Origin of the sequence: Streptomyces sp. NPDC020983 (assembly GCF_044333485.1) — a bacterium.
GTDB lineage: Bacteria > Actinomycetota > Actinomycetes > Streptomycetales > Streptomycetaceae > Actinacidiphila.
On record NZ_JBIRRA010000002.1, the window covers coordinates 220,464 to 447,849 of the forward strand.

General features: G+C 75.0%; 191 protein-coding genes, 2 pseudogenes and 1 riboswitch. Of the genes and pseudogenes, 111 read left to right on the plus strand and 82 right to left on the minus strand.

The genetic code is table 11. The annotated features are described in order from the left end of the window. Positions 1-139 precede the first annotated feature (139 nt). Complete coding sequence (locus ACH4SE_RS04420; RefSeq protein WP_398541777.1) at positions 140-409, minus strand: DUF6295 family protein; 270 nt, start codon at positions 407-409, stop codon at positions 140-142. 5 nt (positions 410-414) lie between these two features. Further along, entirely contained in the window at positions 415-1,218 is an 804-nt protein-coding gene (locus tag ACH4SE_RS04425; RefSeq protein ID WP_398541778.1) for a dienelactone hydrolase family protein, read from the minus strand. A gap of 49 nt (positions 1,219-1,267) precedes the next feature. Here ACH4SE_RS04425 and ACH4SE_RS04430 point away from each other — a divergent pair, with 49 nt between their 5' ends. The 5 genes from ACH4SE_RS04430 (at position 1,268) to ACH4SE_RS04450 (ending at position 5,245) form a co-directional block, all read left to right on the plus strand. Next, entirely contained in the window at positions 1,268-1,828 is a 561-nt protein-coding gene (locus tag ACH4SE_RS04430; RefSeq protein WP_398541779.1) for a MarR family winged helix-turn-helix transcriptional regulator, read from the plus strand. 256 nt (positions 1,829-2,084) lie between these two features. After that, the gene (locus tag ACH4SE_RS04435; protein ID WP_398541780.1) at positions 2,085-2,606 is read left to right on the plus strand and encodes a SigE family RNA polymerase sigma factor; all 522 of its coding nucleotides are present in this window, start codon (positions 2,085-2,087) and stop codon (positions 2,604-2,606) included. 50 nt (positions 2,607-2,656) lie between these two features. Continuing rightward, positions 2,657-3,475: a hypothetical protein gene (locus ACH4SE_RS04440; protein ID WP_398541781.1), complete on the plus strand. Its 819-nt coding sequence runs from the start codon at positions 2,657-2,659 to the stop codon at positions 3,473-3,475. Positions 3,476-3,639: 164 nt separating this feature from the next. After that, complete coding sequence (gene tatA, locus ACH4SE_RS04445) at positions 3,640-3,924, plus strand: Sec-independent protein translocase subunit TatA (RefSeq protein WP_398541782.1); 285 nt, start codon at positions 3,640-3,642, stop codon at positions 3,922-3,924. Between the two features lie 184 nt (positions 3,925-4,108). Continuing rightward, complete coding sequence (locus tag ACH4SE_RS04450) at positions 4,109-5,245, plus strand: PucR family transcriptional regulator (protein WP_398541783.1); 1,137 nt, start codon at positions 4,109-4,111, stop codon at positions 5,243-5,245. A 68-nt stretch (positions 5,246-5,313) separates the two neighbouring features. On the opposite strand, the gene ACH4SE_RS04455 is transcribed toward ACH4SE_RS04450, so the two are convergent. Next, entirely contained in the window at positions 5,314-5,826 is a 513-nt protein-coding gene (locus tag ACH4SE_RS04455) for a MarR family winged helix-turn-helix transcriptional regulator (RefSeq protein WP_398541784.1), read from the minus strand. Between the two features lie 101 nt (positions 5,827-5,927). On the opposite strand from ACH4SE_RS04455, the gene ACH4SE_RS04460 reads away from it, so the two are divergent. From ACH4SE_RS04460 to ACH4SE_RS04480, 5 genes are all read left to right on the plus strand, one after another. Beyond that, positions 5,928-6,482: a YceI family protein gene (locus ACH4SE_RS04460; RefSeq protein WP_398541785.1), complete on the plus strand. Its 555-nt coding sequence runs from the start codon at positions 5,928-5,930 to the stop codon at positions 6,480-6,482. A gap of 190 nt (positions 6,483-6,672) precedes the next feature. Beyond that, on the plus strand, positions 6,673-7,464 hold the full coding sequence (locus ACH4SE_RS04465) for a hypothetical protein (protein WP_398541786.1): 792 nt from the start codon (positions 6,673-6,675) through the stop codon (positions 7,462-7,464). A gap of 19 nt (positions 7,465-7,483) precedes the next feature. Next, a complete protein-coding gene (locus ACH4SE_RS04470; protein ID WP_398541787.1) occupies positions 7,484-9,529 on the plus strand; it encodes a flotillin family protein in 2,046 nt (681 codons plus the stop codon). Positions 9,530-9,844: 315 nt separating this feature from the next. Then, entirely contained in the window at positions 9,845-15,151 is a 5,307-nt protein-coding gene (locus tag ACH4SE_RS04475; RefSeq protein WP_398541788.1) for a DNA repair ATPase, read from the plus strand. A gap of 761 nt (positions 15,152-15,912) precedes the next feature. Then, on the plus strand, positions 15,913-16,779 hold the full coding sequence (locus ACH4SE_RS04480) for a hypothetical protein (RefSeq protein ID WP_398541789.1): 867 nt from the start codon (positions 15,913-15,915) through the stop codon (positions 16,777-16,779). A gap of 69 nt (positions 16,780-16,848) precedes the next feature. On the opposite strand, the gene ACH4SE_RS04485 is transcribed toward ACH4SE_RS04480, so the two are convergent. Together ACH4SE_RS04485 and ACH4SE_RS04490 are read right to left on the minus strand one after the other, a co-directional pair. Continuing rightward, a complete protein-coding gene (locus ACH4SE_RS04485; protein ID WP_398541790.1) occupies positions 16,849-17,442 on the minus strand; it encodes a phosphatase PAP2 family protein in 594 nt (197 codons plus the stop codon). Continuing rightward, a complete protein-coding gene (locus ACH4SE_RS04490) occupies positions 17,439-18,149 on the minus strand; it encodes a DedA family protein (protein WP_398541791.1) in 711 nt (236 codons plus the stop codon). The genes ACH4SE_RS04485 and ACH4SE_RS04490 overlap by 4 nt, the downstream gene beginning before the upstream one ends. A gap of 115 nt (positions 18,150-18,264) precedes the next feature. Here ACH4SE_RS04490 and ACH4SE_RS04495 point away from each other — a divergent pair, with 115 nt between their 5' ends. From ACH4SE_RS04495 to ACH4SE_RS04505, 3 genes are all read left to right on the plus strand, one after another. Continuing rightward, on the plus strand, positions 18,265-18,735 hold the full coding sequence (locus ACH4SE_RS04495; RefSeq protein ID WP_398541792.1) for a BlaI/MecI/CopY family transcriptional regulator: 471 nt from the start codon (positions 18,265-18,267) through the stop codon (positions 18,733-18,735). Positions 18,736-18,877: 142 nt separating this feature from the next. Beyond that, a complete protein-coding gene (locus ACH4SE_RS04500) occupies positions 18,878-19,798 on the plus strand; it encodes a M56 family metallopeptidase (protein WP_398541793.1) in 921 nt (306 codons plus the stop codon). A gap of 27 nt (positions 19,799-19,825) precedes the next feature. Beyond that, a complete protein-coding gene (locus ACH4SE_RS04505; RefSeq protein WP_398541794.1) occupies positions 19,826-20,884 on the plus strand; it encodes a DUF2786 domain-containing protein in 1,059 nt (352 codons plus the stop codon). A 343-nt stretch (positions 20,885-21,227) separates the two neighbouring features. On the opposite strand, the pseudogene ACH4SE_RS04510 reads toward ACH4SE_RS04505, so the two are convergent. Both ACH4SE_RS04510 and ACH4SE_RS04515 read right to left on the minus strand, forming a co-directional pair. Beyond that, a pseudogene (locus ACH4SE_RS04510) lies at positions 21,228-21,362 on the minus strand (hypothetical protein); the annotation flags it as partial. A gap of 251 nt (positions 21,363-21,613) precedes the next feature. Beyond that, a complete protein-coding gene (locus tag ACH4SE_RS04515; protein WP_398541795.1) occupies positions 21,614-22,006 on the minus strand; it encodes a VOC family protein in 393 nt (130 codons plus the stop codon). A gap of 104 nt (positions 22,007-22,110) precedes the next feature. Here ACH4SE_RS04515 and ACH4SE_RS04520 point away from each other — a divergent pair, with 104 nt between their 5' ends. Continuing rightward, positions 22,111-23,043, plus strand: a complete 933-nt coding sequence (locus tag ACH4SE_RS04520) for a sigma factor (RefSeq protein WP_398541796.1) — start codon at positions 22,111-22,113, stop codon at positions 23,041-23,043. Beyond that, positions 23,040-23,495, plus strand: coding sequence for a VOC family protein (locus ACH4SE_RS04525; protein ID WP_398541797.1), 456 nt, complete (start codon positions 23,040-23,042; stop codon positions 23,493-23,495). The genes ACH4SE_RS04520 and ACH4SE_RS04525 overlap by 4 nt, the downstream gene beginning before the upstream one ends. Here ACH4SE_RS04525 and ACH4SE_RS04530 read toward each other — a convergent pair. Continuing rightward, the gene (locus tag ACH4SE_RS04530) at positions 23,446-23,901 is read right to left on the minus strand and encodes a pyridoxamine 5'-phosphate oxidase family protein (RefSeq protein ID WP_398541798.1); all 456 of its coding nucleotides are present in this window, start codon (positions 23,899-23,901) and stop codon (positions 23,446-23,448) included. The genes ACH4SE_RS04525 and ACH4SE_RS04530 overlap by 50 nt on opposite strands. Positions 23,902-24,219: 318 nt before the next feature. Between ACH4SE_RS04530 and ACH4SE_RS04535 the strand changes: the two genes are divergently transcribed. After that, entirely contained in the window at positions 24,220-24,990 is a 771-nt protein-coding gene (locus ACH4SE_RS04535) for a GNAT family N-acetyltransferase (protein WP_398541799.1), read from the plus strand. Between the two features lie 9 nt (positions 24,991-24,999). Beyond that, positions 25,000-25,653 carry a DUF4253 domain-containing protein gene (locus tag ACH4SE_RS04540; protein ID WP_398541800.1) on the plus strand — a complete coding sequence of 218 codons (654 nt, stop codon included), beginning with the start codon at positions 25,000-25,002 and terminating at the stop codon, positions 25,651-25,653. A 6-nt stretch (positions 25,654-25,659) separates the two neighbouring features. On the opposite strand, the gene ACH4SE_RS04545 is transcribed toward ACH4SE_RS04540, so the two are convergent. The 3 genes from ACH4SE_RS04545 to ACH4SE_RS04555 form a co-directional block, all read right to left on the minus strand. After that, positions 25,660-26,118, minus strand: coding sequence for a GNAT family N-acetyltransferase (locus ACH4SE_RS04545; RefSeq protein WP_398541801.1), 459 nt, complete (start codon positions 26,116-26,118; stop codon positions 25,660-25,662). A 98-nt stretch (positions 26,119-26,216) separates the two neighbouring features. Continuing rightward, positions 26,217-26,696 (minus strand): DinB family protein, encoded by a 480-nt coding sequence (locus tag ACH4SE_RS04550; RefSeq protein WP_398541802.1) that lies wholly within the window; start codon positions 26,694-26,696, stop codon positions 26,217-26,219. 125 nt (positions 26,697-26,821) lie between these two features. After that, on the minus strand, positions 26,822-27,529 hold the full coding sequence (locus ACH4SE_RS04555) for an N-acyl homoserine lactonase family protein (RefSeq protein ID WP_398541803.1): 708 nt from the start codon (positions 27,527-27,529) through the stop codon (positions 26,822-26,824). A 251-nt stretch (positions 27,530-27,780) separates the two neighbouring features. Here ACH4SE_RS04555 and ACH4SE_RS04560 point away from each other — a divergent pair, with 251 nt between their 5' ends. Then, complete coding sequence (locus ACH4SE_RS04560) at positions 27,781-28,647, plus strand: hypothetical protein (protein WP_398541804.1); 867 nt, start codon at positions 27,781-27,783, stop codon at positions 28,645-28,647. 85 nt (positions 28,648-28,732) lie between these two features. After that, entirely contained in the window at positions 28,733-29,389 is a 657-nt protein-coding gene (locus ACH4SE_RS04565; RefSeq protein ID WP_398541805.1) for a hypothetical protein, read from the plus strand. Positions 29,390-29,451: 62 nt separating this feature from the next. Here ACH4SE_RS04565 and ACH4SE_RS04570 read toward each other — a convergent pair whose 3' ends face one another. Beyond that, positions 29,452-30,000, minus strand: a complete 549-nt coding sequence (locus ACH4SE_RS04570; protein ID WP_398541806.1) for a hypothetical protein — start codon at positions 29,998-30,000, stop codon at positions 29,452-29,454. Positions 30,001-30,278: 278 nt separating this feature from the next. On the opposite strand from ACH4SE_RS04570, the gene ACH4SE_RS04575 reads away from it, so the two are divergent. Then, on the plus strand, positions 30,279-31,481 hold the full coding sequence (locus tag ACH4SE_RS04575) for an enoyl-[acyl-carrier-protein] reductase FabV (protein WP_398541807.1): 1,203 nt from the start codon (positions 30,279-30,281) through the stop codon (positions 31,479-31,481). An 879-nt stretch (positions 31,482-32,360) separates the two neighbouring features. Here the strand turns inward: ACH4SE_RS04575 and ACH4SE_RS04580 are convergent. Beyond that, positions 32,361-33,599 (minus strand): APC family permease, encoded by a 1,239-nt coding sequence (locus ACH4SE_RS04580; RefSeq protein WP_398541808.1) that lies wholly within the window; start codon positions 33,597-33,599, stop codon positions 32,361-32,363. A 734-nt stretch (positions 33,600-34,333) separates the two neighbouring features. Between ACH4SE_RS04580 and ACH4SE_RS04585 the strand changes: the two genes are divergently transcribed. The 6 genes from ACH4SE_RS04585 to ACH4SE_RS04610 all read left to right on the plus strand — a co-directional run bounded on the left by ACH4SE_RS04585 (position 34,334) and on the right by ACH4SE_RS04610 (position 50,588). Next, a complete protein-coding gene (locus ACH4SE_RS04585) occupies positions 34,334-36,028 on the plus strand; it encodes an acyltransferase domain-containing protein (RefSeq protein ID WP_398541809.1) in 1,695 nt (564 codons plus the stop codon). A gap of 14 nt (positions 36,029-36,042) precedes the next feature. Further along, complete coding sequence (locus ACH4SE_RS04590) at positions 36,043-43,965, plus strand: cytochrome P450 (protein WP_398541810.1); 7,923 nt, start codon at positions 36,043-36,045, stop codon at positions 43,963-43,965. A gap of 5 nt (positions 43,966-43,970) precedes the next feature. Next, positions 43,971-46,391, plus strand: coding sequence for an SDR family NAD(P)-dependent oxidoreductase (locus ACH4SE_RS04595; RefSeq protein WP_398541811.1), 2,421 nt, complete (start codon positions 43,971-43,973; stop codon positions 46,389-46,391). 30 nt (positions 46,392-46,421) lie between these two features. Continuing rightward, positions 46,422-47,807: a flavin-containing monooxygenase gene (locus tag ACH4SE_RS04600; RefSeq protein ID WP_398541812.1), complete on the plus strand. Its 1,386-nt coding sequence runs from the start codon at positions 46,422-46,424 to the stop codon at positions 47,805-47,807. Continuing rightward, complete coding sequence (locus tag ACH4SE_RS04605; RefSeq protein WP_398541813.1) at positions 47,804-49,978, plus strand: MMPL family transporter; 2,175 nt, start codon at positions 47,804-47,806, stop codon at positions 49,976-49,978. The genes ACH4SE_RS04600 and ACH4SE_RS04605 overlap by 4 nt, the downstream gene beginning before the upstream one ends. Before the next feature lie 112 nt (positions 49,979-50,090). Beyond that, a complete protein-coding gene (locus tag ACH4SE_RS04610) occupies positions 50,091-50,588 on the plus strand; it encodes a nuclear transport factor 2 family protein (protein ID WP_398541814.1) in 498 nt (165 codons plus the stop codon). Between the two features lie 62 nt (positions 50,589-50,650). On the opposite strand, the gene ACH4SE_RS04615 is transcribed toward ACH4SE_RS04610, so the two are convergent. The 7 genes from ACH4SE_RS04615 to ACH4SE_RS04645 form a co-directional block, all read right to left on the minus strand. Further along, positions 50,651-51,784, minus strand: coding sequence for a DUF3103 family protein (locus tag ACH4SE_RS04615; protein WP_398541815.1), 1,134 nt, complete (start codon positions 51,782-51,784; stop codon positions 50,651-50,653). Positions 51,785-52,060: 276 nt separating this feature from the next. Then, the gene (locus ACH4SE_RS04620) at positions 52,061-52,738 is read right to left on the minus strand and encodes a response regulator (protein ID WP_398541816.1); all 678 of its coding nucleotides are present in this window, start codon (positions 52,736-52,738) and stop codon (positions 52,061-52,063) included. Then, positions 52,735-54,027, minus strand: a complete 1,293-nt coding sequence (locus ACH4SE_RS04625) for a sensor histidine kinase (RefSeq protein WP_398541817.1) — start codon at positions 54,025-54,027, stop codon at positions 52,735-52,737. Before ACH4SE_RS04625 ends, ACH4SE_RS04620 begins: the two co-directional genes overlap by 4 nt. A 111-nt stretch (positions 54,028-54,138) precedes the next feature. Further along, entirely contained in the window at positions 54,139-56,367 is a 2,229-nt protein-coding gene (locus tag ACH4SE_RS04630) for an MMPL family transporter (RefSeq protein WP_398541818.1), read from the minus strand. A gap of 173 nt (positions 56,368-56,540) precedes the next feature. Continuing rightward, positions 56,541-57,617 (minus strand): rod shape-determining protein, encoded by a 1,077-nt coding sequence (locus ACH4SE_RS04635; RefSeq protein ID WP_398541819.1) that lies wholly within the window; start codon positions 57,615-57,617, stop codon positions 56,541-56,543. Then, complete coding sequence (locus ACH4SE_RS04640; protein ID WP_398541820.1) at positions 57,614-58,081, minus strand: hypothetical protein; 468 nt, start codon at positions 58,079-58,081, stop codon at positions 57,614-57,616. The genes ACH4SE_RS04635 and ACH4SE_RS04640 overlap by 4 nt, the downstream gene beginning before the upstream one ends. A 226-nt stretch (positions 58,082-58,307) precedes the next feature. Further along, positions 58,308-58,523, minus strand: a complete 216-nt coding sequence (locus ACH4SE_RS04645; protein ID WP_398541821.1) for a dodecin — start codon at positions 58,521-58,523, stop codon at positions 58,308-58,310. A gap of 109 nt (positions 58,524-58,632) precedes the next feature. On the opposite strand from ACH4SE_RS04645, the gene ACH4SE_RS04650 reads away from it, so the two are divergent. Continuing rightward, positions 58,633-59,721 carry a PP2C family protein-serine/threonine phosphatase gene (locus ACH4SE_RS04650; protein WP_398541822.1) on the plus strand — a complete coding sequence of 363 codons (1,089 nt, stop codon included), beginning with the start codon at positions 58,633-58,635 and terminating at the stop codon, positions 59,719-59,721. A gap of 108 nt (positions 59,722-59,829) precedes the next feature. Here the strand turns inward: ACH4SE_RS04650 and ACH4SE_RS04655 are convergent, their stop codons facing one another. The 6 genes from ACH4SE_RS04655 to ACH4SE_RS04680 form a co-directional block, all read right to left on the minus strand. Continuing rightward, positions 59,830-61,233 carry a glutamate decarboxylase gene (locus tag ACH4SE_RS04655; protein ID WP_398541823.1) on the minus strand — a complete coding sequence of 468 codons (1,404 nt, stop codon included), beginning with the start codon at positions 61,231-61,233 and terminating at the stop codon, positions 59,830-59,832. Positions 61,234-61,284: 51 nt separating this feature from the next. Next, on the minus strand, positions 61,285-63,456 hold the full coding sequence (locus ACH4SE_RS04660; protein ID WP_398541824.1) for a polysaccharide pyruvyl transferase family protein: 2,172 nt from the start codon (positions 63,454-63,456) through the stop codon (positions 61,285-61,287). Then, positions 63,453-64,742, minus strand: coding sequence for a hypothetical protein (locus tag ACH4SE_RS04665; RefSeq protein ID WP_398541825.1), 1,290 nt, complete (start codon positions 64,740-64,742; stop codon positions 63,453-63,455). Before ACH4SE_RS04665 ends, ACH4SE_RS04660 begins: the two co-directional genes overlap by 4 nt. Before the next feature lie 425 nt (positions 64,743-65,167). Further along, positions 65,168-65,785 (minus strand): NAD(P)H:quinone oxidoreductase, encoded by a 618-nt coding sequence (gene wrbA, locus ACH4SE_RS04670; protein ID WP_398541826.1) that lies wholly within the window; start codon positions 65,783-65,785, stop codon positions 65,168-65,170. A gap of 196 nt (positions 65,786-65,981) precedes the next feature. Continuing rightward, positions 65,982-66,677 (minus strand): 2-phosphosulfolactate phosphatase, encoded by a 696-nt coding sequence (locus ACH4SE_RS04675; protein WP_398541827.1) that lies wholly within the window; start codon positions 66,675-66,677, stop codon positions 65,982-65,984. 114 nt (positions 66,678-66,791) lie between these two features. Beyond that, complete coding sequence (locus ACH4SE_RS04680) at positions 66,792-69,062, minus strand: cellulose binding domain-containing protein (protein WP_398541828.1); 2,271 nt, start codon at positions 69,060-69,062, stop codon at positions 66,792-66,794. 776 nt (positions 69,063-69,838) lie between these two features. Here ACH4SE_RS04680 and ACH4SE_RS04685 point away from each other — a divergent pair. After that, positions 69,839-70,372: a DinB family protein gene (locus tag ACH4SE_RS04685; RefSeq protein ID WP_398541829.1), complete on the plus strand. Its 534-nt coding sequence runs from the start codon at positions 69,839-69,841 to the stop codon at positions 70,370-70,372. 147 nt (positions 70,373-70,519) lie between these two features. Continuing rightward, a complete protein-coding gene (locus tag ACH4SE_RS04690) occupies positions 70,520-70,903 on the plus strand; it encodes a hypothetical protein (protein WP_398541830.1) in 384 nt (127 codons plus the stop codon). A gap of 27 nt (positions 70,904-70,930) precedes the next feature. On the opposite strand, the gene ACH4SE_RS04695 is transcribed toward ACH4SE_RS04690, so the two are convergent. Then, positions 70,931-71,887, minus strand: coding sequence for an NADP-dependent oxidoreductase (locus tag ACH4SE_RS04695; RefSeq protein ID WP_398541831.1), 957 nt, complete (start codon positions 71,885-71,887; stop codon positions 70,931-70,933). Positions 71,888-71,948: 61 nt separating this feature from the next. Here ACH4SE_RS04695 and ACH4SE_RS04700 point away from each other — a divergent pair, with 61 nt between their 5' ends. Beyond that, complete coding sequence (locus ACH4SE_RS04700; RefSeq protein ID WP_398541832.1) at positions 71,949-72,596, plus strand: TetR/AcrR family transcriptional regulator; 648 nt, start codon at positions 71,949-71,951, stop codon at positions 72,594-72,596. Between the two features lie 43 nt (positions 72,597-72,639). Here the strand turns inward: ACH4SE_RS04700 and ACH4SE_RS04705 are convergent, their stop codons facing one another. Then, positions 72,640-74,010, minus strand: coding sequence for an ABC transporter ATP-binding protein (locus tag ACH4SE_RS04705; protein ID WP_398541833.1), 1,371 nt, complete (start codon positions 74,008-74,010; stop codon positions 72,640-72,642). 300 nt (positions 74,011-74,310) lie between these two features. On the opposite strand from ACH4SE_RS04705, the gene ACH4SE_RS04710 reads away from it, so the two are divergent. Together ACH4SE_RS04710 and ACH4SE_RS04715 are read left to right on the plus strand one after the other, a co-directional pair. Next, positions 74,311-75,021 carry a DedA family protein gene (locus ACH4SE_RS04710; protein ID WP_398541834.1) on the plus strand — a complete coding sequence of 237 codons (711 nt, stop codon included), beginning with the start codon at positions 74,311-74,313 and terminating at the stop codon, positions 75,019-75,021. 8 nt (positions 75,022-75,029) lie between these two features. Next, positions 75,030-76,604: a threonine/serine exporter ThrE family protein gene (locus ACH4SE_RS04715; protein WP_398541835.1), complete on the plus strand. Its 1,575-nt coding sequence runs from the start codon at positions 75,030-75,032 to the stop codon at positions 76,602-76,604. Positions 76,605-77,872: 1,268 nt separating this feature from the next. Here the strand turns inward: ACH4SE_RS04715 and dacB are convergent. Then, complete coding sequence (dacB, locus tag ACH4SE_RS04720) at positions 77,873-79,315, minus strand: D-alanyl-D-alanine carboxypeptidase/D-alanyl-D-alanine-endopeptidase (RefSeq protein ID WP_398541836.1); 1,443 nt, start codon at positions 79,313-79,315, stop codon at positions 77,873-77,875. 87 nt (positions 79,316-79,402) lie between these two features. On the opposite strand from dacB, the gene ACH4SE_RS04725 reads away from it, so the two are divergent. From ACH4SE_RS04725 to folE, 6 genes are all read left to right on the plus strand, one after another. Next, positions 79,403-79,897 (plus strand): inorganic diphosphatase, encoded by a 495-nt coding sequence (locus ACH4SE_RS04725; protein WP_398176622.1) that lies wholly within the window; start codon positions 79,403-79,405, stop codon positions 79,895-79,897. A 123-nt stretch (positions 79,898-80,020) separates the two neighbouring features. Next, positions 80,021-81,205 (plus strand): zinc-dependent metalloprotease, encoded by a 1,185-nt coding sequence (locus ACH4SE_RS04730; RefSeq protein ID WP_398541837.1) that lies wholly within the window; start codon positions 80,021-80,023, stop codon positions 81,203-81,205. A gap of 229 nt (positions 81,206-81,434) precedes the next feature. After that, the gene (gene tilS / locus ACH4SE_RS04735; protein ID WP_398541838.1) at positions 81,435-82,430 is read left to right on the plus strand and encodes a tRNA lysidine(34) synthetase TilS; all 996 of its coding nucleotides are present in this window, start codon (positions 81,435-81,437) and stop codon (positions 82,428-82,430) included. 58 nt (positions 82,431-82,488) lie between these two features. Then, a complete protein-coding gene (hpt, locus tag ACH4SE_RS04740; RefSeq protein ID WP_398541839.1) occupies positions 82,489-83,043 on the plus strand; it encodes a hypoxanthine phosphoribosyltransferase in 555 nt (184 codons plus the stop codon). Positions 83,044-83,289: 246 nt separating this feature from the next. Then, on the plus strand, positions 83,290-85,353 hold the full coding sequence (gene ftsH / locus ACH4SE_RS04745) for an ATP-dependent zinc metalloprotease FtsH (protein WP_398541840.1): 2,064 nt from the start codon (positions 83,290-83,292) through the stop codon (positions 85,351-85,353). Between the two features lie 173 nt (positions 85,354-85,526). Further along, positions 85,527-86,135, plus strand: coding sequence for a GTP cyclohydrolase I FolE (gene folE / locus ACH4SE_RS04750; protein ID WP_398541841.1), 609 nt, complete (start codon positions 85,527-85,529; stop codon positions 86,133-86,135). Here folE and ACH4SE_RS04755 read toward each other — a convergent pair. Further along, positions 86,119-87,261: an alpha/beta hydrolase gene (locus ACH4SE_RS04755; RefSeq protein WP_398541842.1), complete on the minus strand. Its 1,143-nt coding sequence runs from the start codon at positions 87,259-87,261 to the stop codon at positions 86,119-86,121. The genes folE and ACH4SE_RS04755 overlap by 17 nt on opposite strands. Positions 87,262-87,472: 211 nt before the next feature. Between ACH4SE_RS04755 and ACH4SE_RS04760 the strand changes: the two genes are divergently transcribed. The 12 genes from ACH4SE_RS04760 to ACH4SE_RS04815 all read left to right on the plus strand — a co-directional run bounded on the left by ACH4SE_RS04760 (position 87,473) and on the right by ACH4SE_RS04815 (position 95,962). After that, the gene (locus ACH4SE_RS04760; protein WP_398541843.1) at positions 87,473-89,389 is read left to right on the plus strand and encodes a phosphatidylglycerol lysyltransferase domain-containing protein; all 1,917 of its coding nucleotides are present in this window, start codon (positions 87,473-87,475) and stop codon (positions 89,387-89,389) included. A gap of 24 nt (positions 89,390-89,413) precedes the next feature. Continuing rightward, on the plus strand, positions 89,414-90,307 hold the full coding sequence (gene folP / locus ACH4SE_RS04765) for a dihydropteroate synthase (RefSeq protein WP_398541844.1): 894 nt from the start codon (positions 89,414-89,416) through the stop codon (positions 90,305-90,307). After that, a complete protein-coding gene (locus ACH4SE_RS04770; RefSeq protein WP_398541845.1) occupies positions 90,304-90,774 on the plus strand; it encodes a nuclear transport factor 2 family protein in 471 nt (156 codons plus the stop codon). The genes folP and ACH4SE_RS04770 overlap by 4 nt, the downstream gene beginning before the upstream one ends. Before the next feature lie 15 nt (positions 90,775-90,789). After that, positions 90,790-91,149 carry a dihydroneopterin aldolase gene (gene folB / locus ACH4SE_RS04775; RefSeq protein WP_398177594.1) on the plus strand — a complete coding sequence of 120 codons (360 nt, stop codon included), beginning with the start codon at positions 90,790-90,792 and terminating at the stop codon, positions 91,147-91,149. Then, the gene (gene folK / locus ACH4SE_RS04780; RefSeq protein ID WP_398541846.1) at positions 91,146-91,757 is read left to right on the plus strand and encodes a 2-amino-4-hydroxy-6-hydroxymethyldihydropteridine diphosphokinase; all 612 of its coding nucleotides are present in this window, start codon (positions 91,146-91,148) and stop codon (positions 91,755-91,757) included. The genes folB and folK overlap by 4 nt, the downstream gene beginning before the upstream one ends. A 74-nt stretch (positions 91,758-91,831) precedes the next feature. Continuing rightward, the gene (locus tag ACH4SE_RS04785; RefSeq protein ID WP_398541847.1) at positions 91,832-92,323 is read left to right on the plus strand and encodes a DUF3180 domain-containing protein; all 492 of its coding nucleotides are present in this window, start codon (positions 91,832-91,834) and stop codon (positions 92,321-92,323) included. Between the two features lie 45 nt (positions 92,324-92,368). Then, positions 92,369-93,172 (plus strand): alpha/beta fold hydrolase, encoded by an 804-nt coding sequence (locus ACH4SE_RS04790; RefSeq protein WP_398541848.1) that lies wholly within the window; start codon positions 92,369-92,371, stop codon positions 93,170-93,172. Further along, positions 93,172-94,455, plus strand: coding sequence for a PP2C family protein-serine/threonine phosphatase (locus ACH4SE_RS04795; protein WP_398541849.1), 1,284 nt, complete (start codon positions 93,172-93,174; stop codon positions 94,453-94,455). The genes ACH4SE_RS04790 and ACH4SE_RS04795 overlap by 1 nt, the downstream gene beginning before the upstream one ends. A gap of 7 nt (positions 94,456-94,462) precedes the next feature. Next, the gene (locus ACH4SE_RS04800) at positions 94,463-94,789 is read left to right on the plus strand and encodes an STAS domain-containing protein (protein ID WP_398541850.1); all 327 of its coding nucleotides are present in this window, start codon (positions 94,463-94,465) and stop codon (positions 94,787-94,789) included. Between the two features lie 85 nt (positions 94,790-94,874). Further along, the gene (locus ACH4SE_RS04805) at positions 94,875-94,961 is read left to right on the plus strand and encodes a putative leader peptide (RefSeq protein WP_398177597.1); all 87 of its coding nucleotides are present in this window, start codon (positions 94,875-94,877) and stop codon (positions 94,959-94,961) included. A gap of 60 nt (positions 94,962-95,021) precedes the next feature. Continuing rightward, complete coding sequence (locus ACH4SE_RS04810) at positions 95,022-95,537, plus strand: cysteine dioxygenase (RefSeq protein WP_398541851.1); 516 nt, start codon at positions 95,022-95,024, stop codon at positions 95,535-95,537. Continuing rightward, complete coding sequence (locus ACH4SE_RS04815; protein WP_398541852.1) at positions 95,537-95,962, plus strand: rhodanese-like domain-containing protein; 426 nt, start codon at positions 95,537-95,539, stop codon at positions 95,960-95,962. The genes ACH4SE_RS04810 and ACH4SE_RS04815 overlap by 1 nt, the downstream gene beginning before the upstream one ends. Here ACH4SE_RS04815 and ACH4SE_RS04820 read toward each other — a convergent pair. After that, entirely contained in the window at positions 95,955-97,079 is a 1,125-nt protein-coding gene (locus tag ACH4SE_RS04820; protein WP_398541853.1) for an ABC transporter ATP-binding protein, read from the minus strand. The genes ACH4SE_RS04815 and ACH4SE_RS04820 overlap by 8 nt on opposite strands. Positions 97,080-97,181: 102 nt before the next feature. Between ACH4SE_RS04820 and ACH4SE_RS04825 the strand changes: the two genes are divergently transcribed. The 4 genes from ACH4SE_RS04825 to ACH4SE_RS04840 all read left to right on the plus strand — a co-directional run bounded on the left by ACH4SE_RS04825 (position 97,182) and on the right by ACH4SE_RS04840 (position 100,691). Then, positions 97,182-97,919: an ABC transporter permease gene (locus ACH4SE_RS04825; protein ID WP_398542136.1), complete on the plus strand. Its 738-nt coding sequence runs from the start codon at positions 97,182-97,184 to the stop codon at positions 97,917-97,919. Beyond that, the gene (locus tag ACH4SE_RS04830) at positions 97,916-98,641 is read left to right on the plus strand and encodes an ABC transporter permease (RefSeq protein ID WP_398541854.1); all 726 of its coding nucleotides are present in this window, start codon (positions 97,916-97,918) and stop codon (positions 98,639-98,641) included. Before ACH4SE_RS04825 ends, ACH4SE_RS04830 begins: the two co-directional genes overlap by 4 nt. Next, the gene (locus ACH4SE_RS04835) at positions 98,638-99,588 is read left to right on the plus strand and encodes an ABC transporter substrate-binding protein (RefSeq protein ID WP_398541855.1); all 951 of its coding nucleotides are present in this window, start codon (positions 98,638-98,640) and stop codon (positions 99,586-99,588) included. Before ACH4SE_RS04830 ends, ACH4SE_RS04835 begins: the two co-directional genes overlap by 4 nt. Positions 99,589-99,752: 164 nt before the next feature. Beyond that, on the plus strand, positions 99,753-100,691 hold the full coding sequence (locus ACH4SE_RS04840; protein ID WP_398541856.1) for a hypothetical protein: 939 nt from the start codon (positions 99,753-99,755) through the stop codon (positions 100,689-100,691). A 20-nt stretch (positions 100,692-100,711) separates the two neighbouring features. Here ACH4SE_RS04840 and ACH4SE_RS04845 read toward each other — a convergent pair whose 3' ends face one another. The 3 genes from ACH4SE_RS04845 to ACH4SE_RS04855 form a co-directional block, all read right to left on the minus strand. Then, positions 100,712-101,554 (minus strand): sigma-70 family RNA polymerase sigma factor, encoded by an 843-nt coding sequence (locus ACH4SE_RS04845; RefSeq protein WP_398541857.1) that lies wholly within the window; start codon positions 101,552-101,554, stop codon positions 100,712-100,714. Positions 101,555-101,623: 69 nt separating this feature from the next. After that, a complete protein-coding gene (locus tag ACH4SE_RS04850) occupies positions 101,624-102,766 on the minus strand; it encodes an NADH-quinone oxidoreductase subunit D (protein WP_398541858.1) in 1,143 nt (380 codons plus the stop codon). 892 nt (positions 102,767-103,658) lie between these two features. Beyond that, positions 103,659-104,627 carry an SAM-dependent methyltransferase gene (locus ACH4SE_RS04855; RefSeq protein WP_398542137.1) on the minus strand — a complete coding sequence of 323 codons (969 nt, stop codon included), beginning with the start codon at positions 104,625-104,627 and terminating at the stop codon, positions 103,659-103,661. Positions 104,628-104,819: 192 nt separating this feature from the next. Here ACH4SE_RS04855 and ACH4SE_RS04860 point away from each other — a divergent pair, with 192 nt between their 5' ends. Next, the gene (locus tag ACH4SE_RS04860; RefSeq protein WP_398541859.1) at positions 104,820-105,818 is read left to right on the plus strand and encodes a carbohydrate-binding protein; all 999 of its coding nucleotides are present in this window, start codon (positions 104,820-104,822) and stop codon (positions 105,816-105,818) included. Here the strand turns inward: ACH4SE_RS04860 and ACH4SE_RS04865 are convergent. The 3 genes from ACH4SE_RS04865 to ACH4SE_RS04875 all read right to left on the minus strand — a co-directional run bounded on the left by ACH4SE_RS04865 (position 105,808) and on the right by ACH4SE_RS04875 (position 108,867). After that, the gene (locus tag ACH4SE_RS04865; protein ID WP_398541860.1) at positions 105,808-106,554 is read right to left on the minus strand and encodes a PfkB family carbohydrate kinase; all 747 of its coding nucleotides are present in this window, start codon (positions 106,552-106,554) and stop codon (positions 105,808-105,810) included. The two genes, ACH4SE_RS04860 and ACH4SE_RS04865, sit on opposite strands and share 11 nt — an antisense overlap. Positions 106,555-106,735: 181 nt before the next feature. Continuing rightward, positions 106,736-107,935 carry an N-acetylglucosamine-6-phosphate deacetylase gene (gene nagA / locus ACH4SE_RS04870; protein ID WP_398541861.1) on the minus strand — a complete coding sequence of 400 codons (1,200 nt, stop codon included), beginning with the start codon at positions 107,933-107,935 and terminating at the stop codon, positions 106,736-106,738. Beyond that, positions 107,935-108,867 (minus strand): ROK family protein, encoded by a 933-nt coding sequence (locus ACH4SE_RS04875; protein ID WP_398541862.1) that lies wholly within the window; start codon positions 108,865-108,867, stop codon positions 107,935-107,937. The genes nagA and ACH4SE_RS04875 overlap by 1 nt, the downstream gene beginning before the upstream one ends. A gap of 271 nt (positions 108,868-109,138) precedes the next feature. On the opposite strand from ACH4SE_RS04875, the gene ACH4SE_RS04880 reads away from it, so the two are divergent. The 3 genes from ACH4SE_RS04880 to otsB all read left to right on the plus strand — a co-directional run bounded on the left by ACH4SE_RS04880 (position 109,139) and on the right by otsB (position 111,603). After that, positions 109,139-110,431, plus strand: coding sequence for an extracellular solute-binding protein (locus ACH4SE_RS04880; RefSeq protein WP_398541863.1), 1,293 nt, complete (start codon positions 109,139-109,141; stop codon positions 110,429-110,431). Positions 110,432-110,438: 7 nt separating this feature from the next. Beyond that, entirely contained in the window at positions 110,439-110,678 is a 240-nt protein-coding gene (locus tag ACH4SE_RS04885) for a DUF3263 domain-containing protein (RefSeq protein ID WP_398541864.1), read from the plus strand. A gap of 79 nt (positions 110,679-110,757) precedes the next feature. After that, positions 110,758-111,603 (plus strand): trehalose-phosphatase, encoded by an 846-nt coding sequence (gene otsB, locus ACH4SE_RS04890; protein WP_398541865.1) that lies wholly within the window; start codon positions 110,758-110,760, stop codon positions 111,601-111,603. 23 nt (positions 111,604-111,626) lie between these two features. On the opposite strand, the gene ACH4SE_RS04895 is transcribed toward otsB, so the two are convergent. Continuing rightward, the gene (locus tag ACH4SE_RS04895) at positions 111,627-113,036 is read right to left on the minus strand and encodes a trehalose-6-phosphate synthase (RefSeq protein ID WP_398541866.1); all 1,410 of its coding nucleotides are present in this window, start codon (positions 113,034-113,036) and stop codon (positions 111,627-111,629) included. Positions 113,037-113,135: 99 nt separating this feature from the next. Beyond that, the gene (locus tag ACH4SE_RS04900) at positions 113,136-114,101 is read right to left on the minus strand and encodes a glucosyl-3-phosphoglycerate synthase (RefSeq protein WP_398541867.1); all 966 of its coding nucleotides are present in this window, start codon (positions 114,099-114,101) and stop codon (positions 113,136-113,138) included. A 167-nt stretch (positions 114,102-114,268) separates the two neighbouring features. Then, a riboswitch (SAM riboswitch) is annotated at positions 114,269-114,395 on the plus strand. Between ACH4SE_RS04900 and thrC the strand changes: the two genes are divergently transcribed. From thrC to groL, 4 genes are all read left to right on the plus strand, one after another. Further along, positions 114,389-115,699: a threonine synthase gene (gene thrC, locus ACH4SE_RS04905; protein ID WP_398541868.1), complete on the plus strand. Its 1,311-nt coding sequence runs from the start codon at positions 114,389-114,391 to the stop codon at positions 115,697-115,699. It overlaps the preceding riboswitch by 7 nt. Continuing rightward, the gene (locus ACH4SE_RS04910; RefSeq protein WP_031522335.1) at positions 115,696-115,971 is read left to right on the plus strand and encodes a ubiquitin-like small modifier protein 1; all 276 of its coding nucleotides are present in this window, start codon (positions 115,696-115,698) and stop codon (positions 115,969-115,971) included. Before thrC ends, ACH4SE_RS04910 begins: the two co-directional genes overlap by 4 nt. 433 nt (positions 115,972-116,404) lie before the next feature. Next, positions 116,405-116,608 (plus strand): cold-shock protein, encoded by a 204-nt coding sequence (locus ACH4SE_RS04915; RefSeq protein ID WP_003986833.1) that lies wholly within the window; start codon positions 116,405-116,407, stop codon positions 116,606-116,608. Between the two features lie 350 nt (positions 116,609-116,958). Further along, positions 116,959-118,581 carry a chaperonin GroEL gene (gene groL, locus ACH4SE_RS04920; RefSeq protein WP_398541869.1) on the plus strand — a complete coding sequence of 541 codons (1,623 nt, stop codon included), beginning with the start codon at positions 116,959-116,961 and terminating at the stop codon, positions 118,579-118,581. Positions 118,582-118,668: 87 nt separating this feature from the next. On the opposite strand, the gene murQ is transcribed toward groL, so the two are convergent. The 3 genes from murQ to ACH4SE_RS04935 all read right to left on the minus strand — a co-directional run bounded on the left by murQ (position 118,669) and on the right by ACH4SE_RS04935 (position 121,375). Then, positions 118,669-119,601, minus strand: a complete 933-nt coding sequence (gene murQ, locus ACH4SE_RS04925) for an N-acetylmuramic acid 6-phosphate etherase (protein ID WP_398541870.1) — start codon at positions 119,599-119,601, stop codon at positions 118,669-118,671. Positions 119,602-119,774: 173 nt separating this feature from the next. After that, a complete protein-coding gene (locus ACH4SE_RS04930; protein WP_398541871.1) occupies positions 119,775-120,743 on the minus strand; it encodes a MurR/RpiR family transcriptional regulator in 969 nt (322 codons plus the stop codon). A 32-nt stretch (positions 120,744-120,775) separates the two neighbouring features. Then, positions 120,776-121,375 (minus strand): exonuclease domain-containing protein, encoded by a 600-nt coding sequence (locus tag ACH4SE_RS04935; protein WP_398541872.1) that lies wholly within the window; start codon positions 121,373-121,375, stop codon positions 120,776-120,778. Positions 121,376-121,488: 113 nt separating this feature from the next. On the opposite strand from ACH4SE_RS04935, the gene ACH4SE_RS04940 reads away from it, so the two are divergent. From ACH4SE_RS04940 to ACH4SE_RS04950, 3 genes are all read left to right on the plus strand, one after another. Then, positions 121,489-121,851, plus strand: coding sequence for a hypothetical protein (locus ACH4SE_RS04940; RefSeq protein ID WP_398541873.1), 363 nt, complete (start codon positions 121,489-121,491; stop codon positions 121,849-121,851). Continuing rightward, positions 121,848-122,132 carry a DUF4031 domain-containing protein gene (locus ACH4SE_RS04945; protein WP_398541874.1) on the plus strand — a complete coding sequence of 95 codons (285 nt, stop codon included), beginning with the start codon at positions 121,848-121,850 and terminating at the stop codon, positions 122,130-122,132. Before ACH4SE_RS04940 ends, ACH4SE_RS04945 begins: the two co-directional genes overlap by 4 nt. 234 nt (positions 122,133-122,366) lie before the next feature. Beyond that, positions 122,367-123,038 carry a class I SAM-dependent methyltransferase gene (locus ACH4SE_RS04950; protein WP_398541875.1) on the plus strand — a complete coding sequence of 224 codons (672 nt, stop codon included), beginning with the start codon at positions 122,367-122,369 and terminating at the stop codon, positions 123,036-123,038. A gap of 6 nt (positions 123,039-123,044) precedes the next feature. Here the strand turns inward: ACH4SE_RS04950 and ACH4SE_RS04955 are convergent, their stop codons facing one another. Beyond that, positions 123,045-123,731 carry a hypothetical protein gene (locus ACH4SE_RS04955; protein WP_398541876.1) on the minus strand — a complete coding sequence of 229 codons (687 nt, stop codon included), beginning with the start codon at positions 123,729-123,731 and terminating at the stop codon, positions 123,045-123,047. Positions 123,732-124,013: 282 nt separating this feature from the next. Here ACH4SE_RS04955 and ACH4SE_RS04960 point away from each other — a divergent pair, with 282 nt between their 5' ends. Further along, complete coding sequence (locus ACH4SE_RS04960; RefSeq protein ID WP_398541877.1) at positions 124,014-126,116, plus strand: HelD family protein; 2,103 nt, start codon at positions 124,014-124,016, stop codon at positions 126,114-126,116. Between the two features lie 22 nt (positions 126,117-126,138). Here ACH4SE_RS04960 and ACH4SE_RS04965 read toward each other — a convergent pair whose 3' ends face one another. Further along, positions 126,139-126,849, minus strand: coding sequence for a copper homeostasis protein CutC (locus ACH4SE_RS04965; RefSeq protein ID WP_398541878.1), 711 nt, complete (start codon positions 126,847-126,849; stop codon positions 126,139-126,141). A 276-nt stretch (positions 126,850-127,125) separates the two neighbouring features. Between ACH4SE_RS04965 and ACH4SE_RS04970 the strand changes: the two genes are divergently transcribed. Continuing rightward, positions 127,126-127,305 (plus strand): hypothetical protein, encoded by a 180-nt coding sequence (locus ACH4SE_RS04970; RefSeq protein WP_398541879.1) that lies wholly within the window; start codon positions 127,126-127,128, stop codon positions 127,303-127,305. Positions 127,306-127,345: 40 nt separating this feature from the next. On the opposite strand, the gene ACH4SE_RS04975 is transcribed toward ACH4SE_RS04970, so the two are convergent. The 3 genes from ACH4SE_RS04975 to ACH4SE_RS04985 form a co-directional block, all read right to left on the minus strand. Continuing rightward, positions 127,346-128,998: a DNA repair helicase XPB gene (locus ACH4SE_RS04975; RefSeq protein WP_398541880.1), complete on the minus strand. Its 1,653-nt coding sequence runs from the start codon at positions 128,996-128,998 to the stop codon at positions 127,346-127,348. Between the two features lie 222 nt (positions 128,999-129,220). Next, positions 129,221-129,649: a hypothetical protein gene (locus ACH4SE_RS04980; protein WP_398541881.1), complete on the minus strand. Its 429-nt coding sequence runs from the start codon at positions 129,647-129,649 to the stop codon at positions 129,221-129,223. 75 nt (positions 129,650-129,724) lie between these two features. Then, positions 129,725-130,066 carry a hypothetical protein gene (locus tag ACH4SE_RS04985; RefSeq protein WP_398541882.1) on the minus strand — a complete coding sequence of 114 codons (342 nt, stop codon included), beginning with the start codon at positions 130,064-130,066 and terminating at the stop codon, positions 129,725-129,727. A gap of 628 nt (positions 130,067-130,694) precedes the next feature. Between ACH4SE_RS04985 and ACH4SE_RS04990 the strand changes: the two genes are divergently transcribed. Then, a complete protein-coding gene (locus tag ACH4SE_RS04990; RefSeq protein ID WP_398541883.1) occupies positions 130,695-131,219 on the plus strand; it encodes a VanZ family protein in 525 nt (174 codons plus the stop codon). Positions 131,220-131,222: 3 nt separating this feature from the next. Here ACH4SE_RS04990 and ACH4SE_RS04995 read toward each other — a convergent pair whose 3' ends face one another. Further along, entirely contained in the window at positions 131,223-133,745 is a 2,523-nt protein-coding gene (locus tag ACH4SE_RS04995; RefSeq protein ID WP_398541884.1) for a helicase-associated domain-containing protein, read from the minus strand. Between the two features lie 707 nt (positions 133,746-134,452). On the opposite strand from ACH4SE_RS04995, the gene ACH4SE_RS05000 reads away from it, so the two are divergent. After that, positions 134,453-135,439, plus strand: a complete 987-nt coding sequence (locus ACH4SE_RS05000) for a hypothetical protein (protein ID WP_398541885.1) — start codon at positions 134,453-134,455, stop codon at positions 135,437-135,439. A 13-nt stretch (positions 135,440-135,452) separates the two neighbouring features. Here the strand turns inward: ACH4SE_RS05000 and ACH4SE_RS05005 are convergent, their stop codons facing one another. The 4 genes from ACH4SE_RS05005 to ACH4SE_RS05020 are packed head-to-tail and all read right to left on the minus strand — an operon-like array spanning position 135,453 to position 139,476. Further along, complete coding sequence (locus ACH4SE_RS05005; protein WP_398541886.1) at positions 135,453-136,463, minus strand: ABC transporter substrate-binding protein; 1,011 nt, start codon at positions 136,461-136,463, stop codon at positions 135,453-135,455. Between the two features lie 27 nt (positions 136,464-136,490). Then, positions 136,491-137,408 (minus strand): ABC transporter ATP-binding protein, encoded by a 918-nt coding sequence (locus ACH4SE_RS05010; RefSeq protein ID WP_398541887.1) that lies wholly within the window; start codon positions 137,406-137,408, stop codon positions 136,491-136,493. Next, a complete protein-coding gene (locus tag ACH4SE_RS05015) occupies positions 137,405-138,481 on the minus strand; it encodes a FecCD family ABC transporter permease (RefSeq protein WP_398541888.1) in 1,077 nt (358 codons plus the stop codon). Before ACH4SE_RS05015 ends, ACH4SE_RS05010 begins: the two co-directional genes overlap by 4 nt. Then, the gene (locus ACH4SE_RS05020) at positions 138,478-139,476 is read right to left on the minus strand and encodes a FecCD family ABC transporter permease (RefSeq protein WP_398541889.1); all 999 of its coding nucleotides are present in this window, start codon (positions 139,474-139,476) and stop codon (positions 138,478-138,480) included. Before ACH4SE_RS05020 ends, ACH4SE_RS05015 begins: the two co-directional genes overlap by 4 nt. 121 nt (positions 139,477-139,597) lie before the next feature. Here ACH4SE_RS05020 and ACH4SE_RS05025 point away from each other — a divergent pair, with 121 nt between their 5' ends. Further along, positions 139,598-140,254 carry an HAD family hydrolase gene (locus ACH4SE_RS05025; protein ID WP_398541890.1) on the plus strand — a complete coding sequence of 219 codons (657 nt, stop codon included), beginning with the start codon at positions 139,598-139,600 and terminating at the stop codon, positions 140,252-140,254. A gap of 30 nt (positions 140,255-140,284) precedes the next feature. Here the strand turns inward: ACH4SE_RS05025 and ACH4SE_RS05030 are convergent, their stop codons facing one another. Next, entirely contained in the window at positions 140,285-140,524 is a 240-nt protein-coding gene (locus ACH4SE_RS05030) for a hypothetical protein (protein WP_398541891.1), read from the minus strand. Positions 140,525-140,691: 167 nt separating this feature from the next. On the opposite strand from ACH4SE_RS05030, the gene ACH4SE_RS05035 reads away from it, so the two are divergent. Further along, positions 140,692-141,075, plus strand: a complete 384-nt coding sequence (locus ACH4SE_RS05035) for a cold-shock protein (protein ID WP_043180173.1) — start codon at positions 140,692-140,694, stop codon at positions 141,073-141,075. A 124-nt stretch (positions 141,076-141,199) separates the two neighbouring features. Here ACH4SE_RS05035 and ACH4SE_RS05040 read toward each other — a convergent pair whose 3' ends face one another. The 4 genes from ACH4SE_RS05040 to ACH4SE_RS05055 form a co-directional block, all read right to left on the minus strand. Beyond that, entirely contained in the window at positions 141,200-142,099 is a 900-nt protein-coding gene (locus ACH4SE_RS05040; protein WP_398541892.1) for a 1,4-dihydroxy-6-naphthoate synthase, read from the minus strand. Continuing rightward, on the minus strand, positions 142,086-142,775 hold the full coding sequence (locus tag ACH4SE_RS05045; RefSeq protein WP_398541893.1) for a futalosine hydrolase: 690 nt from the start codon (positions 142,773-142,775) through the stop codon (positions 142,086-142,088). Before ACH4SE_RS05045 ends, ACH4SE_RS05040 begins: the two co-directional genes overlap by 14 nt. 4 nt (positions 142,776-142,779) lie before the next feature. Next, on the minus strand, positions 142,780-143,271 hold the full coding sequence (locus ACH4SE_RS05050) for a hypothetical protein (RefSeq protein ID WP_398541894.1): 492 nt from the start codon (positions 143,269-143,271) through the stop codon (positions 142,780-142,782). 127 nt (positions 143,272-143,398) lie between these two features. Continuing rightward, on the minus strand, positions 143,399-144,775 hold the full coding sequence (locus ACH4SE_RS05055; protein WP_398541895.1) for an MFS transporter: 1,377 nt from the start codon (positions 144,773-144,775) through the stop codon (positions 143,399-143,401). 266 nt (positions 144,776-145,041) lie between these two features. Between ACH4SE_RS05055 and ACH4SE_RS05060 the strand changes: the two genes are divergently transcribed. Then, positions 145,042-145,929, plus strand: a complete 888-nt coding sequence (locus ACH4SE_RS05060; protein ID WP_398541896.1) for a DUF3027 domain-containing protein — start codon at positions 145,042-145,044, stop codon at positions 145,927-145,929. Between the two features lie 219 nt (positions 145,930-146,148). Next, positions 146,149-149,349 carry a sacsin N-terminal ATP-binding-like domain-containing protein gene (locus ACH4SE_RS05065; protein ID WP_398541897.1) on the plus strand — a complete coding sequence of 1,067 codons (3,201 nt, stop codon included), beginning with the start codon at positions 146,149-146,151 and terminating at the stop codon, positions 149,347-149,349. Between the two features lie 56 nt (positions 149,350-149,405). Here the strand turns inward: ACH4SE_RS05065 and ACH4SE_RS05070 are convergent, their stop codons facing one another. Together ACH4SE_RS05070 and ACH4SE_RS05075 are read right to left on the minus strand one after the other, a co-directional pair. Beyond that, a complete protein-coding gene (locus tag ACH4SE_RS05070) occupies positions 149,406-151,847 on the minus strand; it encodes an HAD-IC family P-type ATPase (RefSeq protein ID WP_398541898.1) in 2,442 nt (813 codons plus the stop codon). 106 nt (positions 151,848-151,953) lie between these two features. Then, positions 151,954-152,253, minus strand: a complete 300-nt coding sequence (locus ACH4SE_RS05075; RefSeq protein ID WP_398541899.1) for a DUF2530 domain-containing protein — start codon at positions 152,251-152,253, stop codon at positions 151,954-151,956. 198 nt (positions 152,254-152,451) lie between these two features. Between ACH4SE_RS05075 and ACH4SE_RS05080 the strand changes: the two genes are divergently transcribed. Further along, positions 152,452-153,906 (plus strand): NCS2 family permease, encoded by a 1,455-nt coding sequence (locus ACH4SE_RS05080; RefSeq protein WP_398541900.1) that lies wholly within the window; start codon positions 152,452-152,454, stop codon positions 153,904-153,906. Here the strand turns inward: ACH4SE_RS05080 and ACH4SE_RS05085 are convergent. Continuing rightward, positions 153,876-154,154: a hypothetical protein gene (locus ACH4SE_RS05085; protein WP_398541901.1), complete on the minus strand. Its 279-nt coding sequence runs from the start codon at positions 154,152-154,154 to the stop codon at positions 153,876-153,878. The genes ACH4SE_RS05080 and ACH4SE_RS05085 overlap by 31 nt on opposite strands. A gap of 211 nt (positions 154,155-154,365) precedes the next feature. Between ACH4SE_RS05085 and ACH4SE_RS05090 the strand changes: the two genes are divergently transcribed. From ACH4SE_RS05090 to thpR, 3 genes are all read left to right on the plus strand, one after another. Beyond that, a complete protein-coding gene (locus ACH4SE_RS05090) occupies positions 154,366-154,743 on the plus strand; it encodes a MarR family winged helix-turn-helix transcriptional regulator (protein WP_398542138.1) in 378 nt (125 codons plus the stop codon). Positions 154,744-154,833: 90 nt separating this feature from the next. Then, the gene (locus ACH4SE_RS05095) at positions 154,834-156,309 is read left to right on the plus strand and encodes an MFS transporter (protein ID WP_398541902.1); all 1,476 of its coding nucleotides are present in this window, start codon (positions 154,834-154,836) and stop codon (positions 156,307-156,309) included. Beyond that, positions 156,306-156,935 carry an RNA 2',3'-cyclic phosphodiesterase gene (gene thpR / locus ACH4SE_RS05100; RefSeq protein WP_398541903.1) on the plus strand — a complete coding sequence of 210 codons (630 nt, stop codon included), beginning with the start codon at positions 156,306-156,308 and terminating at the stop codon, positions 156,933-156,935. The genes ACH4SE_RS05095 and thpR overlap by 4 nt, the downstream gene beginning before the upstream one ends. 136 nt (positions 156,936-157,071) lie before the next feature. Here the strand turns inward: thpR and ACH4SE_RS05105 are convergent, their stop codons facing one another. Both ACH4SE_RS05105 and ACH4SE_RS05110 read right to left on the minus strand, forming a co-directional pair. Continuing rightward, entirely contained in the window at positions 157,072-158,067 is a 996-nt protein-coding gene (locus ACH4SE_RS05105) for an aldo/keto reductase (protein ID WP_398541904.1), read from the minus strand. Between the two features lie 115 nt (positions 158,068-158,182). Beyond that, entirely contained in the window at positions 158,183-158,863 is a 681-nt protein-coding gene (locus ACH4SE_RS05110) for a GDSL-type esterase/lipase family protein (RefSeq protein WP_398541905.1), read from the minus strand. A gap of 47 nt (positions 158,864-158,910) precedes the next feature. Here ACH4SE_RS05110 and ACH4SE_RS05115 point away from each other — a divergent pair, with 47 nt between their 5' ends. Then, positions 158,911-159,960, plus strand: coding sequence for a hypothetical protein (locus ACH4SE_RS05115; RefSeq protein ID WP_398541906.1), 1,050 nt, complete (start codon positions 158,911-158,913; stop codon positions 159,958-159,960). A gap of 33 nt (positions 159,961-159,993) precedes the next feature. Here ACH4SE_RS05115 and serC read toward each other — a convergent pair whose 3' ends face one another. Further along, positions 159,994-161,112, minus strand: a complete 1,119-nt coding sequence (serC, locus tag ACH4SE_RS05120) for a phosphoserine transaminase (RefSeq protein ID WP_398541907.1) — start codon at positions 161,110-161,112, stop codon at positions 159,994-159,996. 144 nt (positions 161,113-161,256) lie between these two features. On the opposite strand from serC, the gene ACH4SE_RS05125 reads away from it, so the two are divergent. Further along, entirely contained in the window at positions 161,257-164,157 is a 2,901-nt protein-coding gene (locus ACH4SE_RS05125) for an FAD-binding and (Fe-S)-binding domain-containing protein (RefSeq protein ID WP_398541908.1), read from the plus strand. Between the two features lie 58 nt (positions 164,158-164,215). Here the strand turns inward: ACH4SE_RS05125 and ACH4SE_RS05130 are convergent, their stop codons facing one another. After that, the gene (locus ACH4SE_RS05130) at positions 164,216-165,316 is read right to left on the minus strand and encodes a citrate synthase 2 (protein WP_398541909.1); all 1,101 of its coding nucleotides are present in this window, start codon (positions 165,314-165,316) and stop codon (positions 164,216-164,218) included. Positions 165,317-165,562: 246 nt separating this feature from the next. Here ACH4SE_RS05130 and pdxH point away from each other — a divergent pair, with 246 nt between their 5' ends. Together pdxH and ACH4SE_RS05140 are read left to right on the plus strand one after the other, a co-directional pair. Next, positions 165,563-166,201, plus strand: coding sequence for a pyridoxamine 5'-phosphate oxidase (pdxH, locus tag ACH4SE_RS05135; protein WP_398542139.1), 639 nt, complete (start codon positions 165,563-165,565; stop codon positions 166,199-166,201). Between the two features lie 406 nt (positions 166,202-166,607). Then, positions 166,608-168,068, plus strand: coding sequence for a PAS domain-containing protein (locus ACH4SE_RS05140; protein ID WP_398541910.1), 1,461 nt, complete (start codon positions 166,608-166,610; stop codon positions 168,066-168,068). A gap of 31 nt (positions 168,069-168,099) precedes the next feature. Here the strand turns inward: ACH4SE_RS05140 and ACH4SE_RS05145 are convergent, their stop codons facing one another. Further along, on the minus strand, positions 168,100-168,861 hold the full coding sequence (locus ACH4SE_RS05145) for an SIS domain-containing protein (protein WP_398541911.1): 762 nt from the start codon (positions 168,859-168,861) through the stop codon (positions 168,100-168,102). Positions 168,862-169,003: 142 nt separating this feature from the next. On the opposite strand from ACH4SE_RS05145, the gene ACH4SE_RS05150 reads away from it, so the two are divergent. The 4 genes from ACH4SE_RS05150 to ACH4SE_RS05165 all read left to right on the plus strand — a co-directional run bounded on the left by ACH4SE_RS05150 (position 169,004) and on the right by ACH4SE_RS05165 (position 172,394). After that, the gene (locus ACH4SE_RS05150; RefSeq protein WP_398541912.1) at positions 169,004-169,696 is read left to right on the plus strand and encodes a metal-dependent transcriptional regulator; all 693 of its coding nucleotides are present in this window, start codon (positions 169,004-169,006) and stop codon (positions 169,694-169,696) included. 420 nt (positions 169,697-170,116) lie between these two features. Next, entirely contained in the window at positions 170,117-171,145 is a 1,029-nt protein-coding gene (locus tag ACH4SE_RS05155; RefSeq protein WP_398541913.1) for an alpha/beta fold hydrolase, read from the plus strand. Positions 171,146-171,379: 234 nt separating this feature from the next. Beyond that, the gene (locus ACH4SE_RS05160) at positions 171,380-171,880 is read left to right on the plus strand and encodes a hypothetical protein (RefSeq protein WP_398541914.1); all 501 of its coding nucleotides are present in this window, start codon (positions 171,380-171,382) and stop codon (positions 171,878-171,880) included. A 247-nt stretch (positions 171,881-172,127) separates the two neighbouring features. Next, entirely contained in the window at positions 172,128-172,394 is a 267-nt protein-coding gene (locus ACH4SE_RS05165) for a WXG100 family type VII secretion target (protein WP_031514107.1), read from the plus strand. Positions 172,395-172,503: 109 nt separating this feature from the next. Here the strand turns inward: ACH4SE_RS05165 and ACH4SE_RS05170 are convergent, their stop codons facing one another. Continuing rightward, the gene (locus tag ACH4SE_RS05170) at positions 172,504-177,000 is read right to left on the minus strand and encodes an FtsK/SpoIIIE domain-containing protein (RefSeq protein WP_398541915.1); all 4,497 of its coding nucleotides are present in this window, start codon (positions 176,998-177,000) and stop codon (positions 172,504-172,506) included. A 483-nt stretch (positions 177,001-177,483) separates the two neighbouring features. On the opposite strand from ACH4SE_RS05170, the gene ACH4SE_RS05175 reads away from it, so the two are divergent. The 10 genes from ACH4SE_RS05175 (at position 177,484) to ACH4SE_RS05220 (ending at position 187,184) form a co-directional block, all read left to right on the plus strand. Continuing rightward, on the plus strand, positions 177,484-178,188 hold the full coding sequence (locus ACH4SE_RS05175; protein ID WP_398541916.1) for a hypothetical protein: 705 nt from the start codon (positions 177,484-177,486) through the stop codon (positions 178,186-178,188). 20 nt (positions 178,189-178,208) lie between these two features. After that, positions 178,209-179,009: a hypothetical protein gene (locus ACH4SE_RS05180; RefSeq protein WP_398541917.1), complete on the plus strand. Its 801-nt coding sequence runs from the start codon at positions 178,209-178,211 to the stop codon at positions 179,007-179,009. Beyond that, positions 179,006-180,313: a CpaF family protein gene (locus ACH4SE_RS05185; protein ID WP_398541918.1), complete on the plus strand. Its 1,308-nt coding sequence runs from the start codon at positions 179,006-179,008 to the stop codon at positions 180,311-180,313. The genes ACH4SE_RS05180 and ACH4SE_RS05185 overlap by 4 nt, the downstream gene beginning before the upstream one ends. Next, positions 180,313-181,218 carry a type II secretion system F family protein gene (locus tag ACH4SE_RS05190; protein ID WP_398541919.1) on the plus strand — a complete coding sequence of 302 codons (906 nt, stop codon included), beginning with the start codon at positions 180,313-180,315 and terminating at the stop codon, positions 181,216-181,218. The genes ACH4SE_RS05185 and ACH4SE_RS05190 overlap by 1 nt, the downstream gene beginning before the upstream one ends. 2 nt (positions 181,219-181,220) lie before the next feature. Continuing rightward, the gene (locus ACH4SE_RS05195) at positions 181,221-182,120 is read left to right on the plus strand and encodes a type II secretion system F family protein (RefSeq protein WP_398542140.1); all 900 of its coding nucleotides are present in this window, start codon (positions 181,221-181,223) and stop codon (positions 182,118-182,120) included. A 137-nt stretch (positions 182,121-182,257) separates the two neighbouring features. Continuing rightward, entirely contained in the window at positions 182,258-182,503 is a 246-nt protein-coding gene (locus tag ACH4SE_RS05200; RefSeq protein WP_398541920.1) for a hypothetical protein, read from the plus strand. A gap of 52 nt (positions 182,504-182,555) precedes the next feature. Continuing rightward, positions 182,556-183,023, plus strand: coding sequence for a TadE/TadG family type IV pilus assembly protein (locus ACH4SE_RS05205; RefSeq protein ID WP_398541921.1), 468 nt, complete (start codon positions 182,556-182,558; stop codon positions 183,021-183,023). Positions 183,024-183,141: 118 nt separating this feature from the next. Beyond that, positions 183,142-183,624: a TadE family protein gene (locus tag ACH4SE_RS05210; RefSeq protein ID WP_398541922.1), complete on the plus strand. Its 483-nt coding sequence runs from the start codon at positions 183,142-183,144 to the stop codon at positions 183,622-183,624. Continuing rightward, positions 183,621-184,094: a pilus assembly protein TadG-related protein gene (locus ACH4SE_RS05215; RefSeq protein ID WP_398541923.1), complete on the plus strand. Its 474-nt coding sequence runs from the start codon at positions 183,621-183,623 to the stop codon at positions 184,092-184,094. The genes ACH4SE_RS05210 and ACH4SE_RS05215 overlap by 4 nt, the downstream gene beginning before the upstream one ends. A 102-nt stretch (positions 184,095-184,196) precedes the next feature. Next, positions 184,197-187,184: a BTAD domain-containing putative transcriptional regulator gene (locus ACH4SE_RS05220; RefSeq protein WP_398541924.1), complete on the plus strand. Its 2,988-nt coding sequence runs from the start codon at positions 184,197-184,199 to the stop codon at positions 187,182-187,184. A gap of 110 nt (positions 187,185-187,294) precedes the next feature. Here ACH4SE_RS05220 and ACH4SE_RS05225 read toward each other — a convergent pair whose 3' ends face one another. Continuing rightward, the gene (locus tag ACH4SE_RS05225; RefSeq protein WP_398541925.1) at positions 187,295-187,873 is read right to left on the minus strand and encodes a CGNR zinc finger domain-containing protein; all 579 of its coding nucleotides are present in this window, start codon (positions 187,871-187,873) and stop codon (positions 187,295-187,297) included. A gap of 90 nt (positions 187,874-187,963) precedes the next feature. Here ACH4SE_RS05225 and ACH4SE_RS05230 point away from each other — a divergent pair, with 90 nt between their 5' ends. Beyond that, entirely contained in the window at positions 187,964-189,217 is a 1,254-nt protein-coding gene (locus ACH4SE_RS05230; protein ID WP_398541926.1) for an MFS transporter, read from the plus strand. A gap of 311 nt (positions 189,218-189,528) precedes the next feature. Here the strand turns inward: ACH4SE_RS05230 and ACH4SE_RS05235 are convergent, their stop codons facing one another. From ACH4SE_RS05235 to ACH4SE_RS05245, 3 genes are all read right to left on the minus strand, one after another. After that, positions 189,529-191,163, minus strand: a complete 1,635-nt coding sequence (locus ACH4SE_RS05235) for a transporter (RefSeq protein ID WP_398541927.1) — start codon at positions 191,161-191,163, stop codon at positions 189,529-189,531. Then, a complete protein-coding gene (locus ACH4SE_RS05240) occupies positions 191,160-192,026 on the minus strand; it encodes an ABC transporter ATP-binding protein (RefSeq protein WP_398541928.1) in 867 nt (288 codons plus the stop codon). The genes ACH4SE_RS05235 and ACH4SE_RS05240 overlap by 4 nt, the downstream gene beginning before the upstream one ends. A gap of 146 nt (positions 192,027-192,172) precedes the next feature. After that, positions 192,173-192,892: a bifunctional DNA primase/polymerase gene (locus ACH4SE_RS05245; protein ID WP_398541929.1), complete on the minus strand. Its 720-nt coding sequence runs from the start codon at positions 192,890-192,892 to the stop codon at positions 192,173-192,175. A gap of 355 nt (positions 192,893-193,247) precedes the next feature. Between ACH4SE_RS05245 and ACH4SE_RS05250 the strand changes: the two genes are divergently transcribed. Both ACH4SE_RS05250 and ACH4SE_RS05255 read left to right on the plus strand, forming a co-directional pair. Continuing rightward, on the plus strand, positions 193,248-194,627 hold the full coding sequence (locus ACH4SE_RS05250) for a transcriptional regulator (protein ID WP_398541930.1): 1,380 nt from the start codon (positions 193,248-193,250) through the stop codon (positions 194,625-194,627). Positions 194,628-194,989: 362 nt separating this feature from the next. Next, complete coding sequence (locus tag ACH4SE_RS05255) at positions 194,990-196,462, plus strand: hypothetical protein (RefSeq protein WP_398541931.1); 1,473 nt, start codon at positions 194,990-194,992, stop codon at positions 196,460-196,462. Positions 196,463-196,504: 42 nt separating this feature from the next. Here the strand turns inward: ACH4SE_RS05255 and ACH4SE_RS05260 are convergent, their stop codons facing one another. Further along, positions 196,505-197,761, minus strand: coding sequence for an ABC transporter substrate-binding protein (locus tag ACH4SE_RS05260; protein WP_398541932.1), 1,257 nt, complete (start codon positions 197,759-197,761; stop codon positions 196,505-196,507). Positions 197,762-197,920: 159 nt separating this feature from the next. Between ACH4SE_RS05260 and ACH4SE_RS05265 the strand changes: the two genes are divergently transcribed. Next, positions 197,921-198,367, plus strand: coding sequence for a hypothetical protein (locus tag ACH4SE_RS05265; RefSeq protein ID WP_398542141.1), 447 nt, complete (start codon positions 197,921-197,923; stop codon positions 198,365-198,367). Between the two features lie 45 nt (positions 198,368-198,412). After that, complete coding sequence (gene purU, locus ACH4SE_RS05270; protein WP_398541933.1) at positions 198,413-199,291, plus strand: formyltetrahydrofolate deformylase; 879 nt, start codon at positions 198,413-198,415, stop codon at positions 199,289-199,291. A 78-nt stretch (positions 199,292-199,369) separates the two neighbouring features. Here purU and ACH4SE_RS05275 read toward each other — a convergent pair whose 3' ends face one another. After that, positions 199,370-200,290: a DinB family protein gene (locus ACH4SE_RS05275; RefSeq protein WP_398541934.1), complete on the minus strand. Its 921-nt coding sequence runs from the start codon at positions 200,288-200,290 to the stop codon at positions 199,370-199,372. Between the two features lie 424 nt (positions 200,291-200,714). After that, entirely contained in the window at positions 200,715-201,332 is a 618-nt protein-coding gene (locus tag ACH4SE_RS05280) for a sigma-70 family RNA polymerase sigma factor (protein ID WP_398541935.1), read from the minus strand. Positions 201,333-201,621: 289 nt separating this feature from the next. On the opposite strand from ACH4SE_RS05280, the gene ACH4SE_RS05285 reads away from it, so the two are divergent. Next, positions 201,622-201,990, plus strand: a complete 369-nt coding sequence (locus ACH4SE_RS05285; RefSeq protein ID WP_398542142.1) for an STAS domain-containing protein — start codon at positions 201,622-201,624, stop codon at positions 201,988-201,990. A gap of 355 nt (positions 201,991-202,345) precedes the next feature. Continuing rightward, the gene (locus ACH4SE_RS05290) at positions 202,346-202,807 is read left to right on the plus strand and encodes an ATP-binding protein (RefSeq protein WP_398541936.1); all 462 of its coding nucleotides are present in this window, start codon (positions 202,346-202,348) and stop codon (positions 202,805-202,807) included. A gap of 87 nt (positions 202,808-202,894) precedes the next feature. Here ACH4SE_RS05290 and ACH4SE_RS05295 read toward each other — a convergent pair whose 3' ends face one another. Next, the gene (locus ACH4SE_RS05295) at positions 202,895-203,932 is read right to left on the minus strand and encodes a GlxA family transcriptional regulator (RefSeq protein WP_398541937.1); all 1,038 of its coding nucleotides are present in this window, start codon (positions 203,930-203,932) and stop codon (positions 202,895-202,897) included. A gap of 70 nt (positions 203,933-204,002) precedes the next feature. Between ACH4SE_RS05295 and ACH4SE_RS05300 the strand changes: the two genes are divergently transcribed. Then, positions 204,003-205,325 (plus strand): MFS transporter, encoded by a 1,323-nt coding sequence (locus ACH4SE_RS05300; RefSeq protein WP_398541938.1) that lies wholly within the window; start codon positions 204,003-204,005, stop codon positions 205,323-205,325. A 120-nt stretch (positions 205,326-205,445) separates the two neighbouring features. Here the strand turns inward: ACH4SE_RS05300 and ACH4SE_RS05305 are convergent, their stop codons facing one another. The 3 genes from ACH4SE_RS05305 to ACH4SE_RS05315 all read right to left on the minus strand — a co-directional run bounded on the left by ACH4SE_RS05305 (position 205,446) and on the right by ACH4SE_RS05315 (position 208,329). After that, positions 205,446-206,627: a flavin-containing monooxygenase gene (locus ACH4SE_RS05305; RefSeq protein WP_398541939.1), complete on the minus strand. Its 1,182-nt coding sequence runs from the start codon at positions 206,625-206,627 to the stop codon at positions 205,446-205,448. A 110-nt stretch (positions 206,628-206,737) separates the two neighbouring features. After that, entirely contained in the window at positions 206,738-207,640 is a 903-nt protein-coding gene (locus tag ACH4SE_RS05310) for a trypsin-like serine peptidase (RefSeq protein WP_398541940.1), read from the minus strand. 41 nt (positions 207,641-207,681) lie between these two features. Further along, positions 207,682-208,329 (minus strand): TetR/AcrR family transcriptional regulator, encoded by a 648-nt coding sequence (locus tag ACH4SE_RS05315; protein ID WP_398541941.1) that lies wholly within the window; start codon positions 208,327-208,329, stop codon positions 207,682-207,684. 303 nt (positions 208,330-208,632) lie between these two features. On the opposite strand from ACH4SE_RS05315, the gene ACH4SE_RS05320 reads away from it, so the two are divergent. Together ACH4SE_RS05320 and ACH4SE_RS05325 are read left to right on the plus strand one after the other, a co-directional pair. Continuing rightward, the gene (locus tag ACH4SE_RS05320) at positions 208,633-209,427 is read left to right on the plus strand and encodes a VOC family protein (RefSeq protein WP_398541942.1); all 795 of its coding nucleotides are present in this window, start codon (positions 208,633-208,635) and stop codon (positions 209,425-209,427) included. Positions 209,428-209,666: 239 nt separating this feature from the next. Continuing rightward, positions 209,667-212,054 (plus strand): annotated as a pseudogene (locus ACH4SE_RS05325) (serine/threonine-protein kinase). 92 nt (positions 212,055-212,146) lie between these two features. Here ACH4SE_RS05325 and ACH4SE_RS05330 read toward each other — a convergent pair. The 3 genes from ACH4SE_RS05330 to ACH4SE_RS05340 all read right to left on the minus strand — a co-directional run bounded on the left by ACH4SE_RS05330 (position 212,147) and on the right by ACH4SE_RS05340 (position 216,219). Then, positions 212,147-212,392, minus strand: a complete 246-nt coding sequence (locus ACH4SE_RS05330) for a hypothetical protein (RefSeq protein WP_398541943.1) — start codon at positions 212,390-212,392, stop codon at positions 212,147-212,149. Positions 212,393-212,780: 388 nt separating this feature from the next. Then, the gene (locus ACH4SE_RS05335) at positions 212,781-212,945 is read right to left on the minus strand and encodes a hypothetical protein (RefSeq protein ID WP_398541944.1); all 165 of its coding nucleotides are present in this window, start codon (positions 212,943-212,945) and stop codon (positions 212,781-212,783) included. Between the two features lie 271 nt (positions 212,946-213,216). Beyond that, positions 213,217-216,219 (minus strand): BTAD domain-containing putative transcriptional regulator, encoded by a 3,003-nt coding sequence (locus ACH4SE_RS05340; protein ID WP_398541945.1) that lies wholly within the window; start codon positions 216,217-216,219, stop codon positions 213,217-213,219. Positions 216,220-216,542: 323 nt separating this feature from the next. Between ACH4SE_RS05340 and ACH4SE_RS05345 the strand changes: the two genes are divergently transcribed. Beyond that, a complete protein-coding gene (locus ACH4SE_RS05345) occupies positions 216,543-217,601 on the plus strand; it encodes an AMP-binding protein (RefSeq protein ID WP_398541946.1) in 1,059 nt (352 codons plus the stop codon). 78 nt (positions 217,602-217,679) lie between these two features. Here ACH4SE_RS05345 and ACH4SE_RS05350 read toward each other — a convergent pair whose 3' ends face one another. Further along, positions 217,680-218,462, minus strand: coding sequence for a class I SAM-dependent methyltransferase (locus tag ACH4SE_RS05350; protein ID WP_398541947.1), 783 nt, complete (start codon positions 218,460-218,462; stop codon positions 217,680-217,682). A gap of 143 nt (positions 218,463-218,605) precedes the next feature. Here ACH4SE_RS05350 and ACH4SE_RS05355 point away from each other — a divergent pair, with 143 nt between their 5' ends. Both ACH4SE_RS05355 and ACH4SE_RS05360 read left to right on the plus strand, forming a co-directional pair. Beyond that, on the plus strand, positions 218,606-219,136 hold the full coding sequence (locus tag ACH4SE_RS05355) for a pyridoxamine 5'-phosphate oxidase family protein (RefSeq protein WP_398541948.1): 531 nt from the start codon (positions 218,606-218,608) through the stop codon (positions 219,134-219,136). Between the two features lie 99 nt (positions 219,137-219,235). Further along, positions 219,236-219,787 (plus strand): GNAT family N-acetyltransferase, encoded by a 552-nt coding sequence (locus ACH4SE_RS05360; RefSeq protein ID WP_398541949.1) that lies wholly within the window; start codon positions 219,236-219,238, stop codon positions 219,785-219,787. Positions 219,788-219,836: 49 nt separating this feature from the next. On the opposite strand, the gene ACH4SE_RS05365 is transcribed toward ACH4SE_RS05360, so the two are convergent. After that, complete coding sequence (locus ACH4SE_RS05365) at positions 219,837-221,345, minus strand: CehA/McbA family metallohydrolase (protein WP_398541950.1); 1,509 nt, start codon at positions 221,343-221,345, stop codon at positions 219,837-219,839. Positions 221,346-221,552: 207 nt separating this feature from the next. Between ACH4SE_RS05365 and ACH4SE_RS05370 the strand changes: the two genes are divergently transcribed. The 3 genes from ACH4SE_RS05370 (at position 221,553) to ACH4SE_RS05380 (ending at position 227,340) form a co-directional block, all read left to right on the plus strand. Then, positions 221,553-221,987: a VOC family protein gene (locus ACH4SE_RS05370; RefSeq protein ID WP_398541951.1), complete on the plus strand. Its 435-nt coding sequence runs from the start codon at positions 221,553-221,555 to the stop codon at positions 221,985-221,987. A gap of 193 nt (positions 221,988-222,180) precedes the next feature. Then, positions 222,181-224,784: a bifunctional FO biosynthesis protein CofGH gene (locus tag ACH4SE_RS05375; RefSeq protein ID WP_398541952.1), complete on the plus strand. Its 2,604-nt coding sequence runs from the start codon at positions 222,181-222,183 to the stop codon at positions 224,782-224,784. Between the two features lie 87 nt (positions 224,785-224,871). After that, positions 224,872-227,340, plus strand: a complete 2,469-nt coding sequence (locus tag ACH4SE_RS05380) for a tetratricopeptide repeat protein (RefSeq protein WP_398541953.1) — start codon at positions 224,872-224,874, stop codon at positions 227,338-227,340. Positions 227,341-227,386: the final 46 nt, after the last annotated feature.

Below are 227,386 nucleotides of genomic sequence, written 5' to 3' on the forward strand. Positions count from 1 at the left end.
CTGGGCGGGGGGGGCGCCCCCCGCGGCGGCGCCGGGCGGGGGGCCCCCCCCCACCCCCCCCCCCCCCCCGGGGGGCGGCGCCGGGGGGGGGGGGGGGCACCGCCCGCCCCCCACGCCCCTCAGGCGTGCGCGCCCCAGGTCAGGCGCGCATCTCCTGCGGGACGGCCGCCAGCGCGGCCTGGATCGCCTCGACCAGCCGCACCGCGGAATCCGCGGTGAGTTCGAGGGCGACACGGGCGGACGGCCCGCGCGAGGGGTCCGTGAAGTCGATGTTGAGCGTGTGCTCGGCCATCGCGTGCACGGGGTGGTCGAAGTAGACGGTGACGTCCGAGACGTGGAACCAGCCGCCGTCCGGACCGGGCTTGGCGCTCCCGTCGACGACGTCCTGGACCGTCGTGTACGTGCACATGCCGCTCAGCCCTCCGCCGGTGCGAGGTGCCTGCCGAAGAAGGCCCCGATACGCGACCAGCCGTCGTTGGCGGCGGCGACGTCGTAACTGGGGCGGTCGGTGGCGAAGAAGGCGTGGCCGGCGCCCTCGTAGGAGTGGAACTCGAAGTCCTTGCCGTGCTCGGTGAGGATCTGGCCGAGTTCGGCGACCTGCTCCGGGCTCGGGTACCTGTCCTCGGCGCCGAACAGGCCGAGCAGCGGGGCGCCCAGGTCCGGCAGGTCCCCGACGAGCGGGGTGACGTTCATGTTCATGCCCTCCGGCACCTCGCCGACGACGAAGGCGCCGTAGCAGTCCACGGCCGCGTCGACGCCGTCCAGCCGGCAGGCGGCGAGCACCGCCTGGCGGCCGCCGGAGCAGTGGCCGATGACGCCGATCCGCCCGCCGGCGTAGGGCAGCGCCCGCAGGTACGCGGCCGCGCCGGCCACGTCGCCGAGCAGCCGCTCGTCGGGGACGCCGCCGTTCGCACGGCCCACGGCCGCGGCGTCGTCGGGGGCGGCGCCGGGCGCCTCGCGGTGGAAGAGGTTGGGGCAGATCGCGTCGTAGCCCATCTCGGCGAAGCGGCGCACGAACTCCTTGGTGCCGCGGTCGTAGCCGGGAAGGTGGTGGATGACGACGACGCCGCCGCGGCTGCGGGTGCCCGCGGGGCGGGCGAGATAGGCCTCGATCGCGTCGCCGCCGTGGCCGGCGACCGTGGTCGTGGTCGCGAACAGGGACCCGGGGGAGTCGTCGGGGAAGGCCGGGGGAGCGGGGGAAGCTGGGGCTTCGGTCATGGCGCCATCTTTACCACAAGGCAGAACTGAACAGTTTAGACTGGCTATCATGCAGCCCACCGGCAGTCCGGACCCGCACGACGGCGCGGCGGCCTCGCCGCCCGGGGCCCGGGAGGGCGCGGCCCGGCCCGGTGGTCCCGCTCCTTCCGGCGACCCGGCCGATCCCGAGCTCGCCCCCGCCCCCGGCACTCCCGCCCGCCTCGCCGCCGACCTGCGGGCCGCCCTCGGCCCGCTCGTGCGGCGGCTGCGGCAGTTCAGGCCCGACGGCGAACTGACCCTCTCGCAGACCTCGGCCCTGGTCCGGCTGGATCGCGAGGGCCCCGCGACCACCTCCGAGCTCGCCGCCGCCGAGGGGGTCCGCCCGCAGTCCATGGCCACGATCGTCGCCCTGCTGCACGAGCGCGGCCTCGTCACCCGCGAGGCGGACCCGCGCGACGGCCGCCGCATCGTCGTCACCGTCTCCGAGGCCGGCCGCGCGGGCCTGCGCGGCTCCCGGCAGGAGAAGGCGCGGCGGCTGACGCGGGCGATCTCCGACGAGCTGACGCCCGGGGAGCAGGCCACCCTCGCGGCCGCCCTCCCCCTGCTGGAGCGGATCACCCGGCGTGTCTGAGCCCGCGCGCACCGGCCTCGCCCGGGGCGGCGGCGCCGCGGCGGGCGGGACCTGATCTCCGCCCCCTTCCACCACGGCCCCGTCATCGTGTTCACCGCAGCCGCGGCGACGGGTCTGCCGGCGGCGACCGCGAGCCTGCCGCGGGGGAGCGGGAAGAAGGGCTGAGGGGCGCGTCGCGCGGGGGCCGCTGTAACGGCCCGCGCGGACCGGCGCGTCGTAAGGGTGCGAGCGCGTCGTCCGGAGGGAGCCGCACACAGTGCGCCCAGCACAGACCCAGGAATACCTCGATTTCGCCCGGACCCGCATGGGTCCGCTCTACCGCTCGGCCTGCCTGCTGACGGGTGGCGACACCCATCTCGCCGAAGACCTCGTCCAGGAGACGCTGGGCCGGATGTACGTCGTCTGGGGCCGCCGGCGGTCCAAGCTCGGCAATCCGGTCGCGTACGCCCAGACCGTCCTGGTCCGCACCTTCCTGACGCACCGGCGCCGGCGCAGCAGCGGCGAACGCCCGACGGCCGAACCGCCGGAGCCCCCGTCGCAGACCGCGTACACCGGCGACGACGCGTCCCTGCGCGTGACGCTGCTCGCCGTATTGGAGCGGCTCAGCCCCATGGACCGCGCCGTCCTGGTACTGCGCTACTGGGAGGACCGCAGCACCGAGGAGACCGCCGCCGCGCTCGGCGCGACCGCGGGCGCGATACGCGTCCGGTCCCTCCGCGCGCTGGAGCGCCTGCGCGCCGAGCTGGGCGACCAGCTGCCGGATCTCGTCCAGCACTGAGATTCCGGGCGCTACCGAACACCCCTTTTATCCACCTGATGAGGACACCTATGCCTGTGGAATTCGAGGACCGGTTCGCCGCGACACTGCGGCGCGCCGCCGACACCTTCGCCCCCGAGGACCCGCCGGGGCTGGTCGCCGCAGGGCACGTCAGAGGCCGCCGGATGCGCCGCCGCCGCACGATCGGGACGGTGGCGGGGGTCACCGCGCTGGTCGCCGTGGCGGCGGGCGGAGTGACCGCGGGCGCCGTGCTCCGGCACGACGACCGGCCCACGGCGGCGGCGGCCCCCGTCGCCACCGGCGAGGACACGGTTCGGCTGCTGATCTCGCTGCTGCCCCCGGGCGACATCACCGGCCGCCACGGGGAGGACGCCCTCGAGGACGGCCACCTCGGCGGTCCCGTGGGCAGCGTCCACTACCGCCAGGGCGGGCGTACCACGACCGTCCAGATCTCCTTCCTGCGGCACGAGCACTCCGACGCCGCACCGCCGCACTGCAGCACCCGTGCCCATCCCGGGACCTGCAAGACCCTGGCCGTCGACGGCGGCACCCTGATGCTCACCACGAGCAGGTACGACGGCGTCTACTCCGGGGCGTCGAAGGAGGGGTACATCTACGCGCTCTTCTCCAAGGGTGCCTATTCGGTGGATCTGTCCCAGCTCCCCCAGGGCCCGAGGGGGACCTGGGACCCCAGCCAGGTCCCGCCCATGGACCAGGCCGAGCTCACGAGGATCGTCACCGACAAACGCTGGGGGGAGTACGCCATGGCCCTGCCCAGGACGCGGCAGCCGGGCTCCAACGCCCTGGACTTCTCGGCCGGCGTCAAAGGAACCACCGATGCCCCGCGCCGCCTTACCGGGACCCGCTGACACATCCCGGAGGCACGCGCCAGACCTGGGGGGTCTTCCCGTTCACGCGCTTTTTGCGCATGCTTTGAGTACCCGGGTGCCGCTTGCCGCGGCTTTCGGGTGACAATGCGAAGTCGAGGCGCCGACGTCAGAGGTAGTCGGACCCTGAGCGAAACGAGGATCCCATGTTGCGAAACGGGCTGGAGCCGTGGCACCTGATCGTGGTGGCGATCGTCGTCATCGTGCTGTTCGGGTCCAAGAAGCTGCCGGAGGCCGCGCGCGGTCTCGGCAAGTCGATGCGCATCCTGAAGTCCGAGGCCAAGGCGATGAAGTCGGACGACGGCGGTGCCGCCGCGAGCACCGCGCCGACCTCCACGGCGACCCCGGCGCCCGAGGCCATCACCCCGAGCGACGTCGTCACGGCGCAGGAGGCCACCCCGGCCCCGCAGGCGTCGACGACTGCGAAGTAGCACCCGGGCGCGCTCCCGGAGCCCCGGACGGCCGCGGCCGTCCGGGGCTCCGTGCTGTCCGGCCCCGGCAGCCGGGGCCGGACAGCACGGAGCCCCCCGCGTTTCCGGGATCCGGCAGCGTTGGTAGGTTCCCGCTGTCCGGTTCACGGCAACCGGCGGCCGGACGGGGGCAGGGGTGGGGAACGTGAGTACGGGCACGGGCACGGGCACGGGCACGACGCCGGGTGCCGGCGCGCACGGGCACGCGCACGGCGTCCCGGCGGAATTCCTCGCGGGCTTCACCGAGGCGCTCGCCGACGTCTCCCTCAGCTGCCGCGCTTTGACCCGTGCCGAGCGGGAGAGCCGCCGGGCGCTCGGGGAACAGGCCGCCGACGCCGGGATAGGGCTGCGGGAGCTGACCGCCGGGCACCTGGCCGCCGCCCGCCGCGCCTGGCCCGCCCTGCCGGGCGTCACCGGCACCCGCGACCCCGGCGACCTGCGCCGTGCCGGAGCCGCCGTGCTGGCCGCGCTGGAAGCGGGCGTGCACGCCCTCGCCGAGGGCCACGCGCGGGCCCAGCGGCACGCGGTGCGCCGCGCCGAGGCCGACCGGCGGGCCTTCGTCGACGCCCTGCTGTACGGCCGCAGCGACCCCGGCCGTATCGCCGAGCAGGCCGAACGCTTCGGGCTGCGGCTCGCCGAGCGCCACACCGTGGTCGTGGCGGCGCCGGCCGGCGAGCCGTACGACGAGCGGCACGCGCTGCTGCGGCGCGTCGAGCGGGAACTGGCGGGCCGTTTCGGGGACCACGACGCGCTCGTGGCCCCCAAGGACGGGCGGCTGGTGTGTGTCGCGCCCACCGAGCAGCAGCCGGTGGTGGACGCGTTCGTGAGGCTGGCCGCCGCGGAGGAGGGCGGGCGGGTCGCCGTGAGCCGCCCGCACAGCGGCGCGGTGGGCGTCGTGCGCTCCTACGAGGAGGCGCTCAGCGCGCTGGACCTCGCCGAGCGGCTGGCCCTCGAACCGCGCGTCCTGCTGGCCGCGGAGCTGCTGGTCTTCCCGGTGCTCATGCGGGACCGGGCCGCGATGTCCGACCTCGTCCACTCCGTGCTCGGACCCCTGCGGGAGGCGCGCGGCGGGGCCGGGCCGCTGCTGGAGACCCTCTCCGCCTACGCCGCCGCCGGCTACGTCAACGCGGAGGCCGCGCGCCGCCTCGACCTCAGCGTGCGCGCGCTCGCCTACCGGCTGGAGCGCATCGCCGCGCTCACCGGCTTCGACCCGGACGACCCCCTCCAGCGCTACACCCTGGAGACCGCCGCCCTCGGGGCCCGCCTCCTCGGCTGGCCGTAGCACCCCGGGGACCGCGCGGCCGGCCACGGCGCCGGGAAGGCCGCGACGCCCGGCGCCGGGGCGGGAGCTCAGGCGTCGCAGGGGCCCGCGGCGTCGTCCGGCTCCTCGGCGCGCGCGGCCTCGCAGGCCGGCTGGAGGCCGGCGGTGATGGCGCGCCCGATCTCGCGGAGCGACGCGAGCTGCTCCGGTGTGAGGACGTCGAAGAGATGCTCGCGCACGGTCGTGACGTGCCCGGGCGCGGCGGCGGCGAGGGCCTCGTACCCGGTGGCGGTGAGGGCGCAGACCCAGCCGCGCCGGTCGCCGTCCGCGGGACGCCGCTCGACCCAGCCGTTGCGCTCCAGGGCGGCCACCGCGTGGGAGAGGCGGCTGCGGGAAGAGAGCGACGCGTCGGCGAGTTCACTCATGCGCAGGCGGCGGTGCGGTGCCTCCGAGAGGCGTACGAGGATCTCGTAGTACGCCATCGGCATACCCGCGTCCTGCCGCATCTGCCGGTCCAGGTGGGCGGCGAGGGTGACGCTGGCGGACAGGTAGGCCCGCCAGATGTCCTGCTCGTCCACGCTCAGCCATCGCACATCGTCCATACGTCCACTATAAAGGTGGTTGAACTCTCAACACCAGCGAGTTATGGTTGCTGAGTCTTCAATCACCACCCGCACCGATGATCCGCCCGAGGAGAACCGCCATGAGCACGCAGACCGAAGTGATCGACGGCTATGTCGCCGGGACGTGGAAGATCGACACCGTGCACTCCGACGTGTCCTTCTTCGTCCGGCACCTCGGTGTCTCCAAGGTCCGCGGCCACTTCGCGGCCTTCGAGGGCACCATCGTCACCGGCGAGGACCCGCTGGAGTCCTCCGTCAACGCGGTGATCCGGACCGACTCGATCTCCACCAACAACGAGTCCCGCGACGCCCACGTCCGCGGCGCGGACTTCCTGGACGTCGAGACGTACCCGGAGATGACCTTCACCTCCACCGCCATCCGCCCGCAGACCTCGGAGCTGTTCGAGGTCGACGGCGAGCTGACGCTGCACGGCGTGACCAAGACCGTGACCCTCAGCCTGGAGCTGAACGGCTTCGGCAAGGGCTTCGACGGCAACCCGGTGGCGGGCTTCTCGGCCGCGACCGAGATCAGCCGCGGCGAGTTCGGCGTGACGGGCGGTGCCGCCGGTGCCGCCGTCAGCGACAAGATCAAGATCGCCCTGGAGATCGAGGCCGGCCTCGCCACCGAGGGCTGACCCGCTCCGCACGGGACAGGCCGCCCTCCGCGCAACCGCGCGGGGGGCGGCCTTTCGCGTTCGGTTCCCGCACGTTCCGGACGTGATCGCCCGGTGAACTCTGCCGGGAAGCGGAAATGCCCGGCCCGTGTCCGCCCTGCCACGATCTCCGCGGTGGTCGGAACACCGCACGGGGGAGGCGAACGGGGACATGGGGGAGTTCACCGGCGTCGTCCTGGCGTTCCCGACCGTGGTGTTCACCGGTGCCCTCGTGGCCGTGGTGGCGTTCTGGGGACTCGTGCTGGCCGGCGGTGCCGGTGCGCACGGTCCCTGGCACCACCACGGCACGGCCGGTGGGCACGGGGGAACAGGGGGGCACGGGGCCCCGGGGGAGGCCCACGGGGGAGTGGGGGGACACGGAGGTCATGGCGTCGGGGGGCGCCATGACCTCTCCGTCCCGGACGGCGGGCCGGACGGCGGTGCCCCGCACGGCGGGGCCGGGCTGCTGGCCGCCGCGGGCCTCGGCGGCGTCCCCGTCACCGTCGTGCTGTCGCTGCTCGTCGCCTTCGCCTGGTTCCTGAGCCTGGCCGGCTCCGCCGCCGTCCGCGCCCTGACCGGCGCGGACGCGCCCTCCGCGCCCGTCCGCGCGCTGCTGTACGCAGCCGTGGCCGCCGCCGCGCCGGCCGGCTCGTGGTGCGCGACCTGGGTCCTGGTGCGGCCGCTGCGGCGGCTCTTCCCCGACGTGCGGCCGCCGTCCCGCGCGGACTTCACCGGCCGGGTGTGCGTCATCCGCACCGGCCGCGTCACCGCGCACTTCGGGCAGGCCGAGGTCGCCGCACCCGACGGCTCCACCGCCGTCGTCCAGGTGCGGCAGCACGGCGACGACACCTTCACCGCCGGCAGCACCGCGCTGCTCTACGACTACGACCCGGAGGGCGAGTTCTTCTGGGTCGCACCTTTCGACGTGCCGGGTGGCGCGTCACCCGACCCGTTGACCGTCTGAGGGAACCGAAGGATCCGCCATGGATGCCACCGCCATCGGGATCGGCGTGCTCGTCGCCGTTCTCGCGCTCATCGCCGCAGGAGTGTTCTTCACCGTCAGCAGGCTGTTCCGCAAGGTCGAGCAGGGGCAGGCGCTGATCATCTCCCGGACCCGGCAGGTGGACGTCACCTTCACCGGCGCCGTGGTCCTGCCCGTGCTGCACAACGCCGAACTGATGGACATCTCCGTCAAGACCATCGAGATCCAGCGCACCGGCCGCGAGGGGCTGATCTGCCAGGACAACATCCGGGCCGACATCCACCTCACCTTCTTCGTCCGGGTCAACAAGACGAAGGAGGACGTCATCAAGGTCGCGCAGGCCATCGGCACCGAACGGGCCAGCCACCAGGCGACGTTGCAGGCGCTGTTCAGCGCCAAGTTCTCCGAGGCGCTCAAGACCGTGGGCAAGCAGCTGGACTTCGTCGACCTCTACACCCACCGCGAGCACTTCCGCGACCAGATCATCCAGGTCATCGGTACCGACCTCAACGGCTACCACCTGGAGGACTGCGCGATCGACTTCCTGGAGCAGACACCGCTCACCCAGCTCGACCCCGCCAACATCCTCGACGCGCAGGGCATCCGCAAGATCACCGAGCTGACCGCGATCGAGCACGTCCGCACCAACGAGTTCCAGCGCACCGAGCAGAAGGAGATCACCCGGCAGAACGTCGACGCCCGGGAGACCATCCTGGAGCTGGAGCGCCGCCAGGCGGAGGCGGAGATCCGGCAGCGCCGCGAGATCGAGACGCTGCGCGCCAAGGAGGAGGCCGCCACCGCGAAGGTCGCCGAGGAGGAGCGGCTCGGCGCGCAGGGCGCGTTCCTGCGCACCGAGGAGCAGCTCGGGGTGCAGCGCGAGAACCAGGCACGGGAGATCGCCGTCGCGCAGAAGAACCGCGAGCGGGTCATCGCGGTGGAGAGCGAGCGCATCGAGAAGGACCGCGTCCTGGAGGTCATCGCCCGCGAGCGGGAGACCGAACTCGCCCGTATCTCCAAGGAGAAGGAGGTCGAGGGCGAGCGCCGCGAGGTCGCCGACGTCGTACGCGAGCGGATCGCCGTCGAGCGGACCGTCGCCGAGCAGGAGGAGTCCATCAAGGGCCTGCGGCTCGTGCAGGAGGCCGAGCGGGAGCGGCAGGCACTCGTCATCACCGCCGAGGCGCAGGCGCAGGAGCAGCTCGTCAAGGACATCAAGGCCGCCGAGGCCGCCGAGCAGGCCGCGCAGCACAGGGCCCGCGAGTCCCTCACCCTGGCCGAGGCCCGCAAGGCCGCGTCCGAGCTGGACGCCGTCGCGAAGATCCGGCTCGCCGAGGGCCTGCGCGCCGAGGCGGCCGCCGCCGGGCTCGCCGAGGTCGAGGTGCAGGAGCGCAGCGCGGCGGCCATCAGCAAGGTCGGCGCCGCCGAGGCACAGGGCGTCGCCGCCCGCCTCAAAGCCGAGGCGGAGGGCGCGAGGGCGAAGGCCCTCGCGGACGCCGAGGGCGTCACCGCACAGGCCGCCGCCGAGGCCGCGCTCATCGGCGGCCGCCTGAAGGCGGAGGCCGCGGGCCTCACCGAGAAGGCCGCGGCGATGGCCGCGCTGGACGACGCCTCGCGCGGCCACGAGGAGTACCGTCTGCGGCTCGCCGCCGAGAAGGACGTCCGCCTCGCGGGACTGGAGACGCAGCGGCAGATCGCCGAGGCGCAGGCCACCGTGCTGGCGACGGGCCTGGAGAAGGCCGACATCCAGATCGTCGGGGGCGAGAGCGTCTTCTTCGACCGCCTGCTCGGCGCGGTCTCCGCGGGCCGCAGCGTCGACAGCTTCGTCGCCAGCTCCGAGACCGCACGCACCCTGGGCGCGCACTGGCTCGACGGCTCCGGCAGCTTCACGGACGACGCGACCAGGATCCTCACCGCCCTGGCCGCGGGCAACGGCACGAACACCGGCAACGGCAACGCGGCCACCGTGCTGGCCAACCTGCTCGGCCGGCTCCAGGGCCCCGGGCACCCGCCGGCCGAGCCCGCGGCCAACGGGACCCCGGCGACGAAGTAAGGCGGTCGGCGGACGATGAGCGGCGAGCGGCAGGACGCCCCGGCGGGCGGCGGTGCGGGAGCCCGTGCGGGCGGCGGTGGGGCGGATGCGGGTGGGGGTGGAACACCCGCGGGTCGGGGTGCGGGGATGCCTGTGGGTGGGGGTGCGGGAGGCCGTGCGGGCGGCGGTGGGGCGGATGCGGCCGGCCGCGGGGCCGCCGCGGCCGCGGGGGCGGCGGACGGGGCTGCCGCCGGTGCGCGTGCCGGAGGCGCGGCGGGCCGGCCTGCGGCGCCGGGCGCCGCAGGGGGCGATCGGCTGGACGCGGACGCGTACGAGGTGCTGAGGGAGCGGCTGGGGGGCGCGGCGCGGGAGCTGGCGGTGCGGGCCGGGGCGCTGAACAGCGCGCGGCAGGCCGTGTTCGGCGGCGGGGAGCTGCGGCTCGCGGGCAGCGAACGGATCGCGACCGTGCAGCCCGCGCTGCCCGCGGACATCGCCCCCGTCGCCGGGCGGCTGCTCTTCGCGTCGAACCCCGCGCAGGTCACCGACGTCGGCGACGTCCTGCGGCTGCGCGACGGCGAGGCGCCCGTACCCGGCCTGCTCGACGACCCCCGGTTCGTCCGCGACTTCCGCGAGCTCTACCGCTACTACCGGCAGACCCGGCTGCTGCGGCTGCGCGCCTCGGAGGGGCGGCTGCTCGCCGTCTTCCGCACCGGCCCCTCCGCGACCGACGTCAAGGCGCTCGCCTGGCGCACCGACGAGGCGGCGGGCACCTGCGCGTACGAGGGCACCGTCCGCGACACGACCGCCGACGGCGGCGGCGCCCCCACCGTCACCTGGACGCCCGCCGGGCGCGAGACGCACGTGCCCGGCAGGCACCCGCACCTCGCGATCGGCGGCGTCACCGTGGACCCCACCGGCGGCACCCTCACGATCGGCGTCGGCGGCACCACGTACGAGGAGCCCGTCGAGGACGCGCTCCAGTCGCTCGCCGACGCCGAGGTCCACCACGCCGGGGCCGGACCGCTGCTGCTGCTGCGTGTCCGCCCCTACCACGAGGACACCGCACGGCACTTCGCCGTCAACACCCGCACCGGGCAGATCGACCGGCTCGACGCACTCGGCCAGGCGTGCCTGCGGCTGCCGGAGGAGCAGGGCGTCGTCTTCCCCGGCGGCTATGCCCTCGCGACCGGCGGCACCCGCACCTTCGACCTCGAAACGGCGGGCGAGCAGCTGGAGTTCGAGCGTCTCGTACGTTCCGCGAACGGCGAGGACGTGCTCTACGTCTTCCACGCCGAGGGCCGCAGGCTGCTGCTCCCGTACAACCTGATCCGCAAGGAGGTCGCCGCACCGCTCACCGCCCGCGGCTGGGCCCTCCACGACGACGGCACCCTCCTGACGCTGCGCCCCGCCGACGGCGGCGAAGCCGCGCGCGTCCACACCCTCCAGCGCTGGTCCACCCCCTTCGTCGGCGACACCTGGGCCGCATCCCGCCCCGCCGCCGACGGGCCCCTCGCCCGCATCGGCAACCCCGACCTCGTCCGCGCCGTCTCCGACGCGCTGTCGGTGGCCCGCGCCGCCCTGGAGACCGCCCCCGCGGCGGCGGTCTACGAGGCGCTGGCGGCCTCCTGCGACCGCGTCCTGGACCGCCACCACTGGCTCGCGGACATCGACGTCGACACCGGCCGGGAGCGCCCGCCCGCGGCAAGCTCCCCGGCGCCGGGCGCGGGCGGCGCCTCCGGTACGGCCGGCCGCGGCGGGCGGGACCTCGCCGGGCCGCTGCTCGCCGTGCGGGACACCGCGCGGGCCGTGCTCACCGAGTACGCACGGGTCCGGGAGGCCACCGCGCGGGCCGAGCGGGCCGTCGACGAGGCCGCCGCACACGTCGCGGGGCTCGTACGGCGGGCACGAGGCGAGACGGCGGACGCCGGGGCCGCCGAATGGGTCGGCAAGCTCCACGAACTACGCGCGGCCCAGGGGCGGTTGGCGACGCTCCGCGAGACGCGGTACGCCGACCGGGCCCGCCTCGACGAGCTCGGCGCGTCCCTGGACGCGGCACTCGCGGACGCGGCGGCCCGCGCCGCCGGCTGCTTCGCCGACGAGCACGCCTTCGACGCCTTCCGCGACCAGGCCGCCGAACTCGCCACCCGCGCACACGCGTTGGAGACGGCCGCGGACGGCGGCTCGCTCACCGCCGAACTGGACGCGCTGGCCGCCGGACTGGCGACCGTCACGGAGACCGCCGGGGGCCTGGAGATCTCCGACGCGACCGTCCGCACCCGCATCCTGGCGTCCGCCGCGGACGTCCTGGGCGCCGTCAACCGCGCCCGCGCCGTCCTCGACGCCCGCCGCCGCGACCTGCTCACGGCGGAGAGCGCGGCCGAATTCGCCGCGGAGAGCGCGCTGCTGGCGCAGAGCGTGAGCGGCGCACTGGCCGCCGCGGACACGCCCGAGGCGTGCGACCTGCACCTCGGGCGGCTGCTCGTCCATGTCGAGAGCCTGACCACCCGCTTCGCCGCCGAGCCCGAACGCGTCGCCGCGCTCGCCGAACGCCGGGACGAGATCCAGCAGACGCTCACCGCGCGCAGGCAGGCGCTCGCCGACGAGCGGGCCCAGCGCGCGGCCCGGCTCGCCGCGTCCGCCGACCGCATCCTCGACACGATCCGCCGCCGCGCGGCCACACTGGCCACCGCGGACGAGGTCAACACGCTCTTCGCCGCGGACCCCCTCGCCGCCGAACACCGCCGAGTCGGCGAGCAACTGCGCGCCCTGGGCGACCCGGCGAAGGCGGCGGAGCTGGCCGAGTCGCTGGCCGCCGCCCGCCAGGAGACCGCCCGCACCCTGCGCGACCGCGGCGACCTCTACGAGGACGGCGGGACCACCGTCCGGCTGGGCCGCCACCGCTTCGCCGTCAACACCCAGCCCCTCGAACTCGCCCTCGTCCCGCACGCCGGCACCCTGGCCTTCACGGTCACCGGCACCGACTACCTCTCCCCGGTCACCGACCCGGCCTTCGCCGAGACCCGCCGCTTCTGGTCCCGCCCCCTCGTCTCCGAAACCCCCACCCTCTACCGCGCGGAATACCTGGCGGCCGGCCTCCTCCTGCGTGCCCTGCCGCACTCGCCGGCTGCCGTACCGCCGGCTGCCGTACCGCCGGCCGGGGCGGCCCCGGTCGGGGCGTCCCTGGCCGGGGCCGGGGGGCGGCCCGGTGGCGCGGCCGCTGGTGGGGTGGCCGCGGACGGTGGCGGCGGGGCCGCCGCGCGTGCCGGTGGCGTGGCTGCCGCGGGGTGGCTGGACGGTGGGGTGCCGGGTGAGGCCGCGCGTGCCGTGCGGGACGCCGTCGCCGTGCGGGTGGACGAGGGGTACCAGCGCGGGGTGCACGACCACGACGCCGTGCTGCTGCTGGAGGCGCTCCTCCCCCTCGCGGCCGGGGCCGGACTGCTGCGGTATCCGCCCGGGGTGCGGGCCGCCGCGCGGCTGTTCTGGGCGTACGGGACGACCGCGGCCTCGCGGGCCGCGTGGACGACGCGGGCGCGTTCGCTCAGCCGGGCGGCGGCCTTCGGCGCGTCGGTGGCAGCGGGGACCGTGGCCGGTGCGCCCGGCCCGGGGGGCGCCTCTGGCTTGGGGGGCGCCTCTGGCTTGGGGGGCGCCTCTGGTTTGGGGGCTGGGCCCGGCTCGGGAGGCGCGTCCGTTTCGGGGGGCGCGCCTGGTTCGGGGGGTGCGTCCGGCCTGGGGAGCGCGCCTGGCTCGGGGGGTGCGTCCGGCGCGGAGGGGGGCGCGGTGTCGGGAGGGTCCGCAGAGGTCGCCCCGGCCGCGCTCGGGGGCGAACTGGGCTCCGCCGCGGGGGAGTTTCTCGGGTCCAGGGGTGCGTTCGGTTCGGGGAGTGCGGCCAGCTTCGGGGGTACGTCCGGCGCGGTGCCGGGCGCGTCCGCAGGGGGCGCCCCGGTCGCGCTCGGGGGCGAACTGGGCTCCGCCGCGGGGGAGTTTCTCGGGTCCTGGGGTGCGTCCGGTTCGGGGGGCACGGCCAGCTTCGGGGGTGCGTCCGGCGCGGTGCCGGGCGCGTCCGCAGGGGTCGCCCCGGCCGCGCTGGGGGATGAACTGGGCTCCGCCGCAGGGGAGTTCCTCGGGTCCGCCGGGCTGCTGTTCGCCGATACCGGGCTCATCGGCGAGTACCTGGTCGCCGAACTGGCCGCCGACCAGCCCGGCTTCGTCGCCGGGCCCGGTGCGGACGAGGTCGCCCGGCGGTTCGCGGACGCGCTCGGCGGCACGGACGCCGTCCCGTACAAGGACGTGCTCGGCGATCTCGACGCGCTCGGCGGTGACCTCGGCGCCCGCTGGCAGCTCGCCCTCGGCTGGCTCGCGCCCTTCGCCGGGCCCTACGGCGACCACCTCGAAGCCGCGGCCGCGCTGCTGTGCCCGGGCGACGGCTACCCGGCGGGCGGACCCGTCGAGACCAGCGTCGAGGGCCTGCTCGGCACCCACCCGCGCATCAGGCAGGGCACGCTGACCCTCCGCCTCGACGAACTCCTCACCCGCGTACGCCGCTTCGAGGCCGACGACGTCCCGGCGTACCGCACGTACCAGCGGCACCGCACCGCCGTCGTCGCCGCCGAGCGCGAGCGGCTCGGGCTCGCCGCGTACCGGCCGCGCCCGCTCACCGGCTTCGTCCGCAACCGGCTCATCGACGAGGTCTACCTCCCGCTCGTCGGCGACAGCCTCGCCAAACAGTTCGGCCCGGCGGGCGGTCTGCTCATGCTGCTGTCGCCGCCCGGCTACGGGAAGACGACGCTCGTCGAATACGTCGCCGCGCGCCTGGGCCTCGCGCTCGTCACCGTCTCCGGCCCCGCCCTCGGCACCGGCGTGACCTCCCTCGACCCCGAGCGCGCACCCGACGCGACCGCCCGCCGCGAGGTCGAGAAGCTCGTCTTCGCGCTCTCGCTCGGCACGAACGTGCTGCTGCACCTCGACGACATCCAGCACACCTCGCCCGAACTCCTCCAGAAATTCATCCCGTTGTGCGACGCCACCCGGCGGATCGAGGGCCCCGGCGGCACGCACGAACTGCGCGGCAAGCGCTTCGCCGTCTGCATGTCCGGCAACCCCTACACCGAGTCCGGCACGCTCTTCAGGGTGCCCGACATGCTCGCCAACCGGGCGGACGTCTGGAACCTGGGAGACGTGCTCAGCGGGCGCGAAGAGGTCTTCGCGCTGAGCTACGTCGAGAACGCGCTCACCGCCAACCCGGTGCTCGCGCCGCTCGCCGGGCGCGAGCGGGGCGACCTCGCGGTGCTGCTGCGGCTCGCCGCGGACGAGCCGTCGGCGCGGGCGGACGCGCTGGTGCATCCGTACGAGCCGGACGAACTCGCCTCCGTGGTGGCCGTACTGCGGCAGGCGCTGCGCGTACGGGACGTGCTGCTCGCCGTCAACGCGGAGTACATGGGCGCGGTGGTCCGGGGGGCGGCCGGCGAGCCCTTCCAGCTCCAGGGCTCCTACCGCGACATGAACCGGCTCACGGCGCGGTTGCACCCGTCGCTGACGGACGCGGAGGTCGACGCGCTCGTCACCGACCACTACCGGGCCGAGGCCCACGCCCTCGCCTCCGGCGCCGGTCCGGCACTGCGCCGGCTCGCCGCTCTCCGGGGCTGAGCGCGGTTCCTCGCGCCCCTGGGGGGTGCGGCTTGGGGTGGGCGGTTCGCCGTTCTGCCGGTGGGTGGTTGCTCGCGCCGTTCCTCGCGCCCCCGGGGTCATCCGGCGGGGCATCGCGCACTCGGTGCGTGGTTGGGGTCGGGTGCCACTCCGGGGGTACCTCCTCGGAATGCGCGTCTGACCTCTTCCGGTAGGTGGCGGGGAGGGGGTGCGCATTCCTGCGGGGGCACCCCCGGATCGTCCCCCTCCCGGCCCGGTGTGGCGGCTGCCTACCGGTGGGGGTGAACGTAGTTCGGGGACTGCGGTTCGCCCCCGACGGCGAATGCGCCCCACAGGTGGACCGTCAGCCGACGTCGAATCTGCACGGGTGGTGGGGGTGGGAACACCCCGCGCCGCCAGGCGCGGGCACCACCGCGGCGCGACAGCCGCCAACGCACCCCGGGCGGGCACCGCCCGAAGCGGCGCGCCGCCAGGCGCGGGCACCACCGCGGCGGGTAGCCGCAAGCCCACCCCGGGCGGGCACCGCCCGAAGCGCGTCCCCCGCGGCGGGGCAGCCGCAAGCCCCACCCCGGGCGGGCACCGCCCGAAGCGCGTCCCCCGCGGCGGGGCAGCCGCAAGCTCCACCGCAAGTGGCACCGTCAGGGCATGGCACCGCCAGGGCATGGCGCCGTCAGGGCGTGGCGCCGGGGGGAAACCGGGCGTTCATGCCGGGGGCGCCCGGCGGAAAGGCGCCGCTCGCCGGGGGGCGGCACAGTGCGGGCATGGCCACCTCTTCCCCCCGCGCCCGCCGCGGGCGCCTGCTCGTGACGTTGCTCGCCCTCGCCGGCGGAGCCGCGGTGGCGCCGGCGGCGCCGGCGAGCGCCGCGTCCAACGCGGTCCCGACCTACGAGGTCAAGATCGACCTCACGTCCTCCGCCCTGGACTCCTCGCACGCCCCGATCTCGGCGGTGAAGTCCGCGTTCGGGATCTCCGGTTCGCCCAAGGCCCGTTCCTACGAGTATTTCGACACCTCCGGGCTGGCCCTGAACGCCGAGGGCTGGGACGTACGGCTGCGCCACAAGTCCGGCAAGGACTTCGAGGAGTCGTACAAGAAGCGCTTCCCGGTGACCGGGGGTGACATCGATGCGGCTCTCGACGCCGCGAACGCCGCGGGGTTCGACAGCAGCGACGGCAACTACGACGCCGAGGTGGACTGGGGCTACTCCAAGCAGACGCTGAGCTTCAGCGACGAGAAGAGCCACAGCGGCAGCGGCTACTCCGGCACGTCGATGCCCTCCGCGAGCACGGGCCTGTCGTGGCTGGTGAACGAGATCCCGGGCAAGCTGGAGGACTGGAAGTCGTCGAACTGGGGCAAGGACACGCTCCGGTCGTCGGTCGCGCACGGTCCCGTCACCTCGCAGGTGTGGGAGGGCGCCTGGGAGTCCTCGGACGACGCGAGCATCGAGGTGCTGCCGGTGAGGGACGCGGCGGGTACGGGTACGGAGTACGTCGTCGAGGTCTCGTTCAAGGTGGACGACTACGCCGACGCCGCCCGGTTGCACGCCGACGCCGTCTCCGTGGCCGACGCGCACGGCTGGCTCTACCACGGCGACATCCTCAAGACGCAGACGATCCTCGACCGCTACTGAGGGCGACAGGGCGGCCCCGCCCCGGGCCCCGCCGACCGGGTCCGGGGGCGGGACCGCCGTCCCTGGGCCCTATCCGGGCGCGCCGACCAGCGCCCGCCACCGGGTCGCCCGCAGCCGGGCGACGAGGGGGGCGGCGCGGCGGGAGGCGAGGGCGAGCGGCCACGCGAGGAGTGCGCCCAGTGCGAGCGCGGCGAGGACGTCGTGCGGGTAGTGGACGCCGATCCACACCCGGGACGCGGCCATGAGCAGTGCGACGGGCACGGCGGCGAGCCCGGCCCGGCGCCGGGCGAGCAGCAGTGCGACGGCGCAGGCCGCGGCGAGGGCGGAGTGGTTGCTCGGGAAGGCGTAGTCGCCGAGCCCGGGACAGGTCTCGACGGTCGCCGCGACGTGCAGGGTCCGGCAGGGCCGCTGTTCGGCGACGAGCGACTTCAGGCCGTCGTTGACGAGGAAGACGGCGATGACGACGAGCGGTACGCACAGCGCGGCCGCCATCCGCCGGTCGTCGTCGGCCCGCGCCCGCCACCACACGGTGAGCATCAGCGCGGCGAAGACGGCGATCCCGTAGTCGCTGAAGAGGCGGACGAGGTCGTCGAGCGGTGCCGGGGTGCGGTGGGCGAGGCCGACGACCCAGCGGTAGAGCCCGGCGTCGAAGGTGGCGGTCACACGTCCTCCCGGGACGGCCGGGCGGGGGTCCCCGCGGGCGGGTCGGCGGCGGCGCGGCGCCCGCGCAGCACCTCGCGGGCGAGCGGCGCGAGTGAGACGACGACGATCACGGCGACGATCGGCAGCAGGTAGGTGTCGACGTGCGGTACCGACGAGCCGAGCGCGTAGCCGCCGAGGACGAGCCCGGCGCTCCACACCGCGCCGCCCGCGACCTGCCAGACGGCGAACGTGCGGGCGGGTACGCCGAGCGCGCCGGCGAGCGGGTTGAGGACGGTGCGGACGACGGGCACGAAGCGCGCCAGGACGACGGCCTTGGCGTGCCCGTAGCGGTCGAGCAGTTCGGCGGCGCGGGCGGCGCCCTCGTGCAGCCGGCGGTTTCTGGTCCGGGCGAGGAGCGCGGGGCCCGCGCGCCGCCCGAGGGCGTAACCGGTCTGCGCGCCGAGCAGCGCGCCCGCGACGGCGGCGAGGAGCACCTGCCACAGGGTGAGGTGGACGCCGGAGCCGCCGGAGGCGCACAGCAGGCCCGCGGTGAAGAGCAGGGAGTCGCCGGGGAGGAAGAAGCCGACGAGCAGGCCCGTCTCGGCGAAGAGGACGACCGCGATGCCGAGGGCGCCGAAGGAGGAGAGCAGGGAGGTGGCGTCGAGGACGTTGACGGCGAGGGCGCCGCCGGCCTCGTGCGGGCCCGGCGCGGTGATCGGCAGGAGCATGACGGGGGCGCCCTCCCATAATGGGGTTCCGGGGCGCGGTGCGGCGCCCCGACGTCTACAGTCGAGTAGTCGGTCTACAGAACTGTAGACGAAACGAGCGGGAAGGAGCGATTCCATGCCGGAGGCGTATGGGGTCCGCGGGGCTCGTGACGAGTCCCCCGAACCCCGCGAGGCGCAGGCGGCCGCGGCCCGCCGACCGTCGGGTGAGCTGGAGGCGAGCGTGCTCGCCGCGCTGTGGGCGGCCGACGGCCGCGCACTGACCCCCGCCGACGTGCAGCGCGATCTCGTGGCCGCGCTCGGCGCCGACCTCGCCCGGACGACCGTCACGACGATCCTCGCCCGTCTCCACGACAAGGGCGCCGTCAGCCGCACCCGCGCCGGCCGCGGCTACGCCTACCTGCCCGCACAGGACCCGCCGGGCCTGGCCGCCCGCCGCATGCGCTCCGAGCTCGACAAGTCCGCCGCGGGTCAGCGCGGCACCGTCCTGGCCCGCTTCGTCTCCGAACTCGACCCGGCCGACGAGCGCCTCCTGCGCGAGCTGCTGGCGCAGGCCGGATCCTCCGACGCACCGGGCGGGGACGCGTGAGCCGCCCGCTCCCCGGCCACCGCGCGGGCGGGGCCGACTCCTGCGCGGTTCCGTGCGGCGCCGGGCGTGTCGTGCGGCCGGGGCGTCTGCCCGGGGCCGTTCCGCCGCGCCGCGCGCGCCGCAGCGGTGGAGGTGAGGTCCGGTGAACTACGCCGTCTGGCTGCCGCTCGTGCTGCCGCTGCTCGCCGCGCCCGCCGCCCGGCGGCTCGCGGAGGCGGTGGCGCCGCGCGCCGCCGCCTGGCTGCTCGCCGGATCGGCGGTCGCGCTCGCCGCGTGCAGCACGGCCGCGCTCGCGCTGCTCGCCGGGGCGGGGGCGCTGCGGCTGCCGCCCGTGGCGGCGCTCGGGCACCTCGTGCTGCCGGTCGTGGGGGACGAGGTGACGGTGCCCGCCGCGTGCGTCGCCGCCGGGCTGCTCGGCGCGGTCGGGGCGGCGCTGGCGCGTACGTACCGGCAGCGCGTGCGGACCGCCCTGCGGGCACGGCGCGCCGCCGAAGCCGCCGGGCCTGCGGGCGGGGACCTCACGGTGCTGGAGGACGACGGCCCCGACGCCTACGCGCTGCCCGGGCGCCCGGGGCGGGTCGTCGTCACGACGGGCATGCTGCGGGCGCTCGACCCGGCGGAGCGCGAGGTGCTGCTCGCCCACGAGCGGGCCCACCTCGCGGGGCGCCACCACCGCTTCCTGACCGCCCTCGCCTTCGCCGCCGCCTGCCACCCCGCGCTGCGGACGCTGCGGGCGCCGCTGTCCTACGCCCTCGAACGCTGGGCCGACGAGTCCGCGGCCGCCGCCGTGGGCGACCGCCGGGTCGCCGCCCGGGCCATCGGCCGCGCCGCGCTGGCCGCCCGCCCCACCACGGCCCGCCCCCGTACGGCCCTCCCCGCGGCCGCGGGCCCCGTCCCCCGCCGCGTCGCCGCCCTCCTGGCCCACCCCCGCGCCTGCCGCGCCCCCAGGACGGTCGCCACCGCCCTCGCCGCCTGCCTGGCCCTCTCCGCCGCCTGCGCCCTGGAGGCCGCCCACGACTTCCACGGCTCCATCGAGGCCGCCCAGGGGGAGCACACCGGCTGAGCCGGCCTGCTCGGGGACAATGTCCCGGTGGAGGACGTATTCGCGGCGGCGTACGCACGGGCCCTCGGGGGCGGTGAGGACGAGGTGGACGCGGCCGCGTCCGTGCTCGCGGCCGAGGAGGACTGGGACGGCGCCGCCGGGCGCCGCGCGGCCGAGGTCGTCGGCGGCTGCGCCCGGCGCGGCTGGGAGCCGCCGGATCTCGTACGGATGGCCGCGCGCGAGCTGGGCGCCCGGCACGAGCGGCTGGCGGCGGCGCTGACCACCGCGCCCGGCGGCTCCTGCGGCACCGCGCCCGGCGTCATGACCGGCTTCGCGCGCGGGGAGAAGCTCGACCGGTTCTCCGCCGCCGCCGTGTGCGTCGAACTGCTCCGGCTGTACGGGCGGCTGCCGCGCCTGCCCGCGCTCCAGCCGCCGGGGCCGGGGGCGGCGGCCCCGGGGACGGGGAAGATGCTCGCCCGCATCCGGGCACTGCTCGCGAAGGCGGAGTCGACCGGCTTCCCGGAGGAGGCCGAGGCGCTGTCGGCGAAGGCGCAGCACCTCATGGCGCGGCACAGCATCGACGCGGCGCTGCTCGGCGCGGCGGCCGGCGAGGGGCCGGGGACGCGGCGGATCGGGGTGGACCGGCCGTACGAGGGCGCGAAGGCACTGCTGCTGGACGCCGTCGCGGAGGCGAACCGCTGCCGGTCCGTGTGGTCGTCGGACTACGGCTTCGCGACCGTCGTCGGCCACACCGCCGACCTGGACGCCGCCGAGATGCTCTACACCTCGCTGCTCGTGCAGGCCGACCGCGCCCTCCACGCGGGCCGTGTCTCCCGCTCCCGCGACTTCCGCGAGTCCTTCCTCATCGCCTACGCGTCCCGTGTCCGCGCCCGCCTGACGGCCGCGACCGAGGCGGAGGAGTCGGCGGGCGCCGCGTCCGCCCCCGAGTTGCTCCCGGCACTGGCGTCCCGCGCCCTCGCGGTGGAGGACACCACCCGCCGCCTCTTCCCGTCCACGACGACCTCCCGGCTGCGCGCCCGGGACGCGGCGGGCTGGTCGGAGGGCGAGTCCGCGGCCGACCGTGCGAACCTGCGCGGCGGCCGGTGACACCGGGCGCGCCCGGCGTCCCGCAGGGCTGATCGCGCGGTCCTGCGCGGCAGCGGCCGGTCCCGACGCCCCGGGGCGTCAGCCCTCCAGCAGCGCGGCCAGGACCCGCGCGACGCGACGCGCCCGCGTCCCCGGCCTCTTCGCGCCCTCGACCGCCGCCACGTGCCTGCGCCTGCCGCCGGGCAGAGGCGGTCGTACGCGGCGCGGGCCGCCGGGTCCGCGTCCAGGGCGCGGGCGAGGTCGGGGGGCACGGTGACCGGCGGGGTTCGGCGGCCAGGACGAGCGAAGCCTCGACCTCGCCGCCGGTCGCCGCGCCCGCGGCCCTCCGGCCGGCCCGGCTGAAGCCCGGCAGGCAGCGGCCGCGCACGACCGCGACGCGGCTCGTCCACGTGCGGCCGCCCACGGTGACGGCGGCCCGCGGCCGCCTGCCCGCGCCGAGCGCCGTCACGACCTCCCCGGGGACCTCCAGCCCCCGCATCGGCTCCGGCGGCTCCACGCGCGCCCGGAAGTGCGCTTCGTCCCTCGCCTCCGGGTCCGCCGGCCCGGACGCGCCGGGCGTCCTCCGGGTCCGCCGTTCCGTGCCGGGCCGGGCGTCCTCCGGGTCCGCCGTTCCGTGCCGGGCCGGGCGTCCTCCGGGTCCGCCGTTCCGTCCCGCGCCGGGCGCTCCCGTTCCCGCCGGCCCGGACGCGCGCCGGCGTGCGCGTCCGGGCCGCGGGCTGCGGAAGACGCTCAGGAGGCGTACGTCGTGACCTTCCAGAGGTAGCCGTCGGGGTCGCTGAAGTAACCGAAGTAGCCGCCCCACTGTGCTTCGGCGGGCTCCCTGACCACGCTGCCGCCCGCCTCGGCGGCGGCGCGGACGAGTTCGTCCACCTCCGCCCTGGTGCCCGGGCTGACGTGGAAGGACGCCCCACGGAATCCGGACCCCGCGGAGGGGACGCCCGCGTCCGCCGCCGCGGCCTCCCACTCGTAGAGGGCGAGCTGCGGTGCGCCCTCGCCGAGCCGGAAGGAGACGAAGTGGCGGGTGTCCTTGTCGACGGCGCAGCCCAGACCCTCGGCGTAGAACTTCTTCGCGCGGTCCAGGTCCCGGACGCCCAGCATGAGGGCGCTCATGTGCAGTGGCACGGTTCTCTCCCGGTGATGGTGGTGGTACGGGCCGGGCCCGTCACGTCGGCGCGGTCGCGCCGGTCATACCGGTATGACAGGCGGAGCCGGAAGGACGTGACGGGATGGGGACGGCGGAGCAGTCCTGGGTGAGCGAGCGGTTCGCCGAGCACCAGGTGCGGCTGAGGAGGATGGCCCACCGGATGCTCGGGTCGGCGAGCGAGGCCGAGGACGCGGTGCAGGAGGCGTGGCTGCGGGTCAGCCGGGCCGACACCGGCAGCGTGGAGAACCCGGGCGGCTGGCTGACCACGATCGTGGCCCGGGTGTGCCTCGGCATGCTCGAGGCGCGCCGTGCCCGCCCCGAGGACGCGGCGGGGGCGATGCCGCCCGAACCCCGGGAGCCGCCGCGGCCGCTGCCCGGGACGGGCGGGGCCGACCCGGAGGAGGAGGCGCTGCTGGCCGATTCCGTCGGCGTCGCGCTGATGGTGGTGCTGGACACGCTGCGCCCCGTCGAACGGCTGGCGTTCGTGCTGCACGACGTCTTCGCCGTGCCCTTCGACGAGATCGGCGCCGCCATCGACCGCTCCCCGGCGGCGGCCCGCCAGCTCGCCAGCCGGGCCCGCCGCCGGGTGCGCGGTGCGGCCGGGGACCGGGCGCGGCCCGCGCACCCCGCCGAGCGGGAGGTCGTCGCGGCGTTCCTGGCCGCGGCCAGGGGCGGGGATTTCGGCGCGCTCCTCGACGTCCTCGACCCGGACGTGGTGGTGGGCGAGCTGCGCGGCGCGGACGCGGTCGCGGCCTTCTTCACGGGCCGCGCCCAGGCGGCCCGTCCGGCCCTGGTCGACGGCGTCCCGGCGGCCGTCTGGTCGCACCGCGGCCGGGCGCGGGCGGTCTTCGACTTCACGGTGGAGGACGGGCTGATCACGCGTATCGGCATCGACACGGGCGAGCGGCGGCTCGCGGAGGCCGAGGTCGTCTTCCTGCCCGCCCCGCGCGCGGGCGAGCCGGAGGCGGCGGTCGGCCGCGGCCGGTCGCCGCGGGCCACCGGGAGCGGCGTGTGAACGTGTGGTTCGCGGGGGCGGAGCTGGCCGTGCGCGACCTCGCCGAGGCGCTCGACTTCTACGGGGGCGTGCTCGGCTTCGGCGTGCGCGGGGACGGCGGGCCCGGCGGCGCGGTGAGCGTCGTCCCGCCGGCGCAGCCGGACGTCCGGATACGCCTCGTGCCGCCCGGCGCGGACGGGGGAGTCGCCGTGCACGACCGCCGGGTCGTCGACGCCCTGACGGCCGACGGACTGCTAGCCCGGGTCGCCTTCCGGACCGGCGACTGCGACGCCGTCTTCGGGCACCTCGTCGCGGCGGGGGCCGAGGTGATGCGCGAGCCCGCCGACCGGAGCGACGGGCTGCGCGACTGCGCGTTCCTCGACCCGTCGGGCAACATGCTCCGCTTCGTCGAGGACACGCGGTTCACTTCCGGCGGTGGACCCGGACCCCGCGCCCCGGGCGCCACACGCTGATGACCAGCTCCTCGCCCACCACCTGGGTGAGGACGGCCTCGTGCAGGTCCAGCCGGAAGGCGTGGAAGCCGCCGGGGGGTTCGCTGCCGGTGGTGTACGTCGCCCGCTCGGTGCCGGCGACCTCCACCGCCACCCCGGCGACCTTCGCGTCCCCGTCCCCGTCCCCGTACGGGTGGGCGTGTATCGCGCACCGCCCGTCGCGGAGCAGATCCCGCGCCTTGACCGCGTTCAGCATCGAGCCGAACGACAGGTCGGGGCCGCGGAAGTCGACCTCCGTACCGCTCACGCGCGGCGAACCGTCCCGCCGCAGGGTGGCCAGCACATGTGTCCGGCCCGCCCCGAACCGGACGCGGACGGCTGCCGCCAGCTCGGCCGCCTCTTCCTCGAACCGCTGCCATGTCGCCATGCCCGCAGTCTCGCAGGGGGCACTGACAACGCCCTTCCCCCTGTTGACGACCCTGCGGGCCCGTGCGAGGGTGAGCGGCGCACTTCCCCGACCTCCCCACGGCAAGGACCGAACGCCAATGGACCCGGCGAGCCGCACCGGCCGCCGCGCGCGCTGAGCACGGAGCGCAGCACCCCGCGACGGCGGCAGCACACCCTGCGCGCGTACGCGTACCCACGGCCCCGGACCCTTCCGCGCCCGTGCCGCGTACTGCGACGCGTTCCTGCCCTGCCTTCCCGCGCAGCACAGCGCGCACGATCCGTGAGGTCACCCGTCACCATGGACGACACCCAGGTCCAGCAGTTCGCCGTCACCCACCTGCGCCGCCGCCCCGCGGCCGTCGAAGCCGGCGGTTTCGTCGCGGGGTTCGACCCCGGCACCGACAGCCCCTACGTCAACTACGCCACCCCGCTGCCCGGGGCCGAGCCGTCCGCGCGGGACGTCGCCGCCCTGGTCGCGGCCTTCCGCGAGCGCGGGCTGCTGCCGCGGCTGGAGTTCGTGCCGCAGGCGGCGCCCGCGGTCGCGACGGCCCTGCGGGCGGCGGGATTCCGCACCGAGGCCGTGCACGACTACCTCGTGTGCACGCCGCGCACGCTGGCCGTCCCGGCCTCCGGCGTGCACGTCGAGACCCCGTCCACGGACGCGGACTTCGCCGCGGTCGACGCGGCGCTCGCGGAGGCGTTCGGCGGCGCGTTCCCGCCCTCCCCCGAGGGGGCGCGGCGCCTGCGGCGCACGCAGGAGTCGGGCGGTGCGGTCCGCTTCGTGCGCCTGCCCGGCGGCACGGAGTGCGCGGGCGGCGGCTCCTGCTCGGCCCCCGCCGCGGGCACCGCCGAGCTCGCGGGCCTCGGCACGCGCCCCGCCCACCGTGGCCGCGGCATCGCCGCCGCGGTGACCGCCGCCCTGGCCGCGGCCCTGTTCGCGCGCGGCGCGTCCAGCGTGTGGCTGGAGTCCTCCGGTCCGGACGCCCGGCGCGTGTACGTCCGTACCGGTTTCCGCCCCGCCGGCACCCGCCTCTACGTCTCCCTCCCGGAGGGCACCGGCGTCCGCTAGCCTCCGCCCGTGAACGAGACGACGGCGGAGCGGGTGCTGGCCGGGCGGTGGGCGGCGTACGCGGCGCGGGCGGCGGCCGGGGACGGCACGGACCTGCGGGTCCGTGCCGTCCCCGCCCTCTCCGGTGAAGCCGGCTCCCACGAGGAGGCCGTCGCCCCCTTCGGCGCGGCCTGGCCGGGCCTGGCCGCGGGGCGGGAACGCCCCTGGGGCGCCGACCCGGACGAACTGGCGGCGCGCGTGCTCGCCGACGTCCGGGCGGCCGAGCAGCGCCGCCTGGCGGAGTACGCGCGCGACGCGGCGCGGGGGATCGCCGCCACCCGCCCCGCCTTCGCGCTCGGCCGCCCCCACCGCGCCGCCGAGACCGCGGATCTGCTCGCCCGCCGCGGCCTCACAGGCCTCTTCCCTTACGGGGCGGCCGAGTTGACCGCTGTCCTGACCTCCTGGGAGGAGCGCTTCGGCACCCGCCTGGTGGGCCTGGACCACGAGACGCTGATCCTCTCCGTCGCCGCCCCGCCCCGCACACCCCCCGAGGCGGAGCGCGTCGCGGCCGAGCACTTCGCCTTCTCCTGCGACACGGTCCTCCGGGACGGCGACGCGGCCCTCCGCGAATACGCCGCCAACCAGCTGGTGGCCGCCCGCACATGGCGCTTCTGGTGGGACTGAGCCGCGCTACGCGTCCGCGCCGAAGGGCAGCCCGCGCCGGAAGACGACGCGGGGGACCCCCGGCCCGTCGTGGTCGGCAACGGTCTCGGCGGTGAAGCCGAGGCTGCGGTGGAAGGCGATCGAGCCGGTGTTGCCCGGCGAGGTGACCGCCTTGAGCCGGCGGGCGCCGCGCGCCTCGGCCGCCGTGGCGAAGGCGGCCCAGAGGCGGCGGCCGAGGCCCGTGCCACGGGCGTCGTCGCGGGTGGCGACGAGGTGGACGTAACCGGTGCCGTCCGGGGTGACGAAGCCGACGAGGTAGCCGCGGATGCCGTCCGCGGCGCGGGCCGTGAGGCAGGTGCCGGGGAACTCCCGCACCAGGGCGGTGAGGTGGAGGGCGCGCAGGTCGCGTTCGCCCCAGTAGCGGTGGTGGTCGGCGAGGACCTGGTGGAGGTCCGCGACCGTCGCGGGAACGATGTCCGTATCCATGTCCCTGCCCTTCCCTTCCCTTGCCATGCTCGCGCGGGCTGTCGATCCGCAGGCCCGCACGGCCGCGCCCGTACCCCCGCGTCCGGGCCCGGACGGGCTCAGCCCGCGAGGACCTGCTCGCGCAGGATGTCGGCGTGCCCGCAGTGGTGGGCGAGCTCGCGCAGCACCTGGAGGTACACCCAGCGCAGCGTGCGCGGTCCCATGCGGTGGCCGGTGGCGGGCGTGTCCAGCGGCAGGCCGGCGACGATCGCGCGGGCCGTCGCGCAGGCCTCGCGGTGGGCAGCCGTCACGGACGCGACCGTGTCGCCGTCGTCGAGCCGGAAGGACTCGTCCGGCCCCAGGGCCAGGCCGAGTTCGCGCCGCGGGGTGCCGCCCACGCACTCCTCGAACCACACCCGCTGCATCCACGTCACGTGCTTGAGCAGCCCCAGCAGCGTCGTCGCCGACGGCACGAGCCTGCGCCGCGCCTGCTCCTCGGTCAGCCCGTCGAGGGTCGCCTCGATCGCTCTGCGGTAGTCCTCGACGAACGCGTCGAGCTGCGTGCGCTCGTCGTCCAGCGGCACGTCGAACGCGTTCATTCCCGTTCTCCCCTCATGCCGCGGGCCCCCGCGGCGACCGCGACGATCCTAGGACGCGGCAGCCCGGCCGCCCGCCCGGCACCCCGTCTCCCGCCGTACACGGCGGCAGCCCGCCGCCCGTCCGCTCAGCGCGTGTGCGACGGCTCCCAGACCGAGCAGTCGTGCGCGAACAGGACGCGCCGCGGGTCGAAGTCGGCGAGGCGGTCCAGCCAGGGGGCGTAGCCGGGGAGGGGCTGCTCCACGCCGTCCCGGCCGGCCTGGCGGGCGAGCTGGTCGGCGGCGAAGGAGGAGGCGAAGTCGTACGCCTGCCCGGCGAGGACCACCGTGCCGTCGTCCTGCCGGAGCACCAGCGACTGGTGCCCCGCGGTGTGGCCGGGCGTCGGGACGACCCACACCCCCGGGCGGATCTCCGCCTCGCCCTCCAGCTCCTCGTACGTCACGCCCGGGAAGTCGACCAGGGCGTCCACGGTGTGGCCGCCGCGCCGGGCGGTGGCCAGCTCGACGTCCTGGACCAGCACCGGCCGCCGGGCCAGCAGCGGATTGCCGCCGCAGTGGTCGAAGTGCAGATGGCAGTTCACGACGAGCGAGATGTCGTCGAGCCCGGCCCCGGCCGCCGCCAGGGCCTCCGGCAGGGCCCGCCGCCGGGGCCGGTAGTGCGCCTCGGTCTCCGGGCCCGCGTCGCCCATGCCGGTGTCGAAGAGGATGAGCCCGTCCTCGTGCCGGACGAGGTACGCGAGCACGGGCTCCACCCGCGGCTGCGGGCCGCCCGTCTCGGAGGCGGGCCGGACGAAGTACCCGAGGTCGAGCCGCCGTACGGCCACGTTCTTCCCCATCCGCCCATCCTGGCACGGCCCTTGCCGCGTCGCCCGGCGGAGGGCGCCGGCGGCGCGGCCGTCCGCGGCCGTCCGCGGCCGCACGCGGAGGGGCCGCTCACCGCGGACCGGAGACCCGGCGGCCGCCCGGCCACCGGCACCACCCGCGGCCGCCCGGCCACCGGCACCACCCGCGGCCGCCCCACCGGCGGCGACGGGGAGCGAGCCGGATCCGCTCGCGCGGGCGGGGGGCGTCTGCCAGGGTGGTCCGCGTGGCAGACGGAGCGCAGGGGGCGGGGCCGGAACGGCGACGGGAGCGGGGGCGCAACCGCAGGCGGGACGTGATCGCCACCGTCATCGCCTGCGCCGCCGTCGCGGCTGCGATCGTGCACATGGTCCGGCCCGGCCTCAGGATCGACGGGGTCACGGTGGTGCTGCTCGCCGTGGCCGTCGTGCCGTGGCTGGGCGAGCTGTTCGACAGCATCGAGCTGCCCGGCGGGACGAAACTCCAGTACCGGCAGCTCGCCGAACGCGTCGAGGCGGCCGAGGAGCGCTCGGCCCAGGCGGGGCGCACGGCGGACGACGCGTCGCGCACCGCGCGGATCGCCCTGGTGACGAGGGGCGGCGAGGACACCGCGGCCCCCGGGGCCTTCACCGACACCTCCGCCGGGTCCCGCGGATCCGGGGCCGTCGAACGCCTGGCGGAGGAGTACGCGAGCCTGCGCGAGCACGCACCGCGCAGCCCCGCGCGTACGGACCGCATGGAGCAGATCTTCGCCGACCTGGTGACCGCCACCCGCCGGCAGGACGACTTCGGCGTCGGGGCCGCGCTCGCCTCCGCGGCCCCGGGTATCCGGCTGGCCGCCTACGCCCGGCTGTACGCCCGTCCGGACGGGGGGTACCTGGACCAGCTGACGCAGGCGGTGCTGGACGACGGGGCGATCGCGTTCAACCAGTACTGGGGCTTCCACGCGATCCTCGCCGTCGTCGGCACGGCGGGCGCGGGCCGCATGCGGGTGGATCACGTCGCGCAACTGGAGGCCTGCCTCCTGCGCCTGCCGCCCGACAGCGACCGCTCCGCCGTCCTCCGGCGGCTGCTGGCCGGGATCCGCCGGGCGGCGGATCCCGCCGGACGCTGACACGCCTCCGTCGCGGCGGCCGCGCCCAGGTCGCGTTCTGGTCAAATCCGCACCGGCCGGCCGTACGCGGTGCCACCATCGGCAAATGTCAGCAGAGTTGACGGAATCTCCGTCCGTGTCGCTCAAGGTCAGGGCCGACAACAGGGTCTACAAGGCCCCGCTCCTCGGCAGCTCCTCGGTCCTCGCGCTGGGGACGGCGCGTCTCGGGCAGGAGCTGGCCCACGGCAGCGGCAACGCGTCCGGGGCGGGCCTGCCGGGCATGATCGTCGGCGTCCTCGCCGTCGTCGTCCCCCTGGTGTGGTTCGCCGGGGGGCTGGCGCTGCGCCGGGCGAAGGCCGTGATCGTCCTGGAGGACGGTGTCCTGAGCGTCCGCGACCGCTGGGGGCACCTCGTGCTGCACACCCTGGAATCCGACGTGACCGGCCTGCACCAGGTGCGCATACCCGTCGACGGGCACAAGGACCGCCTGGTGATCACCTCGGCGGACGACACGCCCCTGGTCCTCGACACCCGTCTGTGGGAGGAGGAGCCCCTGCGCCGGCTGCTCGGCCGGCTGACCGGCCCGCCGGCCCAGGCACCGGTCAGGCAGGACGGAACGGTGAACTGGTCGCAGTTCCACGCCCGCTTCCCCGGCGCCAAGGTGCCGTGGCGCCAGGTGCACTTCGTGTGGTTCACCACCCTCATGGTGGTGCTCGCCATCGCCTACGTCGCCTTCTTCGTGAACCTCTCCTACTTCGTCTGACCGGTCCCGCCCTCCCGCCCGGCCCGCCCCCTCCCGCACGGGGGCGGGTGCGTTGCCCGGGCTCAGTCGCGGGGCGTCCAGACGGGGGCGTCCGCGTCGTAGAAGAGCGCCCGCAGGAAGTCGTCGGCGCCCGACGCGGCCAGCCGCATCATCGTCACCATCCCCGGCGGGTACTCGCGCCACTGCGCCTTGTCCCACACCACCACCGGCCACTCCTCCGGCGTGCCGCCCGCCCGGGGCAGCCAGAAGAGCTGCTCGCCGCCGATACCGCCCCCCCACGGCAGCAGGCCGCCCGGCTCGGGGTGGAAGGGGTACGGGAAGGCGTCGGGGTATTCGAGCCGCAGCCCGCGCAGCGCGTCGCACAGCGTCGTCGCGTCCGCGAGGTACGCGCGCAGGGCGACGGTGCCGTCGGAGCCGTCCCGCAGCGGCCCCGGCGTGCCCACCGCGAGCCGCGCGTACAGCTCGCCGGGCCCGAAGGCGTCCACGAACGCCCGGTAGTCCGCGGGGAATTCGACACCGACCGCCCGCGTCGCCGGCTCCCAGGGCAGGGCCTGCCCGGTCATCGGCCGCACCCCGGCCACCCGCGCGAAATCCTCGACGTCGTCCCGCATCGCCCGCACACCACCCTTCGGCGTCCGCCCCGCGCGGACCCGACCGGCCATCGTAGCGACGCCCCTCGTGCGGTCACCCCGCCCGACACGGCCCCCGCCAGGACCTTCGCCGGCGAGTCCGCCACGCCGCGTCCGTGCCGCGCCCGCACCAACCCGGTCGGCGCCCCGGTTACGATCACGGAAAACGGACAAAACACCCGGCCCGCCGGGCAGGCGCGCCCCACCGGCCGGCCGGGCGTCCGGCCACCCCACCGCCCGCGACCTCCGGAGGACACCGCATGGGACAGCAGCAGATCACCCCCAAGCAGCGCGGCTACCTGATCGTCAACGCGCACCCGGCCGGATGCGCCGCGAGCGTGCGGCAGGTCTGGGAGGCGATCCCGCCCGAGCCGCACGAGGGGCGGGCGCCCGTGGTGCTGGTGCTCGGCGCCAGCGGCGGGTACGGGATGGCCGTGCTGCTCGCGGGACTGCGGCGGCACGGGGTGCGCGGGATCGGGGTCGCGTTCGAGAACGCCGGGACGGAGCGGCGCACCGCCTCCGCCGGGTGGTACCGCACCGCCGCCATGGCGGAGCTGGCCAGCGCCTCCGGCGGCGACATCAGCTTCCTCAACGGGGACGCCCACGCGGACGGCACCCGCGCCGAGGTGCTGAAACTCCTCACCGAGCGGTACGGGCCCGTCGACCACCTGGTCTACTCGCTGGCGGCGCCACGCCGTACCGACCCGGCCACCGGCGAGATCCACCACTCGGTCATCAAGCCGATCGGCGGCGACTTCACCTCGCCCGCGCTGCTCTTCGAGGACGGCACCCCGCAGATCGGCAGCGTCCACCTGACGGCCGCGACGGACGCCGAACGGGCCGCGACCGTCAAGGTGATGGGCGGCGAGGACTGGGAGCTGTGGGTGCGCGCGCTCGCGGACGAGAACCTGCTCGGCGAAGGCTTCACCACCGTCGCCCTGTCGTACGTCGGCTCCCCGATCACCGCACCCGTCTACCGGCAGGGCACGATCGGCGCCGCGAAGGAGGACCTGGAGGCGACCGCGCGGCGGCTCCAGGCGGACGTGCTGCCCGGCCGGGGGCGGGCGTTCACCGTCGTCGCGGGCGCGGCCGTCACGCAGGCCTCGACCGCGATCCCGTCCGTCGCCCTCTACACCTCGCTGCTGCGCGAGGCCCTCGGCGAGCGTGGCTGGCGCACCACCGCCGACCAGGCCGTCGACCTGTGGGCCCAGCTGACGGACACGACCGCCCTCAACCTCGACGACCAGGACCGCATCCGGCTGGACGGCTGGGAAGTGGATCCGGCCGTCCAGGCCCGGGTCCTGGAGCTGTGGTCCGACCCGGCGGCCGCCGTCGCCGCGGATCCCGCCGGGGCGGCGTGGTTCTACGCCCAGTTCCGCGCCCTGTACGGCTGGGACGTCCCCGGCGTCGACTACGCCGCCCCCGTCGAGACCTCCGTCGCCTGGCCGCCGCGCAGGCCGTAGCCGGGGCGGGGGGCTGGTCGCGGGGTGCTCCGCGGGTCTTTTGCGCTGCGGGGTGCCTGTTGCGGTCGTGCGCGCGATCTTCTGTGGGTGGGGGCTGGTCGCGCAGTTCCTCGCGCCCCTGGGGTCATCCGGCGGGGCATCGCGCGTCCTGTGCGTGGTTGGGGTCGGGTGCCACTCCGGGGGTACCTCCTCGGAATGCGCGTCTGACGTCATGACATAGGCGTTGAGGGAGTGGGTGCGCATTCCTGCGGGGGCACCCCCGGATCGTCCCCCTCCCGGTGTCTCGTGGGCGGCTGCCTGCCGGTGGGGGTGAAGGTTGTCCGGGGACTGCGGTTCGCCCCCGACGGCGAATGCGCCCCACAGGTGGACCGTCAGCCGACGTCGTATCTGCACGGGTGGTGGGGGTGGGAACACCCCGCGCCGCCAGGCGCGGGAAACCCCCGCGGCGGGGCAGCCGCCCACGTACCGGCAATCGGGCACCGCCCGGAGCGGCGCGCCGCCAGGCGCGCGCACTCCGGCGGCGGGGCAGCCGCCCACGTACCGGCAACCGGGCACCGCCCGAAGCGGCGCGCCGCCAGGCGCGGGCACCCCGGCGGCGGGTCAGCCGCCACGCACCCCCGGGCGGGCACTCCGGCGGCGGGTCAGCCGCCCTGCACCGGCGACCGGGCGGCGCCAGGCGCGGGAAACCCCCGCGGCAGGGAGCCGCAAACGCGCCGGCGGCCGGGCGGCGTCAGGTGTGGGGAAACCCCCACGGTGACGGCCACCGTGAGGGGAGGTGTAACGGACCCGGGGGGTGAATGCGTCTAGGAAGGTGACAGGTCTCTGCCGGGGCCTGCGGGCGGCGGGGTGGAGCGGCGGTGCCGGAGGGGGGCACCGCGCTCAGCGCGGCCCGCCGCGACGGCGGCGGGCGCGGACGGCGTACAGTGCCGCACCCGCCGCCGTGACGGCGAGGCCCGCCAGGACGGACGGCAGCGGCATGCTGAACGCCAGGGCCGCGCAGCCCGCGAGCCCCACGACGGGTACGGCGAGGGGCGGGCGGCGCTCGGCGGGGGAGAGGCGCAGGGCGCTGGCGTTCGCGATCGCGTAGTACAGGAGCACGCCGAAGGACGAGAAGCCGATGACGCCGCGCAGGTCCGTCGTCGCGGTGAGGACCGTGGCGAGGGCGCCGACCGCGATTTCCGCGCGCAGCGGCGCGTCGCCGTTCAACCGTGCGAGGACGGGCGGGAGATGGCGGTCGCGCGCCATGGCCAGGGTCGTGCGGGACACCCCGAGCAGCAGTGCGAGCAGCGAGCCGAGCGCGGCGACGGCGGCGCCCGCACGGGCGACGGGTACGAGGCCGGGCGCGCCCGCCGCCCGTACGGTGTCGGCGACCGGTGCCGTGGAGTGTGCGAGGGCGTGCGGGCCCAGGACGGCGAGCAGGGTCACCGCGACGGCCGCGTACACGACGAGGGTGACGGCGAGCGCGAGCGGGATCGCCCGGGGGATCGTGCGGGCCGGGTCCCGGACCTCCTCGCCCAGGGTGGCGATGCGGGCGTAGCCGGCGAAGGCGAAGAAGAGCAGGCCCGCGGCCTGGAGCAGGCCGCGGGGCGAGGCGCCGGCGCCGCCCGCGTCCCAGGCGAGGCGTCCGGCGTCGGCGTGCCCGCTGCTCAGGCCGGCCACGACGCACGCGGCGAGGACGCCGAGCGTGACGGCCACGATGAGGCGGGTGAGCCACGCCGCCTTGCGGACGCCCAGGCAGTTGACGGCGGTGAGCGCGACGACCGCCCCCACGGCGGTGGCCCGCGCCTGGCCCGGCCACGCGTAGTGCCCGACCGTCAGTGCCATCGCCGCGCAGGACGCCGTCTTGCCGGCGACGAAGCTCCACCCGGCGAGGTAGCCCCAGAACGGCCCGAGTCGCTCCCGCCCGTAGACGTACGTCCCGCCCGACTGCGGATGCCTCGCGGCGAGCCGGGCGGAGGAGGTGGCGTTGCAGTACGCCACGACCGCGGCGATCGCGAGCGCCCCGAGCATGCCGCTGCCCGCCGCGGCCGCGGCGGGGGCGAACGCGCTGAAGACGCCGGCGCCGATCATCGCTCCGAGCCCGACGACGACGGCGTCGCCGACTCCCAACCGCCGCATGAGGACTTCCCCGCCGGGAGCGGCCGGGGCATCTGATCTTTCGCGTGTCACGCGCGCATGCTCCCACCCGCAGGTGAACACGGGCTTGCGGCCCGGGTCCCGCCGGTCAGCGAGGGGCCCCCGCAGCGCCGGGCCCGCGGGCCCGCGCCCGGTGTGCAGGCGCCCGTATCCGCCAAGGAGCGGTAAATAGGAAAAACAGAAAAGCGGCGCGATGGTAAAACAGGGGAATTTCTGGGCCGTCTTGACTTTTTCCGATACGCCTTCCTAGGCTGAACGCGTATGAGCCGTTGTGCCGACCCGGCACACAGCGATACGGGGGAAAGAACGTGAGCGCGGCACCCTATGCCGATTTGAGCGCCCGCCCGACGCCTCGTCGGGCCCTACTGCCGAGCAGGAGAAAACGCAGCGCCCAGCACCGCACGCCCAGAGCGGGGGGCGCCCGCCCGCGCATGAAGCGCGCACGGCACGCCACGCGCACGCCAGGCGCGTAACGGCGCGGACCACCGGCGCGCACCGCAGAACCGGAGCCCGGGCACCGCGCCGCACCCTCACCCCGCGCGTCGCCGCGCGGAAGAAGCGAGATGGCCGCGCTGCTTTAGCGCGCCCCGCAACAAAAGCCGTGCGCCCGCGCGATTACCGGGAGAAATGCCCAGCATTTCCCTGCCCGAATTTTCCGGGCCCACGAAAAAACGCAAGCGCTCCATCATGAAACGAGTACGGGGGACGTCAGAACCATGCCGAAAACATCCATCGCCGCCCTCTTCCCGGGCCAGGGCGCACTGTACGGGCGCGCGCTGGCGGATCTGCGGGAGGCGTTCCCGGCGGTCGTCGATCCCGTCCTCAGGGACGTCGGGGACGCCGCGCGTCCGCTGCTGGGCGGTGCGGCCGCGGACGCGCTGTTCGCGGAGCGGACGCCGGAGCCGGCGCAGTGGCTGGCGGAGGCGCCGGACACGCTGCAGCTCGCGATCTACACGGCGTCCGTCGCGACGTACGCCGTGCTGCGTTCCCGCGGGCTGCGGCCCGGGGTGCTGGTGGGGCACAGCCTGGGGGAGATCGCGGCGCTGGTGGCCGCGGGGGCGTTCACGGTGGCGGAGGGGGCGCGGATCGTGTGCCACCGGGGACTGGCGCTGCGGGAGGCGGGGCCGGGTGAGAAGGCGTACATGGCGGCGCTGAGCACCGGGCCCGAGCGCGCGCAGCAGCTCGTGGACGTGGTGGGGGACCCCCTGACGGGCGTGGCCGTCGAGAACCACGCGGCGCAGACGGTGCTGTCGGGGCGGGCGGTGACGCTGGACACGGTGGCGCGGCTGGCGGCGGTGCTGCGGATCGACTTCGCGCGGCTGAAGTCGCCCTACGCCTTCCACAGTCCGCTGCTGGGTGCGGCGGCGGAGGCGTTCGCGGCGCGCATCCGGGACGTCGAGCAGCGCCCGCTGGAGATCGCCGTCCACTCGCCGATCCTGGGCCGGGCGTACGAGGACACCGACGACCTCACGGACCTGCTCGCGGGGCACTTCACGCGCCGGGTGCGGTTCGCGGACGCGGTGCGCGAGGTGCGCGGCAGCGGGGTGGGCGTCTTCGTGGAATGCGGGGCGCTGGACGCGCTGTCGAGGATCGTCGGGCGGGTCGCCGAGCAGCCCGCGGTGGCCCTTCCTGCCCTGCTGCCGGAGGCGGGCGGCGCGGCCGCGCTGCGCAGCGCCCTCGACCGCCTCGCCGCCCTCGGCGCGATCCCGCCCGCCGCCCGGGAGGGGGACCAGGCGGATCCGGTGCACGCGGCCCTGCTCGCGGACGTACCGGCGGCCGATTTCGCGGCGTTCTGGCGCGGACGGGCGGACGAGGTGCGCGCGTTCGTCCGCCGGGCGTACGACGAGCACACGTCCCCCGCCGGGCCCGCGGCCGACCGGGGCGCGCTGGTGCGGGAGCTGGCCGGGATGTACGCGGCGGCGCTGGAGTATCCGGCGGAGGTGTTCGAGGAGGGGACGGATCTGGAGGCGGAGCTGGGGGTCGACTCGGTGAAGCAGACGGAGCTGCTGGTGCGGGTCGGCGAGCGGTACGGGCTGCCGCCGCGGCCGTCGGACGTGCGTCCGGCCGCGTACAACACGCTCGGCAGGATCGCCGATCTGATCCTCGCCTCGGGCGCCGCCCCGGCTCCCGCCGCCGCCCCGGATCCCGCTCCCGGGCCCGCGGCCGACCGGGGCGCGCTGGTGCGGGAGCTGGCGGGGGTGTACGCGGCGGCGCTGGAGTATCCGGCGGAGGTGTTCGAGGAGGGGACGGATCTGGAGGCGGAGCTGGGGGTCGACTCGGTGAAGCAGACGGAGCTGCTGGTGCGGGTCGGTGACCGGTACGGGCTGCCGCCGCGGCCGTCGGACGTGCGCCCGGCCGCGTACAACACGCTCGGCAAGATCGCCGACCTGATCCTCGCCTCGGCGGCGTGAACGGAGCGCCGGACGTGTCCACCGGATCTGAAGAGCTGCACGGCAGGGTCGCCCTCGTCACGGGCGGCGCCCGCAACGTCGGCAAGGTCATCGCCAAACGCCTCGCCGCGGGCGGCGCGACGGTCGTCGTCAACCACTTCCACTCGCCGGGACCCGCGCGCGACACGCTCGCGGAGATCGAGGCGGCGGGCGGGCGCGCGCACGTGATCCGCGCGTCCGTCGCCGTCCCCGGGCAGGTGGACCACATGTTCACGGAGATCGAGGAGCGCTTCGGCGGCCTCGACATCCTGGTCAACAACGCTGCCGCCGGGGCGCTCGTGCCCAGCGCGGAGGTCACCGACCGGCTGCTCGACCGCGCCCTCGACACCAACCTCAAGGGCGGCCTGGCGTGCGCCCGCCGTGCCGCCCCGCTCATGGCGCGGCGCGGCGGCGGGAGCATCGTCAACATCTCGACGCTGGGCGGCGGCCAGTTCGTCATGGCCAACTACCTCGCGTGCGGCCCCGCGAAGGCCGCGGTCGAGGCCATGACCCGCTACCTGGCGGTGGATTACGCGCGCGACGGCATCCGCGTCAACACGGCGGCGGCCGGCATGCTCCACTCGGAGGTCGCCGGCCTCTTCCCGGACGCCGCCGCCATGCAGGCCGCCACGATCGCCGCCACCCCGCTCGGCCGCCTGGGCCACCCGGAGGAGCTGGCCGAGGTCGTCGCCTTCCTGGCGTCCCCCCGCTCCAGCTGGATCACCGGCCAGCTCATCCTGGCCGACGGGGGCCTGTCCACCGGCCAGGCCCTGCTGTCGCCGCCCGCCCCGCGGGCCGCGGTCCTCCCGGCGCCGCGCACCCCCGCGGCCGAGACGGCCATACCGGCCGTCACCACCCCGCCCCCGGCCTCCTCCCGGGCGCAGGCGGGGGAGCCCGTGGACCCGCGGCCGGGCGGCCCCCTCGCGCCGTCCGCCGCTTCCTCCCCGTTGCGGCCCGCGGCACCGGACGCACCGGCGCCACCGCCCGCCCCCGCGGCGACGGTGGCGTCCGCCGCCGTCCGGGAGCGGGCGGGCGGTGGCCACGACGGGGACGAGATCGCCGTCGTCGGCATGGGGATCGTCGTGCCGGGGGCCAACGATCCCGACGAGTTCTGGCGCGAACTCATGGAGGGAGCCGACCGGTTCGTCGAGATCCCGCCCGACCGGTGGGACAACGCCAGGTTCCACTCCGCCGACCGGCGGGCCGAGGACAAGACGTACTCCCGGCACTCCGCCTTCATCACCGGCTTCGTCCCGCACCCGCGGCTCGCGGCGGAACTGGGCGGCGGGGACGGTGCCGGTGTCGAGTCGACGACGCTGTGGCTGCGGCACTCGCTCCTCCAGGCGATGGAGGGCGTCGCCCTCGGGCCGGGCGACCGCTGCTCCTTCCTCGTCGGCTACACCGCGGACGGCTCGCAGCACCTGGAGGAGGCGACCGTTCGGGCCGGGGTGCTGGCCCGGATGGGGCCGATCCTCGACGAGCTGGGGCTCGGCGGCGAGCGGAAGGCCGCCGCGCTCGACGGCATCGGGCGCCGGCTGGCGGCGCACTACGGGCGCAGCGGCCCCGACCCGCTGCGTTTCTTCCCGCACCAGGTGGGGCTGGGCGCGATGCGCGGGGTGCTGCCGGACGACGCCGAGCTGCTGCTCGTGGACACCGCGTGCTCGTCCTCCCTCTACGCCGTGGACCTCGGTCTCAAGGGGCTGCTGGAGGGGCGGCACGACATCGCCGTGTGCGGCGGGTCGTTCGCGGTGGGGCCGCGCGGCTCCGTCCTCTTCGCCAAGCTGAACGGGCTCTCGGTGGGCGGCGAGGTGCGGTCGCTGGACCGGGCGAGCGACGGCGTCCTCTTCTCGGACGGGGCCGCCACCGTCGTCCTGAAGCGGCTCGGCCGCGCCCGCCGCGACGGGGACCGCGTGCTCGCCACGATCCGCGGCTTCGGCTCGTCCTCGGACGGCAAGGGCAAGGCGATCTACGCGCCGAGCGCCGCGGGCCAGAAGCTCGCGATCCGGCGGGCGATGGCGGCGCCCGGCATGGGCAGCGTCCGCCCGGAGTGGGTCGTCGCGCACGCGACCGGCACCCCGGCGGGCGACCTCGCCGAGTTCACGACGCTGCGCGAGACGGTCAGCGAGATGCCGGCGGGGGAGGACGGAGCGTGCGACCGCGGCCCGGTGGTCGTCACGTCCAACAAGTCCGTGATCGGGCACACGGGGTGGGCCGCGGGCGTGGCCTCGCTCATCGAGGTCGTGCTCGGCTTCCGGCACGACGTGATCCCGCCGCAGCACCGCTTCACGCGCACACCGGAGGACTTCGCGATCGACGGCTCGCACCTGACCGTGCCGACCGAGGCCGTCCCCTGGCCGCGCGGCGGGCGGAGCCGTACGGCCGCGGTGTCCGGCTTCGGCTTCGGCGGTACGAACGCCCACCTGGTCGTCCAGGAACCGCCGCCCGTCTCCGCGCCGGTCACGAGCGGGCCGGACGCGCGGGACGCCCCGCCCCGGCAGCGCATCGCGGTCGTGGCCCGCACCGCCCACGTCCCGCCCGCCGGCGGCGACGCGGCCCCGGCGGGCGACCCCGGCGAGGACCTCCCGGCCTGGGCGGCCGGCGGTCCCGGCACCCCCGGCGGACTGTCCTTCGGTGACACCTACCCGCTGCCGTCCTTCCAGCAGGTCCGCATGCCGCCGGGCATGATGCGCGGCATCGACCGCTGCCAGCTGATGATCCTCCGCTGCGCGCACCGGCTCCGGGACAGCCTCGGCGGTTTCTGGGAGGACCATCGCGAGACCACCGGTGTCGTCCTCGGCCACCTCGGGGCGACGCGCAACGCCACGCTCTACGCGACGCGCTGCTACCTCGACGACCTCACACTCGCGCTGCGCACCGACCCCGGGCTCGGCTCCGCGCCCTGGCTGCCGGACGCGCTGGAGCGGCTCGGGCAGGAGGTGCGGCGGCTCGTGCCGCCGTCGAGCGAGGACTCCTTCCCCGGCATGATGCCGAACGTCATCCCCGCCCGGGTCGCGAACTACTTCGACCTCAAGGGCCTCAACATGACGGTGGACACGGGCTTCACCTCGACGCTGAGCGCGATCGACGTCGCGATCCGCTACCTCCGGCAGGGTGAGCTGTCGATGGCGCTCGTCGGCGGCATCAACGGCAACAGCACCGCCGAGGTGCGGCAGTTGCTCGACGAGGCCCTCGACGCCGGCACCGTGCTCGCCGAGGGGGCCTTCCTCTTCGCGCTCGTGACGGAGGAGACCGCGGCCGCGCACGAGCTCGAGGTGCTGGCGTACCTCGACACCCCGGACACCCCGGACGCGGCCGGCACCGCTGTGTCCGGGGCCGTCGAGTGCGGCGCCCGCCGTGCGGACCGGCCCGCGTGCTTCCTGGGCGCGGAAGGCGCCGTCGGGGTCCTCCAGGTCCTGGCGCGCGAGCCCGGGGAGCGCGACGGCCTCGTCGTCTGCCGCGGCGAGCAGGGCGCGCCCGACCTCGCGGTGCGGATCAGCGCCCCCACCGCGGCCGGAGCCGGCGCCGCGGTCGCCGTACCGCCCCGCTTCCGCGACGCGGAGCGGTACGAGGGACCGGACGGCCCGCGCCCGGCCGCCGTGGCCCGGTACGTTCCGGTCCTGGCGCAGTCCCCCGGCCTGCCGGTGCGCGAGGAGGTGGCGTTCTGGCCCGCCGAGCCCACCGTCGTCCTCACCGACCGGCCCGGCGCGGCAGCGGCGGCGGGGGCGCCGCCCGGCACGCTCGTGCTCTGCACCACCCCGGTGGACGGCGCCCCCGGCGTCCACCACGTCCCCGCGGCCGAGGCGGTCGGCCCGCTGCTGGAGGCGGCCGACCCCGGCCACCGCCTGCGGCACATCCGCCTGCTCACCGACCTCTGCGCCACCGGTCCCGAGGGTGAGGGCGCCGATCTCCTCACCGAAGTGCTCTTCCAGACCGTCCGGCTCCGCCACGACGCCCTCGCGGCGCCCGCCGGCTCCGGTGCGGCACCGGCGAGTTGCGTCGGCCTGCTGCTCGGCGCGCTCAGCGGCCGCACCCCGCACCCGTACACCGGCCTGTTCACCGGCCTGTTCAAGGTCGTCCACCTCGAATACCCGGACACGCTCACCTTCGCCCTCGTCACCGACACCCGGGACCCGGCGGCCGGCGCCGCCCGGGCGGCACGCGAGTCGGCGTACGGGCGCGGGCTGCCCGTGGCGTACGACGACGGGGGTACGCGGCTGGCCGTCACCCTGGCGAAGGAGCCCGGGGAGACGGCGGAGCGGGCCGCGCTCGGGCCGGGCAGCGTCGTCGTGGCCGTCGGCGGCGGGCGCGGCATCACCGCCGAGCTGCTGACGGAACTGGCACGGCACTTCCGGCCGGCGCTCTACGTGCTGGGCTCCAACCCGGTGGAGTCGCACCCGGCGGAGTACCTCGCCCTGAGCGACGCCGACTTCGCCCGGGGCCGGGCCGACTACATCCGCCGCGGCCTGGGTTCGGGCCGCACCCCGGCGGAGCTCAACCGCGCCTACGAGCGCATCGGCCAGGCCCGCGTCATCCGCGGCAACCTGGCGCGGATGGCCGAGCACAGCGGCGCCGGCAACGTCCGCTACCTCACCTGCGACGTGACCGACCCGGCGCAGGTGGCGGCGGCCGTGGACCGTGTCGCGGCCGAGACCGGCGGCGCCCGCATCGACCTGCTCGTCAACGCCGCGGGCCTCAACCGCTCGGCCCCGATCGCGACGAAGAGCCTCGCCGAATTCCGCCGGGTCCGCGACCTCAAGGTCCGCGGCTACCGCAACCTCAAGGCGGCCCTGCGCGGCCGCCCCCCGGCCGCGTGGTGCAACTTCGGCTCCCTGCTGGGCATGACGGGCCAGATCGGCGAGGCCGACTACGCCTGCGCCAACGACCTGCTCGGCACCGCCGCCACGTACGCCCACCAGGTGCTCGGGGAGCGGGAGTTCACCGTCGGCTGGACGCTCTGGGGTGATGTCGGCCTCGGGGCGGCCGAGTTGACCAGGGCCTATTTCGAGAAGAGCGGTCTGTACTCGGCGATGAGCACCCCCGAGGGCGTCCACCACTTCGTGCGCGAGCTGCACCTCGCCGCGCCCGCGCCCTACGCGATCCATCTCGGCGACGCCGAACGCCGGGCGGTGGAGCGTCTGCTGCCGGGCTTCCTCACCCCCCGGGACACGCCCCCCGCCCGCGTGAAGCTGCCCGCCCCGCGGGCGGCCGCCGACCGCGTCCCGCAGCCCGCCACCGTCACCCGCGCCCCGGGCCGCCCCGGCCCCGGCCGGGAACGGTCCGGCGGGCCCAGCTTCTACCTCGGCCGCGAAGTGGCCCGGGAGGGTGCGGAGAGCGTCACCTTCGAGCGCGTCTTCGACCTCACGACCGACGGCTACCTGCGCGGCCACCGCGTCGGGGGCGTCCCCACCCTCCCCGGCACGTTCGTGACCGAGATCGCGTACGAGGCGGCCTCCCGGCTCGTCCCCGGCCTGCTCGTCTACGCCTTCGAGGACGTCCGCTTCCACCACTTCCTCAAGGTCCACGAGTCCGGCGCGGCCGCACCGCCCAAGCGCATCCGCGCCGAGGTAGCCGAACGCCGCCCGGACACCGGTCAGGCGGTGGTCCGCGTCCGCGTCACCGGCGACGTCGTCGCCCCGGGCGGCACCGTGCTGGTCAGGGACCGGCTGCACTTCGAGATCCGCGTCCTCATGGCCGCCCGGCTCCCCGCGGCGCCCCTCTGGGCCCCCTGGCACGACGCCGCCGAGACGCCCGTACCGGACCCGTACCACAGCCCGGGCTCGCCGGTGCTGCTCACCGACCTCTTCGTCTCGACCTCCCGCACGCGCCTCCACCCCGGCGGCAAGCGCTCCACCTACACCCTCCGGCTCCCCCCGGACCACCCGGTCTTCGGGCGCTTCGGGATGCCCGTGGTGCTCCTCGACGGGCTCGCCCGCACGGGCGTCCTGGCCCTCGTCGACGGCGACCTCGTCCCCCTCGCCGCCCCGCTCGGCATCGGCCGGGTCGACGTCTACGAGCACGGCGGCGACCCGGCGGTCGCCGCCCGCCACAGCCACGTCGACCTCTACGCGGTGCTGCCCGAGGCGGCGGCGGACGGCGCCGCGCCGGGCGCGGGCAACCGCTTCGTGGCCGTACGCCCGGACGGCCGCATCCTGCTCCAGATGAAGGACCTCGAATGGACGGTCATGGGCTACCTCAGCCGCAGCACCGGCCGTTTCCTGACTCCGGCGGAGGCCGCCCAGGCGCCGCCCCCGGACCGCCCCGACGAGCCCGAGGAGGAGGTGGCGGCGATGGGAAAAGCTGAATCCGGCGCGGCACCCGAGCCGACGCCGGTGCCCGCCCCGACCGCCGACGCGGCCCCCGCCCCGACCCCCGCGCCGGCCGCCGACGCGGCCCCCGACGCGGCCCCCGCGTCAACCCCCGACCCGATCGCCGACGCGACCCCCGCGCCGGCCCCCGGTACGGCCCAGGTCCCCGCCCAGCGCACCGGCGCCGGCAGCCCCGCCCGCACCCCCGCCCGCACCCCCGGACCGCGCTCGCGCAGGCCCGCCCCCGGCGCCCCGCGCCCCGCGGGCGTGCGCGCCCCCGGCCCGGCCGGCCCGCTGGCCCTGCACCGCAGCATCCGCGGCTTCCAGCGGGGCGCGCCCGCCCTCTTCCGCCAACTCGCCCGCGACTACGGCGACATGGTGCGTGTGCCGCTCGGCTTCTTCACCGTCCACCTCAACCTCCACCCCGACAACATCCGCTACGTCCTCCAGGACAACAACGCCAACTACGTGCGCGGCAAGGGCTACGACTACTTCAAGATCTTCATGGGCACCGGCCTGCTCACCCTCGACGGCGACGAGTGGAAGCAGCACCGACGCGTCGTCAACCCGCTCTTCCACAGGACGGCCGTCGACGGCATGGCCGCGACCATGACCGGCGCGACCGCCACCGTCCTGGACCGCTGGGAGGCCACGGCCGCCGCGGGCGGGACCGTCGACGTCGTCCCCGAGATGATGGACCTGACGCTCGGCGCGCTCGGCAGGGCGATGTTCGGCACCGACCTGCACCCCGAGAGCGAGCGTGTCGGCGCCGCGATGCTCACCGTCATCGAGGCGATGGTCTTCCGTGGCACCCTGAACCAGCTCACGCCGTCCGCCGTCCCGATCCCGTACAACCTCCGCATCCGCAAGGCCCGCCGGGTGATGTACGAGATCGTCGACCGCATCGTCGCCGCCCACCGGGCGGGCGAGCACGGCGGGTCGGCCGATCTCGTCAGCCTCTTGCTGGAGGCGCGGGACGAGAGCGGCGGGGAGTGGACGCGGCAGCAGGTCCGCGACGAGATCATGACCGTCTTCATGGCGGGCCACGAGACCACCGGCACGGGCCTGGCCTGGGCGCTCCACGAACTCGCCCGGCACCCCGAGGTGCAGGAGCGGCTGCACGACGAGGCCGAACGCGTCCTGAACGGCCGCGCCCCCGGCATCGAGGACCTCGCCAGGCTCCCCTACACCCGCATGGTCGCCGACGAGACGCTCCGCCTCCACCCGCCCATCTGGCTCTACCCGCGCGACGCGGTCGCCGAGGACGAGGTCGGCGGCTGGCGCATCCCCAAGGGCGGCAGCGTCTTCATGGTCCCCTACGTCACCCACCGCCACCCCGACTTCTGGGTGGACCCCGACCGCTTCGACCCCGAGCGTTTCTCGGAGGGGAACCGCGCCGCCCACCCCCGTTACGCCTACTTCCCGTTCGGCGGCGGCCGGCGCAAGTGCATCGGCAGCCAGATGGCGCTGGTCCAGATGCACCTGACCCTTGCGATGGTCGCCCAGCGCTTCCGCCTGCGCCCCGTGCCCGGCCCGCCCCTCACCCTCCCCACGACCGTCTCCTTCCGGCCGGTCGAGGGCATCCGCCTCGCGATCTCCCCGAGGCCCCGATGACACCGGTGACCCCTGCACCCGCGCCGCCCGCCGTCGACTACCCGCCGGACGGTTCCGTGCGCCCGGTGGGGCGCTACGTCTGGGAGCCCGTCGAGACCGCCCCCCTGCCGCCCGGCCCGGCCCCCGGCCTGCGCGGCCGCGTGATCGTGGTGGCCGGCGGCCGGGAGACGGCGGCGTACGCGGTGGGCGCCCGGCTGAGCGCGGCGGGCGCGCACGTCCACCGCCTCGCCCCGCCCCGCGCGGACGCCCCCGCGGCCGACGACGGTGTGCCCGCCCTCCTGGCCGCGGCGGGCGGCCGCCTCGACGGCATCGTCGACCTCGGCCTGCCCGGCCCCTTCGCCCCCACCGCCACGGACGCGTGGGAGCCCGCCCTCCGCCAGACCTTCCGCGTGCTCCAGGCCGTCCACGCCGACTGGTCGGCGGAGACGGACGCGAACCGCCTGTTCTACCTCCCGGTGACCCGCCTGGGCGGCCTGATGGGCTTCGGGCCCGCCTGGCCGGCCGCGCAACCCCTGGGCGGGCTGTGGGCGGGCCTGGCCAAGGGCCTGCCCCGGGAGATCCCCAACTGCAACATCCGCGTCCTCGATCTCGGTGAGGAGGACGACGCGGCCACCGCGCAGCTGGTGTGCCGCGAGCTCTACCGCTGGGGCCCGTTCGAGATCGGCCACCACCGCGGCCGCCGCCACACCCTGCGGGCGCGCCCCGCACAGCCCGGCCCGCCCCGCTCGCCCCTCCCGGCCGCGGGCACCGTCGTCATGTCCGGCGGCGGGCGCGGTATCGGCTTCGCGCTCGCCCGCGCCCTCGCGGCCGACCCGGGCGTCCGCGTGATCGTCAGCGGCCGCAGCCCTCTGCCCGACGCGGACCGCACCCCCGAGGTCGCCCTGTCCGAGGAGGAGTTCCGCGCCCACCGCGACGCGCGGCTGCGTACGGCGGCGGCCGAACACCGCCTGCCCGCCGCCCGGGCCGCCCTCGCGCGGCTCGCCGACGCCCGCGAGTTGTGGGCCAACCTCGCCGCGGCCCGCGCCGAAGGCCTGCGGATCGACTACGTCCCCTGCGACGTCACCGACCCCGAGCAGGCCCGCCGGCTCCTCGCCCGCGCGGGGGACCGCCTCGCCGGTGTCGTCCACAACGCGGGCGTGGACATCCCGGCACGCCTCCCGCACAAGACGCCGGAGACGATCGCCGCGGTGGTCGGCGTCAAGATCCGCGGCTTCCTCAACCTCCTGCACGCCCTGCCGCCGCGCACGCCCGCCTTCTTCTGCAACGTCGGCTCGCTGACCGGCCGCTGGGGAGGCATGATCGGCCAGCTCGACTACGGCGCCGCCAACGAGGGGCTCAGCCGCCTGGGCCTGTGGGCGGCCGCGGCGCACCGCCTCCCGCTCACCACGGTCTGCTGGCCGACCTGGGAACGCCTCGGCATGATCACCAACTACGAGGCCACGCTGGCCTACATGTCCGCCGTGGACGTCGGCGAGGCCCTGCACCACTGGCAGCGCGAACTCCGGTCGGGAAGCACGGGCGAGGTCACCTTCATCGGCGACGTGGGCCCCGCGATGCTGCCCTCCGTCCTGCGCGGCTACCCGCAGGACTCCGGCCTGCCCGGCATCGAACGGCTCGCCACCGCGCGCCACTTCCTCGGCGAGCCCCGCCGCTTCCACCCGCACGCCTCCCTCACCACCCGCCACACCCTGCGCCCCGCCGAGACGCCCGTCTGCGACGACTTCCGCGTCGACGGCGGCCCCGCCCTCCCCGTCTCCCTGGCCCTGGAGCTCCTCCACGCGGCAGGCGCCTGGGTCCGGCCCGGGGGGACGCGGGACCTCCGCCTGCGGGAGACGCGCGGCATCACCGTCGACCTCCCCGCCCTCCGCCTCCCGCACCCGCGGACGCACCTGACCCGTACGGCGACGGGCGCGTGGGGCCCCGGGGGCACGTGGCACGTGACGGTGACGCTGACGGCGGGGGACACGCACCTGGCCTCCGCGGAGCTGGTCCACGGATCCGCGCCCGCCCCCGCCCCCGCCCCGCCGCCTGCGGCGCGGGGGGACGCGCCCCCGGCCGACGGCCCGGCGGAGTACGCCCTGAGCTGGACCGGCCATGTCGTCCCCCTCGCGCGGTGGCACCGCGCCGCCGACGGCACCCGGCACGCCCTCGTCCCCCCGGCCCGCACGGCGGACTGGCTGCTCGGCTCGCCCGCGCCGGCGCCCTCCCTCCCGCTCGGCGCGCTGGAGAACGTCGTGCGTGAGGCATGGGCGGCCCGGAGCACGCCCGCGACCCGCCTGACCGTCGCCACCCTCACGGCGGGCCCCGCGGCGGCAGGGCCGCTGCGCCTGACCGGCACCCCGGAGGCCGCGGACTGGACCGCGGCCCCGCCGGACGCCCCGGATCCCGTCCTGCGCCTCCGCGCCCTGCGCCTCTCCCGACCCTGACCCCCGACCCACCCACCCCCAGGAGAACCCGTGAGCACCGTCGACCGGTCGGACGCCTACTGCGTCGTGGGCGCAGGGGCGGGCGGCCTGGCCGCCGCGAAGAACCTGAAGGCCTTCGGGTTCGACGTCGACGTGATCGAGCGCGCCGACGACGTCGGCGGCAACTGGAACGGCGGCAACCCCTTCAGCGCCGCCTACGACTCGATCCACCTGATCACGTCCAAGCCGTACATCCAGTACGACGACTTCCCGATCCCGGCGGACTACCCGACCTACCTCGGCCGCACCCACGCCCACGCGTACCTCCGCGCGTACGCCGCGCACTTCGGTGTCCGCGAGCGGGTCGAGTGCCACCGCACGGTGGAGTGGATCGACCGCCGCGACGGCTCACCGCACTGGTACGTGACGCTCGACGGCGGTGAAGTCCGCCGCTACGCCGGGGTCGTGATCGCGCACGGCCACAACTGGGCGCCGCGCTCACCGGACTACGAGGGCCACTTCGACGGCACCGTGCTGCACTCCTGCGAGTACCGCGACCCGGGCGTCCTGCGCGGCAGGCGTGTGCTGGTCGTCGGCGGCGGCACGTCGGGCTGCGACATCGCGGTGGAGTCCGCCCAGAACGCCGAGGCGACGTTCCTGAGCGTCCGCCGCGGCTGCTACTACTGGCCGAAGTACCTGTTCGGCGTGCCCACCGACGTGCTGTACGAGAACGTCCTGAGGTGGCGCCTGCCGCGCCCCGTGGTCCGGGCCTTCGGCCGCCTCTTCCTGCGCCTGAACAGCGCGGGCGACCCGGCCGCGTACGGGCTGCCGAGACCCGCGCACAAGCTCCTCGAAGAGCACTTCGTGATCAACTCCACGCTCCTGTACGCCCTCGGCCACGGGGACGTGGCGGCCCGCCCCGGCGTCGCCGAACTGCGCGGCGACCGCGTGCTGTTCACCGACGGCCGCGAGGAGCGGGTGGACGTCATCGTGAACGCGACGGGCTACCGCATGACGGAGTTCCCGTTCGTCGCCCGCAGGCACCTCAACTGGACCGGGCGCACACCGCGGTTGCACCTGGGCGCCTTCCACCCGGCGTACGACAACCTCTTCGTCGTCGGCTACTTCCAGACGTCCACCGGCAACTGGCCGCTCATGGACTACCAGGCGCAGATCATGGCCCGCTACCTGCACCTGCTGCGGACGGACCCGCGCAGGGCGGTGTGGTTCCGCAGGGCGAAGGCGCAGCCGGTCACCACGGAGCGGCTCAGCGGCGGCATCCGCTACTACGACTCCGAGCGGCACTGGCTCCAGGTCGACCACTTCTCCTACCGCGCGCTGCTGCGCAAACTCGTCCGCCGCTTCAACGTGGAGCCGCCACCCCCGGCGGGCGCTGCCGCCGTCCTCCCGCAGCGGCAGCGGGAGCGTGCCGCATGACGAACCTGCTCACGCGGCTCGCCACCCGCCACGCCCGCGCCGTCCTGCTCGCGGCCCTCGCGGCCGCCGTCCTCGCCGTCCTCGCCGGCGCCCCCGTCGCCTCCCGGCTGACCGGCGGGAACCCCGACTTCGTCACGCCCGGGTCCGGCAGCGTCCGCGCGGACCACCGGATCGAGCAGGCGACCGGCGTCCACGGCGACGGCGGCGTGATCGCCCTCGTCGACACCGGCGCCCCGGCCACCGGCCCCCGTACGCAGCGGGAGGCGGCGAAGGTCGCCGCGCTCATGGACGCGGACCCGGCCTTCGCGTCCGTCCGCTCCTACGCGCGCACGCACGACCGGGCCCTGCTCTCGAAGGACGGCCGGCAGACCCTCGTCATCGGCGAGTTCAGCGCTCGTCCGGGCGCGGCGGCCCACTACCAGGCGGCCGTCAGGCGCCTGCTGCACGCCACCGCCGGGGACCCGCACGTGCGGCTCGGCGGCAGCGAGGTCGTCGGCAACCAGGTCGTGCGGACGGTCCAGCACGACCTGGAGCGTGCGGAACTCGCCGCCTTCCCGGTCCTGTTCGTGCTGTCGCTGTGGATCTTCCGCAGCCTCGTCGCCTCCGCCCTGCCGCTGCTCATCGGCGGGCTGAACGTCGTGCTGACGCTGCTCGGGATGCGGATCGTCGACAGCTTCACGCCGCTGTCGGTCTTCTCCCTCAACCTCGTCACGGCCCTCGGCCTCGGCCTCGCCATCGACTACAGCCTGCTCATCGTGTCGCGCTTCCGCACCGAGCTGGCCGCCGACCCCGACGTGCCGCGCGCGGTCGCCGTCACGCTGCGCACCGCGGGCCGCACGATCCTCTTCAGCTCGCTGACGGTGAGCGCGGCGATGGCCGCGCTGTTCGTCTTCCGGCAGCGCTTCCTGTACTCCATGGCGGTCGGCGGGCTGCTCGTCGCGCTGTCCGCGCTGCTGGTGGCGCTGCTGGTGCTGCCCGCGCTGCTGCGCGTGCTGGGGCGGCACCTGGACTTCCTCGCACCCGGGCGCCTGCACCGGGCGCTGGAGAAGCCGGAGAGCACCGACGGAGGGTGGTTCGCGCTCGCGCGCGGGGTGATGCGGCACGCGGTGCTGGTCGCGGCCGGGGCGAGCGCCTTCCTGGTCGTGCTGGCGCTGCCCTTCGCGCGGGTGGCGTTCACGACCGTCGGGCCGGGTTCGTTGCCGTCGACCGCGAGCAGCCGGGCCGTCGACGACACCCTGCGGGCCCGCTTCCCGGCCGATCCGCTGGAGACCGTCACCGTCGTCGTGACCGCGGGCCCGGACGCCGGGCCCCGGCTGGCCGCGCTGCGCGACCGCGTCGCCGCCCTCCCCGGTGCGGCGGCCGCCTCCGCCCCCCAGCGCCTGGACGGCGGCACCTGGCTGATCCGGGCCGTCCCGCGCGAGCCGGGCCTGAGCGGCGCGTCCCGCCGGCTGGTGGAGGACATCAGGGCGCTGCCCGCGCCCGGCGGGATGCTGGTCGGCGGCCAGAGCGCGACCTTCGTCGACCTGCGCGGCAGCCTGCTCGCGCGCCTGCCCCTCGCGGCCGCGATCGTCTTCCTCACGAGCATGCTCGTGCTGCTGCTGATGACGGGCTCGGTCGTCCTGCCGCTCAAGGCGGTCGTGATGAACGTGCTGACGCTCGGCGCGACCTTCGGCGTCCTCACCGCCGTCTTCCAGCACGGCCACGGGGCGGGCCTGTTCGGCACGACGGGGCAGGGCGCGCTGGACGCCACGCAGCCCGTGCTGCTCTTCGCGATGGTCTTCGGCCTGTCCACGGACTACGGCGTCTTCCTGCTCGCCCGCATCAAGGAGGCGCGGGACGCGGGCGCGGGCGAGCGGGAGGCCGTCGCGCTGGGCCTCGGCCGCACGGGACGGGTGGTGACGGCGGCGGCGCTACTGTTCTGCGTCGCGCTCGGGGCGCTCGCGACCTCGCGGATCGTCTTCATCAAGGAGCTCGGCCTCGGCACGGCGCTGGGCGTGCTGCTGGACGCCACGGTCGTACGGGCCCTGCTCGTCCCGTCGCTGATGGCGCTGCTGGGCCGGTGGAACTGGTGGGCCCCGGCGCCGCTGAGCCGCCTGCACGCGCGCTTCGGGCTGGGCGAGGGCGGACTCCCGGCCGAATCGGCACGGTCCGAATACGCCCGCACGGGCTGACGAAGCGTCACCATGGTGGTGCGGAGCGCAAGCGCCGGCCGCCGCCGGAACCGCCGCGCGGGGCGGCGGCCACCACCACCGTCCACCAGCCGTCCGACCAGCAGAGGTGACCGTGTACCACGCCATCGTCCGACGCAACCTGCGCAAGTCCTTCGCCGAGGTCAACCGTGGCAACTACCCGGCGATCGTCGGCCAGTTCACGCCCGGGGCCGAGCACTGGTTCTCCGGCGCGCACGCCCTCGGCGGGGGCCGGCACGACAACCGGCGCATCCAGCAGTGGTACGACCGCCTCGCCGCGCTGCTGCCCGACCTGCGGTTCGAGCTCACGAAGGTCTCGGCGAAGGGCTGGCCCTGGAACACGGTGGCCTTCGTCGAGTGGGTCGACCACCTCACCGACCGCGAGGGCAACCACTACTCCAACCAGGGCGTCCACGTCATCCGTATCGCCTGGGGCAGGATCACCGAGCTGCACATCTACTGCGACACCGCGCTGCTCGCGTCCGTCCTCGACACCCTCGCGTCCCAGGGCGTCGCCGAGGCGGCCGCCCCGCCCGTCGGCGCCCCCGGCCCCTTCCGCGCCGCCGCGGCCCCGGCGGCCCCCGCGGCCTGAGCGCCGGCCCGGAGCCGGGCGGGCCCGCGTGGCGCGTCGCGGGCCCGCCCTCCCCCGGGGTGCTACAACCCGGCGACCCAGTACGGCTCGACGGTCATCCGCCCGTTGCCGCGGGCGCCGTTCAACTGGCCGGACGACGTGGTGGCGAGGGTGTACCAGGAGTCCACGTAGTCGTCGTCGTTGGTGTACCAGGACGACGGCAGCGCGCCCAGGACCGCGTCGACGAGCGGGATGTAGGCGCCCTGGTCGGTGATCGTGAGCAGCGCGTCGGCCAGTGCCTTGGCGAGCGCCGCGTAGTTGGTGTCGCTGTCGGCCTCCATCATGACGACGTCGGCCAGGTCGTACTTGTAGTTGGACCAGCTGACCAGGATCTGGTGGGGGTAGTACGTGGTGCCGTCGTCGTCGAGGTAGGGCATGTCGACGGTGTCGACGCGCACCTTCCCGTCGGGGCCGAAGCCGGTGACGATCGAGTAGATCTCGGCGTTGCCGAGGGCCCAGGGCTCCTCGTCGTCGTTGAGGTGGACGGAGTCGATCGTCGTCGTCCAGTAGCCGCCCGTGGCCGCGGACGCGGCCGCCGGGGCGGCGGCCGGCCGCAGGCCCGCCTTGTCCAGGGCCTTGTCGACCTGGGCCAGCCCGGCGGCGGTCGCCCGGTCCACGTCGAGGTCGACGACGTAGACGGCCTCCCGCGGGGCCCGCGCGGCGCTCAGCGCGTGCGCGCGGCCCGCGCTGTCGTACGCGGTGACCGTCCCGGCCCGGTCGTCGTCCGCGGCCACCGCCACGAGCGGCACGGTGTCCGGGGTGAGCGCGGCCCGCATCGACCCGTCGCCGAGCCGGAGCCGCAGCAGCGGCCCGGCGTCCGCGCCCAGCCCCTTGGCGGCGGCGATGCGCCGCTCCGCGGCGGTGACGGCGCCGGTGAGCGCGGCGGGCGCGCCGGGGCGCGCGGTGAGCGGGGCGAGGCCGGCCGGTGCGGAGCCGAGCGCGGCGTCCCGCACCTGCGCGCGCCATTGCGCCGAGCCGAGGGAGGCGGCGAGCGACCGGGCCACGGTGTCCTCCGCGGCCCGGACCTGGGAGCCCTGCCGTGCGCCGGCGGGGGTGTCGGCGTGGGCGGCGGGCAGTGCGAGCCCCTGGGTCGCGAGCACGCAGCCCGCGCCGAGGGCGAGCCCGAGCGCGGCGCGCTGGTGAACGGTGAGGTGCACGGAGGTTCCTCCTGGAGGCGTTCCCGCGCCCGCCGCTCCGGGCGGCCGCGGTCGAGGGTGGGTCAGGACGGAGCCGATCTGCGCGCGAGCGGTCTACGCGAATAGATCCCGGCCCGCCCATCATGACCGTTGCATGTCAACGAGAACAAGCCCTCTCCCGGCCAACCGGTGAACGGTGCCCGACGCCCCGCGGCCCGCCCCGCCCGCGGCCCGCCCCGCCCCGCCGGCAGGGCGCCCGGTGCCGCCTCCGGAGCCGGTGCCGAGCGGCCGCGGGCCTCAGCCGCGCGGGGGCTCGGGGCGGACCAGGCCGTTCTGGTAGGCGATCACGACGAGCTGGGCCCGGTCGCGCGCGCCGAGCTTCGTCATCGCGCGCTGGACGTGGGTGCGCACCGTCAGGACGCTCAGGACGAGCTGCTCGGCGATCTCGTCGTTGGACCTGCCCTGCGCGGCGAGCACGGTGACCTCCTGCTCGCGCGGGGTGAGGTCGCCGAGCCGCTCGGCGGGGGCGAGCTGCGGGGTGCTCGGGGTGGTGAGGAAGCGGGTGATGAGCGCCTGGGTCGCGCCCGGCGACAGCAGCGCCTCGCCCGCGGCGACGGTGCGGATGCCGGCGAGCAGCGTGTCGGTCGTGACGTACTTGCCGAGGAAGCCGCTCGCGCCCACCCGCAGCGCCTGCGCCACGTACTCCTCGGTCTCGAACATCGTCAGGACGAGCACGCGGGTGCCGGCGAGGGCCGGGTCGGCGCAGATCTCGGCGGTGGCGGCGAGCCCGTCGGTGCCGGGCATGCGGATGTCCATGACGACGACGTCGGGCCGCTCGGCGCGGGCGGTGTCCACGGCCTCCCGCCCGGTGGCGGCCTCACCGACGACCTCCATGTCGTCGCAGGAGTCGATCAGCATCCGGAAGGTGCCGCGGAGCAGGGCCTGGTCGTCGGCGAGCAGGACGCGGATGGTCACGGGGCTTCCTCGGGCGGTTCGGCGGGGGCGTCCCCCGGGCGGCGGGGCTCACCGGCACGTTCTGTCGCCGGCTGCGTCTCCGGGCGCGTCTCCGGCGTCACCGGCTCCCCGGCCGGGGGCCGGACGGGCAGGGTCGCGGTCACGGCGAAGCCGCCTTCCGGCCGCGGGCCGGCGTGCAGTTCGCCGCCGACCGAGTGGGCGCGTTCCCGCATGCCCATCAGGCCGTACCCGCCGGCGGGCACCACGGGCGGCAGCGGCGGCCCGTCGTCGGTGACCGTGATGCGCAACCGCGTCCCGCCGTAGTCGAGTCCGACGCGGGCGGCATGCCCCGAGGCGTGCTTCGTGGCGTTGGTGAGGGCTTCCTGGACGATGCGGTACGCCGTCAGGTCGACGCCCGGCGTCAGCGGCCGCGCGCGGCCGCGGGTGTCCACGGTCACGTCGAGACCCGCGGAGCGGCACGCGGCCACCAGGTCCGGCAGCCGGTCCAGCCCCGGGGCGGGCTCCAGCGAACCGGTGTCCGGGTCCCCGGCCTGGCGCAGCACGCCCACCGTGGCGCGCAGCTCCAGCAGCGCGGAGGAGGTCGTGCCGACCAGCGCGGTGAGGATCTCCCGGGCCTTCTCGGGCTGGGTGGCGGCGAGATGGGCGGCGGTGCCCGCCTGGGCGTTGGCCACGGCCATGTGGTGGGCGACCGCGTCGTGCAGTTCGCGGGCGATGCGCATGCGCTCCTGCGCGACCCGCAGCCGGGCCTCCTCCTCGCGGGTGCGCTCGGCGTGCGCGGCGCGGGCCTGGGCGGACGCCAGGTAGGCGCCGCGGAAGCGGCTCGTCACCCCCAGGGACACCGGCAGCAGCAGCCACAGCACCGTGCCCACCGTCCGCAGCATGAAGTCGTCGCCGAGCGGCGCCCCGGACAGCGAGGTGGCGACGAGGACGGCCGCGGCCGCGTAGCCGTACGGCGCGGTGCTCGGCACGTCGCCGAGGGCGGCGAGCCAGTAGAGGGCGGCCATGACCGGGGCCAGCAGCAGCGGGCTCGGCAGGTAGCCGACGGCGGTCAGGACGGCCGCGGCGGGCGTGGTGACGGCGAGCGCGGTCCGCGGGTGGCTGCGGACGCGCAGCAGGGCGGCGAGGCTGACCAGCGCGACGATCCCGGGGGTGACCTGGGTGCGCGGCGGCGAGGACTCCGACGTGCTGACCGCGCCGCCGAGCACCGTGCACGCCGACAGCGCCACCGCGAGCACCGCTTCCGCGGTCCGCGGGTGCTGTTCGGTGAAGCGTTCCAGGCGGCTGGTCATCGTCGCTCTCCGGGAGGGTCGGTGCCCCCATCGTCCCCGATCGGCCGTGCGGCGGAGGGAGCGGGCGGGCCGCCCGGGGCACGCGGCCCCGGGCGGCCCCGGCGGCGCGGGTCACACCCCGGCCCGCTGCGGCGCGTCCGCCCGCGGGTCCGGGTCGTGCCCCCCGCCGCCGGGGGAGCGGCGGGCGGGCGACCCGCCCTCGATGTCCACGTGCGGCAGCAGCCGGTCCAGCCACCCCGGCAGCCACCAGGCCCGGTCGCCGAGCAGGGCGAGGACGGCGGGCACGATCGCCATCCGGACGACGAAGGCGTCCAGCAGCACCGCCGCCGCCAGGCCGAACCCGACCATCTTGATCATCGCGCCCTGCTCCTCGACGAAGCCGGAGAAGACCCCGATCATGATCAGCGCGGCCGCCGCCACCACCCGCGCGCTGTGCCGGAAGCCGGACACCACCGCGTGCCGGGCGTCCTCGCCGTGTGCGTACGCCTCCCGCACGCGGGAGAGCAGGAAGACCTCGTAGTCCATGGCCAGGCCGAAGACGATGCCGACCATGAAGATCGGCATCAGGCTCATGACCGGCCCGGTCTGCTGCACGCCGAGCAGTCCGGCGCCGTGCCCCTGCTGGAAGACCAGGACGACCAGGCCGAGCGCGGCCAGCACGGACAGCACGAAGCCGAGGGCCGCCTTCAGCGGGACGAGCACCGAGCGGAAGACCACCAGCAGCAGCACGACCGCCAGGCCGACCACCGTGGCGAGGTAGGGCAGGAGCGCCGCCTGGACCTTGCCCGCGATGTCGATGTTCAGCGCGGTCGTGCCCGTGACCTGGAAGGTCGCGGAGGTGCCGGACTCGATCGCGGGACGCTCGTGGCGGACGGTCCGCACCAGCTCCTTGGTCCTGGTGTCGGTGGGGGCGGTCGCGGGGGTGGCCGAGAACACCGCCGTATCGCCCGCCTCGTCGAAGGTGGGCGGCGAGACCGACACGATCCCCCGCTCCTTCCCGATCCGCTCGCCGATCGTGTGCACGGCGGCCCGCGGGTCGGGCGCGCCCTTGGCGTCGACCACCACCGTCAGCGGCCCGTTGAAGCCGGGGCCGAAGCCGCGCGCGAGGTCGTCGTAGGCCCGGCGCTGGGTGGTGGACGTCGACAGCGCCTCGTCCCCGGGCGAGCCCAGGTGCAGCGACGCCACCGGGACCGCGAGCGCGCCCAGGCCCAGCACGCCGAGCACCAGCACCGCCACCGGCCGCCGCAGCACGAAGCGGGCCCAGCGGGAGCCGAGGTTCCCGCGCGCCGGCCTCGGCGCCCGCCCGGCCCCGGCCCCCTTGCGCGCCCGGCGCGGGAGCACCGCGTCCGGCCGGAAGCCGAGGAGCGCGGGCACGAGCGTCAGCGCGACCAGCACCGCGACCCCGACCGCCCCCGCGGCGGCCAGGCCCATCTTCGTCAGCACCGGGATCCCGACGACCGACAGCCCGGCCAGCGCGATCACGACCGTCAGCCCGGCGAAGACCACCGCGGAGCCGGCCGTGCCCGCCGCCCTGCCGGCGGCCTCCTGCGGGGAGTGCCCGCGGCCGCGCTCCTCCCGGTAGCGGGAGATCACGAACAGCGCGTAGTCGATGCCGACGGCCAGGCCCAGCATCATCCCCAGCGTGAGGGTGTCGGAGGTCAGGCCCAGCGGGTGGCCCAGCAGCAGGATGCCGAACAGGCTCAGCGCGGCACCGGCGACCGCGGTCAGCAGCGGCATGCCGGCCGCCGTCAGCGACCCGAAGGTCACCAGCAGGACGACGGCCGCGACCGCGATGCCGATCAGCTCGGAGAGCCCGCCGGGCCCTTCGTCGGCGTCCAGTGCGGAGCCGCCCGTCTCGACGGTGAGGCCCTCGGCACGCGCCTGGCCGGCCGCCTCGTCCAGCGCGCCGCGGTCGGCGTCGGTCAGGCCGGCGGCGGTCACCGTGTAGCCGACGGTCGCGTACGCCGTCGAGCCGTCCTCGCTGACCGCGCCGGAGGTGAAGGGGTCGGTGACGCCGGCGACCCGCGGGCCGCTGCCGAGCGCGGCCACCGTGTGCTCGATCGCCGCCCGGTGGCCGGCCGCGGTGACCTTCCCGCCGCCGGGCGCGACGAAGACCACCTGGGCGGTGGCGCCGTCGGCCGCCGTGCCGGGGAAGCGCTGCTGGACGAGGTCGTAGGCGCGCTGGGACTCGATGCCCGGCATCGGGAGATCGCCGTCGGAGGTACCCGGGGCACTCAGCCCGGCCACCGCGACGGCGACCAGGGCCGCCGCCCACAGGAGGACGGCCCGGCCCCGCCGCCGGAAGGCCAGCCGGCCCAGTCGGTACAGAAAAGTCGCCATGGAGGGCACTCCGCTTCCGCTCGTGGTTGCCCCACAAGCGTCGGCCGCCGGGCCCCCGCCCGTCGTCGTGCGGCTGCGGGCACCCGCGCCTACCGGAGCGGCGGTACGCGGCGGCGGCGGCTACCGCGAGCGCAGTAGCCGCCGCCGGTGGCGACCCGTCCGCGGCGCCCGGTTCAGACCGTCAGGGTGTCCAGGTGCAGGGGCCGGACGCGGCCCTCGATCATCGCGCCCAGGCCCTCGACGGCGACCGTCGCGGGGGAGTCGGCGACCACGACGGGCATGCCGGTCGACTGGCGGAGCATCAGGTCCAGGCCGGGCATCAGCGCGCTGCCGCCCGCGAGCATGATGCCGCGGTCGCCGAGGTCGGCGACCAGGTCGGGCGGGCAGTGCCGCAGCACGCCGGTGATCGCGTCGAGGACGGCGGTGAGCGGGGTGCGCATCGCGTGCCGTACGCCCTCGGTGTCGATCGTGATCGTGCGAACCATGCCGCTCACCACGTCCCGCCCGTGCACCTCCGTGGTCAGGCAGCCGCCCTCCGCGGGGGCCCCCAGCATGCGGTGCAGGGGGCGTACGGACTGGGTGGGCAGCATCAGCTCGTGCGCGTTGCGCAGGTGCTGGATGACCGCCCGGTCGATCGCGTCGCCGCCGACGGGCACCGTCTCGGCCGCCACGATCGAGCCCAGCGACAGCACCGCGACCTGGGTGGTGCCCGCCCCGCACACCACGATCATGGTGGCCTCGGGGTGCTCGACCGGCAGCCCGCAGCCGACCGCCGCCGCGATCAGCGTGTCCACCAGCTCCACACGGCGCGCGCCGAGCCCGTACATCGTCTCGACGGCCGCGCGGCGGGCGATGGGCTCGCTGCCGTGCGGGGTGCACACGGCGGCCCGGAGGACGGGTGCGCGCAGCCGGCGGCGGCCGAGCTTGTCGCCGAGGATGTGCCGCAGCATCCGCTGGGCCATGGCGATGTCGACGACGGCGCCGCCCGCGACGGGCCGGGCGACCCGGATGTGGGCGGGGGTCCGGCCGGCCATCCGCTCGGCGGTGCCGCCCACGGCGATGAGCGCGCCGGTGCGCACGTCGACCGCGGCGACGCTCGGCTCGTCGGCGACCAGGCCGCTGCCGCGCAGGTAGACGCGGGTGCGGGCGGCGCCGAGGTCGACGGCGACATTGCAGCGGCGCAGCTGGTCGAGGGTGGGGTTCTGGGTGATGAGGCTGCTGACGCCGGTCACCCCGGCCAGGCCGATCACCGGTGCTCCCCGGGCCAGCCGGGCGCGGGCCGGTAGGTGGCCAGCGACCAGATGACGAAGATGTCGACCGCGATCATGATGATCGCCCACACGGGCTGGTAGGGCAGGAACATGAAGTTCGCGATCATGTTGAGCGCGGCGATCCCGATGCCGAGGTACTTCGCCCAGGTCGCCCCGCGCAGGATGAGGAGCGCGACGAACACGGCGACGATGCCGAGGATCAGGTGGATCCAGCCCCACGCGCGCACGCTGAACTTGTAGACGTAGTCACCGCGCGTGACGATGTAGACGGCGTCGTGGCCGATGCCGACGACGCCCTCCAGGATCGCCAGGACACCGCCGACCAGCAGCAGGATGCCCGCGAAGACCGTTCCGGCGGCGGCCCAGGAGTTGCGGTCGTCGTCGTGCCGGCGCCCGGAGCGGTCCGGGGGCGGCGGCTGCGGTGCGGGGTTGGCTTGGCTCATGGCGGCTCCCGGGTCCGTGATCCGTGGTCCGTGGCGGAGGGCGGGAGCGTGCGATCATGCGATACCCAGCCAGAACCGTACAAAACCCGCCTTACTGACATCATGATCTGCCGACCGGTCCGACAATGCGAGGAAGGCTGGGCCGTACGGGGGTGCGCCACGCGGGCGTTTCACCGTGGCGGCTCACCGCCCGCGGACCCGGGGGCCCGCGGGCGGCAGGGCGCCGTCAGCCCGCGTCCTCCAGGCGGAAGCCGACCTTCAGGCCCACCTGGTAGTGCTCGATCTCGCCGTTCTCGATGTGCCCGCGGATCTGCGTCACCTCGAACCAGTCGAGGTCGCGCAGCGTCTGCGCGGCGCGCGCGATGCCGTTGCGCACGGCGGCGTCGACGCCGTCCTTCGAGGTGCCGACGATCTCGGTGACGCGGTAGGTGTGCTCGGCCATGGCGGAACTGCCCTTCGCTGGGGTTCGCTTTGCCCTTCCACCGTGCCGCACGCAGGTCCGCGTCGCATGGTGACGGCGTGGGGCGGCCGTCTGTACATATCCCCCTAAGATGGACATTGTGACGCCGTCCTTCTCCGGTCCGGCCCTGCGGTGGATGCCGAGCGCCCTGCTCGTCGGCGGGGTGGTCTTCGACCTGGTGACGCCCGCCCCCTACACCGGCGACCCGATCTTCGCGGCCGCCTGCGTGCTCGCCGGGGCGACCCAGGGCGTCCGCGCCACCGTCCTCACCTGCCTGTTCGCCGTCGTGGCGATCGTGCTGCTGTCCGCCGGCGAGGACGAGATCATCCACCACCGCGGCATCGCCGACATCTCCAGCGTCGCCGTCGCCGCGCTCCTGGCCATCGGCATCAACCGCGTCCTGCGGCGCTACGGCCGGCGCCTGGAGACCGTCCGCAGCATCTCCGAGGCCGCCCAGCGCGCCCTGATGCCCGTCCCGCCCGACCGTATCGGCCCGCTCGGCATCGCCGCCCGCTACGACGCGGCCGCCTCCGAGGCGCGGATCGGCGGCGACATCTACGCCGCCCAGGAGACCCCCTACGGCATCCGGCTGCTCATCGGCGACGTCCGGGGCAAGGGGATGGGCGCGGTCGGCGCGGTGGCGGTGATGCTCGGCGCCTTCCGCGAGGCGGCCGACGACGAGCCCGACCTGCTCCGCCTCGCCGACCGCCTCGACCGCGCGCTCGACCGGCACAAGGAGCAGTCCGCCGGCGAGGCCCGGCTCGAGGGCTTCACCACCGGCCTGATCGCCGAGTACGGCCCCGGCTGCGGCACCCTGCGCCTGGTCAACCGCGGCCACCCGCCGCCCTACCTCATCGCGGCGGACGGCACCGTCCGCACCCTGGCGCCCTCCTCGCCCGACCTGCCCTTCGGCATGCACGGCCTGGGCGGCGTCCGCTCCGCCCCCGACGAGGTGGCCGTCCCGCACGGCTCGACCCTGCTGCTGGTCACCGACGGGGTGACCGAGTCCCGTGACCGCCACGGCACCTTCTACGACCCCCAGTCCCGCCTGCCCGCCCTCGGCCCGCTCCCCACCCCGCACGCCGTCGTCGACGCCCTCCGCGAGGACCTCGGCACCTGGACCGCGCACACCGTCAACGCCACGGACGACCGCGCGATGCTCGCGGTGCGCCGCGACTAGCCCCCTGCGCCTCGGCACGCCGGCACCTCAGCACCTCCTGTCCTCATGAGGTGCTGAGGTGCTGAGGACGGGAGGTGCCGGGGTGTGCCGGAGGCGGGGCGGGCGAGGTCAGTGGTGGAAGGCGGTCGCCTTCGAGCTGGGGCCGTGCAGCGGGTGCGGCTGGCCGTGCAGGGACGGCATCAGCTGCCGCAGGTCGTCCATCAGCAGGTCGGAGAGGTCCTCCGAGAAGCCGTTGCGGCACACGATCCGCAGCACCGCCAGGTCCTGCCGGTCGGCCGGGAAGGTGTAGGCGGGGACGAGCCAGCCGTGCTGCCGCAGCCGCCGGGAGACGTCGAAGACGTCGAAGGACGTGACGCCCGGCGCCGTGGTGAAGGCGAAGACGGGCAGCTGGTCACCGTGCGTGACCAGACGGAACTCGTCCAGCTCGGCGATCCGCGAGGCGAGCGAGCGCGCGACGTCCCGGCTGGTCTGCTGCACCGCCCGGTAGCCGTCCCGCCCCAGCCGCAGGAAGGTGTAGTACTGCGCGACCACCTGCGCGCCGGGCCGCGAGAAGTTCAGCGCGAAGGTGGGCATGTCGCCGCCCAGGTAGTTGACGCGGAAGACCAGCTCCTCCGGCAGCGCCTCGGCGTCCCGCCACAGCGCCCACCCCACGCCCGGGTAGACCAGGCCGTACTTGTGCCCCGAGGTGTTGATCGACGCGACGCGCGGCAGCCGGAAGTCCCACACCAGGTCCTCGTCGAGGAAGGGCGCGATCATGGCGCCGGAGGCCCCGTCCACGTGCACCGGGATGTGCACGCCGGTGCGCTCCTCGTACGCGTCCAGCGCCGCGCAGATCTCGGCGACCGGCTCGTAGGAGCCGTCGAAGGTCGAGCCCAGGACGGCGACGACGCCGATGGTGTTCTCGTCGCACAGCGCGAGCGCGGAGTCGGCGTCCAGGTGCAGCCGGTCGCCGCTCATGGGGGCCAGGCGCGCCTCGACCTCCCAGAAGGCGCAGAACTTCTCCCAGCACACCTGCACGTTCGCGCCCATCACCAGGTTCGGCCGGGCGGACCCGGGGTAGCCCTTGGTGCGGCGGGTCCAGCGCCGCTTGAGCGCCATGCCGGCGAGCATGCACGCCTCCGACGACCCGGTCGTCGAGCACCCGACCGCCGCCGCCGGGTCGGGCGCGTTCCACAGGTCGGCGAGCATCGACACGCAGCGCCGCTCCAGTTCGGCGGTGCGCGGGTACTCGTCCTTGTCGATCATGTTCTTGTCGAAGCATTCGGCCATCAGGACGTCCGCCTGCGGCTCCATCCACGTCGTGACGAAGGTCGCGAGGTTCAGCCGCGAGTTGCCGTCGAGCATCAGCTCGTCGTGCACGAGCTGGTAGGCGGCGTGCGGCGACATCGCACCGTCCGGGAGCCGGTGTTTGGGCGGCGCCGCCGTCATGCTGCCGACGGGGTCGGCGTCCCCGAGGAAGAAGGGGTTGACGGAGACGGAGCGCTCGGAGCCCGAGCCCTTGTGCAGTGACATGTTCGTCACGATACGTCCGGCTTCGTGACGGTGCCGCAGGAGCGGAAGCGCTCACCCCACCAGGCGGCGCAGCTCGTCCGCGTTGGAGCGCGTGACCTCCCACAGGGCGAGCTGGCGGTCGTGGACGTCGGCGACGGCCGCGGGGTGGTCGGCGAGGACGGCCAGCGACTTCTCCGTGAGGACGGCGCCCAGGTGCGGGTGGTGGACGGACACGCCCCACTCCGGGCGGCCGATGTCCGCCAGGAAGTACGCCATCTTCGGGTGCGAGACGAGGCTCACGATCGGCGTGCCGCAGCCGAACGGGATCATCCCGGCGTGCCCGCGCATGCCGATGACCAGCCGCGTACGGGCGTAGGCGTCGGTGATCTGCCGGTTGTCGTAGTCGTACATCGGGACGACCGGCAGCGAGATGCCGTGCTCGCGCCGCAGGTCGAGGGCGAACCGCTCGTCGGCCTGCGCGTGGGCCACGCAGCGCACCTCGGCGTGCTCGCCGACGGCCCGGACGGCGGCGGCCGTCTCGGCGAGGAAGTGGCCGTAGTCGTGGCCGAAGCGCAGGCCCGCCCGGTCGTACGCGGCGTTCAGCAGCACGGTGTCCTCGCGCTCGGCCGGATCGCTCCACCCCGGGACGAGCTGCCGCGTCACGGTCGTCGGGCAGGGCTGGTAGCGGACGCGGTCGTGCAGGTGCGCGGGCAGCATGGCCCGCACCTTCTCGATGGAGCCGTGGTTGCGCAGCCCGAAGAACGCCGACTTCTCCACCAGCGCGCGCAGCGCCTCCGCGAACCGCCGGGCCCGGTAGGACTGGCCGTCGAAGGCGTTGAAGCCGACCGCGTAGACGATGACGGGCACGTCGATGCGGCGCAGCACGTCGTCGGGGACGTTCCACTGCCACGCGCTGTTGCCGTTCGGCGCGGTGTCCGGGATGAAGAGCCCGCCGCCGCCGACGACCAGGGCCCGCCGGGAGTTCGCCTCCTTGAGCGCGGCCTCGCCGAAGAGCCGGTGCGCGTGCACGGCGTGCCAGCGGCGCGGCCCCGTGTCCGGCCCGAAGGCGAGGCGTACGGACTCCGGCAGCAGCTTGTCCCCGGCGTTGCCCTGGTGGGGCATGTAGAAGGCGACGTGGGTGAGCTGCCCGCCGGGGTCCCCGCCGGGCTCCGCCGCGCCGGGCAGGCTCCGCTGCCGCATCTCCTCACTGGGCCCGTGCGTGGGGTCCGCGTCCAGGCCCGCGAGGGCGTACCGCTGCGCGGCCGCGTCGTCGCCGAGCACCCATTCGATCTGCGCGAGCCGCGCGAAGGCCGGGGCGGCGTGGTCGGGGGCCGCGGTCGCGGCGAGCAGGTGCGTACGGGCCTCGGCGTAGCGGGACACGCTCATGAGCGCGTGCCCGTACACCTCGTGCGGCCACGCGTCGCCGAGCCCGAGCCGGACGGAGGCCATCGTGTCGACGGCCTCCTGGTAGTTCCCCGCCCCGATGTGCGCGGCGGCCACCCGCCGTGCCGTCCCCACGTCCCCCGTCCGCCGCACGTACGGCTCCCCGAAGTGCACGAGCAGCCCGGGGTGCGTCACCCCGGGCGCCTTGAGGTAGGCCTCCTGGACCTCCTCGGCGGAGGGCGCGCCCTCCGCTTCCGTGAGGTGGGCGAGACCGGCCCCGTCGATCTCCCGGAGCTCCAGCACGCCCCGGACGAGGCCGAGCGCCCCGGCGTCGGGGTGCGTGCCCGCCCGCGGGGCGCCGCCGCTGACGCCCTCCGCCTCCGCGGGGGAGAGGGCCGCGGACGCGCCGCGGGGCACCCGGGCCCTCAGCCTCGCGAGGTCCTCCCGCTGGAGGACCAGCGCGCCCGGCGCGGTGGTCGCCGCCGAGGCGGAGCGCAGGGCGAGGAGGGGGCCGAGCGGCCCGGTCACCACCGTGTCCGCGCAGAACGCGACGACGGTGTCGTAGTCGTCGACGTCGAGGACCGCGAGCAGCGGGTGCGGCCCCGCGCCGGTGGGCCGTGCGTCCACGCGCGGGTGGAGCGCCCGCACCGCGTCCAGCGACGCGTCCGGCAGCGCCGGATCGTGGAGGAGCACGAAGTCCTCGCACACCCCCGGGTTGCTCAGCGCCAGGCTGCGCAGCAGCGCGAGGACCCCGGGCAGCCGCCCGGCGTCGGCGTGGGCGGCGAAGGCGACGCGCCGCTTGCCGGTGATCGCGGCGGCGGAGTGGACGTCCGCCCGGCCGGGGGAGGAGTGCGTGCTCATCGGAGCGAGATCACCGGTCCTCGGACGTGCTGGGCGCGGGCGAGGATCCAGTCCCGCTCGCGTGTGTAGCCGGCCGGCGCGGTGGCGGCCGGCGCCTCGGCGAGCCGGAAGGGCCCGGTCGTGAAGAAGTCGAAGCCGAAGAGGTCCAGCCGCGGGCTGACGTCGAGGAAGTCGAGCAGCCACACCGCCTCGAAGCCGCACGTCAGTCCCGGCGGCCAGGCGGCGGCGTCGAGGCCGCCGGCACCCCGCAGGGGCCTGCGCAGGGAGTCGTCGCCGGTGAAGTGCTGCGCCCCGGGCACCATCCGCTCGCGCATCGCGTGCCGCCAGTCGGCGGCCCGGTCGGCGAGGACGAGGCGCACGCTGACGGGGACGTCCCGGTTGTACGGGTCGCGGTGGTCGGTGACGTGGATGTCGGTGCGCTCGCCCGTGGCCTCGGGGTCGAGGCGGAAGGAGGTGAAGCGGACGACGAGGTCGTAGGAGTCGATCTGCGCGCCCAGCGCACTCTCGGCGAGGGACTGGGAGTTGGCGACCAGGCAGACGGAGCGCCCGGCGATGAGGGTGCGGAACTCGCCGATCCGCAGGCGCGCGGTGCCGCCGAAGAGCGGGTCGGCCAGCGGCGGGCGCAGCCGGGCACGGCGCCGGTCGGCGTGGAGCGCCACGGCGGGGGCCAGCCGCGCGGTCTCCTCGGGACCGGCGACGGGGAGCCGGGCGGCGAGGTGCGCGGTGACGGCCGCCTCGAAGGCGTCGAAGGGCCCGTCCGCGAGGGCGGTGACACCGGGCGCGTCGGTGCCGTCGAGGGCGCGCAGCACGGCGGAGCGCCAGTCCCCGTCGGCCCGCAGGACGGCGATGCGGGCGGCGGTGTCGGCGGCGCCCGCGGACTGCGCGGGGGTGTGCTCCAGGTAGCCCTCGAAGGCCGTGACGGCCCCGCCGAGATCACCCGCGGCCTCCAGCGCGCGGCCCCGCAGGTGCCACGCCGCCCGCGAGCCCTTCCGCCGGGCGAGCACGGCGTCCGCGGCGGCGAGCGCCAGGGCGGTCCGTTCGGCGCGGAGGGCGGCGGCGCCGAGCGCGAGCAGCGCGTCGGTGACGTCACCGTGCGCGGCCTGCACCTCCCGCAGTGCGTGGGCCGCGGCCGCCAGTTCGCCGCCGGCCGCGCCCTCCTGCTCGTACAGCCGCAGGCACCCGGCCGCGGACGCCGTCCCGGCGGGCGTACGCGTACCGCTGCCGCCCGCACCGCGGCCCGGCAGGGCGAGGCCGAGCAGGCGGCGCCCGAGGGTGGTCTTCGTCATGCTGCTCCAAGCGTCCACAGCCCCGGACGGGCCCGCGGGGTGGCCTGAAACACTAGGAGAGGGCGGCGTAAGCCCCGGCGGTCGCGGCGTGAACACCCGGTGTCCGGCAGCGGAACATCCCGCCCGCGCGGTGCGGGCCGCGCTCTCGGTCCCGTGCCGCCCGGCCAGGCAGGCAGCCTCTCCCGGGCCGGCGCGTTCCGCGCGGGGCGACAGCCCGGGGGCGGGGAACGGCGCGACCGGCAACGGCGCAGGGGGCGGTCCCGCGACGGCGGAAAACGGCCGCCCGGCGGGAAGGAGGCGCGGGGCCCGCGCGGGCAGCCGCCCGCCGGCGGACGTCCGCGCGACGCGCCCCGGGCGTGAGGGCCTGCCGTCCCTGACGGTGAACGCCTCGATTGCGGCGCCGGAGCGCCCCTCGGCGCGAGGGCCTACCCGGCGGCCAGCCCCGACTTGAGCGCGCGGGCGAAGCGGACCACCCGTTCCGCCTGCACCCGCGCAGCGGTCAGCGTCTGCTCCCCGACGGGGATGTCGCCCTGGCCGGCGACGTGCGACGTCCCGTACGGGTTGCCGTCCACGAACTTGGACGGGTCGGTGTAACCGGGTGCCACGAGCACGCCCCCGAAGTGGTGGATCGTGTTGTAGAGCGCCAGCAGCGTCGTCTCCTGGCCCCCGTGCGTCGTGGACGTGGCCGTGAACCCGCTGTAGACCTTGTCCGCGAGCTTCCCGGCCTGCCACTGCGGGCCGAGCATGTCCAGGAACTGCTTGAGCTGGCTCGTGACGTTGCCGAAGCGCGTGGGGGTCCCGAAGAGCACCGCGTCCGCCCACTCCATGTCCGCGGCCTCCGCCTCCGGGATGTCCGCGGTGGCCTCGACGTTGGCCCGCCAGGCCGGGTTGGCGTCGATCGCGGCGTCGGGCGCCAGTTCCGCCACCCGGCGCAGCCGCACGTCGGCGCCCGCCTTCTTCGCGGTCTCCGCGACGGCCTCGGCGATACGGGCGACGGTGCCGGTGGAGGAGTAGTAGATGACGGCGACGTTGACGTCGGCCATGGCGTGCCTCCTGGGAACGAGGTGGTCTGACGGTGAACGACCCTACGGCCGCCCACCGTTCCCGGGTACCCCGGCTCGCGGCGGGAAGACGTCCCGCGGCCTGCCGGGACGGCCCGCCGGACGACGGGGCCCCCGGGCCCGGGCACGCAGGTGCTCCCCGTCCCGGGCCGGACGGGTGTGCGGCCCCCGCCGGACGTCAGGACGCCGCCGGTACGGGCACGGCGTGCGGGCGCAACACCATGTGCGCGCCCTCCACCGCTGCGACCATGGCGAAGGGGAAGCGGTCCAGTTCGAGGCAGAGCGCGACGTCCTCGGGACGGGACCCCTCCCGTACCCCCTCCGTCAGTTCCGCGGCCGCTCGCGACCGTTCGGCCCGGCGGAGGAAGTCGCCCGGGTCCGTCCCCGCGGGGTCGGTGGCCCGCCCGGCGATGTACTGGGCGCACGCCAGATCCTCCTCGGCCCGCCCGTCCTCGCCCGTGACCACGTACGTGACGCTGTCCGGCCCCCGCTCGCGCAGGAGCCCGGCGGTCGCCTCCGCGACCACGAAGCTCGCGCACAGCACGAGCGAGGCGTCCCTCACGGCCAGCGCCCCGACCGTCCCGGAGGTGGTCTTCTGCACGACCGTGCGCCCGCCGAGGTCGCAGTCCCTGAGCAGGTAGGGCGAGTTGACGGCGCCGAACCCGGGGGCGGGCGGCCCGTCCTTGAGCGCCAGCCACTCCGGGTGCCGTTGCCCGAGCGCGAGGGCCTCGTCCAGCGAAGCGGCGAGCACGATCTTCTCTGCCCCCCGGCCGAAGACCCAGGCCGCCGTGGTGAAGGCCCGCATGACGTCGAGGACGACGGCCACGGCGGGGGTGCCGTCGAGCTCGGCAGTGCCGAGGAATCGGGAGTCCATGCGGTCATGATCGGGCACGCCCGGCCGCGCCGCACCGGCGTTTGCGGAGGCCCCGGAACGGGGCCGGGGCCCGCCGGGAGGAACTCGGCGGGCCCCGGCGGCGCACCGGCCGGGTCAGGGCGTGTACACGGTGGGCCGGGGTGCGGTGGCCATGCCGTTGCCGAGGAAGAAGCTGGGGTGCGGGGGCTGGTTGTAGGCGGTGTTCTGCCAGGCGATGGCCTCGCGGTACTGGGTGTCGTGCATCAGCGTGGTGATGCGGATGCTCGTCGGGTCGGGCGTGGAGTAGATGCGCAGGGCGTGGTTGTCGGTCGTCGGCCAGACGGCCTCCTCGCGCCAGTCGCCGAACAGGTCGGCGGTCAGCGACGGGTTGGCCTTCGTGCCGTTGTTGGAGTGGACGTCGGAGGCGGTCAGCAGCCGGGTGTCGGAGCTGGTGCCGTACTTGTCGATGTGGGTGCCGTCGAGGAGTTCGCGGACCGGGTCGCCGTCCCACCAGATGGTGAAGTTGATGGAGCCGGGCTTGCGGCCGATGTTCTGGCCCTTGGTGTTGTACAGGCCGCTGACCCCGGCGGACCAGGACTCGGCACCCGCGCTGCCGGCGTAGACGTCGTCGGAGACGCCGCGGCCGTTGTCGCAGCCGCAGCTCGCGTTGGACCACAGGATCTGGCCGGTCCTGGCGTCGGCGAACCACGCGGCGAGCTTGGAGGTGTCCTCGTCGACCTTGAACTCCTCCAGGCCGGGGTGGCTGGGGTCGAGGTCGCCGACGTGCATGGCGTCACCGTGGCCCTGGCCGGTGTTCCACAGCCTCGCGCCGTTGTCGTCGACCGCCATGGCGCCGTAGACGATCTCGTCCTTGCCGTCGCCGTCCACGTCGGCGGTGGCGAGCTGGTGGTCGCCCTGGCCGGCGTAGGAGCTGTTGCCGGAGTCGTTGCTGTCGAACTTCCAGCGCTCGGTGAGCTTGCCGTCCCGCCAGTCCCACGCGGCGATCACGGTGCGGGTGTAGTAGCCGCGGGCCATGACGATCGACGGGCGCTTGCCGTCCAGGTACGCGGTACCGGCGAGGAAGCGGTCGACGCGGTTGCCGTACGAGTCGCCCCACGAGGAGACGGTGCCGCGCGGCGGGTCGTAGTTCACCGTCGCCATCGCCGCGCCGGTCTGCCCGTTGAAGACCGACAGGTACTCCGGTCCGGACAGGACGTAGCCCGACGAGTTGCGGTAGTCGGCGCCGGAGCTGCCGATGACCCTGCCCGTCCCGTCGACCGTGCCGTCCGCGGTCTTCATGACGACCTCGGCCTTGCCGTCGCCGTCGTAGTCGTAGACCTGGAACTGCGTGTAGTGCGCGCCCGAGCGGATGTTGCGGCCGAGGTCGATGCGCCACAGCCGGGTGCCGTCGATCCTGTAGGCGTCGATGTACGTGTCGCCGGTGTAGCCGGACTGCGAGTTGTCCTTGGCGTCGGTCGGGTACCACTTGACGACGTACTCGTACCGGCCGTCGCCGTCGAGGTCGCCGACCGAGGCGTCGTTGGCCTCGTAGGTGTAGGACCCGCTCGCGTTGGAGCCGCCGGCCGGGGGCGTGATCGGCACGTCGTGGTAGCCGTTGGCGAAGGACACGGAGGCCGGGGACGCGGCCTGCTCGGTGCCGTTCACGACCGCGCGGACGGTGTAGGAGGCACCGGCGGAGGCGCCGCTGTCCAGGTAGTCGGTCGCGCCGGTCAGCGGCGAGGAGGTGACCTTCGTGCCGTCGCGGTAGACGTTGAAGGCGACGTCGTCCGGGTCGGTCGCCAGCCACCGCCAGGACACCAGGTTCGCCGAGCCGCTGCGGACCGAGATCACGCCCCGGTCCAGCTTCTCGACCTGGCGTCCCTGCCCGGTGGCGGGCGGGGTGGAGGTCGGCGGAGTGGTGGGCGGGGTGGTCGACGGGCTCGTGGGGGGTGTCGTGGTCGTGCTGCCCGTGCAGACCGTGCCGTTGAGGGTGAACGAGGCGGGCACCTGCGGCGCGCCCGACCCGGGGATCGACCCGTTGAAGCCGAAGCTGACCGTGCCGCCGGACGCGAGGGAGCCGTTGTAGCTCAGGTTCCTGGCGGTGACCTGGCTGGTGCCGAGCGCCACGTCGGCGTTCCACGCCTGGGTGACCTGCTCGCCGTCGCCGAAGGACCACTGCAGCGTCCAGGAGGTCACGGCGTCGCCGAGGTTGGTGACCTCCACGTTCGCGCCGAAGCCGCCCTGCCAGGCGTTGGTGATCGAGTAGCCGACCCGGCACCCCGCGGCGGCCGTGGCGGCGCCGGCCTGCTCCTGGACGGCCCACGTGGCGCCCACCGCCACCAGCCCTCCGACGGCCAGCCCCGCTGCCGAACGCAGCGCTCGCCGTCTGCGGTGCTGCATCGTCATTACTCCTCCAGAAAAGTGGGGGGAATGGTGCGCAGGAGCGCTCCCGGCGCCTAGGGGATAAGCGTCATGGGAGCGCTCCCACGTGCCCCAATATCCAGAGCTTCCGGGGTGGCGTCAATGGTTTCCGCAGAGGAGGTCCGAAACTTTTCGCGACGGAAAGTGAGTCCTGCGCCGTTCTCCCCGGGGCGGGTGGCGGGCGGCGGCGTGACCCGCGTGCCGCGTGCGTGCCGCGCCCTCCCGCCGACCCAATCCCCGGGGGGCATCTCACCTGGGGGAACGGCGAGTTGACGCCTCGTGGGAGGGGGCCGGTGGGGAGACCGGTCCGCCGCGCGGGCCCGGATCCGCGGGGGCGGGGAGGCGGGCGCGGAGGGGGCCGGTGACCGGTCGTGACGGTCTCCGGCGGAAACCGGCGACGCGTCGCCCGAGGGAAACGGGCGCCGAGTTTCCATCCATGGAATTGAACGCCAATTGAAATGCCGTGATCGAAGGGAAAACGAACCGGCGGGCCGGGTGGGCAATCGCCCGGCCCGCAGGTTCCGAGCAGCAGGGGGAGCCGTCGCGCGCCTGCCGCGCGCCCGTGCGGGCCGTCCGCGCGGGGAGCCGCGGCGGGTGGGCCGGTGTCCTGCCACGGGGAGCCGCCGGCGCACCGTCCGCCCCGCGGCCGCGGGGAGCGCGGCCACCACTGTGGGTCACCGTCCGCCCCGCCCGGCTCCGCCCCGCCGGCGGCCTCGTCCCGCCGGTGGCACGCCGGACCGGGGCACCCCTAGGCTCCCGGCATGACGTCATGCGAGGAGTGCGGGTTCGGCTACGAACTCGGGAGCCCGGAGGTCTTCGCCGGGCAGGTGACAGACGGCGCCGGTGCGTACGCGGAGCCGCTGCTCGGCGCGCCGGCGGAGACGCTGCGGCGGCGGCCGGAGCCCGCCACCTGGTCGCCGCTCGAATACGCCTGCCACGTACGGGACGTGCTGCTCGTCCAGCGCGAGCGGGTCCTCGCCGCGCGGCGGACGCGGACGCCCTTCGCCGAGCCGATGGGGCGCGACGAGCGCGTGGAGCACGACGGTTACGCCGAGCAGCGGCCCGAGGACGTCGTACGGCAGCTCCAGGACGCCGCCCTGCTCCTCGCGCACGCCCTCGGGCGGCTCGGCCCCGCCGACTGGGACCGCACGCTTCTTTACACCTACCCCGAGCGCGCGGAACGCCCGCTGCGGTGGCTCGCCGCCCACACGGTGCACGAGCTGCGCCACCATCTCCTGGACGTGCGGCGCGGGCTTGCGGACAGGGTCGGCGGGGAGCCGACGGGCCGCCTCTGACGGGGGATCGGGCCGGGGCGGCCCGGCAGACCGCCACCCGTCCCGCCCGGATCCGGCCGTCCGCGGGGCGGGGCCGCCGCCGTCCGGCCGACGGCCGCGGGGTCCCGCCCCTCCTCGCGAGGCCGTGAACGCGGGCAGACTACGTCCATGCACCTCCCCGCCGAAGCCGTGTCCGCCGCCGTGCTGCTGGAGGTCGTGAGGATCTCCGGACTCCCGGACAGGCGGGGCGCCCCCTATCCCGGCAGGGTGGGCGCTCACTGGGCCGGGAACGAGGCAGCCGGCGCCCTGGCCCTGATCGAGAGCCTGCCCGGCGGCGAGCGGCACCGCTGCGGCTTCTCGCCGGGCTGGAGCGTCCGGGCGTACGCGGACGCTCTCGACACGGCGCTGTTCGAGGCGGCGTTCTGCTTCAGCTGCCACGAAGTGCGCATGCAGGGGACCGCCGTGCCACCCGCACTGGACACACAGTTCTTCGACGCGGACGCCCCGCAGGCGCACGCCCTGCTGGCCCTCTTCCGCACAGCGGCCCCGTAGCGGGACGGCGAGCGGCCGCGTCCGGGCCTACAGGTCGATGACGACCTTGCCCCGCACGTGCCGGCCGGCCTGGAGCCCGGCCGCGTCGCGGATCTGCCCGATCGGGAAGGTCGCTGCGACGGGCACCCGCAGCCGTCCCGCCGCCACCAGGCGCGCGATGTCCTCCAGTGCGCCGGCGGGCGCGTCGGCGCCGTTGGCCGCCGCCACACCGCCGACCTGCGCGGCGATGGTGCAGATGCGGCTGTCCGGGACGCCGAGCTCCCTCGCGGCGTGCACCGCCTCCACCCCGTACAGGTCGACGGCGGCGGTGACGCCGCCGGGCGCGAGGGCCCGGACCCGGTCGGCCAGGCCCTCGCCGTGGACGACCGGCTCGGCTCCGAGGCCCCGCAGGTGATCGGCCGACGCCGCCGACCCCGTCCCGATCACGCGCGCTCCCGAGAGCCGCGCCAGCTGGACGGCGAAGACCCCGACCCCGCCCCCGGCGCCGCCGATCAGCACGGTGTCGCCGGGCCCGGCGGTGATCGCGGCGAGGGCGGCGGACGCCGTGCGGCCCGCGATCGTGAGGGTGGCGGCGGTGCGGTCGTCGACGCCGTCGGGCGTGTGGTGGGCCTCTTCCGCCGCGGTCCCTCCGGCCGGGTCGACCACCACGAAGTCGGCGACCGCGCGGGACAGGGCGCCCCCGAACACCCGGTCGCCCGGCGCGAAGCCGGCCACCCCGTCGCCGACCTGGTCGACCACTCCGGCGTAGTCGGTCCCGAAACCGGCCGGCAGGGTGAGGCCGAAGCGGGCGGCGGTGTCCGCGTCGGCGGTCATGATCCAGTCCATCGGATTCAGCCCGGCCGCGGTGACCCGCACCCGGATCTGCCCCGGACCGGCCTGCGGCGCGGGGACCTCGCGGACGGCCAGGGTCTCGGGGCCGCCGAACGAGTCCAGCCGGACGGCCCTGCTGCCCGCCGGGGAAGGGTTCCTGGTCGGGGTCTGCATGGTGCGCCTGCCTCCTCGCAGCCGGGGGTGCACACAGCGAAACGGACTATGCTCCGTTTACATGGGCGACCGTAACATAACCGGAGCGCGATCCGTTTCTGCTGCCGCGGACGTCCGCGCGCCGCGGGCGGACGCGGTGCGCAACCGCGACCAGCTGCTCGCGGTGGCGACCCGGGTGTTCATGTCGGCCGGCGCCGAGCCGTCGATGCGCGCGATCGCCCGTGAGGCCGGGGTCGGCGTCGCCACGCTCTACCGGCACTTCCCGACCCGCGAGTCGCTGGTCGACGCGGTCTACCAGGACCAGGTCGTGCGGCTGACGGCCGGAGCCCGCGAGCTGCTCGGCCGGTTTCCCCCGGCCACGGCGATGAGGCGCTGGATGGACCTGTTCGGACAGTGGGTCGCGACCAAGAACGGCATGCTCGGCACACTGCTCGCGATGATCGAATCGGGCGAGATCGCCCACGGCCGGACGCGGGCCGAGCTGCTGACGGCCGTCACCGCCATCCTGGACGCGGGCCGCGCGGCGGGCGACCTGCGCTCCGACGTCACCGCCGAGGACATCGCGGCCTCGCTCATCGGCATCTTCACCGTGGCCCCCTGGCCCGGGCGCGAGGCGCAGGCCGAGCGGCTGCTGAATCTGCTCATGGACGGCCTCCGGCCCGCCGCCCGGCCGGGCGGCACCGAACCGCGGCCGGCCGGGCAGGGGTGACGGGCGGGACCCGGGGAGGGGACGGGTCCCGCCCGGTGGGGGGCTATTCCAGGCGCGGGGCGCGGGTCGGGGCCGGGCAGATGCGCTGGCCGGTGTTGTCGAAGACGTAGAGGTGGGCCAGGTCGACCAGGAGCGGGACACGGTCGCCGCGGCGCAGCCGGACGTCGGGGCCGGTCCGTACGACGAGGTCGCCGGTCTGCGTCTCGGGGGTCGACGGGCGCTCGATCACCGACACCGGGCCGGGCCCGGCGTGCGCCCCGTGGGAGGGCTCGCGGTCCGTGCCGCCTGCCTGGAGCCGGCGCGCCGCCTTCTGCGCGAGCTTGCCGAGCCCCGTCCCGCCCACCGCGGCCCCGCGGCGGGAGCCGTTCTTCGCGGCCGCCGGGCGCGGCGCCTCCAGCTCCGGCACGATCGCCGGGCGCGAGCCGGTGTTGAGGTGCACCAGCGACTCGTGGCCCTGGTACTCGACGTGCTCGACGATCCCGGACAGCACGACCTCGCCCGGCTGCGCCTGGCTCGGCTGCGCGATCCGCACCGCCTCCGACCGCAGCCCGACGATGATGTCGCGGCCCTGCTGGATGCGCAGCATCTGGTGGTCGTAGCTCAGCGGCTCGGGCAGGCCCAGGCGCTGCCGCCCGAAGTCGATCCACATCCCGCCGGTGAGCGGCGCGAGCACGGTCGCCTGGAGCAGGTTGATCCGCGGGGTGCCGACGAAGGCGGCGACGAAGACGTTCTCCGGCAGGTGGTACGCGAGCCGGGGCGTGGAGACCTGCTGGAGGACGCCGCTGCGCATGATCGCGACCCGGTCGCCGAGCGACATCGCCTCGGCCTGGTCGTGCGTGACGTACACCGTGGTGACGCCCATGCCGTGCGTGATCCGGGCGATCTCCGCGCGCAGGTGCGCACGCAGCTTCGCGTCCAGGTTGGACAGCGGCTCGTCCATGAGGAAGACCGAGGGGTGCCGGGAGATCGCCCGGCCCATCGCCACACGCTGCCGCTCACCGCCGGACAGCTGGCCGGGGAAGCGGTCGAGGATCTCCTCGATGCCGAGGGTGCGTGCGGTCTCGTCGATCCGCGGGCCGTGGTCCTCGCCGGGCATCTCGAAGCGCAGCGGGAAGCCGATGTTCTCCCGGCTGGTCATGCTCGGGTAGAGGGCGAAGTTCTGGAAGACCATCGCCATCTTCCGGTCGCCCGGGGGGATGTCGTTGGAGTACTCGCCGTCCAGCAGCAGCTCGCCGGTCGTGATGTCCTCCAGGCCGGCGATCATCCGCAGGACCGTCGACTTGCCGCAGCCCGACGGCCCGAGGAGCACCAGGAACTCGCCCGGGGCGATGTCCAGCGAGAACCGGTCAACTGCTGGCGACGGCTCTTTCGGGTAGTACTTGGAAACTTCGTGCAGGGTGATGGCGCGAGTCATAACGGGAGCCGCCAGGTGGTTCGGACGCGGTGACGGGACACGTGGGGGGGAGGGAGACGTGTGAGTCGCCTGTGAGGCGTGTGGTTTGCGTAGTGCATGTGATCAATGTGACGTGCGGTGCGTGGGAGACCCGGGGTAATGGGAGTGCTTGACGTGGTTGGTGCGCTTGTGGCGCTTGTGATCCGAGGGGTAAGACTTGCCGGACTTGCGGTGGTGCGGGGGTGACGCTGCGGAGAAGGTAGTCCACCGCACGCTGGTTGCGGAACGTTTGTATCAACACTCCATTGATACTTTTGGAGCGTGACGAACCTCGCGCTCGGTCCGAGCTGGCTCTCCCCCGACCACTTGATCAACACATACGGCCTGTGGGGCGTACTGCTGATCGTGTTCGCGGAGTCCGGCCTGCTGATCGGTTTCTTCCTGCCCGGCGACTCGCTTCTGTTCACCACCGGGCTCCTTGTGGCGGGTGGGACCCTTCACAGGCCGCTGGGCCTGGTGGCCGTGCTGATCGCGCTGGCCGCCGTGGTCGGACAGCAGGTCGGCTACTGGTTCGGGCGCAAGGTGGGGCCCTCGCTCTTCCGGCGGCCCGACTCGCGGCTGTTCAAGATGGAGAACATCGAGAAGGCCCACGCCTTTTTCGAACACCACGGCTCGAAAGCCATCGTGATGGCGTGCTTCGTTCCGATCGTGCGGACCTTTACCCCGATCGTCGCAGGCGTCAGCCGGATGAACTACCGCACCTTTGCCACCTTCAATGTCATCGGCGGCTCCCTGTGGGGCGCGGGCGTCACTCTGCTGGGCTACTGGCTCGGGCGGATCGATTTCGTCAAGGAGAACATCGAGGCGATCCTCGTCCTCGTCGTGCTGCTCTCCGTGGTCCCGATCGGCGTCGAATACCTGCGCTCGCGGCGCAAGGGCGCCTCCCCGGCGGGCGACGGCGCGGGCGACCGGGCCGAGATGACCGCCGGCGCCCCGCGCGGCGGTGGCCGCCACCGCGCGCAGAAGGGCTGAGGCACACCGTGGCGGGCCCGCGCCCCGGGGACGGCGACACTCCGGACGCGGGCCCGCGCGCGTCCGCCGAGCCGCGCCCGCACCGCCTGCCCGGCACCACGGGCCCGGCCTTCACGCAGCCGCCCGAGCTGCCCGGCGGCTCGGCCTTCACCCCGCCCGAGGGCATCCCCGTCATCACCCTGCCGCCCGACGACGCCCGGTGGCAGGACCGCATGCGGACCATGGTCCGCCTCTCCGTCACCGAACGCCCCGTCCCCGAGGGCTTGCTCGCCCGCCAGGAGTCCGGGCACGCCCTCTCCGTCCCCCGCGTCCTCGACCTCACCCTCCGCATCGGCGAACTGCTGCTCGCAGGCGGCGAGGGCGCGGAGGACGTCGAGGCGGCGATGCTCGGGGTCGCCTACGCCTACGGGCTCGCCCGGGTCGAGCCCAACGTCACCTTCACCCTCCTCGGCATCTCCTACCAGCCCTCCCTGACCGAACCGCCGCTCAGCACCACCCGCACCGTGCGCCGCCGCGGCACCGACTACACCCGGCTCGCCGCCGTCTACCGCCTCGTCGACGACATCACCGCCGGGGACGTCACCCTGGAGGACGCCTACCGGCGGCTCGCCGACATCCGGCGCAACCGGCACCCGTACAGCAGCTGGTTCCTCACCGGCGCCGCCGGACTGCTCGCGGGCGCGGCCAGCCTGCTCGTCGGCGGCAACCTGATCATCTTCCTCGCCGCCGCGCTCGCCGCGATGGTCGGCGACCGGCTCGCCTGGATCCTCGCCGGGCGCGGCCTGCCCGAGTTCTACCAGTTCGCCGCCGCGGCCATGCCCGCGGCCGCGATGGGCGTCCTCGTCGACCGCGCCCACTGGATCCCCGGCACCGCCGGGGTCCAGTCCTCCGCCGTCATCACCGGCGGCCTCTTCGCGCTGCTGCCCGGACGCGCCCTCGTCGCCGCCGTCCAGGACGGCCTCACCGGCTTCTACATCACCGCGTCCGCGCGCCTGCTGGAGGTCATCTACCTGGTCGTCGGCATCGTCATCGGCGTCACCCTCGTCCTCTACGCGGGCGTCCGCTTCGGCGCCGAACTCAACCCCGACCAGGCCCTGCGGGCCTACGACCAGCCGTGGATCCAGCTCATCGCCGCCATGGTGCTGACGCTGGCCTTCGCGGTGCTCCTCCAGTGCGAGCGCGGCGTGCTCGTGCTCGCCACCCTCAACGGGGGAGTCGCCTGGAGCGTCTACGGCGTCCTGCACTTCCAGGCGGGCGGCAACCAGGTCGCCTCCACCGCCGCGGCGGCCGGCCTCGTCGGGCTCTTCGGCCAGCTCATGGCCCGCTACCGGTACGTCTCCGTACTCCCGTACGTGACCGCGGCGATCGGGCCGCTCCTCCCCGGCTCCGCGACCTACTTCGGGCTCCTCGCCGTGACCCAGGGCCACGCCTCCGCCGGTGCCACGCAGCTCACGCGGGCCGCGGCGCTCGCGCTCGCCCTCGCGATCGGTGTCAACCTCGGCAACGAGGTGGCCCGCCTCGCTCTTCCGACGCCGGGCCCCGCCACGCCGCGTCTCGCGGCCAAGCGCACCCGCGGCTTCTGAGGTTTCCCTCGCCTGGGGGGCCGCCCCCGCCCGCGGCTTCCCGCCGGGGGCTTCCGCCGCGGGGTGCCCGCCCCGCCGGGGTGCCGCGTGCTGCCCTCGCGGGGCTTGTCTGATGCGTGGGGGCTGGTCGCGCGGTTCCCCGCGCCCCTGGGGGGTGCGGCTTGGGGTGGGCGGTTTGCCGTTCCGCCGGTGGTGGGCTGGTCGCGCCGTTCCCCGCGCCCCTGAGGGGGGTGCCTCTTGGGGTGGGGGTTCGCCGTTCCGCCGGTGGTGGGTTGCTCGCGCCGTTCCTCGCGCCCCTGGGGGGGTGCGGCTTGGGGTGGGGATTCGCCGTTCGCTCGGTGGGGGCTGGTCGCGCCGTTCCTCGCGCCCCTGAGGGGGTGCCGCTTGCGGTGGGCGGTTCGCCGTTCTGCCGGTGGGGGCTGGTCGCGCAGTTCCTCGCGCCCCCGGGTTGCCCGGCGGGGCATCGCGCTTGCGCTCGGGGGTTGGGGTCGGGTGCCACTCCGGGGGTACCTCCTCGGAATGCGCGTCTGACGTCATGACGTGTTGGTGGGGCGGTGGGGTGCGCATTCCTGCGGGGGCACCCCCGGATCGTCCCCCTCCCGGGCCCGGTGTGGCGGCTGCCTGCCGGTGGGGGTGAGGTTGTCCGGGGACTGCGGTTCGCCCCCGACGGTGGCGCACCCCCACGAGAAGTCCGTCAGCCGACGTCGTATCTGCACGGGTGGTGGGGGTGGGAGCACCCCGCGCCGCCAGGCGCGGGAAACCACCGCGGCGGGTCAGCCGCCCACGTGCCGGCAACCGGGCACCGCCCGAACGCGGCGCCGCCAGGCGCGGGCACTACGGCGGCGGGTCAGCCGCCAAAGCACCCCGGGCCCCGGGCGGGCCACCGTCCGGAGCGGCGCCGCCAGGCGCGGGCACCCCCGGCGGCGGGTCAGCCGCCTACGTACCGGCAATCGGGCACCGCCCGAGCGCGGCGCCGCCAGGCGCGGGCACCCCCGGCGGCGGGTCAGCCGCCTACGTACCGGCAATCGGGCACCGCCCGAACGCGGCGCCGCCAGGCGCGGGCACCACGGCGGCGGTTCAGCCGCCCACGCACGGGCATCGGGCACCGCCCGAAGCGGCCCCGCGGCGGTTCAGCCGCCCACGCACGGGCATCGGGCACCGCCCGAAGCGGCCCCGTGGCGGGTCAGCCGCCTACGCACCGGCGAGGGGGCGCCGCCCGAAGCGGCGCCCCCGCGGCGGGGCGGGCGCGGACCCCACCGCGGGGGGTGTCACGCCCCAGCCACGCCGGAGGCGAGCGCGTCGAGTGCGGCCTCCGCCGCCGCCGCGGAGGTCGACCCCGAGGTCATGAAGGCGAAGGCCAGCACCCGGCCCGAGGGGGTGACGGTCAGGCCGGCGATCGTGTTGACGCCCGTCAGCGTGCCGGTCTTGGCGCGGACCACCCCCGCGCCGCCCTCCCCGCGGAAACGCGACGCGAGCGTGCCGGTGAACGCGGCGACGGGGAGCCCGTCGAGGACGGGCCGCAGTTCGGGGTGGTCCGGCGACGCGGCCAGCGCCAGAAGCCGGGTGAGCGCCGCGGGCGGCAGCGCGTCCTCGCGGTTGAGTCCGCTGCCGTCCGTGAAGACGGCTTTCCCGAGCGGGACCCCGTACGTCCGCAGCGCCCGGGGAAGGGCCTGCGCGACACCGGCGAAGCTCAGCGGCTGCCCGGTCGCGCGGGCGACCTGCCGGGCGAGCGCCTCGGCGAGGTCGTTGTCGGAGTCGGTGAGCATGCGCTCGACGAGCTGGTCGAGGGGTGCGGAGTGGTGCGCGGCGAGCCGTGCGCCGCCCGCGCCGCTCGCTTTCTTCGGGGTGCCGGTGACGCTGATGCCGTGTGAGGCGAGCAGGTGCGCGAACTGCTGGGCGGCGGAGCGGGCCGGGTCGGGGGAGCGGGTCGCGGGGCCGGTGCTGTCGGGGTCGAGGCGGCCCTCGGCGGCCATCAGCGCGGTGACGGGCGCGAGGTTCTCGTTGACGCCGATGGGGTGGAGCGTGGGGCCGGAGTAGTAGGAGGTGTCGTAGCCCAGGCGTACGGAGGTCGTGCCGCGGGCGCGCAGCGCGGCGGCGGTGTCGGCGGCGAGGCGGTCGAGTGTGAGGGTGGGGTCGCCGCCGCCGACGAGCACGACCCGGCCGTCCGCGGTGGCGACGGCGGTGGTCGTGAGGGTGTACGCGTCGCCGAGGGTGCCGAGCGCGGCGACGGCGGTGGCGAGCTTGGTGGTCGAGGCGGGGGTGGAGGCGGTGCCGGAGCGGTGGTCGTACAGGACCTGGCCGCTGGCGACGTCGAGCACGGACCCGGTGCGTAGCGTGCCGAGGCCGGGCGCGGCCATGAGCGGCTTCAGCCTCGCGGTGAGCTGGGCGGCGAGTGAGGCGGGCGCCTGCCCGCTCCCGGCGGCGGTCAGGACGGGTCCGGCGGCCGGCGCGTGCGCCCCGACGATGTCGACGCCGGCGCACCCCCCGCCCCCGGCGGAAGCGCCTCCCGCGGCGGCGGACCCGCACGGCGTGCCCCCGTGCCGTGCGGGCCCCGGCGCGGGGGATCCGGCGGAGTGGGACGCGGCACGGGACCGTTCCGCCGTACGCTGACCCGCGTCCCACGGTCCCGCCGCGGTCACCGCGACCGCGGCGAGTACCGCGCCCACCGCCGCGGATATCCCGACGACCTGCACCGTTCTGTTGAGCGGCACCCCCGACCAGCCCCTTTCGCGACCACCCACTTGCGTGGGAGACACTTAACCACCCGCACTATGCGCTGATCATGGAGGAGTACGGCCTTGGAGTTCGACGTCACGATCGAGATCCCGAAGGGTTCGCGGAACAAGTACGAGGTGGACCACGAGACCGGTCGTATCCGCCTGGACCGCAGGCTCTTCACCTCGACCAGCTACCCCGCCGACTACGGCTTCATCGAGAACAGCCTCGGCCAGGACGGCGACCCGCTGGACGCCCTGGTCCTGCTGGACGAGCCGACCTTCCCCGGCTGCCTGATCACCTGCCGCGCCATCGGCATGTTCCGCATGACGGACGAGGCCGGCGGCGACGACAAGGTGCTGTGCGTGCCGGCGTCCGACCCGCGCGTGGAGCACCTGCGGGACATCCACCACGTCAGCGAGTTCGACCGGCTGGAGATCCAGCACTTCTTCGAGGTCTACAAGGACCTGGAGCCCGGCAAGTCCGTCGAGGGCGCCGACTGGGTCGGCCGCGCCGAGGCCGAGGCGGAGATCGAGGACTCCTTCCGCCGCCTGAAGGAGCACGGGCCGGGCCACTGAGCGCCGGATGCGACGCTTCCGCCGGGGGGCGGGCCGCGGGGAGAACCCGTACGGCCCGCCCCTCCGCGCGTCCGGCCCGTTCGCGGCGCCCCAAAGCGGGGGGCGGCAACGTACCGTGAAGGCATGACGAGCACCGGTGGAAGCGAGATGGTCGACTGGAACCTCGCCGTGGCCACGGCGCAGCGGCTCACCAGGCCGGGGCCGGAGGTCAGCCGCGACGAGGCGCGCGCGATCGTGGCCGAGCTGCGCGGACACGCGATGGACTCGGAGGCGCACGTACGCGGCTTCACCCGGATGTACGGCGACGACGCGCCACCGCACGGCACGCCCGTGCTCGTCGTCGACCGGGCCGGCTGGGTGAAGGCCAACGTGGCGGGCTTCCGCGAGGTGCTGAAGCCGCTGCTGGTCAAGATGCAGGCGCGGCGCCCGGGCGGCCCCGGCGGGGCGGTGCTCGGCACGGTCGGCGGAAAGGTGACGGGCGTCGAGGTCGGGATGCTGCTGAGCTTCCTGTCCTCGCGCGTGCTGGGGCAGTACGAGACCTTCGCGCCGCCGAGCCGCGACATGCCCGCCGGGCCGGTCAAGCCCGCGCCCGGGCAGTCGCGGGCCGGGCGGCTGCTGCTCGTCGCGCCGAACATCGTGCACGTCGAGCGGGAGTTGGACGTCGACCCGCACGACTTCCGGCTGTGGGTGTGCCTGCACGAGGAGACCCACCGCACGCAGTTCTCCGCCGTGCCGTGGCTGCGCGACCACATCGAGGCCGAGATCCAGGCCTTCCTGGGCGAGACCGAGCTGGACGCCTCGACCGTCGTCGAGCGGATCCGGCAGGCCGTGCAGTCCTTCGGCGGGCAGGGCGGCACCCAGCAGGACGGGGCGGACGAGGCCCGCGAGGAGGAGCCGGACGGCGGGCGCAGCCTCGTCGACCTGGTGCAGACGGCCTCGCAGCGGGAGATCCTGGCCCGGCTGACCGGCGTGATGTCCCTGCTGGAGGGCCACGCCGACTACGTCATGGACGGTGTCGGGCCCGAGGTCGTACCCACCGTCGCGGAGATCCGGGAGAAGTTCAGCCGCCGCCGGGCCAGCGGCGCCGGCCGCCTGGACCAGGCGCTGCGCCGGCTGCTGGGCCTGGACGCGAAGCTGCGGCAGTACCGGGACGGCGAGCGCTTCGTGCGGGCGGTCGTGGACCAGGTCGGCATGGACGGCTTCAACAAGGTCTGGACGTCGCCGAACACGCTGCCCACGAAGGCGGAGATCGCCAGGCCCGCGGAGTGGGTCGCCCGCGTCCACGCCCGCCCGGGGGACGGGGACTGACCCCGCCGGGACACCGGCCGAAGCCCCCTCCGGCGCCCCAAGGAGGGGGCACGCGCCCCCGGTTCACCCGTCCGAGGGACCGTATGCGCAGGGTAGGGCGTGCGATGCTCGGGTAATGCCCGGGCTTCTGTCACCATCTGAATACCCTGCGTCATCAACTCCCGAACGTCGCGAGCCCCCCGCGCTGAGCGGCGTTCCCGTACCCAGCCTCCTCAGGAGGGAACCGGACATGGGACCCCACCCCACGGTCGCGGCGATACGCCTGGCGGTCCGCCGCGTCCTGCACGACGTCCTCGGCTCGTCCGCCGACCCGCACCCCCTGGTGCTCGCCGCCTGCAGCGGCGGCGCCGACTCCATGGCGCTCGCCGCCGCCCTCGCCTTCGAGGGCCCGCGGCTCGGCGTGCGCTCCGGCGCGGTCACCGTCGACCACGGCCTGCAGGACGGCTCCGCCGTGCGCGCGCAGGAAGTGGCCGGGCGGCTGCGCGCCCTCGGCCTCGACCCGGTCGACGCGATCGGCGTGACCGTGGGCCGCCAGGGCGGCCCCGAGGCCGCGGCCCGCGACGCCCGCTACGCCGCCCTCGACGCGGCCGCCGAACGCTTCGGCGCCGCGGCCGTACTCCTCGGCCACACCCGCGACGACCAGGCAGAAACGGTGCTGCTCGGGCTCGCCCGCGGCTCCGGGATCCGGTCGCTGTCCGGCATGGCCGCGGTGTCCGGCGTGGACGGCCGCTACCGCCGCCCCTTCCTGCTGCTCGACCGGGACACCGTACGCCAGGGCTGTCTGGCCCAGGGCATCACCGTGTGGGAGGACCCGCACAACCACGACCCCGCGTACACCCGCTCGCGGGTCCGCCACGAGGCGCTGCCGGTGCTGGAGAAGTCGCTCGGCAAAGGCGTCGTCGAGGCCCTGGCCCGTACCGCCCAGCTCTCCCGGGACGACGCCGACGCGCTCGACCAGTGGGCCGCCGACGCGCAGGCCGACGCGGCGGGCGACGACGGCAGCCTCGACGTGCGGCGGCTGTCCACGCTGCCGGCCGCGGTGCGCCGCCGGGTGCTGCGCCGTACGGCCATCGCCGCGGGCTCGCCGCCCGGCTTCCTCTTCGCCCGGCACATCGAGGAGGTGGACCGCCTGGTCACCGGCTGGCGCGGGCAGAAGGCGCTCAACCTGCCGGGCGGCGTCGCCGTCCGGCGGGCCAATGGCAGACTGTTCTTCTCGCCGTCGTAGCCAAGGGTGGGCCGACGTGCGCCGACGTGGACCCGAGCAGCTGAGGACGTACCAGGCAGTGAACGAGATCGACATGGGCACGGACCTGGAGAAAGTACTCATCTCCCAGGCCGAGATCGACGCGAAGCTCACCGAGCTGGCGGCGCAGATCGACGAGGACTACGCGGGCCGGGAACTGCTGATCGTGGGTGTCCTCAAGGGCGCGGTCATGGTCATGGCGGACCTGGCCCGCGCCCTGTCCACGCCCGTCACCATGGACTGGATGGCGGTGTCCTCCTACGGGGCGGGCACCAAGTCCTCCGGCGTCGTCCGCATCCTCAAGGACCTGGACACCGACATCGCCGGCCGCCACGTGCTGATCGTCGAGGACATCATCGACTCCGGCCTGACGCTCTCCTGGCTCATCAGCAACCTGGGCTCGCGCGGCCCGGCCTCGCTGGAGGTCTGCACGCTGCTGCGCAAGCCCGAGGCGGCCAAGGTGGAGATCGACGTCAAGTACACGGGCTTCGACATTCCCAATGAATTCGTCGTGGGATACGGCCTGGACTACGCCGAGAAGTACCGGAATCTGCCCTTCGTGGGCACCCTCGCGCCGCACGTCTACGGCGGCTGACCGGCCCGCGCGCCGGGTCGCCGGGAGCCGGCCGGATCCGTCCGGGGGGCCCCGGGGAACCTGTGCCGATTTCCCGGCGTTGGAGCAGGAAAGCGGGTTGGTTAACAGTCGGCGGCGCCCTCGGGTGACAATGCTGGGGTACCGTCCGAAGGTCGGGTCATTACAACACCGGATGCACAGGCCGCCTGACAGGCGGCGCGGTGCCTCACTGTGGCAGGAGGGACGGGGCGGTTTCGCCCCGCATGGATGGACGTGAAGCGCTATTTCCGTGGGCCAGTCATGTGGATCGTGCTGGTTGTCCTCGCCGTGGTCGTGCTGATGCAGGTCGTCGGGTCCGGCGGCGGCTACAAGACGGTTGACACCGGCGCGGTCCTGCACGCGATCGACACCAATCAGGCCAAGTCCGCCGAGCTGACGACCGGCGACGACAACTCGATCAAGGTCCAGCTGAAGGACGGCGTCAAGATCGAGGGCAGCTCCAAGGTCCGCGCCAGCTACATCGGCGACCAGGGCGCGGCCATCGCCCAGGACCTCCAGAAGATCGTCGACGGCAAGGTCCCGGGGGTCCAGCTCCCGGACAAGTACACCGTCTCGCAGTCCAAGCAGAACGCCTTCGTCGGCATCCTGCTGTCGCTGCTGCCCTTCGTCCTGATCGTGGTCGTCTTCCTCTTCCTGATGAACCAGATGCAGGGCGGCGGCTCGCGCGTCATGCAGTTCGGGAAGTCCAAGGCCAAGCTGATCACCAAGGACACCCCCAAGACGACGTTCTCCGACGTCGCGGGCTGCGACGAGGCCGTCGAGGAGCTCCAGGAGATCAAGGAGTTCCTCCAGGAGCCGGCCAAGTTCCAGGCCGTGGGCGCCAAGATCCCCAAGGGCGTGCTGCTCTACGGCCGTCCCGGTACGGGCAAGACGCTGCTGGCGCGGGCCGTCGCCGGCGAGGCGGGCGTCCCCTTCTACTCGATCTCGGGTTCCGACTTCGTCGAGATGTTCGTCGGTGTCGGCGCCAGCCGTGTGCGCGACCTGTTCGAGCAGGCCAAGGCCAACGCGCCGGCGATCGTCTTCGTCGACGAGATCGACGCCGTGGGCCGGCACCGCGGTGCGGGCCTCGGCGGCGGGCACGACGAGCGTGAGCAGACCCTCAACCAGCTGCTGGTCGAGATGGACGGCTTTGACGTCAAGGGCGGTGTGATCCTCATCGCCGCGACCAACCGGCCCGACATCCTCGACCCGGCGCTGCTGCGCCCGGGCCGCTTCGACCGGCAGATCGCGGTCGACCCGCCGGACCTGATGGGCCGCCTGGAGATCCTCAAGGTCCACCAGAAGGGCAAGCCCATCGCGCCGGACGTCGACATGATGGCCGTCGCCCGCCGCACCCCCGGCTTCACCGGCGCCGACCTGAGCAACGTGCTCAACGAGGCCGCGCTGCTGACCGCCCGCAGCGACAAGAAGCTGATCGACAACGGGGTGCTCGACGAGGCCATCGACCGCGTCGTGGCCGGTCCGCAGAAGCGCACCCGCATCATGTCGGACAAGGAGAAGAAGATCACCGCGTACCACGAGGGCGGTCACGCCCTGGTCGCGGCGGCCTCTCCCAGCTCCGACCCGGTGCACAAGGTCACGATCCTGTCCCGCGGCCGCGCCCTCGGCTACACGATGGTGCTGCCCGACGAGGACAAGTACTCGACGACGCGCAACGAGATGCTCGACCAGCTCGCGTACATGATGGGCGGCCGGGCCGCGGAGGAGCTGGTCTTCCACGACCCGACCACCGGCGCGTCCAACGACATCGAGAAGGCCACCGCCACGGCCCGCGCGATGGTCACGCAGTACGGCATGACCGAGCGCCTCGGCGCGATCAAGTTCGGCTCCTCCGACTCCGAGCCCTTCCTCGGCCGTGAGATGGGTCACCAGCGCGACTACTCCGAGGAGGTCGCCGGGCTGGTGGACGAGGAGGTCAAGAAGCTGATCGAGACCGCGCACAACGAGGCCTGGGAGATCCTGGTCGAGAACCGCGACGTGCTCGACAACCTGGTGCTGGCCCTGCTGGAGCGGGAGACGCTGAACAAGGAGGAGATCGCCGAGATCTTCGCCCCGATCGTGAAGCGCCCGCCGCGTCCGGCCTGGACCGGCTCCGCCCGCCGTACGCCGTCGACCCGGCCCCCGGTGCTCTCGCCGAAGGAGCTGGCGCTCACCAACGGCAGCCAGCCCGCCAACGGCAACGGCCCGGCGGCCGTCACGACCGCCAAGCCGCCGGCCGAGCCGCCCGCCGAGCCGGCGTCCCCGCCGGAGGACGGCCAGAGCGACGGCTGACCACCCGCACCTGCGGTGATGCCGCAGGTCCGGGGGCATCCCGGAATGAAGGCCGCGGTCCCAGGGTTCTACCCTTGGGACCGCGGCCCTTTTGCGAGGTCTTCGAGCTGCCACCCAGCCCGTCCCGGCCGCACCGCTCACGGCATTGTCAGCACCGCAGGAACGAGGCACCCATGACGGACCCCGTGACGCTCGACGGCGAGGGGGCCATCGGCGAGTTCGACGAGAAGCGCGCCGCCGCCGCCGTGCGCGAGCTGCTCCTCGCCGTGGGCGAGGACCCGGACCGCGAGGGCCTGCGGGAGACCCCGGCGCGCGTCGCGCGGGCCTACCGCGAGATATTCGCCGGACTGTGGCAGGAGCCCGAGGACGTCCTGACGACGACCTTCGACATCGGGCACGACGAGATGGTGCTGGTCAAGGACATCGAGGTGATGTCCTCGTGCGAGCACCACCTCGTGCCCTTCGTGGGCGTCGCCCACGTCGGCTACATCCCCTCGATGTCCGGCAAGATCACCGGCCTGTCCAAGCTGGCCCGCCTCGTCGACGTCTACGCCCGCCGCCCCCAGGTGCAGGAGCGGCTCACCACGCAGATCGCCGACGCCCTGATGCGCATCCTGGAGCCGCGCGGCGTCATCGTCGTCGTCGAGTGCGAGCACATGTGCATGACGATGCGCGGGGTGCGCAAGCCCGGCGCCAAGACGATCACCTCCGCGGTGCGGGGCCAGCTGCGCGACCCGGCCACGCGGTCGGAGGCGATGAGCCTCATCATCGGGCGCGGCTAGCGGGCCCCTCGGCCGCCGTCCCTCCCAGCCGGGCGCTGATCCACTCCAGGGCCGCCGGGACCTCGCGTTTCCAGGTGTTGAAGTTGTGCCCGCCGCTCGGCAGGATGATCGACGAGACGTGGGTCGGGGCGCCGGCCGCGGCGATGAAGCGCAGCGTGGCCCGGTAGTTGTGCTCGCCCTTGCGGCTGCTGGTCACCAGCAGGCTCACCGGCGGGTGCGGGAGGTGCCGCAGCCGCCACATCAGGTCGTTCTCACGGCGCCGCCGGTCGCTGCCGCCGTAGAGGTCGCCGGTCGTCGCGTCCTGCGGGGCGCCGTAGTCCGCCGACAGCCCGACGGCCACCGAGAAGCTGCCCGGGTCGCGCAGGGCGAGCTTGAGGGCGCAGTAGCCGCCGGTGGAGTCGCCGATCACCGCCCAGTTCCGCGCGCCCGGCGAGACCCGGTAGCGGGCGGTGATCTGGGCCGGCACGTCCCTGGCGAAGTACGTCTCCGTCTGCGGGCCGCCGGGCACGTCGGTGCACTCGGTGTCGCGCGGCGGGGCGACGGTCGGCCGCATCATGACCATCACCATGGGCCGTGCGCGGCCCGCCCGCACCTGGCCCGCGTTGACCGCCGGATACCGCAGCTTCTTGTAGAGGGCCTCGGCCGTGCCCGGGTAACCGGTGAGGACCAGCAGCGCCGGGAAGCGGGCGGCCGGCTCACGGAAGTACTCGGGCGGCAGGTAGACGTACGCCTTGCTGGTGATTTTGGAGGCACCGCCCGCGAGGGCCACCTGCTGGATCAGCCCGCCGTGCCGCGCCGAGCCGGCGGGCGCCCCCTGGTGCACGGTGCCGAGCACCCGCATGCCGCCGTCCTGCGGCGAGCCGAGCCCGTGGTCGACCACGACGCCCGGCGTGGTGTTGCGGCCGAAGAGATCGGCCCAGGAGGCGTAGAAGCCGAAGGAGGTGTTGACGGCGAGGCCGATCGCCGCGATCAGGGACAGCTGGGTGCCCAGCAGGATCCCCACCCGGCCCAGTACCGGTACCAGGCCGCGCCGGGAGAGCCGTGGCCACAGCCACACCGTGAGAATGAACAGCGCGAGTGCCAGCAGCGCAGCTGCCAGCAGCACCTTCTTGCTCGTGAGACCCATGTCGGCTGGAGTGCTTTCTGCGTCGGCGTCCAGTGGTACGGTCCGGGACGCAACCCGAGCAGCCAGGTTTCCGTCCTAGAGGGCGCAAAAATTCGTACTGGAGCAGATTGCGGGATGTGCCCGTGATTTCCCGGTGATGCTGTGGTTTGGTGACTCATGTCTGTAGTGCTAGAGGGCGAATGCCCCGTACGGGTTCCCCGGGCGGTGTGTGATGTCGGCTGACCGGCAGTCCCCGGAGCGCCGGCACCGCTGGCCGGTGCCCTCCCGGGCCGTGCCCAGGATCATCGGCACCGCGACCGCGGTGATCGGCCTGCTCGACGTGGTCTCGGCGGTCTTCCCGGCCTTCCGCAACGGCCGGATGCACCACCTGGCCGCGGTCTTCCCGGGCACCGTCAGCACCCTCGCCGGTGCGACCGCGATCGTCACCGGCATCCTGCTGCTGATGCTCGCGCACGCCCTGAAACGCGGGAAGGTCCGGGCGTGGTGGGCGGCCGTCGCCCTGCTGCCGGTGGGCGCCGCCACCCAGCTGATCTACCGGCACTCCTTCTTCGGCGCGTGCGTGTCGCTCGCGCTGCTGGCGGTGCTGGTGGTCCACCGGCGCGAGTTCACCGCGCTGTCCGACCCGCGCACCCGCTGGCGGGCGCTGGTGAACTTCGTGGTGCTCAGCGCCTCCGCCTTCGCCCTCGGCCTGGTCATCACCAGCGCCCATCCCGCCTCGGAGCGCGGCAACCCCGGGCTGTTCGACCGCTGCCAGCACGTCCTGCTCGGCCTCTTCGGATTCGAGGGGCCCGTCGACTACACCAGCGACCGGGTCGGCGACCTCGTCGGCTACTCCCTCGGCGGCCTCGGCCTGCTCATCGCCGCCTCCACCGTCTACCTCGCGCTGCGCCCGGCCCGCCCGGTCGCCGAGCTGAGCGAGGCCGACGAGGCCCGGCTGCGCGCGCTGCTGGCCCGGCACGGCGGCCGCGACTCGCTGGGCCACTTCGCGCTGCGCCGCGACAAGTCCGTCGTCTTCTCGGCCAGCGGCAAGGCCGCCGTCTGCTACCGGGTGGTGTCCGGCGTCGCCCTGGCCGGCGGCGACCCGATCGGCGACGTCGAGGCGTGGCCCGGCGCGATCGAGCGCTTCATGGAGCTGGCCCGCGCCCACGCGTGGCTGCCCGCGATCGTAGGGTGCAGCGAGACCGGCGCCGAGGTGTGGACCCGCGAGACCGGCCTGGACGCCCTGGAGCTGGGCGACGAGGCCATCGTCGACACCGACCGCTTCACCCTCGAAGGCCGCGCCATGCGCAATGTGCGGCAGATGGTCAAGCGCATCGAGCGCGCCGGGTACGTCACCCGGGTGCGCCGCGTGCACGACCTCGGTGAGGACGAGAAGCAGCAGGTCAGGCTGGCCGCCGACGCCTGGCGCGGCACGGACACCGAGCGCGGCTTCTCCATGGCGCTGGGCCGCTTCGGGGAGGACGTGGACGGCGACTGCGTCGTCGTGACCGCCCACAAGGAGCCCGAGCCGGACGCCCCCCACCCCGAGCTGGGCGATCTGCGGGCCGTGCTGCACTTCGTGCCCTGGGGCCGCGACGGGATGTCGCTGGAGATGATGCGCCGCGACCGCAGCGCCGACCCGGGACTGAACGAGCTGCTGATCGTCGCGGCCCTCCAGCAGGCGCCCGGCCTGGGTGTGGCGCGCGTGTCGCTGAACTTCGCGATGTTCCGCTCGGCGCTGGCCCGCGGGGAGCGGATCGGCGCCGGCCCGGTGCTGCGCAGCTGGCGCGGACTGCTGGTGTTCCTGTCGCGCTGGTTCCAGATCGAGTCGCTGTACAAGTTCAACGCGAAGTTCCAGCCGGAGTGGGTGCCGCGCTTCCTGGTCTTCCCCAACTCGCGCGACCTGCCCCGTATCGGCTTCGCGACCATGCAGGCCGAGGGCTTCGTGACGCTGTCGCTGCCGCTGCCGGACGCCGTCCAGCGCTTCCTGCCCGGCCGGGCCCGCCGTCCGCACCGTCAGCGTTCCGGTTACGCCGCGCCGCCCGACCACGCCGCCGCCCGCGCGGCGCGGGAGGCCTGCGCGGGCGCCGGGGCCGGGACGGACGGCCAGGGCGGTGAGGGCGCGGACAAGCGGAGTGCGGTCGCCTGAGCCGTACCGCCTAGGCTGGGTCGCATGAGTACCCAGCAGGGTCCCGCAGGACCCGTAGGACTGCCGCAGTGGGACCGCTGCGCGGTCATGGGCGTGGTCAACGTCACGCCGGACTCGTTCTCCGACGGCGGGCGCTGGTTCGACGCCGAGCTGGCCGTCAAGCACGGGCTGGACCTCGTCGCCCAGGGCGCCGACCTGGTCGACGTCGGCGGCGAGTCCACGCGGCCCGGCGCCGCGCGGGTCGAGGAGGCCGAGGAGCTGCGCCGGGTGCTGCCGGTGGTGCGCGAGCTGGCCGCCGCCGGGGTGCTCGTGAGCGTCGACACCATGCGCGCGAGCGTCGCCGAGCAGGCGCTCGCCGCGGGCGCGTCGCTGGTCAACGACGTGAGCGGCGGCCAGGCGGACCCCGCGATGATCCCCGTCGTCGCGGCCGCCGGCGCCCCCTTCGTCGTCATGCACTGGCGCGGCCAGAGCATCGACATGAACAACCGGGCCGTCTACGCCGACGTGCTCCGCGAGGTCGTCGACGAGCTGCGCGCCGCCCTGGACCGCGCGGTCGCGGGGGGTGTCGATCCCGGGCGCGTCGTCCTCGACCCCGGCCTCGGCTTCGCCAAGGAGGCCCCGCACGACCTGGCGCTGCTCGCGAACCTCGGCGAGCTGCGCGCGCTCGGCCGCCCGCTGCTGGTGGCCGCCTCCCGCAAGCGCTTCCTCGGCCACGTCCTCGCCGGCGGCACCGGCGCCCCGCCGCCGGCCCGCGAGCGCGACGCCGCCACCGCCGCCGTCACCGCGATCGCCGCCCGCGAGGGCGCCTGGGCCGTGCGCGTGCACGAGGTGCACGCGAGCGCCGACGCCGTACGCGTCGCGCAGGCCATCTCCGCGGCGGCCGGCGGTTCGGCGGACGGAACGGGGGCGGGCGCATGACGGCGAAGACGGCCGAGGCGCGCGCGGTCGAGCGCGCCAACCAGGCCTTCTACGACGCGGTGGAGAATTCCGACCTCGACGCCCTGGAGGAGGTCGTCCTCGACGGCCCGCTGGCCGAGACCGTCGCCGTCGTCCACCCCGGATGGCCGGTGCTGCGCGGGCGCGGCGAGGTCATGCGGTCCTTCGCGCTCATCATGGCCAACACCGACTACATCCAGTTCTTCCTCACCGACGTCGAGATCGGTGTGGACGGCGACGCCGCCGTGGTCACCTGCACCGAGAACATCCTCACCGGCGGCCCCGCCGAGGAGGACGACCCGGCCGGCTCGTCGCTCGTCGGCGGGCTCGTCGTGGCCACCAACGTCTTCCGGCGCACCGCCGACGGCTGGCGGCTGTGGGTCCACCACGGCTCCCCGGTGCTCGCCGAACAGGACGACGAGGCCGAAGCGGCCGAGAACGAGGAGTGAGCGAGGGTGAGCACGATGGACACGGTCGCACTGCGCGGACTGAAGGTGCTCGGACACCACGGGGTCTTCGAGCACGAGAGGGAACAGGGCCAGATCTTCGTGATCGACCTGGTCATGCGGCTGGACACCGCGCCCGCGGCGGCCGGTGACGACCTCGCCAGGACCGTGCACTACGGTGTGGTCGCCGAGGAGGTGGCGGCCGTCGTCTCCGGCGAGCCCGTCGACCTCATCGAGACTCTCGCCCAGCGCATCGCCGACACCTGCCTGGGGCACGAGGCCGTGCAGGAGGTCGAGGTGACCGTTCACAAGCCGGACGCGCCCATCGCCGTGCCCTTCGACGACGTGACCGTGACCATCACCCGGAGGCGCCCGTGACCGCCGAATGGCCGGAGCAGTCCGCAGACCCCACCGTCCAGCCCGTCCCCGCGGCGGTCGTCGCGGCCGTCGACGCGGCCGACAGCACCTTGCAGAACCCGCAGACCGCCGTCATCTCCCTGGGCGGCAACCTCGGCAACCGGCTGGAGAACCTCCAGGGCGCCGTGGACGCCCTGGAGGACACCCCCGGCGTCCGCGTCAAGGCCGTCTCCCCCGTCTACGAGACCGAGCCGTGGGGCGTGCCCGCCGGCAGCCAGCCCGGCTACTTCAACGCCGTCGTCCTCATCCGCACCACCCTGCCGCCCGGCTCCCTGCTGGAGCGTGCCCACGCGATCGAGGAGGCCCACTCCCGGGTCCGCGCGCAGCACTGGGGCCCGCGCACCCTCGACGTCGACATCGTGGCCTACCAGAACGTGCGCTCCGACGACCCCGCCCTCACCCTGCCCCACCCCCGCGCCCACGAGCGCGCCTTCGTCCTCGTACCGTGGTACGACGTCGACCCGGCAGCCGAGGTCCCCGGCCGCGGCCCCGTCGCCGACCTGCTCGCCACCGCCGACCGGCACGGCGTCCGGCGCCGCGACGACCTGGAACTCCGGCTGCCCGAGTAGACGTTGCGTGAGTGGCCGGAAGGCGTAGGGAACGGCGTGGGGAACGGCGTGGGGAACATGGAGGCGGGCGCTCGGTGAGCACACTGCGAATCAGGACGCTGGCAGGGCTCTTCGCGGCCGCCCTGGTCGTGGCGTGGTCCGCGGCACGGCTGTGGGACACGGTGGGCACACTGCCCGGCGTACCGGTGGCCGCGCCCATCGTCCTGGCGGTGATAGCGGCGGCGCTCCTCGCGACCGGGCTCTCGCTGCGGTCCCGGCTGCGGGCGCAGCGTGAACGCCGTCCCGGCGCGAAACCGGTCGACCCGCTGGCCGCGGCGCGTGCCCTCGTCTTCGCGCAGGCCAGCGCACTGGTCGCGGCGCTCGTGGCCGGGATGTACGGCGGCACGTGCCTGTACCTCATCATGTACAAGCTCGACATGGACCCGCGGCGCCACCAGGCCGTCTACGCGGGCCTGGCCTTCCTCGCCGGGGTTGCCGTGGTGGCGGCGGCGCTCTTCCTGGAGCGGGTGTGCAGGCTCCCGGAGGACCGGGACGATCCGCCCGGGGCCCGTCCCTCCCGCCGCTGAGCTGCGGCGGGGCGGCCGGCCCGCTGCGGGGAGTACGGTCGAGGAATGGACATCGCCACGAGGAACAACGTCACCGTCACCGGTGCGACGCACGGGCGGCCGGTGATCCTCGCCCACGGCTTCGGCTGTGACCAGAACATGTGGCGGTTCACCGTCCCCGCCATCTCCCGCGACCACCCGGTCGTGCTCTTCGACTACGTGGGCTCCGGGAAGGCGGATCCGGCGGCGTTCTCCGAGGAGCGCTACTCCACCCTGGACGGCTACGCACAGGACGTGGTCGAGGTGTGCGAGGCCCTGGACCTGCGGGACGCGGTGTTCGTGGGGCACTCCGTCAGCGCGATGACCGGCGTCCTCGCCGCCGAGGCGGCCCCGGAGCGTATCGGCGCGCTGGTCATGGTCGCACCGTCCCCCCGCTACATCGACGACGAGGGCTACCGCGGCGGCTTCAGCGCCGAGGACATCGACGAGCTGCTGGCGTCGCTGGAGTCGAACTACCTGGGCTGGTCCTCCGCGATGGCCCCGGTGATCATGGGCAACCCCGAGCGGCCCGAACTCGGCGAGGAGCTGACCTCCAGCTTCTGCGCCACCGATCCCGGCATGGCGCGCGTCTTCGCCCGCACCACCTTCCTGTCGGACTCGCGGGAGGACCTCGGGCGCGTCCGCGTGCCGGTGCTCGTGCTGGAGTGCAACCAGGACGCGATAGCCCCGCGCGGGGTGGGTGAGTTCGTCCACCGGGCCATCCCCGGATCCACACTGGTCACGCTGGACGCCATCGGGCACTGCCCGCACCTGTCGGCGCCGGAGGCGACGAACGAGGCGATCACCGCCTTCCTGCGGAATCTGCGGTGATGTGCCGCACCGGGCAGCCGGAAGCGAAGGGCGCCGGCGGCACCCGGGCGTCCGACGCCCTCTTCGCCGCGCTGCTGGAGGACAGCGTCGAGGAGCTGTACGAGCAGGCGCCGTGCGGATACCTCTCCACGCTCATGGACGGCACCGTCGCGAAGATCAACTCCACGCTGCTGGACTGGCTCGGCATGGAGCGCGACGCGGTCGTGGGAAGGCTGCGCTTCACCGATCTGCTCACCGTGGGCGGCAGGCTCTACCACGAGACGCACTTCGCACCGCAGCTGCGGATGCAGGGGGAGATCAACGGGGTCGCCCTGGAGCTCAAGCGGGCCGACGGCGGCCGCAGACCCGTGCTGATCTCCTCGGTCGTCAAGCACGCCGGCTCCGGCGAGGCGATGCTGATCCGCACCACCGTCTTCGACGCCCGCGAGCGCCGTTCCTACGAGGAGGAACTGCTGCGCGGCCGCAAGGCGGCGGAGGAGGCGCGCCGCCAGGCGGAGGCGGACCGCGCCCGGCTGCGGGACGCCCTCGCCGTCCTCCAGCAGTCGCTGCTGCCCGGCGTGCTCCCGGCGATCCCCGGAGTGGAGACCGCCGCCCACTACCGCACCGCCTCGCCCGACCAGCTCGGCGGCGACTTCTACGACGTCTTCGCCATCGGCGGCGAGCGCTTCGCCTTCTTCCTCGGCGACGTGTGCGGCAAGGGCCCCGAGGCCGCCGCCGTGACCTCCCTGACCCGCTACACCCTGCGCGCCGCGGCCCTGCACGCCGCCGACCCCGTCGCCGCGCTCACCACGCTCAACACCGTGCTCCACGAGCGCTACTCGGCAGGAGACCCGCGCTACTGCACGGCGGTCTTCGGGATCCTCACACCGGATCCCGAAAACGGGCGCCTCACCGTCGAACTCGCCTCGGGCGGCCACCCGCCCGTGCTCGTGCTGCGGGGTGACGGCCGGGCGGAGTACCTGCGCACCCCCGGCGGCCTGCTCGTCGGCATCCTGCCCGAGGCTCCGTTCACCACCGCCGGCTGCGTCCTGGAGGCGGGGGACACGCTCGTCGCCTACACCGACGGCCTGACCGAAGCCCGTACGGGCGCGGACCGCGCCGGCCTCTACGGGGACGAGGCCCTCCTCGCCTTCGCCGCGGAACACGCCGGCCACTCGCCGCAGGAGCTCGTCCAGGCGCTCTCCGGCCTGCTGGACAGCCTCGGCGACGGCCTCGACGACGACACCGCCCTGCTCGCCCTCGGCGTTCCCACCGAGGGCACCCGCACCCGAACCAGCCGATGAGCGCCCGATGAAGATCACCACCCGCACCACCCCGTCCGGCCCCGTCGTGACGGTCGCCGGCGACCTCGACTACGAGACCGCCGGCGACCTGAGGTCCCTGGTCACCGCCCTGGTGCTCCAGCCGGGCCAGCACCTCGTCCTGGACCTGGGCGCCATGGAATTCTGCGACTCCAGCGGCATCACGGCGCTCATCGTCGCCCGCAACCACGCCCAGGCCGCGCGGGCGCACATCCTCCTGACGGCGGTGCCCGCGAACACCCTGCGGCTCCTGCGCGTCTCCGGACTCGACCGCGTCTTCCGGGTCGAGGCGGCCGACGGTCCCGCCGGGCCGTGATCCCCCCGGAGGTCGACCCGGCACCGTCCAGGAGCGACGTGGCGCCGGGTTGACCTCCGGGGGAGGGACGTGGGAAGTTCGGACGGTGAAGGTACGTACGCCCAAGCTGACCCGGAGGGTCCACCTGGACCTCCTCCGGTACGCGGGCTGCGTGTGTACGGCCGCGCGCTGAGCTGCGATCAGCGCGCCCCCGCGCCCGCCGTCGACCTTCACATCCCCCGGGTGGATACCCATGCTCACCTCACGACGCAGGACGACCGCGCCCACCGCGGCGGAACTGCTGGACTTCGCACGGCGCACCGCCGCCGACACCGCGCTCGTGCGCGAACTGCCCCTCGATCCGGACGGCCGCACATGGGTGCGGCTGGAAGGCCCCGCCGGGTCCGAGGCCTGGCTCATCGGCTGGCCGCCGGGGGCGGAGACGGGGTGGCACGACCACGGCGGCTCGTACGGGGCCTTCGTGACGGCCGCCGGGGAGCTGACCGAGCTGTCGCTCGCGGTGCCGCTGCCGGCGGAGGGCTGGCGGTCGCTGGAGCTCGCGGACGGGGTCGACCGCACCCGGGTCCTGCCGGAGGGCAGGGGGCGGGCGTTCGGCCGGCACCATGTGCACCAGGTCGAGAACCGGTCACCGCGGACGCACGCGGTGTCCGTGCACGCCTACTACCCGCCGCTGCCGCTCATGCGCCGCTTCAGCCGCAAGGGCGGCACGCTGCGGCTGGAGCTGGTCGAGCGCCCGGAGGAGTGGTGATGTCCGCGCTGGACGCGCGGCTGGCCGCGCTGCGGGAGACGTACCGCCGGCTGGACCCGGCGCAGGCGGCGGCCGCCGCGGAGCGCGGCGCGCTGCTCGTCGACATCCGCTACGCGGCCCTGCGGGACCGGGACGGCACGATCCCGGGCGCGGCCGTCGTGGAGCGCAACGAGCTGGAGTGGCGGCTCGACCCGGAGGGGTCGCACCGGCTGCCCGGGATCGTGTCGTACGGGCAGCAGGTGGTGGTCGTCTGCAACGAGGGCTACGCCTCCACGCTCGCGGTGGGCTCGCTGCGCGCCCTGGGACTGACGGCGGCGACGGACCTGACGGGGGGTTTCCAGGCCTGGCGGGCGGCGGGCCTGCCGGTGGCGCCGCCGGACGGAACGCCGTCGCGGCCGTCGCCGTCGATCGCGGCTCTCAGCTGACCGACTCCACCGCCACGCCCTCGCGGACGGAGCGGCGCAGGGCCTCGTGCAGGCCCGTGGGAGTGAGGACGCCGGCGAAACGGTCGCCGTCCAGGACGGCGACCCAGCCGGCGTCGTGCTGGAGCATCGTGCTCAGCGCCTGCTTGAGAGGGTCGCCGAGCGCGACCCACGCGCGCATGCGGCGGGTGTGGTCGCCGACCGTACCGCCGCCCCGCAGGCCCTCGGCGGGGACCCAGCCGTGCGGGGTGCCGTCCGCGTCGAGGACGACCGCCCACCGGGCGCCCTGCGCGCGCAGGGCGGCGGCCGCGGGCGCGGCGGGCTCGTCGAGGCGCAGCAGCGGGGCGCGGTCGAGATCGGCGGGGGTGATCGCGGTGACCGAGAGGCGTTTGAGGCCGCGGTCGGCCCCGACGAACCCGGCCACGTAGGGGCTCGCCGGGTCGCCGAGCACGGCCGCGGGGGAGTCGTACTGCTCGATGCGGCCGGCTCCGTAGACGGCCATGCGGTCGCCGAGGCGTACGGCCTCCTCGATGTCGTGCGTGACGAACAGCACGGTCTTGCGGACCTGCGCCTGGAGGGCGAGGAACTCGTCCTGCAGCCGCTCGCGCACGACCGGGTCGACCGCGGCGAAGGGCTCGTCCATGAGCAGCACCGGCGGATCGGCGGCGAGGGCGCGGGCGACGCCGACGCGCTGGCGCTGGCCGCCGGAGAGCTGGTCGGGGTAGCGGGCGCCGAAGACGGCGGGGTCGAGGCCGACGAGATCCAGCAGCTCGGCGGCCCGGGCGCGGGCCGCCGCCCGCTTCCAGCCGAGGAGCGCGGGCACGGTCGCGGTGTTGTCGAGCACCGTGCGGTGCGGGAAGAGCCCCCCGTGCTGGATGACGTAGCCGATGCGGCGGCGCAGCGCGACCGGCTCGGCGGCGGTGATGTCGCGCCCGTCGAGCAGGATGCGCCCGCCGGTGGGCTCCACGAGCCGGTTGACCATCTTCATGGTCGTGGTCTTGCCGCAGCCGGACGGCCCGACGAGCGTGACCAGCTCGCCCTCGGCGACCTCGAAGTCCAGCCCGTCGACGGCGACCGTGCCGTCGGGGTAGCGCTTGCTGACGTTCTCGAACCTGATCACCGCGCCCGCTTCCGTAGCGATATCGGCTGTTCACCCGTTATCCACAGCTTCCTGAGGGGATATCAGGGATTGTCACGGCTTGCGGCTAGGCTCGCAGCCATGATGACCACGGATGACTGCCTGGCCGCCAACGACTGGGTCTGCGGGGAGTACCTGCGCGAGTACCGCTCCGACCTGACCGGCGCGACGCTCCAGCACCTCTGGATCACCGCCGTGTCGGTGGCGATCGGCCTCGCCGTGGCCTTCCCGCTCGCGCTCGCCGCCCACCGCTGGCGGCGCGCGGCGGGTGCGCCGGTGCTCGTGGTGACGACGGTGCTCTACACCGTGCCGTCGCTGGCGATGTTCTCGCTGCTGCTGCCCGTCTTCGGCATCTCCCCCTGGCTCGTCGTCACGGGGCTGGTGCTGTATTCGCTGACGATCCTGGTGCGCAACGTCACCGCGGGACTGGAAGCGGTGCCCGCCGAGGTCACCGAGGCCGCGCGGGCGATGGGGTACGGGCGGCTGCGGACGCTGGCCGCGGTCGAGCTGCCGCTCGCCCTGCCCGCGCTGATGGCCGGCCTGCGGATCGCCACCGTGTCCACGGTCGCGCTGACGACGGTGGGCGCGATCGTCGGCTCCGGCGGCCTCGGCAACCTGCTGCTGTCCGGCGTCGACAGCGACTTCCGGGCCCAGGTGCTCGCCGCGTCCGTGCTGTGCGTCGTGATCGCCCTGCTGGCCGACATGCTGCTGCTGGGCCTCCAGTGGCTGCTGACGCCCTGGCGGCACGGGCGGGGCCGCGCCGGACGGCTGCGGCGCGGGCGCCGGGCGTCCGCGGGCGTGCGGACGGCGGAGGCGTCATGAGCCCCCTCGGCGGCGCCTGGCGGTGGCTGACCACGGGGGCGAACTGGACGGGCGGCGAAGGCGTCGTGCACCGCCTTGCCGAGCACCTCTACTTCAGCGGCGTCTCGCTGGCCGTCGCCCTGGTGGTCGCGCTGCCGCCCGCGGTGCTGCTGGGCCACCACGGGCGCGGCGGCGCCCTCGCCGTCAACGTCTCCAACGTCGGGCGGGCGGTGCCGACCTTCGCCGTCCTGACGCTGCTCCTGCTGCTCATCGGCTCGGACAGCGACTGGCCGGTGATCGTCGCGCTGGTGCTCTTCGCGGTGCCGCCGCTGGTCACCAACGCCTACGTCGGGATGCGCGAGGCCGATCCGGACGTGGTCGAGGCGGCCCGCGGCATGGGGATGACGGGACGGCAACTGCTCCTCGGTGTGGAGCTTCCACTCGCCTTCCCGCTGATCTGGACCGGCGTCAGGAGCGCCGCCGTCCAGGTGATCGCCACCGCCACGCTGGCCGCCATGGCCGGATTCGGCGGCCTGGGGCGGATCATCACCGCGGGCTTCAACCGGCAGGTCAACGCCCAGGTGGTCGCCGGCGCGGTGCTCGTGGCCGCGCTCGCCCTGCTCGTCGAGGGGCTGTTCCTGGCGGTGCAGCACGCCCTCGACCCGATACGCCGCCGGTCCGCGCCCGCCGCCCCCGCCCGAACGCCGTCCGCCCCCGCAGCGACAGGAGCCGCCCGCCCGTGAACGCCGTCCCTCCGCGCGCCGCCGTGACGGCCGCGATCGCCGCCCTGCTGCTGGCCGGCTGCTCGTCCGGGAGCACCGCCGCCCCGCCGTCCGGCCCCGCCGCCGCGACCCCGGCCGCCGGCGGCGACCTGGTGATCGGCTCGGCGGGCTTCACCGAGAGCGCGATCCTCGCCGGGATGTACGCCGAGGTCCTCTCCCGCGCCGGATTCCACACCTCCGTGAAGACCCTCGCCAACCGGGAGCTGTACGAACCGGCGCTGGAGAAGGGCCAGATCGACATCGTCCCGGAATACGCCGCGACACTCGCGGAGTTCCTCAACACCAGGGCCAATGGGCAGAAGGCCCGGCCGGTCGCCTCCAGTGACGTCACCGCCACCGTGGCCGCCCTCGGCAAGCTCGCCGAACCCCGCGGTCTGAAGGTGCTGCCGGCCGGCCGGGCGGTGGATCAGAATGCCTTTGCCGTCAGCCGGGACTTCGCCGCGCAGCACCACCTCACGTCCCTTTCCGATCTTGGTGCGGCCAAGCTCAAGATCAGATTGGCGGCGGGCGACGAATGCGCCGACCGCCCCTACTGCGAACCCGGGCTGAAGAAGGCCTACGGCATCGACATCACCGGTGTGGATCCCAAGGGCGTGGGCACCACCCAGTCGAAACAGGCCGTCAAGGACGGCTCGGACCAGCTCGTCCTCACGACCAGCACGGACGCGACGCTCGAACAGTTCGGTCTGGTGCTCCTCACCGACGACAAGCACCTGCAGAACGCGGACAACGTACTGCCCGTCGTCAATGCGAAGGACGCCGGTGATCCGCGGATCGCCGCCGCCCTCGGCAGGCTCACCGCGGTACTCACCACCGCCGACCTGACGGAGCTGAACAAGAAGGTGGACGCGCAGCGGCACAAGGCCGGGGAAGTGGCCGGCGAGTATGTCGACACGAAGGGCCTGTGAGGCCCGAACGGGCATTCGCCATGACACCGGTCATGCCGCAAAAGGGGCGAAACGGACCACGGTGAATGCCCGTCGTATTCGTACGGCAATTCCATGCCGCAATCGCGCGGAAAAAGTCCGACCCGCCGCCCCACGGAGCGGCCGCGCACGCTAAATTTCTGGCCATGCCCCGTGGACGCCACCGCCATTCCCAGCCCCTGCACCGCATGCTGCCGCCGCTCACCGTCGGCGGCACCGCGGCCGTCCTCGCCGCCGCGACCTTCGCTACGGCGGACACCGGCGTGACACGGGTCATCACCGCCGCGACCGCGCTCACCGCCATGGCGGGCGCGGCGCTCGCCCGCACCTGGGACCGCGCCGCCGGCCGCAGGGTCGCCGACCTCGAAGCGACCCGCGTCCGCGAGGAGTGGCGCACCGAGGAGCGCGTCGCCGAGCTGGAGTCGGACCTGGAGGAGTCGCGGGAGATCCGCGGCCGCCTGGAGAAGAAGCTCCGCGGCAAGCGCGCCGAACTGGCCAGGCTCCGCACCGAGCACGCCGACCTGCTGCGCCGCTACGCCACCGCCGAGGCCGAGCGGGCGCGGGCACTGGAGAAGATCCGCGAACTGCGCGTCGGCGACGTGCCGCAGCAGCAGCTCGCCCTGACGGGCGGATCGCCGGTCGGCCCCGCGGCCTTCCTCCGGGCCGAGCAGGCCCTGCGGGAGCTGTCCCGCAACGCCGCGCGCCAGCAGGCACAGGCCACCGTCGACGCCGCCCGCCGCCGCGAGGCCGCCGCCCCCGAGGAGCCCGAGGGCCGCCACACCGCCGAGGCCCACGCCCGCGCGGGAGTGGCACCGCGCGAGACCCGCCTCGTCCCCGCGGCCGCAGCGGTGCTCCCCTACGCCCAGTCCGGCACCCAGCCCGCCGCCGGGCGGGCCGTCGGGGGCTTCGACTTCTTCGGCACCCAGAAGGCGCTCCCGGCCGCGCCGGCGGTGGGGCCCGGCCTTCCGGCCGCCCCGGCCGCCCCCGAGCACGCGCACGCCGGGGAGCCGGTGGAGGTCATCGACCTCACGGCGCACGACGACACCGAGCAGCTGGACGTCTCGGGCCTGCGCGCCCAGGCGTAGCCCCCCCGCGGCGCCGGCTCCTACGGCAGCGGGAGGACCTCCACCGCCGGGGAGAAGTGGACGTTGATCTCGCGGATGCGGGCGGCGGGGGTCACCGCGAAGAGGAGCACGCGGTAGTCGGGGGTGTTCCGGCCGTAGACGATGGCGACCCTCCCGTCGACCAGGGCGAGGGCGGCCTCACCGGTCAGGGTGGCGGAGACGAGGGCGCCGCGGGCGACCTCGGCGGCTCCGCGGCGCACAGGGAAGTCCCGGATGTCGGAGCGGGAGACCACGTCCGGATCCAGGACGGCGACGAGAGCGTCGAAGTCGCCCCTGCGGGCCGCGGCGAGGAAGGCGCCCACCACCTGGCGCTGGAGCGCGAGATCGGGCTCCGGCGGGGACAGCGGTGCGCCCTGGACGCGCCGCCGGGCGCGGGAGGCCAGCTGGCGGGCCGCCGCGGGGGTGCGGTCCACGATCGGCGCGATCTCGTCGAACGGCACCGCGAACATGTCGTGCAGCACGAAAGCCAGCCGCTCCGCCGGCTCCAGCGTCTCCAGGACGACCAGCAGCGCGACCCCGACCGAATCGGCGAGCAGCGCGTCCTTCTCGGGGTCGGCGGCGTCCGGCGCCTGCTCGACCTCGCTGAGCGGCTCCTCCCCGCGCCGCCTGCGGGAGCGCAGCATGTCCAGGCACACCCGCCCGACGACCGTCGTGAGCCACCCGCCGAGATTGCCGACCCCCTCGCCGCCCGCGCGGCTCAGCCGCAGCCAGGCCTCCTGCACGGCGTCCTCCGCCTCCGCGGTGGAACCCAGCATGCGGTAGGCCACCGCCCGCAGGTGGCCCCGGTGGGCCTCGAAGTGCTCGGCCAGCAGTTCGTCGCTCATCACGTTCCTCCGTCGCGTTCCCTGCCGCCATGACTCCCGGCGGGCGGCGGATGTGACCGGACGGGCGGGCTACTTGTCGATGTCGCCGACGACGAAGAACATCGAGCCCAGGATCGCGACCATGTCGGCCACCAGGGTGCCCGGCAGCAGCACCGACAGCGCCTGGATGTTGTTGAAGGACGCCGAGCGCAGCTTCAGCCGGTGCGGCGTCTTCTCGCCCTTCGACACCAGGTAGTAGCCGTTGAGCCCGAGCGGGTTCTCCGTCCAGGCGTACGTGTGCCCCTCGGGGGCCTTCAGCACCTTCGGCAGCCGCTGGTTCACCGGCCCCGGCGGCAGCTCCGCCAGCCGGTCCAGGCACGCGTCCGCCAGGTCCAGCGCCACGTGCGTCTGCTCCAGCAGCACCTCGAAACGCGCCAGGCAGTCGCCCTCCTCGCGCGTCACGACCCGCAGCGTGTCCGCGAGCTTCCCGTACGCGAGATACGGCTCGTCCCGCCGCAGGTCGAAGTCCACGCCCGAGGCCCGGGCGATCGGCCCGCTCACCCCAAAACCGTGCACGTCCCGCCGGGACAGCACCCCGACGCCGCGCGTGCGGCCGCGGAAGATCTCGTTGCCGAGCACCAGGTCGTCGATCCGCCCCATCCGCGAGCGCACCCCCGCGACCGCGGCCCGCGCCCGCCCCGTCCAGCCGTTCGGCAGATCCTCCTTCAGCCCGCCGACCCGGTTGAACATGTAGTGCATCCGCCCGCCGGAGACCTCCTCCATGACGTGCTGCAACTCCTCGCGCTCCGTGAACGCGTAGAAGATCGGCGTGATCCCGCCCAGCTCCAGCGGATACGAGCCGAGGAACATCAGGTGGTTCAGCACGCGGTTGAGCTCCGCCAGCAGCGTGCGGATCCACACCGCGCGCTCCGGGACCTCCATGCCGAGCATCCGCTCCACGGCGAGGACGACGCCCAGCTCGTTCGAGAACGCCGACAGCCAGTCGTGGCGGTTGGCCAGCATGATGATCTGCCGGTAGTCGCGGGCCTCGAACAGCTTCTCCGCGCCGCGGTGCATGTAGCCGACGATCGGCTCCGCGGACCGGATCCGCTCGCCGTCCAGGACGAGACGCAGGCGGAGCACTCCGTGGGTGGAGGGGTGCTGGGGGCCGATGTTCAGGACCATGTCCGTGCTTTCGGCTGCGCCGCCGATGCCGATGGTGGTCTCCGTCATGGGGTCATCCTCTCAGGCCCACACTGCGGGCCGGTGCCCGCCGGGTGCCCGTTGCCCCGGGGGGCGCCCCCGGGGTGCCGCGTCCTGCCGCCGCGGGACCTCCCATGCGTCGTGGCTGGTCGCGCAGTTCCTCGCGCCCCTGAGGGGGTGCGGCTTGGGGTGGGCGGTTCGCCGTTCTGCCGGTGGGGGCTGGTCGCGCAGTTCCTCGCGCCCCTGAGGGGGTGCGGCTTGGGGTGGGCGGCTCGCGGTTCCGCCGGTGGGGGCTGGTCGCGCAGTTCCCCGCGCCCCTGGGTTGCCCGGCGGGGCATCGAGCTGTCTGTGCGGGGGTGGGGTCGGGTGCCACTCCGGGGGTACCTCCTCGGAATGCGCGTCTGACGTCATGACGTAGGCGTTGAGGGAGGGGTGCGCATTCCTGCGGGGGCACCCCCGGATCGTCCCCCTCCCGGGCCGGTGTGGCGGCTGCCTGCCGGTGGGGGTGAATGTGGTTCGGGGAGTGCGGTTCGCCCCCGACGGCGAATGCGCCCCACAGGTGGACCGTCAGCCGACGTCGTATCTGCACGGGTGGTGGGGGTGGGAACACCCCGCGCCGCCAGGCGCGGGAAACCCCGGCGGCGGGTCAGCCGCCCACGTACCGGCAATCGGGCACCGCCCGAGCGCGGCGCCGCCAGGCGCGGGCGCCCCGGCGGCGGGCAGGCCGCCCACGTACCGGCAATCGGGCACCGCCCGGAGCGGCGCGCCGCCAGGCGCGGGAAACCCCCACGGCGGGAGAGCCGCAAAACGCACCCCGGGGCGGGCACCGCCCGGGCGCGGCGCCGCCAGGCGCGGGCAGCCGCGGTGGGTCAGCCGCCCACGTACCGGCGATCGGGCACCGTACGGGCGCGGGCAGGGTCCGTCACCCGGGGGAGGGGGGTGCGGCCAGGGTGGCGGGCAGTGGTGCGCAGGCGGGGGAGCGGGGTGTCAGGGACCAGGTGAAGGCCCCGAGCCCGTCCGCGGAGGTGAGGGCGGACGCCTCGCCCGCGGCGGCGAGGCGGCGGACGTAGCCGGCGGGGTCGGACGAGGCGAGGGAGAGCGGCGGACGGCTCCCCGACACGCCGAGGGCGGTGAGGGCCTTCCGCTGGGGGACGTGCACCGCGCCCGGGAGGGAGTCGGCGGCGACATGGGCCGTGAGGTCGCAGGAGCCGTCGGGTACGGGCGGGACCTGCCGCCCGGCGCGGTAGCCGGTGAGGGTCCCGTACGGCGGGCGGGTGTCGCGTGTGTGGGCGTAGTCCACCGCGACGGCGAGCCCGGCGGAAAGGCTCCCCGCGGCGGCCGCCCAGGCCTCGTCCCGGGGCAGCCCGATCTCGGCCCGCGCCCCCGGCGGGAGGTGGGGCCACCAGCGGTGCAGCCATCGGGCGTCGGCGGGGCGGACCGGAGGGCCGAGGCGCTCGGCGCCGTCCGGGACGCGGACCTCCACGTACCGGAGCGTGCCCGTCCCGTCCGCCTCCGCGACGTCGAGCGGGACGTTGTCGAGCCACTCGTTGGCGAAGAGGAGGCCCTGCCCGCCCCGCGGCGGCTCCGCCGCCCATGTCACCTGCGGGGAGAGCCCGGCGGGCCGGGGGGCCAGTTCCACCGCGTGGGCCCGGACGCGCCCGGCGACCCCGGGGGGCAGGGCCGCGAGGACGCCCTCGCACAGCTCGCCGCCGCCCGCGGCCATGTCCGTGAAGGTCAGCTCGGCGGGGCGGCCGAGGGCCGCGTCCACCCGGCACAGGAGTTCGGCGACGGCCTGCGCGTAGAGCGGCGAGACGTGCACGGACGTGCGGAAATGCGCGGCGGGGCGCTCGCGGACGAAGAAGCCGTCCGGGCCGTACAGGGCCCCGGCCATCGCCTGCCGCCAGGGCAGCCACCGCGGGGTGGGGCTGGTCACAGCGGGAACCTTCCTGGCCTGGTGGTGCGTCCTAGGGCTGGGCACGGAGCCGCCCCGGGCCGGTAGGGTTCCGGCATACCACAGCGCCGCGGGCGCCAGCGCGCAGGTGGCGGCGATGTGCGGTAAGGCAGTACGAGGGAGTGGACAGGCATGACGGCCGGACAAGACGGCACGCCGGAGAACGACGACCCGTTCGGGTATCTCTACCGGGCCGAGGACGGCAGCGAGCAGCCGGCCGCGCCCCGCGCTTCGTACAACCAGGTGCAGCGGGTCGGTGAGCGCCGCCCGCAGCAGCCGCAGGGCGGCTACGGCTACCCGCAGCAGCAGGGCGGCCCGCAGCAGGGCGGCTACGGCTACCCGCCGCAGCAGGGCGGTCCGCAGCAGGGTGGCTACGGCTACCCGCCGCAGCAGCCGTACGGGCAGGGTCCGCGCGGCCCGCAGGCGGGCGGCCCGCCGCAGTACACCCGGCAGCAGCCGCAGTACGCCCCGGGCGGCCCGGACGGCGACGGCGGCCACCGCGGTGGCGCCGGCGGTGACGGTAACCGCCGGGGCCTGCTCATCGCGGCCGCCGCGGTCGTGGTCGTCGTCGCGATCGTCATCGCCGTCGCCATGACGAAGAGCTCCGGGGACAAGAAGCCCGAGGCGAAGAACAGCACCCCGCCGGCCACCGCCACCAGTGCGCCCACGACGGAGCCGACGCCGTCGGCGACCCCGACGCAGTTCGCGTCGGACAAGGTGGACGCGGCCACCCTCGTGCTGGGCAGCCCCGCCGCGGTGAGCACGCAGTGGCCCGGCGCGAACGCCGCGGGCGGCGCGTACGTCGACCACATGAACCAGGCCGGCGCCAGCGTGACGTGGAAGGTGACCGTCCCGGCGGACGACACGTACACCTTCTTCATCAACTACGGGAACGCCGGTGTGGACGCGACGCTCTCGCTGACCGTCGACGGCAAGATGCGCAGCACCCCGGTCAAGCTCCGCAACTACGGGAGCTACACCGAGTGGGACAAGGCGTGGAACAACACCACCTACGCCTGGGTCAGCCTCAAGGCGGGCGAGAACACGCTCCAGCTCTCCTACCAGCCCACCGACACCGGCGGCGTCAACCTCGACCAGCTGTGGCTCAAGCAGGGCCAGGTCAAGAAGTAGCGAGGGGTACGACCTCGACGCGGGGCAGGAGCTCGCCGTACGCGGCCGGGTCCGGGCCGGGCGCCTCCGCCAGCGCCACCGCGCGGGCGAGCCGCTCCGGCCAGGGCAGGCCCGCGGCGGCGCCCGCCAGGAGCCCGGCGAGGGCGCGGTCCGTGCCGCCCGCGTGGGCGCCCTGCGCCCGGCGGGGTGGCGCGGCCCGCCAGCCGCCCTCCTCGGCCAGCACCAGCATCCCGGCGCCGCCCGGGCCGAGTGACGCGGCCACCGCCCGCGCACCGCGCTGCCAGGCGTCCCGTGCCGCCCGCACGGGCTCGGCGAAGCCGGTCAGGCCCGCGAGGCCGGCGGCGTCCTGCACCACGAGGTCGGGCCGGGCGCCCAGGCCGCGGCGCAGCGCGGGCCCTTCCGCGTCCAGGGCGACGTACACGCCCGCGGCGCGGGCCGCGCGTATCAGCTCCGCGTAGCCGCCGACCGGCACGCCCGGGGGCAGGCCCCCGCACAGCGCGACCGCCTCCGCCCCGCGGGCCAGCAGCCCGCGGTAGACGGCGAGCAGCCGCGCCCAGCCCGTCACGGCTTCCGCGGGGCTCCCCACCACCGCGTCCGTGATCCGCGCCGTCGGCTCCGCCGGGGCGGCCGCGAAGCCGGTGACGACGACGTCGTGCCCGAGCGCACTCAGCGCACGGGCCACGCGCGCGCCCTTGCCGGGCGCGGTCGGGGTGCCTTCCATCGTGACGACGATCACCCCACGATGATCCCGCACTCCTCCCCTCCCGCCCAGGGGGGCGTCCCCCTGAAGCCCCCCTGTGAAGCGGGCGGGTGGGCGGGGAACCGCGTCACCGGCCGGGGCAGTTCGGCTTAAGGTCCGGACCACGAGCCGCTGGTGGGCCGCCCGTGGACGTCCCCGGGCCCGCGCGAGGGCGGGGTCAGGGGCGGACCAGCCACTCGCCCCGTCGCATGACGCCGGCCACGGCGTAGTCCGCGTCGAGGACGACGAGATCCGCGTCCTTGCCGGCCTCCAGCGTGCCGACGCGGTCGGCGAGCCCGATGAGGCGGGCCGGATTCGTCGAGATCGCGGCCACCGCGTCGGTGACGGAGAGCCCGTCGGTCGTGACGGCCCGCTTGAACGCGGTGTCGAGCGTGAGCGTCGACCCGGCGATCGTGCCGTCCCCGGCGAGCCGCGCGACCCCTTCGCGGACCTCGACCTTGAGCGGGCCGAGGTCGTAGAGCCCGTCGCCGAAGCCGGCGGCGTCCATCGCGTCGGTGATGAAGGCGACGCGGCCCGCCCCGGCGGAGCCGAAGGCGAGTTCGAGGACGGCGGGGTGCAGGTGGGTGCCGTCGTTGATGAGCTCGACGGTGACGCGCTCGTCCTCCAGCAGCGCCGCGATGGGGCCGGGGGAGCGGTGGGCCAGCGGCGGCATCGCGTTGAACAGGTGGGTCGCGACGGTGGCGCCCGCGTCGATGGCCTCGACGGTCTGCTCGTACGTGGCGTCGGTGTGGCCGATCGCGGCGATGACGCCGAGTTCGGCGAGCAGCCGTACGGACTCGATGCCGCCGGGGAGTTCGGATGCGAGCGTGAACATCCTGGCGGTGCCGCGGGCGGCGTCGACGAGCCTGCGGACGTCGGCCGGGTCGGGGTCGCGCAGCAGCGTCTCGTCGTGGGCGCCCTTGCGGCAGGGGGAGATGAAGGGGCCCTCGTAGTGGATGCCGGCGATGTCGCCCTGCTCGACGAGTTCGGAGAGCATCCCGGCGCGCCGGACGAGGAAGTCCATGGACTCGGTGACCGTCGAGACGACGAGGGTGGTCGTGCCGTGCTCGCGGTGCGTGCGCACCCCGGTGAGGACCTCCTCGGCGGTGCCGGAGGTGAAGGACGCGCCGCCGCCGCCGTGGTTGTGGATGTCGACGAAGCCGGGGACGACGAGGTGGTCGGCGGGCAGGTCGACGACGACGCCGGCGGCGGAGTCGGGCGCCGGGTGGGAACCGTTCGCCTGCGCGGTGTCCGCCGGCCCGGCGGAGGCGATCCGCGTGCCCTCGATCGTGATCCGGCCGCCGTCCACCACGCCCGAGGGCAGGACCACACGGGCACCCGCCAGCACCGAGCGCTGCGTTGTCGTTACGGGAGCCATCAGGCGGTTACCTCCACGGAGAGTAGGTCCCAGGCGAGCAGGCCCGCGCCCAGGCACCCGGCGGTGTCCCCGAGGGCGGCGGGGACGATGGGGGGGAGTTTCTGGAAGGTGATGCGGGACTCGACGGCGCTGCGCAGCGGGCCGAAGAGAGTGTCGCCGGCCTCGGCGAGCCCGCCGCCGATGATGAGCAGCCGCGGGTCGAGCAGGGTGAAGCCGGTGACGAGGCCGGCGGCGAGCGCGTCGACCGCGTCCCGCCACACCTCGACCGCGCGCGGGTCGCCGGCCTCGACGGCGCGGGCGCAGTCCGCCGCCTGGGAGCCGGGGCCGCCGCCGGCCGCGGCCCAGGCACGGGAGACGGCACCGGCCGAGGCCAGGGTCTCCAGGCAGCCGCGCTGCCCGCAGCCGCACTCGGGGCCGTCGGGGCGGACGACGACGTGGCCGATCTCGCCCGCGTAGCCGTGCGCCCCCGCCTCGATCCGGCCGTCGATGCCGATGGCGCCGGCGATGCCGGTGCCGAGCGCGAGGAAGAGGAAGCGGTCGGCGCCCCGGCCGGCGCCGATCCGGCCCTCGGCGAGCCCGCCGCTGCGCACGTCGTGGCCGAGCGCGACGGGGACGCCGCCGAGGCGGGCGGAGAGCAGGTCGCGCAGCGGGACGTCGCGCCAGCCGAGGTTGGCGGCGTAGGCGGCGACGCCGCGTACCTCGTCGACGATGCCGGGGACGGCGACACCGGCGGCGGCGGCGGGCTCGCCGTACGCGCGTACGCCGTGGTCGCGCAGGTCCGCGGCGAAGTCCAGGATCGCCGCCACGACCGCGTCAGGTCCGCGCCCCCGGCCCGTCGGCCTGCGGTCCTCGTGCAGCAGCGTGCCGTCCGCTGCGACCAGGGCGGCCTTCATCCCGGTGCCGCCGACATCAAGGGCGATGACATGTCTCACGGGGGACAGTCTCCCGGTTAACCCCCGAAAAGGTCTAGTCCACTCGTCGGGGAAGATCCGCCGTGCCGTGCGGGCTCCACGCCCGGAGCCGCTGTGGCATAGACCTCTTGGCGCGGAGGAGCTGGCGTACGCGCAGGTCAGCCGGTTGAGGGAGGTGCCGGGTGGTCCCGGTTGCGAAACTTTTTCGTAAGTGGTGTAGACCTTGGGTGAAGCTGTGGGGAAGACTCTGCGCTTCCGCAGACAAATCCCTCCTCGAAGGCGGTAATCCGGCATGCGCGTCCAACGGCGAAGAGTGGGGCGGCTCCTCGGCACGGGAGCGCTCGGACTGAGCACGGCGCTGACCGTGACCGCGGTCGGCGGGTGCAGCGGCCAGTCCCCGCTCGGCAAGGACGTCACGCTGCACATGGTCGCCGCCGACTACGGGGACCCCGGGACGGGCAACAGCTCCACCGGTTACTGGAAGACCGTCGCCGACGGCTTCAAGAAGGACCACCCGCACGTCAAGGTCGACGTCCAGGTCGTCGACTGGGACCACGTCGACGACAAGGTCGACTCGATGGTCAGGTCCGGCAAGGCCCCCGACATCGCGCAGATCGGTTCCTACGCCGCCTACGCCGCCCAGGGCCGGCTCTACAGCGCCGACAGCCTCTTCACCATCAGCGAGCAGGCCGACTTCATCCCCTCGCTCGCGACCATCGGCTCGGTCAACCGCGTGCAGTACGGGCTGCCCTGGGTGTCCAGCTCGCGGCTGTTCTTCTACAACAAGACGCTCTTCGAGCACGCCGGCATCAAGCGCGCGCCCAGGACCTGGGACGAGGTCGCCAAGGACGCCCGCAAGCTCAGGGCCGAGGGCGTCAAGGTGCCCTACGGGCTGCCGCTCGGCACCGAGGAGGCGCAGGCCGAGGCCCTCATGTGGATGCTCGGCGACTCCGGCGGCTACACCGACAGCGCCGGCACCTACAGCCTCGACTTCTCCGGCAACGTCACCGCCTTCCGCTGGCTCAAGGAGAACCTCGTCGGCAAGGGCCTCACCGGCCCCGGCAGCCCCGCCGAAACCAACCGCCGGGACGTCTTCGCGGGCTTCCTGGCGGGCGACGTCGGCATGCTCAACGGCCACCCCACGCTGCTCGCCCAGGCCAAAGCCGCGCACATCGACGTCGGCCTCGCCGCCCTGCCCGGCCTTGACGCGCCCGCGCGCGACACGCTCGGCGTCGCCGACTGGATGATGGCCTTCAAGAGGAAGGGCGACGACCACCTCGCGGCGGACGCGGCCTTCCTCCAGTACGTCTACACCCCGCAGAACTCGCGCAGGTTCCTCGACGAGTACGGCTTCCTGCCGGTGACCACCTCCGTCTCGCAGGCGATGGCGGCGGACCCGAAGGAGGCGGACATGAAGCAGTTCATCGACCAGCTGCCGACGGCGGTCTTCTACCCCATGAACAAGACGTCCTGGGGCGCGGTCTCCGACGAGATCAAGAAGAGCATCGGGCAGGCCGTCGAGGCCGATCCCTGGCAGGTGCTCGGCGCCCTCCAGCGGTTCGCCTCCTCGCAGGGCGGGAAGTAGGCCCCGTATGAGCGAACACGTGGACGAGCTGTCCGCCCGGGACCAGGCGGTGCTGGACCTCGCGTCGCGCTCCTGGCCCGGCCCCGGCGCCCGCGACCGGGCCGTCCGCGAACGCCTGGGACTGTCGCCGACCGCGTACCTCCAGCGCCTCAACGCCCTCCTCGACGACCCCCGCGCCGCTGCGTACGCCCCGGCGACCGTGCGCCGCCTGCGCGACGCGCGGGCCGAGCGCCGCGCCCGCCGCTGACCCCCGCCCCGCCCGGGAAGGTCGCACGGGTCACGGCAAGAGGCGGTCTGCGGCGCGGGCCGCCGGGTAGGTTACGCGTATGGCCGAGATTCCGACGCCCGGAACGGGCGAGGGGCAAGAAGCCCTCGCCGCCCTCCTTGCCGAACCGCACCGCGCGGTCGTCGCCCTGGACTTCGACGGCACCCTCGCCCCCATCGTCCCCGACCCCGAGCAGGCCAGAGCGCATCCGGGGGCGGTCCCGGCGCTCGCCCGGCTCGCCCCGCACCTCGCCGCCGTGGCCGTCGTGACGGGCCGCCCCGCGGGCGTCGCCGTACGGTACGGCGGCTTCGCGGGAGTACCCGCCCTGGAGCACCTGGTCGTGCTCGGGCACTACGGGGCCGAGCGCTGGGACGCGCACAGCTCCGCGGTGCACAGCGCCGGCGCCCACCCCGGGGTGACCGCCGTGCGTGCGGAGCTGCCCGGCTTCCTGGACCGCAACGGCGCCTGGCGGGGCACGTGGATCGAGGACAAGGGCGGCCGCGCGGTCGCCGTCCACACCCGCCGCACGGAGGACCCGGACGCCGCGTTCGAGGCCCTGCGCGCCCCCCTCACCGAGCTGGCCGCCGCGCACGACCTGGTCGTGGAGCCGGGCCGCTACGTCCTGGAGCTGCGCCCGCCGGGCGTGGACAAGGGCGTCGCGCTCGCGGCGTACCTGCGCGAGGTCGACGCCGGGAGCGTCCTCTACGGCGGCGACGACCTGGGCGACCTCGCCGCCTACGCCGCCGTGTCCGAACTGCGCAAGCAGGGCCTGCCCGGTCTGCTCGTCGCGGCCGCGGGCTCCACGGAGGCCCCGCAGGAGCTGACGAGCCAGGCCGATCTGGTCGTCCCCGGCCCCGAAGGTCTCGTCGCGCTGCTGAACGCCCTCGCCGACGCCCTCGGCGCGTAGCCGCACCGGCCGGCTCGCGGCGGCTACTCCAGCGCCGCGAGCTGGTCGAGGAACCACCGCGTGGGCGGCAGCGCGGTGGCCGCCGCGGCGAGCCGCTTCGTCCGGTCGGCCCGCTCCGCGTCCGGCAGCGTCAGCGCAGTGTTCAGCGCCTCCGCCGTCGCGCTCACGTCGTAGGGGTTGACCACGATCGCGTCGCCGCCCAGCTCCTCGTACGCCCCCGCCTCGCGGGAGAGGACCAGCGCGACCCCGTTGTCGGAGACCACCGGCATCTCCTTGGCCACCAGGTTCATCCCGTCCCTGATGGGGTTGACCAGCGCCACGTCCGCCAGCCGGTACGCCGCGAGCGAGCGCGCGAAGTCGTCGTCGACCTTCAGCAGCACCGGCTGCCAGTCCGGCGTCCCGAACTCCTCGTTGATCTCCGCCGCCACCCGCGAGACCTCCGCGGTGTAGTCGCGGTAGACCGCGAGATCCTGCCGCGAGGGGTACGCGAAGGCCACGTGCACCACCCGGCTGCGCCACCCGGGCCGCTCCTCCAGCAGCCTGCGGTACGCCAGCAGGCCGCGCACGATGTTCTTGGACAGCTCCGTGCGGTCCACCCGCACGATGAGCTTGCGCCCCGGGCCCGTCTCGGCCCGCAGCGCCGCCATCCGCTGCTCGACGTCCTCCCGGCCCGCGCGCTCGCGCAGGAAGTCCGCGTCGGCCCCCAGTCCGTGCACGCCCAGCCGCGTCGTCCGCCCGCGGTACGTGACCGCGTGCCCGTCCGCCGACCGCTCCGCACCCAGCACGTCCACGCAGCACGCGGCGAACGAATCCGCCCACCGCCGCGTCAGGAACGCCGCCCGGTCCGCGCCGAGCACGCCCTCCAGCACCGCCGCCGCGATGTCGTCCGGCAGCAGCCGGAAGTAGTCCGGCGGTGCCCACGGCGTGTGCGAGAAGTGCCCGATCCGCAGGTCGGGGCGCCGCTCCCGGAGCATCGACGGGGCCAGCACCAGGTGGTAGTCCTGCACCAGCACCGCCGCCCCGGGCGCGGCCGCCTCCGCGAGCGCGTCCGCGAAAGCCGCGTTGTACGCCTCGTAGGACGCCCACTGGCGGCGGAAGCCCTCGTCGAAGACGGGCTCCAGCGGTGTCTGGTAGAGCATGTGGTGGACGAACCACAGCACGGAGTTCGCGATGTCGTTGTAGGCGGCGTGGAAGACGTCCGGGTCGATCGCGAGCATCCGCGAGCCCGGCTCGCCGACCCCGCGCCTGACCGCCTCCCGGTCGCCCTCGCCCAGGGCCGCGCACACCCACAGCGAGTCACCGTCCGACTCGATCGCGCTCAGCCCGGAGACGACCCCGCCGCCGCCCCGCTTCCTGTCCAGCTCACCTCCGGCGAGGCTGTACGAGACCGGGCCGCGGTTCGACGCGACGAGCACACGTGCGAGTCCTTCCACGTCACCGAGCCTTGCCAATCGCCCCGGGCGCCAAACATCCGGGTGGGGCGCGCCCCCGGAGCGCGCGGCCCGCACGGCAGGGAGCGCCCCGCGCACGGACTACGCGGCGCGGTGGCGGAGGTACTCGGGGACGGCGAGCATCGGGGGGCGCTCCTCCGTGTCGACGGGGTGGGTCGAGGGGACGAAGCCCGAGGCCGCGCGCTCGTACTGCGTCAGGCGCGGCCTGACGAGGTGGCCGCGGGCCAGCCGCAGGTGCGCGGTGCGGTAGATCGCGGCGGCCATGCGGCCCAGTGCGGCGCCGTCCTGGTGGCGGTGGTGGCGGACGCCCACGTCCACCTGGCCGAGCGCGTCCAGCCCGGCCAGGGAGAGCGCGTCGACGAGCATGCCCAGCTCGACGCCGTAGCCCACGGGGAAGGGCAGCTGCTCCAGCAGCGAGCGCCGCGCCGCGTACTCGCCGCCGAGAGGCTGGACGAAGCCGGCCAGGCGCGGCCAGTGGAGGTTGAGCAGAGGGCGGGCGACGAGTTCGGTGACGCGGCCGCCGCCGGCGGGGACGACCGTGCCGCCGGTCTCCAGCGGGCGGTCGTACATCGCCTTGACGAGCTGGACACCGGGCTCGGTGAGGAGCGGGCCGACGATGCCGGTGACGAAGCCGGAGTCGAACTCGCGCAGGTCCGCGTCGACGAAGCAGACGATCGCGCCGCTGGTCACGAGCAGCGAGCGCCACAGCACCTCGCCCTTGCCCGGGAGCGCGGGCAGCCGCGGCAGGATGTCGTCGCGCGCGACGACGGTGGCCCCGGCCGCCGCCGCGACCTCGGCCGTGCGGTCGCGGGAGCCGGAGTCGACGACGACCAGCTCGTCGACGAGCGCGGCGCCCGGCGCCATGAGGTCGCGGCGGATGGCGGCCACGATCGCGCCGACCGTGGCCTCCTCGTCGAGCGCGGGCAGCACGACGCTCACGCTGCCGGCCGGGCCCGCCGCCCGCTTGGCGGCGAGCAGCAGCTCCAGCGGCCGCTCGCTCGCGGACCAGGACCGTGTCGCGAGCCAGCGCTCGACCTCTTCCAGCACGTTCAGCGCTCCCGTGTGTCCCGTGTGTGACGCATCTCGCGGTACGGACGGCTATCTCACCGGTGTCCGGTGTCGGTTACAGTCTTGAACAACGCCAGTACGCCCCGCATGCCGGGGTCGGCAGGCGGGACAAACGCCCGGACCGCTGAAGCCGTCCGGTGCCATACCGCTCATCCAGAGGGGCAGAGGGAACGGCCCGTTGAAGCCCCGGCAACCCTCCCGCCGACCGCGAGGTCAGGTGGGGACGGTGCCAATTCCGGCTCGCGGCGACGTACGCCGTGGGGAAGATGAGGAGAAAGGGCCTCGCCACCATGGCTGTGCAGAACACCGCCACCACCACCCCCCAGGACACCGCCTTCGGCCCCGCCGTCGCCCTCTCGTGCCGCGAGTGCGGCACCCGCTACCCGCTGACCCCGGTCTTCGCGTGCCTGGAGTGTTTCGGGCCGCTGGAGGTGGCGTACGAGCTGCCGGCCGGCGACCCGGAGCGGCTGCGCAAGCAGATCGAGGCCGGCCCCGCGAACATCTGGCGCTACGCGCCCCTGCTGCCCGTCCCCGCGGACGTGACCGAGAAGCAGAACCTGAACCCCGGCTGGACCAAGCTCGTCAGGGCCGACAACCTGGCCCGCGAGCTGGGCGTGACCGGCGGCCTGTACGTCAAGGACGACTCCGGCAACCCGACGCACTCCTTCAAGGACCGGGTCGTCGCGATCGCCCTGGAGGCGGCCCGCACCTTCGGCCTGACGACGCTGTCCTGCTCCTCCACCGGCAACCTGGCGGGCGCGGTCGGCGCGGCCGCGGCCCGGGCCGGCTTCCGCTCCTGCGTCTTCATCCCGGACGACCTGGAGCAGGGCAAGGTCGTCATGGCCGCGGTCTACGGCGGCGACCTGGTCGCGATCAAGGGCACGTACGACGACGTGAACCGCTTCTGCTCGGAGCTGATCGGCGACCCGGCGGGCGAGGGCTGGGGCTTCGTCAACGTCAACCTCCGCCCGTACTACGGCGAGGGCTCCAAGACGCTGGCGTACGAGATCGCCGAGCAGCTCGGCTGGCGGCTGCCGGACAACCTGGTCATCCCGATCGCCTCGGGCTCGCAGCTCACCAAGATCGACAAGGGTCTGAAGGAGCTGATCGCGCTCGGCCTGGTCGAGGACAAGCCCTACAAGATCTTCGGCGCGCAGGCCGAGGGCTGCTCGCCGGTCTCGGCCGCCTTCAAGGCCGGCCACGACGTCGTGCGCCCGGTCAAGCCCGACACCATCGCCAAGTCGCTGGCGATCGGCAACCCCGCGGACGGCCCGTACGTGCTGGACATCACCCGCCGTACCGGCGGCGCGGTCGAGGACGTCGACGACGGGCAGATCGTCGAGGCCATCAAGCTGCTCGCGCGCACCGAGGGCATCTTCGCCGAGACGGCGGGCGGCGTGACCGTCGGCGTGCTGAAGAAGCTGATCGAGACCGGGCAGCTCGACCCGGCCGCCGAGACCGTCGTGCTCAACACCGGCGACGGCCTGAAGACCCTGGACGCCGTCTCCCCGACCACCGGGCCGACCGCGACCATCGCCCCCTCCCTTGCCGCCTTCCGAGAGGCTGGACTCGCATGAGTGCTTCCGTCCGCATCCCCACGATCCTCCGCACGTACACCGGGGGTCAGGCCGAGGTGCCCGCCGAGGGCGCCACGCTCGGTGAGGTCATCGAGTCGCTGGAAAAGAATCATGCCGGTATTTCCGCGCGGGTTCTCGACGACACCGGAAAGCTCCGGCGTTTCGTGAACGTCTATGTCAACGACGACGATGTACGGTTTTCCGACGGCCTCGCCACCGCGGTGCCGGACGGCGCCAGCGTGTCGATCATTCCCGCGGTCGCCGGCGGCTGATACCGGATACCCGGTGCCGGATACCGAGCGTGAGCGAGAGCGTGATCCGGTAGGCCCCGCAGAACTGACAAGAATACGCAGAAGCTTCGACGTTTAAACTCCGCCCCATCCGGGAACTGCTTTCGACCCGGGTGGGGCGCCGTCATGTCGGACGCGAAGTCGTAGCGCCGATTTATCGGCAAATTCACAAGCGATAAGCGTGCTATGTCCGCTGTGTCCCGCCCGGCTTGCCCCACATTATCGTTTCTTCCTGGGGTATTTCCGATGCGTCGCGCCAAGAATTCTCGTCCAATTGACCTGTTGCGGACGGCATCCGTGCAGATACATTCAGCCGCGGTCGACGCGTTCCGGCGCACACCCCCACGGGGGTGAGGTCTGACCCGGGCCCGCGGAGCGCGGGGCCGCGATAGGGCCAGTAATAGGGGAGTTAGGAATGGCTCAGGGCACCGTCAAGTGGTTCAACGCGGAGAAGGGCTACGGCTTCATCGCGGTCGACGGTGGTGCGGATGTCTTCGTCCACTACAGCGCGATACAGATGGACGGCTACCGCACCCTCGAAGAAGGCCAGCGAGTCGAGTTCGAGATCTCGCAGGGTCAGAAGGGGCCGCAGGCGGACATGGTCCGCGTGGCCGGCTGATCGGCGCGGGCGCGTTCGGCCACCGACGCGACGCCAGGAAGGGCCACCCCCGCTCGGGGTGGCCCTTTCGCCGTGCCGGGGCGCTCGCCGCACGGGGCGCTTGCGGCCGGCGCGCGCCCCGTGCGGGCCCCCGCCGGGGGTGGGCGCTTGCACTCGGCAGGGGAGAGTGCTAATCATTGGCGTTAGCACTCTGCGCGTGAGAGTGCCACTTGGACCGGGTCGGTGAGGCCCGTCCGGACGTCGGGAAGGAACCGGCGCCCGGCAGGCCGTCCGTCGCGGGCGCCACGCGGTCCGTTCCACCGCCCCCCGCCTCCGGTGGGGGAACCCCCAGTCCGCGGAGGACACTTCACATGGCTAAGATCATCGCGTTCGATGAGGAGGCGCGGCGCGGCCTTGAGCGCGGGATGAACCAGCTCGCCGACGCCGTTAAGGTCACCCTCGGTCCCAAGGGCCGGAACGTCGTCCTTGAGAAGAAGTGGGGCGCCCCCACGATCACCAACGATGGCGTGTCCATCGCCAAGGAGATCGAGCTGGAGGACCCGTACGAGAAGATCGGCGCCGAGCTGGTCAAGGAAGTCGCGAAGAAGACCGACGACGTCGCCGGTGACGGCACGACGACCGCGACCGTCCTGGCCCAGGCCCTGGTCCGCGAGGGCCTGCGCAACGTCGCCGCCGGCGCCAACCCGATGGCCCTCAAGCGCGGTATCGAGAAGGCCGTCGAGGCCGTCTCCGCCGCCCTGCTGGAGCAGGCCAAGGACGTGGAGACCAAGGAGCAGATCGCCTCCACCGCCTCCATCTCCGCCGCCGACGTCCAGATCGGCGAGCTCATCGCCGAGGCGATGGACAAGGTCGGCAAGGAAGGCGTCATCACCGTCGAGGAGTCGCAGACCTTCGGCCTGGAGCTCGAGCTCACCGAGGGCATGCGCTTCGACAAGGGCTTCATCTCGGCGTACTTCGCCACCGACCTGGAGCGTATGGAGGCGTCGCTCGACGACCCGTACATCCTGATCGTCAACTCCAAGGTCTCCGCGGTGAAGGACCTGCTCCCGCTGCTGGAGAAGGTCATGCAGTCCGGCAAGCCGCTGCTGATCATCGCCGAGGACGTCGAGGGCGAGGCCCTGTCGACCCTGGTCGTCAACAAGATCCGTGGCACCTTCAAGTCCGTCGCCGTCAAGGCCCCGGGCTTCGGCGACCGCCGCAAGGCGATGCTGGGCGACATCGCGATCCTCACCGGCGGCACGGTCATCTCCGAGGAGGTCGGCCTCAAGCTGGAGAACGCGGGCCTGGACCTGCTCGGCCGCGCCCGCAAGGTCGTCATCACCAAGGACGAGACCACGATCGTGGACGGCGCCGGTGACGCCGACCAGGTCGCCGGCCGCGTCAACCAGATCCGCGCCGAGATCGAGAACAGCGACTCGGACTACGACCGCGAGAAGCTCCAGGAGCGCCTGGCGAAGCTCGCGGGCGGCGTGGCGGTCATCAAGGCCGGTGCCGCGACCGAGGTCGAGCTCAAGGAGCGCAAGCACCGCATCGAGGACGCGGTGCGCAACGCGAAGGCCGCCGTCGAGGAGGGCATCGTCGCCGGTGGTGGCGTGGCCCTGCTCCAGGCCTCCGCGGTCTTCGAGAAGCTGGAGCTGGAAGGCGACGAGGCGACCGGTGCCAACGCCGTGAAGCTCGCGCTGGAGGCCCCGCTCAAGCAGATCGCCGTCAACGGCGGCCTCGAGGGCGGCGTCATCGTCGAGAAGGTGCGCAACCTGCCGATCGGCCATGGCCTCAACGCCGCGACCGGCGAGTACGTGGACATGATCGCCGAGGGCATCATCGACCCGGCCAAGGTCACGCGCTCCGCGCTGCAGAACGCCGCGTCGATCGCCGCGCTGTTCCTGACCACCGAGGCCGTCATCGCCGACAAGCCGGAGAAGGCCGCCGCGGCCGCTCCGGGCGGCATGCCCGGCGGTGACATGGACTTCTGATCCTCCGGGATCGCCGTCCAGGCACGCGTGACGGCGGCGCCCGCCCTCCGAGCGATCGGGGGGCGGGCGCCGCCGTTTTCCGTGTCCCTACACGGGCCGGGCCGACTCCAGGGCCTGCCGCAGATGGCCGCCGGACTCGCGCAGCAGCCGGTCCGCGGTCGGGGCGTCGACGCGGGCCAGCAGCGTGAGGATGGCGGGCTTGACCTCCCCGTCGGTCGCGGTGAGCGCGTCCTCGATCGCCGCGTCGTCCGCGCCGGTGGCGAGCGAGACGATACGGCGCGAGCGGGCGCGCAGCTTCTCGTTGGACGCGCGCACGTCCACCATCAGGTTCCCGTAGGTCTTGCCCAGCCGGATCATCGTGATCGTCGAGAGCATGTTGAGCACCAGCTTCTGCGCCGTACCGGACTTCAGCCGGGTGGAGCCGGTGAGGAGTTCGGGTCCCACGACGACCTCGATGCCGTGCTCGGCGGCGGCCGCGAGCGGCGAGCCGGCGTTGCACGCGAGACCCACCGTGAGCGCCCCCAGCGCCCGGGCGTGCCCGACCGCGCCCAGCGCGTACGGGGTGCGCCCGGAGGCCGAGATCCCGACAACGGTGTCGGCGGCCGTCAGCCCGAGTGCGTCCAGGTCCTTCGCGGCCAGCTCCCTGCTGTCCTCGGCGCCCTCCACCGAGGTGACCATCGCGGAGGGCCCGCCCGCGATGAGGCCCACCACCTCCCCGCCGGGCGTGGTGTTGAAGGTCGGCGGGCACTCGCTGGCGTCCAGCACGCCGAGCCGTCCCGCGGTCCCGGCGCCCGCGTAGACGAGGCGGCCGCCGCGGGACATCCGGGCGGCGATGCCGTCGATCGCGGCGGAGATGGCGGGCAGTTGGGCGGCGACGGCGGCCGGAACGGTGGCGTCCTCACCGTTCATCGTGCGGGCGATCTCCAGCGTGGTCATACGGTCGATCTCGGCGAGCTCCGGCCGGAAGGCCTCGGTGGTCAGCGTGTCCAGTTCGCGACGCAGCTCGGTGTACTGGGGCATATGCGGCTCGTTCATCCTTCTCGCAGGGTCGGATCGGCGGGTGGGGCCGCAGAACGGGGCTTGGCGCATTATTTCAGGCCATGCTGGGGAATGGTCCGCCCGGAAGGCCGTGCGGCAGCCGCCCGGGGCCCGCATGTCCCGTGCGGGGCCCGGCGCTTCGCGGGGCCTTCCGGTCAGCCGCGGCCCGGACGGGGCCGGTGGCGGTGGGCCAGCGCTTCGTAGGAGGCCGCCAGGGCGGGCGCCGCGGTCTCGTACGTCCGCTGGGCGACACCCACGAACAGGCAGTCGACGACGAGGAGCTGGCTCGTACGGCTGGACATCGCGGCGGGCCTCAGCTCGCTCTCGCGGGAACAGGACGTGGTCAGCACGACGTCCGCCCACTGCGTGACCGGCCCGTCCGGGCGGCCCGTCACCGCGACCGTCGTCGCGCCGCGGTCGAAGGCCGCCCGCAGCGGCTCGATCACGTCGTGCGTGCTGCCCGAATGGGTGATCGCCACGGCCACGTCCCCCGGCCGCAGCTGGACGGCGTTCGTCACCGCCAGGTGCGGATCGGTGTGGGCGTGCGCGACCAGCCCGATGCGCAGCAGCTTCTGCGCCAGGTCCTGCCCGACCAGCCCGGAGGCCGCCATGCCGTACACGTCCGTCCGCCGGGCGGCCGCCAACGCCGTGACGGCGGCCTCCAGTTGGGTCATGTCCAGCTGGGCTGCGGTGTCCGCGAGGGTCTGCTGCTCCTCCAGCGCGAGCTTGGCGACGACGTCGGGCAGCGGGTCGTCCACCGCGATGTCCGCCGTCACGGCCGGCGGCACCCCGGCGGCCTGCTGGGCGGCGAGCGCGGCCAGGGCGAGCCGCAGGTCCCGGTAGCCGGGGTAGCCGAGCAGCCGGGCGGTGCGGACGACGGTGGCCTCGCTGGTGCCGGTACGGATCGCGAGGGCGGTGACGGTCTGCTGGGCGCAGCCGGCCGGATCACCCGCGACGGCCTCCGCGACGCGCTGCATGGAGCGCGTCATGGAGGGGGCGAGCGTACGGACCTTGGCGGCGAGCGCCCCCGGGTCGGGGGGCGTGACGGGTATGACGGGAGCGTCCGGGCTGCCGCGCAGCGGGCGGACACCCGGAGGGAAATTTTCCTTCACGCTGTGGGTCACTCTATGAAAGGTATTTTCACCCCATCGGGCCGTCAAGCCGTGGCCAGGGCCGCCGCTCCCCCGGGGGCGGGCCAGTCCCCGCGCGCCGCGAGGTCCAGCACGAGCGCGGCGATGTTCCACGCGTCGTCCTCCCCCCGGTGGTGCCGCCCCTCCAGCGGCAGCCCCGCGACCTGAAGCGCCTGCGCCATCCCCGGCCTGCGGCGCAGCCCGTAGGACGCGGTGAAGGCGGCCTTCGCGTTGGTGTGCGCGTGCCCGAAGGGGTACGGGGTGCCGGTGGCACGGCACTGGCGCGTGAACTGGTTGCGGTCGTAGTCCCCCCAGCTCGCCCACGGCAGCTCCCCCGCGCGGTGTGCGGCCGCGAGCGCCCGGCACGCCTCGGCGAAGGTGCTCCCGCCGTCCACCTCGTCCTGCGTCAGCCCCGTCAGCCCCGTCAGCTCCGTGCAGAACGCGCTCACGCGCGAACGGGAGGGCCGCACCAGCAGCCGGTGCCTGGCCGGCCGGGTGCGGGCCCGCAGGTCGACCACGGTGAGGCCGATCTCGATGATCTCGCTCACCTGCCCCGCGGGCGGCGGGCCCTCCCAGCACGTCGCTTCGACGTCGACGACGTTGAGGAGGTGGGGGCCGGTGTCCATGCGGGGAGGGTACGCCGGGCCCACCCCACCGGGGCCACCCGTTTTCCCGGCAGCGCCGGGGCCCGGCGGGCGGGCCCCGGCGGGGGCCGCGGTGCCGCCGGCGGCAAGGGATAATGGGGCGTATGGAAGACCCGGCGGAGGCGGCGTTGCACGAGGCCCGCGCCCGCGTCCTCGCGGACCTGGGGGCGCGGGAGGTCACCGGCCCCGCGATCGTGTCGCTCGTGGAGGACTCGGTCGCCGAGCGCCGCTGGTGGGTGGGCAAGTGGCCGGACGGCGCCCCGTTCGTCCCCGGCCTCGTCGCCCAGGACGTCCAGGACGCGCTGCTGGAGACGTACGGACGCTGGCCGCTGTGCCCGCACTGCGACGACCCGCACGCCCTCGCCGTCGAACCGGAGCTGGGCCCCGACCCGGTGTGGGTGTGCGAGGTGCGCCGCGAGGCCGTCGCCCCGCTCGGCGAGCTGGGGCCCCGGCCGTGACGGTGTACCTCGACCCCCCGACGTGGCCGGGCCACGGACGCATGTGGTCCCACCTGGTGAGCGACATCTCCTACGACGAGCTGCACGCCTTCGCGGCCCGGCTGGGCGCCCCGCCGCGCGCCTTCGAACGGGACCACTACGACATCCCCGCCGAGCGCTACCCGGACGCGGTGTGGCTGGGCGCGGTGGAGATCGGCAGCAAGGAGCTGGTCCGCCGCCTCACACAGGCGGGCCTGCGCCGCCGCAAGTACGACCCGCGCCGCGGCGCGGGCGGGGCGTAGGGCCTGCACGCGGCCGGCGCCGGCGTGCGCGGCGAGGAGCGCCGCGGCCGGTGCCGCGCGCCAACGCGCCGGTGCCCGTGGCGTGTTCACGCACCACCTCCCGCGGGGCGCGGTGCCCGCGCCCGGCGCCGGGGTCGCCCGCGGCGGGTGCGCGGGGGAGCGCAAGGGTGCACACGGGAGGGGGAAATCGTGGAGTCCGGGACCTGGGTGCCGGGCTTCCGCCAGGATGTCCGGGTGATTTCCGTGACCTCCCTCACCGCACCGGGGCCGCTCGACGAGGAGCGGCTGTACTGGGACTGGTACCAGCGGCTCGGGCCCGGTGCCGAACTGCTCGGCGACGTCGCCGGGGCGAGCGTGGCCGACCTCGGGGCCGGGACGGGCGAGCGCGCCGCGTACGTCGCCGCGGTGCTCGGCGCGGCACAGGTCGCCGCGATCGACACCTCGGCCACCCGTGTCACGCTCGGGCGCGAACGGTACGGCCACATCGCGGAACTGGACTTCGTGCACGGGGACGCGGCCACCTACCTCGCCGCCGCCGCGGGCACTCTCGACGTGGCCTACTCCTGCTTCGGCGCCGCCGACTTCTCCGACCCGGTGCACATGCTGCCCGCCGCCGCGAGCGGGCTGCGGGCCGGCGGCACACTGGTCCTCGCGACGCTCGCCCACCACGAGGACGGCACGCCGCCGGCGGCCGAACTGCGGCCCACCGAGGTGTCGGTGCGCTCCTCCAGCGGCAGCCTGACGACCAAGCGGCGCTGGGTGCTGGAGGCCGCCGTGTGGACGAAGCTGCTCGCGGACGCGGGCTTCACCGGCATCAGCACCGAGGTGCTGCGCGACCCGGGCGGCGGCGACCGCGAGCCACCCGTGGCGACGACCCTCATCCGCGCGGTGCGCGGCGGGAGTTGAGGCGGCTCAGGCCTCCAGCAGCTCCAGCTCGGTGGTGAGGTTGCGGCGCGCGGTGCGCTCCCAGTGCTCGCGGCCGTAGGGGGTGCGGAACAGATGGGGCAGGTCGAGGAGCCGGCGCAGCACGTCGGCCCGCCCGGCGCGGAAGTCGGCGTCCGGCACGAAGCCGTACTCGGCGCGTACGGCCGCGGCGTAGGCGGCGTAGGCCGCCGGGTCGCCCGCGAGGACGGCGAGGTCGGCGTCGCACAGCACCTCGCCGTCGGCATCGTTGGGCGCGGGGTCGTGCGTGACCGTCAGCCGCACCAGCCGGACGACCTGCGCGACGCGTTCCGCGCCGACCCCCGCCTCGGTGAGCGCGCGGCGCGCGAGGTCGGCGCTGCGCTCCTCGTTCTCGCTGCGGTCGGGGCGGTAGACGGCGTCGTGGAACCACGCGGCGAGCGCCACCGTGTCCGGGTCGTGCGCGTAGCCGGTCAGCTCGGTCACCCGGGCGAGCACCTGCGCGAGGTGGTCGACGGTGTGGTAGCGGCGCTGCGGCTCGTCCCACCGCTCCAGCAGCTCCCGCCCGTACGGGTTGGGGTCGGGCGCCTGCTCGCCCGCCCCGCCGTGCGCGTCCTCCTGGCAGCGGCGCAGCAGCTGGTTCCACTCGGCGAGCAGGGCGTCGTACCGCGGGTGGGCCGCGGCGCTGGTGTGAGGCATGCGGGCCATTGTGGCGGAAGCGCACGCGGGGGACGGGCGCGGGTCCGGCGCACCGCGCGCCGCCCCCTTCCACCGCCGGCGGAACGCCCCGCCGCGGAGCGGAAAGGGGACCGGCCGGGGACGCGGGGGGACGCGCGGGGGGACGCGCGGGTAATGCATTCGCCCCAGCCGCGCCGCAGGCGTAAGATCGCCGGTCTTGCCGCCTCCCGGACGGGAGTGCCGCCGGCCGGACGGAAACCGGCCGGCCCCCTCACGTACCCGCCCCGACCGCCGGAGGCATCCGTGCCCTCGCACGCCCAGAGCCAGGACCACAGCACCAGCACCCCCGTCCCGCCCGGCCCCGCCGGAGGCGATCCGCTGCGCCGCGAGCGCGACCACCTCGCCGCGTCACGGGCCGCGCTGCGGGCGATGCGCGCGGACGTCGAGGCGATGGACATCAGCGACGTCAGCGGCAACTGGGTGGACGCCAAGATCCTGGCCGCCGCGTACGAGGCCCGCATCGTCGCGCTCGCCGACCTCGCCGGCACCCCCCTGTTCTTCGGCCGGCTCGACTACGGCCACGCGCCGGGCGCGGACACGGCGGAGGGCGCGGAGGGCGAGAGCTTCTACATCGGGCGCCGGCACGTCCACGACGCCGCGGGCGACCCGATGGTGATCGACTGGCGCGCGCCCGTCTCGCAGCCCTTCTACCGCGCCTCCCGCGCCGAGCCGATGGACGTCGTCCTGCGCCGCCGTTTCGGTTACACCGGCGGGGAACTGACCGCGTACGAGGACGAGCACCTCACCGACCCGGCCGAGTCGGAGACCGCGAGCAGGCTGCTCCAGACGGAGATCGAGCGGCCGCGCGTCGGCCCGATGCGCGACATCGTCGCGACGATCCAGCCGGAGCAGGACGAGATCGTGCGCGCCGGCGTCACCGGCACCGTGTGCGTGCAGGGGGCGCCCGGCACCGGTAAGACGGCGGTGGGCCTGCACCGGGTCGCGTACCTGCTCTACGCGCACCGCGAGCGCCTCGCCCGCGCGGGCACGCTGGTGATCGGCCCGAACGCGTCCTTCCTGCGCTACATCGAGCAGGTGCTCCCCGCGCTCGGCGAACTCCACGTCAAGCAGGCCACGGTGGACTCCCTCGTCGCCCATGTCCCCGTGCGCGGCACGGACTCGGCGGAGGCCGCCCGGCTCAAGGGCGACGCCCGGATGGCGGAGGTGCTGCGGCGCGCGGTGCGCTCGGGCATCCGGATGCCGCAGGAGCCGGTCGTGGTCGTCCGCGGCTCGCGCCGGTGGCGCGTGCCCGTGTACGAACTGGAGGAGATCGTCCGCGAGCTGGCCGGGCGCGACATCCGCTACGGCGCCGCGCACGACGCCCTGCCGCAGCGCATCGCGCACGCCGTGCTGGTCCAGATGGAGCGCGCGGGGGAGGCCCCCGACGACCGCGTGCAGGACGCGGTGGCCCGCAACTCCGCGGTCAAGGCGGCCGTCAAGGCGTGCTGGCCGCCCGTCGACCCGGCGAAACTGGTGCTGCGGCTGCTGTCCGACGCGGAGTTCCTCGCCGAGGCGGCCGACGGCATCCTCGACCCGGAGGAGCAGCGGACCGTCCTGTGGCCGAAGCCCGCGCGGGGGCCGGCGTCGGCGAAGTGGACGGCGGCCGACGCCGTACTCGTCGACGAGGCGCAGGACCTGGTGCAGCGCACCCCGTCGCTCGGGCACGTGGTGCTGGACGAGGCGCAGGACCTCTCACCGATGCAGTACCGCGCGGTCGGGCGGCGCTGCTCCACCGGCTCGGCGACCGTGCTCGGCGACATCGCCCAGGGCACCACGCCCTGGGCGACGGCCAGTTGGGCGGAGGCGCTGCAACACCTCGGCAAACCCGGGGCGCGCGTCGAGGAGCTGACGCGCGGCTTCCGTGTGCCGCGGGAGGTCATCGGCTACGCGTCCCGGCTGCTGCCGCAGATCGCCCCGGACCTCGCCCCGGCGACGTCCGTGCGCGAGGCCGGCGGCGACTTCGCCGTGCAGGCCGTGCCGGAAGGGGAGTTGGAGGCGGCGGTGCTCGCCGCGTGCGAGAAGGCACTGGGGCACGAGGGCTCCGTCGGCCTGATCGCCGCGGACCCCGACGTCCCGGCGCTCTCCGCCGCCCTCACCGCGGCCGGCCTGCCCTTCCTCGCCCCCGGCGAGGAGACCTCGGCGGACACCCGCCTCACCCTCGTCCCGGCGTCCCTCGCGAAGGGCCTGGAATACGACTACGTCGTCCTCGCCGAACCCGCCGCCGTCGTCGCCGCGGAACCCGACCCGCGGACGGGCCTGCGCCGCCTGTACGTGACGCTGACCCGAGCGGTGTCCGGTCTGACCGTCCTCCACGCGCAGCCGCTGCCGGAGGCGCTGGCCTCCTGAACGGCCGCCGCGGCGGCGGGCCTCAGCCCACGGCCACGGGGGCGTCCAGCACCTCGCGCCAGGTCCGGACGGCGGACGGGTCCACCGCGCCGGACCAGCCGCCGGCCCGCACCGCGCCGCCGACGTGGAAGCCGTCGAGACCGGCCGCGCGCAACTCCGGTACGTGCTCCAGCAGCAGGCCGCCGCCCACCAGCAGCCGCGGCTCGTAGCCCGGCTCGCCGCTGCGCGCGGCCTCCGCGCACAGCACGTCCATCCCGTCGCCGACGCCCTTCGCGGACCCGGCCGTCAGATACGTGTCGAGGCCGGGCAGCCCCGCGAGCTGCAGCCGTACGGTGTCGCGGTCGGTGGCGCGGTCGATCGCCCGGTGGAAGGTCCACCGGCACCCGTCGAGCACGTCGACCAGGGCGTGCACCGCCTCCAGATCCGCCGCGCCGCTCCCGTCCAGGAAGCCCAGCACGAATTCCTCCGCGCCCTCCGCGCGCAGTGCCTGCGCCGCCTCGCACAGTTCGTCCAGGCGCTCGGCCCCGCCCGCGTCGAAGCCGTCCGTGAGGCGCAGCATCACCCGCAGGGGGATGTCGACGGCGGCGCGGATCGCCGCGAACGTCTCCCGCGACGGGGTCAGGCCGTCGGCGGCCATGTCCGTGACCAGTTCGAGCCGGTCGGCGCCGCCGGCCTGTGCCGCAACGGCGTCATCGGGTCCGAGGGCGATTACCTCGAAGATTGGTCTAGACATATGACCAAGGTTGCCACATGCCCCCGCCCCCACGCGACCCCCGGGGTCCCCCGAACGCCCCTCGCGCGCCGACTACCCGCTGGAGCCGCCGGACCACTGCCTGGTGCCGTGGAGGCACGTCCGGGGCGGGCCGGGTACGGCCGGGGACGGACGGTCTCGGGGTGACCCCGACCTCCGGGTAGGGGATGCCGGTCCGCCCGGGGGATGATCACCGGGCGGGAGAATTACATCCTCAGTCCGACGTGGGGCGAATGCCGGATTTCGTACCGTGGGGGCATGGCCTCCTCGACGATCCACCCAGCCCCCGCGGTGCAGCTCGTGCACGGCGCGACCATGCCCGACTCCCGGCCCGACCACCCCCGCCACCGCCTCGGCGACGCCCTGCGCGCGATACGCGTGTACGCCGTCGCGGCGGTGGAGGTGGTGGTGCTCGGCACCGGGGCCAAACGCTACTGACCGGAGCCGGAGCCTGCGCTGTGCGCGCGGGCCGGACCGGTCAGACGTCCTCGCCCGCGCCCGTCAGCAGGTCGTCCGCGTCGACGATCCGGTAGGCGTAGCCCTGCTCGGCCAGGAAGCGCTGGCGGTGGGCCGCGAAGTCCTGGTCGATGGTGTCCCGGGCCACCACGGAGTAGAAGCGCGCCTCGTGGCCGTCCGCCTTGGGCCGCAGCACCCGTCCCAGCCGCTGCGCCTCCTCCTGGCGGGAGCCGAAGGTGCCGGAGACCTGGATGGCGACGGTCGCCTCGGGCAGGTCGATGGAGAAGTTGGCCACCTTCGATACGACCAGCACCGACAGCTCGCCCTGCCGGAAGGCCTCGAAGAGCTTCTCGCGCTGCGCGTTCGGCGTCTCACCCTTGATCACCGGGGCGCCCAGGTGCTCGCCCAGCTCGTCGAGCTGGTCGATGTACTGCCCGATGACCAGCGTCTGCTGGCCCGCGTGCTTGCGCACCAGCGCCTCGGTGACCTTGCGCTTGGTCGCCGTCGTCGCGCAGTAGCGGTATTTCTCCTCGGCCTCGGCGGTGGCGTAGGCCAGCCGCTCCGCGTCGGTGAGGTTGACCCGCACCTCGACGCAGTCGGCCGGCGCGATGTAGCCCTGCGCCTCGATCTCCTTCCAGGGGGCGTCGAAGCGCTTGGGGCCGATGAGCGAGAAGACGTCCGACTCGCGGCCGTCCTCCCGGACCAGCGTGGCCGTCAGCCCGAGGCGGCGGCGCGCCTGGAGGTCGGCGGTGAACTTGAAGACCGGAGCAGGAAGGAGGTGCACCTCGTCGTAGATGATCAGACCCCAGTCCCGGGAGTCGAAGAGCTCCAGGTGCGGGTAGACGCCCTTCCGCCTGGTCGTCAGGACCTGGTAGGTCGCGATCGTGACGGGCCGGATCTCCTTGCGCGTGCCGCTGTACTCGCCGATCTCGTCCTCGGTGAGCGTGGTGCGCCGGACCAGCTCGTGCTTCCACTGCCGCGCCGACACGGTGTTGGTGACCAGGATCAGGGTGGTCGCCTTCGCCTCGGCCATCGCGCCCGCGCCGACCAGCGTCTTGCCCGCGCCGCACGGCAGCACGACCACGCCCGAGCCGCCGTGCCAGAAGCCCTCCACGGCCTGCTTCTGGTAGGGGCGCAGCCCCCAGCCCTCCTCGTCGAGGTGGATCGGGTGCGCCTCACCGTCCACGTACCCGGCGAAGTCCTCGGCGGGCCAGCCCAGCTTGAGCAGCACCTGCTTGATCTGGCCGCGCTCGGAGGGGTGGACGACGACGGTGTCCTCGTCGATCCGCGCGCCGACGAGCGGCTGGACGCGCTTGGAGCGGAGGATCTCCTCCAGGACCGGGCGGTCGGTGGTGGTCAGCACGAGCCCGTGCGCGGGGTGCTTGCTGAGCCGCAGCCGCCCGTAGCGGTCCATCGTCTCGGCGACGTCGACGAGCAGGGCGTGCGGGACGGGGTAGCGGCTGTACTCGACCAGCGCGTCCACCACCTGCTCGGCGTCGTGACCTGCGGCCCGGGCGTTCCACAGGCCGAGCGGGGTGAGCCGGTAGGTGTGGATGTGCTCGGGGGCGCGCTCCAGCTCGGCGAAGGGTGCGATGGCCCGCCGGCAGGCGTCGGCCAGCTCGTGGTCGACCTCCAGCAGGAGGGTCTTGTCGCTCTGGACGATCAGGCAGGACACGCGGGTACCTCCGGGCTGGCCGGGATGGGGCGAACGAAAAATTGTACGCCGGGCGGGGGGAAGGGCAGGGTGTCCGTGGTCACCTCGGATCCGGCGCGGGCCTGCGTGCGGGCCCGGGACGCGGTCCGGTGCGGGGTGAGCGCCATCCGTGCGAATCTACGGCGTCCTTACTCGCGCCTTACGTCCGTATTAGTCCTATTTGATGTTTTCTGCCGTCATGGATCACCAGCAGACGCATCCTCCCGCCGAGCCGCGCCGGCGTAGGACGTTCCGCGCGGTCGCGGCCTCCTCGGCTGTCGTCGTCGCGGGAGTCATGGCCGCGGCCGGCCTGCTGCTCCCCGCCTCCGCCTCCGCCTCGGGCGACCCGGCGGGCGACGGAGGGCCCTCGGCCGGCCACGGCGCCGCGCAGCCCACGTACGACTGGCCCGGCGCCCCCGACACGAACGGCCCCGGCCGGCAGCCCACGACGGCCCGGCCGAGCAGGCCCGGCACGGACGGACCGAGCGTGCCCGGCGCGGACGGGCCGGGCGCTTCCGAGGCCGGGTGGTCGAGCGCCCCCGGCACGAGCGGGCCGAGCGCTCCCGACACGGGGTGGCCGAGCGCTCCCGACACCGGGTGGCCGCAGCCCAGCACGTCCAGCTGCCCGCCCACGCATCACCCGACGCATCACCCGTCGCACCACCCCTCGCACCCGCCCACGCACCACCCCTCGCACCCGCCGACACATCACCCCTCGCACCCGCCCACGCACCACCCGTCGCACCCGCCGACGTCCCGCCCCCCGACGCACCACCCGTCGCACCCGCCCACGCACCACCCGTCGCATCCCCCCACACACCACCCGTCGCACCCGCCGACGACGCCGCCGACCACACCCCCGACGACGCCGCCGACCACACCGCCCACGACGCCGCCGACCACACCGCCGACGTGGACGCCGACGCCGACGCCGACGTGGACGTGGACGACGCCGCCCACGACACCCACGTGGACGCCGCCCACGCACGAGCAGCCGTCCCACCGCCCGTCGCACCCGCCGACGCACCACCCGTCCCAGCCGCCGACCACGTCTCCGGGTCTGCCGCACACGGGTACGGACGGGGTCGAGTGGATCGCGGCCTCCGCCGTCGCGGTGCTCGGGGCCGGCGGAACGCTGCTGGTGATGTCCCGCCGCCGGCGCGGCCGGCACGGCTGAGCCCGCCGCGCCGCCGCGTGAGCCACCCGCGGCGACGAATCCGGCCGGGGCGCCCCCCCCCCCCCCCCCGGGGGGGGGCCGGCCCGGGGGGGGGGGCCCCCCCCCCGGGGCCCCCCCCCGGGGGGGGCCCGCCGCGGGGGGGGGCCGGGGGGGGCGCCCCCCCCGCGGGGGGGGGGGCCCCCCGGGGGGCCCCCCCGCGGGGGGCCCCCCCCCCCCCCGCGGGGGGGGGGGCCCCCGGCCCGGGGTAGGCGGACCCCCAAGAGGAGGCCCACCGAGGGGGGTACAGCCGTGGCGGTGCGAATGGCGTTGTTCGAGCGCTGGCGCGGCCCCAGGCCCGCACCCCCGGCGGAGGCGAAGCCCGCACGCGAAGCCCGGCCCGGGCGCAGGCCCGCCAGGCCCCGGCCGGCGCCCAAGGCCACACCCAAGGCCCCGCGCAGCCGCACCCGTACGCGGCCGCGGAAGCCGCCGCCCCCGCTGCTGCAACGGCACAGCCTCGGTCCGATGCTCGCCCGGGCGGTGGTGCTGGCCGTGGCGGTGGTCTGCATGGTCGCCTTCGCGGTGGCGCTGGCGCGCGTCACGCTCGTCCCGTCGCCCGCGTCGGATTCGCTGACGCACACCAACCTGCGGCCGGGCGCGTCCATCCGCACCTACCTCAACCAGCCGGACGTCCACGACACGGTCAAGCAGATCGGCGGCAACGTCCTGCTCGGCGTGCCCTTCGGGATCCTGCTCCCGACGCTCTTCCCGCGCGCCCGGGGCTTCCTGCGGGTGGCGCTGCTGACGGCCCTGACCATGGTCCTGGTCGAGACGGCGCAGGGCGCGATGGTGGAGGGCCGGGCCTTCGACGTCGACGACGTCATCCTCAACACCGTGGGCGCCCTGCTCGGGTACCTGCTGCTCGGCCACCGCCTGGCCGCCGCGCTCCACCCCGACCGGCCCCACTGGTGGCACCGCTACTTCCCCCGGCCCGCCGACCGGAAGCCGCGGCCCAGGACCGACCCGGGCGCGGGGACGGACAGGTCCTGAGCCTCAGGCGGGGTCGTCGGCGAGTTCGGCGACACCCGTGACGCGGTGCAGCGCGAAGGTGCGGACCTCGTCCGTGGTGTGGTCGTAGGCGGTGACGTGCCCGCCCTCGACCCGCACGGGGGCGATGACGCGCTGCGTGGCGGTGCCCTCGGCGTTGACGTAGCCGATCCACAGCGACTGGCCCGTCAGCACGGCCGCCTGCATCGTCGCCAGCGTCTCGGCGGAGGGGCTGCGGGGCAGGCCCTGCGGCGCCGGTTCGGCGGGGGCGCGGCGGGCGGCGGTGGCCGCGCGGTCACCGGCGCGGATGGCCTTGACGGCGAGGCCCAGCAGGTTGGCGTCCGGCACGGGCGGCCCGTCGGGTACGGGGACGGGCGCGCTGCGCGGCGGGGTGCGGCGCGCGTCGGGACGCGTGATGAGGACGTCGCCGTCCGCGGACTCCGCGGCCGGGGCCAGGCCCATGTCGCGCAGCCGCTCCAGCAGCGTCGCCGGATCGGCCTGCGAGGCCAGCACGGTGGGGGCCAGACGCCGCAGGCCCAGGCCGGAGGCCCGGCGGTCGGCGATCAGCTCCGTGAGCAGCGCGTCGTCGTCGCAGCGCAGATACGCGGCGGCCGCGCCGACCCGCAGCGTGCCGTGCCGCCGGGCGACGTCGTCGATGAGGTAGGCGAGCGGCTGCGGTACGGGGGTGCGGGAGTGCTCGGCCAGGAAGGACTGCAGCTCCGCGGCCGTACGCCCGGCGTCGAGGGCGCGGCGGACGGATTCCGGGGTGAAGCGGTAGACCGTCGCGCCGCCCTTGGACTCGATGTCGGCGAGCACGCCCAGTGTCTCGGCGAGCGGCGCCACCAGCGGGCCCGGCGCGACCGCCGTGAGGTCCGCCTGGAGCAGCACGTGGTCCAGCGGCTCCGGCAGCAGCGGCGCGAGCCGGGCGGCGGCGCGTCCCGCGGCGGCGTCCGGCGAGGCGGGCACGTCCCCGGCCGCGCCCTGCGGGGCCGCGTCCAGCAGCGGGCGGGCGTGCGCGGCGAGCGCGCCGCGGCCGGTGAGCCCGAGCGTCTCCGCGTCCGCCAGCGTCCAGTTCACCAGGTCCGTGCGCAGCGCGTCCGCCCCCGCCCGCAGCGGCCGGTCCCAGCGCAGCCGGGCCAGCAGCTCGCCGGGTGCCGCCGCCGCGCCCGGCGGGAGGTCCGCCAGCAGCCGCAGCACCGCGACCCGCACGTGCGGGGCGAGCGAGCGGTCCAGATCGGGTCCCAGCGCGGCGAGTGCGCGGCCCTTGGCGTCGCGCGTGCCGACCAGGCCGGGCGTGCGGGTCGCGGCCAGCCACGCGGTGGCGAGCGCGGCCCACTGCCGTTCGGCGGGCAGCAGGAGCCACTCGTCGGCGGCCGGGGTGGGCGCGTAGGCCTCGTCGACCTCGCCGTCGGCGGCGACGAGACCGGCCGCGTAGGCCAGCTCCAGCCAGAACGCGGTCTGCGGTTCGGTGAGGTCGAGGGCGGCGGCCGTGCGGCGCAGGTCGCGGACGCTCAGCCCGCCCGCGCGCAGTACCGCGGGCCCGCCCGACTGCCACTCCTTGAGCAGGTCGGTCACGGTGCGTACGGCGGTGAAGGCCTGGCCCGCGGCGGTGGCGTCCACCGTCTTCGCGGTCCGCGGCACCGGGGTGACCTGCGGCGGCAGCGGCTGCGGGGTGCGGTGCGCGCGCCCGGCGCGCAGGGCGAGCGCGGCCTCCCGGGGCAGGACGACGTTGTGCTGCCCGACCGGCAGCAGCAGCCCGCGGGACAGCAGCCACTGCACGGGCGTCTCCGCCTCCTCCGCGCGTATGGCCACCGTCGCGTCCCGCACCTCGCCGTACGGCGGTCCCCACACCAGCCGGTCCAGCACCGCCCGTACGCCCTCGGGGGCCTGTGCCAGCAGCGCGGAGAAGGCGTCCGGGTCGGCGAAGAGGCCGGTCAGCGCCTCCACCGCGCTGGCCGGGTCGTGCGTCGCGCCCAGCCCCGCGTCGGCCAGCAGCTCCTGGAGCCGGGCCGGCGACATCCCGGCCGTCGCCTCCGCCACGGTCGGGCCGAGCCCGGTCGAGGACGGCATCGACGCGGAGGGCGCGAGCACGTCCCGCGCGGTGCGCACCAGCCGCAGCCGGTCGTCGTCGCCCCACACCAGCCCGCGGTCCCGGAGCGCGCCCACCGCCCGCGGCAGCTCGGCCCTGACAGCCGCCGCCTCCTGCGCATCCAGCGGCTCGCCGAGGCCCGGCCGCACCTCCGCCGCCGGCAGCCCGGTCATGAGCCCGCTCAGCTCGGCGTACGGGCAGCCGTCCGCGGTGAGGGCGAGGGCCTCCGCCGTCTGCCGTGTGAAGGCGTCGAGGCGGTCCAGGGCCCGCGCCACGGACGTCCGGGTCGCCGCACGCGTCGCCAGCTGCGTGACGTCGTTCGGCATCGGGGCGATGAGGTCCGGCCGCGCCCGCAGCAGCCGTTCGAGCGCGTCGTCGTCCCGCGCGCGCAGATCCTCCGCGAGGGTGCGCGGCGCGCTGCTCTGGCCACCGGTCGTCATCCGTCCCACAGTAGGCCCTGCCCGGCCCCCCGCGCCCCCCGCACGCGGACCCGCGCCCGTGAAGGCGCGCCGCGTGCGGCCGCACCACCTGGCCGCGCCTCGGTGCGCCCGGCGGCGCCGCCGGGAAGCGGACCCGCCGGGTGCCGCGGACCGTACGCCGCCCGGTGGCCGGGCGGCCCGCCCGCAGGCGGGACGGCACCGCGGCCGGCCCGTCCGGGAGGGAGGGACGAGGGGCCGGGGGTCTTCCTGGCCTTCACCTGCGGCCTGCCCCGGTCGCCGCCGGGCGCCTCACCTGCGGGCCTGCCCCGGGCCCTGGGCATGGGGGGCTACGGGGGCGTCACTCCTCGACCGGTCCAGGACGGGGGCGGCGCCCACCGGCACTTCACGCCCTGCCGGGCGTGCCCGCGGGCGGCAACCCCTCCTGCTGAGCCCCCGCGCCGCCACGGGACGGCACCGCGGCCGGCCCGCCCGGGAGGGACGAAGGGCCGGGGGTCTTCCTGGCCTTCACCTGCGGCCTGCCCCGGTCGCCGCCCGGCGCCTCACCTGCGGCCTGCCCCGGGCCCTGGGCATGGGGGGCTACGGGGGCGTCTGGGCTCACCGCGGACCGCGTCCCCGGCAGCGGGTGGCAGCGGTGAGGCGGGCGTGGGCCGTGGCCTGACGGGCTGTCCGGCCGGTACCGTCGGCGCAGGCGTGTGGAGGGAGCGGCGGTGGGGGTCGAGAGCGACCGGCTGGTGTTCGACTATCTGAGCCGGGTCGGCGATCTGGCGCAGACCGCCATGCCCGCCGCCCAGCGCATGCGGCTTGTCGCGCAGCTGCGCAGCGACATCGAGCGCGAGCGGCGCGGTGCGGGGGCCGAGGCGGACGTGCGGCACATCCTCGGGCGCATGGGCAGCCCGGACGAGGTGGTCGAGGCCGCCGCGGGGAGGCCCGCGGGGGAGCGGCGCGAGGAGCCGCCGCCCGCGCAGGAGCCGCGACCGGGGTCGTACGGGCCCTACACCGCGGGGCCCGGCGTGCCGCGGCAGCCGCGGGGCGCGGCGGCGGAGCGCGAGGGCGGCGCCGAGCGCGGGCCCCTGTGGTGGCAGGGCGGGCCCGGCGGGCCGGGCGCGCGTCCCGGCGAGGAGCTCGACGGGCTGCCGGGCATGAGCGGCGGCATCTTCATCCCGGACGACGACGAGGAACTCGACGCCGTGGGCCGCCCGCTGCCCGGGAAGGGCGCGGACGGCGAGGACGGCGACAAGGGCAAGGCCGGCGCGGAGGAGCCCGGGGAGGAGGCGGTCCCGGCCGCCGGGCCCGTCGCCGTTGCCGGGCCCCGCAGGCGCCGCCTGCTCCCCCGGCTGCCGCGCGGCGGCGGGGCCCGCCGCTGGGGCAGCCCCATGCTGCTGGTCGCCGCCGCGCTGCTGGTGGGCGGCGCGGTGGCCGGCTCCCTCATCCCGCTCGGCCTCGGGTGGCTGACGGCCTGGCTGTCGCGCAAGCTCACGCGCCCGCAGGCGAAGTTCGCGGTCCTGTTCATCCCGGGCGCCTTCGCGGCCGGGACGCTCGTGTGGATCTGGGGCCGCGACGTCGGCAAGTGGGGCAGCCCGATCGCGAAGGGGCAGATGGGGCAGGCGTTCCAGGACGCCTACCCGCTCACCGTCCGGCTGGCCGCCGTGGGCACCGCGCTCTACCTGCTGTGGCGCAGCCGCCGCTCGGCGTGAGGCCCGGGCGCGGCTACTGCGCGGCGAGGTCCTGCTGCAGCTCGTCGAGCACCTTGTCCGCCGCGGTGTAGCCGATCCCCTGGTACCACAGCTCGTCGTCCACCCGGTGGGCGTGCCCGGAGCTGACGGCCGCGAGCCGGTTCCACAGCGGCCCGGCCGTCACCTCCGTCTCCTTGGCGGCCGCGGGGTCGCCGTAGGTGGCGTAGAAGAGGGCGTCGCCGTCGGCCCTGTCGATCTGCTCGGGGCTGATGTCGACGCTGAGGCGGCGGACGTTCTGGGTCTGCGGCCGGCCGAGGCCGACGTCCTTCAGGACGGTGCCGATGTAGCTGGCGTTGCCGTACAGCCGGATGTCGGCGCCCTGGACGAAGCGCACCATGCTCACCTTGAGCGCCGCCGCCCTCGTGCTGCCGCCGAGCGCCGCGGTGACCCGGGCGACGTGCCTGCCGTACGCGCTCACCACGGCCGAGGCCTGCGCGGTGCGGCCGAGCGCCGCCGCGTGGAGCTGGAAGTTGGCCTTCCAGGGGGCGCCCGTGGACTCGGTCAGCACGGTCGGGGCGATCTTGCTGAGGGCGGCGTAGTGCGCGCCGTCGCGCACCTTGCTGCTGAGGATGAGGTCGGGGTGCAGGGCGGCGACGGCCTCCAGGTCGGGGCTCGCGACGGCGCCGACGTCCTTGATGCCGGCGGTCTTCTCCTTCGGCAGGTAGTCGAGGAAGCCGCTGCTGGTGCCCGCGTTCGTCGCGCCGACCGGCGTGACGCCGAGGGTGATCGCCGAGTCCAGTTCGGCGGTGTCGAGGACGACGACGCGCTCCGGGTGGTCGGGGACGGTCACCTCGCCCATCGCCGTGGCGACGGTGTGCGTGCCCTTGCCGCCGGAGGAACCGGAGGAACCGGAGGAACCCGGGGACGAGGAGCACGCCGTCGCGGTGAGGGCGGCGCAGCACACGGCGGCGGCGAGCGCGGCGGCCCGGGAGTGCCTGCGGGGTCGGGAGCTGCTGGTCGAACGGGCGCTGCTGGTAAGGGGCATGGCGGTTCTCCGTTCGGACGTGCCGGGTCAGGGGTGCGGGGGAGCGGTGCCGTCCTCCGCGGGTGCGGGCGTCTGCCAGGGCGCGCCGGGCACCACCAGCGGGTCGCCGGTCACGGGGTCGGGTACGACGACGGACTCCAGCCCGAAGACCTCGCGGACCAGCGTGGCGGTGACCACCTCGGAGGGCGGGCCCTCGGCGACGATCCGGCCGGCCTTCATGGCGACCAGGTGGTCGGCGTACCGGGCGGCCTGGTTGAGGTCGTGCAGGACGGCGACGACCGTGCGGCCGCGCTCCCGGTTGAGCCGCCGTACCAGGTCCAGCACCTCGACCTGGTGGGCGATGTCCAGGAAGGTCGTGGGCTCGTCGAGCAGCAGCAGATCGGTGTCCTGCGCGAGGGCCATCGCGATCCAGGCCCGCTGGCGCTGGCCGCCGGACAGCTCGTCGACCAGGCGGTGGGCGAGGTCGGCGGTCGCGGTGCGCTCCATGGCCTCGGCGACGAGCCGCTCGTCGGCCTCCGACCACTGCTGCCACCACTTCTGGTGCGGCTGGCGGCCGCGCGAGACGAGGTCGGCGACGGTGATGCCCTCGGGAGGTACGGGGGACTGGGGCAGCAGGCCCAGGGTGCGGGCGATCTGCCGGGTCGGTACGCGGGCCAGCTCGGCGCCGTCCAGCAGCACCGAGCCGCCGCGCGGCCTGAGGAGGCGGCCGAGCGCCCGCAGCAGCGTGGACTTGCCGCACGCGTTGGGGCCGACGACGACGGTGACCTGCCCGTCGGGTATCTCCAGGTCGAGGCCCTCGACGACGGTCCGTTCCTCGTACGACAGCGTCAGCGCGCGGGCGGCGAGCCGGTTGCGCGGCGGACCGGCCTGCCCGCCGTCCGCACGCCGGGCGGCGGGCACGGCGGAGGCGGCGGCGGGGGTGGTCGCGGGCTCAGGGGTCGTCATGAGGGATCTCCGGAACGGCTGCGGCTGCGCACGATGAGCCACATCAGGTAGGGCGCGCCGACCGCCGCGGTCATCACTCCGACCGGCAGCTCGGTGGGCGCGAAGAGCTTGCGGGCCAGCAGGTCGGCGACCACCACGACCAGCGCGCCGGTCAGCGCGGAGGCCAGCAGCGGGATCTGCGCGGAGCGCGTGAGGCGGCGGGCGATCTGCGGGGCGAGCAGCGCCACGAAGTCGACGGGCCCGGCCGCGCCGGTCGCCACCGACGCGAGCACCACGCCCAGCGTGACCAGGCCGAGCCGGACGCGGCCCAGCCGCACGCCGAGCGCGGTCGCGGTGTCGTCGTCGAAGGACACGGTGCGCTGCGCCCGCGCCGCCCACAGCGCGCACGGCAGCGCGGCGAGCAGGACGAGCGCGAGCGGGCGCGCCTCGTCGTAGCCGCGGCCGTTGAGCGAGCCGGTCAGCCACACCTTGGCCTGCTGGGCGACCAGGTAGTCGCCCTTGGTCATGAAGAGCTGGGTGACCGACGACAGGGCGACGGAGAAGCCGATGCCGATCAGCACGAAGCGCGACGCGTGCAGCCCGCGCCGCCACGCGAAGGCGTAGACGAGCGCGGCCGCCCCGAGCCCGCCGGCGACCGACAGGTAGGGCAGCGCGGTGTAGGAGGTCACGCCGTACGTCATCGCGGCGACCGTGAGCGCGCCCGCGCCGTGCGTGACGCCGATGACGTCGGGGCTGGCGAGCGGGTTGCGCGCGACCGTCTGGACGAGCGCGCCGGACACGCCGAACGCCGCGCCGACCAGCAGCCCCAGCACCAGCCGCGGCTCGCGCAGCTCGCCGACCACGAGCTCGTCGGGGCTGGGGCGGCCCAGCACGACCTTCAGCACCTCGCCGGGCGCCACGAAGGACTCGCCCACGCACAGGTACGCCACGCACGCCGCCGCGAGCAGCAGCGCGAGCACGCCGGAGACGGCGAGCGAGCGCCGGTGCACCAGGAAGGAGCCGCGGCCACCGGGGCGCGCGACCGCGTAGCCCGCGGGCCGCACACGGGGGCGTCCCGTACCCGTCGCGCTCACGCCGCCACCACCGCCCGGCGCCGTACCAGCGCCACCAGGAACGGCACCCCGATGAGCGCCGTCATCACCGCCACCGGCACCTCGGACGGCGGGAAGACGATCCGCCCCACCACGTCCGGCACCAGGATCATCACCGGGCCCAGCAGCGCCGCCATGGGCAGTACCCAGCGGTGCGCGGTGCCGACCAGGGCGCGGGCCAGATGCGGGACGGCCAGCCCCACGAAGGCGATCGGCCCGGCCGCCGCGACCGCGGCACCGGTCAGCACGGTCGCCCCCAGCGCCCCGAGCAGCCGCAGCAGCGCCACGTTCTGCCCCAGTCCCTTGGCGACGTCCTCGCCGAGCGCCAGCGCGTCCAGCCCGCGGGCCATCGCCAGCACCAGCAGCAGCCCGGCCACCAGGAAGGGCCAGATCATCCCGATGATGTGGGAGTCCCGCCCGGACAGCGAACCGACCTGCCAGAAGCGGTAGGTCTCCAGCGTCTGCGCGTCCGTCGTCAGCACCCCGGACACGATCGAGGTCAGGAACGCGTTCATGGCCGCGCCCGCGAGCGCCAGTTTCACCGGCGAGGCCCCGCCCCGGCCGCGCGCGGCGATCGCGTAGACGGCGACGGCCGCGGCCCCGGCGCCCGCGAAGGCGAACCAGACGTAGCCGCTGAGCGTGCCCACCCCGGCGTACGCGATGGCGCACACCACCCCGAGCGACGCGCCCTGGCTGACCCCGAGGATGCCGGGCTCGGCGATCGGGTTGCGGGTGACGCCCTGCATGACCACCCCGGCGACCGCGAGGGCCGCCCCGACCATGATCCCGATAACCGTACGCGGCACCCGCAGGCTGCGGACCACCTCGGCGTTCTGGCTCGTCCCGCCGTGCAGCAGCGCGTCCAGCACCTGGCCGGGGGGTATCGCCCGGCTCCCGACGGCCAGGCTGAGCAGCACGGCGAGCAGCAGCGCCACCGCCGCGGCGGCCATCCAGCCGGTGCGGCGACGCAGGGGCATGACGAAGCGGTCCTCCGGAGTGCGGCGACCGTGGGGCGCCGGGCGTGTTTAGCTTAGGCTGCGCTAACTATACGCCCAGGTCCCGGGCGCCCCGGGGGTGAGGTTGACCGGCCGGGCGACAATGGGTGCCGTGACCACTGACCTCCTCTCCCTGCCCCCTGCCGCTCCCGGCCTCACGGTCGGCTTCGACCTCGACATGACGCTGATCGACTCCCGGCCCGGGATCAAGGCCGTGTACGACCGGCTCGCGGCGGAGACCGGGGTCTTCATCGACTCCGCCCTCGCCGTCACGCGGCTGGGACCGCCGCTGGACGAGGAACTGGCCAACTGGTTCCCGCCCGAGCGCGTGCCGGAGATGGCCGACCGCTACCGCGAGCTGTACCCGCACTTCGCCATCGCCCCCACCCCGGCGATGCCGGGCGCCGTGGAGGCCGTGGCGGCCGTCCGGGCGGCGGGCGGCCGCCCGGTGGTCGTGACCGCGAAATACGGTCCCAACGCCGAACTGCACCTCGCGCACGTGGGCATCGAGGCCGAGCTGCGCGGCTGGCTGTGGGCGGAGGCCAAGGCCGAGGCGCTGATCGAGTGGGGTGCCGGCGTCTACGTCGGCGACCACACGGGTGACGTGCGGGGCGCGCGGGCGGCCGGGGCGCTGTCCGTGGCGGTGGCCACCGGGCCGTGCAGCGCGGCGGAGCTGCGGGCGGCGGGGGCCGATGTCGTACTCGACGGCCTCGGCGAATTTCCCGGCTGGCTGGCAGCCCACACCTCCGCGGCGGCCTGACCGCCGAATTCACGCCTGCGGGTGACCCTTTCAGGCCTGTGGACGGCCCTCCGGGCGCCGCTGGGCCAGCGCCGAGCGCAGCAGTCCCAGCAGCGAGAGCGCCAGCCCCACCCCCATCAGCATCGAGACGAAGTACGCGGGCGTCGGCAGCCGGTGCGTGCCCAGCAGCAGCGGGGCGACGGTGGCGAGGGTGCCGACCGCCCCGAGCATGAAGACGACGGCGCCGGTCCTGACGAGCAGGTCGCCCGCGCCCCTGGTTTGTTTGCTCACCGGACAAGGGTAGGTCCGTTGCGTGAGGCGCGGGGGAACGGTGCCTTGCCGTCTTGTCACACGGCATCTGGCCATTAGCCTTGGTGTCGGCGGGTCTCCGATGGGCCCGCTGCTGTCTTATCCAGAGCAGTTTCGAGCAATATCGAGCAACGAGGACGAGGTCGGACGTGCCTACCGGCAAGGTCAAGTGGTTCAACAGCGAGAAGGGCTTCGGCTTTCTCTCCCGCGACGACGGCGGCGATGTCTTCGTGCACTCCTCGGTGCTGCCCGACGGTGTCGCCTCGCTCAAGCCCGGTCAGCGCGTGGAATTCGGCGTCGTCGCCGGCCAGCGCGGCGACCAGGCGCTGTCCGTGACATTGCTCGACCCCACGCCCTCCGTCGCCGCGGCCCAGCGCCGCAAGCCCGACGAACTCCTGCCCATCGTGCAGGACCTCACCACACTGCTCGAAGACGTCGCCCGCTCGCTCCAGCGCGGGCGCTATCCCGACAAGGCCCACGGCCACAAGATCGCGTCCGTGCTGCGCGTCGTGGCCGACCAGTTGGACGTATAGCCGAAGGAAAGGCGGCGCCTTAGCGGAGGATCGAATTCCGTTGGGGCGCCGCCGATTTCCGCCGAATCCCGCAGTCCGCCCGCGGCACCGCGGCGGCCGCTTGCGCGGGCGCGGCGGGCGGAATTCAGAAAGCGAGCGCGTCCGCGCCGAGCGCCGGCACGAGTCCTTCGGCCGCCGCGCGCGTCAGCAGCCCGCGGACGGCCGCGTAACCAGCCTCGCCCAAATCCGCTGTGAATTCGTTCACATACAGCCCGATGTGCTGGTCGGCGACCGACGGATCCATCTCCTGCGAATGCGCGAGCACATACGCGCGGGAGGCCGCGGGGTCGTCCCAGGCCATCCGCACCGAGGTGCGCGCGGCTTCGGCGAGCGCGTGCAGCCGCTCCTTGCCCAGCGAGCGGCGCGCGATGATCGCGCCCAGCGGGATCGGCAGTCCCGTGCTGCCCTCCCAGTGCTCGCCCATGTCCGCGAGCTTGTGCAGCCCGTAGTTCTGGTAGGTGAAGCGCGCCTCGTGGATCACCAGGCCGGCGTCCACCCTGCCGTCCCGCACCGCCGGCATGATCTCGTGGAAGGGCATCACCACGATCCGCCCGACGCCGCCGGGCACCTCCGCCGCCGCCCACAGCCGGAAGAGCAGGTACGCCGTCGACTTCTCGCTCGGCACCGCCACCGTCCGCCCCGCCAGGTCGGCTCCCGGCTCGCGGGTGAGCACCAGCGGTCCGCAGCCGCGGCCCAGGGCCCCGCCGCAGGGCAGCAGCGCCCAGTCGTCCAGCACCCACGGCAGCACCGCGTAGGAGACCTTCAGGACGTCGAGCTCGCCGCGCTCGGCCATCCCGTTGGTGATGTCGATGTCCGCGAAGGTCACGTCCAGCGGCGGTGCGTCCGGCACCAGGCCGTGCGCCCAGGCGTGGAAGACGAAGGTGTCGTTGGGACACGGGGAGTACGCGATCCGCAGGGCCCCGGAGGAGGCGTCGCCGCCGGGGGCGGGGGTGCGGCCGGCCGGGCCGCTGCTAGCTGTCGTCATGTCCTGCCTCAACCTCCAGTACGCCGGGGAGCATCCCGAACGCCGTCGCCAGCGCCGCCAGCGCGTCGCCGATCCGCCAGGCCGCCCGGTCCCGCGGGCCCACGGCGTTGGAGATCGCGCGGATCTCCAGCACGGGTATCCCCAGATACGCCGCCGCCTCCGCCACCCCGAAACCCTCCATGCCCTCGGCCACCGCCCCCGGGTGACGGGCCGCCAGCTCGGCGCCGCGTTCACCCGTACCGGTGACTGTGCCCACTGTCAGCACCGGCCCGTAGGCGGCGCCCAGCGCACCGGCCACCGCCCGGCTCAGCCGTGCGGGCGGGCGGTGCTCGCCGCGGCCGAAGCCCAGTTCGGCGATCGGCACGAAGCCCCCGGCGGTCTGCGCGCCCAGATCCGCGGCGACGACGGACTCGGCGACGGCGAGCGAGCCGACCGGCGCGGCGGGCGCGAAGCCGCCGCCGATGCCGGCGCTGACCACCAGGCCGGGGCGCCCGGAGGCGTCCCCGGTCAGCAGGTGGTACATGGTGGCGGCCGCGGCGGCCGCGGCCCCCGCGCCCACCGTGGCGACGTCGAAGCCGCGGGCGGCCTCCCCGGCGGTGGCCAGGCCCGCGAGGACGGCCTCGCGCTCGGCGTCGACCGCGGTCAGCACCAGGACGCGGCGGCTGCGCCGCACCATCGGGCTACTGCCCCCGGATCAGGTTGACCTGGATCACCCGGAAGGAGTCCTCGCCGCTGGTGTCGGCCGACTCCACGACGTTCAGCGTGACCTGCTTGGCGGTGCTGGTGCTGCCGCTCGACGGGTCCTGCTGGTTGAACAGCTGCTCGCTGTCCACCGACCAGTACGTCTTGTCCTTCAGCGGCTCCGGCGTCACCAGCGTCGTGCCGGACGCGATGAGCCAGCCCTTCTTCGCGATGGACGGGTCCACGCCGATCCGGACCTTGTCGCCGACCGGCACCGTGATGTGGTGCTCCGGGGTGACCTGGAGGCACGCGAGGAAGACGTTCTGCGCGAGCTTCTTGCCGTCGTTGTAGCACTTGTCGGCGGCCTCCGCCTGCACGGTCTTGCCGCCCACCGTCACGGTCGCCATGGCGGTCGGCTTGTCGCAGGCGGTGAGGACGACAAGCCCGAGAGAGAGGGCACCAAGGGTGGTGGCAGTACGGCGAATGCTCATGGCAGGAGGCTACCGGGCGGTCGCCCCCAGCCCGCGCGGGGGTGCGCGTGTCACGGGGGGTACGCCGTACGGGTGCGCGCCCCTCCAGCCGCCGGTCAGGCGTGCGGTCCCGGGCTGCCGGGGGCGCTCAGGCCACCCGGGCGCGGGCCGTGCCGCCGCGGCGGGCGCCGCCCAGCAGGCCGCGCGCGGACACGCTGAACGCCAGCAGCACCAGGCCCGCGGCGCACGCCATGCCGAGCGGGCCGATCAGCGGCAGCAGTATGCCGAGCCCGCCGCCGACCACCCAGGACAGCTGGAGCGCGGTCTCGGAGCGGGCGAAGGCGGATGTGCGCACCGGTTCGGGCACGTCACGCTGGATCAGGGCGTCCAGCGACAGCTTGGCCAGCGCCTGCGAGATGCCCGCCACGGCGGTGAGGGCGGCGACCGTGACGATGCTGTACCAGCCCGCGGCGAACGTGGCCGCGGTCAGCGCGCACAGCAGCACCGTCGCGATGATCACCTCGGGCCCGCGCGCCTTGAGCCACGCGCCCAGCGCGGTTCCGAACGCGTTCCCGACGCCCGCCGCCACGCCCACCACGCCCAGCGACATCGCGGGTGTCAGCCCGCCCAGCGGGTGCTCGCGCATCATGAACGCCAGGAACATCGTCAGGAAGCCGGACAGCGACCGCAGCCCCGCGTTGCCCTGCAGGGCGTGCAGCACCGACGGGCCGACGCCCAGCAGGCCGGGCCTGCGCCCCGGGATGCCCGTGGGCTCCGGCGACGCCTCCTCGTCCGCCGACAGCCGCACCCGCTCCTCGCCGCGCGCCGAGTCGACCTTCGCCGGCAGCGACAGCGACAGGATCGCGCCGCACAGGAAGACCACGAAGGCGCCGTAGAGCGGCCACTGCGGCCCGATCACGTTCAGCCCCGCGCCCACCGGTGCCGCGACCGCGGTGGCGAGGAGGCCCGACAGGGTGACCCGGGAGTTGGCCTTCACCAGCGTGGTGCGGCCCGGCAGGAGCCGTGGCACCACCGCGCTGCGCACCACGCCGTAGGCCTTGGACGCCACCAGCACGCCCAGCGCGGCCGGGTACAGGCCCAGGCCCGCCGTCGAGATCACCCCGGCCATCGTCCAGGCCAGCACCGCGCGGGCCATCATCGCCATCGCCATCGCGGCCCGGCGGCCGTGCTGGAGCCGGTCCAGCAGCGGGCCGATCACCGGGGCGAGCAGCGCGAAGGGCGCCATCGTCACCAGCAGGTACAGCGCCACGCGGCCGCGCGCCTCGCCGCTGGGCACCGAGAAGAAGACCGTGCTCGCGAGCGCGACGGTGACCATCATGTCGCCCGCGGAGTTGACCGCGTGCAGCTCGATCAGCTTGGCCAGGCCCGACTCGCCCGCGCCGCCGGAGCGGGTCGCGCGGCGGATGCGGCGGCCCAGCGCACGGGCCGGCCCGCCCACGACGTGGCCGAGGGCGGCTCCAGTGCTGCGCACCGGCCTCCGGCCGGCGGTGACGGTTCGTGCCATGTCGCAATCCTGCCCCAATCGGAACAGTGCTCACCCCCTCCTTTGCGGGCGTGGTGCGCACAGGTACCGTGCGATCACGCAGAATGGGTGTAACAGGTGCGCCCGAGGACGCTCGGGCAGGGCCGGATGAGGCAGGGAGACCAGGCGTCGAAGCGGTCCACAGGTCCGCTCCGCTGCAACTTCCCGCATCTCCGTCAGGTCCTATCCGCCCACGAGCGCACACGTGAGACGGCGTAGAGAGAGAAACGATTTCTGTGAGTGCAGCGATGCGAAGCCGTACCCCTGACCGCCTGTGCGCCGAGGCGGTCGAGATGGCCAGGGCCGTCACGCTGGAGGCCGCAGGGCCGGACGCGGTGGGCGAGCACCTGGGTGTCGCCGCGGAGGGCGACCGGGTCGTCACGCACTACTTCGCCTGCACCGAGCCGGCGTACCGCGGCTGGCGGTGGGCCACCACGCTGACGCGGGCCTCCCGCGCCAAGGCCGTCACCATCGACGAGACGGTGCTGCTCCCCGGTTCCGACGCCGTCCTCGCGCCGGAGTGGGTGCCGTGGAGCGAGCGGCTGCGGCCCGGCGACATGGGGCCGGGCGACCTGCTGCCGACCGAGGCCGACGACCTGCGCCTGGAGCCCGGCTGGACGGGCGAGGACGAGCCGCGCGGGCCGCTCGCCGAGCCGGAGGCGGCGCCCGAGGGGGAGGACATGATCGTGCCCTCCGTGGCCACGATCGCCTCCATCGCCGGGCAGCTCGGCCTGGGCCGCCCGCGCGTGCTGTCCCGCTACGGCCTGCACACCGCCGCCGACCGCTGGGACGAGCAGTTCGGGCCCAAGACGGCGATGGCCCAGGCCGCGCCCGCCAACTGCGTCAGCTGCGGCTTCCTGGTGCCGATCAGCGGCTCGCTGAGCCAGGCCTTCGGGGTGTGCGCCAACGAGTTCTCGCCGGCGGACGGCCGCCTGGTGTCGCTGGGCTACGGCTGCGGCGGCCACTCCGAGGCGGCGGTCATGCCCAGGCCGCCGCAGCCCGCGCCGATGGTCCTCGACGAGTTCCACGACACCGACCCGCTCCCGCTGGGCGCGGCGGCGCAGGGGGCCGAGGACGGCGGCGGCGCCCCCGTGCCGGGCGAAGCCGCCGGGGACGGGCCCGAGACGACCTCCTGAGGCCCCGGGAGCCGCACCCCGGGCGGGCAGGCCCGGCCCGCAGGCGGGGAGCCCCTGCGGCCGCCTGCCGGGCCCGCGCGGCCGGACGGTGCCCGGGCGCGCGGACCGCGGTCCGCGCGTGCGGGAGGCCCCGGGCGCGGGATGAAGGGCACGCCGAATGGCGGTACGGTCACCGTGCACAGCCCCTGACGGGGCGACCCGGCGAGCGAAGGACCGCACGTGACCCGCGCAGGCGTAATCCGGACGCCCCTGGAGGGCCACCCCGACCCCTTCCGCACCGCGGACCTGCGCCGGGCGGTGCTGACCGCCTGGTCCGCCTCCGCCGCCCGCTTCCGCGAGGACGCCAACGCCGAGGAGGACCTCGCGCTCGGCGGGCACCGCGACCGGCTCGTCGTCGAGCTGGCGCAGAACGCCGCCGACGCCGCCGCCCGCGCCGGGGTGCCGGGCCGGCTGCGGCTGACCTACCACGAGGCGACCGCCGACGCCCCCGCCGTCCTCGCCGCCGCCAACACCGGCGCCGCGCTGGACGCGGCCGCCGTCGAGTCGCTGTCGACGCTGCGCGCCTCCGCCAAGCGCGACGACGGGCCCGCCGCGGTCGGCCGCTTCGGCGTCGGCTTCGCGGCCGTGCTCGCCGTCAGCGACGAGCCGGCGGTCGTCGGGCGCGGCGGCGGGGTGCGCTGGTCGCTGAGCGAGGCGCGGGAGATGGCCGCCTCCGTCCCCGGCCTGGACGACGAGCTGCGCCGCCGCGAGGGCCATGTGCCGCTGCTGCGGCTGCCGATGCCCGCGCAGGGCAGCGCGCCCGACACGTACGACACCGTCGTGGTGCTGCCGCTGCGCGACGGCGCCGCCGAGGACCTGGCCGGGCGGCTGCTGGCCGCCGTCGACGACGCCCTGCTGCTGGCGCTGCCGGGCCTGGCCGAGATCGTCGTCGAGACCCCGCAGGGCGTGCGCACCCTGACCCGCTCGACCGCCGGCGACGGCGACGTCCTCGTCGAGGACAGCGCCGCGGCCGCGCCCACCCGCTGGCGGGTGCTGGGCGACGGCGGCGCCCTGACCGCGGACCTGCTCGCCGACCGCCCCGTCGAGGAGCGGCTGCGCCCGGTGTGGTCGGTGACGTGGGCGGTGCCCGTCGCCCCCGACGGCTCGCCCGCCGCGCCGCGCACCGCCGCCGTCGTGCACGCCCCGACACCGACCGACGAGCCGCTCGGCTTCCCCGCCCTGCTGCTGGCGTCGCTGCCCCTCGACCCCACCCGGCGGCACGCCGCCCCCGGCCCGCTCACCGACTTCCTGGTGGAGCGGGCCGCCGAGGCGTACGTACGGCTGCTCGCCGCCTGGCGACCGGCCGGCACCGGCGTCGTCGACCTCGTCCCCGGCCCGCTCGGCACCGGCGCGCTGGACGCCGAACTGCGCCGCCGCGTCCTGGACCGGCTGCCGCGCACGCCCTTCCTGCCGCGCGCCGCGGCGCCCGCCCCCGACGAGCCGGCGGCCCCCGCCGACACCGACGCCTGGGACGGCGGCGGCCCGCTCGCCGGGGACGGACAGGCGCTGCGCCCCGTCGAGGCCGAGGTCGTCGAGGGCGCGACCGCCGAGGCCGTCCGGGTGCTGGCCGAGGTGCTGCCGACGCTGGTCCCCGCCGCGCTGGAGCGCCGCCCGGCGCTGCGGCAGCTCGGCGTGGCCCGGCTGTCGCTCGGCGAGGCCGTCGACCGGCTCGCGGGCACCGAGCGCCCCGCCGGGTGGTGGTGGCGGCTCTACGACGCGCTCGCCGGCACCGACGCCGACGTCCTGAGCGGCCTGCCCGTGCCGCTCGCCGACGGCCGCACCGTGGTGGGCCCGCGGCAGGTGCTGCTGCCCGTGCCGGGCGCCGGCGAGGGCACCGACGCGCCCGATCCCGCGCTGCTGGCCCGCCTCGGACTGCGCCTTGCCCACCCGGACGCCGCGCACCCGCTGCTGGAGAAGCTGGGCGCCGCCCCCGCCACCCCGCGGGCCGTCCTCACCTCGCCGCAGGTGCGCGCCGCCGTGGCCGCCTCGCTCGACGAGGACACCGCGTGGGACGTCGAGGAGTCCGGTCCGGACGCCGACGAGCTGGCCGACGCCGTACTGACGCTCGCCCGCGCCGCCGGCCTCGCCCCCGGCGACGAGCCCTGGCTCGCGGCCCTCGCACTGCCCGACGACGAGGGCGAGCTGACGCCGGCCGGCGAGCTGGTGCTGCCGGGCAGCGAGCTGGAGGCCGTGCTGCGCGAGGGCGAGCTGGGCACGCTCGACCCGGACCTGGCCGAGCGCTGGGGCGAGCAGCCGCTCACCGCGGTCGGGGTGCTCGCGACCTTCGCGCTGGTGCGCGCCGCCGACGTCGTCCTCGACCCGGACGACCTGGAGCCGCGCGACAGCGACTGGGCCGAGCCGGACGACGCCGGGCTGCTGGACGCCGTCGACGTGTGGTGCGAGGACGTCCTCGACCAGCTGCCGGAGACCGACGTGCCGCCGGTCGCCACCGAGGTCGTCGGCGTCCGCGACCTGGACCTCGTCGACGACGACGCCTGGCCGCAGGCCCTCGCGCTCCTCTCCCGCCCGCCGCTGCGGGACGCCGTGACCGCGCCCGTGCGGGTCCTGCTCCCGGACGGCACGACCCGGTCCGTCCGCCCCTATGCCGCCTGGTGGCTGCGCGACCACCCGGTCCTGGACGGCCGCACCCCGGTGGGCCTGCGCGCGGCGGGCGGCGACCGGCTGCTCGCCGGGCTCTACGACGACGCCGAGACCGACTCCGGCGTGGACGAGCAGGTGCTGCGCGCGCTCGGGGTGCGCACCACGGTCGCCGCGCTGCTGGACGAACCGGGCGGCGCCGCCGAACTCCTCGCCCGGCTCGCCGACCGCGGCCGCCCCGTCACCCCCGCGCAGCTGCACGGCCTCTACGCGGCCCTGGCACTCCTCGACCCGGACCAGGTCACGCTGCCGGACGAGCTGCGGGCCGTCGTCGACGGCGGGACGGCCGTCGTGGACGCCGCCGACGCGCTGGTCGCCGACGCCCCCGACCTCCTGCCGCTGGCCGCCGGGCTGCCGCTGCTGCCCGTACCGCCGCGGCTGGCCGCGGAACTGGCCGAGCTGCTCCAGGTCCGCAGGCTCAGCGAGGCCGTGGCGGCCGCCGTCGTCTCGCAGGGCGAGCCGCACGAGGTGCTGCCCGCCGTCCACGACCTGCTGCCGGGCGCGCCCACCTCGTACGTCGAGCACGAGGAACTGCTGCTCGACGGTGGCGTCGAGGTGGACTGGCGCTACGCCGGGGGTGTGCTGCACGCCGCCACCGTCGAGGGCGTCGCGGCCGGCCTGGCCTGGGCGGCGGGCCGCTGGGAGCGCCGCTTCGAGCTGGCCGCGCTGCTGGAGGACCCCTCGCGCACCGAGGAGCTGGCCCGCGACCGCTGGTTCGACTGACGCGTGCTGCGGCCGGCCGGGCGGCGGGCACGCCGCGGGGGCGCCGGGCCGGTGCGTCAGCCCTCCGCCCGCTCCCGGCGCCGCACCCGCGCCCAGATGAGCTCCAGCAGCACCGCGCCCGCCGCCGCGATCCCGGCCGACGCCCAGGGCACCTCGTCACCGACCAGCTTCAGCGCGAAGAAGTCCTGCAGCCACGGGACGGCGAGCACCAGCGCGAAGCCCAGCACCATGCCCAGCACCAGCAGGATCCGCCACCAGGTGTAGGGGCGGGCGATGATCGCCAGCACCCACAGCTCCAGCAGGAAGAGCGTGAGCGTCGCCGCGCTGGTCTCCGCGTCCAGCGCGCCGTCCCCGGTGTAGTGGTGCCGGGCCAGCAGGTAGGCGGCGAACGACGCCACGCCGCAGACGGTCCCGGCGGGCGCCGCGTACCGCATGACCCGGCGCACGAAGTCCGGCCTGGCCCGCTCCGTGTTGGGCGCCAGCGCCAGGAAGAAGGCGGGCACCCCGATCGTCAGCGTCGACAGCAGCGTCAGATGCCGCGGCAGGAACGGGTACGGCACCTGCCAGCACACCACCAGCACCGCGAGCAGCACCGAGTAGACGGTCTTGGTGAGGAAGAGCGTGGCGACCCGGGTGATGTTGCCGATCACCCGGCGGCCCTCGGCCACCACCGAGGGCAGCGTGGCGAAGCTGTTGTCCAGCAGCACGATCTGCGCCACCGCCCGGGTGGCCTCCGAGCCCGAGCCCATCGACACGCCGATATCGGCGTCCTTGAGCGCCAGCACGTCGTTGACCCCGTCGCCGGTCATCGCCACGTTGTGCCCGCGGGACTGGAGGGCGCCGACCAAGTCCCGCTTCTGCCGCGGGGTGACCCGGCCGAAGACCGTGCCCTCGTCCAGCACCCCGGCCATCGCCTGCCGCTCGGCCGGCAACCGCCGCGCGTCGACCGGGGCCTGCGCGCCCGGCAGCCCGAGCTTCGCCGCGACGGCGCCCACGGAGACGGCGTTGTCCCCCGAGATCACCTTGACGTGCACGCCCTGCTCGGCGAAGTACCGCAGCGTGTCGCCCGCGTCCTGCCGCAGCCGCTGCTCCAGGACGACGAGCGCGACGGGCGCGACGTCCCGCGCGACCTCCGGGTCGTCCAGCGCCCGCCCGGCGCGGGCCAGCAGCAGCACCCGCAGGCCCTCGTCGTTCAGCCGGTCGGCCTCGCCGAGCGCCGGGTGCCCGGACGGCAGCAGCACGTCGGGGGCGCCGAGCAGCCAGGTGCTGTCCGTGCCGTCCGGCTCGGTGAAGGCGGCGCCGCTGTACTTGCGGGCGGAGCTGAAGGGCAGCACGCCCCGGCCGCGCCAGCCGGCCGCGCCGGCCGGCGGGTAGGCGTCGACGATCGCCCGCATGCTGGCGTTGGGGCGGGGGTCGCAGCCGCCGAGCGCGGCGAGCGCGCGGGCCGCGTACCCGGCGCGCCCGCCGTCCGCCCCGCTGTTCACCCCCTCACTGCCGTCCGCCCCCGCCCCGCCGCCCGTACCGTCCAGCGTCCGCAGTTCGGTGACGTCCATACCGCCCTCGGTGAGGGTGCCGGTCTTGTCCAGGCACACCACGTCGACGCGGGCCAGCCCCTCGATCGCGGGCAGCTCCTGCACCAGGCACTGCCGGCGGCCCAGCCGGACCACACCGACGGCGAAGGCCACCGACGTCAGCAGCACCAGGCCCTCGGGCACCATCGGCACGATGCCGCCGACGGTCCTGCGCACCGCCTCGCGCGCGTCGTGGCTCCCGACCGTGAACTGGCTGACGACCAGCCCGGCCGCGGTCGGCACCATCGCCCAGGTGATGTACTTCAGGATCCGGCTGATGCCGCCGCGCAGCTCGGAGTCGACCAGCGTGAAGCGCGAGGCCTCCGCGGCCAGCTGCGTGGCGTAGGCGTCGCGGCCCACCTTGGTGGCGGTGAAGGCCCCGCCGCCCGCGACGACGAAGCTGCCGGACATCACCGGGTCGCCGGGGTGCTTGAGCACGGGATCGGCCTCGCCGGTCAGCAGCGACTCGTCGACCTCCAGACCGTCGGCCTCGGCGACCTCGCCGTCGACCACCACCTTGTCGCCCGGGCCCAGCTCGACCAGGTCGCCGAGCACGATCCCGGACGTGGGGATCCCGACCGTCCTCCCGTCCCGGCGCACCTCCGGCCGGGCCTCGCCGACGACCGCGAGGCTGTCCAGGGTGCGCTTGGCCCGCAGTTCCTGGAAGACGCCGATCGCGGTGTTGGCGACGATGACGAAGCCGAACAGCCCGTCCTGGACCGGGCCGACCACCAGGATGACCAGGAAGAGCCCGCCGATGATCGCGTTGAAGCGCGTCAGGACGTTGGCCCGGACGATCTCCGTGACCGGCCGCGAGGACCGTACGGGGACGTCGTTGACCTGCCCCGCCGCCGTCCGCCGCGCCACTTCGGCGCTGCTCAGCCCCGGCAGCCGCGCCGCCACGCCCGCCACGTCGCCTTCCGCCATGAGCCGACGTTACGTGCCGCGGGCGCCTTTCACCCGTTTCCTGGCGCTTCGTGCCTTCCGCGGGGCGGGATGCCCCGTGGAAGGCGCCCTCCGTGTCCTACGTGTCCTACGTGTCCTGCGGGTCCTGCGGGCCGTCCTCGCCGGGGCCGGCGGCAGCGGCGGCGCGGTGGCGCGCGATGGCGTCGCGCCGGGAGCGCACGTACTTCAGGCCCACCAGGCCGAGGCCGCCGCCCGCCGCGCAGGTCCAGATGAACCACGTGTGCCCGTGGTCGGAGTACCAGCCGTAGAAGGGGAGCTGCACCACGAAGAGCGCGAACCAGACGGCCGTCCCGACCGTGACGGTCATGACGTCGTTGGCCTCCAGGGGCTCGGGGGCCTCGCGCAGGGGTCCTGGCTGCTTGCTCATGGCGCCATCGTATGCGGCCGCCGCAGCCCTCGGGCGGGCGGGCGGCAGGGCCCGCGGGCCCGTGCGGGCCGGGGCGTCTACGCGCGGAGATAGCTTTTTGGGTGGTTGTGTATTCATACTGAAACCAGTCAGTGTTGACTGAAATCATTCGTATGATCGCCCATATGAGGGCGAGCCCCCGCCCCCATGAGGTTTCACATGCCCGCCTCGGCCCCCGCTCCGGTCGACATGGGCCGGTCGCCCGGTCACCCGTCCAGCAACCCGCTGGACCGCTACTTCCGCATCTCAGAGCGCGGTTCCACGATCCCGCGGGAGATCCGCGGCGGTCTCGCGACCTTCTTCGCGATGGCCTACATCATCGTGCTGAACCCGATCATCCTGGGCTCGGCGGAGGACAAGTTCCACCACCACCTCGACGGCGGGCAGCTCGTCACCGCCACCGTGATCACCGCGGCCTTCACGACGCTGCTGATGGGCGTCCTCGGCAACGTGCCGATCGCGCTGGCCGCCGGCCTCGGCGTCAACACCGTCGTCGCCCTCCAGCTCGCCCCCAAGATGAGCTGGCCGGACGCGATGGGCATGGTCGTGCTCGCCGGTATCGCGATCATGCTCATGGTCGCCACCGGCCTGCGCGAACGCGTCATGACGGCGGTGCCGCTGGGCCTGCGCAAGGGCATCGCGATCGGTATCGGCCTGTTCATCCTGCTGATCGGCCTGGTCGACTCGGGCTTCGTCAGCCGCATCCCGGACGCCGCGCACACCACCGTCCCGCTCCAGCTCGGCGCCGGCGGCCACCTCACGGGCTGGCCCGTGCTGATCTTCATCCTGGGCACGCTGCTCACGCTGGGGCTGATCATCCGCAAGGTCGCGGGCGCGATCCTGATCTCCATCGTCACGATGACCGTGCTCGCGCTGATCATCGACGCCGTGGCCGACATCCCGGCGGGGAACTGGGGCCTGACCGTCCCCAAGTGGCCCGGCAACCCGGTCGCCACCCCGGACTTCGGCCTGATCGGGAAGGTCAGCCTCTTCGGCGGCTTCCACGAGGTCGGCATCCTCACCGGCGTGCTGTTCGTCTTCACCGTGCTGCTGTCGTGCTTCTTCGACGCGATGGGCACGATCCTGGGTGTCAGCGACGAGGCAGGGCTCCTCGACAAGAAGGGCGACCTGCCGGGCATCAACAAGGTCCTGATGATCGACGGTGTCGCCACCGCGGTCGGCGGCGCCACCTCGTCCTCGGCGAACACCTGCTTCGTCGAGTCCACCGCGGGTGTCGGCGAGGGCGCGCGGACCGGCCTCGCGAGCGTCGTCACCGGTCTGATGTTCGTCCTCGCGCTGTTCCTCACCCCGCTGGCCACCATGGTGCCGGCGCAGGCGGCCACGCCCGCGCTGATCGCGGTGGGCTTCCTGATCCTGGCCGGGTCGATCCGCGAGATCGACTGGAGCGACTTCACCATCGCCATCCCGGCGTTCCTGACGATGGTGCTGATGCCCTTCACCTACTCGATCACCAACGGCATCGGGATCGGCTTCCTGACCTTCTGCGTGCTCCGGGTCGTCGCCGGCCGCGCCAAGGAGGTCCCTCTCGCCCTCTACGCCGTCTCGGCCGTCTTCGCCTTCTACTACCTGATGCCGGCGCTCGGACTGCTGTAGGGCGGAGGCTGCGCCGCGCCCCCGGATCCGCCCGTCCGGGCCGGGGGCGCCGCGGCCGGCGGCTCCCCCCGGCCGCCGTAGAGGCGCTCGGTCTCCTCGACCGCCGCCTTGAAGCGCTCGTCGAAGTCGTCGCGGACCAGGGTCGCGACGACGTAGTCCTGTGCGGTCATCCCGCGTCGGGCGGCATGCTCGCGGATCCGGTCCCACAACTGCGCGTCTATGCGCAGGCTGAACACTCTCGATGCCATACGCCCACGGTCGCGGGCGAAGGCGGCCGTCGTGGCCGCTTTCGCCCGCGACCTCATCCGTTCGGGTGAGATGTGGGCGAGAGGCGGGTACGAGAGCCGGGTCCGTGCGCGCACAGATTGTACTTAGGTTAACTAATGAGCTAACCTAAGGAACGTGACCGAACTGTCCGAGGACGACCGCGCCGCCGTCAACGAGCTCCGCGGCGCCGTGATGCGGCTGTCCCGCCGCCTGCGCAGCCAGCGCGTCGACGAGACGCTGAGCCCCACCGAGATGTCGGTGCTGGCCACCCTGGCCCGCTGCGGCTCCGCCACCCCCGGCGAGCTGGCCCGCAAGGAGCACGTCCAGCCGCCGTCGATGACCCGCATCGTGGCGATGCTGGAGGCCAAGGGGCTGGTCCGCAGGGAACCGCACCCCGACGACCGCCGCCAGGTCGTGGTCAGCCGCACCGAACAGGCCGACTCGATGCTGGCCGAGAGCCGCAGCAAGCGCAACGCGTTCCTGGCCTCCCTCGCCGAACGGCTGAGCGAGGAGGAGCTGGCGGTCATGCGCGAGGCCGCGCCCGTCCTGGAGAAGCTCGCGCACCTGTGACCGACCCGGAAAACCCGACGAGGGGGAGGCGAGTACCGATTGAGTTCGGCAGCCGGACCACACACCGCAACCGAACCTGACCGTCCCGCGGTGAGGAGGACGGGCACCTTCAGCTCGCTCAAGATCCGCAACTACCGGCTGTTCGCGACCGGCGCCGTGGTGTCCAACACCGGCACCTGGATGTCGCGGATCGCCCAGGACTGGCTGGTGCTCAGCATCACCGGCTCGTCCTTCGCGGTGGGCATCACCACCGCGATGCAGTTCCTGCCGATGCTGCTCTTCGGCCTGTACGGCGGCGTGATCGCCGACCGCTACCCCAAGCGGAAGATCCTGCTGTGCACCCAGGCCGCGCTCGGCGTCCTGGGCCTGCTGCTCGCAGGGCTCACGCTGGGCGGCGTGGTGCAGGTCTGGCACGTCTACACGATCGCCTTCCTGCTCGGCGTGGTGACCGTGGTCGACAACCCCACCCGGCAGACCTTCGTCGTCGAGATGGTCGGCCCCGACGTGGTCCGCAACGCCGTCTCGCTGAACGCCGCCAACTTCCAGGCCGCCCGGCTCGTCGGCCCGGCCGTCGCCGGTGTGCTGATCACCGCCGTCGGCAGCGGCTGGGCCTTCCTGATCAACGGCCTGTCCTTCCTCGCCCCGCTCACCGGCCTGCTGCTGATGCGCGCCGGCGAGCTGCACACGATCGAGAAGGCGCCGCGCGGCCGCAAGGGGCAGCTGCGCGAGGGCCTGAGCTACGTCGCCGGGCGGCCCGAGCTGATCTGGCCGATCGTGCTGGTCGGCTTCATCGGCACCTTCGGCTTCAACTTCCCGATCTGGCTGTCCGCCTTCGCCAACAACGTCTTCGACAGCGGCGCCGGCACCTACGGCGTCCTCAACTCGCTGATGGCCGGCGGTTCCCTCATCGGCGCCCTGCTCGCCGCCCGCCGCAGCGCAACCCGGCTGCGGATGCTGGCGGCCGCCGCCGCGGTCTTCGGCCTGCTGGAGGCCGCCGCCTCGCTGGCCCCGGCCTTCTGGATCTTCGCGGTGCTGCTGGTGCCCATCGGCGCCTTCGGGCTCACCTTCAACACCACCGCCAACGCCAGCGTCCAGCTCGCCACCGACCCGGTCATGCGCGGCCGCGTGATGAGCCTGTACATGATGGTCTTCGTCGGCGGCACCCCGGTCGGCGGTCCGGTCATGGGCTGGGTCACCGACACCTACGGCGCCCGCGTCGGCTTCATGAGCGGCGGCCTGATCTCCGCGCTCGCCGCCGTCGGTGTCGGCCTGGCCCTCGCGCGGGCCGCGGGCCTGCGCCCGCAGATCGACCTGCGGCGCGGCAGCGGCCGCCCGCTGGTGGCCTTCGTGCCCCGCCGTCCGGCCGCCGCCCCGGCCGCCCCTGCCGGGTCCGCGGCCGGCCCCGTTCCGCCCGCCCTGCCGCCGGTGAAGGCCGCACGGTGCGGGCCGTCCGCACCCGCCGCCGGACCCGCCGTCCACGCCGCGCCCGCCGCCTGCGACGACGTGCCCGCGGGCGGGGAGGGAACCGGACGCCGCGCCGGCAACGCGCCGAGCCCCGCGCGGTGAGGCTCTTCGCGGCACTGCTGCCGCCGCCCGCGGCCGCCGACGAGCTGGCCGCGACGCTCGGCCCGCTGCACCGCCTGCCGGGCGCCCGCGACCTGCGCTGGACCGCGCCGGACAGCTGGCACTACACGCTGGCCTTCCTCGGCGAGGTGCCCGACACCCTGCGCCCGGACCTCGACGAGCGCCTCGCCCGCGCCGCACGGCGGCACGAGCCCTGCACCCTGCGCGTCTCGGGCGGCGGGCGGTTCGGCGACCGGGCGCTGTGGGCCGGGGCCGAGGGCGACGTGCGGGCCGCGGCGGCGCTCGCGGCCGCCGTCCGGGCGGCGGCACGCCGGGCCGGCGCCCCGGCCGACGAGGAGCACGGCTTCCGCGCCCACCTCACGCTGGCCCGCACCTCCCGGGGCGCCCCGGTCGACCTGCGCCCCTTCGCCGCCGCGCTCGGCGGCTTCCGCGGTGCCCGGTGGACCGCTGCGGACCTCAGCCTGGTCGCCAGCCGGCTGCCGCGCTCCGGCGTCCCCGGCGAGCGCCCGTACTACACCGTCGTGGCCTCCTGGCCGCTCGGCGGACCCGGCTCCCGCTCCGGCCCCGCGGCGCCGCCCGGGCGCGGGACGGCCGGCGGGGCCGGTTAGTCTCGGAGGGTGGACCCGAAGACCCGTACCCGCGTGATGACCGCCGCCCTCTTCCTGATGCTCGTGGTGGTCGCGGTCGCCGCCGCGGTGCGCTGACCGCGGCGGCGACCGGCGCACGGCCGGGCGGCGCCGCCCGCTACCAGGCGAAGGCCTCCGGGGACGGGCCCGGGCCGGGGAAGACCTCGTCCAGCGCCGCCAGGAACTCCTCGGACAGCTCCAGGTCCACCGCCCGCAGCGCCGACTCCAGCTGCTCCGTGGTGCGCGGGCCGACGATCGGCCCCGTGACGCCCGGCCGGGTGAGCAGCCACGCCAGGCCCACGTCGCCCGGGTTGAGGCCGTGCTTGCCGCACAGGTCCTCGTACGCCTGGATCTGCGCGCGCTGCTGCGGGTCGGCCAGCGCGTCCGCCGACCTGCCGCTCGTCGAGCGGGCCGCGCCGCCCTCGGCCTGCTTGCGCAGCACTCCGCCGAGCAGCCCGCCGTGCAGCGGCGACCAGGGGATCACACCGAGGCCGTAGCCCTGCGCCGCGGGGATCACCTCCATCTCCGCGCGCCGCTCCATCAGGTTGTACAGGCACTGCTCGGAGGTCAGGCCGAGCGAGCCGCGCCGCCGGGCGGCCTCGTTGGCCTGCGCGATGTGCCAGCCGGCGAAGTTGCTGGAGCCGGCGTAGAGGATCTTGCCCTGGGTCACCAGGACGTCGACGGCCTGCCAGATCTCGTCCCACGGCGTGGCCCGGTCCACGTGGTGGAACTGGTACAGGTCGATGTAGTCCGTGCCCAGCCGCTTGAGGCTGGCGTCCACGGCGCGGCGGATGTTCAGCGCCGACAGCTTGTCGTGGTTGGGCCAGGCCTCGCCGTCCGGGCCCATGTTGCCGTAGACCTTGGTGGCCAGGACCGTCCTGTCCCGGCGGCCACCGCCCTTGGCGAACCAGGAGCCGACGATCTCCTCGGTCCTGCCCTTGTTCTCACCCCAGCCGTAGACGTTGGCGGTGTCGAAGAAGTTGACCCCGGCGTCGAGGGCCGCGTCCATGATCGTGTGGCTGTCCGCCTCGGTGGTCTGCGGACCGAAGTTCATCGTGCCGAGGACCAGGCGGCTGACCTTGAGACCGGTGCGTCCGAGCTGTGTGTACTCCATGGCCTCCAGCCAAGCCCTTGGAGTGCGCTCGAATCAAGGGGCCATCCGGGAGCCGGACCGGACGGCGTACGGCCTGGTGGGGAACGTGCCGGGGGCGCGCCCGCCCGGCGGCCCGTCAGTGTCCGGCGTAGGGCGATCCGAGGCCCCACGCCTGGTGCATCGCGTCGGCGAAGGCGGCCGCCAGCTTGTGCTCGCCGGCCGCGTTGGGGTGGGTGCCGTCGTAGGTGTCGAGGAGGATGTCGTAGCCGTCCGGGCGGGAGGCCAGCAGCAGCGGCGAGGACGGCGAGTCGAGGTCGGCGACCGCCTTGGCCATCAGGGTGTTGAGCTCCGCGCACTGCCCGGCGAAGTCCGCGTCGAGGTCGGCGCGGGTGTTGGGTATCACCGGCAGCATCACCATGCGGATCCCGGGCGCCGCGGCGCGCGCCTGCGCGATGAAGTGCTCGGCGTTGGCGAGGGTCTGCCGGGCGTCGGTGTAGAAGCCGAGGTCGATCAGGCCGAGGGAGACCAGCAGCACGTCGGGCCGGTGCTCGCGGACGACGTCCCGTATCAGCGGCGCCAGGTGCAGCCAGCCCTCGCCCCAGCCCGCCAGGTGCCGCCGGGCGTGCGGCGGGAAGGCCGGGTCGGCGTAGTCGGCGGAGACCGCGGCGTCCGCCGCCCGGTCGTACAGCGCGTCGCGCGGCCCGACCACGGCGAAGGGCTCGCCCTGCGCGACCAGGTGGCGCCACATGCGGTAGCGCCAGGTGTAGTCGCCGGAGGCGCCGATGGTCATGGAGTCGCCGACGAAGAGGTAACGCATGCCGGGCATCATCCCCGACCCCGCGGCGACCGGGGACACTGGGGTGCATGCGCGCGTACATCCCGACGGCCGCCGCCTGCGCCGCCCTTGCCCTGGCGTGGGCCGGCACGCCGGCCGCGGCCACCGGCACCGGCCCCGCCGTGGCCTTCACCGTTTCCGACCCGCGGCTCACGGAGGCGAGCGGGCTGGCCGCCAGCCGCCTGCACCCGGGGATCTACTGGACGCACAACGACAGCGGCGACGGCCCCTATGTCTACGCGGTCGACTCCGCCACCGGCAGGACCGTGGCGCGGGTGGCGATGCGCGGGGTCCACCCCCGGGACGTCGAGGCGATATCGGTCGGCCCGGACGGCGACCTCTACGTCGGTGACATCGGCGACAACCTCGACGGGGCCTGGAAGGAGGTGTGGATCTACCGCTTCCGGGAGCCGGAGAAACTGCACGACCAGAGCGTCGGCGTCACCCGCTACACCGTCCGCTACGACCAGGGCCCGCGCAACGCCGAGGCCATGATGGTGCAGCCGGCGACCGGCCGGGTGTACATCGCCAGCAAGAAGCAGTCCGGCGGCGGCCTCTACCAGGGTCCCGCCAGGCTCACCGCGCACGGCGTCAACACCTTCCGGCGCGTCGCGGACGTGCCCTGGGTGACGGACGGCGCCTTCTCGCCGGACGGCAGCCGCCTGGTGCTGCGCGGCTACTTCTGGTCGGCGGAGTACCGCTGGACCGACGGCGCCCCGCACAAGATCGCCGACCTGGACGTCCCCGCGCAGCGGCAGGGCGAGGGCGTCACCTTCACCCCGGACGGCCGGGCGCTGATGTACGGCAGCGAGGGACGTGACAGCCCGGTCTGGCGCGCGCCGCTGACGGACGCCCAACTGCCCGACAGCGTGGCCCCGCTGCCCCCGGGGGCGACGCCGGGGAGCCGCACGGCGGGCAAGGGTGCGACCGCGACGCCCCGAGCGGGCGGTACCGGCACGGACGCGGCCGGTCGGGGGCCCGGCGGCGCGGGCGGCAGGGAGGTGGGCCTCGGCGCGCTGGCCGTGGCGCTCGTGCTGGGCCTGGCCTCGCGCCGGGTACTGCGCCGCCGCCGGGGCTGAGCCCCGGCGGCGGGATGTCGTCCGGTCAGCCGGTCAGAGCTTGCCGATGACGTAGTCGATGCAGGCGGTGAGCGCCTCGACGTCGGAGGGCTCGACGGCCGGGAACATCGCGACGCGCAGCTGGTTGCGGCCCAGCTTGCGGTAGGGCTCGGTGTCCACGACGCCGTTGGCCCGCAGCACCTTGGCCACGGCCGCCGCGTCGACGCCGTCCGCGAAGTCGATGGTGCCGACGACCTGGGAGCGCTTCGCCGGGTCCGAGACGAACGGCGTGGCGTAGGAGGACTTCTCGGCCCATCCGTACAGCCGCGACGAGGAGTCGGCGGTGCGCTCGGTGGCCCACTTCAGGCCGCCCTGCCCGTTGATCCACTCCAGCTGCTCCTTGAGGAGGAACAGCGTGCCCAGCGCGGGCGTGTTGTACGTCTGGTTCTTCACCGAGTTGTCGATCGCCGTCGGCAGGTCGAAGAACGCGGGGATGTGCCGGCCGCTCGCGGCGATCGAGGCGGCGCGCTCCAGTGCGGCCGGCGAGAACACCGCGATCCACAGCCCGCCGTCGGCGGCGAAGGACTTCTGCGGCGCGAAGTAGTAGACGTCGGTCTCGGTGATGTCGACCGGCAGGCCTCCGGCGCCGGAGGTGGCGTCCACCAGGACCAGCGCGCCCTCGTCCGCGCCCGCGACGCGGCGGATCGGGGCCGCGACGCCCGTCGAGGTCTCGTTGTGGGTGAAGGCGTAGACGTCCACACCGGACTCGGCGACCGGCTCGGGGTGGGTGCCGGGCTCGGACTTGACGACGGTCGGCTCGTCCAGCCACGGCGCCAGCTGCGCCGCCTTGGCGAACTTCGACGAGAACTCGCCGAAGGACAGGTGCTGGGACTTGGACGTGATCAGGCCGTGCGTGGCGATGTCCCAGAACGCGGTGGACCCGCCGTTGCCGAGGACGACCTCGTAGCCGTCCGGCAGGGAGAAGAGCTGCTTGACGCCCTCGCGCACCTGGCCCACCAGGTTCTTCACCGGCGCCTGCCGGTGAGAGGTGCCGAGCAGGGACGTCCCGGTGGCGGCCAGGGCGTCGAGCGCCTCGGTCCGCACCTTGGAGGGGCCCGACCCGAATCGACCGTCGGCGGGCTTGATGTCAGCGGGAATCTCGATATCGGCCACGGACGCAGGGTAGCCCGTCACGGGTCCGTTTCAGCGGGTGTCCCATCGGGTGAGACGGGCTTTTGACGCAACCCCGCGACGCGCGGTGCCCCCGCGCGCCCCTCGGATGCGCCGGCCCGCGGGGAGTCGGGCAAGGTGGTGGCCATGACGGGTGGCGACGGGGCGGGCCGGAGCGGTGGGCTGGAACGGGCGCTGCGCGCCGCGGTACGCGGTGGTGTGGCGTGGGACGCCGGTGCGCGGGCGCTGGTGACGATGGACGCGTCCAACTACCGGCGCGTGCCGCTGGGCGTGGTGGCGCCCGCGGACGCCGAGGACGTGGCGGCGGCGCTCGCGGTGTGCCGGGAGCACGGGGCGCCGGTGACCGCGCGCGGCGGCGGCACCTCGATCGCCGGCCAGGCCACCGGCACCGGTGTGGTCCTGGACTTCACCCGGCACATGGACCGGCTGCTGGAGATCGACCCCGGGGCGCTGACCGCGCGCGTCCAGCCCGGCCTGGTCCTCGACGACCTGCGGCGGGCCGCCGCCCGGCACGGCCTCACCTTCGGCCCCGACCCCTCCACGCACAGCCGCTGCACGCTCGGCGGCATGATCGGCAACAACGCCTGCGGCGCGCACTCGGTGGCCTGGGGCACCACCGCCGACAACGTCAGGGGACTGGACGTCGTCACCTACCGCGGCGAGGCGGCCCGGCTGCGCACCGACGGCCTGGCGGGCCTTCCCGGCCGGCTGCGGGACGGCGCGACGGCACTCGCCGACGCCCACCTGGCACTGCTGCGCACCGGTTTCCCGCAGCTGCCGCGCCGTATCTCCGGCTACGCCCTCGACCGGCTGCTGCCCGAGCACGGCAGGGACGTGGCACGGGCCTTCACCGGCAGCGAGGGAACGCTCGCGGTGCTGACGGAGGCGACCGTGGCGCTGGTGCCCGCGCCGGCCGCGCGGGCGCTCGCGGTGCTCGGCTACCCGGACGAGAGCGCGGCGGCGCAGGCCGCGCCCCTGCTGCTGCCGCTGCGGCCGCTCACGGTGGAGGGGATGGCCGCCGATCTGGTGGGGGAGGCCGCGGCGGCCGAACTCCCGCGCGGCGGTGCCTGGCTCTTCGTCGAGACCGGCGGCGACGGGCCGGACGAGGCGGAGGCACACGCGCGGGAGATCTGCCGGGCGGCGAGCGGCGCGACCGGTCACGCCGTCGTGGCCAACCCCGTACGGCAGCGCGCCCTGTGGCGGATCCGGGAGGACGCGGCCGGAACCGCCACCCGCATGCCGGACGGCACCGAGGCCTGGCCGGGCTGGGAGGACTGCGCGGTGCCCCCCGCCCGGCTGGGCGGCTATCTGCGGGAGTTCCGGGCCCTGCTGGCCGCCCACGGGCTGCGCGGCGCGCCCTACGGCCACTTCGGCGAGGGATGCGTGCACGTGCGGATCGACTTCGACCTCCTCGGCCCGGCGGGCGTCGCGCGTTTCCGCCGCTTCTCCGAGGACGCCGCCGACCTGGTGGTGGCGCACGGCGGATCGCTGTCCGGCGAGCACGGCGACGGGCAGGCGCGCGCCGAGCTGCTGCCGAGGATGTACGGCCCGGAAATGATGGCGCTCTTTTCAGATTTCAAGGACCTCTGGGACCCCGACGGCGGGATGGGTCCGGGAACGCTTGTGCGACCCGACCCCATTGATAGCAACCTCCGCTTCGCCGCGCTGCCTTCCGGAAATGCAGGTTTGAACCCGGTGGTCTTCACCTATCCGGGTGACGGCGGCGATTTCGTTGCCGCCGTCCGCCGCTGCGTGGGAGTGGCCAAATGCCGCTCCTCCGCCGCCGTTTCCGGCGGCGGTTCCGATGTCATGTGCCCGTCCTTCCGGGTCACCGGTGAGGAGCGGCACTCCACCCGGGGCCGGGCCCGGCTGCTGCACGAGATGCTCGCCGGCGAGATCGTCACGGACGGCTGGCGGTCCACGGAGGTCAAGGAGGCGCTGGATCTGTGCCTCTCCTGCAAGGGCTGCCGGTCCGACTGCCCGGTCGAGGTGGACATGGCGACCTACAAGGCGGAATTCCTGCACCAGCACTACCGCGGGCGCCTGCGGCCACGGGCCCACTACGCGATGGGCTGGCTTCCGGTATGGCTGAAAATCGCCCGGAAATTCCCCCGGCTGGTCAATGCCCTCGGCAGGACGCGGCCCACCGCGTGGCTGGCCAAACGGGGCGCCGGGATCGCACGGGAACGCGAACTGCCCGAACTGGCGACCGAGACGTTCACCCGTTGGGCGCAGCGGGATGCCCCGGACGGCGTACAGCGGACAGGGCCGTCCGGGTGGTCCTCTCCGGGGCCGCCCACGGTCGTGCTGTGGCCCGACACCTTCACCGACCACCTCTCGCCCGCGGCGGGGCGCGCCGCCGTCACGGTGCTCCGGGCGGCGGGGCTGCGCGTCGTCCTTCCGCCCGCGGCCGTCTGCTGCGGGCTGACCTGGGTGTCCACCGGGCAGCTGGACCGCGCCCGCACGGTGATGCGGCGGACCCTCGACCGGCTGGGGCCCGTCCTGGACGCCGGGCTGCCGCTCGTCGTGCTCGAACCGAGCTGCGCCGCCGCCCTGCGCGCCGACCTTCCCGAACTGCTCGGCCCCGGCGAACCGCGCGCCGCCCGGCTGGCCGCCTCGGTGCGGACCTTCGCCGAGGCCCTGGAGGAGTTCGCGCCCGGCTGGCAGCCGCCCCGCCTGGACCGTACGGCCGTCGGCCAGACCCACTGCCACCAGCACGCCGTCCTCGGCGACGCCGCCGACCGGCGGCTGCGCGCCCGGGCGGGCCTGACCGGGGAGCTGACCGGCGGCTGCTGCGGCCTGGCCGGCAACTTCGGCTTCGAGGACGGCCACTACGCCGTCTCCGCCGCCTGCGCCGAGGAGGCGCTGCTGCCCGCGCTGCGGGCGGCCGACGGCGACGCGGTGGTGCTGGCGGACGGCTTCTCCTGCCGCACCCAGATCGCGCAGCTCGCCCCCGGCACCACCGCCCGCCACCTCGCCGAGGTCCTGGCGCAGGCACTGGAGGCGGCCCCGCCCGGCCCGGCCTGAGCGGGCCGGGCCGGGGACGGACGGCGCGGGACGGGGGCACCCCGCGGGCGGCCGAGGCTCAGGAGGCCGCCGTCGGGTCACCCTCGACGGTGTGCAGACTGCGGGCGCCCGGACCGGTGTAACGGGCGGAGGGGCGGACCAGCCGGCCGGTGCGCTTCTGCTCCAGGATGTGCGCCGACCACCCGGCGGTGCGCGCGCAGGTGAACATCGACGTGAACATGTGCGCCGGGACCTCCGCGAAGTCCAGCACGATCGCCGCCCAGAACTCCACGTTGGTCGCGAGCACGCGGTCGGGCCTGCGCTCCTGCAGTTCGGCGAGCGCCGCCTTCTCCAGCGCCTCGGCCACCTCGTAGCGCGGCGCGCCCAGCTCGCGGGCGGTGCGCCGCAGGACACGGGCCCGCGGGTCCTCGGCGCGGTAGACGCGGTGGCCGAAGCCCATGAGCCGCTCGCCCCGGTCGAGCGCGCCCCTCACGTAGCCCACGGCGTCTCCCGAGCGCTCGATCTCCTCGATCATGCCGAGGACGCGCGAGGGCGCGCCGCCGTGCAGCGGCCCGGACATGGCGCCGACCGCCCCGGACAGCGCCGCGGCGACGTCGGCGCCGGTCGAGGCGATGACGCGGGCGGTGAAGGTGGAGGCGTTCATGCCGTGCTCGGCCGCCGACGTCCAGTACGCGTCCACCGCCGCGACGTGCCGCGGGTCCGGCTCGCCGCGCCAGCGGATCATGAACCGCTCGGTGATGGACCGCGCCCTGTCGATCTCCCGCTGCGGCACCATCGGCTGGTGCTGCCCCCGCGCGGACTGGGCGACGTACGACAGCGCCATCACCGCGGCCCGGGCCAGGTCGTCGCGGGCCTGGTCGGCGTCGATGTCCAGCAGCGGGCGCAGCCCCCACACGGGGGCGAGCATGGCCAGCGCGGACTGGACGTCGACCCGCACGTCACCGGAGTGCACGGGGATGGGGAAGGGCTCGGCCGGGGGCAGCCCCGGGTCGAACCGCCCGTCGACCAGCAGACCCCACACGCTGCCGAAGCCCACCTGCCCGACCAGCTCCTCGATGTCGACACCGCGGTAGCGCAGCGACCCGCCCTCCCGGTCGGGCTCGGCGATCTCCGTCTCGAACGCGACGACTCCCTCGAGTCCGGGTACGAAGTCGGACATGCGGCGGCTCCTTCGATGCTGTCGGCGGTCGGGCGGCGGTACGGCTCCCCGGTCGTGCCCCGTCACGGGGGAGCCCGTCCTGCTCCGTTCGGACCAGCCATTCTCCCGGTGCGCGGACGCGCGGGAGGGCGTGAGATGCCGCACACCGCCGCTTACCGGCCGCCGCACGCACCCTCCCGCCCCTGGGAGGATGTGCGGGTGCGAGAACCCCACGACCTCCTGCGCGACGGGCCCGACCCGGCCGCGATGCGCAAGCGCTACCGCTCCGTCGGCCTGACGGAGGACGAGCTGGCGCCCGAGCCGTACACGCAGTTCGCCCGCTGGTTCACCGACGCCGTGGCCGCGGCCGAGGACGGCGTGGTCGCCGAACCCAACGCCATGGTGCTGTCCACCGCCGACGCCGACGGCCTGCCCACGTCCCGCACCGTCCTGCTCAAGGGCTACGACCTGGGCGGCTTCGTCTTCTACAGCAACTACCGTTCGCGCAAGGCCCGGGCGCTCGCCGCCAACCCGCGCGCCGCGCTGCTCTTCCCGTGGCATCCGATCGCCCGCCAGGTCATCGTCTCCGGCACGGTCACCCGCGTGGCGCCGGAGGAGACGGCGGCGTATTTCCACAGCCGCCCGCACGGCTCGCAGGTCGGCGCGTGGGCGAGCGAGCAGTCCAGCGTCGTCGCCTCGCGCGAGGTGCTGGAGAAGCGCTACGCCGAGCTGGCCGCGCGCTGGCCGGAGGGCACCGAGGTGCCCGTTCCGTCCTTCTGGGGCGGCTTCCGCGTGGATCCGGTGAGCGTCGAATTCTGGCAGGGCCGGGAGGACCGGCTGCACGACCGGCTGCGCTACGTCCGCGACGGCGAGGGCGGCTGGTCGGTGGAGCGGCTGGCGCCCTGACGCCAGGGCGGCCGGAAACCCGGGAGGAGAGAGGGAAAGGGCCGTGCTCGTGGGGCGCGTCGGGTGCGGCCGGAAACCGCCCCGCAATATGCGCCGGGAACCGCGGCGATATGCGGCGGGAAAAGGAACGACCCGCGGGCTGCCCTCCGGAACCTGGCGGCTCCGGACACCGGCCGGACAAGTCCGGCGAGCCCGCGGGTCGGGTGACTGCGTGGGATTGGCGCGCAACGCGCACGCCCAAGTGCGCGGAGCTAGCCCGCGGTCACCTCACGTGTCCGAGTGCAAACCATGCTTCAGACCACCTCCCTTCTGTGTACTGCCACATTAGGAAGACCTCCGGCGGGCGCACAACTGATTTCCTGAAAGTGCGTGTGACCCACCCCACACGCGGGTTGAATGTGGTGACGTGCAGCCTTTCGACGCGCAACCGAAACCGCTGGGCGACGGCAGCGGCGACGACGACACGTGCCGCCCCCCGGGGGCGGCGTGTCCGGGCGAGGGCGGGACGGCGGACGCCCCGGCCGGAGGCGAGGCGTACGGCGGCGGTGAGCGCCTGCTGGCGGCTCTGCTCGACGGTATGGAGGCGGGCTTCGCGGCCTTCGACGGCGACGGCGTGGTCACCCACTGGAACGCCGAGGCGGTCAGGATCCTCGGCTGGACGGCCGGTGACGCGATCGGGCGGCGCGGCCTCTCCGGCTGGGCGGCGCGCGCGGCGGACGCGGCCGAGGCCGAGGAGTGGCTGCGCCGGGTGATGGGCTCGCCCGGCCGCCATGTGCACGAATTCGCATTGCTGACGAAGGACGGCCACCGGGTGCTGGTGCGCGCCCAGTCCGCCGCGGTGCCCGGCCCGGACGGACGGCCCGCGGGCGTGTACTGCGCCTTCTCCGAGGTGAACGCGCAGATCGACCTGGAGCGCTCCATCGCGCTCAGCGAGGCGCTCTTCGCGGGCGCGTCCTGGGGTGTGGTGCTGATCGACGCCGACCTGCGGCCCGCCGTCGCGAACCCCACCGCGGCGCGCCTGCTCAGGACCGGCCGTGACGAGGTGCTGGGGCGCCCGCTGGGGAATCTGCTCGTCCAGGGCGTGGAGGAGCTGGAGACGGCCCTCCAGCACGTGCTGGCCGAGGGGCCGCCGCCGGCCACCACCGACCTGTGGGTGACCCTGCGCGCCGACCCCGAGGGCAGGCGGCGCTGCTGGCGCTGCGGCTTCGTACGGCTCGGCTCACCGCTCGGCGAGGAGCCCGCGCCGCTGGGCGTGGGATGGCTCTTCATCGACATCACCCGGCAGAAGACCGCGGAGACCGAGGGCGCGCAGGTGCGTTTCCGCTACCAGCAGCTGCACCGCGCCGACCGCGCCGCGGCCGAGTGCGGCAGCGCCCTGGAGGCCGCCGCGCTGCACCTGGACTTCGCACTGGCCGGTTTCGCCGACCACGCGCTGCTCGACCTCGCCGACGACGCCGGGCGGCTGATAAGGATCGCCGCCACACCCGCCGGCGAGCCCGGCCCCTGCCGGCTGCTGACCGACTCGGCCGGGAGCGGCATCCCCGTCGGCTACCCCGCCGCCCACCCGGCGCTCCAGGCCCTGGAGCGGATCGGCACCGTACGCACCAGCTGCGGCCCCGAGGGCACCGCGGACCCCGCGGGGGAGGACGCGCCGGAGGCCTGGGCGGCGGCGCGGCGCTGGCCGGCCGGAACGGCGCACGGGCTGGTCACCGTGCTGCGCAGCCGCGGCCGCACGGTGGGGGCGCTGACCTTCCTGCGCGGCCCCGGCCGCCGCCTCTTCGACCGCGCCGACGCCGCCTACGCCGAGGACGTGGCCGCACGCGTGGCCATGGCCCTGGACCTGGCGGGCCTCGCCGGGGAGAGGTAGCGCGCGCCGGGAGACGCCGGGACGCCGCGCCTCAGTTGCGGTAGAAGATCCTGTCCCGGTACTGCTCGAAGATCTGCGCGTTCCACTCGTGGCCGCCGTCCACGTTGCCGGAGCGGAGCATCGGCGGGGTCGCTCCGCGCGCGGCCAGCTCGGCGGCCGCCGTCGCCATGACGGCCTGCATCAGCGCGCTGGTCACGACGGTCGAGGCCGGGGCGAACGGCGCGGCGACGGTGCCGTCGGACAGCTCGGCGTCACCGACGGCGATCTTGGAGTCCAGGACGATGTCGCAGTTGTCCTTCAGGAAGGTGCCGGACGCGTGCCGGGACGCGGTCTGCTCCGCGTAGGCGACAGAGGTGACGCCGACCACGGTCAGGCCCAGCGCCCGGGCCTTCTGGGCCATCTCGACGGGCAGCGGGTTGCGGCCGGACAGGGAGATCACGAACAGGACGTCGCCGGGCCGGACCGGACTGGTGTCCAGCACCACCCCGGCGAGCCCGTCGACCTGCTCCAGCGCGCTGCCCAGCGTCGCCGGCCGCACGTCAACGCCCACGACGCCCGGCACCACCAGCAGGTTGACCAGCGCCAGCCCGCCCGCGCGGTAGACGACGTCCTGCGCGGGGAGCGAGGAGTGGCCGGCGCCGAAGGTGAAGACCCGGCCGCCGGCCTCGACGGCGTCGGCGACGGCGGCCGCCGCCGCCCTGATCGCCGCGCCCTCCTCGTCGCGCGCCCGGCGCAGCAGGCCGATGGCGGCGTCGAAGTACCGGTCCGACAGGTCCCCGGCTGGCTCGTTCATGCCGATCACCGTGCTGCCCGGGGCGCGGCGTGTCAAGGAGCGCCGGTCCCGGGCGGGCGGACGTCCTCACTTGGGGGCCGGTTGTCGGCGGCATGCGTCAGAATTGGTCCAGGGCCACGCACGATTCACATGAGGGGCGCGCATGTCCGGACTCATCGACACGACGGAGATGTATCTCCGCACCATTCTGGAGCTGGAGGAGGAGGGCGTGGTCCCGATGCGCGCCCGAATCGCCGAGCGCCTCGACCAGAGCGGACCGACGGTCTCCCAGACGGTCGCGCGCATGGAGCGGGACGGCCTGCTGCACGTGGCGGGCGACCGGCACCTGGAGCTGACGGCCGAGGGCCGCCGCAGCGCGACGCGGGTGATGCGCAAGCACCGCATCGCCGAGTGCCTGCTGGTCGACGTGATCGGCCTGGAGTGGGAGCAGGTGCACGCCGAGGCGTGCCGCTGGGAGCACGTCATGAGCGAGGCGGTGGAACGGCGCGTGCTGGAGCTGCTGCGGCACCCGACCGAGTCCCCGTACGGCAACCCGATCCCGGGCCTGGAGGAGCTGGGCGAGGAACGGGAGACCGACCCCTTCCTGGAGGAGGGCATGGTCAGCCTCAACGACCTGCGGCCGGGCGACTCCCCGGCCAGCGTGGTCGTGCGGCGGATCGGCGAGCCGATCCAGACCGACTCCCAGGTGATGCACACGCTGCGGCGGGCCGGCGTGCAGCCCGGCGCCGTGGTGAGCGTGACCAGCTCGGCCGGCGGCGTCATGGTCGGCAGCGGCGGCGAGGCCGCGGAGCTGGACGCCGAGGTCGCCTCGCACGTCTTCGTCGCGAAGAGCTGATTGCGGGAACGCGGGCCGCCCGGGCGTCGTGACGACGCCGGGGCGGCCCTTTCCCCTCCCTGCCCCCCCGCGCCCCCCGCGCCCCTCCCTGCCCTCCCCTTCCCCTCCTGTCCCTCCCGTTCCTCCCGTCGCCCGTGCGGCAGTGTGCCGCCCTCCCCAGGGGGCCGGACGGGACCCGTGGAGGCGCCGGGACCCCGAGCTTCCCGGTACCTCCCCGCGACCCGCTTCCCCTTCGTGCCGCGCCCCGCTCAGAGATCTCCCCTCGGCCCGCGCGGCCAATCCTGGAGCGTTGTCACTCGAAAGAGCGGTGTCGGGTGCGTGAGCCCCGTGTTCGAATAAAAGTTCGATAGCGTGGTCGGAGACGGGATCCAGCGACAGCACCGGGACGGACGACGACCGGGGAGGAGGGTGGTGAGGCACATGGAGCAGCCGACGGAGCAGTACCGGCCGCGCCGCTACGAGGTCGTGGGAGCGGACGGCGTCCGCCTCATGGCCTGGGACTACGCGGCGGCGGCCGCCGTCGCGGCGCCGCGCGGGACGCGGGAGCCCGGGCACGGCCCCGGGCGCGAGTCCGGCCCCGGAAAGGAGTCCGGCCCCGGGAAGGTGTCCGGTCCCGGGCACGGCGGGGACGGGCGCCCAGCCGTCCTCCTGCTGCACGGGCTGCTCGGCCGGGCCTCCCACTGGGCGGAGACGGCGCGCCGGCTCGCCCCGCGCTACCGCGCCATCGCGCTCGACCAGCGCGGCCACGGCCCCACCGCCCGCCCGCAGGAGCCGTCCGCCCCCGAGGTCTACGCCGCTGACGCCGCCGCGGCCGTCGAACAGCTCGGCCTCGGCCCGGTCGTCGCCGTGGGCCACGGCACGGGTGCGCTCACCGCGTGGCAGCTCGCGGCGCACCGCCCGGACCTGGTCGCCGCCGTCGTCATCTGCGAGATGCGGGCGGCGGCGCCCGGTGAGGCGCTGCGGCGCGTGTGCGAGGAGTGGGCGCAGTCCTGGCCGGTGCCCTTCGCGACGCTCGCCGACGCCCGCCGCTGGTTCGCCGAGCAGGACCCCTTCGCCGATCCCCCCAGCCCGGCGCGCGGCGAGTTCTTCGCCGAGGTGATGGCGCAGGAGGAGGACGGCTGGCGGCCGCGGTTCGCCGCGCAACTGCCCGGCCCCGGGCATCCGTGGATACGTGACGCGCACTGGGACGAGCTGGCGGGTGTGGCCTGCCCGGCCCTGGTGGTGCGCGGCCTCGACGGGCAGCTCGGGCGGGCCGAGGCGCACGAGATGGTCCGGGTGCTGCCGCAGGGCCGTTACGCCGAGGTGCCGGACGCCGGGCATCTGGTGCCGTGGGACCAGCCCGACGCGTGGTACGCGGTGGTCGAGGACTTCCTGCGGGAGGTGGCACCGGGCCGCCCGGTCGCCGGCCGCGGATGCGGGCCGTGCACCGCGGAGGTGAGAGTGGTGTGAGAGGTCGGTGATAATTTGCGAGGTCTGCCGGGGCCGTGGCGGGTGGCCCGTGCCACGCTGCGCTCCGGCAGTGCGGCCGCGGGGCTGCGGGGCGGGGTGACGGTGCGTCGGACGCGGGCCGCGTGGGCCACGGGGCCCGGCGGGCGAGCGGAGGCACCCTCATAAGGCCTGCTGGTAGCTTGCGGTCGCCGGATTCGTATCGCGTCATGGGGGAGAAGAGTGCGTCACGGAGTGATGAGAGCCGGGGTCGCCGCGATGGCGGTGGCCGCGGCGATGGCGCTGGGCGGCTGCGGCGGCAGCGGCGGCGGCAAGGACGACGCCACGGCGACACCGAGCGCGACGGGGCAGCCGGACTCGCCCTCCGTGAGCCCGCCCGCGAACGCCTCCGCGGAGCCGGCCACCACCACGGCGCCCGGGCCCGGCGCCTCCTCGACGGACTCCGGGCAGACGGCCGGCGCGACGGACACCGTCGAGGGCGTGTGGCTCGCGGCGGAGGGCGCGACGAATGTCCAGCTCGTCCTGGGAGCCGGCAAGGCGGGCCTGACCAGCACTCACCTCTGCGGCGGCACCTACACCGGCAAGGACGCCATCGCCATCACGCTCACGTGCATGGACGGCGACACCCAGCGCACCACGGGCCGGGGCCGGCTGTCCGCCGACGCCAAGACGCTGACCGTCACATGGACGGACGGGCCCACCGACGTCTTCGCCCGGACGGGCCTGCCCAGCGACTGACCGCACGTCAGGGCCCCGCACGGCCCCCCGGGAGTCCCGCGGCGGGGCGGACGGGGCCGCGCAGGGGCCGCCTTGTGCTGCCCTGACTGCGGCTCAGCAGGTCGCGATCGTGTCTTCCCTTCGCAACAACTGTGTAGTTGGTGTCGGAGGATGGCGGTGATCTACTGCAATCGGGTGGCTGGTGCGCTAGCGTCCCGAGGGCGGGCGAGGGGCCCGTGAACATCCTGAGGTAACGGGGAGGCTAGATATGTCCATCCATGGTGCTGATATCCAGCAGTTGCGCGACCTGTCCGGCAAGTTCAGCACCGAGGCGGGCAACCTCGGCACGCTGATCGGTCACCTGCAGTCGGCGACCTCCAGCAGCGAGAGCTACTGGAAGGGCCCGGCGGCCGAGCGCTTCCGCAGCGAGTGGGCGCAGCTCAAGCCCACCTTCGACAAGTTCGTGGCCACGCTGCACGACGCGCAGAAGTCGGCCAGCACGAACGCGGACAACATCGAGGCCGCGACGCGCTGAGTGCGCGAGCGCCCGACCGCGTGACCGCCCCTGGGGGGTGCGCGACGCAGTGAGGGGCCGGACCGGGGTCACACCCCGGGACCGGCCCCTCCGCGTGTCCGCCCCGCCGTCAGCCCAGGGCCACGCCCTGGACCTGCACCATGTCGCCGCCCCTGATGAGCAGCCCGCGGCCGACCGGCCCTCCGCCGACGTCGCGCGGCAGCCGCACGTTGAACAGGTCGCCCTCGCTCGACCCCTGCGGCGACAGCAGCAGCCCGCTGCGCGAGCGCCGGGCCTCGACGAGGAAGCCGCGGTACTGCGAGCCCATCTGGTCCGCCGAGCCCGCGGCGATCAGCCCGTGCTCGCCGTCGAGACCGGACTTGACGACCGCCTCCAGCGCCGAGTCGAGCGGTGTGTCGTAGATCAGCTCACCGTCGTCCACGACCACGACGTAGGCCGCCCCGGCCCCTGCCAGGTCCGTCAGCTCCTTGAGGTCGTCGCCCGTCGCGTCGCCCGTCAGCAGCCCCAGCACCCCGGGCTCCCCGGCCAGTTCGCGCAGCGGCGAGCGGCGCGGGCTGACGAGGACCACCGGCACCCCGGCCGCGGTCAGTGAGCGGGCCGCGGCGATGAGCGTGGTGGAGCGCCCCGACTTCGGCGGCCCGGCGACGACGAAGCCGGGTCCCGACTCGCGCAGGTCGATGCCCATCGGCTGCAGTTCGTCGCCGCCCACCCCGAGCAGCGCCCACAGCGTCGACGGCGGCGCGAAGTCCGGGTCCAGTGCCAGGGCCTCGCTGACGGTGATGCGCGGCGGCAGCGCGTCCACCCGCATGGGCCGGTTGACGCGCGGGGACCCGCGGTGCAGCTCGGCCGCCTCCCGCCCGATCCGCTGCAGCGCCTCCACCTGGGCCTGCCCGGAGGGCTCCGGGGCGAGCAGCGCGATCTGGCTCTCCTGCACGCCGTGGTCGGTGGGCCGCAGTGCCCGCCCGGACGGCATGCTCTTGGGGACCTCGCGCACCGCGAGGCCGCCGGTGGTGTAGTCGTTGGGGTCGGCCATCCGCAGGATGAGCTTGTCGGCGAAGACCGACGAGATCTGCCCGGAGAAGCCGCTGCGGTCGGAGGTCATGACGATCTTCAGGCCGGCCGCGGCGCCCTCGCGGAAGAGCCGTTGGGCGGCCTCGACGAGCTTGCCGTAGTTGTACGACTCGAAGGTCGAGACGTAGCCCTCCCAGCTGTCGAGCAGCAGCACCATCCACGGCAGCCGGTCCTCCGGCGCGGCGGCCATCGCGCGCTGCTCGGCGGCGCTGGAGGCGCCGCGCAGGGCGAGCATCTGCTGCCGCCGGGAGACCTCCGCGGCAAGCCGGTCCAGCAGCCGCTGGAGGCGTTCGGGCTGGTCGCGGGTGACGACGGCGCCGCAGTGCGGCAGGCCCACCAGCGGCAGCAGCGCGTTGGCGCCGCAGTCGATGCCGTAGAGGTGGACGTCCTGCGGCGAGGCCGTCCTCGCCAGCGAGCCGGCGAAGGTGCGCAGCGCCGTGGAGCGGCCGGAGCGCGGGCCGCCGACGATCAGCACGTGCTCGCCGTGCACGATGTCGACGACGAGCGGGGTGCGCGCCTGCTGTGCGGGCAGGTCGGTGAGGCCGTAGGGGATCGGCGGCACGTCCTGCCAGGCGCCGCCGGCAGCCGTGCGGGACGCGGCGGAGCCGACGGCGGAGGACGCCAGTTCGGCGATCGTCACGGACTCCGGCAGCGGGTCCAGCCACGGCTTGCGCGGCGCGGGCAGCCCCATCAGGTCCGAGGCGGCGGCGATGGCGTCGACCAGCACCGCGAGGTCCGTGACCATCGTGCCGTCGTCCTCGTCGCCGCCCGCGCCGCGCGGCAGCGGCCGGCCGAGCGCGGACCAGCCCAGCGGCTGGACGCCCGCCTTGGCGCGGCTCTGCCCGGTCGCGGGGCGGCGGCCGCCGATGCGCGCGGACTGCACGCCGACCAGCGACTGGGCGCCGGAGCGCACGTAGGCGCGGCCCGGCGTGGACTTGGCGATGGCGCCCGCGTCGGGGGCGTCGATGACGTCCCGCGACTCGTCGGCGTCGGTGACGCGCAGGGCGATGCGCAGGTTGGTGTTGGCGCGGATGTCGGCGCTGACGACACCGGCGGGCCGCTGCGTGGCGAGCACCAGGTGCACGCCGAGGGAGCGGCCGCGGCGGGCGATGTCGACGAGGCCGGCGACGAAGTCGGGGAGTTCGGCGACCAGTGACGCGAACTCGTCGATGATCAGCACCAGCCGGGGCATCGGCTCCAGTTCGGGCCGCAGCCGCCGCGCGTCGCCGTAGTCCTCGATGTCCTTGGTGGCGGCGTTGAACAGGATCGTCTCACGGTGGTGCAGTTCGGCGGCGAGCGAGGCCAGGGCCCGCTCGGTCAGGTGCGCGTCGAGGTCGGAGACCATGCCGACGGTGTGCGGCAGCCGGGAGCAGTCCAGGAAGGCGCTGCCGCCCTTGTAGTCGATGAGCACGAAGTTGAGCGCGTCGGGCCGGTTGACGACGGCGAGCGAGGTGATGACCGTCTGGAGCAGCTCCGACTTGCCCGCGCCGGTGGTGCCGGCGACGAGCGCGTGCGGGCCGTCGCGCCGGATGTCGAGCACGAAGGTGCCGTCGGCGCCGATGCCGATGGGCGCCGCCGTGCTGGAGCCGCCGCGCTGCCAGATCCCGGCGACGTCCTGCCCGGTGGGGTCGGGCATGCCCAGCAGGTCCAGCAGCCGGGCGGAGGTGGGCAGCGCGCTGTCGGCGTCGTCCCGGCTGACGTCCCGGACGGGCGCCAGCGAGCGGGCGACGAGCTGGCACCAGTCGCTGCCGACCTGGTCGGCCAGCACGTCGCCGAGCGCTTCGAGGCCCGCGCCGCGCAGGTGGACGCGGGCGTCGTCCTGCGGCGACCAGCACACCGCGGCCCGCACCTCCTCGGGCAGCAGCCGCTCGTCGGCGTCCAGGCACAGCGCGAGGATGCCGAACCGCGGGCCCTCCTGGAGCAGTTGCGGTACGCCCGGGGTGCGCCGCAGCAGCCGGGCGCCGTCGAGGACGACCAGCACGAACGGGTCGGGCCGCAGCCCGCCGCCACCGCCGGAGGACAGGGCGTCGGCCTTGCGGCGCTCCAGCTCCTGGAGCAGTTCGTTGATCCGGCGCGCGGTCGTCTCGCCGTCGGTGCCGATGAGCGCGACGCAGTCCTGGCCCTGCTGCGGCGCCAGGTGCGGCAGCCAGTGCGCCCAGCTCCACGCCTGCCCGGCGTCCGGCTCGGACGACAGCAGGACCATCGACAGGTCCCGCGGGCTGTGCAGCACGGCGGCCTGCGCCACCAGCCAGCGCGCGGTGGCCAGCGTCCGCTGCCGCAGCCCCGCGACGCCGACGACGCCCAGCTCGGTCAGCGGCAGCGGCACCGGCACGTCGTTGACCTTGGGCGGCACCGGCTGCGGCGAACCCTCCTGGACGTGGCCGCCCTTGGGCAGCAGCTCGATGTCGGCGAGCAGGTCGGCGACGCCGATGCGCAGCCGCAGCACGTCGTGGTCGGTGAGCCGGCGCTCCCACAGCCGCATCCGCGGGCCGGTCGCCCACAGCAGGATCTGCGCGGCGTCCGGGTACGCGGCCCGCCGCTCGGCGCGGTCGGTGAGCCGCGCGCTCTCCAGCGTCATCTCGTGCTGGGCGAGTTCGGCCTTGAACTGCTTGGCGGTGTTGCGGTCCTTGCGCTTGCCCTCGCGGGACTCGCTGAACCACTGGCCGGCCAGCATCATGGGGCTCATCAGGCAGAAGAGCAGCATGTAGACCTGGTGCACCATGAAGTACATCGACAGGCCGAAGATCAGCGGCACGAGCGCCGCGATGTACTGGAAGCGCGCGCCCTCGCCCTTCTGCGGCGGCTGCGGCACGTACAGCCGGGGGCGCGGCGGCAGCGACTTCAGCCGCGGCGGCCGGTTGTAGGCCAGGCCGCCCTCGCCCATCGGCGACAGGTGCGCGTCCGGCTCGCTCGGGACGTCCAGCACGACGACGGTGTCGCCGCAGCGGATCTGCGCGCCCAGCGGCCATGCGCGCTCGCCCGTGACGGGCTCGCCCTCCAGGGTCAGCTCCGCGCCCGGCTCCACGGCCAGCGTGACCGTACCGTCCGCGGCAACCGACACCCGGGCGGCGACCTGCGGGAGCACCGCGTCCGGCACCGAGACCGTGCAGTGCTGCCCCGATCCGAGGGTGGCCCTGCCCAGACCGAGCCGGGCGACCCGGCCCGCCCCGGGGCCGCCGCACACCCGCAGCTCGACGCGCCCGGAGGGCTCGCCGGTGCGCATGAACGGGCCGATGGAGTCGTCGGTGGTGACGCGCATGCCGTCCCGCAGCACCGCGCCGGCCGGCGCCTGCGGATCGCACAGCAGGCCGTCCGCCCACAGCTGCACTGCCGCCCCGGGGGGCGCTCCGCGTGTCCCGGGGAAGGCCAGCACCGTGCCGCCGCCGGCCGGTGCCGCGCTCAGCTGCGGGGCGCCGCCCGCCGCGGCCTGGGCCAGCGCGGCGGCCACGTCGGCGGCCGAGGCCCCGTCGTCCGCCGCGACGACGACGTCACGCCCTTCCTCACCTTGCTGTACGACCGTCACGGTCACCCGCATGGGATGTTCCCTCCCCCGCCGCGGCCGGCCGGCCCGAACCTCACGCTCCGGCCCCGGCCCGGGCGCACGTACCTGTCCCAGGAGGCTATCCGCCTCCGGAAACCTCACGTAACCCCCTCCCGGCCGGGGCGGTTGTGAGCAAAACGTGAACACGGCCCCGCGTGCCGGGCCGGTGTCCCGGGCCGGACGGCCAACCACGGCCGTTCGGAGCCGTGTTGCGGGGGTTCACGGGCCGCCGCGGAGGGTGCGGGAGTGCGGAACTGTTGCAGGGCTGTGGTCCGTCTGTCGCCCAACGTCCTTGAGGGGCTTTGTCGGGCGCTGATAGCGTCCCCGTGACTTGACATTGGAAAGCGGTCGGCAGCCAGGCACCCCGGTGACGGCCCGTCCGCGAACGACCGTAAGTCGCGTACGAGCGACGGGGGCAGTCACGTGAGGACCAGGGATCGTTCCAGCGGAGGCGGTGGCGGGCACCGCCAGGCCGCCATGCCCGCGCCGGCAGTCGGGATGCCGGGCGGCGGTGAGCGGCTGCCGACGGCGCCGCGCGAGCGCAAGCCCGCGCTCGCCGCGCTCGCCGTGCTGCTCATCCTGCTCGGCGCGTTCGGCGCCGTGCTGACGGTGGTGCGGGCGAGCCACAAGGACTCGTACGTCGAGATCACCCAGGCGGTCGCGGCCGGCGACCCGATACCCGAGTCCGCGATCCGCTCGGTGGACCTCTCCGACGACTCCGGTCTCGGGCTGATCCGCTGGGAGCAGCGCGGCGACCTGCTGGACAACTACCGGGCCGCCGTCACGCTCGTGCCGGACTCGGTCCTGTCCAGCAACATGATCACCAAGAAGGACAACGTCCTCACGCAGGGCAAGTCCCTCATCGGGCTCTCCCTCCAGGACGGGCAGTTCCCCCGGAACTCGCTCAGCGTCGGTGACTCCGTGGCCGCGTACCTCGTCGGCAGCGACGCCGCCAAGGACAGCGGCGACGACTCCTCCGGCAATGCCGGCGGCGGCCAGCAGAGCACCCTGATCAGCAACAAGCTGATCGTGAAGTCCATCGACGCCGACAGCTCCGGCTCCGGCAGCGGCAACACGTACGTCACCGTCCTCGCCGACACCGCCGACGCGGGCCCGCTGACCAACGCGGCCTCGGCCGGCAACGTCACCCTGGTGCGCATCGCGCCCGCCGGCGGGAACTGAGTGAGCGGCGGCACCTACTCATGGCACTGATCGCCCTCGCGGCGGACAAGGGCTCGCCCGGCGTCACCACGACCGCTCTCGCACTGGCCGCGGTGTGGCCGCGGCGCGCCCTGCTCGCCGAAACCGACCCGGCCGGCGGCGACCTGGTCTACCGCTCGCGGGCCGCCCACGGCGGCATGCTCGACCCCAACGTCGGTGTGCTCTCGCTCGCCGCGGCCGCCCGCCGCGGCCTGGCCGCCGAGCAGCTGTGGGAGCACGCCCAGTCGCTCGCCGGCGGCCTGGACGTCCTCGTCGGCCTCGGCGGCTCGGACCAGGCCACGGGCCTGACCGGGCTGTGGCCGGTCCTCGGCGAGGTCTTCTCGATACTCGGCCAGTCGCCGAACGGCGCGGCCGACGTCATCGCCGACTGCGGCCGGATCAGCGGCGACTCGCCGTCGCTCGGCCTCTTCCAGCACGCCGCGCTGGTGCTGCTGGTGGCCAGGACCGAGGCCGAGCACCTGGCCCGGGTACGGGACCGGGCCGCCGCGCTGTCGGCGAAGCTGCACGGCTCGCAGCGCGGCGCCGGCGCCCTCGGCCTCCCGCCGATCGGCGTGCTGCTGGTCGCCGACCCCGGGCAGAGCGCCCGCATCGCCGCGCAGGCCAACGAGATGCTGGTCGCCTCGCAGATATCCGCGCGGGTCGTCGGCACCATCGCCCACGACCCGGCGGGCGCCGACATGCTCACCGGGCGGCGCCGCGGACGGCTCGACAAGTCCCTGCTGATCCGCTCCGCGCGGCAGATCGCCGCCGACGTACCGAACCGGTACGGGGTCTTCCGATGAGCGAGATCGACCACCTGCTGGTCAAGCGCTTCCGGGAGCAGGCCGGCGACCGGATAGCCGAGCAGCGGCGGCTCGACCAGGTCTCCGGCGCCCCGGCGATGACCGCGGAGGACGAGCGGCAGTTCGCCCGCGCGATCATCGCCCAGATCCTGGAGGACTACGCCCGCCGGGAGATCAACGCCGGCCGCACCCCGCTGGACGCGCTCGCCGAGGAGGCGTACGCGGCCGCCGTGCACGCGGCGCTCTTCGGTGTCGGCCGGCTCCAGCCGCTGCTGGACGACCCGGACGTCGAGAACATCGACATCAACGGCTGCGACCAGGTCTTCGTCGGCTACTCCGACGGCCGCGAGCTCCAGGGCGAACCGGTCGCCGAGAGCGACGAGGAACTGATCGAGCTCATACAGGTGCTGGGCGCCTACTCGGGCCTGTCCTCGCGCCCCTTCGACTCGGCGAACCCGCAGCTGGACCTGCGGCTGCCGGACGGCTCCCGGCTCTCGGCCGTGATGGACGTGACGCGTCGGCCGGCGCTGTCCATCCGCCGGGCCAGGCTCGGCAAGGTCTTCCTCGCCGACCTGGTCGGCAACCACACCATCACCCCGGAGCTGGCCAGCTTCCTGCACGCGGCCGTCATGGCCCGCAAGAACGTGATGATCGCCGGGGCCACCAACGCCGGCAAGACCACCCTGCTGCGGGCGCTGGCCAACGTCATCCCGCCGCACGAGCGGCTCATCACCGTCGAGCGCGCCCTCGAACTCGGCCTCGACCAGTTCCCCGAACTCCACCCCAACGTCGTGGCGTTCGAGGAGCGGCTGCCCAACTCCGAGGGCCTGGGCGCCATCTCCATGGCCGAGCTGGTCCGCCGCTCGCTGCGCATGAACCCCTCCCGGGTCATCGTCGGCGAGGTCCTCGGCGACGAGATCGTCACCATGCTCAACGCGATGTCGCAGGGCAACGACGGCTCGCTGTCCACGATCCACGCCAACAGCTCGGCCGAGGTCTTCAACCGCATCTCCACCTACGCGCTGCAGGCCAGCGAGCGGCTGCCGATCGAGGCCTCGCAGATGCTCGTCGCGGGCGCCATCGACTTCGTGATCTTCGTCCAGCGCCGCAACGACTTCCAGCACGGCGGCACCCTGCGCCGCATGGTCACCTCGGTCCGCGAGGTCAACGGCGTGGACGGCAGGGTCCTTTCCAGCGAGGTCTTCGCCGAGGGCAGGACCGGCGCGGCGGTACCGCACGCGCCGATCTCCTGCCTCGACGAACTCCTCGCCCACGGCTACCAGCCCACGGGGGTGTGGCGGTAATGACCGGTGTCTTCTCCTTGACCGTGATGTACGGGCTGCTCGCCGGCGCCGTCGTCGGCGGCGGCATCGCGCTGTTCGTGGTCGCGATCCGCGGCTGGGCGCCCAAACCCGTCGCACCCGGTGAGGCGCCCGCCGACAGGGCGGCGGAGATGATGCGCTTCCTGTCGCAGCGCGGCTCCATCGCCGCCGTCGCCGGTATCGGCGTCATCGCGCTCACCCGCTGGGCGGTGCTCGGCATCGCGACCGCGCTGCTCGTCTTCACCTGGGACAAGCTCTTCGGCGGCGCCGCCGACGAACGCGCCGCGATGAAGCGGGTGGAGGCGCTGGCCGGCTGGACGGAGTCGCTGCGCGACACCATCGCCGGCGCCGTCGGCCTGGAGCAGGCGATCCCCTCCTCGGCCCGCGCCGCCGCGCCCGCGCTGCGCACCCACCTGGAGGCCCTCGTCGACCGGCTGCGCGCCCGCACCCCGCTGCCGGACGCGCTCCAGCACCTCGCCGACGAGATCAACGACGCCTCCGCCGACATCATCATCGCCGCCCTGATCCTCAACTCCCGCCTGCGCGGGCCGGGCCTCCGGGAGGTCCTGGGGGCGCTCGCCAAGTCGGCGCGCGAGGAGGTCGACATGCGGCAGCGGGTGATGGCGCAGCGCGCCAGCACCCGGCGCAGCGTGCAGATCGTGGTCATCGTCTCGGTCGTCGTGGTGCTGGCGCTCGCCATCTTCAACCGCGGCTTCGTCAAGCCCTACGGCACGCTGCTGGGGCAGATGGTGCTGCTGGTGGTGTGCGCGCTGTTCGGCGCCGGCTTCTGGTGGCTGCGCAGCCTGTCGAAGGTCGAGACCCCGGCGCGCTTCCTCGTCCACTCGCCCGAACTCCACGCCCAGCGGCAGGAGGTGCTGCACCGGTGAACATGCTCGCACTGGCCGGACTGCTCGGTGCCGTGACCGGTATCGGCGTCTACGCCCTCGTCAGGGCCCTCGCCCCGAGCCGCAGCAGCGCCGCTGCCACCGTCGCGCAGATCGACGCGCTGCGCGCCCAGGGCCCCGTGTCCGGACCGGCCCCCCAACCCACCGACCTGCGCGGCCGGATCGGGCAGCGGGTCGCCGCCTTCTACCTCGAACAGGGCTGGGAGCTGCGCTCGATGCGCGCCGACCTGGCCGTCCTGGACCGCAGCTTCGAGGGCTTCCTCGCCACCAAGCTGCTGCTCGGCGCCGTCGGCCTGGTCTTCGGACCGTTCCTCTACGCCCTGATCTGGCAGCTGGGCTTCGGCATCAGCCCGATCATCCCGGTGTGGCTGGCGCTGGTCTGCGCGGGACTGTTCTTCATGCTGCCGGACCTCGAAGTGCGCCGCGACGCCACGGAGAAGCGCAAGGACCTGCGCCGGGTGATCGGCGCCTACCTGGACCTGGTGTCGATGAACCTGGCCGGCGGGCGCGGTCTGCCCGAGGCGCTGATGGCCGCCGCCGAGGTCAGCGACGGCTGGGCGCTGGTCCGGATCCGCACCTGCCTCAACGACGCCCGGATCACCGGCGTCAGCCAGTGGGTCGCGCTCGGCCGGCTCGGTGCGGAACTGGGCGTCGAGGAGCTGCAGGACCTGTCCGTCGCGCTCGGCCTGGTGGCCGACGACGGCGCCAAGATCCGCGAGTCGCTGGCCTCCCGGGCGGAGACCATGCGGCACCGCGAGCTCGCCGAGATCGAGGGATCCGCGGGCGAGAACTCGCAGTCCATGCTCGTGGCACAGTTGATGCTCGCCGCGGGTTTCCTGGTCTTCCTGATGTTCCCGGCCGCCATGCGCGTCTTCCAGGCGTGAACCGGACCACCACCGCACGCGTCCCACCGACAGGGCGGCAACGGCGCCGCGGGTTCGACGCACGAAGCACGAGTCACGACGCACGACGCACGACAGACAACGCATCCGAGAGTCGTCCGCCAGAAAGGATCCGGACCATGAACCGTCCCAACCCCCTCGCCAAGGCGACCGCCGCGGTCACCGGGCTCGTCCGCCGCCGCATCGCCTGGGCACGCACGGAGGGCCGCAGCGTCGGCGCCTCCGCCGTGGAATGGGTGATCATCTCCGCGATCGTCGCCGCACTCGTCGGCGGCATCGGTTTCGCCATCAGCAAGGCGCTGAACGACAAGACCACGGACGTCACGAACTGCATCGACACCGCGAGCAGCGCGTCGAAGTGCTGACGCCCGCCGGACACCGGCGGGCACCGGAACAGCGAAGAGGACGGGGAAGAGCATGAAGGCGGTGGGCCGCGTGCTGCGCGACCGGCTCGCCGCCGCGCGCGGCGACAGCGGCGTGGGGCGGCGCAGGGCGGACGACCGCGGGATGACCGCGATCGAGTTCGTCTTCCTGACACCGGTCGTCTTCGGGGTCATCATCGTCACGGTGCAGTTCGCGATGTACTACTTCGCCACGCACGTCGCGATCGCCGCGGCCCGGGCGGGCGCCCGGGAGGCCCGTACCCAGGCCGCAGTGGCCGGCAGCGACTGGCAGGGCAGGGCGCAGAGGAAGGCCGACTCCTACATCAACGGGCTCGGCGGCAGCCTGCTCACCAGCCCGAAGGTCACCGCCCAGCGGGTCCCGGGACACGGCGACCGGATCAGCGTGGAGGTGTCGGGGCACGTGCCGTCGATCCTCGGCATCGGCATCACGGTGGACCGCAAGTCCGAGGGGCCGATCGAGCAGTTCATGCCCAACGGGTGAGGGAGCGGCCCGGCATGACGGCAGCGGGCAGGGAGCGGACGGCGCGCACCGCGCGGACAACGGGGATTTCGGGGACTTCGGGGATGACTCGGACGGGGACAGTGAGGACGGCCGGACGGTGACGTACAGGACGGTGACGGCCACCGCGGCCGCGCGTGCCTCGGCGCCGGCCCTTCGGCGGCGCGCCGCGGCGGGGGAGAGGGACGGGGACGGGGACGCGGGGATCTCGACGGTCGAGGTCGTGATCATCGCCCCGGTGCTGATCCTCTTCATCCTGGTGCTGGTCGCCTTCGGGCAACTGGCCGACGCCCGCGGCGAGCTGGACGGCGCCGCGCGCGACGCGGCGCGGGCGGGTTCGCTGCACGGCAACCACGCCAAGGCCAACAGCGCGGCCCGGCAGGTCGCCACCCAGGACCTCCAGCACATCTGCTCCGGCCCGATCAGGATCACCCACGACAACACCCGGTGGGCCCCCGGCGGTGTCTACACCGTCCAGGTCTCCTGCTCGGTCCGCGGCCTGTCCGACCTGGGCCTGCCCATCACCACCACTTTGAGCAGCGAGTTCGCCTCGCCCCTCGACCCCTACCGGAGGTTCGAGTGAAGCACCTGCTGCGCGCCCGCCTGCGGGCACTGCGGGACGCCTGCGGCCGCGGGGACGACCAGGGTTCGGGCGCCATCGCGCTCCTGATCTTCGCGCTGCTCTTCGTCACGCTCGCCGCCTTCGTGGTCGACGGCGGCCGGGTCCTGTCGACCCGCGAGCGCGCCGCCGACCTCGCCGAGCAGGCCGCCCGCGCGGCCGCGCAGGACATCGACGTGGACGCCCTGCGCTCGGGGGCGAACCTGGGGAAGACCGCGCCCATCCTGTACGGCAACTGCATGAGCGACATCACCAGGTTCCTCACCGCGGCGGGCCTCAGCGCGGACGACGTCAGGCACGCGAGCTGCAGGGGCAACCGCCGGCGGGTCACCGTCACCGTCCAGGTCACCTTCGAGCCGCTGGTGACCAGCCTCTTCGCGGTCAAGGGCCACGCCGTGACCGGCACGGCCACCGCCGAGGCGCTCACGCAGTAGCCCGCGGTACGGGCGCGCCGGCACGTATCGCGCCCCCCGGCACGTCGCATAACGTCAGGAACCCACAGCACACAACGGAGCAGAGGAAGCAGGGCAGCAGCGATGGCACGCTCCACCGCCACGGGACGCCACCAGTCGCAGGCGAGGCCGGGGCCGGGGCCGAACCCGGGCCGGCCGCCGCGCCGGCAGCGTACGTTCGGCGACGTCGTCCGCGCGCTGGGCGCCTTCGTGGTGCTCGCCGTGCTCGTGGTCGGCGTGCCCGGAGCGCTGCTCCACTACATAGGCTCGCCCTTCCCGCACCACTTCGACTCCGACGTGCTGCGCCAGCCCATCACCACCAAGACCTTCGTCAACTCCCTCGCGGTGCTGGTGTGGCTGGCCTGGGCGCAGTTCACCGCGTGCGTCCTGGTCGAGGGCAAGGCGGCGTTCTCCGGGGTGGGCATGCCGCGGCACATCCCCGGATCCGGCGGGAGCCAGCTGCTGGCCCGCCAGCTCGTCGCGGCGCTGCTGCTGCTCGGGGTCGGCGCGGCCACCCTGTCGCCCGTGCTCGGCCAGCACGGCACGCACCACCAGGCCGAGCACCAGGGCCGCCCGGGCGCCGTCGCCGCCGCGCAGCAGACCCCGGGCGTCCCGCACCAGGGATCCTCGAACGTCGTCGCCCCGCCGGAGGGCGGCGCGGGCCACGCCGGGACGGTCCGCAGCATCGAACACACCCAGCAGGACACGAAGTTCTACCGGATCCAGCCGCCCGAGGGCCGCCACCACGACTCCCTGTGGGACATCGCCCAGCGCCACCTCGGCGACGGGCGCCGCTACAAGGAGATCTACGCCCTCAACAAGGACCGCGTGCAGCCCGACGGTTCGAAGCTGTCGCAGGCCAGCCTCATCCGGCCGGGCTGGATCATGGAGATGCCCGGCGACGCGACCGGCGGCGAGATCGTCGACATGCCGGCCGCCGGGGCGCAGCAGGTGCAGCACGTCGCCCACGACATCCAGCACTACGCCGAGCACGGCGGCGCCAAGGACACCGCCGCCGAGGGCGCGGGCGGCGGCGCGCACCAGGCCCCGCACCAGACGCCGGCGCAGACCCCCGCGTCCGAGCAGCACCACTCGCCCGCCGCGCCCGCGCCCGCCCCGGCCGCCGAGCAGGCCGGCGCGCACGGTGCCGGGCACGTCCCCACCGTCCACGCCGCCCACCACGGCGGGCTCTCCCAGCTGCCCGAGGCGCTCATCGCCGCCCCGCTGCTGGCCGCGGGCCTGCTCGCCGCGCTCGGCCGGCGCCGGCGCACCGAGCTGTGGCAGTCCGTCGCCGAGGGCATCCTGCGCGTCCCGCGCACCCCGCAGGGCCCTGCCGCCGACGCCGACGACGCGCTGCGGATCGGCGCCGACCCCGAGACCGTCGCCTTCCTCGACCGGGGCCTGCGCGCGCTGTCCGCCCAGCTCGACGCCGAGGGGCGGCAGCTGCCGACCGTCTACGCCGCCTGGGTCACCCCCGACGAGCTGCACCTCCAGCTCGCCTGGGCCGAGGGGCGCCCGCCCGCGCCCTGGGAGCTGGGCCAGGACGAGACCTTCTGGCGGCTCGCCCGCACCGCGCTGCCCGCCGACGCCGGCACCGCGGCGGCCGCGCCCTACCCGGGCCTGGTCACGCTCGGCACCCTCGACGAGGCGCGGCTGCTGCTGAACCTCGAAGCGGTGCCCGGCGTCGTCTCGCTGGCCGGCGCCAAGGCCGACCGGGACGCCGTGCTCGCCTCCGTCGCCGCGGAACTCGCCACCAACGGCTGGTCCGACCGGATGACGGTGACCCTCGTCGGCTTCGCCGAGGACCTCACGGCCCTCGCCCCCGCCCGGGTACGGCACGTCGCCGACGTCTCCCAGGCCATCGAGGCCCTGGCCGCCGAGACGGCCCAGCGCCGCGCCGCGCTCCAGGCCGCCGGCCAGGACAGCGTCCTCACCGGCCGCGCCGGGCGCGCCCAGCACAGCCAGTGGGCGCCGCACCTGGTGCTCGTCGCCGACCGGCCCGGCGACGAGCAGACCGCCCGGATCGCCGAACTCGCCGCCGACGCGGGACGGCTCGGCATCGGCTACCTCCTCGCGGCCGACACCGCCGCCGTGCCCGGCGCCGCCTGGGAGCTGGAGATCAGCCCCGCGGGCCGCCTCACCGCGCCGCTGCTCGGCCTCGACCTCGCCGCCCAGCGGCTGCCCGCCGCCCAGTACGCCGCGGTGCTCCAGCTCTTCGCGCAGGCCGCGGGCGACGACGGCCGCGACCCCGACCCCGGCGCCCCCGCCTTCCTCGTCGACCTCAGCGACCGCGGCCGCCCCGGCATCTACGCCCGGCTCCTCGGCGCCTTCGAGGTCAACGGCGTCGAGGCCCCCGAGGCCGACCGCGGCCCGCTGCTCCACGAGGCCCTCGCGCTGCTCCTGCTGCACCGCGAAGGCGTCCACCCGCGCGTCCTGGCGTCCGCGCTGTGGCCGCGCGGCGTCACCGAGGACGTCCGCGACGGGCTCGTCGACCGGCTCCGCGACTGGCTCGGCACCGACCCCGACGGCACCCCGCGGCTCTCCTACGACGACAGCGGCCGCATGGTGCTCGCCACCTCCGTCGTCTCCGACTGGGACGTCCTCCAGACCCTCCACCACCAGGCCGAGCAGGGTGTCGGGGCGAACGACCCCGTCGCCCGCCGCCGGCTCCTCACCGACGCCCTCTCCCTGGCCCGCGGCCGCCTCCTCGACAACCGCGCCCCCGGCCGCTACGGATGGCTCTCGCACGAGATCGTCGAGGCCCAGCACCCGGTGCTGGTCGCCGAGATCGCCCTCGCGCTCGCCACCCTGCACCTCGACGCGGGCAAGCCGAAGGCGGCGGTCGCCGCGGTCGAGACGGGCATGGGCGTCGCCCCCCAGGACGAGCGCCTCTGGCTCGCCCTGCTGCGCGCCGCGCACGCCACCGGCGACCCGGCCCGCCTCGAATTCGCCGCCGCCTCCCTCCTGAGCCGCACCGCCGCCGGCCCCGCGCGCGGCCTGCCCCCGCGCGTCGAGGCCCTCCTCGACGACCTCCACCCGTCCTGGCGCCAGTCGCTCGCCGAACTGGCGTAGGCCGCGCCCTTCCGCCCGAGGGGCCCACCCGCAGCGGGTGGGCCCCTCCGGCGTGGTCGGGGGCAACCGGGGGCCTTGCGGGTCGTCGGCGACGCGCGCCCCGCGCGGGGTCAGTGGCGGGCGCGGAAGGCCGATTTCTTGGCGCGGTTGCCGCAGACGTCCATGGAGCACCAGCGGCGGGTGCCGGGGCGGGAGGCGTCGAGGAAGAACGCCCCGCAATCCGCGGCGGCGCATTCGTGAAGGCGCGACAGGAGCGCGGGCGCGGTGGCGAGTTCGAGGGCGTCGCGCGCGACGAGGGCGAGCACCGCGGTGACGGGCTCGGCGGCCTGCCACCGCAGCTCGCCCCGCGCGGTGAGCCGCGGGACGGGTACGGCGTGCGCGGCGGCGCGGTTGAGCCGGTCGCGGGCGGCGGGTGCGGCGGCGGACGGGTCCCCCGCCCTGGCGGCGGCGAGGAGCGCGTGGACGGCCTCCCGCAGCGCGCGGGCCTCGTGCACCGCCGCCTCGCCGGGCACTTCGGCGGCGCCGTCGAGCGCGGGTCCGCACTGCCGCACCCACTGCGCGAGCGCGGCGCCGTCCGCGAGTTCCTCCCGCGCCATGGGCGTCCCGCGGTGGCGCAGGGTGCGCAGGTAGTCCAGGGACAGGCGCCCGGCCCCCTGCCGGAAACGCGGCGCGGCGGTGCTCTCCGTCATGCCGGCCAGCGTACCTCCGGAACCGGTATGACTGGTACCGTCATCGCACCGGTTTGACCGGTGCCGTGAACCCCGCGCGATGAGGTGACGATGTCCCAGCCGAACGGCCCCGCAGGCCTCGCGAAGACCCTCCGGGAAGGTGGTGAGCGCCCGGCCGCGGCGCCCCAGGACGGTCCGCCGCGCGGCCTCGTGGTGCTGCTCGCCGTCGCCTGCGGCCTGACCGTCGCGAACCTCTACTACGCGCAGCCGCTGCTCAGCGAGCTGCGCCGGTCCTTCCACGTCGGCACCGTCACCGCGGGCGGCCTCGTCACCGCCGGGCAGCTCGGCTACGCCCTCGGGCTGCTGCTCGTCGTGCCGCTGGGCGACGTGCTGGAGAAGCGGCGGCTGGCCACGCTGCTGCTCGGCCTCACCGTGGCCGCGCTCGCCCTGGCCGGCCTCGCACCGGACTTCGGGGTACTGCTCGCCGCGTCCCTCGTCCTGGGCTGCACGCTGACCGTCGCCCAGATCCTCGTGCCGTACGCCGCCGACCTCGCGCCCGACGCCAGCCGCGGGAGGGTCGTCGGGCAGGTGATGAGCGGTCTGCTCACCGGGATCCTGCTGTCCCGCACGGTGGGCAGCCTGGTCGCCGGCGCCACGAGCTGGCGCGTGGTCTACCTCGGTTCGGCGGCGCTGATGACCGCCCTGACGCTGGTGCTGCGCTCCGCCCTCCCGCCGCGGCAGCCCGCGGCCGCGCTGCCCTACGGGGCGCTGCTGCGCTCGACGGTGCGGCTGCTGCGGATCCATCCGGCGCTGCGCCGCCGGGCGCTCTACCAGGCGGCCATGTTCGGGGCGTTCAGCGTCTTCTGGACGACGATCTCCTTCGTCCTCACCGCCGCGCCCTTCCACTACAGCCAGTGGCAGGTGGGGCTGTTCGCCCTCGCGGGCGCGGGCGGCGCGCTCGTCGCCCCGCTGGCCGGGCGGTGGGCCGACCGCGGCCTCGTCCGCCCGATGACCGCCGCGGCCTTCGCCGCCGCCGCGGCCGCCTTCGGCCTGGCGGCCGCCGGGCGGCACAGCGTGCTCGCGCTGGGCGCGGCGGCGGTGCTGCTGGACATGGCCGTCCAGACCACGCTCGTCCTGGGCCAGCACGTCGTCTACGCCCTCGACGGCGCCGCGCGGGCGCGCCTCAACAGCGCGTACATGGCGACGTTCTTCGTCGGCGGCGCGGTGGGCTCGCAGGCGGGTTCCGCCGCCTACCACCTCGGCGGCTGGCCCCTGACGACGGCCCTGGGCGCCGCCCTCCCCGTCCTGGCCCTGGCGTTCACCTTCCGCGCGGACGCGGGCGCGCCGCGGGGCGAGCACTCCTAGGGCGTGTCCGCAAAGTCCCGTCGTCCGCCCGGAGGGCGGGGCAGACGGTGTCTGGTGCGTGCGATCGCAAGGCGGAGGGTCGTCCTCGTAGTGGGCCTACTCGGACGAGCCCGACAACGTAGCGAGCGTGCGTGCCAGGCGCCGTCTGCCAGGCGGGACTTTGCGGACACGCCCTAGGCGCGGGGGCGCGGCCCGCCCGCCACGGCGGTGCACCCCGTCACCGGCCCGGAGGGGCGGCTCCGTGCGCGCGGGACCACCGGCCGGTGACCTGTTGCCCGCACCCCCCGCGGGGACGAGGGCACCCCCGCCGGCTAGAGGCGGACGGCCGCGAGGATCTCGGGGAGACGCCCCAGGAGCCGGGGAGCGGTGAAGCGGAGCGCGAGCGCCGCGAGCGCGGCGCCGTAGGGGACGCCGACGGGGAGCGCGAGCCAGAGCAGGCCGTGGTGACCGGTCAGGTGCAGCACGACGACCGGCGCGAAGACCGGCGCGCACAGCAGCGCCGCGCTGAGGGTGCCGCCGAGCAGGCTGAGACCGGCGAGGCTGTTCTGGCCCGGGGCCGCGCTGCCGAAGGGGTTGTCGTGCGGGAGCGCGTACGGGTGGCGCACGCTCGTGACGCACCCGACGGCGAGGAGCGCGCCCAGGAACGCGTAGGAGACCCCCAGCGTCTCGGGCAGCGCGCCGGGCCGGCCGAGGACGGCCGCCGCGCCCGCCGTCACCACGGTGACGTAGGGCACGGCTATCGCGGCGACGGCGAGCGCCCGCCCGCGCAGTTCCAGTTCCGCGTCGCGGCGGTCGGCGACGGATGCCGCGACCGTCCAGAACGCGGAGCCGTCCGTCCCGAACAGGTTGAACATCTGCACGCCGAGCAGCCCCGCGGCCCACAGGCACTGGTAGACGCTGCCGTGCTGGAAGACGGCGACGGCCGGCAGCAGCAGTCCGACCGCGAGCCCGGTCACCATCGAGGCCTTGGCGCGCGGATCGCGCCACATGTAGCGGAACTGCCGCTGCATGACCGTGCCCGTCCGGCCCTCGGGCAGTCGCGGCCAGGGCAGCCGCCGGGTGCGCCCGGCGGTGTCCGCGCGGCTTCCGGACTCCTCCGGGGCGGCGGCGATCGTGGACGCGTCCGGGGAGACCATGAGCCGCACCAGGCTGTGGTGCCACCACCGCAGCACCGCCGCCACCGCCACGGCGGTGAGGGCGAGTTGGAGCGCCGCCAGACCGTACGCGCCGCGGTCGGCGGAGCGCACGGCGTCGACCGCGGTGCCGGGCGGTATCCAGCGCACCACGGGCAGCGCGGAGTCCGCGTGGCCCAGACCGTCGCCGTCCGACAGCGCATCCGCGCCCACCCTCACCAGCTGCGCGCCTATGGCGACGAAGACGCCGCTGAGCACCGCGAGGTCGCGGCCCCTGCGGCTGGTCAGCAGCCGGGTGTTGGCGGCGGCCACCGCCCGGGAGAGCGTGACGCACAGGGCGACGACGAGCAGCCCGGCCGGCACCGCGACGGCGCCGGCCGCGGCGCCGTGGGCGAGCGAGACGACCGCGCCCACGGTCAGCATCGCCGTCAGCAGCGGGCCGACGCCGATCAGCGAGGAGACCAGCAGCGCCGTCAGCAGCGGGCGCGGGCGCAGCGGCAGCATCGTGAGCCGGGTCGGGTCGAGGGTCTCGTCGCCGCCGAAGAAGAAGAGCGGCACCACGGCCCAGCCCATGGCGAGCACCACGGCCACGGTGACGGCGACGGCGGGCGCGTGCTCGTTGTGCCGCATCGACAGCAGCGCCGCGGTGTTGGCCGCCGCGAAGAGCAGGGCCAGGCCCACGCCGACGCACCAGCCGGCCGTGCGCCCGGTGGACTGCCGCAGCCCGTTGCGCATGAGCGACAGCTTGAGCCGGACGAAGACGGCGGTCACCGTGGCGGGGGCCGCGGGCGGGGCAGCCGTGGTGCCGCTCATCGTGCGCCGCCGCCCAGCCACTCCAGGCCCTCGCCGCCGGAGCGGTCGGCGCCGACCAGCGCCAGGAAGGCCTCCTGGAGGCTGCCGGCCTCGCCGCGCACCTCGGCGAGGGGGCCGCGCGCCACGATCCGGCCCGCGGCCATCACCGCGACCCAGTCGCACAGGCTCTCCACCAGCTCCATCACGTGCGAGGAGAAGACCACCGTGCCGCCCCCGCCGGTGAAGCGCTCCAGCACCCCGCGGATGACCTGCGCGGACACCGGGTCGACGCCCTCGAACGGCTCGTCGAGGAAGAGGACGTCGGGATTGTGCAGCAGGGCCGCGGCCAGGCCGATCTTCTTGCGCATGCCCGTCGAGTAGTCCACCACCAGCTTGTGCTGGGCCCCGGTCAGGTCCAGCACGTCCAGCAGCTGGGCGGCGCGCCGGTCCGTCTCGGCGCCGGGCAGGCCGCGCAGCCGGCCGGTGTAGGCGAGCAGTTCGCGCCCGGACAGCCGCTCGAACAGCCGCAGGCCTTCGGGGAGCACGCCGATCCTGGCCTTCACCGCGACCGGGTCCGCCCACACGTCGTGGCCGTGGATCTGCACCAGCCCGTCGTCCGGCCGCAGCAAGCCGGTGATCATGGACAGGGTGGTCGTCTTGCCCGCCCCGTTGGGCCCCACGAGGCCCACGAACAGGCCCGCGGGCAGGTCGAGATCGACGCCCGCCACGGCGGCCTGCGTGCCGAACTGCTTCCAGAGCCCGCGCACCCGCACCGCCGGGACGGGACCGTCCTCCGGCCCGCCGGCGCCCTCCGTGCGATTCCCGTAGTACGGCAGCGGCGCGCCGCTGCGTGCCTCCCGCTCCGGCTTCTCCGGCTCGGCCATGCTCTGCCGCCTCCCCCCTGCCCCGTGCCCGCGGCTCCCCCACGGACAAGGACACCCTAGACGGGGCCACTGACAGTGACCGCCGCGCTTGCGGTTCTTGCGTTCCGTGACGACCGGTGGGAGGGGCGGGGCGTGGCAGGGGCCGGTCAGCGTCTCCCCGCCGGCGCGGCGGACGCCACGGCGCCGGCGGCCGGCCGTCCGGCGGGCGCGGCGCCGCCCCGGGCCTCCGTCGCCTCGCGCGCGCAGGCGTAGGCCAGCGCGCCGAGCGCCTGCGTCGCGTCCGGCAGCCAGCGGTTAGCGGGGGTGGGCCTGCGGGCCCACACGACCGTGCCCGCAGGAACGGTTCTGGTGGGGGGCGCGACGACCCAGCCGCCCCGGCCGCGTACCGAGAGATCCAGCGTCGAGGGACGGCAGCCGAAGCGGCGCAGCGTGTCGGGCACCTTGCCGCCGGTGCCCGGCAGGACGAAGAACATTATCCGGCGGCCGGGGGCGCCCAGCACCGGTCCGAGCGGCAGGTCCATCCGCTCGCTGCGGGCCAGCGCGAGGCAGCCGGCGTTCTCCGAGACCTCCAGGACGTCGAAGGAGCGCCCGGTCGGCAGCAGCACGGAGGAGCGCGGCTGCTTCTGCCACATGTGCCGCACGGCCGCGACCGCGCCGCTCGCCCCGGTCGCCCAGTCGGGGCGGGTGGGGTGCGCGCCGGGCGCGGGGCAGTCGGGGGCGCCGCAGGAGCAGCGGGGGGCACCGGTCGGATCGGACTCGAGCCAGGTGCCGGGCAGGACGTCCCACTGGCGGTCCTCGGCGTAGCGGACAGCCGCCTCGGCCAGGTCGCCGTCGCGTGGGGGCGGGGGTGCGGTGCATTCGTCCACGCACTGCACAACACCCCCTCGCAGCCTGGGGTTACGGCCGGTTGCGGGCCGGATCACTGCGGGCGCACAGATGCACTAACGGGGGCGCGCGGGGGCAGCGGGGTCCGGTGACGGGTAGTCAGTGGGGGGCGGTGCACCGGCGCTTGCCGGTGAAATCCCGCAAAGCGGGGCATTTCCCGGCCAAGGGCTGGGAAAGTATCGCCCAGCGGAAGCCGCACAGCCATGCGGGGACGTGCCACCGGGTGAAGCGAACGCCCGCCGGGCGCGCCGCAGTCGGGCCGCGGCACGTCGCGCCGCGGAGCCGTTAACGGACGTCGGTCACCGGGACGGGTCGACGAGGACGAGGGGGACAACCATGGCCGCACGACCACTTGTGGCGCGCCAGCCCAACGAGCGGCTCCAGTCGCTCATCCAGGAGGCCGGCTGCTCCAACGCCGGTCTCGCCCGCAGGGTGAACATGTGCGGGGCCGAGCACGGCCTCGACCTGCGCTACGACAAGACGTCGGTGGCGCGCTGGCTGCGCGGGCAGCAGCCGCGCGGCAGGGCGCCGGGCATCGTCGCCGAGGCGCTCGGCCGCAAGCTCGGCCGGGCCGTGTCGATCGAGGAGATCGGCATGGCGGACGGCAAGAACCTGGCGACGGGCATCGGCCTGCACTTCTCGCCCACGGTGCTCGGCGCGATCGAGCAGGTCTGCGAGCTGTGGCGCAGCGACGTCGGCCGGCGGGAGTTCCTGACCGGCTCCACGGTCGCCGCCTCCGCGCTCGTCGAGCCCAGCAGGGACTGGCTGATCACCCGCCCCGACCAGGGCGTGGCCCGCAACGGCGGCGCAAGGGTGGGGACGTCGGACGTCGAGGCGGTCCGCGCGACCACCCAGGCGCTCACGGAACTGGACCACCGCTTCGGCAGCGGCCACGTCCGGCCGGTCGTCGTGCACTACCTCAACAGCGTGGTCTCGGGCCTGCTGGCGGGCAGTTACCGCGAATCGGTGGGCCGCGAGCTGTTCTCCGCGGTGGCCCGGCTCACCGAACTGGCCGGGTACATGGCGGTGGACACCGGCCAGCCGGGCCTGGCGCAGCGCTACTACATCCAGGCGCTGCGGCTCGCCCAGGCCGCCGGCGACCGCGGGTACGGCGGCTACATCCTAGCCGCGAGCATGAGCCACCTCGCCGCGGCGCTGGGCAATCCGCGGGAGATCGCCCAACTGGCCCGCGCCGCCCAGGAAGGCGCCAGGGGCCAGGTCGGGCACACGGCGGAGGCGATGTTCTACGCGGCCGAGGCGCGCGGCCACGCGCTGCTCGGCGACGCGCGGACCTTCGCCACGGTGGCCGGCCTCGCGGTCGGCGCCATGGAGCGCTCGCAGCCGGACCAGGACCCGGCGTGGATCGCGCACTTCGACCACGCCTACCTCGCGGACGAACTGGCGCACTGCCACCGCGACCTGGGCCAGGCCGCGCCCGCCGCCCGGCGCGCGGAGGAGGCGCTGGCCGCGCACCCGGTCAGCCGCACCAGGCGCCGCGCCATCGACATGCTGCTGCTGGCCGACGCGCAGGTGCAGCAGCGGGAGATCGATCAGGCCTGCCACACCGGCACCCAGGCGGTGGCCCTGCTCTCCGGGCTGCGCTCGGACCGCGGCGCGGAATATCTGGAGGACTTCCGCCGCCGCCTCGAACCGTTCTCGGCGGAGCCGTCGGTGCGGGAGTTCGGCGCGCGGCTGGAGGTGCAGGAGGCGGCGTGACGACGGGCCCGCCGGCCCCCCGCCACGCCGCGAAGAGCCGGGTGGAACGGTGAACGGGCCGGCGCACACCGAATCGTTACCGTTCCGACATCGTTTCCACCGGCGCGCCCAAAGCGCAGGAAATCCCGGCGCCGCGGCCTGCCGCGCCGCCGCGGACCACCGGAGCGCGCCGCCACCGGGCGCTCACCCGTTCGGGTCCGTGGCCCCCGTTCGCGTTCACCGGGTAGCGTGTGCGCTCGTCCGACACTTGGTGAAGGCGGGAGTCAACGGCGATGCACAGCAACGGACGCGGCGAGGAAACGCCCGAACCGTACTCAGGCGCCGTCCAGCCCGCCGGGCAGCCGCAGCCGTACGGAGGGCACGTGCAGCCCCCTGCGGGCACGCCGTGGGGCGACCCGGCCGGGACCCCCGGCGGGGCGCCGCAGGCGCCGCAGCAGCCCGTGGAGGCCGCGGACGCCACGCAGATGCTCCCGCCCTACCCGGCGGCGGGCCCCGCCGCCGGACCACCGCCCATACCCGCGGCCCCGCCCCAGGCCCCCGCGCCCTTCGCCGGCCAGGCCCCGCAGCCGCCCGCGCAGGGCCCGTACCCGGGTCAGGTGCCCCAGCCGCCCGCCGCGGCGGCCCCGTACCCCGGCCAGGCGCCCCAGCCGCCCGCGCAGGGCCCGTACCCGGGCCAGGTGCCCCAGCCGCCCGTCGCGGCGGCCCCGTACCCCGGCCAGGCGCCGCAGCAGCCCCCGGAGGCCGCGGAGGCCACCCAGATGCTGCCGCCCTACCCCGCGGGCGGCCCCGGCGAGCCCGCACCGGCCGAGGCCACCCAGCCGCTGGCGGTCTTCCAGGAGCAGCAGGGCTACGACGAGTACCGCGGCCCCGCCGCCCCGCAGCAGTTCCCGGGCCAGGCGCCGTACCCGGACCAGCAGTCCTACGGCGGGCAGCAGCAGTACGCCGCCCCGGCGGACTTCGAGCAGCCCGCGCCGCCGGACAGCGACTACGACCACCTCTTCCGCAGCGACGTCCCCGGTCCCGAGCCGATGCGGCCGCGCATCCTCCAGCCGCACGGCGGCCGGCCCCAGCAGGGCGGCCACCCGGAGCAGCAGTGGCAGCCGGGCTACGGCGGCGACGGATACCAGGGCCACGACGGCTACGACGGCTACGCCGACGACGGGGACGACGGCGGCCGCCGGATCTCGCCCAAGGTGCTCATCGGCATCGTCGTGGCGGGCTGCGTGGTGGCCGGCCTCGTCGTCGGCGGCCTGATGAGCGGCAGCGGCGGCGGCACGTCGGACGCCGGGGACACCCGCCCGTCCGCGACCGCCCCCGCCACCCAGAGCGGCGCGGCAGGCGGCGGCGGGAAGGCGGGCGCCGGCGCGGGTGCCGGCACCGCCGAGGCGCAGGCCAAGGCGCTGGACGCGCTGCTGGCCTCCAGCGGTGCGAGCCGCAGCTCGGTGGTCAGCGCGGTCGAGTCGATCAGGAGCTGCAAGAACCTCCCGGGCGCCGCGGCCGACCTGCGCGCGGCCGCGACCCAGCGCGACGGCCTGGTCACCCAGCTCGACGCCCTCGCGGTCGACAAGCTCCCGAGGCACGAGGAGCTGACCACGGCGCTGACCAAGGCGTGGAAGGCGTCCTCGTCGGCCGACGGCCACTACGCGGCGTGGGCCGACCAGGCGGCGGGCAACGGCAGCGTCTGCAAGGGCGGTCACGCCCGCAACACCGGTGAGACGCAGGCGGCCACCAAGGAGAGCGCCACCGCGACCTCGCAGAAGAAGGCCGCCGTGAAGCTGTGGAATTCCATCGCCGCCACGTACGGCCTCACCAAGCGCCAGTACAGCCAGCTCTGATCCGCAGGGGCCGGGCCGCCCCCGCGGCCCGGCGCGGTCCGGTCAGCCCGCGGCGGTCGCCGTGCGCAGTGTCGGCGCCATGTCCACGAAACCGGGCCTGTCCTGCACCAGCTGGCCCTTGGTGACCACCTGGTAGGTGACCTCGGCGTTGTTCAGCCGCACGTGGTCGGGCAGGTTGAGCAGGTCGGTGTCGGTCCAGCCGAGGTCGGGGGTGAGCCCGCCGGTGGAGAGCCCCGTGGTGCGGTCGAAGGCCCGCTGGACGCTGGACGAGGTGACCGCGGTGCCCTTGTCCATCGCCCTGATCACCTGGGTGAAGACCGTGTAGGCGATCCAGGTGGTCTGCACGCCGGGGTCGGCGACGTCGATCCGGTCGTCGGAGAAGGCGTACTTGTCGACGACCGACTTCATCTCGGCCCACTTCGCGTCGGACGCCGGCGGGTACCAGTCGGTGACGAGCGTGTCCTCCAGCGGGCTGTTCGCCCCGCCGGTGGCGTTCACCAGGGACTGCTGCACGCTGCCGATCACCGACGACAGCCGCACCGCGGGCTTCTTGTCGCCGAGCCGGCGCAGCGAGTCGAGGAAGGTGCTGGTGTGGTCGCCGAGCACCGCCGAGACGCAGTTGCCCGCCTTGTCGTCGCCCACCGCCTGGGCGGCGACGCCGGAGTACTCCGAGGCGTCGTCCTTGGCGAGCAGGTCGCGGGCGGGCGCGTGCCCGCCGGACTTCAGCCCCTGGTCGAGGAAGATCGGGAACTGGTCGCCGGTGATCGAGTCGGGGCGCACCAGCGCCACCTTCCTGCACGCCGCGGCCAGCTGCTCGCCGCTGCCCGCGAGCAGCGCCGGCAGTCCTCCGTTGACCGGGTACGACAGCGGGCTGAGGTACTCGTCCTGGGTGATGCCGTAGCCGCCGATGTACGGGATGTCGCTCGACGCGAGCGCGGTGGTGAAGGCGCGGCCCTGCTCGCTGTAGGAGCCGACGACGGCGACGGCGTGCGCGTTCGCGGCCTGCTGCACGCAGTTCGACACGGCGACGGCGTCGTTGCGCTCGTTGCACGTGAGCACCTTGAGCTTGCGGCCGTTGAGGCCGCCGCTGTCGTTGACGTACTTCTCGAACGCCTGGGCCATGGCGACCATGCCCGGCATGTTCGTCGCCTTCGTCCCCTGCGGTGCCCATGTCATCACCACGACGGGCCCCTGTGAGCCGGAGCCGCCGGGGAGCACGGCGCAGCCGCTGAGCAGCGCACCTGTGGCCAGCAGTGGGACGACAGCGTGGCGAACCCTGCGTATGCGCCGTTCGGTCATGGTTCGGAAGATGGTGGTCCGCGCCCAACGTCAGGGTTATCGCGCACGAACAGGGAGTCACTTTCAGGTGAATTACAGGTGGCCCCGTTCGACTGCGTACGATGGCCGGCCGTGCAAGGTTCCGAGAAGTCTTCCCGCCGCGGCCGTGTCTCCTCCACGATGGGGGGCATGCCTGTCAACGACATGCCGTGGTGGCGCTGGCGCAGCAACGTGCGCTCGGCGCTGCACATGATCAGCGATCCGGTCTTCCAGCGTGAGGTGTGGCAGGGCGGGCGTCCGGGCTACGGGGACGTCACCGACGCCGTCTACCGGCTGGTCGAGGACACCTGGCTCGACAACTGGTCGGCCGACAAGTACGTCGGCACCATATTCCGCGACGCCCAGGAGGCGGCGCTCGTCGACGTCGCCGTGCTGCGGGTGCTGAAGATCCTGCACCAGGTGGGCGCGGACGCGCCCGCGACGGCGTATCTGGAGCACGCCGGGTGGCCCGACGCCGTCCGCGCCGCCCGTGACGCCCATGTGCTCATGGCCCGGGCGGACGGGGAGGATCCGGACATTCCGCCGCGCTCGCTGGAAGTGCTCGCCATTTACACCAGGTCCGCGTGACGGACAGGGCGGCGCGCCGGTGGTCGCGTGTGCGAGGCTGATCCGGTGACCGATGAGCCGTTGCGGCAGCCTGCCGACCCGCAGTACGTCCTGACCCTGTCCTGCCCGGACAAACAGGGCATCGTGCACGCAGTGTCCAGCTACCTCTTCATGACCGGCTGCAACATCGTGGACAGCCAGCAGTTCGGCGACCGCGGCACCGGCCTGTTCTTCATGCGCGTCAGCTTCTCCGCCGAGCCGCCCGTCGACCTGGAGAAGCTGCGGGCCAGCTTCGCGGCGATCGCCGGCGCCTACCACATGGACTGGCACATCCACGCGGCCGCGGAGCGCATGAAGGTCGTGCTCATGGTCAGCAAGTTCGGGCACTGCCTGAACGACCTGCTGTTCCGTACGAGCATCGGCGCGCTTCCGGTGGAGATCGCCGCCGTGGTCTCCAACCACACCGACTTCCGCGAGCTCGCGGGCTCCTACGGCGTGCCCTTCCACCACATCCCGGTCACCCGCGAGACCAAGGCGGAGGCCGAGGCCCGGGTGCTGGAGCTGGTGCGCGCCGAGGGCGTGGAGCTGGTCGTGCTCGCGCGCTACATGCAGGTGCTGTCCGACAGTCTGTGCCGGGAGCTGTCGGGGAAGATCATCAACATCCACCACTCGTTCCTGCCGAGCTTCAAGGGCGCCAAGCCGTACCACCAGGCGCACGACCGCGGTGTGAAGCTCATCGGCGCCACCGCGCACTACGTGACGGCCGATCTCGACGAGGGCCCGATCATCGAGCAGGAGGTCGAGCGGGTGGGCCACGCGGTCACCCCCGAGCAGCTGGTCGCCCTGGGGCGGGACGTGGAGTGCCAGGCGCTGGCCCGCGCGGTGAAGTGGCACAGCGAGCGCCGGGTGCTGCTCAACGGCAACCGCACGGTCGTCTTCGCCTAGAGGCGTCCGGGACGCCCCGGGACGCCCCGGGACGCCGTCAGGCGCCCCGGGCGGGGGCGGCGGCTCCGCCCGCCGGGATCACAGCCGGGAGAGCGACGCCGCCGCGTACAGCACGTCCCGGACGACCTCGCGGTCACCGCTCAGCCCGATCGCGATCCGCTCCGGGTCCAGACGGCCCGCCGCGAGCTGGCAGAACTCGACGGCGTCCATGGCCACCTCGGCCACCGCACGGTCCTGCGAGGCGAGCGCGCCCGGCGAGTCCAGCGGCAGGCACCAGCGGCCGCCGCCCGCGCCGTCGATCTGCAGCAGCAGTGAGCGGCCCGGCGCGCCCGCGTCCGCCAGCCGGGCCTGGGAGGCGGCGAGCCCCTGCCGCCGGCGGGAGGCCAGCGCGCCCGGCAGCAACCGCGCGGCCAGGTCGACCATCCGGTTCAGATGGCGCGGCGCCGGAGGCGCGTACGGATACGCCACCGCCTCGGCGATGTCCGCCGCGTGGATCCAGCACTCGAAGGCCCGGTCCACGAAGGCGTCCTGCAGCGGCATCGTGCAGGACCCGAAGTCGACGGCTATCCCGGCGGCCCCGGCGCCCGCGAAGGAGACCGTCCGCAGCAGGGCGTGGCTCTGCTCCCGCCAGGCGTCGCGCAGCTCGGCCGACCGGGCGGCGTGCGGGCCGGGGCTCCCGGCGGCCGCGGCCCGCTGCGCCGCCCACAGCGCCTCGGTCCGCCCGGCGGCGTCGAGCGGCAAATCCGCGGCCCCGGCGTCCACCGTGCCGCCGGCGCCGTCCGGCAGGCGCGCGCCCGACAGGTCGAGGGCGACGGCGACGAGGCCGTCCACCGACGTCAGATGGGCGACGACCTCGCCCACGGTGGCCTTCCTGGTGACCGGGCCGCTGTCGTACCAGCGCAGGCAGACCTGCTCCTGCCAGGACGTCTCGCCCAGGTCCCGCAGCAGCGCGTCCAGCCGGGCCGCCTCGGCGTCGTAGGGGCCGGCCCACTCGGGCACCGGGACACGGGCCGGGCGGCGGCCCAGGCAGCCCTCCAGCACCCGGGACCGCAGCAGCGGGTCGAGGTCGAGGGGCTCCCGTGGTGCAGCAGGCCGACGGCGTCCCGCAGGCGCAGCGCCTCCTCCGCGCAGGCGGCGCAGTCGGTGAGGTGCACCTCGACCGCCAGCGCCTCGTCCCGCGAGCACGCGGTCAGCGCCCAGGCGCCGAGCAGCGACTTGAGGGTGCCGTGGTCGTACAGCGGCAGCCTCGCCTCCGGTTCCGGCTCACCCGCCGGTCCGGGGCCGTACGGGCCGCCGGTGTCGTACGGGCCTGGCGGCAGCGCGTGCGGGGCGCCGGACTGGTCCCGCTGCTGCGGCACCCGGGGTGCGTCCCCGTCCTCGCCGCCGCCGTGCGGGCCGCCGCCGTTGCTGTAGGCCGCGCCGCTCACGGCCGCCCCCGGCGGTCCTGCGCGGGCGGGCCGGAGCCGCCCCGCCCGCCGGGCGCGGGCGCGTCCGGGCGCCGGGCCCGGGTGACGTCGGCGGGCTCCATGGCCGTGGACAGCAACTGCAGGCCCAGCCGCAGCCGGCGGCGCGACTCGTCGGCGCTCACCCCGAGGCCCGCGGCCGCGTCGCGGTAGTCCAGCCGCTCGCGGTAGGCGAGTTCGAGCGCGTCGCGCAGCGGGGCGGGCATGGAGGTCACGATGAAGTCGGCGCGGGCGGCGGTGTTGGCCTCGCGGACCCGTGCCTCGACCTCGTCGGAGGTGGAGTGGCCGCGGCTGGCGTACTGCCGCAGCCGGTGCACGGACTGGCGCTGGGTGAGGGCGGCGAGCCAGGAGCGCAGCGAGCCGTGCTTGGGGTCGTAGTCGTCCGGATTCTCCCAGACGTAGCCGAAGACCTCGCGGGTGATCTGGTCGGCCGCCTCGTCGTCGTCGAGCACGCGGTAGGCGAGGTTGTGCACCATGGAGGCGTAGCGGTCGAACAGCTCGCCCAGCGCGGCCTCCTCGCCGCGTGCCAGCCGCTGCTGCATCTTGCGGTCCCAGCGCGGTGGTGCGGGTGTCGCCATCTGCCGCCCCCTTCGCCTCGCCCTTGCGTCGCAGCCGCCGTCCCCGGCCGGGTGGCCGCTCCTCCCGACCGTACCCGCCGGGTACCGCGGCATGCGTCCCTTTGCACCAACCTGGCCCTTCATGTGATCGCTTCTGTCGGTCTGTTATCCGGGTGTGACCGGAAGATTGCAGGGTTACTGCTGTGAACGGGCATAGGCTCCTTGTGATGACGAAGCTGATACCGAGACGGCCACCGGCAGCGAGGCCGGCGGGGGCACCTGCCGCGAGGCGAGGTACACCGACGTGCTGGTGACCCGGGCCGAACAGGACGGCTGGGCGGTGGTGACGGTCACGGGGGAGATGGATCTGGTCTCGTCCCCCGCCGTACGCCAGCAGGTGCACGACGCGGTCGCGGACGGGCGGCGCAGCCTGGTGCTCGACCTGACCGAGGTGCGCTTCTGCGACTCCAGCGGCGTGGGCGTGCTGATCGGCGCCCGGCGGCTCATGCGGTCCTGCGCCGGGCGGCTGCGCATCGTGCTGCCCGCCGGTGGCCCGGCCACGGACGAGGGCGCGCACGTCAACCGGGTGCTCGCCGCACTCGGTGTGCGCCGCCTGTTCGAGGTCTACCCCGATCTGACCGCCGCGACCGACGACTCCGCCCAGCCGCTGAGCGCCTGACCACCGGCGGGATGTCCGTGACGTCCGATCACGGAGCGTCCGCTCGCAGTTGTGTCCGATGCGTGACTTGTTACGCCGTGGAGTCGGCCGCCGCCTCGGGTACGCTCCATCGGGTGCGCGTACGTCCCCGGTCCCGGACTGCCGCCCGGTCCTGCCGGGTGGTGGTGCCCCCTGGTCGGCCGACCGGCGCGAGAAGGGGCACAGTATGCAGCACGCGTGCTCCGTTGCGCTGGAATATGACGGAAGCGCTTGTTGGGGTGACTGACGGTCAATCATGCTGTGGGAAGCCGGGATCACGCACGGTGATTCCACGGAAGCATGAAGTCCGGTGTCCGCCGGTTCGGATGGTGTGAACGTGCAGATGCTGCAGGTGCAACTGGAGCTGGGCGTCGACCCCGCGGAAGTGGGGCGGGCGCGCCGCTGGGCGAGGACCCGGCTGGTCAGGTCGGGGATAGGCGCCGACGAGCCGGTGGCCGAGACGCTGATCCTGCTCATCTCGGAACTGGTCACCAACGCCGTCGTGCACACCGGCTGTCCCGCGGTGCTCCGCATGCTCTTCTCCTCCGCGCCCGCGGCCCCCGTACGCGTCGAGGTCGCGGACGCCAGCGACACCCCGCCCGCCCCGCGGCACGCGCGCAAGGACGACACCGGCGGCCGCGGCCTGGAACTCGTCGACGGTCTCGCCGACCGCTGGGGCTGGCAGCCGGAGGGCGCGGGCAAGCAGATCTGGTGCGAGGTCGACCGGGGGGCGGGCGACGGCTGTCCGGCCCGGACCGGCGCCGGCGAGCGGCTCCTGCACGCGGCCGCCCTGCACTGAGCCCGTCGGTGGGCCCGTCGGTGGGCCCGGCCGCTGAGCCCCGCGCCGCCCGCCGCTCGCGCGCCTGCCGCCTTCCGCTTCCGCCGGTCAGCGCCGGGACGCGGACGGCTGGAAGGTCCGGCGGTAGGCGGACGGCGACACCCCCAGCGACAGCTGGAGGTGCTGCCGCATCGACGCCCCGGTGCCGAAACCGGCCTTCCTGGCGATCTGGTCCACGCCCAGGTCGGTCGACTCCAGGAGCTGCCGGGCCAGTTCGACCCGCTGCTGGGTCAGCCAGCGGCCCGCGCTCATGCCCACCTCCTCGCGGAAGCGCCGGGTGAAGGTGCGCACGCTCATCGACTCCCGCTCGGCCAGCTGCCGCAGCGTGAGCGGCTGGTCGAGACGGTCCAGCGCCCAGGCCCGGGCCCGCTCGGTGCTCGCCAGCTGCGGCTCGGGCAGCGGCCGGCGGATGAACTGCGCCTGCCCGCCCTCGCGGTGCGGCGGCACCACGGTGCGGCGCGCCACGCTGTTGGCCACCGCCGTCCCGCAGTCGCGGCGCACGAGGTGCAGGCACAGGTCGATGCCCGAGGCCACACCGGCCGAGGTCAGCACGTCCCCGTCGTCCACGTAGAGCACGTCGGGGTCGACCGTGACCTGCGGGTAGAGCCGCTGGAAGTGCTCGGCGTGCATCCAGTGGGTCGTCGCGCGCCGCCCGTCCAGCAGGCCCGCGGCGGCCAGCAGGTAGGAGCCGGTGCAGATCGACACCACGCGCGCGCCCGGCCGTATCGCGGCCATGGCCCCGGCCAGCGGGGCGCTCAGCACCCCGCTCGCGCGGCGCGGGCCGATCTCGCGCGAGGCGGGCACCACCACGGTGTCGGCCTGCGCGAGCGCCTCCGGGCCGTGCTCCACCACGACGGGGAAGTCGGCGTCCGTCCACACCGGCCCCGGTGCGAGGCTGCACGTCACCGTCTCGTAGCAGGGCACGCCCTCCGCGCTGCGGGCGATGCCGAAGATGCGGTGCGGGATGCCCAGTTCGAAGGGGATCACGCCGTCCAGCGCGAACACCGCGACCCGGTGGCGTCCGGGGTGGCGGAAGACCCCGGCGCTGCTGCTCGTGCTGCTGGCTCGGTCCACGGCTCGGCTCATGGCCCGATCCTTGCACATCATGGCCATCGGGCCACTCGCCGCCCGGCCCCGGCCACCCGAGACTTGCCCGGTGACGCAGACATCCCCCGCCCCCGCACCCGCCGCCGGCGGAGCAGCCGTCCCCGGCCGTCGAACCCGTCCGCACCGTGCCTGGGCCGTCGCCGCGGCCGCCTTCCTCTCGCTCATCGGTGCCGCCGGTTTCGCCTCCCTCCCCGGCCTGCTGATCGATCCGCTGCACTCCGAATTCGGCTGGTCGCGCGGCATGGTCGGACTCGCCGTCTCGGTCAACCTCGCCCTCTACGGACTGACCGCCCCCTTCGCCGCCGCGCTCATGGACCGCTTCGGCATCCGCAGGGTGGTCGTCTGCGCCCTGCTGACCATCGCGCTCGGCGCGGCACTGACGGTCTCCATGACGCGGGTGTGGCAGCTCATCCTGTGCTGGGGCGTCCTGGTCGGCCTCGGCAGCGGCTCGATGGCGCTGGCCTTCGCCGCGACCGTCACCAACCGCTGGTTCGTCGCCCGCCGCGGCCTGGTCACTGGCGTCCTCACCGCGGCGGGGGCGGCGGGGCAGCTGGTCTTCCTGCCGCTGCTGTCCTGGATCACCGAGAACCACGGCTGGCGGCCGGCCGCCACGACGGTCGCCTGCGCGGCCGTCGCCGTCGTCCCCGTCGTGTGGCTGCTGCTGCGCGACCACCCCGCCGACGTCGGCCTCGCCCCGTACGGTGCCGTGGACTTCGTCCCCAAGCCGCCGCCGGTCAACGGTGCCGCCGGACGTACGCTGCGGGCACTGCGCCAGGCCTCGGGCACCGGGACGTTCTGGCTGCTCGCGGGTTCGTTCGCGATCTGCGGGGCGTCCACCAACGGGCTGGTCAAGACGCACTTCGTGCCGGCCGCGCACGACCACGGCATGCCCGTGACCGCGGCGGCGTCACTGCTCGCCGTGATCGGCGTCTTCGACATCGTCGGCACGGTGGCCTCCGGCTGGTTCACCGACCGCATGTCGCCGCGCCGGCTGCTGGCCGTCTACTACGGCCTGCGCGGGATCTCCCTCATGTTCCTCCCCATGCTGCTCGCCGACAGCGTCCACCCGCCGATGGTGCTGTTCATCGTCTTCTACGGCCTGGACTGGGTGGCCACCGTCCCGCCGACGATCACCCTGTGCCGCGAGCACTTCGGCGAGGACGGCGCGATCGTCTTCGGATGGGTGCTGGCGGCCCATCAGGTCGGCGCCGCGCTGGTCGCCTATCTCGGGGGCGTGGCCCGCGACGCCTTCGGTTCGTACGACCCCGTCTGGTACACCTCCGGTGGCCTGTGCGCGATCGCCGCGCTCATGTCGCTGGTGGTCCGCCGCGCCCGGGTCGCCGCTCCGGCCGCGGTGGCTGTCGCTGTGTGAACGGACCGCCGCGCACGGCCCGTTCCCGCTCCACCGGCAATCACTGGAACGGGTGAGCGAAATCCGTCCCGCCGCAGGCCGCGGGGGCCGGGCGGCGGACCGCGCCGCCCCCCGCCCGCCTCAGCCGGGCAGCGACACCAGCAGCCGGGCCGCCGCGCGGGCGATCTTGCGGGCGTCGATCGCCATCTCCCGGAACATCCCGCTGATCGGGTTGGTGAAGCCGGTGAAGAACAGGCCCGGCGCGCCCTCCGGCTGCCGCGCCCCGTGCACCACCGGCCGCCCCCGCCCGTCGAGCACGCCGAGGTGCCCGACCAGCGGTTCCAGCCCGCGCCGGTAGCCGGTCGCCGCGACCACCGCGTCCGGCGCGATCCGCGAACCGTCCGCCAGGACCACCTCGCCGTCCTCGAACCGCTCGACGGCGGCCACGATCTCGACCCGCCCCGCCCGCACCGCGTCCACCAGCCCGACGTCCTGCACCGGGATCGCGCCGTCGAGGACCCGCGCGTACAGCCCGTCCGCCGGGCGCGGCAGGCCGTACCGCGACAGGTCGGGCACCCCCAGACGCTCCACGTGCGGGGCCACCTTGTCCACCAGCCGCGGCGGCAGCCGCCGTACCAGGATCCCGCTCGCCTGGGACGGCCAGCCCGCGGTGGAGCGGCGCAGGATGTGCGGCGGGGTGCGCACGGCGAGCCGTACCCGGGCGGCGCCGCCCTCGACGAGGTCGACGGCGATCTCGGCGCCGGTGTTGCCGATCCCGACGACGAGCACGTCGCGGCCGGCGTAGGGCCCCGCGTTGCGGTACCGGGAGGCGTGCGCCAGTTCGCCGGGGAAGCTGTCGCGGCCGGGCCAGTCCGGCACGTGGGGGGTGTGGTTGTGGCCGGTGGCCACCACGACCACCGGGGAGCTGAGAACCCGGCCGCCGGTGGCCGGCAGGTCCCAGCCCTTGGCGCCGCGCCCGACGCGGTCCACGGTGATGCCGGTGGCGATGTCGAGCGCGTGGTGCTCGGCGTACTGCTCCAGGTAGCGCACGACGTCGTCGCGGCCCACCCAGCGGCCGTACGCCCGGGGTATCGCCAGTCCGGGGAGGGCGGAGAGTCTTCGGGTGGTGTGCAGGTGGAGGCGGTCGTAGTGGCCGCGCCAGGAGGCGCCCAGCCGTTCGGAGCGCTCCAGGACCAGCGGGCGCACCCCGCGCTGCCGCAGGGCCGCCGCCGCGGCCAGACCGCCGGGGCCCGCCCCGATCACGATGGCGTCCGGCGACGCGGGCTGGCCCGCGGCCGGGGAGGACGTGGTGGGTGCGGACATGCGGAACTCCTGCGCTGCGGCGGCCTACTGGGTGCGACGAGAGCGTAACCGGTACCGCGGCGGCGGCCGTCGCCTCCTTGCGCCGGCGGACGCCGGGCGGTAGCGGCCCGTCAGGAGCGGGTGGCGGCCCGGTAGAGGGAGAGGACGGCGTCGCCGAAGAAGGGGCTGTAGGAGGTGCGGTCGTCGGGGCCGCCGCCGTCCAGGCCGCCGATCAGACCGACCACACTGCCCGTGCCGGTGCGCGGGTCGAGGCCGAGCAGCCACGGCCCGCCCGAGGTGCCGCCCGCGAAGCCGTCGCAGACGATGCGCAGTTGCCGCCGCCGGCCGAGGCGCCCGGTTCCGGTGGTGCAGGTCACCGGCAGGTCGCGGGGGTCGCCCGCGCGGCTCGGATAGCCGACGACGGTGACCCGGATGCGGTAGCCGGGGGTGCGGGCCAGCCGGTCGGCGCCGGTGACGTCCTCGATGCGCCGGCCCCGCGGCCCGGGCAGCACCCGGGCGAAGGCGACGTCGTGGTCGGACGCCGCGTCGTCGTCCGGTTTCCAGCGGGGGTCGGTGAAGACCTCGCCCACCGCCCAGATCCCGTACGGCTGCCGGGCCGCGCCCGCGCGGTAGCCGGGCACGAAGCCGATGTCCGTGCCGGGCCGGCAGTGCGCGGCGGTGAGGACCAGGTCGCGGCCGGGACTGTGCACGACGCTCGCCGTGCAGCGGTGCGCCGCCAGGTCGTCGCCGACGGAGAAGAGGACGCCCACGGTGGGCAGCCCGGCGAAGCGGACGGCGGAGTCCACGGCTTCGGCCGCCGCCGGACCCGTGGCCGCGCGCACGGCGGGCGGCAGCCGCTCCCGGCCGGCGGCCGGCATGGAGTCGGCCATCCGCTCGGGCGTCCAGAAACGTTCGGCGGCCTGCGCCGTCCACGGCCGGCCCGGCGGGGCGTCCGCGTGGTGCACCGGCCAGAGCAGGGCCACCACGCAGAGCAGCGCGGCGGACACGAGGGCCGGCAGCGTGCGGTGCGGCATGGCGGCCGGCTCCTTCGGCGCGGGGCCCGCCGGTCCCGGGTCTACTTGGGCGGCTTCTTGCCCGTCACCCCGAGGTGGACCAGCAGCGCAAGGTTCGGCTTGAGATCGGCCTGCTTGACGCCCGTGCCCGTGAAGCCCTTCTGGTGGGCGGCGACCCCGGCGAGCATGGTGACCAGCGAGCCGGCGATGGCGGGGGCGCTGACGTCCTTGTCGACCCGGCCCTTGCCCTGGAGCTCCTTGATGGAGTCGGTGAGCGAACCGGTCACCGAGTTCAGGACCTTGGTGCGGATTTTGGAGAAACGTTTATCCCCTTCCGCCGCACCGAGATCGACGACCCGGAGGATCGCGTCGTTCTTCCGCCAGAAGGCGAGGAAGCCGTCGACCAGCTCGTCGGCCGCCTGCGCGCCCGACTTGCCGACCCACGAGCGGCCCGCGACCAGGTCGGTCAGGCCCGCGCCCTCCTTCGCCATCTCGTCGGCGAGCTCCAGGACGGCGCCCTCGACGTCGGGGAAGTACTGGTAGAAGGTGGCCGGTGACGTTCCGGCCATCCGTGCGACGTCGATCACCTTGACGTCCCGGTACGGCGACGTGCTGAGCATCTCGCTCAGGCAGTCGAGCAGCTTCTGCCGCGTCGCCTGCCCTCGGCGACCCGCGACACGTCCGTCGACGGTGCGAACTTGTCCTGTCATGCCGTCAGTTTACCGGCGGGCGGTCCGCGCGCGATTTGGCGGCGTGCAAATGGGGATGGGGAGTCTGGTGGTACGGAAGACGCAGGTCAGTGCGGGTTTCTCAGAGCTAAGCGGAATGCGCTCGGAGTCACCGGCGCTGTTCCGGATGCCCCGTTTCGCCCACTTCTGTCGCCACCGCGGGAGCGCCCCGCGGAGAATTGACCATATGTTCGAATTGCGGCGGGTTCCGTGTGGGCAAGATCACTGGTGTCCGGCGGGCACGCCGGCGGGACGGCGGGAACGGAAGGCGAGGGGGAAGGGACGATGTCCGCATTCGACGAGGGGGCGCCCTGCTGGGCGGATGTGGCGCTGCCGGATCTCGCGGCCGCACAGCGCTTCTACGGGGAGCTGTTCGGCTGGGAGTTCGAGGACCAGGGGGAGGATTTCGGCCACTACACGCTCGCCCGGCGGGAGGGTGAGGCGGTGGCCGGCCTGATGCCCGGGCCCGGTCCGGCCGCGCCGCCGGGGTGGACGGTGTACTTCGCGTCGCCGGACGCCCGGGCGGCCGCCGCGCGTGTCACGGAGGCCGGCGGGCGCATCCTGTTCGGGCCCGACGACGCGGGGGAGTCCGGGGTGATGGCCGGTGCCGCGGATCCGGCGGGCGCGCTCTTCGGGGTCTGGCAGGCGGGCGGACGCCAGGGCTTCGGCGTCACGGACGTGCCCGGCTCCTTCTGCTGGGCGGAGACGTGGACGCGTGAGCCCGGCGCCGTCGACCGCTTCTACGCGGCGGTGTTCGGCTACCGGAGCGAGCAGGTCGGCGACGGGGAGCACTTCGACTACGCGGTGTGGTCGCCGCCGTCCGGCCCGGAGCGGAGGTTCGGCGGCCGGCTCGCGCTCGGCGCGGACACCCCCGCCGGGGTGCCCGAGGGCTTCCGGGTGTATTTCGCGGTGGCGGACTGCGACGCGGCCGCGGCGGCCGTGCGCGCGCTCGGGGGCACGGTGCCGCGGGAGCCGCGGGATTCGCCCGAGGGCCGGGTCGCCTTCGTCACCGACGACGCGGGGACGCCTTTCGCGATCATCGACCGGGACCGCAAGGCTGCTTCCATGACGGGGAGTTGACGGACTCCGGTCACCGTCCGGTGTGTTGCGGTGCGCGCGGGGCCGCGGGAGGCGATGATAACGAGTTCGCTCCGCGCGCGTGTCGAGGCGGCCCCCGGGTTCGCAACGGACGCCCTTCCCAGGAAGAATCAGCTCCGTACCCTGGCGTGGGCGCGGGGGAACGGGCCGCGGAGGGCAAGGACGTACGAACGCGGAGCACGGCCGCAACAACGCGGGTACGGGGAGGTGGCAGGGCAGTGATGGAGCAGCTGACGCAGCACGACCCGAGACGGATCGGCCCTTTCGAGGTGCTGGGACGGCTCGGCGCCGGCGGCATGGGGCTGGTCTATCTCGCCCGCTCGGCCTCCGGCCGCCGGGTGGCGATCAAGACCGTGCGCGCGGAACTGGCCGAGGACCAGCTCTTCCGGGTCCGCTTCACCCGTGAGGTCGAGGCCGCCCGGGCCGTCTCCGGCTTCTACACCGCGGCCGTGGTCGACGCCGACCCGCGCGCGGCGGTGCCGTGGCTCGCCACCGCGTACGTCCCCGCCCCGTCGCTGGAGGAGATCGTCAACGAGGCGGGGCCGATGCCCGCCCAGGCGGTGCGCTGGCTCGCCGCCGGCATCGCCGAGGCGCTGCAGTCGATCCACGCCGCGGGCCTGGTGCACCGCGACATGAAGCCGTCCAACGTGCTGGTGGTCGAGGACGGCCCGCGGGTCATCGACTTCGGCATCGCCTCCGGGGTGTCCAACACCCGGCTGACGATGACCAACGTCGCCGTCGGCACCCCCGCCTACATGTCGCCCGAGCAGGCCCGCGACTCCCGCAGTGTGCGCGGTGCGAGCGACATCTTCTCGCTCGGCTCCACCCTCGTCTTCGCCGCCACCGGGCACGCCCCCTTCCACGGTGCGAACCCGGTCGAGACCGTCTTCATGCTGCTGCGCGAGGGCCCCGACCTGACCGGGCTGCCGGACGAGCTGCGGCCGCTCATCGAGTCCTGCATGCGGATGGAGGCCGAGGCGCGTCCCACCCCGGCCGACCTCCAGGCCCAGCTGGCCCCGCACCTGTTCTCGACCGGCAACGACGACAACACGGGCACGGCCTCCGCCTGGCTGCCGGGGGCCGCGGTCGCGCTGATAGAGCAGCGCCGCCTCGGCGGTCACCCGGTGAACGGCGGGCGGCCCCACCGGCCCGCCCGCCCCTCGCCGGTCTCCGGGCCGCAGGTGCCCGTCGAGCAGGGGCCGCCGCCGCGTCCGCAGCAGCCGCCGCCGGTGCCCGCGCAGGCCCAGGCCGAGGAGCACCACGGGCGGCACAGCCGGGACCGCCCGCCGGAGCCGGTGCATCTCGCCGGGTCGGCGCCGATCGGGCCGGGGCTGCGCGTCGCGGACGCCGCCGAGCGCAAGGCGGCGGGCGGCGCGGCGCCCGGTACGGAGTGGGTGCGCCGCAGGGGTGGCGTGCACTCCGGTGACCCGGCGCCGGCGGTGCCCGCGCCGCACGGGCAGACGGCGGCGGCGGCGCCCGCGGAGTGGCGGCCGTGGCGCTTCCGCATGTCGAACGACGTGTGGGGCACCCCGGTGGTGTCGGACGGGCTGCTGTACGTCACGTCGTTCGAGGTGCACGCGCTGGACGTGGCCACCGGGCGGCGGGAGTTCAAGACCAGGGACGTCGCCTGGACGATGGCCGTGGAGGGCGGGCGGATCCACGCCTCGGACGGGCCGGGCCTCTTCGCGCTGGACGCGAAGGACGGCTCCGACCGGTGGCGCGCGGCCGTCGACGGCTGGGTCTACACGGTGCGCGCCGACACCGGGACGCTGGTGACCGGGACACGCGGCGGCGGGGTCCAGGCCTGGGACGCCGCGCGCGGCATCCTGCGGTGGGAGCGCGGCGGGGCGCAGACGGAGTCCGAGACGCCCGAGGCGGGCCCGGAAGTCGTCGGCCGGGCCGTCTTCTACCGGGGCGGCGGGTAGCTGCACGCGGTGGACGCGCTGACCGGCGCCGGGATGTGGTCCTGCCCGGTGGGCCCGCCGGGTCCGGGCGGCCCGGTGCCGACGCGGCCGGTGGTCGCGGAGGGGACGGTCTACGTGACCGCGGGCACCCGGGTGCTGGCCCTGGACGCCCGCAGCGGCGCCGAGCGCTGGCGCTTCGACGCGCCGGCCGTGATGCTCGCGCCGCCCGCGCACGTCCCGGGTCCCGGCGCGTCGGGCGGGGGCGTCTACGTCGTCGACCACCTGGGCACGGTGTACGCGCTCGACCCCGCGGACGGGCGGCAGCGCTGGCGGGTGGCCACCGAGCCGCGGCAGTCGGTGGAGCCGGTCGTGGTGGCGTCCGGCGCCGTGCACCTGGGTGCGGGCAGTGCGCTCTACACGCTGGAGGCGGCCGGCGGCACCCCGCGGTGGCGGTTCGCCGCGCAGGGCGACATCGTGGGCTCGCCCGCGGTGGCCGACGGCCGGGTGCACTTCGGGTCCACCGACCACTGCCTGTACACGGTGGACGCGCAGGGCGGCCAGCTGCGCTGGCGCCTGGAGACCGGCGGCGAGATCACCGGCTCGCCGGTGAGCGCGGACGGCGTGGTCTACGCCAGCTCGCGCGACCGCTGCGTCTACGCGCTGGACGCGGCGAAGGGCACGGGGGCGGCGGCCCGCCGCTCCTGAGACGGCGGCCGGAGCGGCACGACCGGCCCGCCGGACCGTCCACGGCACCGTCACGCGCGGGGCATCGTCAGGCGCCGCGCCGCGCCGCGACGTCACGCCACCGCTCCCGCGGCAGCGCACGTCGCCCCCGTCCGGGAGAGCGGTGCGGCGAAGGCCGCCGGGAGGGGGAGGGAGCCGAGCAGGTCCGTGCGGTCCGGTGTGACGCCGGCCCCGGTGACGAGGCCGTCCACCCGGATCCGGGACCCGGGGCGCCCGCCGTACCGGACACGGAAGGGGTTCCGAACGGCGAGCACCGCTGTGAGGAGCGCGGGGAACGAGCCGGAGATGTTGCGGAGCATCCGGCGGCTCCACCCCGTGTGCGTACTCAGCCCCCTCGCGCCCGAGGTTACGCCGTGTACCGCGCCGGCGCCACGTGAGCCCCGGCAGCCCCCCGAGTACCGTCGGCCCTGTCTGCCCCACCCGTCCCACCCCTGACGCAGAACGGGGCAGACCGGCCGCAGCGTCCCCTCCGCGCTGTGGCCGGTCTGCCCCCTACGCCCGGGGCGAGCGTCCGTGGTCCCCTGAACCGTGGACGCTTCCCCCTCCCGGGCGTTCCCCCCGTGGCTCTCCCCGTGGTCCTGCGTTCCCCCTGCTGTCCCTCGGGCCCCCCGGCCCTCGGGCTTCCCCCCTGGGAGATCCCCCGATCTCCCGTCCCCTCCGGGCACCGCCGTGCCCGGACGGCAGGTCTCAGGCCTTGGTGCCCTCGGCGTGCGAGTTGTTCGGCGTGACCGTGCCCGTGTCGCCGGTCGTCGGCGTCGCCGTGACCGTGGACGTGTCCGTCGTGCCGTCGGTGGAGATGTCGGGCGCGGTGACGTCGTCGGTCACCGGGGTCTTCGGCTGCTCTGCGCTCATGGTGCTCTCCTGTGTGTGTCCTGCTTGGGGACTGCTGACGTGACGCCCGCCCGGCAGCGACCCCCGTACACCGCCGGACGGGCAGCTCGTGCAGTGATGGAATCCTGGCAGCCCCCGATAATCAACTGATAAACGCCGCCAGTTGGGTGAAGCGGGAGCCCGCCGGGCGGCCGGAGGCGCACGTCAGGCGCGGCCCCGCCCCGTGCGCGGCACACCGGCCGGCCTCCGCGGGGGACGGCGGCTGAACGCCGGATCGCGCCCGAAGGCGTCCTCAGACCGCCGCTGCCGACCCCGCCGCGGATCCCGGCTCCTCCGCCGAGGTGGGGGCAGCCGCGGCGCCGGCCCCCGTCCCCGGTCCGGCCTCCCCGTTCAGCAGCCGCCGCACCTGCGCCGCCTCCGGTGAGCCGAGGGCGGTGTACGTGGCGAGGGCGTCGTGCCAGCACGCGTGGGCGCGGACCGGCTGGCCCATTCCCGTGAGCGCCTCGCCGAGCACGGTGAGCGCGTTGGCCGTGCGCCACTCGCCGCCGATGTCGCGCATGACGACCAGCGCCTGCTCGACGTGCGAGGCCGACTGCCGGTAGCTCCCGGCGGCCAGGTGGAGCCGGCCCAGCCGGTAGAGGGTCAGCCCCTCCCACAGCCGCTGCCGTACCGTGCGGAAGATCCCCAGCGCTTCGGTGAGGCAGCCGAGCGCGCGGTCGTAGGCGCCCGTGGCGGTGAGGGTGACGCCCATCGAGTAGAGCCCGTTGCCGAGCCGCAGACCGGAGCCGAGCCGCCGGTAGATGGTCACCACGCGCTCCGCCGCGTCCAGCGCCGAGGCGGTCTCGCCCAGCTCCCCCTGCGCGCGGGAGAGGTTGCTGAGCGCGGCGGCCTCACCGTGCTGGTTGCCGTCCGCCCGGAAGGCGTCGAGCGCGTTCTTGAGGTAGTCGGCGCTCTCGGCGAAGCGCAGCCCGCGCAGCGCGAGGATGCCGCGCAGGTTCGCGGAGTAGCCGCACGCGACCGGGTCCTCGGCGGACAGCCCGAGGATGAGGGAGCGCTTGCACTCCTCCTCCGCCTCGTCGAAGCGCCCGGCGAAGCGCAGCAGGCTGCACAGCCAGAAGCGGGCCCGTCCCTCGGCCACGGCCTCGCCGCAGTCCTGCGCGGCCTTCACCAGCGCGCGGGCGGCCTGCTCGTACTGCCGCACGTAGAAGCCGGATTCCACCAGTTCCTGGGCGGCGAGCAGCAGGTCGGCCGCGCGCCGCAGGAAGCCGCCGCAGCCGCCCTCGGCGGCCTGCTGGACGGCGGCCATCAGACCGGGGGCCTCGGCGGAGAGCCAGTTGAGCGATTCCTCACGGTCCGCGAAGGAGAGCCCGGGGTGGTGGATCGGGGCGAGGTGGTCCAGGACGCGGTCGCCCGGGTTCTCCAGCGCGTAGGCGGAGGCGGTCGAGCCGAGGTAGAAGTCGAGCAGCCGGGAGAGGGCCGCGCAGCGCTCCTGCGCGGTCTCGTCGGTTTCGGCGCGCTCGCGGGCGTAGAGCCGCAGGAGGTCGTGGAAGCGGTAGCGGGCGGGGGCCGCGGATTCGATGAGGCTGATGTCGACGAGGGCTTCGAGGAGTTCCTCGGCCTCGTAGCGGTCCAGGTCGAGGACGGCGGCGGCCGCGTCCAGCGAGATGTCGGGGCCCTCGGGCAGCGACAGCAGCCGGAAGGCGCGGGCCTGTTCGGCGGACAGGTGGTCGTAGCCGAGGTCGAAGGTGGCCTTGACGGCGAGGTCCCCGGCCCGCAGCTCGTCCAGCCGCCGCCGGTGGTCGGCGAGTTTGGCGGCGAGCACCGACACGGTCCAGGTGCGGCGGGCGGCCAGGCGCGCGGCGGCGATGCGGATCGCCAGCGGCAGGAAGCCGCAGGCGGCGACGACGTCGAGGCTGGCCTGCCGCTCGCTGCCGGCCCGCTCCTCGCCGACGATGCGGGTGAAGAGCAGCAGCGACTCCTCGGGCGACATCACGTCGAGGTCGACCAGGTGCGCGCCCTCCAGGTCCACCATCCGCACCCGGCTGGTGACGAGGGCGGCGCAGCCGGGGGTGCCGGGCAGCAGCTGGCGGATCTGGGCGGCGTCGTAGGCGTTGTCGAGCAGCGCCAGGACGCGGCGGCCGGAGAGCGTGGAGCGGTAGAGCGCGGCCCGGTCGGCGAGCGAGTCGGGTATCGCCGCGTCGGGCAGGCCGAGGGAGCGCAGGAACGAGCCGAGCACCGCCTCGGGTTCGGACGGCACCGCGCTGGTGCCCTGGAGGTCGACGTAGAGCTGGCCGTCGGGGAAGTCCTCCCGGGCGTTGTGCGCGACCTGCACGGCCAGCGTCGTCTTGCCGACGCCGCCGATGCCCGCGACCGCCGACACCGCCATGACGCCGCCGCCCGCCGACGCGCCGGCCAGCTGCTCGCCCAGTTCCCGCACGAAGGCGGTGCGGCCGGTGAAGTCCGGCACGGTGGCGGGCAGTTGCGCCGGCCGCAGGATCTCCTGGGCGCCGGGCGCCGAGGTGCCCTGCGGCGGGGCGAGGCCCGCGTCGGCCTCCAGGATGCGCTGGTGCAGATCCGCCAGCTCCGGCGACGGGTCGATGCCCAGCTCGTCGGCGAGCAGCCGGCGGGTGTCGGCGTAGACGCCGAGGGCCTCGGCCTGCCGCCCGCTGCGGTAGAGGGCGAGCATGAGCAGGGCGCGCAGCCGCTCGCGCAGCGGGTGCTCGACGGTGACGGCGGTGAGTTCGGAGACGGCCTCGGCGTGGGCACCGAGTTCCAGGTCGAGTTCGAGGCGGGCCTCGACGAGGCCGAGGTGCCACTCGGCGAGCCGTACCCGCTGCGTCTCGGCGTACGGTCCGGGCAGCCCGGCCAGCGGCTCGCCGCTCCACATGTCCAGGGCCCTGACGAGGAGTTCGCGGGCCTGCGCCGGGTCGGTCTGGCGGACCTTCTCCGCCTCGGCCGCCAGCTGCTCGACCACGGTGGCGTCCAGCGCCTCGACGGGGATCCGGATGGCGTAGCCGCCCGAGTCGGTGATCAGGGTCTGCGAGCCGAGCGCCTTGCGCAGCCGGAAGGCGTACGAACGCAGGGCGGCCAGGGCGGTGTTGGGCGGCGCGTCGCCCCACAGCGCGTCGAGCAGCTCGGCCGCGGTGGCGGTGCGCCCGCCGCGCAGCAGCAGCACCGCCAGCAGCGCGCGCTGCTGCGGCGCGCCGGTGTTGATCTGCTCGCCGCCGCGCCAGGCGCGCACCGGCCCGAGGACCGCGAACCGCAGGCCCTCGCCCGATTCGGACCCGCTTCCCATCCATGGCCCCCAAAGCCCGCCGCGAGCCGCGCGGCCGGGCGGACGGCCCGGACCGGTGGCTCTCCCACGCGTATATCAATCATTCATCGCCGGACGGAACAGTTGTCCGCGCCGCTCACCTTACGGAGCCGGTGGTTCGGCACCGTCCGTGCCAGTTTGCCGTGCCGGGCGCTCCGGGGTCACCCCATGCGGGTTCCCAACCGGCCGGGCGGCGCAAGTTGTGCCGAATATGGGATTCCGTCTGTGCGAATGCGGAGGCTGTGGTGTGTGGGGATGGTTCGTGCCGTGGGGCTTTCTGTACCGAGACGGGTAGTTGAGCCGCAATGTGTGCGAAGTGTGCGGAGCGTGCGAGAGGTTCGTACGGGGCGGAGCCGGACAGCGGTTCGCCCGGCGTCCTCCGGTTCCCGTGCCGCGGAACGGGCACCTACGAGCCCGCGGGGCAGGCGTACGGGGGTCCCGGCCGGGCGGCGGGGGAGTACGCGGCCGGGGGCCGGGTCGCCGGCGGGTTCGCCCCCGCCGGTGACGCCCCGGAGGGCCGCGCGCCCGACGCCTACGGGCACCCCGCCTTCACGGCCCGGGAGAGCGCGGCGGTGAGCGGCGGCAGGCACAGCAGGCCGCGCCGGACGCGGCAGGGCGGCGGGGGCGGCGGTACGCGCCGCGTGCCGGGCGGCCTCCCGGGCCCGATGCTGCGGCTGCGCGCGGAACGGCACCCCACGCTCGTCCCCGGCCTGCCCTTCGGCGAGCCCCCCGGCGGACGGCCCGGCGGCCTCCCGGCGGGCGGCGCCGGCACCGCCGGGATCAGCTTCGCCGAACTCGACCGCCGCGCCCGCTCCGTCGCCGCCCGGCTCGGCGCGGCGCTCAGCCCGGGCAGCAAGGTCCTGCTGGCCTACCCGGAGGGCCCGGACCTGGCCGGCGCGTTCTTCGGCTGCCTCTACGCGGGCATGGCCGCGATCCCGCTCGTCCTGCCCGCCCCCGGCGCGACCGGCGCCGTGTCCCGCGCCGTCGCGGCGTGCGACCCCGCCCTCGTCCTGACCGGCACCGACGGCTGGCACGCGCTGTCCGTCGACCGCACCCGCACGCAGGTCGTCGAGGCCGACGGGGTGCGTGTCGCGGGCGAGCCGGTGTGGCGGCTGGCCCAGCAGTGGCGGCCGGTGGGCGTCCTGCGCGGCGCCGCCGCCTACCACCGCTACCACGACGACGGCGCCGCGGGCGGGCGGCTGGAGGCCGCCATGGACCACGGCGACCTCGCCGAGGTCCTCGGCGAACTGGCCCAGGCCGTACGGCTCGGCACGGACGAGGAGAACATCGGCTGGATCGCCGCCGTGCACGGCCTGGAGGAAGCCGTCTGGCGCATCCTGCTCCCCGTCCGCGTCACCTCCTGATCCGCCCCCGGGGCGCCGCTTCGGGGAGGGTGCCCCGGGGGCGCCCGCCCGTCCGGCGGGCGGCCCGTGCCCGGCGCCTCAGGGCCGGCGGGCCACGAAGACGAACTCCCTGCCCGGCCGGTCCGGCGCCCCGCGGACCTCCTGCGTGGTGAAGCCGTGCGCGGCCAGGTCGGCCGCCACCTCGTCGCGGCCGCGGAAGCGCAGCGTCGACTCCGACGTCAGCACCGCGCCGTCCGCGGCGAAGACGTACGTGCTGCGGAAGGTCACCAGGTCCGCGCGGACGGCGACCAGTTCCTGCCACGACTCGACCTCGCCCGCCCCCGGGACGCGGGTGACCCTGCGCGTCAGCTCCGGTGTCCACTCCTCCCACGCCCGCCGCGCCGGGTCGCGCGTCTCCAGGACCAGCCGGCCGCCCGGCCGCAGCGCCGCGTGGGCGCCGTGCAGCGTCCGCGCCCAGGCCTCCGGCGCCACGACGCCCTGGGCGGCGTTGCCGGTCATGGTCGCGAGGTCGAAGGCGGGAACGGGTGGGACGTCCGCCGCGTCGCCGTGGATCCACCGGACGCGCCCCGCGCCCGGTTTGGCCCGCGCCACGTCCAGCGAGGCCCCTGCCGGGTCGACACCGGTCACGTCGGCGCCGCGCGCGGCCAGCAGCAGCGCGAGCACGCCCGTCCCGCAGCCGATGTCGAGCACCCGGTGGGCACCGAACTCCCGGGCCGTGCGCAGGTAGGCGCCGAGGTCGCGGCGGTCGGCGTCGAGCGCGTCGTAGACGGCGGCGAGCCGCGGGTGCGCGTAGCAGGGGTCGCCCGGGCCGCGGGGGCCGCCGCGGTCACGAGGTGCGCAAGGCTCGGGAGGATCGCCCATCCGCGCGACGCTACGGGCCGGGCCGCGCCCCCGCGAACGCTTTTTCCCGCCCGGTCTCCCGCCGGCCGATGACTTCCGGACGCGCCCGGAGTCCGCTTTCACGACGGACACGGGATTTCCCCACGGTACGAGAGGTGCGCGAGATGGCGGATGTGCAGCCGTACGAGACGGTCGGGCTGGACCGGAGCGGCGGGACGGAGCCGTTCGCCTGGGAGCGGGCGCACCGCCTGCTCGCGGAGCGTCCGGAACGCGTCGCCGCGGTGTCGTTCTTCCTCGGCACGGTCGGCCCCGGCGGCATCCCGCACGCCGCGGGCGTCGGGGCGCTGTGGGACGACGGCGACCTCTACTTCACCAGCGGCCCCGGCACCCGCAAGTCCCGCAACCTCGCGGTGAATCCGGCGTGCACGCTCGCGGTGCGGCTGGCCGGCCTCGACGTGACGCTGAGCGGGACGGCCCGCCGGGTGACGGACCCGGAGGTGCTGGAGCGGATCGCCGCCGCGTACGGCGAGCTGGGCTGGCCCGCGCGGGCCGCGGGCGACGCGATCACCGCGCCCTTCAGCGCGCCGAGCGCGGGCCCGGGGCCGTGGCACCTCTACCGCTTCGTCTTCCACACCGCGGTGGGCCTGGGTGTCGAAGGCCCGGAGGGCGCGACGCGCTGGCGCTTCGACCGCTGAGGGGGCCGCGCGCCCGGCGGTCAACGCGTGGCCGCCCCGACCGGCCGTGCGGTTGACTGCGGGGCGGCACATGCACACGGCACGTACGAAGGGGGCGGCATGGCACCGCGGTTCCGTTACGCAGGTCCGGACGACGCCGGGGCGGTGGCGCGGCTGCACGCCGACAGCTGGCGGCGGCACTACCGGGGGGTGTACTCCGACGCGTACCTGGACGGCGACGTGCTGGGCGACCGGCTCGCCGTGTGGGCCGGCCGCCTCGCCGCGCCCGCGGGCACCCGCACCGTACTCGCGGAGGACGGCGGGAGCGGGGACGTCCTCGGTTTCGTCCACGTCGTCCTCGACGACGACCCCGAGTGGGGCAGCCTCGTGGACAACCTGCACGTCACGGCGGCCCGGCAGCGTACGGGCGTGGGCCGCGCGCTCCTGGCCCGCGCCGCGGCCGAGGCCGTCGCGCACGCGACCTCCGCCGCCCTCCACCTGTGGGTGCTGGAGTCCAACACGTCCGCGCAGGCCTTCTACGCGGCGATGGGCGGGGTCCACACCCAGACCCTCCCCGTCGGCCCGCCCGGCGGAGACCCGGCCCGGCTGACGGGCACCCCGGCGAAGTTCCGGATCTCCTGGCCGCGCGCCTCGGCCTGCGCCGCCGGGTGACCGCCGCCGGGTGCCGCGCCCACGGCGGGGCGCGGCACCCGGCGGGACGTCACTCCCGCCCGAGCCAGATCGGGTTGGTGAGCGCGGCGGCCGGGCCGGGCAGCCCCGCGGGAGTGCCGGCCGGCGCCGGGTGGCGGACCTCGGCGCGGACGTACGCGGCCAGCGACGCGGTGGTCTGCCACGTCACCGTGCCGGACGCGGGCAGCGGCGCCGCGAAGACCTGGCCCTCGTCGGAGACCAGCCGCAGCACCGCGTCCGCGGGCACGCCCGAGACGCTCAGGCTGACCGTCACCGCGTCCTGCGGCCCGACCGCGAGCCGCTCGCCGATGCCCGCGTGCTGTCCGCGCGGCCCGGAAGCGGTGAGGCCGAGCTGCACACCGGCGTTCTCCGCGATCCAGGAGCGGCCGGCGCGGATGCCGTCCTGGAGCGCCTTGCGGCTCAGGCTCTCGGCGTACACGACGGTCTGCGGCAGGCCGACGACGTCGGGGTCGCGGTGCGCGTCGGAGTTGCCCATCGCCGGGATCCACCGGCCGTCACCCCGGCGGGCCGCGCCGGTCAGCAGGTTGTCCCAGGTCATCAGGGACGCCTCGTCGTCCGTCGTCCAGGGGCCGTTCCACACCTCGATGGCGTCGACGTTGTCGTAGCCGAACTTCCACTGGCTGGCCAGGCTCGTGCCGTACGGGTGCGCGGGCACCACGATGCCGCCGGCGCGGCGGATCTGCCGGGCGAAGCCGTCGAAGGCGTTGTCGCGCGCGCGGTAGCGCCAGTCGACGAACGTGCCGCCGTCCAGGCCGATCGCCAGGTAGTGGCCGTTGCGCGTGGTGACCTCCTCGCCCGTCAGGACGAGCAGGTCGTCACCCGCGACCGCGCCGAGGTGCGGGTGGGCCGAGCTGGTGTTGTGGTCACTGGAGTTGATGAAGTCCAGCTTCGCGGCCCGGGCGAGCGCGGCGAGCTCCTCCAGGGTGCGCTTGCCGTCGGAGTGCACGGTGTGCAGGTGGCAGTCCCCGCGGTACCAGCCCCGCCCGCGCCCGCCGACCTGCTCCGGCGGGTAGTCCGGCTCCGGGGTGCGCCCCTGCTCGCCGCGCGTGAGGGTCACCGTGACCTCGTAGTCCAGCCCCTGCGGCGCCACCGTGTACGGCCCGAGGACCACGTACCACGTCCCCGCCTCCACGGGCCCCGCCAGGTACCCGGGCGTCGCCTCCTGCGCGCTGATCGTGAACGCGGTGCGCGCCCCGCCCGACCACCCGCGGAAACCCCGGCCGCCGAGCGCGGTGCCGCGCTGGTCGAAGATGCCGATGTCGCACGCGTTGCCCAGCGTCCCCGCGGGCACGGCCGGCCGGTCGTACGTGTAGCTGACCGCGATCTGCCGCACCCCGTGCGGCACCTCGACGGGCAGGTACACGAAGTCGGCCACCCCGGTGGGCAGATGCCCGGTGACGGTCCTCGTCAGTTCCCCGTCCCCGGGGGCGGCGGCAGCAGCGAAGTCCACGGGCGCCAGCGTTATCACACCGGCCGCGCCCGCCGCGGCCGAAAGCTTCAGTACGTCACGTCGGTCCATCCCCCGACCCTCCCCACCCCGGGTGACACCCGGGTGACGCCTCCGTTGTCCCCGGTGGTCCGTCCCCCAAACCCCACCTCTCACACGGGTGAACCGGACTCCCCCGCCGTGACGGCGGCAGGCGCGGGCCCGTGGTTCGCGGGACGCCACGGCGGTGCGGGGCCGCCCCGGAGGCGGGCGGCGGAACACCGCTGCTAGGGTGCGCCGATGTCTGCGATCAGAAAAGTCCAGGTCACCTTCGACTGCGCCGAGCCCGAGCGCGTCGCCCGCTTCTGGTGCGAGGTGCTGGGGTACGTCGTGCCGCCCGCTCCGGAGGGGTTCGCCGACTGGGCCGACTACGAGCGGTCGCTGCCGCCGGAGCGGCAGGGGGCGGGGTTCGCGTGCGGGGACCCGGCCGGGGTGGGGCCGCGGCTGTACTTCCAGCGGGTGCCCGAGGGCAAGGTCGTCAAGAACCGGGTGCATCTCGACGTGCGGGTCGCGACGGGCCTGGTGGGGGAGGAGCGGCTGGCCGCCCTGGAGGCGGAGTGCGCGCGGCTGGTCGCGCTCGGGGCGCGGCGGCTGGAGCTGCTGCCCGCCGACGAGGAGAACGAGTCGTGCCTGGTGATGCAGGACGTCGAGGGCAACGAGTTCTGCCTCGACTGACGTCCGGTGAGGCGGGGCGGCGCGCACGGCCGTTCCGGGACAGCGGCGCCGCCGGGCGGGCGCCCGTCGCCCCTGCGCACCGCTCACCCCCGCGGCTATTCCTGCCCCCGGCCCCCGCCGCGGGTGAGAATGCCGACATCACCACCGGGCGACGCGTCCGCCCGTTGTCGGCGGGGCGACCTATGCTCGGGGGATGAGTTCGACGCCGCCCACCGCCACCGCGCAGCCGCCCGCAGAGAGCGCCATGCGCCGTGCCCTGCACCGCGCGGAGCAAGGGGTCGCCCTCGACGTGGGGGAGGCCGCCGTGCTGCTCCAGGCGCGCGGCGCGGATCTGGAGCGGCTGTCGGCGACGGCCGCCCGGATCCGGGACGCGGGCCTCGCGGAAGCCGGCCGGCCCGGTGTCGTCACGTACTCCCGCAAGGTCTTCATACCGCTCACACGGCTGTGCCGGGACACCTGCCACTACTGCACCTTCGTGACCGTCCCCGGCAAGCTGCGGCGCGAGGGCCACGGCATGTACCTCTCGCCGGACGAGGTCCTGGACATCGCCCGGCGCGGCGCCGCGATGGGCTGCAAGGAGGCGCTGTTCACGCTGGGCGACCGCCCCGAGGACCGCTGGCCCGAGGCCCGCGAGTGGCTGGACGCGCACGGCTACGACGACACCCTCGCGTACGTCCGCGCCATGGCCGTGCGGGTGCTGGAGGAGACCGGCCTGCTGCCGCACCTGAACCCCGGCGTGCTGAGCTGGACGGACCTGCAGCGGCTCAAGCCCGTCGCGCCGTCCATGGGCATGATGCTGGAGACGACGGCGACGCGGCTGTGGTCCGAGCGCGGCGGCCCGCACTTCGGCTCGCCCGACAAGGAGCCCGCCGTGCGGCTGCGCGTGCTGGAGGACGCCGGCCGCTCCAACGTGCCCTTCACCACCGGCATCCTCATCGGCATCGGCGAGACGTACGAGGAGCGTGCCGACGCGCTGTTCGCGATCCGCCGCACCGCCCGCCGCTACCACGGCGTGCAGGAGGTCATCGTCCAGAACTTCCGCGCCAAGCCGGACACGGCGATGCGCGGCATGCCGGACGCCGAGCTGGAGGAGCTGGCCGCGGCCGTCGCGGTCGCACGCCTCGTGCTGGGCCCCGCCGCCCGCATCCAGGCCCCGCCGAACCTGGTCGACGGCGAGTACGCCCGCTTCATCGCGGCCGGCATCGACGACTGGGGCGGCGTCTCCCCGCTGACCCCCGACCACGTCAACCCCGAGCGCCCCTGGCCGCACATCGACGACCTCGCCGCCCGCACCAGGGAAGCCGGCTTCGAGCTGCGCGAACGCCTCACCATCTACCCGGAGTTCGTCCGCCGCGGTGAACCCTGGCTGGATCCGCGGCTGCTCCCGCACGTCACGGCGCTGGCCGATCCCGGGACGGGCCTGGCCCGCGAGGACGCGGCCGTCGTGGGCCGCCCCTGGCAGGAGCCGGACGAGGCCTTCCCCGCCGCCGGCGGGACCGGCCGCACCGACCTGCACCGCACCATCGACACCGAGGGCCGCACCACCGACCGCCGCGACGACTTCGACGAGGTCTACGGCGACTGGGCGGAGGTGCGCGAGCAGGCCGCCCCCGGCCTCGTCCCCGACCGGGTCGACGCCGACGTGCGCGCCGCCCTCTCCACCGCCGCCGACGACCCGACCAGGCTCACCGACGCCCAGGCCCTCGCCCTGCTGCACGCCGACGGCCCGGCCCTGGACGCGCTGTGCCGCATCGCCGACGACCTGCGCCGCGACACCGTCGGCGACGACGTCACCTACGTCGTCACGCGCAACATCAACTTCACCAACGTCTGCTACACCGGCTGCCGCTTCTGCGCCTTCGCGCAGCGCCGCACCGACGCCGACGCCTACACCCTCTCCCTGGAGCAGGTCGCCGACCGCGTCGCCCAGGCGTGGGAGGTCGGCGCCACGGAGGTGTGCATGCAGGGCGGCATCCACCCGGATCTGCCCGGCACCGCCTACTTCGACATCGCCCGCGCCGTGAAGGCCCGCGTCCCCGGCATCCACCTGCACGCCTTCTCGCCGATGGAGGTCGTCAACGGCGCGACGCGCACCGGCATGCCGATCCGCGAGTGGCTGGCCGCCGCGAAGGAGGCGGGCCTGGACTCCATCCCCGGCACCGCCGCCGAGATCCTCGACGACGAGGTCCGCTGGGTCCTCACCAAGGGCAAGCTGCCCACCGCCACCTGGGTCGAGGTCGTCAGCACCGCCCACGAGCTGGGCATCCGCTCCTCCTCCACGATGATGTACGGGCACGTCGACCAGCCCCACCACTGGCTCGGCCACCTGCGGCTGCTCGCCGAGATCCAGCAGCGCACGGGCGGCTTCACCGAGTTCGTGACGCTGCCCTTCATCCACACCAACGCGCCGGTCTACCTGGCCGGCATCGCGCGCCCCGGCCCCACCGCCCGCGACAACCGGGCCGTCACCGCGACGGCCCGGCTGCTGCTGCACCCGCACATCACCAACATCCAGACCAGCTGGGTCAAGCTCGGCACGGAGGGGGCGGCCGAAATGCTCCGTTCGGGCGCCAACGACCTCGGCGGCACCCTCATGGAGGAGACCATCTCCCGCATGGCGGGCTCCGGTTACGGCTCCTACCGCTCCATCCGCGACCTGACCGCCATCGCCGCGGCGGCCGGGCGCCCCGCCCGGCAGCGCAGCACGCTGTACGGTGAGGTGCCCGCCGAGCGCATCGCGGCCGGACTCGCCTCCGACGGCCACCTGCCCGCACTGCTGCCCGTGCTGGGCGACTGACGCCGGCGCGCCCCGACCGGGGACCGCCGGCCGCAGACGACGGAGCCTACGCGGCCGCCCGCGCGCGGGCGGGGGAAGGAGCCGGGCATGGCCGGCGAGGGCGGGCAGCTGTCCATGCAGGAGCAGCTGGCGCGCCGCCGCCGCGGTGCCTTCGTCGGCCGGCACGCCGAGATGGCCGCCTTCACCGGCAACCTCGGCACCGACCCCGCCGACCCGGCGCACACCTTCCTCTTCCACGTCCACGGGCCCGGCGGCGTCGGCAAGACCACGCTGCTCGCCCAGTGGGAGCGCGCCGCCCGCGACCTGGGGGCGCTCACCGCGACCGTCGACGAGACGGCCATGACCGTACCCGCCGCCATGGACGCCATCTGCACGCGGCTCGCCGCGCAGGGCCGCCCGCTCAAGGCCACCGCCAGACTGCTGGCCCTGCACCGGCAGTTGCGCCAGGAGGCCGAGTCGCTGGCCGCGGGAGACACGGCCCCCTCCGTCGCGGGCACGCTGGCCGCGCACGCCGGACTCGCAGGCCTGGGCCTGCTGCCCGGTGTGGGCGCGCTGGCCGGGGCGATGGACCCGGCGCAGGTCGCCCAGGGCGTCGACCGGTTACGCGGCCTGCTCGGCGCCCGCTTCCGCGACGAGCGCGACCTGCGGCTCGTCCTGGACCCGGTGGGCGTGCTCGGCCCGGTCTTCACCGCCGACCTGGCCGCCGCCGCGGCCCACGCACCCTGGCTCACCCTCTTCTTCGACACCTACGAGCGCACCGGGCCGGTCCTGGACGGGTGGCTGCGCGACCTCTTCGTCGAGGGCCGCTACGGTGCGCTGCCCGCGACCGTCGTCGTCACGCTCGCCGGGCAGCGCGCCCCCGACCCGGGGGTGTGGGCCGACCACCTCGACCTCGTCGCCGCGCTGCCGCTCGCCCCGTTCACGGAGGCCGAGTCGCGGCAGCTGCTGGCCGCCCGCGGCGTCACGGACGAGGCCGTCGTCGCCACCGTGCTGCGGCTCACCGACGGGCTGCCGGTGCTGGTCGGCGCCCTCGCCGCGACCCGCCCCGGCCGGCCCGACGCGGTCGGCGACCCGGCCGACACCGCCGTCGAACGCTTCCTTGCCTGGGAGCCCGACCCCGACGGCCGGGCCGCGGTGCTGGCCGCCGCACTGCCGCTGGAGCTCGACGAGGACGTCTACCGCACGGCCGTCGCCGCCGACGCCCCGCAGGCCGCCGACCGCTACGACTGGCTGCGCGGACTGCCCTTCGTCACCGAGCACGGCGGCCGCGCCCGCTACCACGACGTCGTGCGCGCCCAGATGCTCCGGCTGCGCCGTACCCGCTCCCCACAGCGCTGGCGCGACCAGCACGAACGCCTCGCCGCGGCCTACGGCGGCTGGCGCGCCCGCGAGGAGCGCGGCCGCGGCGTGGGCGAGCTGTGGGCCGACGAGGCCTGGCGCAACCAGCGGCTGCACGAGACCTACCACCGCCTGTGCGCCGACCCGCGCGCCGCGCTCCCCGACGCCCTCCTCGACCTCGCCCGCGCGTGCACCGCGGGCCCGGGCACCGCCCGCCGCTGGGTCCGCATGCTCACCGACGCGGCCGAGGACGCCGAGGCCCCGTCCCTCGCCCGCTGGGCGGCCGCGCTGGGCGAGGTGTACGGGACGTCGTACGGCCACGGCCCGGCGTACGGCGAGGTGCACGGCGAGGGCTCCGCGAACGGCCCCGCTGGGGCACACCGCCCCCGGCCGGTCCCGGACGACGGCACGCCGCAGCGCCCGGCGGCCCCACGAGGTGACGGCGCCGCACGTGACGCCGCCGCACCGCCGCCGGGCCGCGGCCCGGCGGCCGCCTCCCGGGCGGCGGCACCGCCCGGCCGCGACGGCGGCGCCCCGCGCCCGCCGCGCTCGGACGCGGGGCTCGCGGCGCACGCGCTGACGGTCATCCTGGAGGGCGGCGGCCTGGACCGCGAGCGGCGCGCCGCCGTGCACGCCGTACGCGCCTGGGCACGGCGGCAGGCGGGCCGGCCGCACGACGCCCTCGCCGACTACGACAGGGCCGAGGAACTGGGCATGCGCGGCTTCCTGCTGCACGCCGGGCGCGGCGACACCCGCTGGACGGTGGGCGACCCGGCCGGTGCCGTACCCGACTACGCCGCCGCCCTGGCCGCCGACCCCGGCCACCCGCGCGCGGCGTACGTCCGCACCCAGCTCGGGGGCGCGCTCATGCGCACCGGGCGGGCGGCGGAGGCGCTCACCGAGCTGGACGCCGCGGTGGACGCCGATCCCGCCGCCCCCCTCGCCCGCGAGTACCGCGCCATGGTGCTGCTGACCGTGCGCCGCCCCGCCGACGCCCTCGCCGACATCGAGGCGTGCCTGTCCGAGGCGGCGACGCCCGACCTCGGCCACGTCCTCCTGCGCGCGGTCGCGCACCTGGAGCTGGGCCACGCCGGGCGCGCCGCCGCCGACCTGGACGCGCTGCTCTCCGACCCGGCCGCCGTCCACGAGTGGGCCCGTACGCCGGCCCCGTACGTCCCCGCCCCGCAGCCCGCCGAACCGGCCCCGCGCGAGCACTAGGGCGCCTCGGCGCGCACGGTCCGCCGTCCTGCGCGCCGGAGCGTGC

What these genes read in the sequence shown, in the direction of transcription:
- ACH4SE_RS04830 (WP_398541854.1), top strand. Translation starts at nt 97,916, where the DNA reads ATGAGCCCCCTCGGCGGCGCCTGGCGGTGGCTGACCACGGGGGCGAAC.
- ACH4SE_RS04470 (WP_398541787.1), top strand. Translation starts at nt 7,484, where the DNA reads ATGGATGCCACCGCCATCGGGATCGGCGTGCTCGTCGCCGTTCTCGCG.
- ACH4SE_RS05315 (WP_398541941.1), bottom strand. Translation starts at nt 208,329, where the DNA reads ATGACAGGACAAGTTCGCACCGTCGACGGACGTGTCGCGGGTCGCCGA.
- ACH4SE_RS04655 (WP_398541823.1), bottom strand. Translation starts at nt 61,233, where the DNA reads ATGTCACTGCACAAGGGCTCGGGCTCCGAGCGCTCCGTCTCCGTCAAC.
- ACH4SE_RS04965 (WP_398541878.1), bottom strand. Translation starts at nt 126,849, where the DNA reads ATGTCTAGACCAATCTTCGAGGTAATCGCCCTCGGACCCGATGACGCC.
- ACH4SE_RS04760 (WP_398541843.1), top strand. Translation starts at nt 87,473, where the DNA reads ATGTCGGCTGACCGGCAGTCCCCGGAGCGCCGGCACCGCTGGCCGGTG.
- ACH4SE_RS05295 (WP_398541937.1), bottom strand. Translation starts at nt 203,932, where the DNA reads ATGAGCCGAGCCGTGGACCGAGCCAGCAGCACGAGCAGCAGCGCCGGG.
- ACH4SE_RS04705 (WP_398541833.1), bottom strand. Translation starts at nt 74,010, where the DNA reads ATGACTCGCGCCATCACCCTGCACGAAGTTTCCAAGTACTACCCGAAA.
- ACH4SE_RS05265 (WP_398542141.1), top strand. Translation starts at nt 197,921, where the DNA reads ATGGGGGGCATGCCTGTCAACGACATGCCGTGGTGGCGCTGGCGCAGC.
- ACH4SE_RS04940 (WP_398541873.1), top strand. Translation starts at nt 121,489, where the DNA reads ATGGGGCGTATGGAAGACCCGGCGGAGGCGGCGTTGCACGAGGCCCGC.
- ACH4SE_RS05110 (WP_398541905.1), bottom strand. Translation starts at nt 158,863, where the DNA reads ATGCGTTACCTCTTCGTCGGCGACTCCATGACCATCGGCGCCTCCGGC.
- ACH4SE_RS04555 (WP_398541803.1), bottom strand. Translation starts at nt 27,529, where the DNA reads ATGGGGAAGAACGTGGCCGTACGGCGGCTCGACCTCGGGTACTTCGTC.
- ACH4SE_RS05010 (WP_398541887.1), bottom strand. Translation starts at nt 137,408, where the DNA reads ATGACGACCCCTGAGCCCGCGACCACCCCCGCCGCCGCCTCCGCCGTG.
- ACH4SE_RS05075 (WP_398541899.1), bottom strand. Translation starts at nt 152,253, where the DNA reads ATGAGCAAGCAGCCAGGACCCCTGCGCGAGGCCCCCGAGCCCCTGGAG.
- ACH4SE_RS05050 (WP_398541894.1), bottom strand. Translation starts at nt 143,271, where the DNA reads ATGAGCATTCGCCGTACTGCCACCACCCTTGGTGCCCTCTCTCTCGGG.
- ACH4SE_RS04650 (WP_398541822.1), top strand. Translation starts at nt 58,633, where the DNA reads ATGGACATTGTGACGCCGTCCTTCTCCGGTCCGGCCCTGCGGTGGATG.
- tatA (WP_398541782.1), top strand. Translation starts at nt 3,640, where the DNA reads ATGTTGCGAAACGGGCTGGAGCCGTGGCACCTGATCGTGGTGGCGATC.
- ACH4SE_RS05185 (WP_398541918.1), top strand. Translation starts at nt 179,006, where the DNA reads ATGAGCGAGATCGACCACCTGCTGGTCAAGCGCTTCCGGGAGCAGGCC.
- ACH4SE_RS04955 (WP_398541876.1), bottom strand. Translation starts at nt 123,731, where the DNA reads ATGCCTCACACCAGCGCCGCGGCCCACCCGCGGTACGACGCCCTGCTC.
- ACH4SE_RS04495 (WP_398541792.1), top strand. Translation starts at nt 18,265, where the DNA reads ATGCCGGAGGCGTATGGGGTCCGCGGGGCTCGTGACGAGTCCCCCGAA.
- ACH4SE_RS04795 (WP_398541849.1), top strand. Translation starts at nt 93,172, where the DNA reads ATGTGCCGCACCGGGCAGCCGGAAGCGAAGGGCGCCGGCGGCACCCGG.
- ACH4SE_RS05370 (WP_398541951.1), top strand. Translation starts at nt 221,553, where the DNA reads ATGTCTGCGATCAGAAAAGTCCAGGTCACCTTCGACTGCGCCGAGCCC.
- ACH4SE_RS05225 (WP_398541925.1), bottom strand. Translation starts at nt 187,873, where the DNA reads ATGACGGAGAGCACCGCCGCGCCGCGTTTCCGGCAGGGGGCCGGGCGC.
- ACH4SE_RS04550 (WP_398541802.1), bottom strand. Translation starts at nt 26,696, where the DNA reads ATGAACGCGTTCGACGTGCCGCTGGACGACGAGCGCACGCAGCTCGAC.
- ACH4SE_RS04575 (WP_398541807.1), top strand. Translation starts at nt 30,279, where the DNA reads ATGGGACAGCAGCAGATCACCCCCAAGCAGCGCGGCTACCTGATCGTC.
- ACH4SE_RS05055 (WP_398541895.1), bottom strand. Translation starts at nt 144,775, where the DNA reads ATGGCACGAACCGTCACCGCCGGCCGGAGGCCGGTGCGCAGCACTGGA.
- ACH4SE_RS04685 (WP_398541829.1), top strand. Translation starts at nt 69,839, where the DNA reads ATGACGTCATGCGAGGAGTGCGGGTTCGGCTACGAACTCGGGAGCCCG.
- ACH4SE_RS05040 (WP_398541892.1), bottom strand. Translation starts at nt 142,099, where the DNA reads ATGACGACAGCTAGCAGCGGCCCGGCCGGCCGCACCCCCGCCCCCGGC.
- ACH4SE_RS05360 (WP_398541949.1), top strand. Translation starts at nt 219,236, where the DNA reads ATGGCACCGCGGTTCCGTTACGCAGGTCCGGACGACGCCGGGGCGGTG.
- ACH4SE_RS05200 (WP_398541920.1), top strand. Translation starts at nt 182,258, where the DNA reads ATGAACCGTCCCAACCCCCTCGCCAAGGCGACCGCCGCGGTCACCGGG.
- ACH4SE_RS04910 (WP_031522335.1), top strand. Translation starts at nt 115,696, where the DNA reads ATGAGTGCTTCCGTCCGCATCCCCACGATCCTCCGCACGTACACCGGG.
- ACH4SE_RS05240 (WP_398541928.1), bottom strand. Translation starts at nt 192,026, where the DNA reads ATGGCCGAGCCGGAGAAGCCGGAGCGGGAGGCACGCAGCGGCGCGCCG.
- ACH4SE_RS04630 (WP_398541818.1), bottom strand. Translation starts at nt 56,367, where the DNA reads ATGGCGACTTTTCTGTACCGACTGGGCCGGCTGGCCTTCCGGCGGCGG.
- ACH4SE_RS04430 (WP_398541779.1), top strand. Translation starts at nt 1,268, where the DNA reads ATGCAGCCCACCGGCAGTCCGGACCCGCACGACGGCGCGGCGGCCTCG.
- folP (WP_398541844.1), top strand. Translation starts at nt 89,414, where the DNA reads ATGAGTACCCAGCAGGGTCCCGCAGGACCCGTAGGACTGCCGCAGTGG.
- ACH4SE_RS04490 (WP_398541791.1), bottom strand. Translation starts at nt 18,149, where the DNA reads ATGCTCCTGCCGATCACCGCGCCGGGCCCGCACGAGGCCGGCGGCGCC.
- groL (WP_398541869.1), top strand. Translation starts at nt 116,959, where the DNA reads ATGGCTAAGATCATCGCGTTCGATGAGGAGGCGCGGCGCGGCCTTGAG.
- ACH4SE_RS04695 (WP_398541831.1), bottom strand. Translation starts at nt 71,887, where the DNA reads ATGCAGACCCCGACCAGGAACCCTTCCCCGGCGGGCAGCAGGGCCGTC.
- ACH4SE_RS05170 (WP_398541915.1), bottom strand. Translation starts at nt 177,000, where the DNA reads ATGCGGGTGACCGTGACGGTCGTACAGCAAGGTGAGGAAGGGCGTGAC.
- ACH4SE_RS04815 (WP_398541852.1), top strand. Translation starts at nt 95,537, where the DNA reads ATGTCCGCGCTGGACGCGCGGCTGGCCGCGCTGCGGGAGACGTACCGC.
- ACH4SE_RS04520 (WP_398541796.1), top strand. Translation starts at nt 22,111, where the DNA reads ATGGGGACGGCGGAGCAGTCCTGGGTGAGCGAGCGGTTCGCCGAGCAC.
- ACH4SE_RS05150 (WP_398541912.1), top strand. Translation starts at nt 169,004, where the DNA reads ATGTCCGGACTCATCGACACGACGGAGATGTATCTCCGCACCATTCTG.
- thrC (WP_398541868.1), top strand. Translation starts at nt 114,389, where the DNA reads ATGAGGAGAAAGGGCCTCGCCACCATGGCTGTGCAGAACACCGCCACC.
- ACH4SE_RS04850 (WP_398541858.1), bottom strand. Translation starts at nt 102,766, where the DNA reads ATGACGGAGACCACCATCGGCATCGGCGGCGCAGCCGAAAGCACGGAC.
- ACH4SE_RS05345 (WP_398541946.1), top strand. Translation starts at nt 216,543, where the DNA reads ATGTGTGCGAAGTGTGCGGAGCGTGCGAGAGGTTCGTACGGGGCGGAG.
- ACH4SE_RS05195 (WP_398542140.1), top strand. Translation starts at nt 181,221, where the DNA reads ATGCTCGCACTGGCCGGACTGCTCGGTGCCGTGACCGGTATCGGCGTC.
- ACH4SE_RS04420 (WP_398541777.1), bottom strand. Translation starts at nt 409, where the DNA reads ATGTGCACGTACACGACGGTCCAGGACGTCGTCGACGGGAGCGCCAAG.
- ACH4SE_RS05305 (WP_398541939.1), bottom strand. Translation starts at nt 206,627, where the DNA reads ATGTCCGCACCCACCACGTCCTCCCCGGCCGCGGGCCAGCCCGCGTCG.
- ACH4SE_RS05340 (WP_398541945.1), bottom strand. Translation starts at nt 216,219, where the DNA reads ATGGGAAGCGGGTCCGAATCGGGCGAGGGCCTGCGGTTCGCGGTCCTC.
- ACH4SE_RS04825 (WP_398542136.1), top strand. Translation starts at nt 97,182, where the DNA reads ATGACCACGGATGACTGCCTGGCCGCCAACGACTGGGTCTGCGGGGAG.
- ACH4SE_RS04995 (WP_398541884.1), bottom strand. Translation starts at nt 133,745, where the DNA reads ATGACGACCGGTGGCCAGAGCAGCGCGCCGCGCACCCTCGCGGAGGAT.
- ACH4SE_RS04755 (WP_398541842.1), bottom strand. Translation starts at nt 87,261, where the DNA reads ATGGGTCTCACGAGCAAGAAGGTGCTGCTGGCAGCTGCGCTGCTGGCA.
- ACH4SE_RS05115 (WP_398541906.1), top strand. Translation starts at nt 158,911, where the DNA reads ATGCGCGCGTACATCCCGACGGCCGCCGCCTGCGCCGCCCTTGCCCTG.
- ACH4SE_RS05230 (WP_398541926.1), top strand. Translation starts at nt 187,964, where the DNA reads ATGTCCCAGCCGAACGGCCCCGCAGGCCTCGCGAAGACCCTCCGGGAA.
- ACH4SE_RS04530 (WP_398541798.1), bottom strand. Translation starts at nt 23,901, where the DNA reads ATGGCGACATGGCAGCGGTTCGAGGAAGAGGCGGCCGAGCTGGCGGCA.
- ACH4SE_RS04665 (WP_398541825.1), bottom strand. Translation starts at nt 64,742, where the DNA reads ATGACGAAGACCACCCTCGGGCGCCGCCTGCTCGGCCTCGCCCTGCCG.
- ACH4SE_RS04580 (WP_398541808.1), bottom strand. Translation starts at nt 33,599, where the DNA reads ATGCGGCGGTTGGGAGTCGGCGACGCCGTCGTCGTCGGGCTCGGAGCG.
- ACH4SE_RS04970 (WP_398541879.1), top strand. Translation starts at nt 127,126, where the DNA reads ATGGCCTCCTCGACGATCCACCCAGCCCCCGCGGTGCAGCTCGTGCAC.
- ACH4SE_RS05145 (WP_398541911.1), bottom strand. Translation starts at nt 168,861, where the DNA reads ATGAACGAGCCAGCCGGGGACCTGTCGGACCGGTACTTCGACGCCGCC.
- ftsH (WP_398541840.1), top strand. Translation starts at nt 83,290, where the DNA reads ATGGACGTGAAGCGCTATTTCCGTGGGCCAGTCATGTGGATCGTGCTG.
- ACH4SE_RS04690 (WP_398541830.1), top strand. Translation starts at nt 70,520, where the DNA reads ATGCACCTCCCCGCCGAAGCCGTGTCCGCCGCCGTGCTGCTGGAGGTC.
- ACH4SE_RS04790 (WP_398541848.1), top strand. Translation starts at nt 92,369, where the DNA reads ATGGACATCGCCACGAGGAACAACGTCACCGTCACCGGTGCGACGCAC.
- folE (WP_398541841.1), top strand. Translation starts at nt 85,527, where the DNA reads ATGACGGACCCCGTGACGCTCGACGGCGAGGGGGCCATCGGCGAGTTC.
- ACH4SE_RS05365 (WP_398541950.1), bottom strand. Translation starts at nt 221,345, where the DNA reads ATGGACCGACGTGACGTACTGAAGCTTTCGGCCGCGGCGGGCGCGGCC.
- wrbA (WP_398541826.1), bottom strand. Translation starts at nt 65,785, where the DNA reads ATGGCCGACGTCAACGTCGCCGTCATCTACTACTCCTCCACCGGCACC.
- ACH4SE_RS05355 (WP_398541948.1), top strand. Translation starts at nt 218,606, where the DNA reads ATGGCGGATGTGCAGCCGTACGAGACGGTCGGGCTGGACCGGAGCGGC.
- ACH4SE_RS05020 (WP_398541889.1), bottom strand. Translation starts at nt 139,476, where the DNA reads ATGCCCCTGCGTCGCCGCACCGGCTGGATGGCCGCCGCGGCGGTGGCG.
- ACH4SE_RS05085 (WP_398541901.1), bottom strand. Translation starts at nt 154,154, where the DNA reads ATGGCATCGAGAGTGTTCAGCCTGCGCATAGACGCGCAGTTGTGGGAC.
- ACH4SE_RS04625 (WP_398541817.1), bottom strand. Translation starts at nt 54,027, where the DNA reads ATGACCAGCCGCCTGGAACGCTTCACCGAACAGCACCCGCGGACCGCG.
- ACH4SE_RS04480 (WP_398541789.1), top strand. Translation starts at nt 15,913, where the DNA reads ATGGCCACCTCTTCCCCCCGCGCCCGCCGCGGGCGCCTGCTCGTGACG.
- ACH4SE_RS05070 (WP_398541898.1), bottom strand. Translation starts at nt 151,847, where the DNA reads ATGGCGGAAGGCGACGTGGCGGGCGTGGCGGCGCGGCTGCCGGGGCTG.
- folB (WP_398177594.1), top strand. Translation starts at nt 90,790, where the DNA reads ATGGACACGGTCGCACTGCGCGGACTGAAGGTGCTCGGACACCACGGG.
- ACH4SE_RS04585 (WP_398541809.1), top strand. Translation starts at nt 34,334, where the DNA reads ATGCCGAAAACATCCATCGCCGCCCTCTTCCCGGGCCAGGGCGCACTG.
- ACH4SE_RS05330 (WP_398541943.1), bottom strand. Translation starts at nt 212,392, where the DNA reads ATGCTCCGCAACATCTCCGGCTCGTTCCCCGCGCTCCTCACAGCGGTG.
- ACH4SE_RS04700 (WP_398541832.1), top strand. Translation starts at nt 71,949, where the DNA reads ATGGGCGACCGTAACATAACCGGAGCGCGATCCGTTTCTGCTGCCGCG.
- ACH4SE_RS05060 (WP_398541896.1), top strand. Translation starts at nt 145,042, where the DNA reads ATGCGAAGCCGTACCCCTGACCGCCTGTGCGCCGAGGCGGTCGAGATG.
- ACH4SE_RS05220 (WP_398541924.1), top strand. Translation starts at nt 184,197, where the DNA reads ATGGCACGCTCCACCGCCACGGGACGCCACCAGTCGCAGGCGAGGCCG.
- ACH4SE_RS04855 (WP_398542137.1), bottom strand. Translation starts at nt 104,627, where the DNA reads ATGGCCGGGGCCCTGTACGGCCCGGACGGCTTCTTCGTCCGCGAGCGC.
- tilS (WP_398541838.1), top strand. Translation starts at nt 81,435, where the DNA reads ATGGGACCCCACCCCACGGTCGCGGCGATACGCCTGGCGGTCCGCCGC.
- ACH4SE_RS05090 (WP_398542138.1), top strand. Translation starts at nt 154,366, where the DNA reads ATGCGGCTGTCCCGCCGCCTGCGCAGCCAGCGCGTCGACGAGACGCTG.
- ACH4SE_RS04845 (WP_398541857.1), bottom strand. Translation starts at nt 101,554, where the DNA reads ATGAGCGACGAACTGCTGGCCGAGCACTTCGAGGCCCACCGGGGCCAC.
- ACH4SE_RS04730 (WP_398541837.1), top strand. Translation starts at nt 80,021, where the DNA reads ATGACGAGCACCGGTGGAAGCGAGATGGTCGACTGGAACCTCGCCGTG.
- ACH4SE_RS05375 (WP_398541952.1), top strand. Translation starts at nt 222,181, where the DNA reads ATGAGTTCGACGCCGCCCACCGCCACCGCGCAGCCGCCCGCAGAGAGC.
- ACH4SE_RS04680 (WP_398541828.1), bottom strand. Translation starts at nt 69,062, where the DNA reads ATGACGATGCAGCACCGCAGACGGCGAGCGCTGCGTTCGGCAGCGGGG.
- ACH4SE_RS04440 (WP_398541781.1), top strand. Translation starts at nt 2,657, where the DNA reads ATGCCTGTGGAATTCGAGGACCGGTTCGCCGCGACACTGCGGCGCGCC.
- ACH4SE_RS05155 (WP_398541913.1), top strand. Translation starts at nt 170,117, where the DNA reads ATGGAGCAGCCGACGGAGCAGTACCGGCCGCGCCGCTACGAGGTCGTG.
- ACH4SE_RS04545 (WP_398541801.1), bottom strand. Translation starts at nt 26,118, where the DNA reads ATGGATACGGACATCGTTCCCGCGACGGTCGCGGACCTCCACCAGGTC.
- ACH4SE_RS05025 (WP_398541890.1), top strand. Translation starts at nt 139,598, where the DNA reads ATGGGTGCCGTGACCACTGACCTCCTCTCCCTGCCCCCTGCCGCTCCC.
- ACH4SE_RS04645 (WP_398541821.1), bottom strand. Translation starts at nt 58,523, where the DNA reads ATGGCCGAGCACACCTACCGCGTCACCGAGATCGTCGGCACCTCGAAG.
- ACH4SE_RS04885 (WP_398541864.1), top strand. Translation starts at nt 110,439, where the DNA reads ATGAGCGAACACGTGGACGAGCTGTCCGCCCGGGACCAGGCGGTGCTG.
- murQ (WP_398541870.1), bottom strand. Translation starts at nt 119,601, where the DNA reads ATGCCCCAGTACACCGAGCTGCGTCGCGAACTGGACACGCTGACCACC.
- ACH4SE_RS05080 (WP_398541900.1), top strand. Translation starts at nt 152,452, where the DNA reads ATGCCCGCCTCGGCCCCCGCTCCGGTCGACATGGGCCGGTCGCCCGGT.
- ACH4SE_RS05130 (WP_398541909.1), bottom strand. Translation starts at nt 165,316, where the DNA reads ATGTCCGACTTCGTACCCGGACTCGAGGGAGTCGTCGCGTTCGAGACG.
- nagA (WP_398541861.1), bottom strand. Translation starts at nt 107,935, where the DNA reads ATGGCTCCCGTAACGACAACGCAGCGCTCGGTGCTGGCGGGTGCCCGT.
- ACH4SE_RS05310 (WP_398541940.1), bottom strand. Translation starts at nt 207,640, where the DNA reads ATGCCGCACCGCACGCTGCCGGCCCTCGTGTCCGCCGCGCTGCTCTGC.
- ACH4SE_RS05165 (WP_031514107.1), top strand. Translation starts at nt 172,128, where the DNA reads ATGTCCATCCATGGTGCTGATATCCAGCAGTTGCGCGACCTGTCCGGC.
- ACH4SE_RS04465 (WP_398541786.1), top strand. Translation starts at nt 6,673, where the DNA reads ATGGGGGAGTTCACCGGCGTCGTCCTGGCGTTCCCGACCGTGGTGTTC.
- ACH4SE_RS04840 (WP_398541856.1), top strand. Translation starts at nt 99,753, where the DNA reads ATGCCCCGTGGACGCCACCGCCATTCCCAGCCCCTGCACCGCATGCTG.
- ACH4SE_RS04675 (WP_398541827.1), bottom strand. Translation starts at nt 66,677, where the DNA reads ATGGACTCCCGATTCCTCGGCACTGCCGAGCTCGACGGCACCCCCGCC.
- ACH4SE_RS05160 (WP_398541914.1), top strand. Translation starts at nt 171,380, where the DNA reads ATGAGAGCCGGGGTCGCCGCGATGGCGGTGGCCGCGGCGATGGCGCTG.
- ACH4SE_RS04990 (WP_398541883.1), top strand. Translation starts at nt 130,695, where the DNA reads ATGCTCGCCCGGGCGGTGGTGCTGGCCGTGGCGGTGGTCTGCATGGTC.
- ACH4SE_RS04915 (WP_003986833.1), top strand. Translation starts at nt 116,405, where the DNA reads ATGGCTCAGGGCACCGTCAAGTGGTTCAACGCGGAGAAGGGCTACGGC.
- ACH4SE_RS04640 (WP_398541820.1), bottom strand. Translation starts at nt 58,081, where the DNA reads ATGAGCCAAGCCAACCCCGCACCGCAGCCGCCGCCCCCGGACCGCTCC.
- ACH4SE_RS05205 (WP_398541921.1), top strand. Translation starts at nt 182,556, where the DNA reads ATGAAGGCGGTGGGCCGCGTGCTGCGCGACCGGCTCGCCGCCGCGCGC.
- ACH4SE_RS05235 (WP_398541927.1), bottom strand. Translation starts at nt 191,163, where the DNA reads ATGAGCGGCACCACGGCTGCCCCGCCCGCGGCCCCCGCCACGGTGACC.
- ACH4SE_RS05180 (WP_398541917.1), top strand. Translation starts at nt 178,209, where the DNA reads ATGGCACTGATCGCCCTCGCGGCGGACAAGGGCTCGCCCGGCGTCACC.
- ACH4SE_RS05005 (WP_398541886.1), bottom strand. Translation starts at nt 136,463, where the DNA reads ATGCCCCTTACCAGCAGCGCCCGTTCGACCAGCAGCTCCCGACCCCGC.
- ACH4SE_RS05045 (WP_398541893.1), bottom strand. Translation starts at nt 142,775, where the DNA reads ATGGTGCGGCGCAGCCGCCGCGTCCTGGTGCTGACCGCGGTCGACGCC.
- ACH4SE_RS05320 (WP_398541942.1), top strand. Translation starts at nt 208,633, where the DNA reads ATGTCCGCATTCGACGAGGGGGCGCCCTGCTGGGCGGATGTGGCGCTG.
- ACH4SE_RS04605 (WP_398541813.1), top strand. Translation starts at nt 47,804, where the DNA reads ATGACGAACCTGCTCACGCGGCTCGCCACCCGCCACGCCCGCGCCGTC.
- ACH4SE_RS05380 (WP_398541953.1), top strand. Translation starts at nt 224,872, where the DNA reads ATGGCCGGCGAGGGCGGGCAGCTGTCCATGCAGGAGCAGCTGGCGCGC.
- ACH4SE_RS04425 (WP_398541778.1), bottom strand. Translation starts at nt 1,218, where the DNA reads ATGACCGAAGCCCCAGCTTCCCCCGCTCCCCCGGCCTTCCCCGACGAC.
- ACH4SE_RS04535 (WP_398541799.1), top strand. Translation starts at nt 24,220, where the DNA reads ATGGACGACACCCAGGTCCAGCAGTTCGCCGTCACCCACCTGCGCCGC.
- ACH4SE_RS04570 (WP_398541806.1), bottom strand. Translation starts at nt 30,000, where the DNA reads ATGCGGGACGACGTCGAGGATTTCGCGCGGGTGGCCGGGGTGCGGCCG.
- ACH4SE_RS05250 (WP_398541930.1), top strand. Translation starts at nt 193,248, where the DNA reads ATGGCCGCACGACCACTTGTGGCGCGCCAGCCCAACGAGCGGCTCCAG.
- ACH4SE_RS05280 (WP_398541935.1), bottom strand. Translation starts at nt 201,332, where the DNA reads ATGGCGACACCCGCACCACCGCGCTGGGACCGCAAGATGCAGCAGCGG.
- ACH4SE_RS04935 (WP_398541872.1), bottom strand. Translation starts at nt 121,375, where the DNA reads ATGGACACCGGCCCCCACCTCCTCAACGTCGTCGACGTCGAAGCGACG.
- ACH4SE_RS04460 (WP_398541785.1), top strand. Translation starts at nt 5,928, where the DNA reads ATGAGCACGCAGACCGAAGTGATCGACGGCTATGTCGCCGGGACGTGG.
- ACH4SE_RS04565 (WP_398541805.1), top strand. Translation starts at nt 28,733, where the DNA reads ATGTCAGCAGAGTTGACGGAATCTCCGTCCGTGTCGCTCAAGGTCAGG.
- ACH4SE_RS04810 (WP_398541851.1), top strand. Translation starts at nt 95,022, where the DNA reads ATGCTCACCTCACGACGCAGGACGACCGCGCCCACCGCGGCGGAACTG.
- ACH4SE_RS05175 (WP_398541916.1), top strand. Translation starts at nt 177,484, where the DNA reads ATGCCCGCGCCGGCAGTCGGGATGCCGGGCGGCGGTGAGCGGCTGCCG.
- ACH4SE_RS04455 (WP_398541784.1), bottom strand. Translation starts at nt 5,826, where the DNA reads ATGGACGATGTGCGATGGCTGAGCGTGGACGAGCAGGACATCTGGCGG.
- ACH4SE_RS05105 (WP_398541904.1), bottom strand. Translation starts at nt 158,067, where the DNA reads ATGGAGTACACACAGCTCGGACGCACCGGTCTCAAGGTCAGCCGCCTG.
- pdxH (WP_398542139.1), top strand. Translation starts at nt 165,563, where the DNA reads ATGCGCAAGCGCTACCGCTCCGTCGGCCTGACGGAGGACGAGCTGGCG.
- ACH4SE_RS05335 (WP_398541944.1), bottom strand. Translation starts at nt 212,945, where the DNA reads ATGAGCGCAGAGCAGCCGAAGACCCCGGTGACCGACGACGTCACCGCG.
- ACH4SE_RS04770 (WP_398541845.1), top strand. Translation starts at nt 90,304, where the DNA reads ATGACGGCGAAGACGGCCGAGGCGCGCGCGGTCGAGCGCGCCAACCAG.
- ACH4SE_RS05260 (WP_398541932.1), bottom strand. Translation starts at nt 197,761, where the DNA reads ATGACCGAACGGCGCATACGCAGGGTTCGCCACGCTGTCGTCCCACTG.
- otsB (WP_398541865.1), top strand. Translation starts at nt 110,758, where the DNA reads ATGGCCGAGATTCCGACGCCCGGAACGGGCGAGGGGCAAGAAGCCCTC.
- ACH4SE_RS04800 (WP_398541850.1), top strand. Translation starts at nt 94,463, where the DNA reads ATGAAGATCACCACCCGCACCACCCCGTCCGGCCCCGTCGTGACGGTC.
- ACH4SE_RS04860 (WP_398541859.1), top strand. Translation starts at nt 104,820, where the DNA reads ATGACGGCCGGACAAGACGGCACGCCGGAGAACGACGACCCGTTCGGG.
- ACH4SE_RS05350 (WP_398541947.1), bottom strand. Translation starts at nt 218,462, where the DNA reads ATGGGCGATCCTCCCGAGCCTTGCGCACCTCGTGACCGCGGCGGCCCC.
- ACH4SE_RS04880 (WP_398541863.1), top strand. Translation starts at nt 109,139, where the DNA reads ATGCGCGTCCAACGGCGAAGAGTGGGGCGGCTCCTCGGCACGGGAGCG.
- ACH4SE_RS05125 (WP_398541908.1), top strand. Translation starts at nt 161,257, where the DNA reads ATGACGGGTGGCGACGGGGCGGGCCGGAGCGGTGGGCTGGAACGGGCG.
- ACH4SE_RS05190 (WP_398541919.1), top strand. Translation starts at nt 180,313, where the DNA reads ATGACCGGTGTCTTCTCCTTGACCGTGATGTACGGGCTGCTCGCCGGC.
- ACH4SE_RS04660 (WP_398541824.1), bottom strand. Translation starts at nt 63,456, where the DNA reads ATGAGCACGCACTCCTCCCCCGGCCGGGCGGACGTCCACTCCGCCGCC.